General features: G+C 62.0%; 214 protein-coding genes, 1 tRNA gene, 1 other RNA gene and 2 riboswitches (2 of these 218 cut by a window edge). Of the genes, 111 read left to right on the top strand and 105 right to left on the bottom strand.

Annotation, left to right across the window (positions count from 1 at the left end; genetic code table 11):
- Positions 1-1,307, bottom strand: partial view of an AsmA family protein gene (locus V7651_RS03915; RefSeq protein WP_335612260.1) — the 5' portion only. 493 nt of this gene lie to the left of the window's left edge; the window shows 1,307 of its 1,800 coding nt (coding positions 1-1,307); its start codon is at positions 1,305-1,307; its stop codon lies off the left edge, out of view.
- A gap of 109 nt (positions 1,308-1,416) precedes the next feature.
- On the opposite strand from V7651_RS03915, the gene V7651_RS03910 reads away from it, so the two are divergent.
- Complete coding sequence (locus V7651_RS03910; protein ID WP_335612259.1) at positions 1,417-2,034, top strand: S24 family peptidase; 618 nt, start codon at positions 1,417-1,419, stop codon at positions 2,032-2,034.
- Position 2,035: 1 nt separating this feature from the next.
- Here V7651_RS03910 and V7651_RS03905 read toward each other — a convergent pair whose 3' ends face one another.
- Positions 2,036-2,503 (bottom strand): SAM-dependent methyltransferase, encoded by a 468-nt coding sequence (locus V7651_RS03905; protein WP_335612258.1) that lies wholly within the window; start codon positions 2,501-2,503, stop codon positions 2,036-2,038.
- 117 nt (positions 2,504-2,620) lie between these two features.
- Between V7651_RS03905 and V7651_RS03900 the strand changes: the two genes are divergently transcribed.
- Positions 2,621-3,526, top strand: coding sequence for a LysR family transcriptional regulator (locus V7651_RS03900; protein WP_335612257.1), 906 nt, complete (start codon positions 2,621-2,623; stop codon positions 3,524-3,526).
- 319 nt (positions 3,527-3,845) lie between these two features.
- Here the strand turns inward: V7651_RS03900 and V7651_RS03895 are convergent, their stop codons facing one another.
- From V7651_RS03895 to V7651_RS03885, 3 genes are all read right to left on the bottom strand, one after another.
- On the bottom strand, positions 3,846-4,529 hold the full coding sequence (locus tag V7651_RS03895; RefSeq protein WP_335612256.1) for a hypothetical protein: 684 nt from the start codon (positions 4,527-4,529) through the stop codon (positions 3,846-3,848).
- A gap of 131 nt (positions 4,530-4,660) precedes the next feature.
- Positions 4,661-5,125, bottom strand: a complete 465-nt coding sequence (locus V7651_RS03890; RefSeq protein ID WP_335612255.1) for a Dps family protein — start codon at positions 5,123-5,125, stop codon at positions 4,661-4,663.
- A 98-nt stretch (positions 5,126-5,223) separates the two neighbouring features.
- Positions 5,224-6,435 carry a pyridoxal phosphate-dependent aminotransferase gene (locus tag V7651_RS03885; protein ID WP_335612254.1) on the bottom strand — a complete coding sequence of 404 codons (1,212 nt, stop codon included), beginning with the start codon at positions 6,433-6,435 and terminating at the stop codon, positions 5,224-5,226.
- 265 nt (positions 6,436-6,700) lie between these two features.
- On the opposite strand from V7651_RS03885, the gene V7651_RS03880 reads away from it, so the two are divergent.
- Both V7651_RS03880 and uvrC read left to right on the top strand, forming a co-directional pair.
- A complete protein-coding gene (locus V7651_RS03880; protein WP_335612253.1) occupies positions 6,701-7,027 on the top strand; it encodes a hypothetical protein in 327 nt (108 codons plus the stop codon).
- Between the two features lie 39 nt (positions 7,028-7,066).
- The gene (gene uvrC / locus V7651_RS03875) at positions 7,067-8,941 is read left to right on the top strand and encodes an excinuclease ABC subunit UvrC (protein ID WP_335612252.1); all 1,875 of its coding nucleotides are present in this window, start codon (positions 7,067-7,069) and stop codon (positions 8,939-8,941) included.
- A 3-nt stretch (positions 8,942-8,944) separates the two neighbouring features.
- Here the strand turns inward: uvrC and V7651_RS03870 are convergent, their stop codons facing one another.
- The gene (locus V7651_RS03870; protein WP_335612251.1) at positions 8,945-9,559 is read right to left on the bottom strand and encodes a TetR/AcrR family transcriptional regulator; all 615 of its coding nucleotides are present in this window, start codon (positions 9,557-9,559) and stop codon (positions 8,945-8,947) included.
- Between the two features lie 114 nt (positions 9,560-9,673).
- On the opposite strand from V7651_RS03870, the gene V7651_RS03865 reads away from it, so the two are divergent.
- The 8 genes from V7651_RS03865 (at position 9,674) to V7651_RS03830 (ending at position 20,162) form a co-directional block, all read left to right on the top strand.
- Positions 9,674-11,008 (top strand): oxygenase MpaB family protein, encoded by a 1,335-nt coding sequence (locus tag V7651_RS03865; RefSeq protein ID WP_335612250.1) that lies wholly within the window; start codon positions 9,674-9,676, stop codon positions 11,006-11,008.
- Positions 11,009-11,298: 290 nt separating this feature from the next.
- Positions 11,299-12,945: a YadA-like family protein gene (locus V7651_RS03860; protein WP_335612249.1), complete on the top strand. Its 1,647-nt coding sequence runs from the start codon at positions 11,299-11,301 to the stop codon at positions 12,943-12,945.
- 75 nt (positions 12,946-13,020) lie between these two features.
- Complete coding sequence (locus V7651_RS03855; RefSeq protein ID WP_335612248.1) at positions 13,021-13,458, top strand: hypothetical protein; 438 nt, start codon at positions 13,021-13,023, stop codon at positions 13,456-13,458.
- A 124-nt stretch (positions 13,459-13,582) separates the two neighbouring features.
- Complete coding sequence (locus V7651_RS03850) at positions 13,583-14,056, top strand: NUDIX hydrolase (protein WP_335612247.1); 474 nt, start codon at positions 13,583-13,585, stop codon at positions 14,054-14,056.
- A gap of 111 nt (positions 14,057-14,167) precedes the next feature.
- Positions 14,168-15,658 (top strand): inorganic phosphate transporter, encoded by a 1,491-nt coding sequence (locus V7651_RS03845; protein ID WP_335612246.1) that lies wholly within the window; start codon positions 14,168-14,170, stop codon positions 15,656-15,658.
- Positions 15,659-15,819: 161 nt separating this feature from the next.
- Positions 15,820-18,456, top strand: coding sequence for a TonB-dependent receptor (locus tag V7651_RS03840; RefSeq protein ID WP_335612245.1), 2,637 nt, complete (start codon positions 15,820-15,822; stop codon positions 18,454-18,456).
- Positions 18,457-18,529: 73 nt separating this feature from the next.
- Positions 18,530-19,465, top strand: coding sequence for a hypothetical protein (locus V7651_RS03835; RefSeq protein WP_335612244.1), 936 nt, complete (start codon positions 18,530-18,532; stop codon positions 19,463-19,465).
- Between the two features lie 13 nt (positions 19,466-19,478).
- Complete coding sequence (locus V7651_RS03830; protein ID WP_335612243.1) at positions 19,479-20,162, top strand: CDP-alcohol phosphatidyltransferase family protein; 684 nt, start codon at positions 19,479-19,481, stop codon at positions 20,160-20,162.
- A gap of 360 nt (positions 20,163-20,522) precedes the next feature.
- On the opposite strand, the gene V7651_RS03825 is transcribed toward V7651_RS03830, so the two are convergent.
- Positions 20,523-20,996: an NUDIX domain-containing protein gene (locus tag V7651_RS03825; protein WP_335612242.1), complete on the bottom strand. Its 474-nt coding sequence runs from the start codon at positions 20,994-20,996 to the stop codon at positions 20,523-20,525.
- A 301-nt stretch (positions 20,997-21,297) separates the two neighbouring features.
- Here V7651_RS03825 and V7651_RS03820 point away from each other — a divergent pair, with 301 nt between their 5' ends.
- The 3 genes from V7651_RS03820 to V7651_RS03810 are packed head-to-tail and all read left to right on the top strand — an operon-like array spanning position 21,298 to position 24,065.
- Positions 21,298-22,287, top strand: a complete 990-nt coding sequence (locus tag V7651_RS03820; protein WP_335612241.1) for a calcium/sodium antiporter — start codon at positions 21,298-21,300, stop codon at positions 22,285-22,287.
- Positions 22,284-23,036, top strand: coding sequence for an SDR family oxidoreductase (locus V7651_RS03815; RefSeq protein WP_335612240.1), 753 nt, complete (start codon positions 22,284-22,286; stop codon positions 23,034-23,036). The genes V7651_RS03820 and V7651_RS03815 overlap by 4 nt, the downstream gene beginning before the upstream one ends.
- A gap of 6 nt (positions 23,037-23,042) precedes the next feature.
- Entirely contained in the window at positions 23,043-24,065 is a 1,023-nt protein-coding gene (locus V7651_RS03810; RefSeq protein ID WP_335612239.1) for a threonine aldolase family protein, read from the top strand.
- A gap of 6 nt (positions 24,066-24,071) precedes the next feature.
- Here the strand turns inward: V7651_RS03810 and V7651_RS03805 are convergent, their stop codons facing one another.
- The 3 genes from V7651_RS03805 to V7651_RS03795 all read right to left on the bottom strand — a co-directional run bounded on the left by V7651_RS03805 (position 24,072) and on the right by V7651_RS03795 (position 27,110).
- A complete protein-coding gene (locus V7651_RS03805) occupies positions 24,072-24,689 on the bottom strand; it encodes a TetR/AcrR family transcriptional regulator (protein ID WP_335612238.1) in 618 nt (205 codons plus the stop codon).
- A gap of 107 nt (positions 24,690-24,796) precedes the next feature.
- A complete protein-coding gene (locus V7651_RS03800) occupies positions 24,797-26,185 on the bottom strand; it encodes a DUF2330 domain-containing protein (protein ID WP_335612237.1) in 1,389 nt (462 codons plus the stop codon).
- A 4-nt stretch (positions 26,186-26,189) separates the two neighbouring features.
- Positions 26,190-27,110 carry an RnfABCDGE type electron transport complex subunit D gene (locus V7651_RS03795; RefSeq protein ID WP_335612236.1) on the bottom strand — a complete coding sequence of 307 codons (921 nt, stop codon included), beginning with the start codon at positions 27,108-27,110 and terminating at the stop codon, positions 26,190-26,192.
- A gap of 133 nt (positions 27,111-27,243) precedes the next feature.
- Here V7651_RS03795 and V7651_RS03790 point away from each other — a divergent pair, with 133 nt between their 5' ends.
- The 3 genes from V7651_RS03790 to pip are packed head-to-tail and all read left to right on the top strand — an operon-like array spanning position 27,244 to position 29,341.
- Positions 27,244-27,903, top strand: coding sequence for a DUF2959 domain-containing protein (locus tag V7651_RS03790; protein ID WP_335612235.1), 660 nt, complete (start codon positions 27,244-27,246; stop codon positions 27,901-27,903).
- A gap of 10 nt (positions 27,904-27,913) precedes the next feature.
- Positions 27,914-28,369: a GNAT family N-acetyltransferase gene (locus tag V7651_RS03785; RefSeq protein WP_335612234.1), complete on the top strand. Its 456-nt coding sequence runs from the start codon at positions 27,914-27,916 to the stop codon at positions 28,367-28,369.
- A gap of 12 nt (positions 28,370-28,381) precedes the next feature.
- Positions 28,382-29,341: a prolyl aminopeptidase gene (gene pip / locus V7651_RS03780; RefSeq protein WP_335612233.1), complete on the top strand. Its 960-nt coding sequence runs from the start codon at positions 28,382-28,384 to the stop codon at positions 29,339-29,341.
- A gap of 22 nt (positions 29,342-29,363) precedes the next feature.
- Here the strand turns inward: pip and rnpB are convergent.
- An RNA gene (rnpB, locus tag V7651_RS03775) (RNase P RNA component class A) lies at positions 29,364-29,746 on the bottom strand.
- A gap of 54 nt (positions 29,747-29,800) precedes the next feature.
- Positions 29,801-30,334 (bottom strand): low molecular weight protein tyrosine phosphatase family protein, encoded by a 534-nt coding sequence (locus tag V7651_RS03770; protein ID WP_335612232.1) that lies wholly within the window; start codon positions 30,332-30,334, stop codon positions 29,801-29,803.
- A gap of 169 nt (positions 30,335-30,503) precedes the next feature.
- Between V7651_RS03770 and V7651_RS03765 the strand changes: the two genes are divergently transcribed.
- Positions 30,504-31,433 (top strand): YhjD/YihY/BrkB family envelope integrity protein, encoded by a 930-nt coding sequence (locus tag V7651_RS03765; protein WP_335612231.1) that lies wholly within the window; start codon positions 30,504-30,506, stop codon positions 31,431-31,433.
- A gap of 22 nt (positions 31,434-31,455) precedes the next feature.
- Here the strand turns inward: V7651_RS03765 and V7651_RS03760 are convergent, their stop codons facing one another.
- The 3 genes from V7651_RS03760 to V7651_RS03750 all read right to left on the bottom strand — a co-directional run bounded on the left by V7651_RS03760 (position 31,456) and on the right by V7651_RS03750 (position 34,033).
- Positions 31,456-32,205 carry an N-acetylmuramoyl-L-alanine amidase gene (locus tag V7651_RS03760; protein WP_335612230.1) on the bottom strand — a complete coding sequence of 250 codons (750 nt, stop codon included), beginning with the start codon at positions 32,203-32,205 and terminating at the stop codon, positions 31,456-31,458.
- Positions 32,205-33,107: a DMT family transporter gene (locus V7651_RS03755; RefSeq protein ID WP_335612229.1), complete on the bottom strand. Its 903-nt coding sequence runs from the start codon at positions 33,105-33,107 to the stop codon at positions 32,205-32,207. Before V7651_RS03755 ends, V7651_RS03760 begins: the two co-directional genes overlap by 1 nt.
- Positions 33,108-33,169: 62 nt before the next feature.
- Entirely contained in the window at positions 33,170-34,033 is an 864-nt protein-coding gene (locus V7651_RS03750) for an MBL fold metallo-hydrolase (protein ID WP_335612228.1), read from the bottom strand.
- A gap of 69 nt (positions 34,034-34,102) precedes the next feature.
- On the opposite strand from V7651_RS03750, the gene V7651_RS03745 reads away from it, so the two are divergent.
- The 7 genes from V7651_RS03745 (at position 34,103) to V7651_RS03715 (ending at position 38,546) form a co-directional block, all read left to right on the top strand.
- Positions 34,103-34,438: an ArsR/SmtB family transcription factor gene (locus tag V7651_RS03745; protein WP_335612227.1), complete on the top strand. Its 336-nt coding sequence runs from the start codon at positions 34,103-34,105 to the stop codon at positions 34,436-34,438.
- A complete protein-coding gene (locus V7651_RS03740; RefSeq protein WP_335612226.1) occupies positions 34,419-34,952 on the top strand; it encodes a rhodanese family protein in 534 nt (177 codons plus the stop codon). The genes V7651_RS03745 and V7651_RS03740 overlap by 20 nt, the downstream gene beginning before the upstream one ends.
- Positions 34,949-35,743, top strand: a complete 795-nt coding sequence (locus tag V7651_RS03735; RefSeq protein WP_335612225.1) for a sulfite exporter TauE/SafE family protein — start codon at positions 34,949-34,951, stop codon at positions 35,741-35,743. Before V7651_RS03740 ends, V7651_RS03735 begins: the two co-directional genes overlap by 4 nt.
- Positions 35,744-35,870: 127 nt before the next feature.
- Entirely contained in the window at positions 35,871-36,590 is a 720-nt protein-coding gene (locus V7651_RS03730) for a hypothetical protein (protein WP_335612224.1), read from the top strand.
- Complete coding sequence (locus tag V7651_RS03725) at positions 36,587-37,213, top strand: class I SAM-dependent methyltransferase (RefSeq protein ID WP_335612223.1); 627 nt, start codon at positions 36,587-36,589, stop codon at positions 37,211-37,213. Before V7651_RS03730 ends, V7651_RS03725 begins: the two co-directional genes overlap by 4 nt.
- 7 nt (positions 37,214-37,220) lie before the next feature.
- Positions 37,221-38,039 (top strand): heme-dependent oxidative N-demethylase family protein, encoded by an 819-nt coding sequence (locus V7651_RS03720; RefSeq protein WP_335612222.1) that lies wholly within the window; start codon positions 37,221-37,223, stop codon positions 38,037-38,039.
- 69 nt (positions 38,040-38,108) lie between these two features.
- A complete protein-coding gene (locus V7651_RS03715; RefSeq protein WP_335612221.1) occupies positions 38,109-38,546 on the top strand; it encodes an EVE domain-containing protein in 438 nt (145 codons plus the stop codon).
- On the opposite strand, the gene V7651_RS03710 is transcribed toward V7651_RS03715, so the two are convergent.
- Together V7651_RS03710 and V7651_RS03705 are read right to left on the bottom strand one after the other, a co-directional pair.
- Positions 38,543-39,235 carry an aspartate/glutamate racemase family protein gene (locus tag V7651_RS03710; RefSeq protein ID WP_335612220.1) on the bottom strand — a complete coding sequence of 231 codons (693 nt, stop codon included), beginning with the start codon at positions 39,233-39,235 and terminating at the stop codon, positions 38,543-38,545. The genes V7651_RS03715 and V7651_RS03710 overlap by 4 nt on opposite strands.
- Positions 39,232-39,762, bottom strand: coding sequence for a D-glycero-alpha-D-manno-heptose-1,7-bisphosphate 7-phosphatase (locus tag V7651_RS03705; protein WP_335612219.1), 531 nt, complete (start codon positions 39,760-39,762; stop codon positions 39,232-39,234). The genes V7651_RS03710 and V7651_RS03705 overlap by 4 nt, the downstream gene beginning before the upstream one ends.
- A 144-nt stretch (positions 39,763-39,906) precedes the next feature.
- Between V7651_RS03705 and V7651_RS03700 the strand changes: the two genes are divergently transcribed.
- Complete coding sequence (locus V7651_RS03700) at positions 39,907-40,191, top strand: hypothetical protein (protein ID WP_335612218.1); 285 nt, start codon at positions 39,907-39,909, stop codon at positions 40,189-40,191.
- A gap of 63 nt (positions 40,192-40,254) precedes the next feature.
- Here V7651_RS03700 and V7651_RS03695 read toward each other — a convergent pair whose 3' ends face one another.
- Positions 40,255-41,508, bottom strand: a complete 1,254-nt coding sequence (locus V7651_RS03695) for a TCR/Tet family MFS transporter (protein ID WP_335612217.1) — start codon at positions 41,506-41,508, stop codon at positions 40,255-40,257.
- A gap of 235 nt (positions 41,509-41,743) precedes the next feature.
- On the opposite strand from V7651_RS03695, the gene V7651_RS03690 reads away from it, so the two are divergent.
- The gene (locus tag V7651_RS03690) at positions 41,744-42,844 is read left to right on the top strand and encodes an energy transducer TonB (protein WP_335612216.1); all 1,101 of its coding nucleotides are present in this window, start codon (positions 41,744-41,746) and stop codon (positions 42,842-42,844) included.
- Between the two features lie 3 nt (positions 42,845-42,847).
- Positions 42,848-43,468, top strand: coding sequence for a GNAT family N-acetyltransferase (locus V7651_RS03685; RefSeq protein WP_335612215.1), 621 nt, complete (start codon positions 42,848-42,850; stop codon positions 43,466-43,468).
- Positions 43,469-43,471: 3 nt separating this feature from the next.
- On the opposite strand, the gene V7651_RS03680 is transcribed toward V7651_RS03685, so the two are convergent.
- Both V7651_RS03680 and V7651_RS03675 read right to left on the bottom strand, forming a co-directional pair.
- Entirely contained in the window at positions 43,472-44,248 is a 777-nt protein-coding gene (locus V7651_RS03680; RefSeq protein ID WP_335612214.1) for a crotonase/enoyl-CoA hydratase family protein, read from the bottom strand.
- A complete protein-coding gene (locus tag V7651_RS03675; RefSeq protein WP_335612213.1) occupies positions 44,245-45,171 on the bottom strand; it encodes an alpha/beta fold hydrolase in 927 nt (308 codons plus the stop codon). Before V7651_RS03675 ends, V7651_RS03680 begins: the two co-directional genes overlap by 4 nt.
- A 174-nt stretch (positions 45,172-45,345) precedes the next feature.
- Between V7651_RS03675 and V7651_RS03670 the strand changes: the two genes are divergently transcribed.
- A complete protein-coding gene (locus V7651_RS03670; RefSeq protein WP_335612212.1) occupies positions 45,346-45,684 on the top strand; it encodes a hypothetical protein in 339 nt (112 codons plus the stop codon).
- A 17-nt stretch (positions 45,685-45,701) separates the two neighbouring features.
- Here the strand turns inward: V7651_RS03670 and V7651_RS03665 are convergent, their stop codons facing one another.
- Complete coding sequence (locus V7651_RS03665; RefSeq protein ID WP_034735886.1) at positions 45,702-46,883, bottom strand: vWA domain-containing protein; 1,182 nt, start codon at positions 46,881-46,883, stop codon at positions 45,702-45,704.
- 124 nt (positions 46,884-47,007) lie between these two features.
- On the opposite strand from V7651_RS03665, the gene V7651_RS03660 reads away from it, so the two are divergent.
- The 3 genes from V7651_RS03660 to V7651_RS03650 are packed head-to-tail and all read left to right on the top strand — an operon-like array spanning position 47,008 to position 49,541.
- Positions 47,008-47,754 (top strand): hypothetical protein, encoded by a 747-nt coding sequence (locus tag V7651_RS03660; protein WP_335612211.1) that lies wholly within the window; start codon positions 47,008-47,010, stop codon positions 47,752-47,754.
- Between the two features lie 35 nt (positions 47,755-47,789).
- The gene (locus V7651_RS03655; protein ID WP_335612210.1) at positions 47,790-48,707 is read left to right on the top strand and encodes a mechanosensitive ion channel family protein; all 918 of its coding nucleotides are present in this window, start codon (positions 47,790-47,792) and stop codon (positions 48,705-48,707) included.
- A gap of 60 nt (positions 48,708-48,767) precedes the next feature.
- Positions 48,768-49,541: a DUF2270 domain-containing protein gene (locus tag V7651_RS03650; RefSeq protein ID WP_335612209.1), complete on the top strand. Its 774-nt coding sequence runs from the start codon at positions 48,768-48,770 to the stop codon at positions 49,539-49,541.
- Between the two features lie 83 nt (positions 49,542-49,624).
- Here the strand turns inward: V7651_RS03650 and V7651_RS03645 are convergent, their stop codons facing one another.
- Positions 49,625-50,500 carry an AAA family ATPase gene (locus tag V7651_RS03645; protein ID WP_335612208.1) on the bottom strand — a complete coding sequence of 292 codons (876 nt, stop codon included), beginning with the start codon at positions 50,498-50,500 and terminating at the stop codon, positions 49,625-49,627.
- A 423-nt stretch (positions 50,501-50,923) separates the two neighbouring features.
- On the opposite strand from V7651_RS03645, the gene flbT reads away from it, so the two are divergent.
- Genes flbT through V7651_RS03630 form a run of 3 tightly spaced genes read left to right on the top strand, consistent with a single transcriptional unit; the run spans position 50,924 to position 52,283 of the window.
- On the top strand, positions 50,924-51,310 hold the full coding sequence (gene flbT, locus V7651_RS03640; protein WP_035535377.1) for a flagellar biosynthesis repressor FlbT: 387 nt from the start codon (positions 50,924-50,926) through the stop codon (positions 51,308-51,310).
- Positions 51,310-51,621 (top strand): hypothetical protein, encoded by a 312-nt coding sequence (locus V7651_RS03635; protein ID WP_335612207.1) that lies wholly within the window; start codon positions 51,310-51,312, stop codon positions 51,619-51,621. The genes flbT and V7651_RS03635 overlap by 1 nt, the downstream gene beginning before the upstream one ends.
- A gap of 11 nt (positions 51,622-51,632) precedes the next feature.
- Entirely contained in the window at positions 51,633-52,283 is a 651-nt protein-coding gene (locus V7651_RS03630) for a MarC family protein (RefSeq protein WP_035535382.1), read from the top strand.
- 3 nt (positions 52,284-52,286) lie between these two features.
- Here V7651_RS03630 and V7651_RS03625 read toward each other — a convergent pair whose 3' ends face one another.
- Positions 52,287-53,519, bottom strand: a complete 1,233-nt coding sequence (locus V7651_RS03625; RefSeq protein ID WP_335612206.1) for a hypothetical protein — start codon at positions 53,517-53,519, stop codon at positions 52,287-52,289.
- 312 nt (positions 53,520-53,831) lie between these two features.
- On the opposite strand from V7651_RS03625, the gene dksA reads away from it, so the two are divergent.
- Entirely contained in the window at positions 53,832-54,248 is a 417-nt protein-coding gene (dksA, locus tag V7651_RS03620) for an RNA polymerase-binding protein DksA (protein WP_034735873.1), read from the top strand.
- A gap of 350 nt (positions 54,249-54,598) precedes the next feature.
- Entirely contained in the window at positions 54,599-55,666 is a 1,068-nt protein-coding gene (locus V7651_RS03615) for a FliM/FliN family flagellar motor switch protein (protein WP_335612205.1), read from the top strand.
- On the opposite strand, the gene V7651_RS03610 is transcribed toward V7651_RS03615, so the two are convergent.
- Both V7651_RS03610 and V7651_RS03605 read right to left on the bottom strand, forming a co-directional pair.
- Positions 55,663-56,574: a TerC family protein gene (locus V7651_RS03610; RefSeq protein WP_335612204.1), complete on the bottom strand. Its 912-nt coding sequence runs from the start codon at positions 56,572-56,574 to the stop codon at positions 55,663-55,665. The genes V7651_RS03615 and V7651_RS03610 overlap by 4 nt on opposite strands.
- Positions 56,575-56,682: 108 nt before the next feature.
- Positions 56,683-58,551 carry a DUF885 domain-containing protein gene (locus V7651_RS03605; protein ID WP_335612203.1) on the bottom strand — a complete coding sequence of 623 codons (1,869 nt, stop codon included), beginning with the start codon at positions 58,549-58,551 and terminating at the stop codon, positions 56,683-56,685.
- A 197-nt stretch (positions 58,552-58,748) separates the two neighbouring features.
- Here V7651_RS03605 and V7651_RS03600 point away from each other — a divergent pair, with 197 nt between their 5' ends.
- Positions 58,749-61,340 (top strand): response regulator, encoded by a 2,592-nt coding sequence (locus V7651_RS03600; protein WP_335612202.1) that lies wholly within the window; start codon positions 58,749-58,751, stop codon positions 61,338-61,340.
- Positions 61,341-61,361: 21 nt separating this feature from the next.
- Here V7651_RS03600 and V7651_RS03595 read toward each other — a convergent pair whose 3' ends face one another.
- Entirely contained in the window at positions 61,362-62,105 is a 744-nt protein-coding gene (locus V7651_RS03595) for an alpha/beta fold hydrolase (protein WP_335612201.1), read from the bottom strand.
- Between the two features lie 136 nt (positions 62,106-62,241).
- Positions 62,242-63,045 (bottom strand): hypothetical protein, encoded by an 804-nt coding sequence (locus V7651_RS03590; RefSeq protein ID WP_335612200.1) that lies wholly within the window; start codon positions 63,043-63,045, stop codon positions 62,242-62,244.
- 69 nt (positions 63,046-63,114) lie between these two features.
- On the opposite strand from V7651_RS03590, the gene V7651_RS03585 reads away from it, so the two are divergent.
- Together V7651_RS03585 and V7651_RS03580 are read left to right on the top strand one after the other, a co-directional pair.
- Complete coding sequence (locus V7651_RS03585; protein WP_335612199.1) at positions 63,115-64,032, top strand: fatty acid desaturase family protein; 918 nt, start codon at positions 63,115-63,117, stop codon at positions 64,030-64,032.
- Positions 64,033-64,089: 57 nt separating this feature from the next.
- Positions 64,090-64,545, top strand: coding sequence for a c-type cytochrome (locus V7651_RS03580; protein ID WP_335612198.1), 456 nt, complete (start codon positions 64,090-64,092; stop codon positions 64,543-64,545).
- Positions 64,546-64,563: 18 nt separating this feature from the next.
- On the opposite strand, the gene V7651_RS03575 is transcribed toward V7651_RS03580, so the two are convergent.
- The gene (locus V7651_RS03575) at positions 64,564-66,069 is read right to left on the bottom strand and encodes a flavin-containing monooxygenase (protein WP_335612197.1); all 1,506 of its coding nucleotides are present in this window, start codon (positions 66,067-66,069) and stop codon (positions 64,564-64,566) included.
- Between the two features lie 133 nt (positions 66,070-66,202).
- Positions 66,203-67,837 carry an alpha,alpha-trehalase TreA gene (gene treA / locus V7651_RS03570; RefSeq protein ID WP_335612196.1) on the bottom strand — a complete coding sequence of 545 codons (1,635 nt, stop codon included), beginning with the start codon at positions 67,835-67,837 and terminating at the stop codon, positions 66,203-66,205.
- A 252-nt stretch (positions 67,838-68,089) separates the two neighbouring features.
- Here treA and V7651_RS03565 point away from each other — a divergent pair, with 252 nt between their 5' ends.
- Together V7651_RS03565 and V7651_RS03560 are read left to right on the top strand one after the other, a co-directional pair.
- On the top strand, positions 68,090-69,499 hold the full coding sequence (locus V7651_RS03565) for a DEAD/DEAH box helicase (RefSeq protein ID WP_335612195.1): 1,410 nt from the start codon (positions 68,090-68,092) through the stop codon (positions 69,497-69,499).
- Between the two features lie 99 nt (positions 69,500-69,598).
- Positions 69,599-70,576, top strand: coding sequence for an NAD(P)H-dependent flavin oxidoreductase (locus V7651_RS03560; RefSeq protein WP_035535407.1), 978 nt, complete (start codon positions 69,599-69,601; stop codon positions 70,574-70,576).
- Between the two features lie 46 nt (positions 70,577-70,622).
- Here the strand turns inward: V7651_RS03560 and V7651_RS03555 are convergent, their stop codons facing one another.
- The 14 genes from V7651_RS03555 to V7651_RS03490 form a co-directional block, all read right to left on the bottom strand.
- A complete protein-coding gene (locus V7651_RS03555) occupies positions 70,623-71,036 on the bottom strand; it encodes a Fur family transcriptional regulator (protein WP_035535411.1) in 414 nt (137 codons plus the stop codon).
- 46 nt (positions 71,037-71,082) lie between these two features.
- Positions 71,083-71,538, bottom strand: a complete 456-nt coding sequence (gene rimI / locus V7651_RS03550; RefSeq protein WP_335612194.1) for a ribosomal protein S18-alanine N-acetyltransferase — start codon at positions 71,536-71,538, stop codon at positions 71,083-71,085.
- Positions 71,535-72,179: a tRNA (adenosine(37)-N6)-threonylcarbamoyltransferase complex dimerization subunit type 1 TsaB gene (gene tsaB, locus V7651_RS03545; protein WP_335612193.1), complete on the bottom strand. Its 645-nt coding sequence runs from the start codon at positions 72,177-72,179 to the stop codon at positions 71,535-71,537. Before tsaB ends, rimI begins: the two co-directional genes overlap by 4 nt.
- Positions 72,180-72,191: 12 nt before the next feature.
- Complete coding sequence (locus tag V7651_RS03540) at positions 72,192-72,791, bottom strand: malonic semialdehyde reductase (protein ID WP_335612192.1); 600 nt, start codon at positions 72,789-72,791, stop codon at positions 72,192-72,194.
- Between the two features lie 33 nt (positions 72,792-72,824).
- Positions 72,825-73,406 carry a NifU family protein gene (locus V7651_RS03535; protein WP_335612191.1) on the bottom strand — a complete coding sequence of 194 codons (582 nt, stop codon included), beginning with the start codon at positions 73,404-73,406 and terminating at the stop codon, positions 72,825-72,827.
- A 79-nt stretch (positions 73,407-73,485) separates the two neighbouring features.
- Positions 73,486-74,544 carry a hypothetical protein gene (locus V7651_RS03530; protein ID WP_335612190.1) on the bottom strand — a complete coding sequence of 353 codons (1,059 nt, stop codon included), beginning with the start codon at positions 74,542-74,544 and terminating at the stop codon, positions 73,486-73,488.
- Between the two features lie 179 nt (positions 74,545-74,723).
- Positions 74,724-75,182, bottom strand: coding sequence for a copper chaperone PCu(A)C (locus V7651_RS03525; RefSeq protein ID WP_335612189.1), 459 nt, complete (start codon positions 75,180-75,182; stop codon positions 74,724-74,726).
- 89 nt (positions 75,183-75,271) lie between these two features.
- The gene (trpS, locus tag V7651_RS03520; protein ID WP_335612188.1) at positions 75,272-76,309 is read right to left on the bottom strand and encodes a tryptophan--tRNA ligase; all 1,038 of its coding nucleotides are present in this window, start codon (positions 76,307-76,309) and stop codon (positions 75,272-75,274) included.
- Positions 76,310-76,333: 24 nt separating this feature from the next.
- Positions 76,334-77,890 carry a murein biosynthesis integral membrane protein MurJ gene (gene murJ / locus V7651_RS03515; RefSeq protein WP_335612187.1) on the bottom strand — a complete coding sequence of 519 codons (1,557 nt, stop codon included), beginning with the start codon at positions 77,888-77,890 and terminating at the stop codon, positions 76,334-76,336.
- A 22-nt stretch (positions 77,891-77,912) separates the two neighbouring features.
- Positions 77,913-80,759 carry a [protein-PII] uridylyltransferase gene (locus V7651_RS03510; RefSeq protein ID WP_418887215.1) on the bottom strand — a complete coding sequence of 949 codons (2,847 nt, stop codon included), beginning with the start codon at positions 80,757-80,759 and terminating at the stop codon, positions 77,913-77,915.
- A 138-nt stretch (positions 80,760-80,897) separates the two neighbouring features.
- Positions 80,898-81,263, bottom strand: coding sequence for an EthD domain-containing protein (locus tag V7651_RS03505; RefSeq protein ID WP_335612185.1), 366 nt, complete (start codon positions 81,261-81,263; stop codon positions 80,898-80,900).
- A 50-nt stretch (positions 81,264-81,313) separates the two neighbouring features.
- Positions 81,314-82,375 carry a zinc-binding dehydrogenase gene (locus V7651_RS03500; protein WP_335612184.1) on the bottom strand — a complete coding sequence of 354 codons (1,062 nt, stop codon included), beginning with the start codon at positions 82,373-82,375 and terminating at the stop codon, positions 81,314-81,316.
- A gap of 3 nt (positions 82,376-82,378) precedes the next feature.
- The gene (gene budC / locus V7651_RS03495) at positions 82,379-83,161 is read right to left on the bottom strand and encodes a meso-2,3-butanediol dehydrogenase (RefSeq protein WP_335612183.1); all 783 of its coding nucleotides are present in this window, start codon (positions 83,159-83,161) and stop codon (positions 82,379-82,381) included.
- Positions 83,162-83,184: 23 nt separating this feature from the next.
- Positions 83,185-83,793, bottom strand: coding sequence for a cupin domain-containing protein (locus V7651_RS03490; protein ID WP_335612182.1), 609 nt, complete (start codon positions 83,791-83,793; stop codon positions 83,185-83,187).
- A gap of 106 nt (positions 83,794-83,899) precedes the next feature.
- Here V7651_RS03490 and V7651_RS03485 point away from each other — a divergent pair, with 106 nt between their 5' ends.
- Positions 83,900-84,553, top strand: a complete 654-nt coding sequence (locus V7651_RS03485; protein WP_335612181.1) for a TetR/AcrR family transcriptional regulator — start codon at positions 83,900-83,902, stop codon at positions 84,551-84,553.
- Between the two features lie 87 nt (positions 84,554-84,640).
- Positions 84,641-85,129, top strand: coding sequence for an SRPBCC family protein (locus V7651_RS03480; protein WP_335612180.1), 489 nt, complete (start codon positions 84,641-84,643; stop codon positions 85,127-85,129).
- Here V7651_RS03480 and V7651_RS03475 read toward each other — a convergent pair.
- Together V7651_RS03475 and V7651_RS03470 are read right to left on the bottom strand one after the other, a co-directional pair.
- A complete protein-coding gene (locus V7651_RS03475) occupies positions 85,126-85,962 on the bottom strand; it encodes a class I SAM-dependent methyltransferase (protein ID WP_335612179.1) in 837 nt (278 codons plus the stop codon). The genes V7651_RS03480 and V7651_RS03475 overlap by 4 nt on opposite strands.
- Positions 85,963-86,029: 67 nt before the next feature.
- On the bottom strand, positions 86,030-87,175 hold the full coding sequence (locus V7651_RS03470) for an NADH:flavin oxidoreductase (RefSeq protein WP_335612178.1): 1,146 nt from the start codon (positions 87,173-87,175) through the stop codon (positions 86,030-86,032).
- 149 nt (positions 87,176-87,324) lie between these two features.
- Here V7651_RS03470 and V7651_RS03465 point away from each other — a divergent pair, with 149 nt between their 5' ends.
- The gene (locus tag V7651_RS03465) at positions 87,325-88,395 is read left to right on the top strand and encodes a hypothetical protein (protein WP_335612177.1); all 1,071 of its coding nucleotides are present in this window, start codon (positions 87,325-87,327) and stop codon (positions 88,393-88,395) included.
- A gap of 89 nt (positions 88,396-88,484) precedes the next feature.
- Positions 88,485-88,847 (top strand): hypothetical protein, encoded by a 363-nt coding sequence (locus V7651_RS03460; protein WP_335612176.1) that lies wholly within the window; start codon positions 88,485-88,487, stop codon positions 88,845-88,847.
- 70 nt (positions 88,848-88,917) lie between these two features.
- On the opposite strand, the gene truA is transcribed toward V7651_RS03460, so the two are convergent.
- The 6 genes from truA to V7651_RS03430 all read right to left on the bottom strand — a co-directional run bounded on the left by truA (position 88,918) and on the right by V7651_RS03430 (position 96,696).
- Positions 88,918-89,655, bottom strand: coding sequence for a tRNA pseudouridine(38-40) synthase TruA (gene truA, locus V7651_RS03455; RefSeq protein WP_335612175.1), 738 nt, complete (start codon positions 89,653-89,655; stop codon positions 88,918-88,920).
- Between the two features lie 2 nt (positions 89,656-89,657).
- Positions 89,658-90,149 carry a GNAT family N-acetyltransferase gene (locus V7651_RS03450; RefSeq protein WP_335612174.1) on the bottom strand — a complete coding sequence of 164 codons (492 nt, stop codon included), beginning with the start codon at positions 90,147-90,149 and terminating at the stop codon, positions 89,658-89,660.
- Positions 90,149-91,102 (bottom strand): methionyl-tRNA formyltransferase, encoded by a 954-nt coding sequence (gene fmt, locus V7651_RS03445; protein WP_335612173.1) that lies wholly within the window; start codon positions 91,100-91,102, stop codon positions 90,149-90,151. The genes V7651_RS03450 and fmt overlap by 1 nt, the downstream gene beginning before the upstream one ends.
- Before the next feature lie 58 nt (positions 91,103-91,160).
- Positions 91,161-91,691 (bottom strand): peptide deformylase, encoded by a 531-nt coding sequence (gene def / locus V7651_RS03440; protein ID WP_335612172.1) that lies wholly within the window; start codon positions 91,689-91,691, stop codon positions 91,161-91,163.
- Between the two features lie 45 nt (positions 91,692-91,736).
- Positions 91,737-93,068, bottom strand: coding sequence for a DNA recombination protein RmuC (locus tag V7651_RS03435; RefSeq protein WP_335612171.1), 1,332 nt, complete (start codon positions 93,066-93,068; stop codon positions 91,737-91,739).
- Between the two features lie 79 nt (positions 93,069-93,147).
- A complete protein-coding gene (locus V7651_RS03430) occupies positions 93,148-96,696 on the bottom strand; it encodes a peptidoglycan-binding protein (RefSeq protein WP_335612170.1) in 3,549 nt (1,182 codons plus the stop codon).
- A gap of 225 nt (positions 96,697-96,921) precedes the next feature.
- On the opposite strand from V7651_RS03430, the gene V7651_RS03425 reads away from it, so the two are divergent.
- The 6 genes from V7651_RS03425 (at position 96,922) to V7651_RS03400 (ending at position 104,520) form a co-directional block, all read left to right on the top strand.
- Positions 96,922-97,401 (top strand): MerR family transcriptional regulator, encoded by a 480-nt coding sequence (locus V7651_RS03425; RefSeq protein WP_051614547.1) that lies wholly within the window; start codon positions 96,922-96,924, stop codon positions 97,399-97,401.
- A 100-nt stretch (positions 97,402-97,501) separates the two neighbouring features.
- The gene (locus V7651_RS03420) at positions 97,502-99,286 is read left to right on the top strand and encodes an acyl-CoA dehydrogenase C-terminal domain-containing protein (protein ID WP_335612169.1); all 1,785 of its coding nucleotides are present in this window, start codon (positions 97,502-97,504) and stop codon (positions 99,284-99,286) included.
- 137 nt (positions 99,287-99,423) lie between these two features.
- Positions 99,424-100,590 (top strand): acyl-CoA dehydrogenase family protein, encoded by a 1,167-nt coding sequence (locus V7651_RS03415; protein ID WP_335612168.1) that lies wholly within the window; start codon positions 99,424-99,426, stop codon positions 100,588-100,590.
- Positions 100,591-100,596: 6 nt separating this feature from the next.
- Entirely contained in the window at positions 100,597-101,025 is a 429-nt protein-coding gene (locus V7651_RS03410; RefSeq protein WP_335612167.1) for a PaaI family thioesterase, read from the top strand.
- Positions 101,026-101,051: 26 nt separating this feature from the next.
- Complete coding sequence (locus tag V7651_RS03405; RefSeq protein WP_335612166.1) at positions 101,052-102,257, top strand: acetyl-CoA C-acetyltransferase; 1,206 nt, start codon at positions 101,052-101,054, stop codon at positions 102,255-102,257.
- A 28-nt stretch (positions 102,258-102,285) separates the two neighbouring features.
- A complete protein-coding gene (locus V7651_RS03400; RefSeq protein WP_335612165.1) occupies positions 102,286-104,520 on the top strand; it encodes a 3-hydroxyacyl-CoA dehydrogenase NAD-binding domain-containing protein in 2,235 nt (744 codons plus the stop codon).
- Positions 104,521-104,600: 80 nt separating this feature from the next.
- On the opposite strand, the gene V7651_RS03395 is transcribed toward V7651_RS03400, so the two are convergent.
- Positions 104,601-107,240: an Rne/Rng family ribonuclease gene (locus V7651_RS03395; RefSeq protein ID WP_335612164.1), complete on the bottom strand. Its 2,640-nt coding sequence runs from the start codon at positions 107,238-107,240 to the stop codon at positions 104,601-104,603.
- Positions 107,241-107,668: 428 nt separating this feature from the next.
- Between V7651_RS03395 and V7651_RS03390 the strand changes: the two genes are divergently transcribed.
- The 4 genes from V7651_RS03390 (at position 107,669) to V7651_RS03375 (ending at position 112,624) form a co-directional block, all read left to right on the top strand.
- Complete coding sequence (locus tag V7651_RS03390) at positions 107,669-108,871, top strand: N-acetylmuramoyl-L-alanine amidase family protein (RefSeq protein WP_335612163.1); 1,203 nt, start codon at positions 107,669-107,671, stop codon at positions 108,869-108,871.
- Positions 108,872-108,935: 64 nt separating this feature from the next.
- Positions 108,936-110,696: a tetratricopeptide repeat protein gene (locus V7651_RS03385; protein ID WP_335612162.1), complete on the top strand. Its 1,761-nt coding sequence runs from the start codon at positions 108,936-108,938 to the stop codon at positions 110,694-110,696.
- A 9-nt stretch (positions 110,697-110,705) separates the two neighbouring features.
- Positions 110,706-111,593, top strand: coding sequence for a 4-(cytidine 5'-diphospho)-2-C-methyl-D-erythritol kinase (locus tag V7651_RS03380; RefSeq protein WP_335612161.1), 888 nt, complete (start codon positions 110,706-110,708; stop codon positions 111,591-111,593).
- Complete coding sequence (locus V7651_RS03375) at positions 111,590-112,624, top strand: glycosyltransferase family 4 protein (protein WP_335612160.1); 1,035 nt, start codon at positions 111,590-111,592, stop codon at positions 112,622-112,624. The genes V7651_RS03380 and V7651_RS03375 overlap by 4 nt, the downstream gene beginning before the upstream one ends.
- Here the strand turns inward: V7651_RS03375 and V7651_RS03370 are convergent.
- Complete coding sequence (locus V7651_RS03370; protein WP_335612159.1) at positions 112,621-113,634, bottom strand: polyprenyl synthetase family protein; 1,014 nt, start codon at positions 113,632-113,634, stop codon at positions 112,621-112,623. The genes V7651_RS03375 and V7651_RS03370 overlap by 4 nt on opposite strands.
- 171 nt (positions 113,635-113,805) lie before the next feature.
- On the opposite strand from V7651_RS03370, the gene V7651_RS03365 reads away from it, so the two are divergent.
- From V7651_RS03365 to V7651_RS03310, 12 genes are all read left to right on the top strand, one after another.
- Positions 113,806-114,285: a CC0125/CC1285 family lipoprotein gene (locus V7651_RS03365; protein ID WP_335612158.1), complete on the top strand. Its 480-nt coding sequence runs from the start codon at positions 113,806-113,808 to the stop codon at positions 114,283-114,285.
- Positions 114,285-114,491: a putative signal transducing protein gene (locus tag V7651_RS03360; RefSeq protein ID WP_335612157.1), complete on the top strand. Its 207-nt coding sequence runs from the start codon at positions 114,285-114,287 to the stop codon at positions 114,489-114,491. Before V7651_RS03365 ends, V7651_RS03360 begins: the two co-directional genes overlap by 1 nt.
- Positions 114,488-115,216: a tRNA1(Val) (adenine(37)-N6)-methyltransferase gene (locus V7651_RS03355; protein WP_335612156.1), complete on the top strand. Its 729-nt coding sequence runs from the start codon at positions 114,488-114,490 to the stop codon at positions 115,214-115,216. The genes V7651_RS03360 and V7651_RS03355 overlap by 4 nt, the downstream gene beginning before the upstream one ends.
- 279 nt (positions 115,217-115,495) lie before the next feature.
- Positions 115,496-116,266 (top strand): hypothetical protein, encoded by a 771-nt coding sequence (locus tag V7651_RS03350; RefSeq protein WP_335612155.1) that lies wholly within the window; start codon positions 115,496-115,498, stop codon positions 116,264-116,266.
- A gap of 190 nt (positions 116,267-116,456) precedes the next feature.
- Complete coding sequence (locus V7651_RS03345) at positions 116,457-116,594, top strand: hypothetical protein (protein WP_335612154.1); 138 nt, start codon at positions 116,457-116,459, stop codon at positions 116,592-116,594.
- 62 nt (positions 116,595-116,656) lie between these two features.
- On the top strand, positions 116,657-117,553 hold the full coding sequence (locus V7651_RS03340; RefSeq protein WP_335612153.1) for a glycine--tRNA ligase subunit alpha: 897 nt from the start codon (positions 116,657-116,659) through the stop codon (positions 117,551-117,553).
- 81 nt (positions 117,554-117,634) lie between these two features.
- Positions 117,635-118,000 (top strand): hypothetical protein, encoded by a 366-nt coding sequence (locus V7651_RS03335; protein ID WP_335612152.1) that lies wholly within the window; start codon positions 117,635-117,637, stop codon positions 117,998-118,000.
- A gap of 95 nt (positions 118,001-118,095) precedes the next feature.
- The gene (locus V7651_RS03330) at positions 118,096-118,623 is read left to right on the top strand and encodes a hypothetical protein (protein ID WP_335612151.1); all 528 of its coding nucleotides are present in this window, start codon (positions 118,096-118,098) and stop codon (positions 118,621-118,623) included.
- A gap of 95 nt (positions 118,624-118,718) precedes the next feature.
- A complete protein-coding gene (gene glyS / locus V7651_RS03325; RefSeq protein ID WP_335612150.1) occupies positions 118,719-120,842 on the top strand; it encodes a glycine--tRNA ligase subunit beta in 2,124 nt (707 codons plus the stop codon).
- Positions 120,843-121,059: 217 nt separating this feature from the next.
- Positions 121,060-123,753, top strand: a complete 2,694-nt coding sequence (gene ppdK / locus V7651_RS03320) for a pyruvate, phosphate dikinase (RefSeq protein ID WP_335612149.1) — start codon at positions 121,060-121,062, stop codon at positions 123,751-123,753.
- 429 nt (positions 123,754-124,182) lie between these two features.
- Positions 124,183-125,271, top strand: a complete 1,089-nt coding sequence (locus tag V7651_RS03315) for a cell wall hydrolase (protein WP_335612148.1) — start codon at positions 124,183-124,185, stop codon at positions 125,269-125,271.
- Positions 125,272-125,280: 9 nt separating this feature from the next.
- Positions 125,281-125,937: an O-methyltransferase gene (locus V7651_RS03310; protein ID WP_335612147.1), complete on the top strand. Its 657-nt coding sequence runs from the start codon at positions 125,281-125,283 to the stop codon at positions 125,935-125,937.
- Here V7651_RS03310 and V7651_RS03305 read toward each other — a convergent pair.
- The 8 genes from V7651_RS03305 to V7651_RS03270 form a co-directional block, all read right to left on the bottom strand.
- Positions 125,934-126,743: an SDR family oxidoreductase gene (locus tag V7651_RS03305; RefSeq protein WP_335612146.1), complete on the bottom strand. Its 810-nt coding sequence runs from the start codon at positions 126,741-126,743 to the stop codon at positions 125,934-125,936. The two genes, V7651_RS03310 and V7651_RS03305, sit on opposite strands and share 4 nt — an antisense overlap.
- Before the next feature lie 43 nt (positions 126,744-126,786).
- Positions 126,787-127,641, bottom strand: coding sequence for a carboxylating nicotinate-nucleotide diphosphorylase (nadC, locus tag V7651_RS03300; RefSeq protein WP_335612145.1), 855 nt, complete (start codon positions 127,639-127,641; stop codon positions 126,787-126,789).
- A gap of 3 nt (positions 127,642-127,644) precedes the next feature.
- Complete coding sequence (locus V7651_RS03295; protein ID WP_418887208.1) at positions 127,645-129,210, bottom strand: L-aspartate oxidase; 1,566 nt, start codon at positions 129,208-129,210, stop codon at positions 127,645-127,647.
- Complete coding sequence (locus V7651_RS03290; protein WP_335612143.1) at positions 129,194-129,661, bottom strand: hypothetical protein; 468 nt, start codon at positions 129,659-129,661, stop codon at positions 129,194-129,196. The genes V7651_RS03295 and V7651_RS03290 overlap by 17 nt, the downstream gene beginning before the upstream one ends.
- An 82-nt stretch (positions 129,662-129,743) precedes the next feature.
- A complete protein-coding gene (gene nadA, locus V7651_RS03285) occupies positions 129,744-130,886 on the bottom strand; it encodes a quinolinate synthase NadA (protein ID WP_335612142.1) in 1,143 nt (380 codons plus the stop codon).
- Between the two features lie 208 nt (positions 130,887-131,094).
- Positions 131,095-133,314 (bottom strand): hypothetical protein, encoded by a 2,220-nt coding sequence (locus V7651_RS03280; RefSeq protein ID WP_335612141.1) that lies wholly within the window; start codon positions 133,312-133,314, stop codon positions 131,095-131,097.
- 84 nt (positions 133,315-133,398) lie between these two features.
- On the bottom strand, positions 133,399-134,856 hold the full coding sequence (locus V7651_RS03275) for an amidohydrolase (RefSeq protein WP_335612140.1): 1,458 nt from the start codon (positions 134,854-134,856) through the stop codon (positions 133,399-133,401).
- Between the two features lie 80 nt (positions 134,857-134,936).
- Positions 134,937-136,970 carry a lytic transglycosylase domain-containing protein gene (locus tag V7651_RS03270; protein ID WP_335612139.1) on the bottom strand — a complete coding sequence of 678 codons (2,034 nt, stop codon included), beginning with the start codon at positions 136,968-136,970 and terminating at the stop codon, positions 134,937-134,939.
- A gap of 89 nt (positions 136,971-137,059) precedes the next feature.
- Between V7651_RS03270 and dapA the strand changes: the two genes are divergently transcribed.
- Together dapA and smpB are read left to right on the top strand one after the other, a co-directional pair.
- On the top strand, positions 137,060-137,938 hold the full coding sequence (dapA, locus tag V7651_RS03265; protein WP_335612138.1) for a 4-hydroxy-tetrahydrodipicolinate synthase: 879 nt from the start codon (positions 137,060-137,062) through the stop codon (positions 137,936-137,938).
- A 9-nt stretch (positions 137,939-137,947) separates the two neighbouring features.
- Positions 137,948-138,427, top strand: a complete 480-nt coding sequence (smpB, locus tag V7651_RS03260) for an SsrA-binding protein SmpB (protein WP_035535519.1) — start codon at positions 137,948-137,950, stop codon at positions 138,425-138,427.
- Between the two features lie 12 nt (positions 138,428-138,439).
- Here the strand turns inward: smpB and V7651_RS03255 are convergent, their stop codons facing one another.
- From V7651_RS03255 to V7651_RS03240, 4 genes are all read right to left on the bottom strand, one after another.
- Entirely contained in the window at positions 138,440-139,705 is a 1,266-nt protein-coding gene (locus tag V7651_RS03255; protein WP_335612137.1) for a cytochrome P450, read from the bottom strand.
- 72 nt (positions 139,706-139,777) lie between these two features.
- Positions 139,778-140,440, bottom strand: a complete 663-nt coding sequence (locus V7651_RS03250) for a uracil-DNA glycosylase (RefSeq protein ID WP_335612136.1) — start codon at positions 140,438-140,440, stop codon at positions 139,778-139,780.
- The gene (locus tag V7651_RS03245; protein WP_335612135.1) at positions 140,430-142,346 is read right to left on the bottom strand and encodes a gamma-glutamyltransferase family protein; all 1,917 of its coding nucleotides are present in this window, start codon (positions 142,344-142,346) and stop codon (positions 140,430-140,432) included. The genes V7651_RS03250 and V7651_RS03245 overlap by 11 nt, the downstream gene beginning before the upstream one ends.
- Positions 142,346-142,771: a TIGR02301 family protein gene (locus V7651_RS03240; protein ID WP_051614532.1), complete on the bottom strand. Its 426-nt coding sequence runs from the start codon at positions 142,769-142,771 to the stop codon at positions 142,346-142,348. The genes V7651_RS03245 and V7651_RS03240 overlap by 1 nt, the downstream gene beginning before the upstream one ends.
- Between V7651_RS03240 and V7651_RS03235 the strand changes: the two genes are divergently transcribed.
- On the top strand, positions 142,751-143,737 hold the full coding sequence (locus V7651_RS03235) for a D-2-hydroxyacid dehydrogenase (protein WP_335612134.1): 987 nt from the start codon (positions 142,751-142,753) through the stop codon (positions 143,735-143,737). The genes V7651_RS03240 and V7651_RS03235 overlap by 21 nt on opposite strands.
- Positions 143,738-143,740: 3 nt before the next feature.
- On the opposite strand, the gene V7651_RS03230 is transcribed toward V7651_RS03235, so the two are convergent.
- On the bottom strand, positions 143,741-144,226 hold the full coding sequence (locus V7651_RS03230) for a pyridoxamine 5'-phosphate oxidase family protein (RefSeq protein ID WP_335612133.1): 486 nt from the start codon (positions 144,224-144,226) through the stop codon (positions 143,741-143,743).
- A gap of 162 nt (positions 144,227-144,388) precedes the next feature.
- On the opposite strand from V7651_RS03230, the gene V7651_RS03225 reads away from it, so the two are divergent.
- Positions 144,389-145,474, top strand: coding sequence for a PQQ-dependent sugar dehydrogenase (locus V7651_RS03225; protein WP_335612132.1), 1,086 nt, complete (start codon positions 144,389-144,391; stop codon positions 145,472-145,474).
- On the opposite strand, the gene V7651_RS03220 is transcribed toward V7651_RS03225, so the two are convergent.
- Positions 145,475-146,458, bottom strand: coding sequence for an NAD(P)H-dependent flavin oxidoreductase (locus V7651_RS03220; protein ID WP_335612131.1), 984 nt, complete (start codon positions 146,456-146,458; stop codon positions 145,475-145,477).
- Between the two features lie 208 nt (positions 146,459-146,666).
- On the opposite strand from V7651_RS03220, the gene V7651_RS03215 reads away from it, so the two are divergent.
- Positions 146,667-146,954 carry a hypothetical protein gene (locus tag V7651_RS03215; protein WP_335612130.1) on the top strand — a complete coding sequence of 96 codons (288 nt, stop codon included), beginning with the start codon at positions 146,667-146,669 and terminating at the stop codon, positions 146,952-146,954.
- A gap of 167 nt (positions 146,955-147,121) precedes the next feature.
- The gene (locus V7651_RS03210; protein WP_335592187.1) at positions 147,122-147,418 is read left to right on the top strand and encodes a hypothetical protein; all 297 of its coding nucleotides are present in this window, start codon (positions 147,122-147,124) and stop codon (positions 147,416-147,418) included.
- Between the two features lie 79 nt (positions 147,419-147,497).
- Here the strand turns inward: V7651_RS03210 and V7651_RS03205 are convergent, their stop codons facing one another.
- Positions 147,498-148,283 carry an SDR family NAD(P)-dependent oxidoreductase gene (locus V7651_RS03205; RefSeq protein WP_035535528.1) on the bottom strand — a complete coding sequence of 262 codons (786 nt, stop codon included), beginning with the start codon at positions 148,281-148,283 and terminating at the stop codon, positions 147,498-147,500.
- 55 nt (positions 148,284-148,338) lie between these two features.
- Positions 148,339-148,797, bottom strand: a complete 459-nt coding sequence (locus tag V7651_RS03200; protein WP_084146091.1) for an NUDIX hydrolase — start codon at positions 148,795-148,797, stop codon at positions 148,339-148,341.
- A gap of 50 nt (positions 148,798-148,847) precedes the next feature.
- On the opposite strand from V7651_RS03200, the gene V7651_RS03195 reads away from it, so the two are divergent.
- Entirely contained in the window at positions 148,848-149,855 is a 1,008-nt protein-coding gene (locus V7651_RS03195; RefSeq protein WP_035535533.1) for a patatin-like phospholipase family protein, read from the top strand.
- On the opposite strand, the gene rsmD is transcribed toward V7651_RS03195, so the two are convergent.
- Positions 149,852-150,412, bottom strand: coding sequence for a 16S rRNA (guanine(966)-N(2))-methyltransferase RsmD (gene rsmD, locus V7651_RS03190; RefSeq protein WP_035535536.1), 561 nt, complete (start codon positions 150,410-150,412; stop codon positions 149,852-149,854). The genes V7651_RS03195 and rsmD overlap by 4 nt on opposite strands.
- Before the next feature lie 143 nt (positions 150,413-150,555).
- On the opposite strand from rsmD, the gene V7651_RS03185 reads away from it, so the two are divergent.
- From V7651_RS03185 to V7651_RS03165, 5 genes are all read left to right on the top strand, one after another.
- Positions 150,556-151,026, top strand: coding sequence for a cupin domain-containing protein (locus V7651_RS03185; RefSeq protein ID WP_335612129.1), 471 nt, complete (start codon positions 150,556-150,558; stop codon positions 151,024-151,026).
- 115 nt (positions 151,027-151,141) lie between these two features.
- Complete coding sequence (locus tag V7651_RS03180) at positions 151,142-151,663, top strand: hypothetical protein (protein WP_335612128.1); 522 nt, start codon at positions 151,142-151,144, stop codon at positions 151,661-151,663.
- A 75-nt stretch (positions 151,664-151,738) separates the two neighbouring features.
- On the top strand, positions 151,739-152,200 hold the full coding sequence (locus tag V7651_RS03175) for a nucleoside deaminase (RefSeq protein ID WP_335612127.1): 462 nt from the start codon (positions 151,739-151,741) through the stop codon (positions 152,198-152,200).
- A 1-nt stretch (position 152,201) separates the two neighbouring features.
- Positions 152,202-153,938 (top strand): cation:proton antiporter domain-containing protein, encoded by a 1,737-nt coding sequence (locus V7651_RS03170; RefSeq protein WP_335612126.1) that lies wholly within the window; start codon positions 152,202-152,204, stop codon positions 153,936-153,938.
- 83 nt (positions 153,939-154,021) lie between these two features.
- Complete coding sequence (locus tag V7651_RS03165; RefSeq protein WP_335612125.1) at positions 154,022-154,690, top strand: crotonase/enoyl-CoA hydratase family protein; 669 nt, start codon at positions 154,022-154,024, stop codon at positions 154,688-154,690.
- A gap of 19 nt (positions 154,691-154,709) precedes the next feature.
- Here the strand turns inward: V7651_RS03165 and V7651_RS03160 are convergent, their stop codons facing one another.
- The 3 genes from V7651_RS03160 to V7651_RS03150 all read right to left on the bottom strand — a co-directional run bounded on the left by V7651_RS03160 (position 154,710) and on the right by V7651_RS03150 (position 157,301).
- Positions 154,710-155,279, bottom strand: coding sequence for a TMEM165/GDT1 family protein (locus tag V7651_RS03160; RefSeq protein WP_035535548.1), 570 nt, complete (start codon positions 155,277-155,279; stop codon positions 154,710-154,712).
- Positions 155,280-155,497: 218 nt separating this feature from the next.
- On the bottom strand, positions 155,498-156,400 hold the full coding sequence (locus V7651_RS03155; RefSeq protein WP_335612124.1) for a LysR family transcriptional regulator: 903 nt from the start codon (positions 156,398-156,400) through the stop codon (positions 155,498-155,500).
- Between the two features lie 154 nt (positions 156,401-156,554).
- Positions 156,555-157,301: a sulfite exporter TauE/SafE family protein gene (locus V7651_RS03150; protein WP_335612123.1), complete on the bottom strand. Its 747-nt coding sequence runs from the start codon at positions 157,299-157,301 to the stop codon at positions 156,555-156,557.
- A 148-nt stretch (positions 157,302-157,449) separates the two neighbouring features.
- Between V7651_RS03150 and V7651_RS03145 the strand changes: the two genes are divergently transcribed.
- The gene (locus V7651_RS03145) at positions 157,450-158,751 is read left to right on the top strand and encodes an acyl-CoA dehydrogenase family protein (protein WP_335612122.1); all 1,302 of its coding nucleotides are present in this window, start codon (positions 157,450-157,452) and stop codon (positions 158,749-158,751) included.
- A 64-nt stretch (positions 158,752-158,815) separates the two neighbouring features.
- Here V7651_RS03145 and V7651_RS03140 read toward each other — a convergent pair whose 3' ends face one another.
- Positions 158,816-161,029 carry a carbohydrate binding family 9 domain-containing protein gene (locus tag V7651_RS03140; RefSeq protein WP_335612121.1) on the bottom strand — a complete coding sequence of 738 codons (2,214 nt, stop codon included), beginning with the start codon at positions 161,027-161,029 and terminating at the stop codon, positions 158,816-158,818.
- A gap of 200 nt (positions 161,030-161,229) precedes the next feature.
- Positions 161,230-162,117 carry a tRNA 2-thiocytidine(32) synthetase TtcA gene (ttcA, locus tag V7651_RS03135; RefSeq protein ID WP_335612120.1) on the bottom strand — a complete coding sequence of 296 codons (888 nt, stop codon included), beginning with the start codon at positions 162,115-162,117 and terminating at the stop codon, positions 161,230-161,232.
- A gap of 87 nt (positions 162,118-162,204) precedes the next feature.
- Here ttcA and V7651_RS03130 point away from each other — a divergent pair, with 87 nt between their 5' ends.
- The gene (locus V7651_RS03130; RefSeq protein ID WP_335612119.1) at positions 162,205-162,603 is read left to right on the top strand and encodes a hypothetical protein; all 399 of its coding nucleotides are present in this window, start codon (positions 162,205-162,207) and stop codon (positions 162,601-162,603) included.
- A 65-nt stretch (positions 162,604-162,668) separates the two neighbouring features.
- Here V7651_RS03130 and V7651_RS03125 read toward each other — a convergent pair whose 3' ends face one another.
- Positions 162,669-163,091: a GIY-YIG nuclease family protein gene (locus V7651_RS03125; protein WP_335591816.1), complete on the bottom strand. Its 423-nt coding sequence runs from the start codon at positions 163,089-163,091 to the stop codon at positions 162,669-162,671.
- A 188-nt stretch (positions 163,092-163,279) separates the two neighbouring features.
- Between V7651_RS03125 and V7651_RS03120 the strand changes: the two genes are divergently transcribed.
- Entirely contained in the window at positions 163,280-164,065 is a 786-nt protein-coding gene (locus V7651_RS03120) for a transglutaminase-like domain-containing protein (protein WP_335612118.1), read from the top strand.
- Here V7651_RS03120 and V7651_RS03115 read toward each other — a convergent pair.
- Entirely contained in the window at positions 164,055-164,663 is a 609-nt protein-coding gene (locus V7651_RS03115) for a ribonuclease HII (protein ID WP_335612117.1), read from the bottom strand. The two genes, V7651_RS03120 and V7651_RS03115, sit on opposite strands and share 11 nt — an antisense overlap.
- 93 nt (positions 164,664-164,756) lie before the next feature.
- On the opposite strand from V7651_RS03115, the gene V7651_RS03110 reads away from it, so the two are divergent.
- The 3 genes from V7651_RS03110 to V7651_RS03100 are packed head-to-tail and all read left to right on the top strand — an operon-like array spanning position 164,757 to position 167,681.
- Positions 164,757-165,533 (top strand): TerC family protein, encoded by a 777-nt coding sequence (locus V7651_RS03110; RefSeq protein ID WP_335612116.1) that lies wholly within the window; start codon positions 164,757-164,759, stop codon positions 165,531-165,533.
- Positions 165,534-166,505, top strand: coding sequence for a quinone oxidoreductase family protein (locus tag V7651_RS03105; protein ID WP_335612115.1), 972 nt, complete (start codon positions 165,534-165,536; stop codon positions 166,503-166,505).
- A gap of 9 nt (positions 166,506-166,514) precedes the next feature.
- Positions 166,515-167,681, top strand: coding sequence for a winged helix-turn-helix domain-containing protein (locus V7651_RS03100; RefSeq protein ID WP_335612114.1), 1,167 nt, complete (start codon positions 166,515-166,517; stop codon positions 167,679-167,681).
- Here V7651_RS03100 and V7651_RS03095 read toward each other — a convergent pair.
- Genes V7651_RS03095 through V7651_RS03085 form a run of 3 tightly spaced genes read right to left on the bottom strand, consistent with a single transcriptional unit; the run spans position 167,671 to position 169,297 of the window.
- Positions 167,671-168,189, bottom strand: coding sequence for a DUF1697 domain-containing protein (locus V7651_RS03095; protein ID WP_335612113.1), 519 nt, complete (start codon positions 168,187-168,189; stop codon positions 167,671-167,673). The two genes, V7651_RS03100 and V7651_RS03095, sit on opposite strands and share 11 nt — an antisense overlap.
- Complete coding sequence (locus V7651_RS03090) at positions 168,186-169,088, bottom strand: M23 family metallopeptidase (RefSeq protein ID WP_335612112.1); 903 nt, start codon at positions 169,086-169,088, stop codon at positions 168,186-168,188. Before V7651_RS03090 ends, V7651_RS03095 begins: the two co-directional genes overlap by 4 nt.
- Positions 169,085-169,297 carry a DUF2093 domain-containing protein gene (locus tag V7651_RS03085; protein WP_034735721.1) on the bottom strand — a complete coding sequence of 71 codons (213 nt, stop codon included), beginning with the start codon at positions 169,295-169,297 and terminating at the stop codon, positions 169,085-169,087. The genes V7651_RS03090 and V7651_RS03085 overlap by 4 nt, the downstream gene beginning before the upstream one ends.
- 156 nt (positions 169,298-169,453) lie before the next feature.
- On the opposite strand from V7651_RS03085, the gene recA reads away from it, so the two are divergent.
- Together recA and alaS are read left to right on the top strand one after the other, a co-directional pair.
- Entirely contained in the window at positions 169,454-170,551 is a 1,098-nt protein-coding gene (gene recA, locus V7651_RS03080) for a recombinase RecA (RefSeq protein WP_035535579.1), read from the top strand.
- 198 nt (positions 170,552-170,749) lie between these two features.
- On the top strand, positions 170,750-173,389 hold the full coding sequence (gene alaS, locus V7651_RS03075) for an alanine--tRNA ligase (protein ID WP_335612111.1): 2,640 nt from the start codon (positions 170,750-170,752) through the stop codon (positions 173,387-173,389).
- On the opposite strand, the gene V7651_RS03070 is transcribed toward alaS, so the two are convergent.
- The 5 genes from V7651_RS03070 to V7651_RS03050 form a co-directional block, all read right to left on the bottom strand.
- Positions 173,386-174,342: a zinc-dependent alcohol dehydrogenase family protein gene (locus tag V7651_RS03070; protein WP_335612110.1), complete on the bottom strand. Its 957-nt coding sequence runs from the start codon at positions 174,340-174,342 to the stop codon at positions 173,386-173,388. The genes alaS and V7651_RS03070 overlap by 4 nt on opposite strands.
- Positions 174,343-174,362: 20 nt before the next feature.
- Positions 174,363-174,439, bottom strand: a tRNA-Pro gene (locus V7651_RS03065).
- 48 nt (positions 174,440-174,487) lie between these two features.
- Entirely contained in the window at positions 174,488-175,135 is a 648-nt protein-coding gene (locus tag V7651_RS03060) for a glutathione S-transferase (RefSeq protein ID WP_335612109.1), read from the bottom strand.
- Positions 175,132-176,073 (bottom strand): oxygen-dependent tRNA uridine(34) hydroxylase TrhO, encoded by a 942-nt coding sequence (gene trhO / locus V7651_RS03055; protein ID WP_335612108.1) that lies wholly within the window; start codon positions 176,071-176,073, stop codon positions 175,132-175,134. Before trhO ends, V7651_RS03060 begins: the two co-directional genes overlap by 4 nt.
- 110 nt (positions 176,074-176,183) lie before the next feature.
- Entirely contained in the window at positions 176,184-176,561 is a 378-nt protein-coding gene (locus V7651_RS03050) for a hypothetical protein (RefSeq protein ID WP_035535591.1), read from the bottom strand.
- A gap of 287 nt (positions 176,562-176,848) precedes the next feature.
- Between V7651_RS03050 and V7651_RS03045 the strand changes: the two genes are divergently transcribed.
- Positions 176,849-177,400, top strand: coding sequence for an NADPH-dependent FMN reductase (locus V7651_RS03045; protein WP_335612107.1), 552 nt, complete (start codon positions 176,849-176,851; stop codon positions 177,398-177,400).
- On the opposite strand, the gene V7651_RS03040 is transcribed toward V7651_RS03045, so the two are convergent.
- Both V7651_RS03040 and ispH read right to left on the bottom strand, forming a co-directional pair.
- Positions 177,397-179,028, bottom strand: a complete 1,632-nt coding sequence (locus V7651_RS03040) for a DUF389 domain-containing protein (protein WP_335612106.1) — start codon at positions 179,026-179,028, stop codon at positions 177,397-177,399. The genes V7651_RS03045 and V7651_RS03040 overlap by 4 nt on opposite strands.
- Before the next feature lie 128 nt (positions 179,029-179,156).
- Positions 179,157-180,104 (bottom strand): 4-hydroxy-3-methylbut-2-enyl diphosphate reductase, encoded by a 948-nt coding sequence (gene ispH, locus V7651_RS03035; RefSeq protein ID WP_335612105.1) that lies wholly within the window; start codon positions 180,102-180,104, stop codon positions 179,157-179,159.
- A gap of 112 nt (positions 180,105-180,216) precedes the next feature.
- On the opposite strand from ispH, the gene V7651_RS03030 reads away from it, so the two are divergent.
- Positions 180,217-180,774, top strand: a complete 558-nt coding sequence (locus V7651_RS03030; RefSeq protein ID WP_335612104.1) for a hypothetical protein — start codon at positions 180,217-180,219, stop codon at positions 180,772-180,774.
- Between the two features lie 3 nt (positions 180,775-180,777).
- The gene (argS, locus tag V7651_RS03025) at positions 180,778-182,547 is read left to right on the top strand and encodes an arginine--tRNA ligase (protein WP_335591798.1); all 1,770 of its coding nucleotides are present in this window, start codon (positions 180,778-180,780) and stop codon (positions 182,545-182,547) included.
- 14 nt (positions 182,548-182,561) lie between these two features.
- Here the strand turns inward: argS and V7651_RS03020 are convergent, their stop codons facing one another.
- A complete protein-coding gene (locus V7651_RS03020) occupies positions 182,562-183,902 on the bottom strand; it encodes a sulfatase-like hydrolase/transferase (protein WP_335612406.1) in 1,341 nt (446 codons plus the stop codon).
- A 188-nt stretch (positions 183,903-184,090) separates the two neighbouring features.
- Positions 184,091-184,183, top strand: a riboswitch (glycine riboswitch).
- 1 nt (position 184,184) lies between these two features.
- Positions 184,185-184,311: riboswitch (glycine riboswitch) on the top strand.
- A gap of 54 nt (positions 184,312-184,365) precedes the next feature.
- Between V7651_RS03020 and gcvT the strand changes: the two genes are divergently transcribed.
- Genes gcvT through gcvPB form a run of 5 tightly spaced genes read left to right on the top strand, consistent with a single transcriptional unit; the run spans position 184,366 to position 189,233 of the window.
- Entirely contained in the window at positions 184,366-185,523 is a 1,158-nt protein-coding gene (gene gcvT, locus V7651_RS03015; protein WP_335612103.1) for a glycine cleavage system aminomethyltransferase GcvT, read from the top strand.
- Between the two features lie 10 nt (positions 185,524-185,533).
- A complete protein-coding gene (gene gcvH, locus V7651_RS03010; RefSeq protein WP_335612102.1) occupies positions 185,534-185,926 on the top strand; it encodes a glycine cleavage system protein GcvH in 393 nt (130 codons plus the stop codon).
- 3 nt (positions 185,927-185,929) lie between these two features.
- Positions 185,930-187,273, top strand: coding sequence for an aminomethyl-transferring glycine dehydrogenase subunit GcvPA (gcvPA, locus tag V7651_RS03005; RefSeq protein ID WP_335612101.1), 1,344 nt, complete (start codon positions 185,930-185,932; stop codon positions 187,271-187,273).
- The gene (locus tag V7651_RS03000) at positions 187,273-187,665 is read left to right on the top strand and encodes a hypothetical protein (RefSeq protein ID WP_335612100.1); all 393 of its coding nucleotides are present in this window, start codon (positions 187,273-187,275) and stop codon (positions 187,663-187,665) included. The genes gcvPA and V7651_RS03000 overlap by 1 nt, the downstream gene beginning before the upstream one ends.
- On the top strand, positions 187,662-189,233 hold the full coding sequence (gene gcvPB / locus V7651_RS02995) for an aminomethyl-transferring glycine dehydrogenase subunit GcvPB (protein ID WP_335612099.1): 1,572 nt from the start codon (positions 187,662-187,664) through the stop codon (positions 189,231-189,233). The genes V7651_RS03000 and gcvPB overlap by 4 nt, the downstream gene beginning before the upstream one ends.
- Positions 189,234-189,238: 5 nt before the next feature.
- Here gcvPB and V7651_RS02990 read toward each other — a convergent pair whose 3' ends face one another.
- A complete protein-coding gene (locus V7651_RS02990) occupies positions 189,239-190,606 on the bottom strand; it encodes an acyltransferase family protein (RefSeq protein WP_035535613.1) in 1,368 nt (455 codons plus the stop codon).
- A 140-nt stretch (positions 190,607-190,746) separates the two neighbouring features.
- On the opposite strand from V7651_RS02990, the gene V7651_RS02985 reads away from it, so the two are divergent.
- From V7651_RS02985 to V7651_RS02960, 6 genes are all read left to right on the top strand, one after another.
- Entirely contained in the window at positions 190,747-191,109 is a 363-nt protein-coding gene (locus V7651_RS02985) for a hypothetical protein (RefSeq protein ID WP_035535616.1), read from the top strand.
- 103 nt (positions 191,110-191,212) lie between these two features.
- Positions 191,213-192,583 carry an amidohydrolase gene (locus V7651_RS02980; RefSeq protein ID WP_241766864.1) on the top strand — a complete coding sequence of 457 codons (1,371 nt, stop codon included), beginning with the start codon at positions 191,213-191,215 and terminating at the stop codon, positions 192,581-192,583.
- Positions 192,580-193,860, top strand: coding sequence for an amidohydrolase family protein (locus V7651_RS02975; protein ID WP_335591791.1), 1,281 nt, complete (start codon positions 192,580-192,582; stop codon positions 193,858-193,860). The genes V7651_RS02980 and V7651_RS02975 overlap by 4 nt, the downstream gene beginning before the upstream one ends.
- 122 nt (positions 193,861-193,982) lie before the next feature.
- A complete protein-coding gene (locus V7651_RS02970) occupies positions 193,983-194,720 on the top strand; it encodes a hypothetical protein (RefSeq protein WP_335612098.1) in 738 nt (245 codons plus the stop codon).
- 22 nt (positions 194,721-194,742) lie between these two features.
- Positions 194,743-195,147, top strand: coding sequence for a DUF1489 family protein (locus tag V7651_RS02965; protein WP_335612097.1), 405 nt, complete (start codon positions 194,743-194,745; stop codon positions 195,145-195,147).
- A 55-nt stretch (positions 195,148-195,202) separates the two neighbouring features.
- On the top strand, positions 195,203-196,027 hold the full coding sequence (locus V7651_RS02960) for a sulfite exporter TauE/SafE family protein (RefSeq protein WP_335612096.1): 825 nt from the start codon (positions 195,203-195,205) through the stop codon (positions 196,025-196,027).
- Here V7651_RS02960 and V7651_RS02955 read toward each other — a convergent pair.
- The 4 genes from V7651_RS02955 to V7651_RS02940 form a co-directional block, all read right to left on the bottom strand.
- Complete coding sequence (locus V7651_RS02955) at positions 196,024-196,998, bottom strand: HupE/UreJ family protein (RefSeq protein WP_335612095.1); 975 nt, start codon at positions 196,996-196,998, stop codon at positions 196,024-196,026. The genes V7651_RS02960 and V7651_RS02955 overlap by 4 nt on opposite strands.
- Entirely contained in the window at positions 196,995-197,831 is an 837-nt protein-coding gene (locus tag V7651_RS02950) for a peptidylprolyl isomerase (protein ID WP_335612094.1), read from the bottom strand. Before V7651_RS02950 ends, V7651_RS02955 begins: the two co-directional genes overlap by 4 nt.
- Positions 197,832-199,739 (bottom strand): DUF3604 domain-containing protein, encoded by a 1,908-nt coding sequence (locus V7651_RS02945; protein ID WP_084146095.1) that lies wholly within the window; start codon positions 199,737-199,739, stop codon positions 197,832-197,834.
- Between the two features lie 95 nt (positions 199,740-199,834).
- Positions 199,835-201,289, bottom strand: a complete 1,455-nt coding sequence (locus V7651_RS02940; protein WP_035535636.1) for a TrkH family potassium uptake protein — start codon at positions 201,287-201,289, stop codon at positions 199,835-199,837.
- Between the two features lie 233 nt (positions 201,290-201,522).
- Here V7651_RS02940 and V7651_RS02935 point away from each other — a divergent pair, with 233 nt between their 5' ends.
- The 4 genes from V7651_RS02935 (at position 201,523) to V7651_RS02920 (ending at position 204,621) form a co-directional block, all read left to right on the top strand.
- The gene (locus V7651_RS02935; RefSeq protein ID WP_035535639.1) at positions 201,523-202,563 is read left to right on the top strand and encodes a Glu/Leu/Phe/Val family dehydrogenase; all 1,041 of its coding nucleotides are present in this window, start codon (positions 201,523-201,525) and stop codon (positions 202,561-202,563) included.
- An 80-nt stretch (positions 202,564-202,643) separates the two neighbouring features.
- Entirely contained in the window at positions 202,644-203,477 is an 834-nt protein-coding gene (locus V7651_RS02930; protein WP_051624449.1) for a universal stress protein, read from the top strand.
- A gap of 33 nt (positions 203,478-203,510) precedes the next feature.
- The gene (locus V7651_RS02925; protein WP_335612093.1) at positions 203,511-203,879 is read left to right on the top strand and encodes a hypothetical protein; all 369 of its coding nucleotides are present in this window, start codon (positions 203,511-203,513) and stop codon (positions 203,877-203,879) included.
- Between the two features lie 67 nt (positions 203,880-203,946).
- The gene (locus V7651_RS02920; protein WP_335612092.1) at positions 203,947-204,621 is read left to right on the top strand and encodes an SOS response-associated peptidase; all 675 of its coding nucleotides are present in this window, start codon (positions 203,947-203,949) and stop codon (positions 204,619-204,621) included.
- Positions 204,622-204,680: 59 nt separating this feature from the next.
- Here the strand turns inward: V7651_RS02920 and V7651_RS02915 are convergent, their stop codons facing one another.
- The 3 genes from V7651_RS02915 to V7651_RS02905 all read right to left on the bottom strand — a co-directional run bounded on the left by V7651_RS02915 (position 204,681) and on the right by V7651_RS02905 (position 210,005).
- Positions 204,681-206,936 carry a TonB-dependent receptor gene (locus V7651_RS02915; protein WP_335612091.1) on the bottom strand — a complete coding sequence of 752 codons (2,256 nt, stop codon included), beginning with the start codon at positions 206,934-206,936 and terminating at the stop codon, positions 204,681-204,683.
- A 218-nt stretch (positions 206,937-207,154) separates the two neighbouring features.
- Complete coding sequence (locus V7651_RS02910; RefSeq protein WP_335612090.1) at positions 207,155-208,651, bottom strand: hypothetical protein; 1,497 nt, start codon at positions 208,649-208,651, stop codon at positions 207,155-207,157.
- Positions 208,652-208,799: 148 nt separating this feature from the next.
- A complete protein-coding gene (locus V7651_RS02905; RefSeq protein ID WP_335612089.1) occupies positions 208,800-210,005 on the bottom strand; it encodes a TlpA family protein disulfide reductase in 1,206 nt (401 codons plus the stop codon).
- A gap of 351 nt (positions 210,006-210,356) precedes the next feature.
- On the opposite strand from V7651_RS02905, the gene V7651_RS02900 reads away from it, so the two are divergent.
- Entirely contained in the window at positions 210,357-212,687 is a 2,331-nt protein-coding gene (locus tag V7651_RS02900) for a TonB-dependent receptor (RefSeq protein WP_335612088.1), read from the top strand.
- Between the two features lie 60 nt (positions 212,688-212,747).
- Here the strand turns inward: V7651_RS02900 and V7651_RS02895 are convergent, their stop codons facing one another.
- The 8 genes from V7651_RS02895 to V7651_RS02860 all read right to left on the bottom strand — a co-directional run bounded on the left by V7651_RS02895 (position 212,748) and on the right by V7651_RS02860 (position 222,092).
- On the bottom strand, positions 212,748-213,926 hold the full coding sequence (locus tag V7651_RS02895) for an OprO/OprP family phosphate-selective porin (RefSeq protein WP_051615067.1): 1,179 nt from the start codon (positions 213,924-213,926) through the stop codon (positions 212,748-212,750).
- Positions 213,927-214,121: 195 nt separating this feature from the next.
- Positions 214,122-215,330 (bottom strand): acetyl-CoA C-acyltransferase, encoded by a 1,209-nt coding sequence (locus V7651_RS02890; RefSeq protein ID WP_034738663.1) that lies wholly within the window; start codon positions 215,328-215,330, stop codon positions 214,122-214,124.
- A 101-nt stretch (positions 215,331-215,431) separates the two neighbouring features.
- Positions 215,432-217,024, bottom strand: a complete 1,593-nt coding sequence (locus tag V7651_RS02885; protein WP_034738667.1) for a phosphoenolpyruvate carboxykinase — start codon at positions 217,022-217,024, stop codon at positions 215,432-215,434.
- Positions 217,025-217,221: 197 nt separating this feature from the next.
- Complete coding sequence (locus tag V7651_RS02880) at positions 217,222-218,859, bottom strand: ShlB/FhaC/HecB family hemolysin secretion/activation protein (RefSeq protein ID WP_034738670.1); 1,638 nt, start codon at positions 218,857-218,859, stop codon at positions 217,222-217,224.
- Positions 218,860-218,901: 42 nt separating this feature from the next.
- Positions 218,902-219,912, bottom strand: coding sequence for a hypothetical protein (locus V7651_RS02875; protein ID WP_051615068.1), 1,011 nt, complete (start codon positions 219,910-219,912; stop codon positions 218,902-218,904).
- Positions 219,913-220,115: 203 nt separating this feature from the next.
- The gene (locus V7651_RS02870; RefSeq protein ID WP_081812113.1) at positions 220,116-220,745 is read right to left on the bottom strand and encodes a YdcF family protein; all 630 of its coding nucleotides are present in this window, start codon (positions 220,743-220,745) and stop codon (positions 220,116-220,118) included.
- A 49-nt stretch (positions 220,746-220,794) separates the two neighbouring features.
- On the bottom strand, positions 220,795-221,190 hold the full coding sequence (locus V7651_RS02865; protein WP_034738675.1) for an NUDIX domain-containing protein: 396 nt from the start codon (positions 221,188-221,190) through the stop codon (positions 220,795-220,797).
- Entirely contained in the window at positions 221,190-222,092 is a 903-nt protein-coding gene (locus V7651_RS02860; protein ID WP_034738677.1) for a haloalkane dehalogenase, read from the bottom strand. Before V7651_RS02860 ends, V7651_RS02865 begins: the two co-directional genes overlap by 1 nt.
- Positions 222,093-222,267: 175 nt before the next feature.
- Between V7651_RS02860 and V7651_RS02855 the strand changes: the two genes are divergently transcribed.
- Positions 222,268-222,654 carry a DUF302 domain-containing protein gene (locus tag V7651_RS02855; RefSeq protein ID WP_034738679.1) on the top strand — a complete coding sequence of 129 codons (387 nt, stop codon included), beginning with the start codon at positions 222,268-222,270 and terminating at the stop codon, positions 222,652-222,654.
- Between the two features lie 19 nt (positions 222,655-222,673).
- Positions 222,674-223,069 carry a VOC family protein gene (locus V7651_RS02850; RefSeq protein ID WP_034738684.1) on the top strand — a complete coding sequence of 132 codons (396 nt, stop codon included), beginning with the start codon at positions 222,674-222,676 and terminating at the stop codon, positions 223,067-223,069.
- A 69-nt stretch (positions 223,070-223,138) separates the two neighbouring features.
- Here V7651_RS02850 and V7651_RS02845 read toward each other — a convergent pair whose 3' ends face one another.
- Positions 223,139-223,435 carry a DUF8200 family protein gene (locus tag V7651_RS02845; protein ID WP_051615069.1) on the bottom strand — a complete coding sequence of 99 codons (297 nt, stop codon included), beginning with the start codon at positions 223,433-223,435 and terminating at the stop codon, positions 223,139-223,141.
- A gap of 246 nt (positions 223,436-223,681) precedes the next feature.
- Between V7651_RS02845 and V7651_RS02840 the strand changes: the two genes are divergently transcribed.
- Positions 223,682-224,310 carry the 5' end (the start) of an acyl-CoA dehydrogenase family protein gene (locus V7651_RS02840; RefSeq protein WP_034738687.1) on the top strand. Its footprint extends 712 nt past the window's final position, so the window shows 629 of its 1,341 coding nt (coding positions 1-629); its start codon is at positions 223,682-223,684; the stop codon falls past the right edge of the window.

The following is a 224,310-nucleotide window of genomic DNA, read 5'->3' as shown; positions in this document are numbered from 1 at the left end:
ATCGACAGGCTGCCATTGGCGCGGCCGAAGGCGTCGCGCAGCCGGTTGCCCGACATGTCGGCCTTGAACTCGCCATCGACATTGCCGCGCGCGATACGGTCGAGCGAGAGGCTTGCGAGCGCGACATGATCAAGCTTGCCGAGCACATTGGTCTGGGCCGGCTGCTGCGTGCCGTCGATCGTGGCATAGGCGGTGATCGTGCCTTCATCGAAGGCGAAGCGGGCGAGCCTGGCTTTCACGACGCGGCCCGTGATGGTGAAATCAAGCTCGACGCCGGTGAGGTCGAGCGTGGAATTGATCACCGTGTCGGCGACATAATGGACCTGGCCATCGACGGCATCGAGGCGGGCAAAGTCGATCTCGATATTGGGGATGAGGCGGCTGTCGCGATTATAGGCTTCCTTGGCCTCGCGCTGGGCCTTGCCGACCGTCTCGCCATTGCCCGTGCCGAAGGGGAGGGCGAAAATGACACCGAGATCGTCAAAGTCGAGCTGGTGGGATTTGATGTCGGCCGTGATGTAGGGTGTCTCCTTGTCGAGATCGACAAGGATTGATCCGGCAAGATCGCTGTCGCCGACCGTACCGGCAATATCGTCAAGGTCATAGGCGCCGGGTTTGATGGCGAGTTGGGCCGTGAGATTGTAGGGCGGTGTATCGGGCGCGGCGAGGCCGACAAGGCGGGCGATATCGGCCATGTTGTCGCCCTTGATGCGGACGCGGCCGCCCAGCGTGCTGCCGCCGGAGGCCTTGGCGCTGCCTTCGAAACGGACTTCGGAATCGGCCCCGGTGGCGTGGAGGGCCACGTTGCCGCTCTGGACCGAGCCCTTGGCGGAGACGAGCTTCAGTGTGCGTTCGGGCTTATCCGGATTGAAGGCGAGATCCACATTGGCGACGTCGATATGGTCGACCCATTTGCGCAGGTCGGGCCGCGCGGTGTCCTTGTTATCGTCCGACCCGGCGAGGCTGACGCGGCCATCGCGGGCGGTGACTTCCGAGAGCCATGGAATGCCGGGCAGAAAGCCGAACACGTTGGCGGTGAGGGCGCCGGTTTCGATGTCGGCGAGCTGCGGCACGTCGGCGCCGGAGAGGGCGAGCGTGTTGAGGCGCGGGAAGGTGAGGTGTGCGGAGGCGACCTTGGCGCCGTCCGGCCCCCAGGCGTCGAGGGCGCGGTTGACCACGGGCGTGGCAAAACGCGGCTGCGTCATGGCCAGCAGGAAGACGAGCACGATCACCGCCAGTGTGAGCAGTGCGGCGCAGATATAGAACGCGGTCCGCTCGAGCGGGCTGAGGCCTGAAAGGGATTTCATTTTGCCGTAACGTGCTGAAACCATTTTGGTTCATTGCGCATGGCTGCGGCTTGACGATAGGATTATATACCCATTATACAGGGTATCGGACAGAACAGGGCCATTTGCCATGCAGCACCGGGATATCTGGCGGGGAATCGACCAGCTGGCCGCGCATCACGGCCTGTCGGCCTCGGGCCTTGCCAAGCGCGCCGGGCTGGACCCGACGGCGTTCAATCCGTCGAAACGCGAAGGCGCCGATGGCCGCCCGCGCTGGCCCTCGACCGAGAGCCTGGCGCGTGTGCTGGAAGCGGTGGGCAGCGGGTTTGACGATTTCGCAGCCATGGTGGAAGGGCGACGCGGCGGCCTCGCGCCGCTGATCGGCTTTGCGCAGGCGGGGCGGGACGGCTTCTTTGACGATGGCGGTTTTCCGGTCGGCGGCGGCTGGGAAGAGGTGCGGTTTCCGGGCCTCGGCGACGAAGCGGTCTATGCGCTGCAGATCAGCGGGGATTCGATGGAGCCGGCCTATCGCGCGGGCGACCGGATCATCGTGGCGCCGGGGGCGGAGGTGAAGCCGGGGGATCGGGTGGTGGCGAAGACGACGGGCGGCGAAGTGATGGCCAAGGTGCTGGAGCGGCGCAATGTGCGCGTCGTGGATCTCGCCTCTCTGAACCCGGACTATCCGGTGCGCAGTTTCAAGCCGAACGAGATCGCCTGGATCGCGCGGATATTGTGGGCGAGCCAGTAGGCTACCAGTACGTCTCCATGATTTCCTTTGACCAGCCGGGCTCGCGCAATGTGCCCCTTGGCTGGAAGCCGGACATGACGGGTTTGATGTCGAGGACCGGCGTGCCGTCGATGGCGTCGAGGCCCTTGATGTGGAGGACCGTGCCGTCGACGGACAGTATCTCGCAGATCGTGGCGCCGAGCCGGTTGGGCCGGTTCTTGCCGCGCTGGGCGAAGATGCCGATTTTCGGCCAGTCCGTATTTCCGCGCGGATGGCGCGCGCCGGTGACGATCTTTGCATCCGGCACCTGGTCGAACAGGAAGATCACTTCGGCATGGGAGAAGGTTTCAAGGCCCATCAGGGCTTCTGCATCGAAGACGGACGTGTCGAGTTCAATCCGGGCGGGAACGCTGTCCCAGTCATCGTCGATGGCTTCGGCCCGGTCGCAGCGGACATGCCCGACGGGACGCATGAGGAAGGGATCTGACATGCCGGTATCTCCTGTATTGAGACGGCAAAATACACATTCAGGGCGAAATGGCGATTTCGCACATGCATCACATTCTCCGCTTGCCCTTAAGTCAAACTGGCGTCACAAACCCACCCCATGGATTGGGGCAAGCTCAGATCTTTTCACGCGGCAGCCGAAGCGGGCAGCCTGACATCTGCGGGCGAACGGCTCGGGATATCGCAGTCGGCTGTCTCGCGTCAGATCGCGGCGCTGGAAGAGGCGCTGGGCGTCTCGCTGTTCCAGCGGCATGCGCGCGGACTGGTGATGACCGATAGCGGCCATACGCTGTATCGCTCGACGATGGAGATGGCGGCGGCGGCGACTTCGGCCAATGCAGCGCTGAAGGACCAGCAGGATACGCCGCAGGGCGAACTGATCGTGTCGGCGCCGGTGGCGTTCGGGTCGACCTGGCTGGTGCCGCGGCTTGGCGGGTTTACCAGGAAGCATCCGGACCTGTATCTCGACTTGCGGCTCGACGATAATGACTATGACCTGCTGAAACTGGAGGCGGAATGCGCCATCCGGCTATGGGCGGCGGACAAGGCGGACCTGATCCAGCGCAAGCTCGGCACGGTGGCGACCAACCTCTATGCCTCGCCTGAATACCTGAAGCAGAACGGCATGCCGCGCACGCCGCAGGACCTCGATAATCACCGCATCATTGCCTATGGCGACGAAAGCTCGCTGCTGAACGTGATGAGTTTTGCCTGCCGGGTGGGCCGCGATGACAGCCCGCCGCGCCCGGCCTCGCTGAAGCTGAACAATGTGTTCGCCATGCTTCGGGCGGTGGATGCCGGCCTCGGGATTGCCGATGTGCCGGACTATATGGCCAGTACAATGCCGCGTCTTATCAAGGTGTTGCCGGATCATGTCGGGCCGATCTTCGACCTCTACTTCGTTTATCCGAGCGACCTGCGCCGGTCGAAGCGTGTGGCGGCCTTCCGTGACTTCGTGACGGCCGAAACGGAGGCCCTGCGCCGTCCGTCCATGCATCAGAACTAGTTTGAACGTTTGATGAAATGCATTTGTGCATGGGTGGCCTGCTGTCATGCGGGTTGTGCTGCAGCTGCGAAGCTTTATCTATGCGTCATGCCTTGGGCCCCGGGCATTACCCAATCTCCTCCGATTGGGCGTTTCCTCCCCCCTTCGGGGCCCAATACTCATCAGCCCGGCGCGTTCAATCGCTGCCGGGCTTTTTTTTCGTTCCGCGCACGCCGAGGGTGCCCGTCGCGGCGCGACAGGCCCCTTGAGCGGGCAAAATGCATGCGATTGTTTTCGTTCTACCTGAGTGGGAAAGACACCGCGTGGCCCGGACAGGCCGCTAACCCGGCGGGGCGTGCGCCTTGTAGTGGGCGGCATCATTGGTGAATGCCAGGACATCGCGCAGGTCTTCGTCGAGATGCTTGCGGGCGAGGCCGGGGGGCTTGTCAAAATTGAAGGGAACGGGGCGCGGCGCAGCCTTGGCGGCGCGGCGGGCGAGCAGGCGCGCGAGGCGCTTGACGTGATGGTCCGGGTCGCCGAGGACCAGGGTGAGCGCGATCAGGCGGTCCCTCAGTTTGGCGGCGGTTTGCGGCGTGCGGATGGGTTTGGGCGGCTTTGGCGGCGCAGGCGGGCCGTCGAGATAGCGGATGCGGGGGCCGGTCGGTTTGGGGCCACGGCTCGCGGGTTCGGTGAGACGGAAGACAGCCTTCCGGGGCGCCGCCCCTGCCTGCGCAGGGGTCACGGGAGATGTGTGAGGGGGACGTATGACCGGGCCGGATGAGGCCCCGGCTTTGGCCGGGGATGCGGGCGTGAGCGTGAGGGTTGGGGCGAGGAGGTAGAGGAGGCGTCTTGCGAGCGCTTCGGCGGGCTTCAGGATGGCGAGGATTTTCGCGGCGACACCTTTCGGGAGGATGGCGCCGGCGACAGGGCCGAGCAGGTCAGCGGCCATGAGCACCACGCGATCAAGCCGCGCCCAGCCTTCGGGCGCCACGATCTCCATGTCCTGTTCGTCGAGCGGAAACATGCGGGCATTGTAGGCACGGTTTTGGCGGGGGCGGAGAAGGGAGCCTCTTTCCTACACTTTCCGCGCCATGAAAAAGGGGCCCCGCACGGGAGCCCCTCTGACATACATATTCCTGTAACCTGCCGGCGTGCCTAGAGATTGGCGCGCAGCATCCACGCGGTTTTCTCGGAAATGTCGGCGCGGCGGGTCATCAGGTCGACCGTCACGATGTCATTGTTTTCCTCGGCAACCTTGAGGCCGATCTTGGCGGCGCGGCTGATCGCTTCATGGCCTTTGACCAGGTTCGAGATCATCGCTTCGGCGTCCGGCACGCCATTATCCGGCTTGATCGTGGCTTCTTCCAGCATTTCGGCAGAGGAACCGGGGGCGAAATGGCCGAGGGCGCGGATACGTTCGGCAATCTCGTCGAGCGCGGTCCAGAGCTCGGTATACTGGGTCATGAACATGCCGTGCAGCGAGTTGAAGCGCGGGCCGGTGACATTCCAGTGATAGCCGTGCGTCTTCACGTAGAGCGCATAGGTTTCACCGAGCAGGACGCTGAGCGCCTGGGCGGAAGACTGGCGGGCCTTGTCGTTCATTCCAATATCAATGGGCATGGGATATCTCCTGTATCTGTGACAGCTTATACGTCACATATGGGCATTCGATCCCTATTTTACCCATCGATAGGCGCACGCTGAGCTATAGACGCAGTCTATTTCAGCGCCGCGCAGAAGCGCTCGATGCGGATGAGGGCTTCGGTCAGCGCTTCGGTCGACGTGGCGTAGGAGACGCGGAAGGCCGGGGACATGCCGAAGGCCGCGCCGAAGACGACAGCGACCTTTTCGGTTTCCAGAAGCTCCGTGGCGAAATCCTCGTCATTCTCGATGACCTTGCCGGACGGGGCCGTCTTGCCGATGACGCCCGCGCAGGACGGATAGACATAGAAGGCGCCTTCAGGCGTCGGGCAGTGCAGGCCTTCGCATTTGTTGAGACCGGCAACGACCATGTCGCGGCGTTCCTGATAGACCTTGCGGCGCGGTTCGAGGAAATCCTGCGGGCCATTGAGGGCTTCGATGGCGGCATACTGGCTGATCGAGGAGGGGTTGGACGTGGTCTGGCTGATGACCTTGCCCATGGCCTTGATCAGTTTTTCCGGGCCTGCGGCATAGCCGATGCGCCAGCCGGTCATGGCATAGGCCTTGGAGACGCCGTTCATGGTCAGCGTGCGGTCATAAAGGGCGGGCTCGACCTGCGCGATGGTCCAGTATTCGAAGCCGTCATAGACCAAGTGTTCGTACATGTCGTCGGTCAGGACCCAGACCTGCGGGTGGCGCAGGAGGACGTCGGCGAGGCCGCGCAGCTCGGCCTTGGTATAGGCGGCGCCGGTGGGGTTGGACGGGGAGTTGAGGATGATCCAGCGGGTGCGCGGCGTGATCGCGGCTTCGAGCGCGTCCGGCGTCAGCTTGTACTGCGTGTTCGGGCCACAAGGGGCAATGACGGGTTCGCCGCCGGCCATCAGCACCATTTCAGGATAGGAAACCCAGTAGGGGGCGGGCACGATGACTTCGTCGCCGGGGTTCAGCGTGGCAACGAGCGCGTTATAGATGACCGGCTTGCCGCCCGGCGCGACATGCACCTGCGAGGGCTTGTAGGAGAGGCCGTTCTCGCGGAGGAACTTGCCGCAGATGGCTTGTTTCAGCTCGGGCAGGCCGTCGGCGGGCGTGTACTTGGTCTTGCCCTCGCGGATCGCCTTGATGGCGGCTTCCTTGATATTGTCCGGTGTATCGAAATCGGGCTCTCCTGCGCCAAGGCCAATGACGTCATGGCCGGCGCTCTTGAGTTCAGCGGCCTTGGTGGTGACGGCGATCGTGGCGGACGGCTTGACGCGTTCGAGGGCGTCGGCGAGGCGGATTTCAGCGGACATTATGTAAATCCCGAGGTGCGGATTGGGGGGTGGGCGAATGGCCTGTGCCTTAGGACGCATGGGCGTTTGCGGCAAGCTTTTCCCGAATCTGTGGCCGTGCGGCTGCGGGACGCAGGCCTTTGCCACCCGGGGCAGGGCTTGTGAGCGATTATGCCAATTGGCTGAATTTCACCGGATTTCTTTATCGGTTTTTCAACCATGCCTGCGATGCTGGAAGGTCAGGATCCGGTAAACAGGCCGGGACCGGTGGAGGACTGCTGAGGCCATGGTCTCATCGAACGATAGTTTACCCTTCGAGGAAATATGGGGTCTGATCGTGCGCGAGACGCGGCACGGAGCGCACGATATGTATATCTGGCTCGAGCGCCTCAGCGATATGCAGCGCCTGATAGGGCTGGTCGTTTTCGCGCTGATCCTGCTGATCCTGGCCTTCCGTCCGCATCAACTGGCAAAGCGGAAGAAGAAGAGCGAGAAAAAGCAGGGCAGTGAGTTCTTCTATGCGGTTGTGATCGTGATGATCTTTGCCTTCGGCATTGGCTGGGGCTTCGACAGCGGGCTGGATGTCGAACAACTGATGCGCGATCTTTTCTAGGCCTCGCAAGCAGCGCCCGCAGGCGCTATCTAGGGAGCCATGGAATCGCAGGAGAATGACGCAACCACGCTTCGCGGCGTCGACGTCATCAAGGACAATCTGAAACGGCTGCCCGGGCGCCCCGGCGTCTATCGCATGTTCGGCGATGGCGGCGAGGTGCTGTATGTGGGCAAGGCGCGCGACCTGAAGGCGCGCGTGTCCAACTATGCGCGGCTTGGCGGGCATACGCAGCGGATCGCGCGGATGATCCTGCTGACGCGGCGGATGGAATTCGTCGTGACCGAGAGCGAGACCGAGGCGCTGCTGCTGGAAGCGAGCCTGATCAAGAGCCTGAAGCCGCGTTTCAACGTGCTGCTGCGCGATGACAAGTCGTTTCCCTATATCCTGATCCGGCGGAACCATGAGGCGCCGCAAATCAAGAAGTATCGCGGCACCAAGCACAATGAGGGCGACTATTTCGGGCCGTTCGCGAGCGCCGGGGCGGTGATGCAGACTTTGGATACGCTTCAGAAGGCCTTCCTGCTGCGCACCTGCGAGGACAGCGTGTTCAATGCTCGCACGCGGCCCTGCATGCTGCACCAGATCAAGCGCTGTTCGGCGCCCTGTGTGGGGCTGATTTCGAAAGAGGATTATACCGAGCTGGCCGATGAGGCCGCGGATTTCCTGCGCGGGAAGGGGGCTGACCTGCAAAAACGGCTGGCCGAAGAGATGGACGTGGCCGCCGAGGCGATGGAGTTCGAACAGGCCGCGCGCCTGCGCGACCGTATCCGGGCGCTGGCACATGTGCGCGCGACGCAGGACGTGAACCCGGACGGGCTGGAAGAGGCGGATATATTCGCGATCGCGATGGATGGCGGCGTGTCATGCGTGCAGGTCTTCTTCATCCGGGCCGGGCAGAACTGGGGTGCGACGGCGCACTATCCGCGTCATGATGGCGAGGAGACCAGGGAAGAAGTGCTCGCGGCTTTCCTGGTGCAGTTCTATGACAAGCGCCCGCCGCCGAAACTGATCCTGGTCAACGAGATGCCGGACCAGGCAAGCCTGATCGGAGAGGCGCTGGAACTGAAAGTGGACCGGAAAATCGAGATCCGCCGGCCGGAGCGCGGCTCGAAGCGTGATCTGGTGGCGCAGGCCGAGCGCAATGCGACCGAGGCGGTGACACGCAAGCTGGCCGAGACCGCGAGCCAGGCGCGGCTGCTGGACGAGGTGCAGAAACTGTTCGAGCTGGAGACGCTGCCCCAGCGGATCGAGATTTACGATAACTCGCACATTCAGGGCACGAACGCCGTGGGCGGCATGGTTGTGGCCGGGCCGGACGGGTTCATGAAGACCGCTTATCGCAAGTTCAATATCAAGGACACGGACATCGAACCGGGCGATGACTATGGCATGATGCGCGAAGTGATGCGGCGGCGTTTTGCCCGCGGCCTGAAGGAGAAGGCGGTTGGCAATGAGCGCAACTGGCCGGACCTTGTGCTGATCGATGGCGGGCTTGGGCAGCTGAATGCCGTGCTGGAGGCACTGGCCGGGCTGGGACTTGGCCCGGATGACGTGAACCTTGTGTCGATTGCCAAGGGCGTTGACCGCAATGCAGGGCGCGAGCAGTTTTTCCGGCCGGGTAGGGCGCCGTTCAAACTGCCGGAGACGGCACCGGTGCTCTATTACCTGCAGCGGCTGCGCGATGAGGCGCACCGCTGGGCGATTGGCGCGCACAGGGCGAAGCGGTCGGCGGATATTGCGCGCTCGCCGCTGGACGAGATCGAGGGCATCGGCCCGGCGCGCAAGAAGGCGCTGTTGCAGTATTTCGGCTCGGCGCGCGGGGTGTCACGGGCGAAAGTGGCGGACCTGATGGCGGTCGAAGGCGTCAACGAGGCGCTGGCCGAGCGCATCTATGGGCATTTCCATAGCGGCTGAGACCTATTCCTTTGGCTGATTTTGCGCGCGCAGAGCAAGCGCCATGAGGTAGCTTTCCATAAGCAGCACGAGTTCGTCTTCCAAGGCGTCTGACCGAAGACCGAGGCCGGACTCGGCAATCGCTGCGCGCAGGAGGCAGACCACGGCATGGGTGAGGATGAAAGCTGACTCGGGCCGGTTGATAAAGCTCAGCTCCGGGTGAGCTTGCATGATGTCGCTGAAAGCTTTGGATTGGTCGATAATGGCCGCTTCACCGTGGACGCGGAACAGGGCATCGCTGAGCACGATACGGGTTTCAGCCGATCCCTGTACGCCGTGCATCAATGCGCGGACGACCTTGCGTATGCCGTCGGGCTCGGACGGGTCATGCATGATTTCGTGTATGCGCTCCCCGATGCCATCGGATTGGCGCTGGCCCAGTGCGGCCAGTATCGCATCCCGGTCACTGAAATACTGGTAGAGCGTACCAATGCTGACGCCTGCGCGCTCGGCGATATGGTTTGTGGTGAGCTTGCTGAGGCCATCAGTTTCAAGAATGTGAAACGTCGCCTCGAGAATGGCATTAACTGTCGCTTGGGCGCGGGCCTGCTTCGGATTTCTTCTCGATTTTTCAGTCACTTATATTTTCCCTCTGCCCTCTGCGCCCCGTATCAACTGATGCGAGTAGAAAACGTGAGTATTACTCACAAATATAGATCATCCTGCCAATGGAGCAGTCAGAGGGGTCGAAACATGTCTGATGTTACAGCGTCAATCCATGCGCGCATCGCCCAGCAGGGGGCCACCTTACCCGCCATGTATGGCGATGTCGATTTCTCCGTCCTGCCCGAGCGCTATACCGAAGATGTCTCCGTCAGTTCGATTGCCTCCTATGCGGACAAGTTTCCGACGCCGCCTGCCGACATGGTGGACCGTGTGCGCGCCTATACGATGCTGGGCGATGTGACGGCCGATGCCTATGCCGCGCTGATGGGCGAATATGGCTTCAAGAAGCTGGTCGACATGCTGCAGACCGCCTGTGACAAAGGCATCGAGGCGGTGCCGGATGCGCCGCCGGAACTGGTTGCGCTGATCGCCGAGATGGAGACCAGGCCGGACTGGCTGAACATGGAGCTGGTGCGCGAGGGCGCGCGGCTGAACAGGTTGCCGATGGCCGTGGCGGCGCCGTGGATGATCCGCGGATCATTCCTTGCGACCTTCCTGAACAAGTATACGGCGCTGCCGATGGCGCTGACCGGGACACTGAGCGGCACGACGGCGGCGCGGCGTGTCAACGAGACGGCGACCTTCTTTACCGTGACGACCCTGCCGGGCGCGATGGAGCCGCATGGCGAGGGCTTCAAGGCCGCCGCGATGGTGCGCCTGATGCACTCGATGGTGCGGTTCAATGTGCTGCGGCGCGTGAAGGGCTGGGATGTGTCCGTCTATGGTATCCCGATCCCGCAAGTGGACCAGATGCCGGCCGGCCTGATCGACGTGTTCCTGCTGGCCTACCAGATGGTGGCCGACGGGCGCACCGAATTTACGGCCGAAGAGCGCGCGCGGGTCGAGTTCAGCCGCTATCGCTGCTACCTGCTGGGCCTGCCGGAAGACCTGCTGATGGATACGCCACAGGGGATTATCGACATCATGAATGCGCGGGGCGGTTCGATCCGCGACGGGTTTGACGATGCGACCTGCGGGGCGCTCGTGCGGGCGACGCTGGCGGCCTATATGCCGCCGGACAGATCCTTCGGCAGCCGCGTGTTTGATGCCATCGAAAAGCGGTTTTCGCGGATCGTGTTCATCCAGCAATTCCTGGGCGGGGACCGCAAGGCGGCCGCCGATATGGGCGTGCCGGTGAGTAATCTCGATTATGCGGTTGCAGCCGTCATGGGCACCGGGATCGCCCTGAAGATGGCGGCCTACAAGCTGGCGCTGGCGACGCCTGGCCTCAAGGGCCTCGCAGACCGCCGGCTGACGGGGAAGATACGAAAACTGCTGGCGCGCTATGGCCATGCCGAGTTCACAACGGATGCGGGGGCCTATCGGCCTGCGACACCGGCTGGCGCGGCGCACAGTCACTGATGGGGCTCCCGGACCGCCCCCTTACGGTCCGGTGAGCTCTTGCGGGGGCGGCGGGACTGGTCTCACTCCCAGTCCCGCTTGCCGGGGACCGCAGGCCAAAGCCACGAATTTCCCGTGTTTATACCTGATATCTGCAGTATCTGCTGCAGATAGCGAAATATTTAACAAAATCTTTCAATCGCACTGATCCAGTTTCCAACGTCATCCGTAAATTATTGTACACGCTATATTTTATGGCGAGGAGAGCGGCCGGGCATTCCGCCCTGCGTCTATGGAATGGGAAACGGGTGATGAGAAAACATAATCTGATGAAATCGAGCGGCCTGCTGACGGCCATGGTGCTGGGCGCTTTCCTGGTGCCTTCGCTGCCAGCTTTTGCCGATGCGACACCTGACTGTAATGCCAATGCCGGGGAGGCAACCGCGCTGGAGTGCGGCGTGAACGCGGCGGCGACGGGCGTTGACGCGATGGCCGTCGGCACGGATGCGACCGCGACGGGCAACTCGACGACCGCTGTCGGCGGCGAGTCGGTTGCGACCGGCCCCGGCGCGACGGCAATCGGCTGGCAATCCGGCGCCAATGCAGAGCGCGCGCAGGCTTTTGGCCACCTCGCCAAGGCGAACGGCATCCGCTCGCTGGCCGTTGGTGAAGGGGCCGTTGCAGATGGCCTCGAGAGCATCGCCCAAGGTAATCTGGCGTCGGCAACCGGCATTGACGCGGTCGCCATCGGTACGACGGCCACAGCCAATGGCAACTCGACGACCGCTGTGGGTGGCGAGTCGGTTGCCACCGGACCCGGCGCGACCGCGATCGGCTGGCAGTCTGGCGCCAATGCAGAGCGCGCGCAGGCATTGGGTCATCTGGCCAAGGCGAACGGCATCCGCTCGCTGGCCGTTGGTGAAGGGGCCGTTGCAGACGGCCTCGAGAGCATCGCGCAGGGCAATTTGGCGTCGGCAACCGGCATTGACGCGGTCGCCATCGGCACGACGGCCACGGCCAATGGCAACTCCACGACAGCAGTCGGCGGCGAGTCGGTTGCGACCGGGCCTGGCGCAACGGCCTTTGGCTGGCAGTCTGGTGCAACAGCCGAACGAGCACAGGCCTTTGGCCATCTCGCCAAGGCGAATGGCATCCGGTCACTCGCGGTCGGTGAAGGGGCCGTTGCAGATGGCCTTGAGAGCATCGCGCAGGGCAACCTGGCATCGGCAACCGGCATTGACGCGGTCGCCATCGGCACGACGACCGTTGCCAACGGCAATTCTTCAACCGCAGTAGGCGGTGAAGCGACAGCCAATGGCACGGCGGCCACGGCCTTTGGCTGGCAGTCATCGGCGACCGCAGAACGCGCGCATGCCTTTGGCCACCTGGCCAGCGCATCGGGCGTACGCTCAACAGCAATCGGTGAAGCCGCGAACGCTTCGGCTGATTTTGCGACTGCCCTCGGCAACCAGGCGAGCGCAGGCTTTGCCAACTCGGTGGCGATCGGCAATGGCGCCACGACCACGCGGGCCAATCAGGTTGCGCTGGGCACGGCTGACAATACGTACACGCTGGCCGGTGTGAACTCGGCAGCGAGCACGGCAGCGCAGTCTGGCCCGGTTGGCTTCGTCACGACGGACCAGAACGGCAATATCGCAGCGGACTATTCGCTGTCGTCCGGTCTCAGCGCGAATGCCAACCTGATCTCGCGTAACCAGCAGGACATTCAGGATAACCGGGCTGGCATTGCCGCGGCCTTCGCGCTCGACACGGCCTATGTGCCGGTTGGCAAGAAGTTCGCGATCAATGGCGGCTACGGCTTCTATGACAGCGAGAGCGCGATTGGCGCCTCGGCGGGCTACCGCCTGAACGATGCCTGGCAGATTGATGCCGGTGTTGCCTCGGGCATGAATAATGGCGGCACGGGCGGACGTGTCGGCTTCTCGGCTGCCTGGTAAGGGGATTTTGTGTCCACCTTGCGTTCCCTCCAGGTACCACGCCCTGCCTTTTGGCGGGGCGTGGTTTTGCGGGCCTTGTGCCTGTTTGCTGCGGTAATCCTGACCGCAGGCGCGTCGGTGGCGCGCGCGGATACCGTGCCGGACGAGACGGGCCTCGCGCGGCTTGTCTGGTCGACCATGGTGACGCTCGACAATGCCAACCGCACCGGCAATTACGATGTGCTGCAGCAGCTGGGCTCAACCGAGTTCCAGAAAGCCAATAGTCCGAAAGCCCTGGCGGGCGCGTTCGCACCGCTGCGCAACCGGCGCGTGGATGTCGGCCGGGCGATCCTGATCACGCCGACCTATTATCTTGAACCGGGCCTGGATTCATCTGGCGATTTGCGCCTGCGGGGCGCCTTCGAATACCGGCCGAGTGCGATCAGGTTCGACTTGATCTATCGCAATGTTGACGGCGGCTGGCGGATCCACGCGATTTCCGTCGCGGAGATGGATGCCGACGCACCGCGCTGATGCTTGCTCCCTGATTCAGCAGGGATTCTTAATAATAGTCGGTGTATAGGCATGCCGGAGGGCGTGACGGCGCTTTTGCATGTGCGCCATTGCAGGTTGAAGCAAATACCGTCACATTAGTGTCATGAAACCTACTGAGTTCAGTCTGAAGCGTGAATTGGCTGCCCTGGTGACAGGGTCGTGGCTGCGGCCGCCTGTGGCCCAGCAGGTGGCTGCGCTATGCTGGCGGCGGGCCGGTGAGGGCCATGAAGTGCTGCTGGTGACGACGCGTGGGCGCGGCCAGTGGATGCTGCCGAAGGGCTGGCCGAAAGAGAGCAAGCCGGATGCGGAGATGGCGGCGGTCGAAGCCTATGAGGAAGCCGGTGTGCGCGGCGCGGTCGATGCCAACCCTGTGGGCAGCTTCCATTACGAGAAGCGGATTGGCGCCGGAACGGTGATGGAGTGCGAGGCGACCGTCTATGCGCTGGAAGTAAGCGAACATCTGAACCAATTCCCGGAAGCAGGTCAGCGTGAGCTGGGCTGGTTCTCGCCCGGCGAGGCGGCGGCGAGAGTGGACTGTCCGGAGCTGAGCACGCTGCTGACGCGGTTTGCGCCCTGAGGGCTGAGGCCACAGTCCCGTAAATTCGACCTGAAATCTGAACGCGAATCCTGTATCCGGCCTGCAAGGCGTGCTACCGCGCGGCCAAGCAAGACGGAAACAAGAGCCAACATGCCCCAATCCAGCGGAATGAAGCCGACCCTCGACAAGGACCTTTCAAAGGTCGGGCAGATCGAGCAGGCCTCACACTCGGTCTCACGTTCGCTTTTGATGCCGGGCCTTGCGCTGGTCTTCATCGCGCTCTGCGCGCTGGTGGTCAGCAGCATTATCCATGACACGCCGGGCTCGTTGATCATCGTCATGGCTGCCGCGATCGGTGCCTATATGGCACTGAATATCGGCGCCAATGACGTGGCCAACAATGTCGGCCCGGCTGTGGGGTCTAAAGCGCTTTCGATGATGGGCGCCCTGGCGATTGCGGCGATCTGCGAAAGCGCGGGCGCGCTAATTGCCGGGGGCGATGTGGTCGGCACCGTATCGAAGGGGATTATCGACCCGGCCGGCCTGTCGGATGCGAACACGTTCATCCTGCTCATGATGTCGGCTTTGATCGCAGCGGCGCTGTGGATCAATATCGCGACCGTGTTCGGCGCGCCGGTGTCGACGACGCACTCTATTGTCGGCGGCGTGGCCGGGGCAGGGATCGCGGCGGCGGGCATCGCAGCCGTGAACTGGCCGACGATGGGGCAGATTGCGGCAAGCTGGGTGATCTCGCCGCTTCTCGGCGGCATCATTGCGGCGGGCTTCCTCGCCTTCATCAAGACGGCGATCATCTATCAGGACGACAAGATCGCAGCGGCGCGCCGTTGGGTGCCGCTTCTGGTGGCGGTGATGGCAGGGGCGTTCTCGACCTATCTGGCGACGAAGGGCCTGAAGCACCTGATCGAGATTACGCTCCCGCAGGCCAGCCTGATTGGTCTTGGGATGGCCGTGCTGACCTGGCTCGTGTCGAGCCCGCTGATCAAGCGCCAGTCGCGCGGCATGGAAAACCGTAACAAGTCGCTGCGCGAATTGTTCAAGCTGCCGCTGATCTTCTCGGCGGCGCTGCTGTCCTTCGCGCACGGGGCCAATGACGTGGCGAATGCGATCGGGCCGCTGGCGGCGATCGTGTCGACGGCGCAGTCCGGCGCGGTGGCGGCCAAGGTCGGCATTCCGCTCTGGGTGATGGCGATTGGCGCATTGGGCATTTCGTTCGGGCTGATCATGTTCGGGCCGAAACTGATCCGCATGGTGGGCGACCAGATTACCAAGCTGAACCCGATGCGGGCCTTCTGTGTGGCGCTGTCGGCGGCGATCACGGTGATCGTGGCTTCGGCGCTTGGCCTGCCGGTCAGCTCGACGCATATCGCGGTGGGCGCAGTGTTCGGCGTCGGCTTCTTCCGCGAATGGTACACGGCTAATTCCAGGCGCCGGCGCGAATATATCGCCCGCAACCCGCGCAACCCGGACCGCGACGAACCGGTTGGCGGAGATCAGCCGCGCTATCGCCGTCTCGTGCGGCGACATCATTTCATGACGATCATTGCTGCCTGGGTGATTACGGTTCCAGCCGCGGGCGGCCTGTCTGCTGCGATCTTCCTTGTGTTTGAAATGCTGGGCTGACGGTCTCTTTCTACCGGACGGACGCCGTGTCTCCGCAGGCTAGCAACCCCTGCGGGACAGGGGTGGATTCTGTCTAAAACAGTTCACACGAGTATTACGCGAGTGTCATGAAGCGCCGTTAACGGATCGCCCCGAGGGTCAATTTTCCAAGGGTCAACTTCATGTCATTCCGTTCCATAATCCTGCTCGGCGCGAGCCTTTCCATTCTTGCGGGCCATGTCGCCGCACAGGAACAGCCCGTCGAAGATGATCGCGTGCTCGACACAGTCATCGTTCAGGGCAGCCAGCTTTCCCGCCAGAAGGGCATCGCGGAAAAGCGCGACGCGCTGTCTGTCATCGATGCGCTCGGCGTCGATGAACTTGGCCAGCTGCCTGACAAGAACGTGGGCGAAAGCCTCAACCGGATTGCTGGCGTGTCGATGCTGGTGGAGAAGGGTGAAGGCCGTTACGTGCAGATCCGTGGCATCAATCCGTCGCTGAACAATGTGACGATCAATGGCGGCAGCCTCGGCTCGCCAGAGACCGAAGGCGGCGGGCGCAATGCGCCGCTCGACATTATCGCTGGCGGCGTGCTCGGCTCGGTGCAGGTGATCAAGGCGCTGACACCGGATCTTGATGGCCAAGGCATCGGCGGCACGGTCAATGTCGACACCAAGTCGCCTTTCGACAAGGACGAGACGCTGTGGGGCTATGCGACCGGCCGATACGGCTTCGAGGAAATCGAGCCCGATGACCGCGCCTATGGCGGCGAGAACCCCTACGCGCTGGACGGCACGATTGCGGGGCAGAACAAGGCGGGCACCTTCGGCTGGCTGCTGGCCGGATCGTGGACCGACCGTGAATATATCGCGCCCGGCTATTATGCCGACGACTGGGCTGTGAATGCCCCGGACGCGGGCACGGGGTCTGTGGGCGGCGCTGCGCCGGTCAACGTCAAGAACAACTATTATGTCATCGGCCGCGAGCGGCTGAACCTGAACGCTGCACTGGAACTGCGCCCGGACGACAATACCAAGTATTTCGCCCGCGCCTTCTATGCGACCTGGGACGAGTTCCAGCACCGCAACCGCTATGAGCAGAACTTCGACACAGACGTCGTGTTCGAGACGCCGACGTCCGGCACGTCCGGCGCGAACCGGATTGCCATCAATATCCGCAACGAGGAGACGACGAAGGAGATCTTCTCGCTGGCAGCCGGTGGCGAGAATGTCTTCGAGGCGCTGACCTTCAATTACGAAGTGCAGATGAACCAGAACAAGATCGATGAAGATTATTCGTTCTGGGAATGGCGCTCGGGCAAGAATTTCGGGCCGAACACGTGGACCCTGAACGGCGACGGCATTGTCGTCATCACGCCGGATGTGGGCACGCCGGACCGTCAGGACCCGTCGCTGATCGACTTCCGCCGCGCGCGCTTTCAGGACAGTCACATGGACGAGGATGCGTTCTCGGGCCAGTTCGACGTGCGCTGGGACTGGGATTCCGATACCTGGTTCAAGGCGGGCGTGAAGGCCCGGCAGGTCGAGCGCTCATGGGATTACAGTGTCGACCGCTATGACGATGCCGGCGCCGGGCTGACCCTCGGCACGTCGAGCGCCTTCACCAATGGCGCCTTCACCAACTGCAACGAAATCATGTGTGCGCCGAACATCTTCATGGATTACGAGGCGATGAACGCCTTCCTCGCAGACCCCGCAAACGCCGCCTATTTCAGCTTCAATAACGATGACACGTTCATCAGCGAGTTTGCGTCGGACTATGACATCACCGAAACCGTACTTGCCGGTTACGTCATGGGTGTGCGCCAGGTGGGGCCGGTCCAGCTGATCGCCGGTGTGCGCGTCGAGGCGACCGATGTAGACTCGTCCGGTTACCTCCTGGACGGCGATGCAGCGGCGCGCGTGTCCGATGGCGGCGACTATGTCACCATCCTTCCGGACGTGCTGGCGAACTGGGATGTGACCGATTCGCTAAAACTTCGCGGGTCGGTGACGCGGGCGCTTGGACGGCCGGACTATGATGCGATTGCACCGCGCTCGTCCTATAGTGAAGAGGCTGGTGTCGCGAACCTGTCGATCGGCAATCCCGATCTCGAGGCACGCGTGTCATGGAACTATGACGCATCCGTCGAATGGTATCCGAACGAGCTGACGCTGCTATCGGCGGCGATCTTCTACAAGGATATTTCGGATGATCTCGTCGGCTTGTCGGAACAGTTTACGACGCAGGCCGATATCGTGGCGGAGCTGGAACGCCGCGGCCTGACCGGAGCGGTTGACCCGGCAGACATCACGCAAAGTCTCAACGTGTCGACAACGGTAAATGCCGGGACGAGCACGCTGAAGGGGATCGAGCTGATCGCACAGACGCAGTTCGACAACTTCCTGCCGGAAGCGCTGGCCGGGTTCGGCGTGTCGGCGAGTGCCACATTCCTCGATGGCGAGACCAAGGTGAACGGCGAGACGCTGCCGCTGGTGAACCAGGCCGAACAGACCTATGCTTTCTCCGCCTTCTACCAGAACCATGGGTTCGATGCCTCGGTCAGCTATGCCTACAATGACAGCTTCCTGACCGACGTTGACCTGAACAATCCGGACAATGACCTTGACCAGGGTGAGTTCGGCCGCTGGGACGCGCGTCTGTCATACGAGCTGCGTGACAATCTCAAAGTGTTCATTGAGGGCGTGAACCTGAACAATGAGCCGACCACGGAGTTCCAGGGCCGCGACGAGACACGGATCACGGAATACGAATATGTCGGGTCGACCGTGTATCTGGGCTTCAGCTACGGCTTTTAGGTCGGGCCTGTTTTAGCAATCGGATGCCAGCCCCTTCGAGGGGGCTGGCGCTCTCGCATTCAAGGGGTTTGACATGAGACATCCGTTCCGGGCCGTGGGCCTTAGTGTGGCAGGCGCGCTGATCCTGTCGGCCTGTGCGAGTGCCGAAGTGGCGAATGCGCCCGTGGCCACGCCGATTGTCGACCTCGCGTCCGTGCCGGATTATGTCGCTCCGCCGGTTGCGCAGCTGGAAGCAAAGACCGTTCGCATTTACGACGCGCCGGAGGCCGATCAGGGTGTGGCGGTGGACAGCGACTTTTTCTACGCGCTCGACAATACGATCATCGGCAAGTACCGGCGCGACACGGGCCAACTGGTGGCGCGCTTTACGGCGCCGCACAAGGGCCTGATCCGGCACATGAATTCCTGCTATGCGCGGGACGCGAAACTCTGGTGTGCGAACTCGAATTATTCGCTGGTGCCGATGGGCTCCTCAATCGAAGTGTTCGATACCGCCAGCATGACACATGCTGCCACGCATTCGCTGGGCATGATGGATGAAGGCTCTCTGACCTGGTTCGATGACATTGATGACGGGCGCATTGCAGGCTTCGCGCACTATTCCGGCAATGGCGGCGTGCCGTTCAAGGACAGCACCTATTCCAGCGTCGTGACCTTCGACACGGACTGGCGTCGCACCGGGGGCTGGCTGTTCCCTGAGGGCGTGATCCAGCGTATGGCGCCGCATGCGGCTTCGGGCGGGGCCATCGGGCCGGACGGGTTGCTTTATGTGCTGGGGCACGACCTGCCGGAAATGTATGTGCTGGCGCGCCCGGGCATGGGGCCGACCATGATCCATGTGGCGACGATCAAGCTGGGCGTTGGCGGGCAGGCCTTTTCATTCGCGCCGCGCGAGGGACGCACGATATTCGCGATTGACCGGGCCGGCGGCAAGGTCAGCGAGATCGTGCTGCCGGAGGTGGCGCTGAATACGCCCGACGCGCAGCCATTTACCCGTCAGGTGCCGTGAGCCATTGCCCCGCATGCCTAGCGCTGGCAATGCAGTGGTCATGGATTTCAAATGGCTACCGAATGCGTTGACGATTGCCCGCTGTGTGTTTGCGGGTCTCGTCATATGGGGAATATGGAACGCCGAGCTGGCGGGCGTGGCCGCCGGCGCGGTGACACCGGACATGCCGCCGGAAGACCTGTTGCGGCATACGGTGATGCAGCAGCTCTGGTATCAGTTCGCTTTGCTGGGCTTTCTATCAGGCGCTTTGACCGACTTCCTTGACGGCTACCTTGCCCGCAAGCTGAAGGCGCAAAGCCGGTTTGGTGTCTGGCTGGACCCGATTGCGGACAAGCTGCTGGTGGGCGCGGCGTTGCTGGGCCTCGCCATGGTGCTGAAGACCTGGCTGATCTACCTGCCAGCGGCAGCCATTATCGGGCGGGACGTGTTCATGACCTGGCTGCGCACGACGCCAGCCGGGAAGGCGGTTGTGGATCCCTCCAACCTCGCAAAGTGGAAGACCGGGTTCGAGATGGCAGCCATTATCGGGCTGATGTTGCCGCTGGCCTTTGCGCCCGCCGACATGGCGGCTGATGCCAGCGGGGAAACGCCGCTCGTCTTCGTGATCGGTTCTTTCATGCTGGTGGGCTTGCTGTGGGTTGCGGCAGCGCTGTCGCTGATGACGGGCTGGCGCTATATCCGCGCGACGCGTCGCTAGGCCTGCCGGAATGCAAAACGCCGACCCCGCGTGGACGTGGGCCGGCGTTCTTATGCGGTGCGGCGCGCCGGCAAGGGGAAGAACCGGGGCCGCGAGGGGTCTTTTGCGCGAAAGGATGGAGAAGCATCCAGATCACGTTCTAACCCTCGGTGAATTTTCCTAATGTCGCGTTAAGACCCAAGGCGGGAATGAGGCGGAGAATTCGCAACACGGTCGGTATTCTGCCCGTGATCGGCCTCAATCGCGGGCAAATTCTTGACGTATGAAAAAGCGCGTCGCCCCCGAGATCAAATTCCTCGCCTTCATCCTGGCCGCGCTGCTGTTCCTGTGCGTGCCGGCCCTGCTGGCGTTCGCCGGGGCTTAGGACCCCGGGCCTGCCCAATAGGGGCTGGTGGCCTCGTTGCCATAGATTTCAGCGAGACGTTTGACGGTGCCGGGTGTTGCGCCCTCAGGGGGATCAAGCGGATCGACCCATATGGTTTCAGCAATTTCGCCGAAGGACGTGGCCGGTGTTTCGGCCCAGCTGTCATGGGGGACGCGGTAAAGCAGGACATGATCATTCCTGAAGACGTGGTGGTTTGAATAGAAGCCGACCAGCTGGGGAAGGCCGGTCAGCTTGACGCCGGCCTCCTCGACCAGTTCACGGGACAAGGCCTCAATGGCCGGTTCGCCACGCTCCACGCCGCCGCCGGGCATGTACCAGCCCTTCACATAGGTGTGACGCACGAGGAAGACGCGGCCCGCTTCATTCTCGACCGCCGCGCGCACGCCCAGCGTCATCGGGCGGCGCAGGCGCGCATAGGTGTGAAAAAGGCGGGTGCGAAGCGTTGCCAATGGAGGGTCTCCGGGAGCTGATTTGCGAGCCTAGCGCCGCCCGGACGGGAAGTCGAAGGAGACGCGTTGATTTCGTCGTGACGCCGCGGAATCGGGCGGTTTTGGTGTCGAATGAGGCTCGCCAAGGGGGGCAACGCGCTGTAAGGACGGGGCAACTAGTGATAACAGCTGCAAAAACAGACAAAAGCGAGACGGTGCAATGATCCATCCCTCACTGATTGCCATCGGCACGATCGTGCTCGTGTTCGGCATCCTGAACCTCATCGAATTCAAGCGTCTCGACTAGGGACGCTCAGGCAGCATGCCGGACCTGACGCTGATTGCCGCCCTTCTGGGGGGGCTCGCCATCATGGCCTTTGCCGGGGATTTCCTGGTCAATGGTGCGGTGGCGGTGGCACGAAGGTTTGGTGTCTCGCCGCTCATTGCCGGTATTTTCATTGTCGGGTTCGGTACGTCCGCGCCTGAAATGGTCGTATCGCTCGACGCTGCCATGGGCGGACAGCCGGGCCTTGCACTCGGCAATATTGTCGGCTCCAACATTGCCAATGTCTGTCTTGTGCTGGGCTTTCCGGCGCTGATCTCGCCCTTCTTTGCGGGCGGGAAGGGCGAGGGCCGGGCGCTTGGCGCGATGCTGCTGGCGACTGCGCTGTGGATCGGCCTGACGGCGATCATGCCCCTGACGGCCGGGATCGGCTTCTTCTTCATCCTCATCCTGCTCGGCTATTGCGGTTTTACGCTGATCTCGGCGCGCAAGGCAGTGGCCGCCGGGATCGATCCGGGCGTGACTGTGGATGATGATCCACACATGGCCCTGTGGCGGGCGCTCGCATATATCCCGCTGGGCATTGCCGGGCTGATCCTTGGCGCGCAGCTGATCATCGCCGGCGGTGTCGGCATGGCTGAATTCTATGGCGTGCCGCAGGAATGGATCGGCCTGACGCTGCTGGCCATTGGCACGTCGATGCCGGAGATCGGCGCTAGCGTTGCGGCCGCGCTGCGCAAGCGCGGCGATGTGGCGATCGGCAACATTCTCGGCTCGAACGTGTTCAACATTCTGGGCGCGGGCGGGATCATTTCCTTCTTCGGACCGCTCGATGTGGCGCCGACATTCCGGCAGTATGACCACTGGGCCATGGGCCTTGCGGCGATGATCATCGCGCTGCTGATACTGACAAAGGCCAAGGTCGGGCGGCTTGTCGGGATCCTGCTGCTGCTGATCTACGTGATCTACATTTACGGGCTGATCAACGGGTTCAACATTCTTGGCCTGTTCCAGCCGGCAGGCGCATGAGGCCCGGCGTTGCCCTTGTGACGGGCGCCGGTGCGCGCGTGGGCAGGGCCATGGCCGAAGCGCTGGGGCAGGATGGCTGGGCGGTTGCCATTCATTACCGGTCTTCGAAGGATGGCGCGCGGGAAACGCATGAGGCGATCAAGGCGGCGGGCGGACGGGCGACGCTGGTTCAGGCTGATCTTGCAGACGAGGGCCAAGTCTCCGATCTGGTCGCGCGGGCAGGGGCTGAACTCGGTCAGCGGGTGAGCCTGCTGGTCAATTCCGCCTCCGTCTTCACCGATGACAGCGCGGCGCGCCATACGCGCGCTGACTGGGACAGCCACATGGACACGAATTTGCGGGCGCCGGTGCACCTGGCGCAGCAGATGGCGGCGGGTCTTGCATCCGGCGAGAAGGGCCTCGTGGTCAACCTGATCGACCAGCGGGTGTGGAAGCTGACCCCGCAATTCTTCACCTATACCTTGTCGAAGGCGGCGCTGTGGCAGGCGACGCAGACGCTGGCGCAGGCGCTGGCGCCGCATGTGCGGGTGAACGGCATTGCTCCGGGGCCGACGCTGAAAAGTGTGCACCAGAGCGAAGCGGAGTTTGAAGCGGAGAAGCAGGCGACGCTGACGCAGGAAGGCTCCAGCCCCGACGAGATCGTGCGGGCGCTGCGCTACCTGATTTCAGCCACCAGCGTGACTGGCCAGATGATTGCGGCCGATGGCGGCCAGCACCTGATGTGGCAGACGCCCGATACACAGATCTGAGGTATAATGAACTTTTCATCCGACACGTCCGCCCCCGCCCATCCCAATGTCCTGGCGGCGCTCGCCCGCGTGAATACGGGCAATGAGGCAAGCTATGGCGGCGACAGCGTGACGGCGCGGCTGCGCGGGCAATTGGCCGACCTGTTCGAGACCGAGGATTTCGATTTCTGGATGACTGCGTCCGGCACCGCTTCCAATGCGCTGGCCCTGTCATGCTTCTGCCCGTCAATTGGCGCGGTGCTTTGCCATGACGCCGCGCATATCGCGATTGACGAACGTGGCGCGCCGGAATTCTTTTCCGGTGGCGGCAAGTTGCAGCTGCTGCCCGGGACGGGCGGAAAGATCGGTGCGGAGACGCTGGCGGCAGCGCTGGCGCAGATCGATCATGGTTTCGTACACCAGACGCCGGCGCATGTTCTGTCGCTGACCAACCTGACCGAAAGCGGCACGGCCTATAGCGTCGCCGAGATCAGCGATCTCGCCGGGAAAGCGCACGCGGCAGGCCTTGTGGTTCACCTTGATGGCGCGCGGCTTGGCAATGCGCTGGCCGCGACGGGGGCGAGCCCGGCGGAGATGAGCTGGAAAGCGGGCGTCGATGTGCTGACTTTCGGCCTGACCAAAACAGGCGCCATGGGCTGCGAGATCATCATGCTGTTCGGCAAGGCGCGCGAGACGTGGGGCGAGCTGAAGGCGCGGGCCAAGCGCTCCGGGCATATGCCGCCGAAGATGCGCTACCTGGCGGCGCAGGCCGAGGCGATGCTGGATGGCGGCCTGTGGCTTGACCTCGCCGCGCGGGCCAACAAGGCGGCGCTGAAACTGGCGGCGACGCTGATGGCGCAGCCGGGTGTGCATCTGGTGACCAAGCCGGGCGGCAATGAAGTGTTCGCGCGCCTGCCTGAAGGGCTGGCGGAGACGCTGACGGCCGCAGGCGCGAAATTCTATCCCTGGCCGGATGGCAGCCATCGGTTCGTCTGTTCCTGGGCCACCCTGGATGACGAAATCAGCGCGGTTGCCACAGCCATGGGCTGAGCCTGTTCAGGCGGAAAGGGCGGTGCCCAGCCATGATTGCAGGAAGCCGATTGTGGCTTCCGCGTCGATCGGGGCCTCGGTATCGCCGCCCAGCAGGCCCTGGTGGATCGACATGATCAGCAACGGGGACATGATGGCCAAGGCGGCGGCACGCAGGGCATTCACGCTCTGGGGCGAACCGGGCGAGCCGCGCAGCTTGTCCATGATGGAGGTCAGCGCGGGTTCCAGCATGTTCTTGAGATAGGCCTTGCCGGCCGTCTCGTCGGCGATGCCTTCGATCAGGCCGAAAGCGTGGGCGCGGGTGAAGTTTGCGAAGCGCATGCCGGCGTCGGCGACGCGGTAATATTGTTCAACGGCCTCCATCGGGCTTTCAGCCGGAACGGAAATCGTATTCCAGATCGGCGTGCCCCGCTGGCCGATATTTTCGAGGATGGCAACGACGACGCCTGCGCGGTCATCGAAATAGTGCCGCAAGGTGGGCTCTGACGCGTCGGCGGCAATCGCGAACTGGCGCAGTGACGGACGGCGCAGGTCCGCCTCTAGCGCGAAGTTGGTCAGGGCATCGACCAAGGCCGCCCGTTTCTCCTTGAAGTCATGGTTCCGTGCACCCACCGGACGCGGCATTGGCATTTCCTCAAAGGTAGAAAGTGTGCTTCTCGCAATTAAGAAGCATTCGCAGCGCATTCATACGGGTTTTCCCCACCGGCGCAACCTACAATATTTATTGCAGTTTAGCCATTACCCCAGAGGCGGCTCCACCATGATTTCTTCTCGACGGGCTTCTCTAAATCTACGCCTTTGACTGCCGCTGCGGAATATCCCCCATCGGCCATCTTGTCGCGAATATCATTCACATCCCATCCTGTGAGTTTTGCCAAGGCCACGGCTTCGGCATCCCAGCGTTCCACCAGTGAACTGGCGTATTCACTGGCAGCGCTGCACGATGTGTAGTCACCACGCCAGGGATGGCGCAGGACATAACGTCCCTGATAGTTCTCCCGGTCGCCTGTAATTTCGAATGTGAGGTCTTCCGGAAAGGTCTTCGCGTCATAGCGCAGGTGCAGGCGCGTGACGAAAACATCGACCGGGGAAGGGGCCATTCCGCGGGGTGTGGGGCCCTCAGGTGCGTCATCAAGCCACATCACGCCAAGTTCCCGAAGTTCCGAGGGACGCAGCGGTTCTGCGGCGCAGGGATCGCACCAGGACATGTCCCATGCATATTCCATGAAGACCGCCTTGCCGTCCTGTTTTTCTACCTGATGGGAAAACATGGCTTTGTAGAAGTCTGCGAATTCATCCTTTACGTAGATCGGGACATCCATGTCGGAGGGCAGTTTCACCGTTCGGTAGTTGCTGGTCTCGACGCGGCCCTTGCTGGTGAGGGCGAAGACGAAGAGTTCCTGCTTGCCTTCGGCATTGACCGTGCCGAGGCGGATGGGGAGCATGAAGTCCTCATCTTCATATGCGACCTGGATGGGTCGCAGCATGGCCGAGCCGTCATGGCGTTCGAGGCTGACCTTGGCGACGAAGAATTTCATGCCGCGCTTGAGATAGGCGCCGACGGTTTCCTCGGCGCCGTCCGGGATCTTGTAGCCGTTCTGGTTCAGCCATTTGATCAGGCCATCGGATTCTTCGGCCGAGAGGATGAGGATGTCATATTCGCCGACCTCGTATTCAGCCTCGATGGTAACGCCGAGGTCTGCGGCATCATCGACGGCCATGGGCGCAGGCGGCGCCGACATGGCGGCGGTTTCCTGCATCTCCCGGTAGCGCTTTTCCAGTTCGCACGGGTTCTCGTCATAATATTCGACGAGACGCGGGGCTGTATAGGCGTCGAGATGATCGACGAGCGCCGGGTTCGCGACATTGATTTGCTCGCGTTCGGGAATGGAAACAACCGGCACGACCATGGCGAATTCCGAGACGTCACCGCGGAAGTCCGAGGCCATTGTGATGACGGTGCGGTCGCCGTCACGGGCGAGGACGACCTTGGACGCGTCGTTGAAGAGGTCCGTGTCGGCCTTGGCGACATAGAAGCCGCAAAAGGCGCTGGCGGGCGCAGTAAAGGCCAGGCTTGCGAGCGGCAGCGCGAGGCTGGCGATCAGGTGCTTCAATTTCATCTTGTCATGTCTCCTTCGTCCCCCAAGTTTTCAGTGGTGATAGCGTGAAAATGGGCCCAATTCGGTCAGGTGCAGGTGTGCCGTGCGGCCATTCGAACCGGTGGGCGGGCAGGGCGCGGTCGAGTAGCGGCGTCAGCAGGCCGAGGGCTGCGAGCGCCATGAGCGGTGCGCCCCGTTGGTTCGGGCCAATGATGAACCAGGCGGCGAGCGCCGCGACGGCCATGGCGAACAGGATGCGGCCGGCGCGGCTGTCCGGTGTCGAGCGAGGGTCGGTGATCATGAAGAAGGCGAAGATCAGCAGCGAGCCGGACGAGAGCTGGTGCAGCGGGATGGCCACGGGGTCGCCCAGCCATGCGGCGCGGGCAAAGAGGATTGCGGCGAAGGTGAAGAGGAAGCCGAGGGCAATGTCGAGCCGTTTGGCGCTGGAGAGGGTGAGGGCAGCGAGGGCGAGCGCGTAGCCGGCAATGAGGGGCATCTGGCCCCACTGGCCGGGCGAGACCCAGGCATCGCGTCCGAGCACAAGCATCATCATGACGATGCCGATGCAGCCCGGATTGAACACGTGCTTGCCCTTGATGCGCACAAGGAATTTCAGCGAGATGCCGGTGAATGCTGCGGCGAACCAGATCCAGGGTGCGGCGGCGCGCAGGAGAACCGTGACGCCGATCATGGTGATCAGGGCAGACTTTGCTTCGAAACCGTGAAGCAGGGGGCGCCCGGCGCGCAGGTTCAGGCCCGCCGTGCCGAGGCCTTGGGCGAGCATGGCGCCGGAGAAGGCGAAGATCAGTGCAGAGGGCTCGGCGCCGAAGCTGCTTGTGCTGTAGGAGAAGAGGAATAGGCCGGCGAGGGCAAGTATCTGCCAGTGCCGGGGATCGGCATCGATCCGGCGGAAAAGGGCGACGGGGAGGCGGGCCAGTGCGTCCATTCGACTCACATCATACACCAAATGCGCTCAGATTACGGCGGGTTCATGAAAGCTTCGCGCCGCTTTGGCCCGTAAAGTCTGGACCCATCGTCCGGATCACGGCAAGTAAAGGCCAATTGGAGGGGATTCGACCATGAAAACGATTCTTCGTGCGGGCCTGATTGGCGCGCTTCTGGCCACAACGACGCTCGCAGGCTGTGCGTCCACCTATTATGGCGCGATGGAAAAGATCGGCTATGAGAAGCGCGACCTCCTTGTGCAGCGCGTCTCTGAAACCGCGCGCAGTCAGGAAGCGGCCAAGACCGAGTTTGCCAATGCGCTCGAGGCCTTCCGGACCGTGGTCTATGTCGAGCCGGGCGCGCTGGAAGCGAGCTATGACAGCCTGTCGAAATCCTATGACCGGTCTGTCGACAAGGCAGACAAGGTGCGCTCGCGGATCAAGGACGTCAAATCGGTGGCCCGTGACCTGTTCAAGGAATGGAATGGCGAGCTGAGCGAATATTCCGACCCGGGCCTGCGCCAGAAGGCAGCGCAGCAACTGGCCGAAACCGAAGCGCGCTATGACACGTTGGTGATGAAGATGGATGCGGCTGCCGCTTCAATGGACCCGGTTCTGGTGATGTTTCACGACCGCGTGCTCTACCTGAAGCACAATTTGAATGCGCGCGCGATTGCGGCGCTGGAGCCGGAGACGGCGGGGCTGGAAACCAATGTCGAGAGCCTGATTGCCGACATGGAGCGCTCCATTGCAGATGCCGATGCGTTCATCGCGGAGATGCGCCCCGGCGTGTAAGCTTTGCAGAATGGACATTCGGGCCGGTGATTTCGAGGATGCGCGGGTGCTGGACCTGTTGCGCGTGCATCTTGCAGGCATGCACGCCAACTCGCCTTCGGGCAATGTGTTCGCGCTGGACCTGTCCGGCCTCAAGGCGCCGGAGATCAGCCTCTACACGGCCTGGGATGGCGAGACGCTGCTCGGCATGGGCGCGCTGAAGGCGCTGGGCGACGGCACAGGCGAGATCAAATCGATGAGGACCTATGAGGCGCATGTGCGCAAGGGCGTCGCGGCGCGGCTGCTGGCGCACATCATCAGCGAAGCGCGGGGGAGGGGCTATCATCTTCTCAGCCTCGAGACGGGGAGCGGGCCGGCGTTTGATCCGGCGCTGACGCTCTATCGTCGTAATGGCTTCGTTGAGGGCGCGGCATTTGGGGACTATGAGAAGAGCGACTTCAACCAGTTCTTCCACCTTGATCTTTAAGGCGCCCCATTCATGCCGGACCTGCGCACATTCTATCCCGAAATCGAACCCTATGCGTCCGGCCATCTCGATGTTGGCGACGGGCATGTGATCTATTGGGAGCGCTCGGGCACGAAAGGCGCGAAGCCTGCCGTGTTCCTGCATGGCGGGCCGGGCGGCGGGTTTTCCGGCAGCCATAGGCGCCTGTTCGATCCGTCGCTTTATGACGTGATGCTGTTTGACCAGCGCGGGTGTGGGAAGTCCACGCCGCACGCCTCGCTGGAGGCTAACACGACCTGGCACCTGGTGGCGGATATTGAGCGGCTACGCGAAATGATGGGCGTTGAGACGTGGCAGGTGTTCGGCGGCTCGTGGGGCTCGACGCTGGCGCTTGCCTATGCCGAGACACACCCCAGCCGCGTGAGCGAGCTGGTGCTGCGGGGTGTCTACCTGCTGACCAAGGCGGAGATGGACTGGTACTACCAGTTCGGCGTGTCGGAGATGTTTCCCGACAAGTGGGAGCGCTTCCTCGCGCCGATTCCCGAGGCCGAGCGTGGCAACATGATGGCCGCCTATCGCAAGCGCCTGACGGGCGATGACCGGGCGGTGCAGATCGAGGCCGCGCTGGCGTGGAGCCAGTGGGAAGGCCAGACGATCACGCTGTTGCCGGAACCCTCGACCAGCGACGTGTTTGGCGAGGATGCGTTTGCGCTCGCCTTCGCGCGGATCGAGAACCATTATTTCACGCATGGCGGATGGCTGGACGAGGGCCAGCTGCTGCGCGATGCGGGCAGGCTGAAGGATATTCCGGGAACGATCGTTCATGGCCGCTATGACATGCCTTGCCCGGCGCGTTTTGCATGGGCGCTGCACAAGGCCTGGCCGAAGGCAGACTTCCACCTGATCGAAGGCGCGGGCCATGCCTATTCCGAACCGGGCATCCTCGACCAGCTGATCCGCGCAACGGACAGGTATGCGGGGAAGGGGGCCTGAAGACCTTAATCCCCGATAATATATGACCAGACGGCCTGTAAGCCGGGTTCTGTTCCCCGCGCCCTCTCGGGACATCGGTTCGGCAACCATTCCTCTGCGACAGGCCTCACAGCCTACCTCTCGCGACACACCCGGGGCGCGGGCTGAAGACATCCCATATGCGCCCCCTACTTGGTCTTGCTCCAGGCGGGGTTTACCTTGCCAGTCCTGTTACCAGGCCCGCGGTGGGCTCTTACCCCACCCTTTCACCCTTACCTGCCACCGAAGCGGCAGGCGGTCTGCTCTCTGTGGCACTTTCCCTCGGCTCGCGCCGGGCGGAAGTTATCCGCCGCCTTGTCTCCCTGGAGCCCGGACTTTCCTCCAATGGCAGGTTACCCCACCACCAGCGATTGCCCGGCCGTCTGGTCATTGTGGGGCATATAGCGGGTAATGCGTCGGAGTTCGAGTCCCGCCGGGCGGTCACTCCCGATCAAAGATCAGGGGCTCGGTCTTGGCGCGGATCAACTCGACCAGCTCTGCATCCATGTATTTATAGTCGTCCGGGATATCGAGGACGTGCACGGGCTTGTAGGCGACTTCCTGCCGGAACTCGGCCTGCAGGCGGGACTTGTGCTTGTCTTCCATGACCAGGATCAGGTCAGCCCAGCGGATGTCGGCCACGGAGATTTTCCGGCGGGCATTGCTGGCGGTACCGGCCGACCGAGCCGACACGCCATCGACGCGCGCGAAGACGGCTTCCCCGGTCGGGCTGCGCCACTGGTTGCGGCTGCAGACGAACAGGACTTTCACGGGCTCGATATCGGCCATCAGCTTCTCCCACTCCCTATGCGGCCAGATCTTGCCGAGCTGGCGCGCGCGGTGCAGCTTGTTATGGCGTAAATAGATGAGTTTCCAGTTTTTCTCGGCGAATCCGCGATGGGTAGGCTCGACCTTGCGGTCGCCATACTTGCGGGCAAGCACGCGCCGTGCTGCCCGTGAGACAGGGTGTGACATGGTTCATTCCTCATATTGTCGGGTCAGCAGCCGCGGCAATACGAGGTGGAAGCGGTTTCATAGACTAAACGGGCTTGTCGCTCAAGTCAGGATCAAGCATGGCCTTACGGGCCGGATCGGTTCACATTGAGCCCGGCACAAAGCCTGATCGAATCCTCCCGGAGGCCGAATGCGCAAGCTGATAGACCGACTGCCCGTGCCGGAGGCGGTGAAGCACTGGCTGCTGATGCCGCTCTGGTGCGCCATCGTCCGCCTGTCGAAGCCCGAAATCCGTATCGTGACCGGGGGGATCAGCTTCTACGCCCTGTTCTCGATCTTTCCCCTTGTCTACCTGACGGTGACTTTGCTGTTCACGCTGCTGCCAGCCGATCTTAGCCGGCAATTGTCGGACACGATTGACCAGGTGCTGGTCTCGGCCGTGGCGCCGCTGTCGAAGGCGGACCTCGATACGATCCGCAGCATGACCGCACGGACGCTGACCCTGCAGGCGCTGGGGGCGATCATTGTCGTTTTCTATACGGCGAGTTCCGGGGCAAAGGCCGCAATCACGGGTATTCGCATGGTGACCGGCAGTGAACGGGCGAGCAAGATCATCCGCTTCCAGGGCGTGTCGATCCTGATGACGGCCCTGCTCATCCTGTCAGTCTGGATCCTTGGCGCACTGCAGCTGATGGCTTCATTCATTACCGAGAATGAGGGATATATTGCGTTCGATCTGGCGCAGGGCCTGTCGGATATCGCCTCGCGCCTGTGGCTCGGCAAGGGCATCGCGTGCTTTGCGATCTTCTACATGATCATTGCGCTGTCGCTGCACGGGCGGATCAAGGGCAACCGGGCGAAGGCGGCGGGCGCGGCGGCGGGGTCGCTGGCGTGGCTGGCGGCGACATGGGCATTCCACATCTACCTGAAATTCTCGGCGCTGGATTCTTTCTATGGGGCGCTGGCTTCGGTGATCCTCGGCTTCATCTGGTTGTCGGTGTCAGTCTCGGCGCTGCTACTGGGCGCGGCGCTGGCGGTGGAATGGGCGAGCCGCCTGCCGCGCGAAGGTCTGATTGCCGAGGAAGACGAGGCCGATGAGGACGGCGCTATTACGGTCTGAGCGTGCTGAACAACCTGGAGGTTCAGGCCGCGCCGGCGCCCAGGCCATAAACATGGGCGAGACGCTCGAGCGTTTCCGGATCGGCGGCGCCCGTAATCTGGGTGGGCACGTAGCGGCGCTGGAAGGCGCTGATTACGATGCGGGTAGCCTCGTCATACGTGCCATTGGCCTCCAGGCCATATCCTATTGCCCGAAGCATGTTCTGCAGGTCGCTGACGGCGGGGCCGCTATCGCCGGGCATGAGTGAGGACTCGTCGAGGCTGAGAGCGGCGGCGGAGGGCCAGAGGCCGATGCCTGCTGCGGCGAGCTGCGCCCAGGGGAAATGCTCGCCGGGATCTGTCTTGCGGGCCGGGGCGATGTCGGAGTGGGCGACAACGCGGCTGGCCGGAATGTCGTGGCGCGACAGGATGTTTTTGCAGAGCGCGATGACCGCCTCGATCTGCGCGTCCGGATAGGGCGGCAGCGTGCCGTCTGACAGGGGCACGTCATGGCCGCCATTGACGATCTCGATGCCGATGGAACGGGAGTTCAGGTCGGTATCGCCCTGCCAGATAGAGACACCGGCATGCCAGGCGCGTTTGTCTTCCGCCACGAGCTGGCTAATGCGGCCATCTTCCCAGATCATGTAATGGGCCGAGACTTCGGCGGCGGGATCACACATGCGGGTGAGTGCCGCCTCGCCGCTTTCCATGCCGGTATAGTGCAGGACCAGCATGTTGACCGCGTGCTTGCGGTCGTTGAAATTGGGGCTGGGGACTTGTTCCACCTGCATCAGCTGTCTCCCGGCCCGACTTTCTTGCCGAGAGCGGCTTCGGGCATCCTGCGATTGGGGCGGACCGCGATCACGAACACCCCGGAGAGCGAAATGGCGGCGCCGAGGATGAGGCGCGCGGTGATCGGCTCGTTGAGTAGAACGATGCCGAAGATGACGCCCCAGATCGGGGTCATCAGGGTCAGCGGCGAGATCATCGACACGTCATATTTCTTGAGCAGCGTATAGAAGGCGCCATGACCGAAGATTGAGACGCCGACAATGGCGAAGAGGCTGGCGAGCCAGACGGGCCATCCGGCGCCGATATAGCTGCCGATCTGGTTCGACTCGAAGAGCCAGGAAAAGAGGAAGAGCGGCAGGAAGCTGAAGAGGCCGACCCAAGCCTGCAATTGCAGGCCGGTGACAGGTGCCATGCGCTTCATCAGGATGCCGCCCACCGAGCCGATAAAGGCCGAGGCAACGATGTAGAGCAGGCCAACGGAGATGCCGAAACTGCCGGGATCAAAGGCAATCAGCACGACGCCCGCAAAGGCGAGCATGATGCCAAGGCCACGCCGCCAGCCGATTGTCTCGCCGAGGAATGCCATGGAGAGCAAGGTTGAGATTGGCACACCGAGCTGGCCTGTGACGGCGGCCGCCGAGGCTTCGGCTGTGGTGAGGCCTATGAAGAGGAGGGCGAAGTTCAGCGAGCCGATCATGAGGGCGATCAGGAACAGGGTTTTCAGGTCTTCCGGTTTCGGCCGCAGGAACGGGATCAGGAAGAGCGCGACGCCCGTAAAGCGCACGGCTGCGAAGAAAAGCGGCGGCACGCCGACATCGGCCACAACCCAGCGGCTGAGCACGATGTTGAGGCCCCAGACGAGGCAGACGGCGAAAAGCAGTATGAAGTCACGAAAAACCATGCTCGCCCGATATCAGGCTTTGGGGGCGAAGGGCAGGGCCTTTTGCCCTGCCCGAAGGCATATCACACACCCAACCGGTTGACCGGGATTTTCAGGTAGACTTGGCCGTCATCCTCGGCAGGCGGCAGTGCGCCGCCCCGGATGTTCACCTGCAGCGAAGGCAGGATGAGGCGAGGGGCGGCGAGTGTGGCATCGCGGGCCTGACGCATGGCAACGAAGGCGGCCTGATCAACACCGTCATGGACGTGCACATTTGCGGCGTGCTGCTCTGCCACATTGGTTTCCCAAGCCGGTTTGTCGCGGCCTGCTGGCAGGTAGTCGTGCCCGACAAAGATGCGGGTTTCAGGCGGCAAGTCGAGGATGCGGTGGATCGACTGATAGAGCGTTGCCGCGTCACCGCCGGGGAAGTCAGCCCGCGCGGTGCCATAGTCCGGCATGAAGAGCGTGTCGCCGACGAAGGCGGCGTCCTCGATCACATAGGTGACGCAGGCCGGTGTGTGGCCGGGCGTATGGAGGACGCGCACGGTCAGCTCGCCGAGCGGGAAAGTCTCGCCATCCTTGAACAAGGCGTCGAAGGCGCTGCCATTCGGGCAGACATCCGTTGCGTGGAACAGGGCGGAGAAGGCCGACTGGACCTCGGTGATACGGGCGCCGATGCCGACCTTCGCGCCCGTCACGTCGCGCACATGGTGAGCGGCGGAGAGGTGGTCGGCATGGGCATGGGTGTCGAGGGCCCAGACGATTTTCAGGCCGCGCGTCTTGGCATCGGCCAGGATGCGATCGACCGAGGCTGTGGAGAGATGCGCGGCATGGGGCTCGTAGTCCATGACGGGGTCGATAATGGCGGCGTCCAGCGTCGCGTCATCCCAGGCGAGATAGGTGACGGTGGATGTGGCGGTGTCGAAATAAGCGTGGGTCTTGAGCATTGTTTGGCTCCTTTCATCAAGGTATATATTAGCACTTGCTAAATTAGCAATAGCTAATATATATGACCCATGACTATGACTTTCCTCGATCCGGCCCTCTTCAGGGACAAGGCTTCCAAGGCGGCAAGGCTGCTGCGGAGCATGGGTAATGAACACCGTCTGATGATCCTCTGCCGCCTTGGCGCAGGGGAGATGACGGTGGGCGAATTGCAGGTCCATATCGGCCTCTCGCAATCGGCCTTGTCGCAACACCTTGCGGTGCTGCGTGACGAAGGCCTCGTGGCAAACCGGCGCGAGGGACAGTCAATCCATTACAGAATTGCCGACCCGGCTGCGATCAAGGTGATCATGACGCTGGCGGCGATCTATTGCCCGGAGATGCTCGATGACCTTGACCAGACTTGACCCTCAAACTGCTGCTGACCGTATCAAGAGCGGCGAACTGAAACTCGTTGATATCCGTGAGGCCGATGAATATGGCCGCGAGCATATTGGCGGGGCCATTTCCTTGCCCCTCTCGGGCGTGGACACGGCCGGGCTGATGCTCGATGCCGACCAACATGCCGTCTTCCATTGCAAGTCCGGCATGCGGACCGAAGCCAATTGCGACCGTCTGGCCGCACATGTGAATGGCAATGCCTATATTCTCGAGGGCGGGCTGGATGCCTGGAAAAGGGCCGGCTTGCCCACAGTTCAGGACGCGAGTGCGCCGCTGCCGATGAACCGGCAGGTGCAGATCACCGCTGGCCTCCTGGTGCTGACGGGTGTTGTGCTCGGCTTTACCGTGCATCCAGGCTTCTTTGGTCTCTCCGGCTTTGTCGGAGCGGGGCTGACTTTCGCAGGCATCAGCGGCTGGTGCGGCATGGCAAATGTGCTGGCTGTCATGCCCTGGAACCGTAAGGGGGCATCTGCGGCGTGACCCTCACCCTGACCCCTGACATCATCATCGCCGCGATCATCAGCGGCGCGATCATCGGCGTGTTCCTCGGCACGTTCGGGGGCGGCGGCTCGGTGCTGGCCGCGCCGCTCCTGCTATATGTCGTGGGCGTCAGCGATCCGCATGTGGCCATCGGAACGTCGGCGGCCGCTGTGGCGGCGATTGCTCTGTTCAGCCTTGTCGGTCACTGGCGCGGGGGCAATGTGAAATGGCCCTGCGCGATCGTGTTTGCACTGTCAGGCTTTGCCGGGTCGATCATCGGTTCCAGTATCGCCAAGCAGGTAGACGGGACGCAGCTATTGCTGGCCTTTTCGGTAGCGATGGCTGTGATTGCGCTCTCCATGTTTCGCAAGCCGGCATTTGCGGGTGATCCGGGAGTTCATCTCACGCGGTCCATCCTGCTCCGGCTCGCGCCGCTCGGCCTGATCGTTGGCATGGCGGCCGGGTTCTTCGGGATTGGCGGTGGATTCCTGATCGTGCCGGGCCTGATGCTGGCGGCCGGCATGACGATGACAAATGCGACAGCTTCCTCGCTTGTGTCGGTAGCCCTGTTCGGGGCGGCGACATCGGCCAACTATGCCCTGTCGGGCCTCGTCGACGGACCGCTTGTGTTGCTGCTGCTGGTTGGCGGGGCTATTGGAGGCACGGCAGGCATCGGAATTTCCCGTCTGCTGAAGACACGCGTGCGGACGGCCCGGTCGGCCTTTGCTGTCATGATCCTCGTCGTTGCCGCCTATGTCGCGTGGAACGCATGGGGCGCAATGACCGTTTAACCCTGACAAGAGTGGCTGCATCGCGTATGCACCGGCTTGCTAAACACGCATCATGAAGATGATATAGGTGTGGGTTGATGCGGCTGGCTGAGGGATGCAGGCCAGGAACCGCGAAGGGAGATGCTGAATGGGACTGATCTGGTGGATTTTGCCTGCTGTGGCCGGTGTCATTGGCCTGATGCTGCTGTTCGCAGGCTTCGGAAAACTCGCACAGTTGAAACCCATGGCGGGCGGTGGACGGTTGTTTTTCGGCGTCGGTTTCCTCGGCATTGCCGGCGTGGTGGCCTTTGCGGGGCTGAACCTGCAGACCTACAAGCGCCTCACCTATGAGCGCGACGTTGCCAATATCAAGTTTGCCGCCGTTCAGGGCGCGCCAGACACGTACAAGGTGGACGTTACCTTCTCCGATGGCCAGAAACTGCTTGAGGCAACCGGTGCGCAGCCGATCCTGAAGGGCAACCAGTTCGAGATTGGCGCGCAGGTCATCAAGTTCCAGCCTGTGGCCAACATGCTTGGCTATGATTCCATCTATCGCCTCGACTATATTGAAGGGCGCGAAGCCAAGCGCTTTTCGTCTGATGCGGTGACGGAAGCGCAGACGAACGGAATTGCCCTGACGCAGAATCCCGGTCTCGACGTGCATGCGCTTGCCGAAAAGGAAGGCCCGCGTTTCGGCATTGATGCGCAATATGGTTCGGCGACCTATCAGCCGATGGGCGACGGGTTTGAGTATGACGTGAATATCACGCAGGACGCGCTCGTGGCGCGTCCCACCGAGGCGACGAAGGGCCTGATCCAGAAGGGCACCTATCCGGGCTTCCAGTCGACCGGGAGCCGCACACAATGAACCCCTGGGAGCGCTATGTTGTCCCGAATCTGATCGCCTGCGCCTGTGGCACCAAGCCGATCATGAAGCAGCGCGAAAAGGTCGTTCCGAAGGCGGAGGGCTGTGTGCTGGAACTCGGCTGCGGCTCGGGCACGAATTTCGCCATGTATGATGCCAGGAAGGTGGAACGTCTCTATGCGCTTGAGCCTTCGCCCGGCATGCTGGTCAAGGCGCGGCGGGAGGCTGGCGCACTTGGCTTCGGAAACAATATCGAATTTCTCGAAACCGGCGCGGAAGCCATTCCGCTGGAAGACAATTCCATCGATACGGCCGTCATCACGTTCGTGCTGTGCACGATCCCTGACTGGCGTGCGGCGCTGGCCGAAACGCGCCGTGTGCTGAAGCCCGAGGGCCGTATCCTGTTTTCCGAACATGGCCTTGCGCCGGATGAAGACGTTGCCAAGTGGCAGCGCCGGATCGAGCCTGTGTGGAAGCCGCTTGCGGGCGGGTGCCACCTGACGCGCGATATCTCTGCGCTGTTCACCGAATCCGGCTTCCGGTTGGAGGAGGCCGAGACCATGTACCTGCCATCCACGCCTAAAGTGGCAGGCTTCGTCAGCTGGGGCGCTGCCCGCGCGGCCTGAACTCACGATGCGTATACCACCCTACCTGCCTTATCTCGCAGGGGCGCCGAGTCTTGCACCCGGCTTGGCCCCCATCGATACCGAGCGCTGGCTGGTGCCTGATACCGAGGCGGCCGCATGGCTGCCCGGGAAGACTGTGCTCATGCGCACGCACCGCGACATTGTGTTTGCGGATACAGGTATTCCTGCTGTCATCGAAGAACTGGCGGGCGCCGTTTTGGCGGTGACCGGCATGGGCGATGATATCTGGGAAAGCCCGCTGGAAATGGCGGCGGCGCGTGTGTCGGATGATCTCTGCCTGCTGATGCCGGATTCCAATGGCTTGTGGACCTTGCGCGCGGCCAGCCTTGTGGCGCCAACGTTCTGGTCGCTGTCGGAGAAGATCGGCCAGCCGCTGACAGGCCTTCACGGGCCGGTACCGAATGCCAATCCTGGCCTCGTCAACCGTATCGGGCGCATGTTTGACGGCTTGCGGCCGGGCCATGTGCTGGAGCGGTTCAACTGGACGGTCCAGGCTGGTTCCTCGCGCTTTACGCCTAGCAGCGAACCGCTGAAGGCCATGGCGCGTGCGGCGCCGGATGATGCGGCGCTTGAACTGCTGCACCTGCGGGTCGAGCGGCAGACGATCTCGAAATTGCCGGAGACCGGGGCTGTGGTGTTCACAATCCGCGTCTGTATTGATCCGCTACGCGCTGCCCTGCCGAACGCCGCGCACAGGCAGGCGTTCGAGGACGCGTGGAACGGGATCGACCCGTCATTGGCTGAGTACAAGGGCTGGCCCGACCATGACCGGCTGGTGCGCGCGGCGCTGGCGCAGCTTGCCTGACGGCCTCTGGGTGGACGTGAGGCACGGTGCCGCCTAGATCAGGCGGGCACGGCAATTCCGGAGACAGAAATGAATTATTGGCTGATGAAGTCCGAACCCGACGCCTGGAGCTGGGAGCAGCAGAAAGCGAAAGGCAAAGCGGGCGAAGAATGGTCCGGCATCCGCAACTATACGGCGCGTAATTTCATGCGCGACATGAAGCTCGGCGATCAGGTCTTCTTCTATCATTCCAACAAGGGGCTGGAAGTTGTCGGCATTGCAGAAGTGTCTGCGCTGAGCGCGCCGGACACGACCACTGATGACGAGCGCTGGGACTGTGTGCACATCCGCGCGCTGGCCGACATGCCGACACCGGTGACGCTGAAGGATGTGAAGGCAAACCCAAAACTTGAAGAGATGAGCCTGGTAAAATCCTTCCGCCTGTCGGTGCAGCCTGTGCTGGCATCGGAGTGGAAGGAAGTCTGCCGTATGGGCGGGATTGATCCGAAAACGCTAAAGCCGGTCTAGGCGCAGGCCAGGTCCATCGCCGCCTCGCAATGGATGCGGGCGCTGTCATAGATGGGCAGGGAGCTGTTGGCGGCAGTGAGGACGAGGCCGATCTCGGTGCAGCCGAGGATGACGCTGTCGGCGCCGCGCGTGGCCAATGCCTCAACAATCTCGATATAGCGGCGCGTCGTTTCCGGCGTCACAATGCCTTTGACAAGATCGTCGAAGATGATGCGGTGGATGTCGTCGCGCTGAGCCGTATCTGGAATCAAGGGCGGCGCGCCGAAGGCTCCGGCGAAATGGTTCGGGTAGAAGGGTTCTTCCATCGTGTAGCGCGTACCGAGCAGAGCGGGGGCGGTGCGTCCGTCGGCGGTGAGGCGGGCGGCTGTCGCGCTCACGATATGCACGAAAGGCACATTGAGCGCGGCCTCAAGTGGCGCGGCGACCTTGTGCATCGTGTTTGTCGCGAGCAGGATCAGGCCTGCGCCTGCCTGTTCTAGCCGCTGTCCTGAGGCGGCAAGCTGGCGCCCTGCCTCGTCCCAATCGCCGGATTGTTGCAGCGCCTGGATCTCGCCGAAGTCGAGCGCATCGATCATCACGCGTGCACTGGCATTGCCGCCGAAACGCTCGCGGGAAAGCTGGCAGAGGGTTTCATAATAGATGACCGTCGAGGCCGGCCCCATGCCGCCGATGATGCCGATGGTCTTCATCCGCGATTGCCCTCCTCGAAGCCAGCGAGCGTCCATTCGGCAAACTGGAAGAGATCACCGCCCGTGAACAGGAAGCCCGCGACGCCAGCCGCGCGGGCGGCTTCAATGTCGGTCTGCTTGTCGCCTATCAGGAAGGATGACTCGCGCTTCACGGGAAAGTCCGCCATCGCTTTCAGCAGCATGCCGGGCTTGGGCTTGCGGTCGAAACTGTCGCGTCGGTAGCGGGCATTCTCGCCTTCGTCATGATAGGGGCAATAATAAATCCGGTCGACCGCGGCGCCCTGCTCGGCGAGGCGTTCCTGCATCCAGTCATGCAGCGTGTGCATGTCATGCTCTGAGTAATAGTCACGGGCAATACCGGACTGGTTGGTCACGACGAATACGAACCAGCCGCGCGCCTTGAAGGCCGCGATTGTCTCGACGGCGCCTTCGACCCACTCAAAGTCGGCGACCTTGCTGACATAGCCCTTGTCGACGTTGATCACGCCGTCACGGTCGAGGAAGAGGGCAGGACGCTGGGAGGTCATCTAGGCGTTGTTTGCCCGCGTGGGGCCCAAGTTGCAACACTTGTCGCAATGGCGAAACAACTGGACCTCGGTCCCGAAAAGCAGTTGTTTCGGGCTGACGGTCGGCAACGGCCTCCACGGAGTATCCATGGGAGGGCAAAACCAATGGAACAATATCTTCCCCTTATCCTGAGCGCTGTCAGCGGCATCGTGATGGGGCCTGTGACATCGAAGCTGACGGGCGGCAGCGGCGTCGGCGGCATTCTTGGCGGACTGCTCGGCGGGATTGGCACCTATTACGGTCTTGAGGCTGCGAACCTGCATCTGTTCGGCGTTCCGGCACAGGGCCCGACGGCGCTGAAGAATATCCTCGACTATGTGCTGGAAGGTGGCGTGGGCGGCGGGGTTTTCGGCGTGATTGGCGGTATGCTGCTCAAGCGCAAGGCCTAGCGCTCTCGCAGGCGGGGCCCATACCCTTGACGTGAGGCGTTCCGGCTCTGCCGGGCCGCCTTTTTACTCGGCTGCAGCCGGTATGGCGGAACGGTTCTCGCGTACACCGCGCATGAAGGGCACGATGGCCAGGGCACTCAGCAAGGCGGCCATCAGGAAGGCCGCGCCGCCGAAGCGGAATGGCGCGCCGTCATGGGTAAAGTAATAGAGCACGCCGTTCATCGTGAGCGGGCCGATGATCATTGCAAGCGAGTTAAGGCTTGAACTGGCACCCTGCAGCTCGCCTTGCGCATTGCGCGGTGTCAGCGTGGACATCAGCGAGTTGATCGACGGGCCTGTCACGCCGCCGAGCGCGCTGATCGGGATGATCAGGTAGACCATCCATGGCTGTCCGGCGAAGGCGAAGGCGGTCAGCGTGAAGAAGCTGACGCCCATGCCCAGCAGCGCCGTGCGCACAGTGCCCAGCCGTTTCAGGATCAGGCCCATCAGGCCCGCCTGCACGACGGCGGCGCCAATGCCGACAAGGCCCAGTGAGAAGCCGATTTCCTTCGGGCTCCAGTCATAGCGGATCTCGCCATGCACCGACCATGTGCCCGGAAACACCGTATGCGCGAGAAAGAAGATGCCTGCTGCCACAAGGAACCAGGCGATGTGGGGCAGTTTCGAGAAATGTTTCACCGCGCCAAACGGGTTGCCGCGCTTGATGTCAAACGGTCGGCGGTCTTCCGGTGCCAGTGATTCCGGAAGCACGAAGAGGCCGTAGCAGAAATTGAGGGCGGCGAGGCCCGCTGCCGCAAAGAAGGGCGCGCGCGGGCTGATCTCGCCAAGGAAGCCGCCAATGACCGGACCGAACACGAAGCCGAAACCGAACGCGGCGCCGATCATGCCGAAGGCCTTGCCGCGATTTTCCGGCTCTGTGACGTCAGCGATATAAGCATTCGCAGTGGAATAGGTGGCGCCGGAAATGCCGGACAGGGCCCGCCCGATGAAGAGGAGCCAGATCGAGCCTGCAATGCCCATGATCAGGAAATCCACGACCAATGTGCCAATGGAGACCAGCAGCACAAGACGCCGTCCGAACCTGTCAGACAGCGCGCCGACGATGGGCCCGAAGATGAAATTCATCAGGGCATAAGTGGCCGCCAGCATGCCGAGCCATATGGTGGCATCTTCAGGCGGGACATGCAGCATTTCCTGCACGAGGCTGGGCACAACCGGGACGATGAGACCGAAGCCCAGCATATCGATTGCGACCGTTACGAGGACGAAGAAAAACGCGTTCTTGCCGTGTTTCCGGGAGGCGGGAGAGTCGGTCATGTTCACGCTTTGGGCGGGAAATAGCCAAAGGTCAATCACTGTGACAGGGCATCACGACCAGCGCTGGATGTGCCTTGCGCGGCTTGAGCTTTGCTGAGAGATTCACGGCATTGAAATCCAGTGGGCACGGCGCTTGCCGGCCCGGAATGCCCTATTTCGCAGCGCGTGACTTTTATGAAACGGACGCGCGCCGAAATTCATACTAACTGGACGCACAACAAACGGAGACGCGCTGATGAAGTGGAACGCAACGGCATTCGCCGCCGCACTCCTTGTCGCCTGCGCGGCTGGAGGGCAGCAGGGGCAGGCACAGATGTCTCCACCCGTCGTGGAAGGCGCCATCGTGGCGGTCATGCCGGATCCGGCGGCGCGTGAGGGGCTGAGCGGATGTTGCAGCACCCAGTTCAAGGTCGGACGGTCTGGCAAGATCAGGGATATTTCGACCGAATGCACGCTCCCGCTGTTCAGGGACGCGGCTGTGTCGGCAATTCGGGAGGCCGGGTACACGCCCGCCAAGATTCTGGGTATCGCTATCACCTCGTCGCAGCAATCACAGATCGTCGCCTTCGAACAGTCTGGCGAGGAAGGCATTTGCCGGTCGGGTGATGCAGCCTGGGAAGAGCTGACCTATCGCGGCGAAGAGGCCTTTCCCTTCCTGACGGTCAACACGGTGACGATGAAGCCCTATGCCGATGAGGCCGAGAAGGGCGTAGGCATCGCGCGGGGCTGGGCCGACTATTACGCGACGCTCGACTTTGATACGCCCTGTGGCCCGTCTCCCGCTTACCAGCCGCCTGTCAGCCAGTCGAAGACGATCGACACGATGGGCTGGGACGCGCTGCGCCGCACAGGAACGGCGTTTGAAAAAGTGTTCGCCTGGATGAATTGCCGGGACGACATGCTGGCAGGCTATGGTGCGCAGGCGGCGGAATGGCATGCAACCTATGATTCCATCGCGCCGGACGAGATGGAGCATTGGGTGGGCGCCATGATGGACAAGCGGATCCGCGCCGAACGGGGCCGGTATGATTTAGATCGCCAGCTGATGATTGCGTATGGCGGCCAGATCCTGCGCCGTGAGCAGGCATTGCGTGCGCGCGATGCGGCCGAACTGGCTGCGCAGGCCAGTGATGAGGTTGCCGACGCACCGGCCCCCATGCTCCGACGCGAAGTGGTTCCGACTTATCGGGCGCCGAATACGCTCCGAAGGGAGTGGTCTGCGGCAGACCAGTTCTTTTACGAGCGCGGTCCCGGCCACTATCAGGCTTGTCTCGACAGGGCTGCCACTTATGGAGCGCACCAGGACTGCCTCAGCGCCTTGTATGGCAGCGACTAGGCCATGGCAGAAGGTATCCCGGTCACGCGTATTGAAGTTCCGATGAGCCGGATCAATGCGATCCGGGATGCGGTTTGCCGCGTGACGCATCTTGGCGACGGGCCCGACGCTTCCCGTCTTGCCTGTCCAGAGGATGCGCCTGCGCTGCTGGCTTTCCTGTCGGACCCCGCAGTGCACGCGCCGATCTACACATTGCCGCGGCCGCTGACGGAGGCCAGCGTTGAGACCTTCATCACGGATCACTTTGCCCAGCGCGCAGAAGGTGAGGGCCTGCTCTTCGTGCGCCAGGATGGCGACGGCGCCATTGTCGGCTACAGCGATATTCAGGTCTGGCCGCACTGGGCGGCAGGGGAGCTCGGCGGGGCGCTGCATCCCTCGCTACACCATCAGGGCCGGGGCACAGCGGGCGCAGCCATGAGCTTCAGCTGGATGTTTGGGGCGCTGCACCTTGATCTCATTTGCGAAACGGCGAGCCCGGAGAATTTGCCCACGCACCGCCTGCTTGACGGGCTGGGCTTTGAGCGCAGGGGTGAGGTGACCAGCGTGCGGACAGACGGCACGACGCGGGCATCCTTGGTCTGGGAAGTCACACGCGCCGACTGGTTCGAACGGCACAAGGATTGATGCTTAAAAGGCGCCGTGGCGGCCTTTGCCTTTGGTGAAAGCGGTAGCCCCTTGCAGTGTTTCTCCCGATTTAAGCACATCGAGACCGCCCTCGACTTCCGCCTTTAGCGCCGTCTCCATGTCGAAGCTCCACTGGCGCATGGCGGATAGCCGGTCAGCGCGCATACACGTTTGCGGGAAGGCGGCGATGTCATTGGCGAGCAGGACGGCGCGTTCGAGTGCTTTGCCAGCTGGGGCGGCGTAGTTCGCAAGGCCGATGGCCAGCGCCTCGTCCGGGCCGACTTCGCGACCGGTGAGGATCAGATCTGTCGCCCGCGAAGCGCCGATCAGGCGGGGCAGGCGGATCGTGCCGCCATCAATCAGGGGCACACCGAAGCGGCGGCAGAAGACGCCGAAGCGCGCGGTGTCAGATACGACGCGAAGGTCGCACCAGAGCGCGAGTTCCATGCCGCCCGCCACGGCAAAGCCCTCAATGGCGGCAATGACGGGCTTTGAAAGTTCAAGACGTGTCGGCCCCATCGGGCCCATGTCGCCATCGGGCCGCACAGGATTGCCCTTGCCGGCGGCGACGGCCTGAAGGTCAGCGCCTGCGCAGAAATTGCCTTCCGCGCCCGTGAGGATCGCGACGGACAGCGCGTCATCAGCGTCGAAAGCCTTGAAAGCATCGTAGAGGGCCAGCGCCGCCTCCCGGTCCACGGCATTGCGCCGGGTCGGTCGGTTGATGGTGACGATCAGGATGTTGCCATCCTGGCGCGTTAGAACAGGGTCCTCTACGCTCATCGGGACATGTTCGCGCGCGTTGCCTCCGGCGCGTTGCGGGCGAGGAACGGCACGATCCGGTTCAGCAGGGTTGGCACGATCTTCTCGGGCATGTCATGGCCCCATTTGTCGATCACTTCGATTTCCGCGCTGGGGATGCGCTGCGCAATATCGCGGCCGGCTTCCGGCTTGATCAGCGGATCAGCAGCGCCGTGCAGCACCAGCGTCGGTACCGTGAGGCCGACGAGGCGTTCATGCCAGCGCGGCTGGGCGAGAATGGCGGCATATTGGCGGGCCACACCCAGCGGGCGATCGGAACGGTTGAAGTCGGCCATGGACTGCGCACGCACATCCATGTCGCTGCTGCGCAGCTCCGGCGCCGAGCCAATGGCATGACGCGATTTGACGGAGAGTTCGGCGATGGCCTCGGCTGTGCGCGCATCGGGCACGGCGGTGAGCGCGGCCTGCGCGGCCGGGTCCGACTGCGGCAGGCCAGGGGCGCCGGAGGTCGTCATGACAGGGATCAGCGTGCGCACCTGGGCCGGATGGTTCAGCGCCATCAGCTGCACGATCATGCCGCCCATTGAGACGCCCAGCACATCTGCCTGACTGGCGCCCAGTTCGGCGATCAATGCGGCTGCGTCGGCGGCCATGTCGTCCAGCACATAGGGCACCATGCCGCCGGTTGGCTTGCCCTCGGCGGCGGCCTTGACAATGTCGCGCGGCGCAGGAGGCACCTTGCCACTGAATTCGGTGGAGAGCCCGATGTCGCGATTGTCGAACGTGATAACATGGCGGCCTGCATCGGCCAGGCCGCGCTTGAGACTTTCAGGCCAGCGGGTGAGCTGACCGGAGAAGCCCGAAACGAGCAACATCATCGGGTCATTCGATGACCCGGTCGCCTCGTATTCTATCTCGATTCCATTTGCCTTGATGCGTGCCATTCGGGGCCTCCCATGTGTTATCTGTTTTCCGACCATCGTGATCTGCACAAAAGACGCTTTCAAGGGGGGGCGGTTGCATATCTCGGGTTTCCGGGGCGGCCTTGTGAAATCGGTGCCTTATCAGGGCAACCTTGTGGGGCCTGCGACGTTTCAGCCGAAACGGAGGAATCGCTCATGAAACCTGTGCCCATTCTTTTTCTGATAGCGTCCGGTCTTGTTGCTGCCTGCTCACCCAGTGGCGGCGATGCATCGGCGCCGTCTGTCGCAGTGGAGCAGTCCGCTCGCCCTGAAGTGACAGAGCCACATAGGCCACCTGCGCAGGCGACCTGCGAGCAGGAGATCGGTGCCGAGGCGGCGAGCGTTCTGGTGGGCCAGTGCATCCAGATGTCCCCTGCAACCCATCCGCCGTGCAATGCACAGAACAGCTGCGACATGATCCGTGACGAAATCCGCCGCGGTTGCGGATTTGGCGATACGACAAATAATCCGGACTTCTGCAGCGACTATCAGTAGGCGCCGCCCTCAATGGCCTAGCGCCCGAGTTCCTTCATCGCCTCATCGAGGCCGGAAAGGGTCAGCTCGAACATGCGATGCTCGCCGATCAGTTCCCGGATCAGCTTGATAGAGCCGGTATAGTCCCACGCGCCTTCCTTGACCGGGTTCAGCCAGACCATGTTCGGGAACCGCTGCACGAAGCGCTGGATCCAGATGCCGCCGGCTTCCTCGTTCCAGTGCTCGACCGAGCCACCGGCATAGGTGATCTCGTAAGGGCTCATCGTGGCGTCGCCGACGACGATGACCTTGTAGTCTGACGGGAACTTGTTCAGCACGTCCCAGGTCGGGATGCGATTGTTCATGCGGCGGCGATTGTCCTTCCACAGGCCTTCATAGGGGCAGTTGTGGAAGTAATAATATTCGAGGTTCTTGATCTCGGACTTGGCGGCCGAGAACAGCTCTTCCATGATCCGCACATACGGGTCCATCGAGCCGCCGACATCGAGCAGCAGGAGGACGGACACCGCATTGCGCTTTTCGGGCCGCATCTCGATATCGAGATAGCCCTTGCGGGCCGTGTTGCGGATTGTCTGGTCGAGATCCAGCTCGTCCGGCGCGCCCTTGCGGGCCCATTTGCGCAGGCGCTTCATGGCGACCTTGATGTTGCGGGTGCCAAGCTCGACACTGTCGTCGTAATTCTTGAATTCGCGCTTGTCCCAGACCTTCACGGCGCGGCGGTGGCGGGACTTTTCCTGCCCGATGCGCACGCCTTCCGGGTTGTAGCCATTGGCGCCGAAGGGCGAGGTGCCGCCCGTGCCGATCCACTTGTTGCCGCCCTCGTGGCGCTTTTTCTGCTCCTCAAGGCGCTTCTGCAGCGTTTCCATCAGCTTTTCGAAGCCGCCCATGGCCTCGATCTCGTCCATTTCTTCCTTGGAGAGGAACTTCTCGGACATCTTGCGCAGCCATTCCTCGGGAATGTCGGTCACGTCGACGGCATCCGCCATGCTGTCGAGGCCCTTGAAGACATGCCCGAACACTTTGTCGAACTTGTCGATATTGCGCTCGTCCTTCACCAGTGCGGCGCGGGACAGGTAGTAGAAATCCTCGACATTCGAATCGATGACCTGCTTGTCCATGGCTTCCATGAGCATCAGGTATTCCTTCAGCGTTACCGGGACCTTGGCTTCGCGCAATTCATTGAAGAAGTTGAGGAACATATGGGCGTCTTTCCTGTCGTCTTTGGCAAAAGATAACCCGCCTTGGCGCCCATGTCCAAGCTGACGCAGCGAAAAGGGCGCCCGGTCATATCCGGTTCACCCCTATTGGCGTAGGGGATGCGCCATGCTGAGGGCTTTCCTGATCCTGTGTGCCGGTTTTTCGCTGGGCCTGACGGCGCGTGCGGATACGCCCGTCTGCGGCGGACTTGGCGAGCAATCCTGCATGTTCGAGGCGATCTGGGCGGCGGCGTCGCCCCTTCCTCCCCATAAAAAGACGCGGATTCAGCCCTTTTTCCTTGAAACCGTGGGCCAGGCGGCGGATGCGGCCCTGTTGCAGCAATGGCAGAGTCGCCTTGGGGCGCCCGCTATCCATCGCATCCCGGCCGTGGACTATGCCGCCGATCAGGCGCGCGCTGTTCTTGCAGAGAGCGGCTGGGATGGGTTTGAACAGCGCGCCCGGACAGGGGCCGTGCCGTTCAATACGGGGCGCCCGGAAATCATGGCTGCTGGTGTTCGCCTCGCGCCGGATGCGGCCATTAAGCGCCGCCTGCTGCAAGCCATGTTCGATCTCGCGCAGACCAAGCACACGCGTGGCGGCATGGGCGACGATTTCGAGAAATCCGATTTCGGCCATGCGCTGGCGGAGCTGTCGATGCAGGCCTGCGACCTGGCCGGGTTTGACCGGGCCGTGGCGATGACGGCGGCGCCGGACGGGTTACGCTATGCGCTGTGGCGTACGCGGATCACCGGACATGCCGGGGCGCTGGCTGCGCGCATAAGGAATGAGGCGTCAGCGGATGATACACACCATGTGCGCGGGGCGTTGGAGGGCTATGCGCCAGTCGTCTCATTAGGCTATTGCGCGCGGTAGACTGAACAAATCGGCAGCTCATGCGTAGAGCGCGCATGGAACTTACCCCCCTGACCGACCTTCGCGAGTCTCTTGACGGCATGGCGACCGGATTTTTCAAGAGCCTTCCCAACCTCGTCCTCGCCATTCTTGTACTGGTCGGCATCCTGCTGGTGGCGCGTATTGCGCGGGCGCTTGTCTCGGCTGCCATGAAGAAAGCGAATGTGCGGGAAGCCCTGCGGACGCTTGCCCAGAACCTCATCGGCATCGCCGCCTGGATCGTCGGCGTGGCGATTGCACTGACGGTACTGCTGCCCTCCATTTCACCGGCTGACATCATTGCCGGGTTGGGGCTCACATCTGTGGCTATCGGCTTTGCCTTCAAGGACGTGTTCGAGAATTTCCTCGCGGGCGTCATCATCCTCAGTCGCGAGAAGATGCGCATCGGCGACATGATCGAATGCGAGGACGTGTATGGCCGCGTCGAGAATATCCTGATCCGCGAGACACATGTGCGCGAGACGGATGGGGAACTGGTGATCGTACCTAATTCCTTCCTGTTCAAGAACCCGGTCACCATCGAGACAGACCATGCCCTGAAGCGGCAGGAGCTTGTTGTGGGCATCGACTATGATGCCGGCATGCCGGAGGCGCGCGATGCCCTGAAAGGCGCGCTGGAAGCCTGCGAAAGCGTCAGCAGCGAGCGCGACGCGGAGGTTCAGTGCGTCTCGTTTGGCGGCTCCTCCATCGATTTCCGCCTGCTCTGGTGGACCACGAGCCAGCCGGCCGACCAGCGCGGCTCCTATGATGAAGTGGCCTTCGCCGTGAAGCAGGCGCTGGACGATGCTGGGATCACGATCCCGTTCCCGCAATCGACCTTGTCCTTCCGCCCGGAAGCCATGCCGCTGCGACTGCAAGAAACCGGCAAGTCGGACACAGATTCGCCTGAGTCCGGCGACACGAAGGGCGGGTAACGTCGCGGCCACACCCGCCGGGCCTTGCGTCGCCATTGAACAAGTCCATAAAGGACACCGATGACCGAATTCGATAATGACCTGGCCGATCCGGACGGCGACCCGCCCGAAGCCATTTGCGGCAGCAAGGAAGTGGGCGCCATTGCGCACCTCTATCGCGCCGAAGTGTACCGCTCCACCGTGTGGCGCCAGCGGCTGGACCAGACGACAAACTGGGCCGTGATCTCCACAGGCATTGGTCTGTCGGTTGCCTTTGCCAGTGCGCAGGCATCGCCCTTTCCCATCGTTCTGGTCGGCGCGCTCTGCATCGTGTTCCTGACGCTGGAATCGCGGCGCTATCGTTTCTTCTACGTCTGGCGCTTCCGGGCGCGGGTGCTGGAGATTGCCTTCTATGTGCCCATGCTGCGCGGGGAGGGGGCACGCATCCCGCTCGACCGGGGAACGGCCCTCTCAGACGATTACGAAAAACCGCAATACCGTATCTCGATGATCCGCGCGATTGGCCGGCGCCTGCGCCGCAACTATGGCTGGCTGTTTGCCATTCTGGGTGCCGCGTATTTCGCCAAGATTGCGATCCATCCAACCGATGTGGAGACATGGTCGCAATTCATCCGCCGCGCGCATATCGGGCCGATCCCGGGCCTTGTCGCGATTGCCGGCGGGCTGACCTTCCACGCGATCTGGATTGGTGTTGCGGTGAAAACCTGGCTCGACGAGCGCTATGACAAGTCCAAGATGGCCGACTTCCTGAAAAGCCGCCAGGACGTCAACACAAATGCCAATACGCTCGACCGCGAAGAAGCCCATACGAAGATGGATATTCTCGGGCACTAGACCTTCGCACTGAACGCATATGTCAAAGAAAAAGGGCGGATCCGATGAGGACCCGCCCTTTTGTCTTACGAAGCAATCCGGGTTCAGCCCGCTGGGCCACGACGACCGCCGCCGGGGCCGTCCTGGCGGCGCGAGAGGAAGGCGAGGCGTTCGAACAAGGCGACGTCCTGCTCGTTCTTCAGCAGAGCGCCATGCAGGGGCGGCGTCAGCTTGTCCGGGTTCTGCTCGCGCAGCGTTTCGAGGTCGACATCCTCGTTCATCAGGAGTTTCAGCCAGTCGAGCAGTTCGCTGGTCGATGGCTTCTTCTTCACGCCGGGCAGTTCGCGCATGGCGTAGAAGGTGGTGAGCGCATCGCCGACCAGCTTCTTCTTGATCTCCGGGAAGTGCACGTCGATGATTTCGCGCATCGTTTCTTCGTCGGGGAACTTGATGAAGTGGAAGAAGCAGCGGCGCAGGAATGCATCCGGCAGTTCTTTCTCATTGTTCGATGTGATGATCACGATCGGGCGCACTTTTGCCTTCACGACTTCGTTCGTCTCGTAGACGAAGAATTCCATGCGATCGAGTTCCTGCAGAAGGTCGTTCGGGAATTCGATGTCGGCCTTGTCGATCTCGTCGATCAGCAGGACAGGGCGCTTCTTGGACGTGAATGCCTCCCAGAGCTTGCCCTTCTTGATGTAGTTCTTGACGTCCTTGGCGCGCTCTTCGCCCATCTGGCCATCGCGCAGGCGCGAAACAGCGTCATATTCATAAAGGCCCTGATTGGCCTTGGTGGTGGACTTGATGTGCCATTCGATCAGCTCGCAGCCGAGCGACTTGGCCACTTCAATGGCCAGCACGGTCTTGCCGGTGCCCGGTTCACCCTTGATCAGAAGCGGGCGCTCCAGCGCAATGGCAGCATTGACGGCCACTTTCAGGTCTTCGGTGGCGACGTAGTCCTTGGTGCCTTCAAAACGCATGGGGCTCTATCCTCTTCACAACTCGTTAGGCTCACAATAGGCGCCGCGCCCGGCGGAGCAAGCTTTGACGTGGCGGGAAGCCTGACATTCCGTGAAAAAGTGGTAATCCGGCCATTCCGTAGCGGAAACATCTTCGCCTGTCGGGGGATCCGTGGTATGAAGATCCTGCCATGCGCGCCGCCGCGGAGCACCAGCTTCAGCTAAGTGTCGCGCCTGTTCATGGTCTGCCATTCCCATGCAGGAAGGGCGTTTCAGGACAGGTGCAGGCCGTATGATCCAAACTGCCCGATGATAACGGGCGCATGGCACTATTATCCCGCACTGTCGTTCCGGCCTGCCGCGCCTTGATTAACGCGTGGCAATCAAGCGTTAACGCCTTTCTGCAAAATTCAAGGAAATCAGGTCGAATCGGATTTCCTTACGATGCCCTTGAAGCTTTCCCTGAAGCCCGGCGAGACATTCGTCGTCAATGGCGCTGTCGTGCGCAATGGCGACCGTCGCGGCGTGCTGCTGCTGGAAAACCAGGCCCGTGTCCTGCGCGAGAAGGATATCCTTCACCCGGCGGATGCGACGACGCCTGTGCGCCGCGCCTATTTTGCCGTGATGCAGATGTACCTGCTCGGCGAGGTCGACGGCCCTGCCTATGCGCAGGCCGCTGAATCCATTGCCACCCTGCTGGCCAATGCCGCGCAGGATGAAGACCGGGCCGATGTGCTCGAGATTTCGGCCGATGTGGCCGCCGCCGACCTCTACAAGGCCCTCAGTCGCTGCCGAAAGCTCATGGCGCGCGAGATGGCAGAGGCCGCCTGATGGCGGATGGTACTCTCATGACGGCGCGCGCACGCTCCACAGACGCCCGCCTTGGCCTCGACGAGGCGATTGCCCGTCTCGAAGCTGGCAAAGGCGAAGGCCTCGTGGTCGACCTTGGCGAAGGACGCACGGCCACGGCCAGCGGGCATCGCGGCGAGGAAGGCCTGCTGCAGCGCCTGCGCGGGCACCGCATGATGGTGGCCCTGGCTTCCGGCGCGGCTGATCTCTCCCAGTTTTCGACCCATTCCGGTGTGCTGAAAGTCGCCCCGCTGGTGCAGGAAATACTCGACGCCGCAGGTCATAGGGACTAGGGGCCTCGCGCATGAGCCCAGAACTGATCTCCCTATTCACTGCCACTTTCGTCACATTCTTCGTGCTGATCGATGCGCCCGGCGTAGCGCCGGTGTTCGCAACGCTGACAGCGCAGGGCGATGCGGCCTATCGGCGGCGCATGGCGTTCAAATCCACCTTCGTTGCGTCGATCATCATGTTCCTGTTTGCGTTTGGTGGGGCCTGGCTGCTCGGCGCGATGCACATTTCCATCGATGCATTCCGGGCGGCGGGTGGCGCGCTTCTGTTCCTTATCGCGCTCGACATGGTGTTCGAGAAGCGCACCGAGCGGCGCGAACACCGCGCAGAGGAATTGCTGGAAGGCCACGATGACGCGACAGAGCCGGACGATATTTCCGTATTCCCCATCGGCATCCCGATGATTGCGGGGCCGGGCTCCATAGCCACGGCCATGTTCTACATGTCCCAGGCGACCGTCTGGACCGAGAAGGCCGTCGTTCTGTCGGCCATCGGGCTCAACCTGTTGCTGACGCTGGCCATCTTCCTGATCGCAACGCCGCTTGTGCGCCTGATGGGTGCCAGCGTGGCGGGCGCGTTGACACGTATTCTCGGCGTGATCCTGGCAGCGCTTTCGGTGCAGCTGCTGATCGACGGCATCAAGGGCGCGTTCAGCCTCGGCTAAGCTCTATTGAGGCGCTTCCAGACGGGGGCGACGGCGCAGCAATGTCCGGCGCAGGGTCGATAATGTGACCCAGAACATGATCAGACCGGCGGCCGTAAGCCCCATGAACTGAAGCACCAGTTCGCGTGTCCAGCGCACGCCGGTATCGGCAATGCGCATGGCCGATGGCCCCATCTGTTTGACCAGCGCAACGGACCGGTCGCCGCCCGCTTCGGCAATCAGGCGCACGCGGCGCAGGTCCGCACCATCCTTGACCTGTTCTATCAGGGTCACCGCAGCGGCCGGGTCGGTCAGCGTTCCGATACGGTTGATCTGGGTGAGATCGGATTCCAGCCGGGCGAGGCCTTTCGGGTTGATGGCGCCGGCATAGGCCGCACTCACACGCTCGACGCGCACCTTGGTGGTGGCAAGATCTGTAAAGGCCTCTTCCAGTGCAGGCTTGAGGGCCGAATCCGGTAGCGCAGCATCAAGGCGCGCCGTAATGTAATCGGTGAATTCCGGCGTCATGCGGCGCGAGCGTCGGGCAGACTTCAGGATGGATAGCGCGCGGATATTGGCCTCGGCCGTTGCATCCTGCGCACTGGATTCGGCAAGGCCGATGCCGGTGATCTTCAGGACAAGTTCGTCCACACGATCACCCTGCAGCCAGCGCTCCGAATGGTTCGCGAGATCGGCATGTGTACCAAGCATGGCGAAACGCGCCTCGGCAACCGGGGAAGGCGCCTCTTCAGCCGGGGCGTCTTCGGTGGCGGCCGGTGCCGGTTCAGGCTCTTCTGCCGGTGTTTCAGTGATCGTGTCGCTTGCGGGCTCTATCACTGTGCTCATGTTGCGGGCAGCGCCGCTTGCCTCGGCAAACCGCTGGCTGACTTCGACGGGCAGCTTGCGCAGCGCAACCAGCGCAATGCGCTCGTCTTCCGTACCCTTCACTTCCGCGTCCGCCGCGGCCATCAGTTCCTTCACCTCTTCGCGGCTCAGCATCTGCGGCGCTGTCAGCAGGAAGCCGCGCGCTGCGGTGACGTCACGCGCGGTCAGTTCGCGCGAGACAATATCGTGCCAGAACTTGTACTTGTCGTCCGCATTGCGCGGCGCCATTGCGGCAAAGGATTCGTCCATATTGCGCCGCGTCTGGTCGATGGCTTCGACAGTTGGTGCATCCGAGAAGGTGGCACCTGAAAAGGCCGCGCCCAGTATCTGGGCGGCGATTACAGGCATGAGGATCAGCAATGAGTTGAACATCACAGCCTGCATCCAACCTGAGGAGCGGATCGATCTTTTCCGTCGGCGGGCCATGGGCTTTAACCGTTGCGAAAGCTGCACTTTGGACGAAGGATCATAGAGCGCGGCGTTGGCCTAAAGATCAAGCCTTGGCCTGCAAATTGCACCGGGTTTGGTGCCCCGAGAGGGGGTTTCGATGTTCACAATAACATGAAATATACGCGAAATTGGCGCAATTACATGAAAAGATTGGGAAAATTAACTCAGCTTTCCCGATTGCGGTGAATCGCTAGCCGCTCTATATCGGGCCAAACCTTAATGAAGGTGTCTGCTATGAGTATTGAACTATCAGACGATTACCGCCCCTCCGATGACGAGGAGTTCATGAACGAGCGTCAGCTGGCTTTCTTCCGCCGGTTGCTCGAGAACTGGAAGGCGGACATTCTCGACGGCGCAAAACAGACCATTCACAATCTGCAGGATGAATCTGGTTCGCTCCCTGACATTGTCGATCGGGCCTCTGCGGAAAGCGACAAGGCGCTCGAGCTGCGCACACGCGACCGTCAGCGCAAGCTGATCTCGAAAATCGACAGCGCCATTCGCCGCATCAATGATGGCACCTACGGGTTTTGCGAAGCGACGGGTGAGCCGATTGGCCTTCGTCGTCTTGAAGCCCGTCCAACAGCAACGCTGAGCCTTGAGGCGCAGGAGCGTCACGAGCGCAAGGAACGCACGCTGCGCGACGACTGATCGCCAGGCGCTTCAGATCACGTCCGGAAACAAGAACGGCGGCCTCCCGGTTTTCGGAAGTGCCGCCGCCTTTTTTAGTCCATCAACCCAACGCCATGGCGAATCTGTGTTTGCCTCGTGCGTTGAAGGTATGATCGCATCAAGGTCCAAACACAGGGTTACTTGAATGTAACCATGGGCTTAAGGCAAGGTCTGCTTGCTTAACGTGACTTCCGATTCGGTTAATGTCAGAGGTGATTCGACTGTGTTCGTTGTGGCGAACGGGTGGCAAGTGGCGAAAGTCCTAACCACCCGTTAACTCTATTTGAGGCACAGTGGACGTTTAACGGACGGGAAAACTGATCGCCCCCATGAGCAGGCCATTGCCATCCACCGCCGATGACGGATGGGACATGTCTCCAAGGCGTGAAAGCGCCGTCGTGCTCGAAATGCCGACCAGTTTCGAAACATTCGATGCGGTGAAGGAGAAACCTATCCTGCGCGAAAAGCTCACCTCCGCCGAGATCGAGGCCCTGCTCCGGCCGGACCTGTCGGACATGGCGCCTGAGCCTGCTCCCGCGCCTCCCACCACGGTTGTTGAGCGCGCGATCCCGGATCTCGATACGCCCGCAGTGCTCACCCCGCGCACGGATGTGCCGGAAGATGCCCTGCGCGTTGCTGCGCGCCTCTCGCTGGCCCTGCGCCAGGGCTGCGGCCTGCGCGCGGCCGCGACCGTCAAAGCCGTCTCCGATGGCACGTTTGCGTCTGCACTGAGCACGTCGACCATGGAAACGGGGCAGGCGATTGCCTGTTTCGCAGTGCCCAATGGCGAGATCGTCGCCATGCTCAGCCTCAGCGCGGAACTCGCCAATGCCCTCATCGAAAGCGCCTGTGGCGGCAAGCCCGGCGCCTATACGCCGCGCGAGCTGACGCCCGTCGACGCTGCCTTGCTGGAAGGCCTCGTGCGTCCCCTCGGCGCCGGCATATCCTCTTCGCTCAGCTTCGCGCGCATCGAAACCGATGCCGAGTTCGCCGCCGCCCTCGCGCGGCCCGGCGCGGTTGATGTCATTGATCTGGATGTGCGTTTCGAACAGTCGCGGATGCCGGCGCGCCTGATACTGGCGAGTGACGACCTGTTCGATACCCGAGCAGTGCCCGGGAAGGGGCAGGGAATGGTCACAGCTGCACCCGTAAATACCCCGTCTGCGACCCCTGTGACCGCCGTGCTGACCGCGCGCATTGCCAGCCTCTCCGTGCCCCTGTCACGCCTGACAGACCTGAAAGCCGGATCCACGCTGCTTCTGGGCCTGCCGGCTGACCAGCCTGTTGAGCTTCTCTCAGGCGGCCGCAATGGCCCTGTCGCCGCTGAAGCCCAGATCGGTCGCAAGGGCGCTCACATGGCCCTGCGTATCACCAAGCGCGGCCCAGCCTTGCGTTAGGTTTTCAGCTGTTTGCGATTGATGTGTGCATCCGCGCCATCGCGTGAGGCCTGTTCCGAACCATCACCAAACAGTTCGGCCTCCTTCTGGGCCCAGAGCCGTTTCTGGTAATTGGTCGAGATGATGTCGGTCACCACCAGCACGAAGATGACAAGATAGAAGCTGGACTTGCTCATCGCCTCGATAGCGTAGGTGAAGAGGGTGAGGTGCCCGAGGTGCGCGCCCTCGGTGACCAGCAGCACGCCGACCAGGAAGAGAATGAACAAGCCCAGGACTTCATACATCCTGTTTTTCTTGAGGAAATTCGCGACCGGATCGGCCATCAACGCCATTGCGATACCCGACACGACGATCGCGATCGTCATCAGCCAGACCTGATAATGAATGACAGGGTGGCCGGCGGCATCCAGCGTCTTGATATTGGCAATCGCCATGGCCGAAAGGATCGAGTCGAAGGAGAAAACAAGGTTCATCGCCACAATCTTGACGATGGCCTGCGTAACCGATTTAGGCTGTGCTCCGTCAGTATGTTCAATGAATTCAACGGTAAGGAGGTGCGAGATTTCCTTTATGGCCGTGTAGATGATGAAGGCGCCGCCTGCCATCGTCACAAGGGCCTGAAAGGTGAATTCGCCGCTGATGAATTTGGAGAGATGCACGCCGAACAATGGCTCGGCGATGGCATCGAACAGGCCGACAATGATGAACAGAAGGACCACGCGGAAGATCACAGCGAGGCCGATGCCCCAGCGCCGCACCATCGGGGCTTTCTCCTCGCCGACACGCTTGGACTCGATGGAGATGTAAAGCAGGTTGTCGAAGCCAAGCACGGCCTGCAGCAGCAGAAGCATCAGGAGCGTAAACAACCCAGATGTCGAGAATACTTCATTGATGATGTCGCCGAGCATGTCTGCGCCCCCCTGTTGCTGACTCCTGATCGCATCAGGTTAGACAGCGCATCGGCCCCAGCAGGGTTCCCTCCAGTAAGGAAACACGCTGCCAGGGCCGCCACGTCGTTATTCAGCCTGTTTGGTTTCCGCGACCCATGCGTCGACATTCTGTTCGAGCACGGCCAGCGGCACGGCGCCGTCCCGCAACACCACGTCATGGAAGTCGCGAATGTCAAACTGGTCGCCCAAGGCGGTCTTGGCCTTCTCCCGCAGTTCGACGATTTTCAGCATCCCGATCTTGTAAGCCGTGGCCTGTCCCGGCATCACGATATAGCGCTCGATGGCCTTCTTGCAGTCGCCCTCAGGGTTTGGCGTATTGTCGAGCAGATACTGGATGGCCTGTTCGCGGGTCCAGTGCTTGTCATGGATGCCGGTATCGACCACGAGCCGGGCAGCACGCCAGATTTCCATCGCGAGACGGCCAAAATCATCATACGGATCAGAGTAATAGCCCATTTCCTTTGGCAGCAGCTCTGAATATAGCCCCCAGCCTTCGGTATAGGCCGTGTAGCCGCCATACTTGCGGAAGCTCGGGATGCCTTCGAGTTCCTGTGCCAGCGCGATCTGCATATGGTGACCCGGAATGCCCTCATGGAAGGCCAGCGCCTGCATCTGGTAGGTCGGCATGTCCTGCATGCGATAGAGATTGGCGTAATAGGTGCCGGGACGGCTGCCATCCGGAGCAGGGCGGGAATAGAACGCCTTGCCGGCGGACTTTTCGCGGAACGGTTCGACGGCCTTCACGATCAGCTCTGCCTTCGGGAATGTCTTGAACACTTTGGGCAGGTCGTCGCGCATCTGGTCAATCGCTGCGGTAGCTTCGGCCAGGTATTCGGCTTTGCCTTCCGCCGTATTGGGTTTGAAGAATTGCGGATCGGTCCGCATGAATTCGAAGAATTCCTTCAGCGTGCCTTCGAAGCCGACCTTGGCCATGATGCTACGCATCTCCTCCTGAATGCGGGCAACTTCCGCGAGGCCGAGATTGTGGATCTCGTCGGCGCTCATGTCGGTCGTCGTGATGTGCTTCAGGCGCATGGCATAATAGGCATCCGCGTCAGGCAGCTTCCAGACACCATCATCTGTCGTGGCCACTTCAGCTTGTGCCTGCATTTCGACAATTGCTGCCTCGTAGGCCGGGCCCACTTTCTCGACCAGAGCGGTCGCGGCATCCGCAAGAAGCGTATCGGCTTCGGCCTGCGCGATCGTGCTGTCCGCAACCAGCGCGCTGACCTTGCCACGGAAATCCTTCATCAGCGGGCTGTCGGCTGTGCCGTCAGCGACATCCGATGTGAAGGGATAGCCCGTAATGATGCTCCGGGAGTCCGAAATGACATAGTCGTAGACGAATCGCGGCGGCATGATGCCTTTGGCGGCGGCCTCACGTGAATTGGCGACGTTCTGGCCCAGATATTCCGGAATGCCGTTCAGGCGCGAGACATAGGCCTCGGCATCCGACAGGCTGCTCACCTTATGCTGGTTTACCAGAAAGGCCGGAATGCCCGATTGCACCCCGTGCATCTGGTTGAAGAGGTATTCGTGGTCGCGGAAGGGGAACTGGGCCTCGGCATCGGCCAATTCATATTCCGCCAGCCGCCACGAGAGTTTCGCCTGCGGGTCGAGCTTTTCGTACTCAAAGGACTCCTTCATTTCCGCAACGGTGGCGCGCTGCAGTTCAAGGTCACCGAGTGCGTGGGCCTCTGTGACGTCGTCCCACTGGCCATAGTCGTCCTTGATGCCGAGATAGGTCTGCTGCATCGGGCTGCGCGCGACCATTTCCTGAAATTTGACTTCAAACCAATCATTTAGCCGGGCGCTCTCGTCCACGCTGAGGTCGGTTACGGTCAGCGCTTCGGTTTCGGGCACTCCCGATTGGGTCGGGCTGGTGCACGCGGCGAGCAGCAAAACAGCTGCGATGGCAGTGGCAGTACGCATCATGTGAAACTCCGGAATCTGATGAGGTTTATGCAATTTCCACTGTGACTCTTAACGCTTTTTTCGCTTTCGTTAACCTTTGCAGTGTCAAAGTATGTGGACTAGGATTCCGCTTCGGCTGAGTCGGCCCCTCGCCGTGGAATCAGTGTAGAGTGATCCGGCATGTGATTTTATGCTGTCGGTGCAGGAGACGTAACACGATGGATTCCCTGGAACTGACGCAGGCGACCAATTCTGGCGATGATGGCGAAACCATCGGCGGCGAAGGTTTCGCCGCAATGGGTGGACGGTTCGACATCATGCAGCTCCTGTTCTGGGGCTGCCTGCTGATTTCGATCGCGGCGGCCAGTGTTGCGCTGGCATGGCCGAAGGCGTCGGGCGCGCCCGGCCCAATCCTGTTGATTTCCATGGCGTCCGGCGGTCTGGTTTTCCTGCTGTGGAGCGTGCGCGGGGCAGGGCGCTTCCTAGGTCTCTTCCCGGAGCGCGGATCTGCGGCACGCGCCGTCCAGACCAACATTCCCCGTTTCGGCTGGATCGAGGCGCTCGACGAATCCGTGCTGATCACCGATCAGGGCGGCGCGCCTGTAGCAGCCAATGAATCCTATACCGAGCTTAGCCAGCTTGCACTGATGGTCGGCCAGCCCGATGGCGGGGCCGTGACGGTTGATCGCCTGTTCGGCGCCAATCCGGGCCTTGCGGCTCCGGTCTACCGCCTCTCCAAGGCCGCGAAGGCCGGTCAGGCCCGCCGCGAAGTCCTGCCGCCTATCACGATTGGCGCAGAGCAGGTGCCCGCCCAGTTTGAGATCGGTGTCTCGCCACTGCCGCGCCAGCGCGTGCTCTGGCGCATCCGCCGCATCGCCGGACAGCAGGAAGCGACTGGCGCTTCGGACCTGAAATCCCTCTACGTCGAAGATGCGCCCATGGGCTTCTTCGCTGCCCGTCCGGACGGCACGATCACCTATGCCAACAGCTGGCTGCGCGAAATGCTGGGCCTGCCGGAATCGGCCAAGAACATCCGTATTGACGACATCATGCGTCCCGAATTCGTGAAAATGCTGGCGCGTGACCGCAAGTCCGGTGCGCCGGGTCGGGCCGATATTCAGCTGCGCGCCCGTGACGGCGTTGAAGTGCCGGTGCAGGCGATCACGACCTGGGCAGGCCGTGGCTCTGAAGCCGCTGGTCGCACGATCATCCTTGCCAACCAGCAGGTGCTGAACGGCCAGGAAGAACGCCTGAACTTTGCCTCCTCCTCGCGCCCGCCGCGCCTGGATGGCGACCCGATGTTTGACGATGCACCCTTTGGTGCCGTCCGCCTTCAGGGCGACGGTGTGGACGGGGCCATCATCCTCGATGCCAACCGCGCGCTGATGGAAATGACCGGCGGTGAAGCAACACCCGGTGGCCGCTTCTCGAACCTCTTCGTCGCGGAAGACGGCCAGGAATCGCTCAATGGCCTGCTGATTGATGCCATCGACAAGCCGGTCGGCCTGAAGCTTGCTGGCCGTGAGCCGCGTCATGTCAACGTCTTCGTCACGCTCGACAATAATGGCCGTCCGTCGGTTGCCTATGTCATCGACATTACCGAACAGCGCGAGCTGGAACTGCGCCTCGCGCATGGCGAGAAGATGCAGGCTATCGGCCAGCTCGCTGGCGGCGTGGCGCATGATTTCAACAATGTGCTGCAGGGCATCATCCTCAACAATGAGGATCTGATGACGACCCACCCGGTGGGGGATCCGTCCTACAATAACCTGAAATCCATCCACGAATTCTCGATCCGTGCGAAAGACCTTGTCCGCATGCTGCTCGCCTATGCGCGCCAGCAGACCTTCAAGCGCGAGATATTCAACGTCACGGATTTCCTGTCGGAATTCTCCATCCTGTTGCGCCAGATCCTCGACGAGCGCGTCGAGATCGACGTGAAGCACGGCCGTGATGTGCCGCACATCAAGGCCGACAAGAACCAGCTCGAAACCGCGATCATCAACCTCGCCACGAATGCGCGCGACGCCATGATCAGCCATAATAATGGCGGCAAGCTGACGATCCGTACCGCCCGCGCCACAGGCAAGGATGCGCAGGCCAAGGGCTTTGGCTATGTCGAAGATGGCGATTACATGCTGATCGAAATGGAAGACACGGGCCACGGCATGCCGCGCGAAGTGATGGACAAGATTTTCCAGCCCTTCTTCACGACGAAGGAGGCCGGCGTCGGCACGGGCCTTGGCCTCGCCACGGTTTACGGCATTATCAAACAGTCGGGCGGCTATATCTGCCCGCTGTCCACCGTCGGCAAGGGCACTACATTCCAGATCTACCTGCCCGCGCTCAAGGCCGAAGACATTCCGGCCCCGGTCGAGATGACCCAGGCCGAGAAGCAGGCCCACCGTCCAGTCGACATTTCCGGTCGCGGCCGCATCCTGTTGATCGAGGACGAAGACGGCGTGCGCGCCATCACGGCGACACAGTTGCGCAAGCGCGGCTATGAAGTGTCGGAGGCCTGCGATGGCGAAGAGGCGATGGAAGTGCTCGAAGACAATCCGGGCGCGTTTGATCTCGTTATCTCCGACGTTGTCATGCCAGGCATGGACGGCCCGACGCTGATCCGTGAAGCGAAGGAATTGCTGGGCCATGCCCGCGTGATTTTCATCTCCGGCTATGCCGAGCGCGACCTTGCCAAGCAGCTGGACGATGACCGTGCGGTCTCGTTCCTGGCCAAGCCCTTCACGTCCCGCCAGCTGGCCGAGCGCGTGAAGATGGAATTGGGCAATCCGAAAGCCGAAGCGGCCTGATCCTGAGCGCGCTTGGCGCGCTCACATCATGCGTTTTGTCGCCCAGAATTCCTTGAGGACGAGGGCGAAGCTGCCGGGATGTTCGGCGCAGGCCCAATGGCCGGCATCGGGCTCAACATGCAGCGGCACGCTCCAGTTCTGCGCAAACCGCTGGGCGACGGAAAGGTTCACGAACGGATCGTTCTCGCCCCAGTAAAGCTGGCCCTTTGAGGGCAGGTTGGCGAGATCCTCCTCCCACTGTCCGGAAAAGCGCAAGCCACGGGCTGAGCGATAGAGCTTTAAAATCGATTGGCGCATGGTCTTGTCGACCAGTGGTGCTTCATGGGCAGCGATGTGCGCTGGCAGGCCGCCTTCGACCAGCGCAGCTTCAAGCTTTTCCGTGTCGCGCATGCCCATCATGACCAGTTCACCGAGCAGGGGCGTTGCCCACATGCGGGCCATGCGATGCCCGGAATAATGGCTGTCGATCACGGCATTGGTGACGCACCAGCTCTCGACCAGGTCCGGCCGCAGCGAGCAGGCCCGCAAAGTGAGAAGCGCGCCCCAGTCATGGCCGACTATGTTCACCGGTTCGCCCACGGCTTCCATCTGACCGATCAGCCAGTCAGCATAGGCATCCTTTGTGCACTTGAAGCCATCCGGCACGGGGCAGCCAAAGCCCGGAAGGGCTGGCGCAAGCCACTGGTCGGGTTTGAGGGCGAGCGCCTTGATCAAGGGCTGCCAGAGAAAGGGTGTGTCTGGCACGCCATGCACGAACAGGATCATGTGTCTTGCTCCCCCGAGCCCGGTTATCTGTTCCTCTCAAGAGTGAGCCACAACCCGCAGCCGGGCGCAAGGATTTCGCGCTCTGGTGGCGTATGCATGCGCCGGATGTCGTTCCGGGAAGCACTGCCCCGTAAAACTAGGCAAGCTGGTCCCAAAAGGTGCGGCCGAAGGCATCGTAGGCATCCATTTCCGATACCATCTCGCGAAAGAGGGCGGCGTCGCCAATATCTTCCGGCAGGAGCGGGTCAAGGTTGATGGTGCGGATGACCGATTGGCCAATCAGCAGTGTCTCGCGGGCGGCGTCGTCGGCGGGCAGTTTAGCGGCGGCCTGGCGGCTCGCCTGCATGGCGCAGATGGCCCCTTCATAGGTCGCCTTGAGGTCGTCTGTGGACCAGAGGCCCTGCCAGTCCGTGCCATCGGGCAGGGCCGTGGCGCTGATCGTGAGCAGGAGCGCATCTTCCTGCAGGCCGATATTGGTCAGCGCTGCGCGCAACTTGTCGAGTGACAGGCGCAGATTATCTGGCCGCACCCAGAGGCCCGCCTCGGCCTGTGCAAAGCCATAAAGGCGGAGGGCGCGCATGCGGGCGCGGAGGTCCTTGCGGTCCGTGCGGCCAAGATGGTTGGTCAGCACGCCAGTCCAGCCGCCAGTCCACGCGCGGGTGCGGGCGGGGGCATTTCGCCAGTCGCTGATCTCGGCGGTGAAGGCGGCCGCTTTCGGGCCTGTCGCATAGACGCCCCGGTCGACGCTTTCGAGCAGTCCCTCCTTTACCAGGCGCGTCACTGCCATGCGGATCGCCGTCGGTTCCATGCCGAAAAGGACGCCCGCGCGGGAGAGATAGGCCAGCGTCTGCGGACGCCGCCCCGGCACGCTCATTAGCGACAGGACAAGCGTACGTGCGGAGACGTCTTCAGCTTTCGTAGGTTTAAAACGTAACGGCATTTGACGTATTGTGCATATTTATGTTACAAAGACAAAAAGATAAAGAAGTCGAAGGGAAGAGACCCAAGCATGACCGAAGCTGTACGCCTGTCAGAGGCCCTGACGAAGGAAGAATTGCGCGACCTGTCAACGCCTTCGGACGTTAAGGCCATCGCTTCGCTGGTGTTCAACTGGGCGCTGATCGTGGCGGCCTTTGCCGTTCCGATAATCTGGACCAATCCGCTGACAATACTTGCGGCGATCCTCTTCCTTGGCGGACGCCAGTTGGGCCTCGGCATTCTTAACCATGATTGTGCCCACCATGCCTTCGTGAGCAGCAAGAAAGGCAATGACTTTATTGGCCACTGGCTGTGTGGCGCGCCGATGAACATCTCGGTCTATGCCTATCGGACCTATCATCTTAAGCATCACAAATATGCCGGCACCGACCAGGACCCGGACAAGATTTTCGTGAAGAATTACCCGGTGTCTAAAGACAGCCTGAAGCGCAAGCTGATCCGCGATGTGACGGGCCGCACGGGCTTTCGCGACACGATGATGAAGCTCAAAGGCTTCAAGCTGAAGAAGCACTATCCCTGGCTCGCCTTCCATATCGGCCTGCTGGCCGTGCTGACGGCTGTGGGTGCGCCATGGGCCTATCTGATGTGGTGGGCGGCCGAAATTTTCGTTTATCCCGTGCTGACGCGCGTGCGCCAGATCGGCGAGCATGGCGTAGCGCTCAACCGTGACAGCCTCGACCCGCGCGACAATACAAGCACGACGCTCGCCTCCTGGTGGGAGCGGCTGCTGATCGCGCCGAACCAGGTGAACTACCATCTCGAGCATCACCACTTCGCCGCCGTGCCGGGCTACAATCTGCCACGCCTGCACAAGCTGCTCTCGTCACGCGGCTATTACCGCGACCATGACTGTATCTCGCATGGCTATCTCGATGTGCTGCGCCGTGCTGTGAAGCACGATGAGTCCAAAGGCGCTGTGGCGGCCTGACGCCCTGTCCCTTGCGGGATGGTCGGGCTAGGGTCTGCTGAGACTGCAGGAGACTCCATGATGATTCGTAGACATACTTTCCTCGCGCTGGCATTGGCCGCGGCCTGCCTGCTTGCTGCCTGCAACAAGGCCCCATCGCCTGAACCGGCCCCCGCACCTGAACGCGAGGCCGCCCAACCGATTGAGCCATCCCTTCCCGTTCCCGAACCAGTCGAGCGCCCCGATGCGTCGTTTGCCAATACGCCGGAGGAGAAACTGGGGCAGGGCCGAGAGATTGCCGAGACCATCTGCGCGACCTGCCATGCCGTGGGCACCGAAGGCGACAGCCCGCACGCCGACGCCATCCCGTTCCGCGACCTGTCAAAGCATTATCCGATCGAGGACCTTGCCGAGCCGCTGGCCGAAGGCATCATGGTTGGCCATCCGGACATGCCGATCTTCGAGTTCGAGCCGGAACATATCGACTCGCTGCTGACCTATATCGAGAGCATCCAGGCGCCGCACGACCTTTAGGCCGGCGGCGCGCCTTCCTCAGGAATAGATGAATTCCGGGGCTTCTAGGTCGATCTGCGGGAAGTCGTCCTTCTCCGACCAATAGTCCTGATTGTGTTGCCACTGGGGCTTCGTGCCGCGTTTCGGCATCAGGTGCATCGACCGCATCAGGTAGTTCGGATTGAAATTGCTGGCATCAATCCAGGGCTGGCGTTCCATGTCCTCGTCTTCGGGCGGCAGCGCCACCTCGACCTGGCGGACATGTTTTTCGTCCATATGGTTCAGTAGCCGTGCAATGAAGTCGCCCATCAGGTCCACGCGCAAGGTCCAGCTGGCGCGGAAATAGCCGAACACCCATGCCATGTTCGGCACACCCGTGAACATCATGCCGCGATAGGTGACGGTTTCAGCAAAATCGACTGGCTTGTTGTCGACCGTGAACGGAATGCCGCCAAGCACGGACAGATTAAATCCGGTTGCGGTTACGATGATGTCGGTTTCCAGCTCCTCGCCGGATTTCAGCAATATGCCTTTTTCCGTGAAGCGCTCGATATGGTCTGTCACGACACTGGCCTTGCCGCTGGCGATGCCCTGGAAGAGGTCCCCATCCGGTACGAAGGCAATGCGCTGCTGCCAAGGCCGGTAAGCGGGCGTGAAGTGCTTCTCCACGTCAAAGTCCGGCCCAAGGAATTCGCGCACGCCCGCAAGCAGTTCTTCCTTCACCACATCGGATTCTTCGGTCGCGCGCCGGGTGAACTCGTTCTGATCGAACAGCACTTTGCGGCGCACGATCTCGTGGATCCATGTTTCGTCGATCTGCAGCTTGCGCAACTCGTCGGCCAGCTCATTCTCGTTACGCCCCGGAATGAAATAGGTGGGCGAGCGTTGTAGCAGGGTGACGTGTTTGCAGTCGCCAGCGATGGCGGGAACGACGGTCGCGGCCGTTGCGCCGGACCCGATGACGATGACGCGCTTGCCTTTATAGTCGAGGTCTTCCGGCCAGGTCTGCGGGTGCACGATCTGGCCTTTGAAATCGTCCATGCCCTCCCATTCCGGCGTGAAGCCCTTGGAATGGTCGTAATAGCCTTGGCACATCCAGAGGAAGTTCGCTGTGACGCGCACGATCTCGCCTGTGTCGGATCGCCTGGCCTCGACGGTCCATTGCTTGTCCTGCGACGACCAGCTCGCCGACAGGATTTTGTGACTGTAGCGGATGTGCGGCGTGATATCGTTCTCGTCGATGACCTCACGCATATAGGTCAGGATCTTGTCAGCCGCCGCGATGGGTTGGCCGGTCCAGGGCTTGAAGCGATAGCCGAACGTATAAAGGTCGCTGTCGGAACGGATGCCCGGATATTTGTGCGTCAGCCATGTGCCGCCAAAGCTTTCCTGCGCTTCGAGGATGACGAAGCTCTTGCCCGGCGTCTGTGTCTTCAGGTGATAGGCCGCGCCGATCCCGGAAATGCCGGCGCCCGCGATCAGGACATCGAAATGCTCGGTGTCTGTGCTGCTTGAGCGGTTTTCGAGTGTCTGTGTGTCTGCCATTGTCTTCGTTTCCGTCCCTCTGGTGCGGTGCCTTGCATGAGGCCCGCCATCTTCCGCGCATGGAAGCGCAAACGAGCGGGCCTGTACACTCCGGAAAATCCCTTAAGGGCGAAGACGCCGCAATGCCGCTGCGTCAGGGGGCTGTGACGGTAGAGCAGGTGAAGGCGACGCTCGCATCGGCTGGCTCCGCTATCGCATCCATCAGGGCGATTGTGACGCCATTGGTCCAGCCGAACCCGTCCTGCAAAGCATATTCGCCGCCGCCGCCCGGCACCGCGTCCATGACATTGTATTTTTCCAGCAGCCGCCCTGTATCATCATACACGCGCGAGACGGTTGCCACCCAGCGCGTGGCAATGTCGCCCGCAAGCGCACTGTCGCCATAACGGCAGAGCCCCGTGACCGACACCCATTGCAACGGCGCCCAGCCATTCGGCGCATCCCATTGCTGGCCCGTGTCGATCATGGAGGTGACGATACCGCCCTGTTGCAGGAGCTGTGCACGGGTAGCCCTTGCGACCTCTGACGCCTTGGCTTCGTCTGCTGCGCCCGTGAAAAGCGGGTAGAGCCCGGCGGCCGTGACATGGCCCAGCAGCTTGCCTGTCTCCCAGTCGAGATCGTCATAGAGGCCGGTGTCCGTATTCCAGAGCAGGGCATTGATCGCGGCGCGGCGCTTGTCGGCCCTGGCTGCATAGGCAATGGCGCAGGCCGGATCATTCGCCGCCACACAGCCAGCAGCGATGGCCTTTTCAAGGCCATAAAGCAGACTGTTCAGGTCCGGTGGCACCACATCCGTCGTATGGATTGTTGCAAGGGATTTACCGTCCACGAACCATCGTGAGGAGAAATCCCAACCGCTCTCGGCAGCCGCTCTGATGTCGCGGTAGACTTCAGGGGCAGGGCGGTCGGTCCCCACCGCAACGGCAAGATCCTCGCCATAGGATTCATCGCGCGGCACATCGCGTCCGTCATAATAGCGGTTCAGCACACTGCCATCGGCCAGCTTCACCACGCGCAGCGATGGCAAACCCGGTTCTGCATCCATCTCGCCCGCCATCCAGAAATCATGCTCGGCTTTCAGTTCGGGCAAGTACTCGGCCCAGGCCTTTGCCGGGTCGCCGGGGGAGAGCAGCGAGACCATGAGATAAAAGAACGGCGGTTGTGAGCGGCTGAGATAATAGGTCCGGCTGCCATTCGGCACATGGCCATAAGTGCGGATCATATAGGCGAAATCATCGACCATGCTGCGGCGCAGGCTTGCCTGATCAGGGCCGAGACCCAGCATGGTGAAATAGGAATCCCAGTAATAAATCTCGGTGAACCGCCCACCGGGGACGACATAAGGCTCCGGTAGGGGCAGGCGGGAGCTTCCGGGCGCGGCCTCGGTCGTCGTGCGCGTCAGCAGCGGCCACAGCGCGGCGATGTGATCACGCAGGGACATGCCTTCAGGAGGAGCAACGGTCTCTAAGGGTGGGTCCACGCGGAAATTGGCATCGAAGAAATTGCGCAGCCCTATCTCTGACATGGGCTTCTGCCTGTCATAGTCCGCCACGATCTCGGCTGGCGCGCGTAGTGGCACGGCATCGGCCAGTGTCTTCGTGTCCGGATGAATACGGGCCTTGGCCGCATCAACATAGAGATCGCCGAACATTACAGAGGGCGGCGCAGTGTCGGAGGCTGTCTCGGCCGCCTTTTGCGGTGTCACATTGCAGGCACCACCCAGCAAGGCCAGCGCCAACGCGGAGCGTCGTATCCATTCATATCTCATTCCGCGTTAACCCTTTCACTCACAAATTCGTTTGTGCGGCGCAGCAAAGCGTGCAATAGGCTGCCTCAGCAGGGACAGCGCCCCTTAAAGGCGTGCCGCTGCTCTCGCATTGATCGTAAGCCTATCCGGTTTCGCGTCGAGTGCGCAAACGAACCGGGATGCCGATCACCAAAGGCTTCCTTTACAATTAGAGCCATCCGCGCGCCGGGGCATTGTGCCCTGTTTTGTGCGCACGAACATGAAAGAGTCATTTTGACCCAATTTACCGAACTCGGCCTGGCCGAGCCCGTCCTCAAAGCCATTACAGCTGAGGGCTACACCACGCCGACCCCAATTCAGGCGCAAGCCATTCCCGTTTTGCTCAAGGGCCAGGACGTTGTCGGCATTGCCCAGACGGGCACCGGCAAGACTGCGGCTTTCGTGCTGCCGCTGCTGAGCCTGCTCGCCACCAAGCCATCGCGCCCTGCGCCTCGCACGGCCCGCGTCCTCATCCTCGCGCCCACCCGCGAACTGGCTGCCCAGATTGCGGACAGCGTGCGCGCCTATGGCAGCCACATGCGCCCGAGCGTTGCTGTCGTTGTCGGCGGCGTGAAGCCTGGCGCACAGATCAAGGCCATGTCGCGCGGTGTCGATTTCCTGATCGCCACGCCCGGCCGCCTGCTAGACCATATGGACACGAAAGCCATCAGCCTCGCTGACACAACGGCTGTCGTTCTCGACGAAGCCGACCAGATGATGGACCTCGGCTTCATGCCAGCCATCCGCAAGGTTATGGCTGCCGTGCCAATGAAGCGCCAGACGCTGCTCTTCTCGGCGACGATGCCAAAGCCGATCCGCGCCCTTGCTGACGATTTCCTTCGCGACCCGGTCGAAATCGCCGTGACGCCGGAATCCAAGCCGGTCGAGCGCATCGAACAGGCCGTCTACATGATCAAGGGCCAGGCGAAGCCCGCCTTCCTGTCGGAGCTGCTCTCGGCTGACGACATGGACCGCGCCATCGTCTTCACGCGCACAAAGCATGGCGCCGACAAGGTCGTGAAAAACCTCGCCAATGACGGCCTCTATGCCGAAGCCATCCATGGCAACAAGAGCCAGAACCAGCGCATCCGCGCGCTCGACGCTTTCAAAAGCGGCAAGGCGCCGATCCTGGTTGCAACCGATATCGCCGCACGCGGCATTGATGTTGACGGTGTCAGCCATGTCATCAACTTCGACATGCCGAACATCTCGGAATCCTATGTCCACCGCATCGGCCGTACGGCGCGCGCCGGCAAGACCGGTATCGCCATCTCGCTCGTCGGCAATGATGAGCGCGCCTACCTGCGCGATATTGAAAAGCTCACTGGCAAGTCCATCCCGCGTCTTGACCCGCCAGCTGGCACGGCGCTTGACCTGTCGCAGCCGGAAGAAGAGGGCCCGCACAAGCAGCAACGCAATGGCGGTCGCAGCCGTCCAGGCGGTCGTGGCCATGCCCGCAGCGGTGGGGGTGGTGGCGGCAAGCCACGTGCGCACGGACAAGGCGGTAAGCCGAAATCCGGCGGCGGCGCCAATGGTGGCCGCAAACAGGGCGGCAAGCCCGGTGGCCAGCGTTCCGGCAATGGCGGCGGCGCAACACCTGCAGCGGCCCGCAGCCGTGGTTCCTGGTCGCCCGCGTCCAGCTAGGGAAGGGTACAGGGCTGCTAGCCCTTTACCCATCGTAAGCCTTGCGACTTGCGCCGTCCTTGTTCAAGGATGGCGCAAAATCGTATTTGGAGGCGACCCATGAAAACCCGTATCACCGAAATGTTCGGCATCGAGCACCCGATCATCCAGGGCGGCATGCACTTTGTCGGATTTGCTGAGATGGCTGCCGCTGTATCAAACGCTGGCGGTCTCGGGATCATCACGGCGCTTACGCAACGCACGCCGGCAGATCTCGCCAACGAGATCGCCCGCTGCCGCGACATGACGGACAAGCCAATCGGCGTGAACCTTACCTTCCTGCCGGTCGTCAACGCACCGGACTATCCAGGCTATGTCAAAGCCATCATTGATGGCGGCGTGAAGGCCGTCGAGACGGCCGGCAACAACCCCGTTCAGGTCCTGCCGATCCTCAAGGAACACGGCATCAAGGTCATTCACAAATGTACCGCCGTGCGCCACGCGCTGAAGGCCCAGTCGATTGGCTGTGACGCGGTCAGCGTCGACGGATTTGAGTGCGGTGGCCACCCGGGTGAAGACGACATCCCTAACATGATCCTTCTGCCACGCGCGGCTGACGAGCTGGATATCCCGTTCGTCGCCTCTGGCGGTCAGGCCGACGGGCGCAGCCTCGTGGCCTCGCTCGCCATGGGCGCAGAAGGCATGAACATGGGCACGCGCTTCATCGCCACGAAAGAAGCCCCCGTGCACCAGAACGTGAAGGACGCGATCGTCGCCGCCAGCGAGCTCGACACGCGCCTTGTCATGCGCCCGCTGCGCAACACCGAACGCGTGCTGACCAATGTGGCTGTCGAACGGCTTCTGAAGAAGGAAAAGGAACTCGGCTCGAAGCTGGAGTTCAAGGACATTGCCGAAGAAGTGGCAGGCGTCTATCCGCGCATCATGATGGATGGCGAAATGGATGCCGGCGCCTGGAGCTGCGGTATGGTCGCCGGCCTCATCCACGATATCCCGACCTGTAAGGAACTGATCGACCGGATCATGGCCGAGGCCGAAGAGATCATCAACAAGCGCCTCGGCGGCTTCCTGAAAAACTAGGCTTTATCGCTTGCCTGCCTCTCCCCGACGGGGGGAGGCGGCCGGGCTACTCGCCGTCCTTGAGCGGTATCCCGTAAAGCTCCAGCCGGTGATCGACCAGCTTGTAGCCGAGCTTGCGGGCGATCTCGACCTGCAGGGCCTCGATTTCTTCCGAATGGAATTCCACGACGCCGCCGGTCTTGATGTCGATCAGGTGGTCATGGTGCTCGTCGGGCACTTCCTCGTAGCGGGCGCGCCCGTCACGGAAGTCATGGCGTTCGATGATGCCGGCATCCTCGAACAGTTTCACGGTCCGGTAGACGGTTGCCAGTGAAATCGAGGAGTCCATCGTATTCGCGCGGCGGTGCAGCTCTTCGGCATCGGGGTGGTCGTCCGACATCGACAGGATGCGCGCGATCACGCGTCGCGGCTCCGTCATGCGAAGGCCTTTTTCAGCGCAAAGTTTTTCTAGTCTGTCCATTTTACTTATCTGCCCCCAGTGGCGCGGGAAGTCCAGATGGCAGCGCTCATAACGCGAGCGAGCGTGACATGAGGATAGCGGCGACAGGTATATCGCGTCCGGTCGTGTAATAACCGGGGCGGCGACCGTCCTCGCTGAAGCCGAGCCCATCATACAAGCTCCGCGCGGCAAGGTTGTCCTCCGCCACGTCCAGCATGATGCGGGAAATGCCGCGTTCGCCCAGTCGGGTGATCATGCTTTTCAATAAGTGTGCGGCGATGCCCATTCGCTTGAAATCCGGCGCTGTGGCAATCGTCAGGATGTCCGCTTCGCCCACCACTGTCTGCACCAGAATGAAACCTGCGAGCGTGCCAGATCGCTCTGCGCCAAGGCCGAACGTCGTACTCTCAGAGAGGAGGTCGCGAAAGGCTGCCGGGCTCCACGGATCGGCAAAACCGGTCGCATGCAGCATCGCTACGCGTCCGGCATCGTCGGGCCGGAGGACAATGACGGGCTGCGTCATGGTTTTTGGCCGGGCAGGGTTGCGTCGGGCTCGCGGGCATAAACGGGGGCAGGGGAGTGGTTGCTTGCTTCAAAGCTTGGCGCCTTGAGCGCGGCCGTAATCGCCGAGGGCCGCATCGGGCGTATGTCGAGCGCTTCTGCCAGTGAGCCAAGCGCCTCCGCGCCATCCATGAAGATGGGCACCTTGAAGCCTTCCAGCATGGTCTTCAGCGCGTCAAGACCGACTTCCACAGGCGTCGATATGCCTTCGTCGCCCTCAAGGCCCTGCACCCACCAGGTCTGGTCCGGCGGGCGTTTCTGGGCCTGCAGCGCGCCCAGCGTGTTGCCCTCCATGCCGGCCGGAATGGCCGCTTCCAGACTGGTCACGCCAATGCAGGGTGCGCCCGTCACAAGCGCAAGGCCGCGCGCATAGGCAACGCCGATCCGGATGCCTGTGAAGCTGCCCGGCCCGGTGACGACCGCTATCCGGTCAACATCCTGCAGTATGACACCTGCCTCATCCAGCAGGCGCTCAACGAAGCCCGGAAGTTGTCGGTCCTGCCCACGTGCCATATCCTCGCGCGCGTCGGCGAGTATGTCACCGTCACGCACCAGTGCCGCTTCGAGGGCGGCAGAGGCGGTGTTGAGAGCGAGAACCAGCATTTTTGTGCGGGATCAGAGAACCCGGCAGGCTTCTTCAAAGTCGAGGCGCGGGCTGCGGTCGAAAAGCTTGGATTTGTCGCCATGGCCGATGTTGCAGATAAAATTGGCGCGCCAATGCTGCATCTCGCCATCCTGGCTCTCGAAGAATTCCTTGTTCACGCCATCAGCGTCAAAGCCGGACATCGGACCGCAATCGAGGCCGAGCGCGCGGGCCGCGATCATCAGATAGGCGCCCTGAAGCGTGCCATTGCGAAAGGCGGTCTCATCGCGATTGGAATTGAACCAGTCCTTCGCGCCGGGCGCGTGGGGAAAGAGTTTCGGGATTTTTTCCTGGAATTTCAGGTCATAGGCGATGATGCACACATAGGGTGCGCTCATTGTCTTGTCGGTATTGTTGCCGCCCATATGGGGCTTCAGGCGCGCCTTGGCCTCGTCGCTGGTGATCCAGACGAAGCGGGCCGGGCAGCAATTGGCGCTCGTCGGGCCCATCTTCGCGAGGTCATAAACGGCGCGAACCAGTACTTCGGGCACCGATTTGTCGAGAAAGCCGTTCTGGCTGCGCGCATCGCGGAAGATGACGTCAAGGGCGTGGTCGTTGACCGGGTGAGCCATGGCGGAGTGTCCTTCTATAATTTTATAAATGTCCTAAAGGACGGCTTCGACGGCTGTGACTTCCGGCACATAGGTCTTGAGCATATTTTCGATGCCCTGCTTCAGGGTCATTGTCGAGGAGGGGCAACCCGCACAGGCGCCGCGCATCGACAGGTGCACAATGCCTGTGTCCGGTTCGAAGCGATGGAAGATGATATCGCCGCCATCCTGGGCAACGGCCGGGCGCACGCGCGTCTCGATCAGTTCCTTGATCTCCTCGACGATTTCGGCTGCGTCTCCTTCATAAACCGTGTCATCGCCGCTTTCGCTGCTTGCTGCGACGGCGCCATCTTCGACAACTGGCAAGCCAGCCATGAAATGGTCCATGATCGCGGCCAGCACCATGGGTTTGACATGTTTCCAGTCGCGGCCCGGGTCCTTGTTGATCGACACGAAATCGCTGCCGAGGAACACGCGGTCCACGCCGTCCACCTGGAACAGCGCGCGTGCGAGCAGGCTCATGCGGGCGCTGCCAATATCAGGGAAGTCGAAAGGCCCGAGATCGCCCGCAACGGGCAATCCGGGCAGGAATTTCACGGTATCCGGGTTCGGGGTCGGTTCGGTCTGGATGAACATGGGCGTCAGGCCCCTCTCACATGGCTATCTGGGGTCCAGATGGCCCGAAGACGCTATGTGTTCAAGGGGAAAGCCGCGTTCAGGGTGCCGCAACGCCAAGGGCAGGGTCCAGCGAGGCGACGGATTCCACGTCTTCTGCGGGCAGGGCGTCGATCGCATCGGCCAGTTCCAGCGTCGCGGCCTTGGCTTCGGACAGGTAGAATCCCATGCCGGCCAGGTGATTGGCCATCAGCATGCCGTCGCCGGGCTGGTTTGAGACGATCAGCGGTTTCATATGCGCTGCATGGCCCCAGGCCTCCGTGGCCTTGGTCATGGCAGCCTGCACGTCTGGCATGCGGCTGAAGCGCGGATCGGCACGTTGAGAGGCCAGCAACATCTCGCGGGCGACATGGGCACGGGCCTTGGCGCCGTAGAAGGCAATGATGTCCTGACGGCTGGCGGGCCATTCGACCGTTTCAGCATTGATCTGCGCGGAAAGGTCGGCGAGGTCGGTTTCAGACCAGCCTGCGAACAGACGGGATTCAGCCTTCAATAGCTCCATCCGGTCGGGCTGGGTCGCCAGACCGCGGGCAGAGCGTGTGTCAAAACGGTTGAGCGCCTCTGCAGCCGACGTCAGGCGCGGGCGCATGTCATCGCCCGGCATGCCGTGCAGCAGGCGGGCGGCCGCGGTGAGATCGGCGTCGGGCTCACCATTGACCGGACTTATCACGGCCAGCAGGCGGGCATGCTCGGCCAGCGCATCGGCGGTCGCCTTCTGCCAGGCGGGCATCGCGGTGAGGCGGGCTTGCGGGTGCCAGCTGGCGCGGTCGCCGGCCCAGCCGGTACCTTCCAGCTCGCGGGCAATCTTGTTGATCGCAACGCCGGCTTCCGGTGAGGCCCAGGCCTGGTTCGAGGAGAGCACAACGTCGCTGTCGTCGATCTTGTGCGACATCACGGTCATGACCGGATAGGCGAGCACGGCGCCAACAACCGTGCCGACCTTCAGCATCAGGATGGAGCGGCGCCACCAGCGCTGGAAGAACAACATGATCGGACTGGGTTCGGCATAATCGAAAGTCACGAGATGGTCGGTACCGATCCGGGTCACGACGGGCCCTTCCTCCTGGTAGGCCGCTGGCAGGCGACTATCAAATGCCATACTCTACATCCAAACGCTGAAACTGTTGCCCCTACGACACTATGCGGGCAATTAAAGCCTATTAACAGTCCCTTAACAGTTAAATCTAGGCAACCCGCAATCTTCATTGCAAGTCAGTTGCCAAAGGCCCTTGGTCTGCTTTGGTTTTTTTGCTCAGCGATTGCTCAAAAAAATGGCAGTTAGTCTGCCTGGCCAATGATTTCGGCTTTTGTGACCATCATTTGTTCTTTGCCCTGACCATCGCTGAATGTCAGGACGAGATCGGCCGAATCGCCCACGGCGAGGCTTTTGTCGAAGCCGAACAGCATGAGGTGGTTACCGCCGCGCTCCAGCACCAGGGGCGATTTCTCGGTCACGGGAAACGATTTCACCTGGCGCATCCGCATCACGCCATTGTCCATCACCATCGTGTGCAGCTCGACACTGTCGGCTGCATCCGTGGTCACACCGGTCAGCATCTCGTCGGTGCCGCGTACCTTCACCACCAGACCGCCACTGGCAATGCCCTGGCCACCGGCCGGCATCACGATATAGGCACCGGAAATGTCGAGGGCGCTTTCACCTTCAGGAACAGGATTTGAGCAGGCAGCCACGAGGCCAAGGCCAATCAGTGCAAGGGCAGGGAAGAGGCGTTTCATGGGATATCCTTCCGGGGGAATAATTCTGCCCTCACGCTAAGCCTGAAGTTCGGGAGGAGAAAGGGTGCATGCCGCCGCAGGGGGGCACATCAGCCGCGCCAGAAACCGATAATGTCCCGCACGTCGTCCATGATAGTCGCAGCAATCGCGCGGGCCTTTTCGGCACCTTTCGACAGCGCGCGGTCGATGCTCGCCGTGTCGGCAAGTATCTCGCGATAGCGGGCGGTTATCGGCGCGAGGTGCGCCACCGTCACGTCTGCCAGCGCTGGCTTGAACACGCCAAAGCCCTGGCCGCCATATTGGCGCAGAACGGCCTCGACGCTTTCACCGGACAGAGCGCTGTAGATGCCGACAAGGTTTTCGACTTCCGGACGGCCCTTCAGGCCGTCGACTTCGCTCGGCATATCGCCTTCAAGGTCGGTCTTGGCCTTCTTGATCTTCTTGGAGATCTCGTCGGACGTATCAACCAGGTTGATGCGCGACAGGTCAGACGGGTCGGACTTGGACATCTTCTTCGTGCCATCCTTCAGGCTCATGATCCGGGCACCGGGGCCCTTGATCATGGGTTCGGGCAGGGGGAAGAAGCCTGGCGCATCATATTCGCGGTTGAACCGGTCGGCGATGTCGCGGCTCAGCTCAAGGTGCTGTTTCTGGTCTTCACCGACAGGCACGTGTGTCGCCTTGTAGGCGAGGATGTCAGCCGCCTGCAGCACAGGATAGGTGAACAGGCCCACGGAGGCGCGCTCGGAATCCTTACCGGCCTTGTCCTTGAACTGGGTCATCCGCTCGACCCAGCCCATGCGGGCGACACAGTTGAACACCCAGGCGAGTTCGGCGTGCGCGGGCACGGCCGATTGCGCGAAGACGATCGATTTGTCGGGGTCGATGCCGCACGCGAGGAAGGCCGCTGCGATCTGGCGCGTCTGGTCCAGCAGCGCCTCACGGGCCACGGGCAGGGTGATCGCATGCATGTTCACGACCGAAAAGATGCAGTCGTGGCCAGCGTCCTGAAGGTCGACGAACTTTTTCAGTGCGCCGAGATAGTTGCCAAGGTGCAGGTTTCCCGTTGGCTGGATGCCGGAGAAAACGCGCTCGGGGCCGGTATAGGCAGGGGTCGTATCAGTCATGCGCAGGGCCAATAGCGCGTTTGATCAGCGCCGCATAGTGCGTCGGATGTCGCTGATCCGCACGGCGCCCGTGATCAGGGCCGCTACGGCATAGGTCACGCCCCCCGCCAGCACGATCACGCCAGCCGAAAGTGCCTTGCTGCCATAGAGATACGCTTCCACGGTGGGCAGGATGCGCAGGAGATACCAGACCACCGCCGACATGACCCCCGTGGCCAGCAGCGCCCGTATCACGCCCGAAGCCAGTTTCGGCCCCGGCCTGTACCAGTCGCGCTTCACCAGTGTCGTCCAAAGCAGGACCACATTGACCCAGGCGGCCACACTGGTCGCAATCGCAAGGCCGACAAAGCCCTGCTGGCCGTTGGCCTTCATCCAGAAAAACAGGCCCGCGCCAAGTACCGTGTTGATAAAGACCGAGGCGAGCGCATACCGCATCGGCGTCTTCGTGTCCTCGCGGGCGAAGAAAGCCGGCGCCAGAACCTTGATCAGCACGAAGGCCGGAACGCCCCACGCAAAATGGAAGAGGGCATTGCCCGATTGCAGTGCATCGAAATTGGTAAACTCGCCTCGCGCAAAGAAGGCATCAATCAGGAAGACCGGCGCAATCAGCAGGGATGCCGCCGCCGGCAGCGTCAGCGCCATGGCGAGGCCAATGCCCTCGTCCATCGTCGCCCGGCTGGAATCATCGTCCAGCGCCCGCGCCGCCCGTGACAGGCGCGGCAGGATCGCGACGCCCACGGCCACGCCGACAAGGCCGAGCGGCAGCTGATAAAGCCGGTCCGCTGCATAGAGCCAGCTCTTGGCGCCGACTTCGAAACTCGCGAGCGACTGGCTGACAATGATGTTGATCTGCGTACCGCTGGCCGCAAACGTGCCGGGCAGGGCCAGCATCATCACCTTCTTCACCGCCGGGGTCAGGCGCGGCAGGCCGAGCAGGCTGAGATGCACTTTCTGGCGGCTGACACCCCACCACAGTGCCCCGGCCTGCAGGACGCCCGCGATGAAATACGCAATCGAGGCGGCCTTGGCCGTGGTTACCGGGTCGTCGCTGATTAGCGCCGCCGGGATCAGGCAAAGGTTCAGCAGCGTCGGCACGCCCGCCGACAGGATGAACCGCTCGGATGAGTTCAGCACGCCCGAAAGCAGCGCGGCCAGCGCCATGAAGGTCAGGTAAGGCATCGTCACGCGCGTCAGCAGTACGGCAAGATTATAGTGTTCCGGATCGTCGGCCTGACCGCCATGGATCAGCAGCAGCACCCAAGGCATAAAAATCTGCGCCAGAATGGTCAGCGCAGCCGTCGCCGCAAACAGCACGCGCATCGCCTCTTGCGCCACGGCGCGGGCCGCTTCCGGTCCTTCGGCTTCCAGCGTGCGCGCATAGGTCGGTACGAAAGCGGAGGCAAAAGCCCCCTCGGCAAAGATGCGGCGGAACAGGTTCGGGAATTGCTGCGCCGTCGCCCAGGCATCGCCCACCGGCCCGGCGCCGATCGTGGCGACCAGAAGGATATCGCGCACCATGCCCAGCACGCGGCTAGCCAGCGTCAGGGACGATTGCACGAGAGTGTTGCGCGCGACGCTCATGCAATTTCCCTTGGGTGAATTCTCAGAAGCTGTCCACGGCGCGGGAGCGTTTCAGTTTCCGGGCCGGGGTTTGCGGTGCATCCGGTTCTTCGCGCCCTAATACGGCAAGAAGACGTTCCTTGAGTGTATCTTTGCGGGCTTTTGTACCCATTTTCTGGCCGCGGGCATTCTGTACATAAAAGGCGTCGAACACGCGCTCGCCGTAAGAGCCGACATGCGCCGAGTGGATCGACAGTTTCATGTCGGCCAGCACATCCGCCACTTCATGCAGCAGGCCCGGCCGGTTGCGGCCGGCAATGTCGATCACCGTATAGTCGGCCGACAAGTCGTCGCGGATCTGAACCGAAGGCTGCACCAGGAAGGCCGCCTCGCGCCGTCCGGCCCGCGCATTCACTTCGCCCTTGATGGCATTGTCTGCGAGCGCGTCCCGCATGGCTTTTTCCAGTCGCTCCATGCGCGGCGCATCTCCGGCAGCAAAGGCGCCCTTGCTCGCGTCCTGCAGCATGAAGATATCGACGATGCGGCCCCGGTTGCTGGTGAACACCTGCGCCGAGACAACGTTGGCGCCCAGCCGGGCCAGCGTTCCTGCGAGGTCTGCGAACAGGCCCGTCCGGTCAGCGCCCGACACGATCATCGCCACCGCGCCGCCATCGGCAAGATAGCGGTGTGCCACGACCTCTTGCAGTCCGTCATTCAGTACACGGGCCTGCCAGGCGAGGTCATCGAGATCAAAGCCTGTCCAATAGGCCGTTTCCATTTCCAGCATCAGCGCCGGCACTTTGCCAACCCGGTCGATCAGGGCTTCGCGGCGGCGCTCGGCGCGCGCTTCCAGTTCGGCCAGCACACCGGCCTCATCCGTGCGTCCGCCCCGCAGGGCGGCAGCGGTATTGTTGTAAAGGTCAGCCAGCAACTGGCCCTTCCACGCATTCCACACAGCCGGGCCGACGGCTTTGATGTCGGCCACGGTGAGAATATAGAGCAGGCGCAGCCGCTCCAGCGACCCCACAAGTTCAGCAAACTTCGCCACTGTGCGCGGATCGGAAATATCACGCTTCTGCGCCGTCTCGCTCATTTCGAGGTGATGCCCCACCAGCCAGGCTACAAGTTCGCTCTCGGCCTCCGGCAGGCCAAGGCGCTGGCACGCGCGCAGCGATGTTTTCATGCCTTCGATCTGCTGGTCGCCCTTGCCCTTGCCCGTATCGTGCAACAGCATCGCCATGTAGAGCGCCCGGCGGTTTTCCAGCAGCGGGAACAGCTCGCTGACCAGCTTGATTGTCTCGCCGCGCCCGTGCTCCATGTCGGAGATATATTCCACGGCGCGGATCGTGTGCTCGTCCACCGTATAGTGATGGTACATATTGAACTGGGTCTGAGCGACGATACCGCCAAATTCCGGCATCACGCGGCCCAGCAGCCCCGACTCGTTCATCCAGCGCAGTACCTGGCCCGGCCGGTCGCCGCCCATGATGGATTCCAGCACCAGTTGGCGTGCTTCCGGCGTCTCGCGCACGCTGTCATTCATGGCGCGCAGGTTGCGGGTCAGCGCCGTCAGGGCATCGGGGTGGATGTCCTTGCCTTCGCGCCGGGCAATCGTGAACAGCCGCAGCATGTTCAGCGGATCGGACGCCATCACGTCCTCGTCGACCGTGTTGATACGGCCATTGTCGATAATGAAACCGTTTTCCTTCAGCGCCTGTGGCGCGCGGATCGGCAGGAAGCGCCGCAGGCCCTCGGGCTTCTTCTTGTGGTCGGCTTCCAGTTTCGCCGCCAGGATACGCGTCAGGCTGCCAACGTCCTTGGCGATCAGGAAATAGCGCTTCATGAAGCGCTCGACGCCCTGCTGCTCGCCTCGGTCACGATAGCCCATGCGCGAGGCGATCTCCGGTTGCAGGTCAAAGCCGAGCCGTTCTTCCGGGCGTCCTGTCACGAAATGAAGATGGCAGCGCACGGTCCAGAGGAATTTCGCGGCGCGGATGAAGATACTGTATTCGTGCGGCGTGAACGGGCCATTCTGCATCACGTCTTCCAGCGTGCGCCCGCCATACATGTGCTTGGTAATCCAGTAGAGCGTCTGCAGGTCGCGCAGTCCGCCCTTACCTTCCTTGAGGTTCGGCTCGACCACATAGCGCGCGTCGCCATGGCGGGCATGGCGCGCATCGCGCTCGGCCAGCTTGTCGGCAATGAACTGCGCGTCCTTGCCCTTTACCGCTTCGCGCTGGAACAGCTCGAACATGTCCGTCGCCAGCGTGTGGTCGCCGCAGATGAACCGTGCGTCCAGCATTGAGGTCTTGATCGTCACGTCCTCGGCGGCGAGCTTCACGCAATCCTGCGGCGTGCGGAAGGCGTGGCCCACTTTCAGGCCCATGTCCCACATCGCATAGAGCATATACTCGATCACGCTCTCGGTATGCGGGCTCACCTTGTAGGCACGCAGGAACAGGAGGTCCGTGTCGGAGGAGGGCGCCATCACGCCCCGTCCATAGCCACCTGTGGCGACGACCGCGATACGCTCGGCCTCTGTGGGGTTGCGCGCGCGGATCACATGCGTCGTCGTATAATCATAAAGCGCGCTGATGACTTCATCCTGCACGGCGCATAGCAGGCGCGCGGTGTCCAGCCCGTCGGCGCCCTGTTGCAGGCGTTCCTGCGCGATCAGGCGACCCCGGAAGAGGGCGGCGTGCAAATGGTCGATCACGATCTTGCGCGCCGCTTGCGGGTCGCCTTCGTGCTGCTGGGCGGCGGACGTCAGCTTGATGCGCAGGGCGCGCCCGTCAATGATGTTCGAAATCCGCCAGCGGCCCGGCCGGCGCAGCGGCGAATTACGGGTATCGACAAGGCTGGGGCCGGTGCTTGCAGGGTTCGACGTCATACTCATGCGCTATCCTATAGCAGCTAAGGCGCTGCCGACCATGGCCACATTTCCGCGATCAGTGGCGTGCACGCCCCTGCCAGATATGGCTCTACGTCAAACGGGTTTCAAATATGGTAACTCAGCGCGGGCCAGGTTTCAGCCAACAATCACATGCTCGTCGCCGAACCAGAGCGGCGAGTTGGCGAGGTCGATGAACGTCTTCTCGTCTTCCAGCAATTCGCGCCCGGCGGCCGCTGCCGCCTCGCTCGTATTGGCGGCCATGGCGTCTTCGCTCTCGAACCAGAGCTCAGCCACACCGTCAAATTCCTCCGGTGCGCCGCGTGAGCCAGCAATGCCGGTGTTCAGCGCATCATGCCCCGTGTGCAGCTGGACATAGCGCAGCACGCCCAGTGTCTTCGCATGCTTCGCCACAAGCGGCGCGTGGCTCTCGCGCCAATAGGTCTGGAATTGCTCGCGGCTGAGATGCGGCAGGCGGCGAAGGCAGAAGGTCAGCTTGATCATGGGAGGAACCTAGTCGCGCTGTTCAGGGCTGTCGATCAGAACCTTGCGCCTCAGGCCTGCGGGTCGATCAGGATCTTTATCTCGCTCGGGTTCTTCGCCAGGCTGTCAAAGGCCGCTTCCGTTCGCTCCAGCGGCTGGCGGCTGGTAATCAGGCGCATCGCCTCGTCTGGATGCGCGCGGATCATCGCCAGCGCTGCCGCAAACTCCTCTGGCCGGTAGGCAAAGCTGAACTCCAGCGTCAGCTCCCGCACGATGGCTTCCAGTGGCGTCAGCTTCTCCTCATGCGGGCAAACGCCCACAACGATGATATGGCTGTGCGCGGGGGCCGCCTTCACGATCTGGTCGATGACGCCGGGCGCGCCTGTGCATTCGAACACATTGATACCCGGCGGCAGACCGCTGAACTCCCGCTCAAGCAGCGGCGACATGGGGTGCGGGGTGAAGGCAAAATCGGTCCAGCGGCTGAAGGGCGAGTCCGTTGCCGGGTCCAGCACGATATCTGCGCCAAGCGAGGCCGCCACCGCGCGCCGCTCCGGCGAGAAATCTGCCGCGAGGATCGGCCCGCGCCCTTGCAACCGCAGCGCCAGGATCACCGACAGGCCCACCGGCCCGCAGCCGATCACCATGTTTGGCCCCGCATTGCGGCTCGCAAGGTTTGCCGCGTGCAGGCCTACGGAGACCGGCTCTGTCAGGGCGCCAAGGTCTGCTGGCACATCGCCGGGAATGGCAAAGGCCCGCACCGCATCCACGCAGCTTAGCGTAGCCAGCCCGCCGCCATGGTCCGGCGACAGGCCAATGGCCTGCGGCGCGTCATGGCCATGCGTGAAGGGCAGGGCAGTAACGATTTGGCCCACCTTCAGCGCGGTGTCGGTGCCGGGCGCAATGCCGACCAGTTCAGCCGAGAATTCATGGCCGGGAATGATCACCGGCAACTGGCTGTGCGCTTCGGGCAGTGTCGCATCGGCGGCGGCCGCCATCTGTTTGCGCAGGCTGAGATCGCTGCCGCAGATGCCGGTGAACAACGGCCGTACAAGCAGCTGGCCTTGGGCGGGCGTGGGGTCAGCCAGTTCGCGGATGGAAAAATGGTGCCCCTGGAGAGTCGCTGCGCGCATCTGTCAGCCCGCCGGCAGTTCGGCAAAGCGCGCAATCTCGGGCTGGCCGGTATGCGCCGTTGCGCCGCCATCCGCCACGATGATCGAGCCGGTCACGTAGGACGCCGCATCCGAGGCAAGGAAGGCGACGACATTCGCCATCTCTTCCGGCTGCGCGGCGCGCTGCATCGGAATGCGCTGGGTCCAGTCTTCCTTCAGGCCCGGTATCTGGTGAACGCCCGCCGTGATCGGCGTGTCGACAAGACCGGGGCAGAGCGCGTTGACGCGAATGCCATCGCGCGCATGGTCCACCGCGAGGGCCCGCGTATAGTTTACGACCGCGCCCTTGGCGGCATTATAGGCAGCGAAACGATAGTCCCCACCGAGGCCCGAGATCGACGCCGTGTTCACGATGGCGCTGCCCTGTGGCATATGCGGGATGGCGGCGTGGCAGGCATAGAACACCGAGTGCAGGTCCACCGCGATCACGTTTTCCCATGTCGCCGCGTCCATCTCCACGCTGGTGCCATAGCTGCCAATGCCGGCATTGTTGAACAGGATGTCGATCCGGCCATGGCTGTCCACAGCTGCCCGGATCAGCGCGTCCACGTCCGCCTGTTTCGACACATCGCATTTTACCGCAAGTGCCGTTGGCCCCAGGTCGCGCGCCAGTGAGCGTCCGCCTTCGTCACCAATGTCGGCCAGCACGACATGCGCGCCTTCCCTTGCCATCAGCCGGGCCGTTGCGGCACCAATGCCGGATGCCGCGCCAGTGATGACGACAACCTTGTTCTCGAATCTTTTCATTGTCATCTGTCCCGCAGCCCCGCTCAGGCCTTTGCGGCGCTGGGAGGAGACTCGTTGGCCCAATCGGGGCAGCGGTCGGCCACGGCGCCGGCAATCTTCTGCCAGGCGGGCACGGTTTTCGCGAGAAACCTGATGTCGAAATTCTCCTGTCCGCGAAATTCCAGAACTTCGGCGCCTTGCGGTCCGGGTGTGTAGCGATAGGCCTTGTTCGCGCCGACGAAAAAGCCGTCGCCCGCGTTCAGCGTTTCCGTGCCGAGCTGCAGGCTGCCGGCGACAACATAATAGAGGCAATCGACATCATGCGTGTGCAGAGGAAGGGGGAAGCCGCTCTTGAACCACGCATAGGTCAGGCTGAAGCCCGGTTGCGAGAACAGCGTCTTGACCACATTGCCCTCGGCAAAGCCGGCTTCGAGCGCGACGCCGATACCCGCTTCCAGCTCGGGCGTCATGTCCGCCACATCCATGTGCGCCGTCTCGTCGAGCGAGGGTGCATCGGCCGTGCGGAATATCTGGAATCCGCCGCGGTTCACGGTGTCGGACTGTTCCTGTGTGGCTGTGTCGGGCAAAGCTGTTTCCTCCTGATCGGCCGTTTTCCGGCGCTTGCGACGGGCTTGCTTGGCCAAGGGCCGCATGCCGTCTTTCCGAAACGCTATCCCAAATGTTGAAATAGTCAACACTGACTAATATTATTTATATCCAAGGTTGACGTCCCCTGTGCTCCCCCGGTTAAGGTGTGTCATGGACACGCAGACAAAGACGCTTGAACCGGCCCAGCCCGAACGCCGCCGCCGCACCCGCCGGGGCGAGGAAACCCGCCGCGCGCTGATCACCGCCGCTGTCGATTGCCTCAGCCGCACGGGCTATGCCGCCACATCGGTGGAAACCGTCATGGCCGCTGCAGGTGTCAGCCGGGGCTCCGTGCTGAACCTCTTTCCCACGCGCCTCGCGCTCATGTCCGCCGCCGCCGATGCCGCCATGCGCGCCATGGTCGCCGACACGCAGGCGCGCTACGAATCGATCAGCGACGCAGCCGTCAAATACCGCGCCATGTGCGATCTCTTCTGGGACACGCAGAACATTCCGGAATCCGCCGCCATCACGGAAATCCTGCTCGCCGCCCGCTGGGATGACGCCCTCGCCGCCGAACTCAGGCCCATCGCCCAGCGCATCGAAATCGAGATCGACCGCGACATTGCGGCCATCGCGGCCGATGCCGGCGCAAAGGACGTGACCGCCTGCATCGTCCATGCCCGCATCCTGATCCTCAGCCTGCGCGGTATCACGATCGAGCTGATGTACGATCCCGCCCGCGATATCATCCACCGCGCGCTCGACCGTATCCGTGCCGAGCATCAGGCGCATTGCGACGAAATGGGCATTCCCGCCTGCTGACGCCACGGCATTGCCCCGGAGGCTTTGACAAGCGCGCCGCTCCACCAGCATAGTTTTCCCGACGCCAAGCAGGGGAGGGCATGACTTATGGCCAAGGCATTGAAACAGCACAAACCGGTCGCGGAGCATTATCTCGAAGGCGCCAAGGGCACCATCGCGCACAAGTTCCCGTTCCCGGCCAGCGCCGTCTGGGCCGCCCTGCTTGATGCCGAAGCCTGGACCGAATGGCTGCCCATCACCAAGGTCACCTGGACCAGCCCCAAGCCCTTCCGGGACGGCACGACCCGCACCGTCGAGATCGGCGACATGGTCATCGAGGAATATTTCTTCCTCTGGGAAGAAGGCCGCCGCATGGCCTTCCGCTTCGACAAGTCCAGCCTGCCCATCTCCGCCGGTGTCGAGGACTATGAAATCGTTGACGTGCTCGGCGGCTGCGAACTGCGCTGGACCGGCCGCGCCAGCGCCATGTTCCCCCTTAACATCCTCGTCAGCAAACAGCTCGCTGGCGGCATCAAGTCCGGCCTGCCCAAGCTCGAAGCCCTGATCGCCGGCAACAAGGCCCGCTTCGGCCTCTAGGCCCGCGCCGTGATCGTCCAGCAGGCCGCGTCAAAGCGCACACTGTCGCCGTCGACATAGCGGTTGAACGCCGCGCGCACCGCCGTGCTCAGCCGCTCGCGCGTCTCGGCATCTGCCTTGTTCAGCGCCACGCCCAGCGGCCCCATCTGCATGAGATAATTGCGCAACGCGGGCTCCGGCATTTCGCAGGCCACATCCACCGGCATCAGGCTCACATCCCGCCAGCCGGCCGCTTCCAGAATGCCGCGCACATGGGCCGCGTCGGCAAAGGCGAACTGACCCGGCCCTTCGGCCTTGCGCACCGGAAAATCGGGGATCAGCTTCACCGCCGCCCGCTCCGCCGTCGTCATGAACGGATTCTCGTCGGCGCTGCGCCACGCAATCACGTTCAGCCGTCCGCCTGCCGTCGCCGCCCGGCGCAAATTGGCAAAGGCCGCCACCGGGTCGCGGAAGAACATCACGCCAAAGCGCGACACGATCATCTCGATGCTCGCATCGGCAAAGCCATGGTCCTGCGCGTCGGCGCACAGGAATTGCGCCGTCGATCCGGCCGCTGCCGCCTTGGCCACAGCGGCGGCAATCATCGGCTCGGATATGTCCACGCCCGCGCACTCGGCGTCCGGTGCGGCCTCCGCCACGGCCAGCGTCGTCGCCCCCGTGCCACAGCCGACGTCCAGCACACGGCCCCGGCAACCCCCTGCCGCTTCGGCCAGCATCGCCTCGAAGGGCCGGAACATCGCGTCCAGCATGTCCTGACCGCGCACCCAGGCTTCGCCCGCCGCGTCGTTCCACAATGTCTTCTGGTCCACGGCTGCAGGGCTCGCGTCGCTCATTGGTCTCTCCTCGGGTTGCCCCGCTTAACGCACCAACAGGGTCGCCAGTTCAAGCGCTCAGCCCGTGTCAGCTGACGGTCTCTGCCGCCAGCGTCACCTCAAGCCCGTCATAGGCGCTTGTATCGTCGCCGTCCTTGGCGACATAATTCGGCCAGGCGCGCATATAATCGACAAACCGCGTGCTCAGGCCCTGTGCGTTCAGCCAGGCTTCCGGCACGGGCAAAGGCGGCGACGTATAGGCCGCGTCCCGGCGCACACGCTCGGGGAAGTCGTGCCGCAGGATCGCCCCGCGCCCGATCACCACGAAATCGCATCCCGCGTCCAGCACGCTCACCGCCGTCTCCGCATCCATGATCTTGCCTGCCGCGCCAAGGCGTATCCGGCCCCGGTCCAGCGCGGTGAACAGCGACACCAGCGTCTGGCCCTTGAAGGCCTCATCCGAAGGCTCCTTGTTCACGTCCCAGGCCGACAGGTCGAAGAAGTCGATCACCTGCTCGGCAAACACGCGCCTGGTCACGGTCAACATCTCGTCCAGCTCAAGGCCGAACCGCTCCGCCGAAAGGCGCAGGCCCAGCTGGAAGTCAGGCCCCGTCGCGGCGCGAATGCCATTCACAATCTCGAACAGCAGGCGTGCCCGGTTCTCCAGGCTGCCGCCATAGGCATCCTCGCGCTTGTTGATCTCCGCCGACAGGAATTGCGCGATGATATAGCCATGCGCCCCGTGCACTTCCACGCCGTCAAACCCGGCCTTTTTCGCGCGCACGGCCGCCGCAATGAAATCATCGCGCAGCTGTTCCACTTCGGCCAGCGTCAGGCCCCGCACGCCCTTGTCCGCCTCGTCCGACGGGCCAACCGGCACGCCGACCAGATCAGCCGGCGAACGGTCGCCCGCATGGTGCAGCTGCAGCGACGAGACCGCACCCTTCGCCTTCAGCCCGGCGGCCAGCCGTGTCAGGCCCTCAATATGCTCGTCGCCAAACGCACCGATCTGGCCGGGAAAGCCCTGTCCCACAGCCTGCACATGCGCCGCCGCCGTCATCACCAGCCCAAAGCCGCCTTCCGCCCGTAGGGTCAGCCAGTGGTATTCCTCATCCGACAGCGTACCGTCCGGATGGCTCTGCGTATTGGTCAGCGGCGCCAGCATGAACCGGTTCTTCCACGCGGGCCCATGGGCAAGCGTCATTTTTTCAAACAGGGGAGCGGTCGTTGTCATGGTGGGCCTCGTGGCTGGTCTGATCATTCGCAAAAAGGCGCACACAATAGCCGCGCCGACCCACGCAAGATGGGCCCGCGCCCGCCAATGGCAACATATCGTGTTGGTTTAGCGGGGCTAAACTTGCGCCGCATACATGAGCGCAGCGAATGAAGTTTTATGGTATTAAGCGACTAACTTGGGAAAATATTGCTGATCCATTGTATATCTTCATAGATGAGTCGGGCACTTTCAGCGGGATTGGAAATCCCGAGCCATCCGTATCTACTTTGGGTGCGCTGATAATTTGTTCTTACAAGATGCCCAAGCTCTATAAAGCGTATGGGAAACTTCGCGAAACACTGCCGAAGAAGGGGGGCGAAGTTAAGGGCAGCCTCCTGAATGAAGAGCAATGCTCTGCCGTGCTCGCCATGCTTCGTCAGCATGAAGCCATATTTTGCTCATCTATGATCGACATGGCCGACCATAGTTTGGCTGACGTAGAACGGCACAGGACAAGTGGAATTGCGGCTTTGGCGCGCAACTTGACGAACGGCCATACGCCAGAGCTACGCGCCAATGTCAGTAGTCTTCAAATGAGGATGAAGAATTTCCCCCCTCAACTCTATGCGCAAATGATCGTTACTATTGATCTTCTCCATCGTGTGATGGAGGAAATGATAGGATATCATTCCCAGCGCAATCCAAAGGAACTATCAAGTTTTCATTGGGTGATTGATGCTAAGCAAAAAGGATTGATAAGCGACTGGGAAGACTGGTGGTCAAACATGATTGTTGTTTGGCTTCAGGCCGTATCAATTAAGCGACCCGGCATGTTGCTTAAGGTTGGTGATTATCGCCACTTCGAGCGATTTTTTATGAATGAAGTTCCGGAGTATTTGTCAGAGGTGGTTCCTCCTGCGAGCGATAAGCGGGCGACGGGAGTTGATCTACAGAAGATGTTTCGAGAGCATTTTACATTTTCAAGTGAAGCGCTTCCCGGCCTTGAACTAGTCGATATCGCAACGAACTGTTTGAGGAGAGCCTTGGTTGGAAATCTTGAGGAAAGAGGATGGCTGGGCTTACGCAGTTTAATGATCAACCGTTCGGATTGCACAGTTCGTCCCGTTGCTCTCCATTTCGACGATAGAACGGTCTCGAAAAGATATTCCAGAGTTCTACAGGTACTCAGCGAAGGGGAGCGTTCCATGTTCACAAGGCACTCATCGGAAAGGGGGTAGAGCGCTTCATTGAAGCAATTCTCATTTCCATTTGTAGGAATTCCCCCCACTTTTCCCCACCCCCTCCCACTGCGCGTATACTGCGCGTCATGCACCCGGCTCACGCTCATCTTTATGCGCACGTCCATGTCGTCTTCTGGCCATGGCTGTGGCTGCAATTGTGGAACCTGAACCGCTGGATGAAGGAGAGCGGGCAGGGCCTGCTCATCTCCGTGGACCGCTGCGGCACGATTTATGTGGATGCCATATCCGACGCGCCGGGGCAGGGGCCGCGCAGCACCATCGCGCCCGTCTCGCCGCGTCTGGCGGCAGCGCTTTCGACCGAACTTCCAGAAACGCCGTATCCCCGGCGAAAGCTGCGCAGGGATCAGCAATCGCACCGCGATTGCCCCGTAGCAGGCCCAAGCGCAAGCGCCGGCCTGGGTCGAACACTGCCCCTGCCGGACACCTGACCCGAAATCCAGTCCCCGAAAACCAGACCCCGCCCCCCCAAGCGCCCTCACAGGCGCCGCACGTGCAGCCTCAGTCGTAGTCCACTTTTTCCAGGAACAGCCCGTCCGGCGGTGAGACCGGCCCACAGGCCGTGCGGTCTGCCGCTTCCAGTATCTGCGTCAGCCAGCGTGCGTCGCGCTTGCCGCGCCCCACTTCCACCAGCGAGCCGACCATCGAGCGCACCTGCCGGTGCAGGAAGCTCTGCGCCGACAACGTACATTCGATACGGTCGCCATAGCGGGCGACATCAAACTTATCGAGCGTCTTGACCGGGCTCTTTGCCTGGCATTCCACATCGCGGAACGTGGTGAAATCATGCGTGCCGAGCAGCACCTGCGCCGCTTCGTGCATTTTCCGTGCATCCAGTTTCGGCGAAATGCGCCATGCGAGGCCGTTCTCCACCGTCAGGTTGGCCCGCCGGTTGATGATGACAAAGCGATAGTGGCGCGCCTTTGCGCTGAACCGCGCGTGGAAATCCTCGTCCACCCTTTCCGCCTTCAGAACGGCAATCGGGTGGGGCCGCAAATGCGCGTTCAGCGCGTCGGCCACCTTGCCGGGGCGGTCAATCGCAAAGTCGCAATGCGCTACCTGTCCCATCGCGTGCACGCCGCTATCGGTGCGCCCCGCGCCATAAATCTCGACAGGCCCGCCATCCAGCGCGGCGGCGGCCTCTTCAAGCGCGCCCTGAACCGTCGGCTTGCCGGGCAGCCGCATCCAGCCCTGATAAGGCCCGCCATGATATTCGATGAGAAGCTTGTAACGCGCCATGCTCAACCTGCCTCGAACGCTGCGGGATAGGTCAGCGTGCCGGAAGCCGGCGCCGCATCGCTCAGCGCCCGCGTCATGAAGGCCGGCCCGTTCCATGGCGCCACGAAATTGCACGCCATCTCGGCGGAAAACCCGAAGCGCGGATAATAATCCGGGTGCCCCAGAACGAACACGCGCGTTTCGCCTGCGCCTTCCAGCGCCAGCAGGCCCGTGCGCACCAGCCCACTCCCCACGCCCTGCCTCTGCCGCGCGGGCAGAACAGACATCGGCCCAAGGCCAACAGCCACAGGCGCGCCGTCAATCTGGATGCGGAAGAACTGCACATGCCCCACGATCTGGCTGTCATCATGCGCAATCAGCGACAGCACGCTGTCGCCATCGCGCTTCAGCCTGCGCACGATCTTGCCCTCGGCCGATTGGCCGAACGCCGCCGTGTTCAGCGCCGCGATCGCGTCAATCTCGTCATCATGCGCCGGGCGGATCCACACGCTCATCAGCTCAGCACCGTGCCGGGCGCGATCGGCGTGCCGTTCAGGAACACGGCCGCCGTCATCGGGCCCTTGCCCGGCCGCTGCAGCTGGCTGATCCGCACCGCTCCGCCATCGCCGCAGGCCACCAACAGCCGGTCGTCCAGCACCGTGCCCGGCGCCGCCCCGCCGGACGCGCCGGTCGCTTCGCTCATCAGCAGTTTCAGCCGCACAGGCTCTGCCTCGCCTTCCGGCGCCCAATGGCAGATGGCACCGGGGAAGGGGGAAAGGCCACGTATCTGGCAGTCCACCTCCGCAGCCGGTTTTGACCAGTCAATCGGTTGGTCCGCCGCCGTCAGCTTGCTCGCATACGTGTCGCCGCCCTCCGGCTGCGCCACAGGCACCAGCGATCCATCCGCCAGCCCGGCCAGCGCGCGTGGCGCCAGTTCGGCGGCCAGCTCCGCCAGCCGGTCGTGCAGCGTCCCTGCCGTTGTCGCTGGCGTGATCGGCGTGCGGGCGGAGGCCAGCACGGGCCCGGTATCGAGCCCGGCATCCATCAGCATCGCATCAATGCCCGTCTCCGTGTCACCCGCCATGATCGCCCGCTGGATCGGCGCGGCGCCCCGCCAGCGCGGCAGGATCGAGGCATGGATGTTGAGACAGCCAAGCCGCGGCGCATCCAGAATGGCCTGCGGCAGGATCAGGCCATAGGCGACCACAACAGCGGCATCCAGGTTGAGGGCCGCGAAGGCCTCCTGCTCCGGCGCCTTCTTCAGGCTCTTCGGTGTGCGCACTTCAAGGCCATGTTCTTCCGCCCAGGCCTGCACCGGCGTCGGCGTCAGCTTCTTGCCCCGGCCCGATGGGCGCGGCGGCTGGGAATAGACGCACGCGATCTCATGGCCCGCAGCGACCAGCGCGGCGAGCACATCAACGGCAATCTGGGGGCTGCCCATGAAGGCAAGGCGAAGGGGCTGGGTCATGGTGCGGGGGTCTAGCGCGCCCGGCGCAGGCAATAAAGGGAAGAATGGCCCCGAAGGCTCAGGCGGCGTCTTCGCGCAGGCTGCGCAGCTTGGCCTTCTTCACCTTGTCGACGGCCCGCTGGCGCTTCAGGCGCGAGAGATAGTCGATGAACAGTGTGCCCTCGAGATGGTCCATCTCGTGCTGGATGCAGACCGCATAGAGGTCTTCGGCCCATTCCTCGATCTGGTTGCCATTATAGTCGAGATAGCTGATCCGGCAGCGCTCGGGGCGTTCTACCTGGTCGAAAATGTCCGGCACGGAGAGGCAACCCTCTTCATAGGGCTGGGTCTCTTCGACGGTTTCGAGGATTTCCGGGTTCACGAAATAGCGCGGCTTCGGCTCTTCGTCCTCACGGGCCAGGTCCATGACGATCACGCGCAGCGGCACGCCAATCTGGATTGCGGCCAGGCCAATGCCCGGCGCGTCATACATGGTTTCCAGCATGTCATCCATCAGCGCGCGAATCTCGTCGGTAACGCCGCCTTCAACGGGTTTTGACACCTCCTTGAGGCGCGGGTCGGGTACGGTGAGGATCTCGCGAATAGCCATGACAGTCAGATATGTAGGGTAGGGCGTTTGGTCAACTGCCCGGTTTCATTCCGCCGGAAGGGCCTTTTTCTTTGCCCCGAAGTCCAGCTCGCCCATCGGTTCGGGCGTATTGGCCCGGTTTTCGATCTGCTTGGGCTCGGCCAGCGGCTTGTTCGGCGGGGCGATTTCCATGTCCTCGAACTTGCGCAGTGTCGGCAGCACACGCTTGTCGAACGATCCCATGGCCGAATTGAAATGGTCGACCGAGCCATTCAGCGTCTTGCCGAGCTTCTCGATATGACCAAGCATCACGCCCATCCGTCCATAGAGTTCGGCGCCAAGCTCGGCTGCCGCCATCGCATTCTCGTTCTGGTGATGCTGGCGCCAGAGATGCGCAACGGTCTTGGCGAGGGCGATCAATGTTGTCGGCGTGGTGACAATCACCTGTTTGGACATTGCCCGTTCGATCAGGTCCGGCGCTTCCTGCAGCGCGGCGGCGAAGAAGTTCTCTCCCGGAATGAACATGGCGATGTAATCGAACCGGTTGCCGAGGTTTGATTGATAGTCCTTCGAGGCCAGCGTGTTGACGTGGCGCTGAACGCTAGTCGCATGGGCCTTCAGGTGGACGATCTTCTGGGCCGGATCTTCGGCTTCCACGGCGGCCATATAGGAGGCGAGCGACACCTTGGAATCGATCACGATCTGGCGGTCGCCCGGCAGGCGTATGATCGCATCCGGCCTCTGGCGGCCTTCCTCGGTTTCGTCATGCACCTGCTCGCTGAAGTCGCAATGGGCCGAGAGGCCTGCCTGCTCCATCACGTTGCGCAGGGTCATCTCGCCCCAGCGTCCGCCGCCTTTTGGCGCGGTCAGCGCGTTGACCAGCTTGCCGGTCTCGGCGGTGTTGCGCAGCAGGCTCTCGCTAATGGATTTCACCTGTTCCGACAGGAGCGACTTGTCCTCGGTACGCACTTTCTCAAGGTCGTCGACGCGCTTCTTGAAGGCATCGAAATTCTCGCCGATGGGCTTCATCAGCTCTTTCAGCTCGCCCTGCGCGCCTTCCCGGTGGCGTTTGAACGTCTCGTCGGCCCGCTCAAGGAATGCGGTGTTCGCGCGTTGCAGCACGCCCTGTGCCAGCTGGGCAAACTTGGTTTCTTCCTCTGCACTGCGGGCGCGCGCTTCGGCGAGGGCAAGCTCGGCCTGCCGGGCGACTTCCTGCTGCGTACGCAGGGCCTGCTTCGTATCAGCGAGGTCTTCTTCAGCCCGCTTCAGGTCGCGGCGGATAAGCGCGGTAGTGCCTCGCAGCGCCCACGCGAAACCGCCCAGGCCAATAGCGGCCAGCAGGAGGAATACATGGACGGCATCAAGGCCGATCGAGCCAATGGTGATAAGAGGTGTCATTCAGATATCCTGCCACGATTCTCATGGAACATATCTAGAACGCATGCGGCTGTCACGCCTCATCCGCAACCCATGAGGCTCAGCCGTTGGCGGCTTCGCCAGCGCGGGCATTCAGGCTGTCGATCAGGTCGCCGGTAATCGTGCCGGTGACGGGCAGGCCGTTCGCCGCTTCATAGGTGCGGATTGCCTGCGCCGTGGACCCGCCGACGACGCCGTCCGGCGTACCAATCTGATAGCCGAGCGCGGAGAGCGCCACCTGCACGCCCTGCACCTGCAGCGGGTTGCCCGTGTTCCATGGCTGGGCGCCGAAGCGGCCATTGCTGATCGCATTGTCGCGTGAGGCTTCCCATGCAACGGCGCGATTGTGGGCCTGCTCGGCGGCTTCCGGAGAAACGCGCGCCTTCAGCTCCTTGACCTTTGCCGGTGCGCCCGGATCACCGCTCTTTGCAGCCACTTCAAACCAGAAGAGGGCTTCGGTCAGGTTCGGGCTGATGCCGAGACCCTGCTCATAGAGAATGCCGAGATTGTATTGGCTGTCGACAATGCCGAACTCGGCCGCCTTGCGGAACCACTCGACGGCGCCGGCATAGCTCTGCGTGCCGCCCTCGCCCTCGGCAAAATAGACGGCCAGGTCGTGCATTGCTTTCACGTTGCCGCCTTCGGCTGCCTTCTGGGTCCAGTCGCGGGCGAGGAACAGATCCTTCGGAACGCCCATGCCCTTTTCGTGCAGCTTGGCGAGGCCATATTGGGCAATCGGAAGCCCCTTGGTGGCCGACTTGCGCATCATCGACGCACCAGCGGCGTAATCGCCGGCAGCGATACGGTCCTGCGCCAGCTGGTACTGGGCGATATGATTGCCTGACGCCGCTGCGCTCTCGACCGAGACGAAAGGTGAGATGGCCGGGAAGCTGGCGGTTGCAGCGACCACTTTGGCGGGCGGTTTGGGCTCCGGCGCGGGTGCCGCAGCCGGGGCAGGCGTTTGCGCAGCCTTGGTCATGACCACTGCCGCTTCCACAGGGTTGGGAGCTGGTGCAGGGGCGGCGAGTTCAGCCTCAGCGTCTTCAGCATCAAACAGGTCAGCATCGGTTGCGCCTGCCGGCAGGACGTCCGGCATAGGTGCGTTGTCCGCCGTCGCCTCTGCCAGTGCAGCCGCCTCAGAGGCGGCCTCGACAGCCGACACAGGCGCTTCAACGATTTCGGGCGCACCCGGATCAACATAAGTGTCGACCGATGCAGCAACGACGGGCGCAGCCTGCTTGCCGCGAATATAGAGATAGCCGCCCACGGCAGCGCCAGTGATCACGACGGCAGATGCCGCCGCATAGAGTGGCAGCTTGCTGGAGCCTTGCGTGCGGTAGCCGGGCATGTCCGTGCTGCGCCGGTCGCGGCGATGCGCGGCGGTTGCAGGGCTGCCGGCCGCGCTGATCGCTGCGCGCCGGGCGCGGGCGATATAGTCGCTCGTGTCGTCTTCGCGGATGGCGAGCGGCGCCTCTTCGTCTGCCAGCATTTCATCCTGTGCAGGGGCAGGCGCGATGGTCGGCAGGAGGGCTTCGAGAAAGTCATCATCTTCGTCATCATCAGTGTCAAAGATGTCGGAGGCGCGGGCCTCGGTGTGGCTGTCATGCACGCCATCAATGCCGTCCAGCTCGGACAGTGGATCGAAATAGGCTTCCGGCCCCATCTCGGCCTTTGTGAGGGGCGCAGCATCATGCGGTGCGCCCGTGCTGGTGGCGTCGGACTTGCGGGCGGTTTCCAGGGCCTCATTCCATCCCTGGATACCGGCTTCGAAAAACTCGTCGTCATCGTCATCGTCGTCTTCGGCATAGGCGTCGGACATGTCGCCAAAGACATCTGAAGTGTCTGCTTTCAGGCCATCGTCTTCGCCAGCGAAGAAGTCCTCATCGACGATTTCATCTTCCGCATCCGGCAGGCCGGGCATGAAGGTGGCGGCTGCCTGAGTGTGCGGCGGAACATGCGCAGTGACGGGCGGCGTAGAGAAGTCAGGGGCGTCAGGCAGTGTGTCAGCGCCGCCGGGATCGGCATAGGGCGGGGACGTGAATTCCTCGAGGCTTTCAAGCCGCGTCGCCAGCGATGCAATCGCGCGCTGCACAGGCGACAGGGCAGAGGTCGACTGGCTCTGCATCTGCTCGAGACGCTCGGACACATTGGACAGGGCATCCGACAGGCGCGCATCGGTGCGCTTGCGGTTCTCTTCCATATGCGTGGCGATCGCCTTGACCGCGTCGTCCTGGCGCTTCTGCAAGCGTGAGGCGACCGTGGCGACCTGTTCGCCGATCTGCTCGATGGCGTCTGCGCTACGGGTTTCGCTTTCGGTCACGCGCTCGTCGACGCGTTCTGCCAGCGTATCGATCCGGGCGCTGACCGTCTCGCCGAGGCGTTCGAACTGGGCGCGCATGGCTTCGGTGGCAGCCGTGTCGTCGCGGGCTTCAACTTCGCGGATGCGTTCGTCGAAGCTGGACGACATGCGGTTGACCTGGCTCGACACGGTTTCCATCGCGCGCGTCTGGCGCTCTTCGGTGGCGGCGAGGCGCTTCTGGACATCGCCCAGCTCGGATTTGATTGTGGTGACGGCCGTGCCGTCATACCCCTCGGCGGCGCGGGAAATTTCATCGGCCAGCTCAAGGCGGGCCTGATCCACCGTTTCCCGGACCGATTTCGTCAGATCCTCGAACTTGGCTTCGAATTCGGCGCGCAGGCGGTCCGCCAGTTCCGGGTCCGAGGCCTGAGCAACTGCCTCTATACGGCTGTCGAGGCTTGTGAACGTGGATTCCAGGCTCTTCAGCGCCGCATCCGTAGTTGTCTCGGCGCGGTTCAGCCGGTCCTGGATGCGCAGCAGCGTGCCTTCCATGGATTCCAGCGCGCCGGAGACGTCGGCCTCGACGGCTGACAGGCGCTCGGCCACTTCCGTGGCGGCGCCCTTGGACTGTTTCTCTGCGTCCTGGACGGCCTTCTCGACACGGGCAGCCGCCTCGGAAAGGGTCGACTGGACTTTCGTCTCCATGCCTTCGACGCGGTCATTGAGGTCAGCGAAACCGGATTCGACACGGCCCTTGATGGCCTGCGTGTCGTTCTGCGTCATTTCGCTTTCTTCGTAGACATGCGTGGCCAGCTTGCCGAGCGCGTCCTCCAGCGATTTCAGGGCGTCCAGGTTCTGCTGGGCAGAGTCATCTTCTTCCAGCCGGCGCACTTTGGATTGCAGCGCTTCATGCGTGCCACGAATTTCGTCGATCAGGTTTTCGACATGACCGATAACTGCGTTGCTGTTGCCTTCAGCCTGTTCCAGCTTGGCGACGAGGCCGAGCACGGTGTGGTCCATGCCTGTGATGGCAAGCGTCGAGCGCGCTTCGGCGGCTTCGATACGCCGGGTCAGTCGGTCCAGGGTCGATGAGGCGGTCGATGGCTGCGGCGGGGGCGCCATCTCGGAATGATTGCGGCCTTGCGGACGGTAGAGCGAGGAGATCTCGTTCGGCAGGTCGTAATCGTCAGACATCAAAAGGCGGTTGAGGTATTCGCCAAGCGTGAGACCTTCCGCACTGGCGGCTTCTCGCGCCGCATCGCGCGCGCGTTGGTCAATGCCTTTGACACTCCAGGGGCCTGTCTGGTTCATCCCCGATACTCCCTCACCCGGCCTTGGAAGTTAACTTTAGAGGCCGATTCGTTCACACTCGTTTACCGTGATGACAGGCTTGGTCTTAAAGCGAGGTTAAAGGTAAATATTTACCTGCTATTTGGTAAGGGATGGCCGTTTTCGTTTACCAAGGGGCAAGTTTCCCTGTACGTTCGCGTAAAGTTGACGTTGACGTTCGCGTAACCCGTGGTCTAAGCTGACCAAATGCATCACAAGACATCACACATTTCCGCCGCCGATAGCCGCACCTTCACGATTTCCGAGCTTGCCCGGGAATATGGTGTGACGCCACGTGCCCTTCGCTTCTATGAAGACAAGGACATGTTGCACCCGGCGCGCGATGGCATGACCCGTGTCTATTCGAACCGGGACCGTGCTCGCCTCACGATTATCGTGCGCCTCAAGCGTCTCGGCCTGCCATTGGCCGATATTCGTGAAATCCTTGATCTTTACGTGCTGGACGACGGCGAACGGGCTCAGAAGTACATGATGCTCGACAAGTTCCGGAAGCAGGTCAAAGAGCTGGAAGTCCAGCGCGAAGACATCGACACGGCATTGACCGAACTGCGCAAGGGTATCCTCTGGCTTGAGGACCTCATCCAGAAGGTCGGCCCGAACGAAGAAGGCAAGCGACAGGTCGCGGCCTATGAAGCGGTCGCCCGTCGCCAACTCGACGAAGTCTGATCCACCTCCTTATCCGAGGTTCTGGCAACTGGAACGACCTTTCTAGACGATTGCTCTAGATTGATCGCCAGTTGCCATTTTTGTTTACAAGGAAGCTCACATGCCACGTTACGACGCCCCTGTCCGCGACATGCAATTCATTCTTCATGAAGTGCTCGAGCTTCAGAATTATTCCAACCTGCCCGGCTTTGAGGACGCGACACCCGACCTGATCGACGCGATCCTGGAAGAGGGTGGCAAGTTCGCCAAGGAAGTCTTGTTCCCGCTGAATCATGTCGGCGACGTGCAGGGCTGCAAGCGCAATGACGACTCCAGCGTCAAGACGCCGGACGGCTTTCCCGAAGCGTTCAAGCTGCTGGTTGAGAATGGCTGGCCGCTGCTGACCAAGGACACCGCCATGGGTGGTCAGGGTCTGCCGCAGGTCGTCGGTCTGGCATGGGGCGAGATGATTTCCTCCGCCAACATGGCCTTCGGCATGTATCCCGGCCTCACCGGCGGCGCCTATGAGGCGCTGATGGCGGGCGGTTCGGAAGAGCAGAAGCAGAAATACGGGCCGAAAATGGCCTCTGCCGAATGGGCCGGCACGATGAACCTGACCGAGCCGCAGTGCGGCACGGATCTCGGCCTGATCAAGACAAAAGCCGCGCCGCAGGCCGATGGCAGCTACAAGATTACAGGCCAGAAGATCTGGATTTCCGGCGGCGAGCAGGACCTCACCGAAAACATCATTCACCTTGTGCTTGCCCGGATCGACGGCGCGCCCGAAGGCATCAAGGGCATCTCGCTCTTCGTTGTGCCCAAATATATCGTCAAGGACGACGGCTCGCTCGGCGAGCGCAACGCCTGTTCCTGCGGCGGCCTTGAAGAGAAGATGGGCATCCACGGCAACGCCACCTGCGTCATGAACTATGACGGCGCGACCGGCTGGCTCGTCGGTGAGGAACACAAGGGCATGCGCACCATGTTCGTCATGATGAACGAGGCGCGCCTCGGCGTCGGCCTGCAGGGCCTTTCGCAAGCCGAGATTGCCTACCAGAATGCCGTCGATTTCGCCAAGGACCGCGTTCAGGGTCGTTCGCTCAATGGTGCCAAGGCGCCGGAGAAGGTGGCCGATCCGATCATCGTGCACCCCGACGTGCGCCGCATGCTGCTCGACCAGAAGGTCTTTATCGAGGGCGCCCGCGCCTTTGCCTACTGGACCGCCTTCCAGGGCGACCTGCAGCACAAGTCCAATGACGAGAAAGTGCGCGAGCGGGCAGGGGACTATATGGCCCTGCTGACGCCAGTGGTTAAAGCCTACCTGACCCACAAGGGGTTCGAGAGCGCCAATATCGGCTTGCAGGTGCATGGCGGTTCGGGCTTCACCCGCGAGTGGGGCCTTGAGCAATATGTCCGCGATTGCCGCATCACGATGATTTATGAAGGCACCAACGGCATCCAGGCGCTCGACCTTGTCGGCCGCAAGCTTGCCAGTAATGGCGGCCGGGCCGTGTTCAGCTTCTTCGCCGAACTCGACGATTTCATCGGTACGGCGGGCGACGATGCCGAGCTGAAGCCCTTCATCGAAGGCCTGTCGACCGCGCGGGCCCAGTTGCAGGAAGGCACGACCTGGCTGATGCAGAACGGCATGTCGGATTTCAACAATGCCGGCGCGTCCAGCCATGATTACCTCCACCTCTTCGGCATCACCGCGCTGGCCTATATGTGGGCGCGCATGGCCAAGGTGGCGATCGAGAAGAAGGCGGATGGCGAGCCTTTCTATGACGAGAAGCTGCTGACGGGCCAATATTTCCTCGACCGCATGCTGCCGGATGCCGCCGCGCATCTGGCCAAGGTGAAAACGGGTGCCAAGTCGATGATGGCACTGTCGGCCGACCAGTTCTGATCCAGACGGGGTGTGCGCATTCGCGCGCACATCCCTGACGCAGCGTGACCACTGTGCAAGCGGCGCTCTGTTTCTTACATGTTTACGTGAACGTAAGCGGCAAGTGCCGCGTCAGAAATCAAAGGGAAGACCGAGTAATGCGTGAGAGTCCATTAAATGTGCCGAAGTCGAACTGGCGCAATGACGAGGAAATGGACATTTTCTCCGATGCGGTTGCCCAGTTCTTCGAAAAGGAATGCACCCCGCACGTTCCGGCATGGCGCAAGGCTGGCATCGTGCCGCGCGAAATATGGACCAAGGCGGGCGAGATGGGCCTGCTCGGCGCATCGGTGCCGGAAGAATATGGCGGGGCAGGCGGGGATTTCCGCCACGAGGCCATCATCATCGAACAGCAGCAATGGAAGGGCGTCGACGGCTTCGGCATCACGCTGCACAATGCCATCATCGCGCCCTACATCACGGCCTATGGCACCGAAGACCAGAAGCAGCGCTGGCTGCCGAAAATCTGCACCGGCGAACTCGTCACCGCCATCGCGATGACCGAGCCGGGTGCCGGGTCTGACCTTCAGGGCATGAAGACCACCGCCAGGAAAGATGGCGACAGCTACATCATCAATGGCTCGAAAACCTTCATCTCGAATGGCCAGACCGCCAACCTGATCCTTGTGTGTGCCAAGACCGACCCGACACAAGGCGCCAAGGGCATCTCGATCCTGTGCGTCGAGACCGACGGCCTTGAAGGCTTCGAGCGCGGCCGCAACCTTGAGAAAGTCGGCCAGCACGCCGCTGACACGTCCGAGCTGTTCTTCAATGATGTGCGTGTGCCGGCGTCTGCGCTGCTCAGCGAGGAAGAGGGCAAGGGCTTCATCCAGCTGATGCAGAAACTGCCACAGGAGCGCCATATCATCGGCCTTCAGGGCATTGGCATGATCGAGCGCGCGATCCACGAGACGGTCGAATATGTCAAAGGCCGCAAGGCGTTCGGCAAGACAATCTTCGATTTCCAGAACACGCAGTTCAAGCTCGCCGAAGCCAAGACCGAAGCGACTGTCGCAAAAGTGTTTGCAGACCATTGTACGGAATTGCTGCTGAAGGGCGAACTTGATGCAGCAACGGCCTCCATGTCGAAATACTGGATCTCCGATCTCCAGTGCAAGATCATCGACGAGTGCCTCCAGCTGCATGGCGGCTTCGGCTATATGGACGAATATCCCATCGCCCAGATGTATGCCGACGCCCGCGTCCAGCGCATCTATGGCGGCGCCAACGAAGTCATGAAAATGCTCATCGCGAGGACGCTCTAGACACATATGCCCGATAGCAAACGCATCACGGAAGTCTTCCCTCAGCCGAGCCCGTCCTCGACGTCGCTTGGCTTCAAGCTCCTGTCGCTCGACATGAAGAAGTGGGAGACGCGTGTGCGCTTTGAGGGCCGTCAGGAATTCACCAATCCCGCAGGCGTGATCCAGGGCGGGTATCTCGTCGCCATGATGGATGATACGATTGGCATGTTGACCGGCATGAAGGCGGGCAAGCGCGCCCTGCCGTCTACCGTCGATCTCCACACGCATTTCCTGCGGCCCGTGCGTGTCGGCGCTATCGAAGTGGTCGCACGCCTGCGCAATATCGGCCGCGCGATGGTTTTCGCCGAGGCCGAACTTTTCGATTCCCGCGGCAAGGAAGCAGCCCGCTGCGCCGCGAGCCTCACACTCAACCCGGTGAACTCACCGGCACCCTGATCCCACGTTTTAAAGGAGCCTCTCCCATGAATGAAGCCTATGTCTATGACGCCGTCCGCACCCCGCGCGGCAAAGGGAAGTCCTCCGGCTCCCTCCACGAAATCACTGCTCTGAGCCTCGGCACGCAAGTCCTGCAGGCCATCCGTGACCGGAACGAGATCGACACCGCCATGGTCGACGATGTCGTCTTCGGCTGCGTCTCGCCGGTTGGCGAGCAGGGCGGCGACATTGCCCGCATCGCGGTGCTGAACGCCGACTATGCCGAAACGACCGCCGGCGTGCAGGTCGACCGCTTCTGCGCCTCCGGCCTCGAAGCCTGCAACATGGCCGCCTCGAAAGTCATGACCGGCGAGGCCGACATGGCCATCGGCGGCGGCGTTGAAAGCATGAGCCGCGTGCCGATGGGCGCTGCTGGCGGTGCCTGGTCGAGCGACCCGCAAATCGCCATCAAGTCCTACTTCTCGCCGCAGGGCGTTGGTGCTGACACGATCGCCACCAAGTGGGGCTTCTCGCGCGATGATGTCGATGCCTTCGCTGTCGAGAGCCAGAAGCGCGCCGCCCGCGCCTGGAAAGAGGGCCGCTTCGCCAAGTCCATCGTTCCCGTCAAGGACCAGATGGGCGGCATCCGCCTCGACCATGACGAGCACATGCGCCCGGAAGCCGACATGCAGTCGCTCGCCGCGCTGCAGCCATCCTTCCTTGGCATGGGCGCCATGGGCTTTGATGAAGTCATCAAGCAGCGTTACCCCGAGCTTGAGAAGATCAACCACGTCCACCACGCCGGCAACTCGTCGGGCATCGTGGATGGCGCTTCGGCTGTCCTCTTCGGCACGAAGGAAATGGGTGAGCGCTTCGGCATGAAGCCGCGCGCCCGCATCCGCGCCATGGCTTCCATCGGCTCCGAGCCCGGCATCATGCTGACCGGCCCGACGGATGTGTCGCTCAAGGCGCTGAAGAAGGCCGGCATGAACCCGGAAGACATCGATCTCTATGAACTGAACGAAGCCTTCGCTTCGGTTGTCCTCCTGATGATGCACAAGCTGAACATTCCGCACGACAAGATGAACGTGAACGGCGGCGCCATCGCCATGGGCCACCCGCTCGGCGCGACCGGCGGCATGCTGATGGGCACCATGGTCGACGAGCTTGAGCGGAGCGGCAAGGAAACCGCCCTCATCACGCTCTGCGTCGGCGCCGGCATGGGCACCGCGACCATCATCGAGCGCGTTTAATCCTTACCCGAATTACTGGAAGACAGACATGAAACTCGACACATTCTCATTCGACATCGACGCGGACGGCATTGCCCATGCCGTGTTCGACGTGCCGGGCCGCAGCATGAACACGCTGACCGGCAAGGCCGTCGCCGACATCATCGCCTTCACGCAGGAAGTCGCGACCAATGACGCGATCAAGGGCCTTGTGATTTCCTCGGGCAAGGCCAGCGGCTTCTGCGCCGGGGCTGACCTCGGCGAAATGGGCGACCGCGCCGGCAGCGGCGGATCGTCCGAACCCAAGAGCGAAGCCGAAATCAAGAAGGCCCAGTTCGACGCGGGCTTCTCGCTGAACAAGACGCTTCGCCAGCTCGAAACATGCGGCAAGCCTGTCGCGGTTGCGCTGAACGGCCTCGCGCTTGGCGGTGGCCTCGAAGTGGCGCTTGCGGGTCATTACCGCGTCGCGGCCAATGACAATCCGAAGCTGCAATTCGGCCTGCCGGAAGCCAAGATCGGCCTCCTGCCCGGCGCCGGCGGCACGCAGCGCCTACCACGCCTCGTCGGTGTGCAGACGGCCCTGCCGCTGATCCTCCAGGGCGAAAGCTTTGATGCCGAGAAGGCGCTCGCCATGGGCGTGGTGAATGAACTCGCGCCATCGTCGGAAACTGTCGCCAAGGCCAAGGCCTGGGTGAAGGCCAATCCGAAAGCGAAAGCACCTTGGGACGAGAAGGGCTTTAAAGTGCCCGGCGGCGTTCCACACCGTGCCCCCGGCGCCGGTCAGGTGATGACCATGGCCAACGCCATGCTCCACGCCAAGACCTACGGCAATTATCCGGCCCAGCTGAACATCCTCTCCTGCGTCTATGAAGGCATCATGGTGCCGATCGACGCGGGCCTGCGCATCGAGACGCGCTACTTCATCAACACGCAGCAGCGGCCAGAGGCGAAAGCCATGATCCGCTCGCTCTTCCTGTCGACGCAGGCGCTCTCCAAGGGTGGCAACCGTCCGGCGGGCTATCCGAAATACGAGCTGAAGAAGGTCGCGGTTATCGGCGCCGGCCTGATGGGCGCAGGCATTGCCTATGTCCAGGCCAAGGCCGGCATCCCGACCGTGCTGGTCGATGTCTCCATGGAGAATGCCGAGAAGGGCAAGGACTATTCCCGCAAGCTCGTCGAGAAGGATGTCTCGCGTGGGAAGCTCACGCAGGAGAAGGGCGATGCTCTCCTCGCGCTGATCACGCCGACCACATCCTATGACGATGTCAAAGGTGCAGACCTTGTCGTCGAAGCCGTGTTCGAGAATGAAGAGCTGAAAGCCAAGATCACGAAAATGGCCGAGGAACAGCTCGCTGATACGGCTGTCATGGGGTCCAACACGTCCACGCTGCCGATCACTGGGCTGGCCAAGGCGTCCAGCCGCCCGGCCAATTTCATCGGCATCCACTTCTTCTCGCCGGTTGAGCGCATGGGCCTTGTCGAGATCATCTCGGGCAAGGAAACCAGCGAAGCGACGCTCGCCAAGACGATCGATTACGTCCTTGCCATCCGCAAGACGCCGATCGTCGTCAATGACAGCCGCGGCTTCTACACCTCGCGCTGCTTCGGCACATACACGCGCGAAGGCATGGAAATGCTAGCCGAAGGCATCAAGCCCGCGATCATCGAGAATGTCGGCCGCCAGTGCGGCATGCCGATGGGCGCCCTCGAAGTGACCGACTCTGTCGGCATCGACACGGCCCTCAAGGTCACGCGCGCCACGGCGGAAGCCATGGGCGCTGACGTCCAGGGCGATGAGCGCACGCAGTTCCTCGCCTGGCTGGTCGAAGACCAGGGCCGCGTTGGCCGCAAGGCTGGCAAGGGCTTCTACGACTATAACGAGAAGGGCAAGCCGGAACGCCTCTGGCCCGACATCAACAAGATGATCGAGGTCAAGGTCGACGAGTGCCCGCCTGCGCTGAAGACCGAGCTGACCCATCGCTTCCTCGTGCGTCAGGCCATTGAAGTCGCCCGTTGCTTCGAAGAAGGCGTCATCACCGACGCGCGCGATGCCGACATCGGCTCGATCCTCGCCTGGGGCTTTGCGCCTTATACCGGCGGCTGCGCCAGCTACATGGACCTGATCTGGGGCATCAAGCCATTCGTCGAAGAGGCTGACCGCCTCGCTGACAAGTATGGCGACCGCTTCCGTCCGAACGACCTGCTGCGCGACATGGCCGCCAAGGGCGAAGGCTTCTACGACCGCTTTCCACCCGGCGGCGAGAAAGCCAAAGCCGCCGCCTAAGGGCGCCAGCTAAACGCTGAAAGGAAAAGGCCGGAGCATCGCTGCTCCGGCCTTTTTTGTTTCTGCTTGTCTGTAGGGCCTTATTCGCCCTTGGCGCGGGCCCACCAGCCCTTGCGCTTTGAACCGGTGTCCTTGGCCTCTGCTTTGGCCGGTTCGGGCTTTGCTTCAGGCGCCGGGGCGGCTTCCGCTGCGACGGTTTCCTTGACCGCTTCGACCACAGGCGCAGGCGTGACGTCTGGTGCAGGTTTTGGCTCAGGCTTGGGCTCAGGCGCAGCCTTGGTTTCAACCGGTGCCGGCGCCGCCTCTGCTGCAGCGGCCTCGGCCTCTGGCTTCGGCTTGGCGCGCGAACGACGGGCGCGTTTCGGCTTCTCTGCCTTCACAGGCTCCTCAGCGTCCGCTTCGGCCTTTTCAGGTGCGTCGGCTTTGGCAGGTTCTGGCGCTGGGGCAGAGGCTTCTTCAGGCTTGGCTTCACTTGGCGCTTCCGCGTCCAGCATGTCCGGTGCGCTGGCCGACAGGCCGTCGAGATAGGCGCCGCCATCTGTGGGCGCACTTTCTTCCGAACCCTCGGCGCGATCCTCACCGCCCGAACGGCGACGGCGACGTCCCCCCCGGCGACCGCGACGACGACGCTTGCGGCCGGCTTCCTCGCTGTCGTCCGAGCGGGCTTCCGGCGCATTGCCGCCCTCGCCCTCGTCATCGGCATCATCGTCGCTGTCTTCATCCGAAGAGGCGGCGGCAGGCGGGGTTTCGCCATCGATCACTTCGAGGCCCGTATCCCGGGCATCGCGGTTGCGGCCGCGGCCACCCCGGCGACGGCGACGCTTGCGCGGCTTGCCTTGCGTGTCTTCAGCCTTGTCTTCGGCTTCGTCATCCGTTTCGGCGACGACCTCGTCATCCTCGTCCTCGATATCCTCGTCATCATCCTCATCGGAGACAGCGGGCTTGGTGGATTTCGACAGCGAACGCGGCGGCGATTTCTTCTTCGGCTTCGAGTTGGGGTCGCGCTCGGCATCGATCATGAAGTCGCCGGGCAGCAGGTCTTCGGACGAATGGATCGACACGGCAAAGCCGGCCATCCGTTCGATCTCGATCAGTGCTTCGCGTTTCTGGTTCAGGATGTAGAGCGCAACATCTGTCGGCGCTTTCACCGAAATGCTTTTCAGCCCGCCGGTCGAGGCGCGGGCCTCTATGGCGCGGATCAGTTGCAGCGCAGCCGACGGGATGGAGCGGCGACGGCCTGTGCCGTTACACGCTTCACACGGGTCGGACGTTGCCTGCAGCACGCCCTGGCGGCGACGCTGGCGGGAGATTTCCATCAGGCCGAACTGCGAGATGCGGCCATGTTGGACGCGGGCGCGGTCAACCTTGAGGCATTCCTTCAGCTTCTTCTCGACGGCGCGATTGTTCTTGTTCTCGTCCATGTCGATGAAGTCGATCACAACGAGGCCGGCCAGGTCGCGCAGGCGCATCTGGCGGCAGGCTTCTTCAGCAGCTTCCAGGTTTGTGCGCACGGCGGTCTGCTCGATATTGCGTTCCTTGGTCGACTTGCCCGAGTTCACGTCGATCGCGACGAGCGCCTCGGTCTGGTTGATCACCAGATAGCCGCCGGATTTCAGCTGAACGGTCGGGGAATAGATGGAGTCCAGCTGGTCTTCGACCGCTTCGGAGACGAACAGCGGATCGCCTTCTTTCCATTGCTGAACCTTCTTGGCCTGGCTCGGCATGATCAGCTTGGCGAGGTCTTTGGCTTCACGATAGGCCTCGTCGCCCTGAACCCAGACTTCCTCGATCTCCTTGTCGAACATGTCGCGCATCGCCCGGTGCACAAGGCCGCCTTCGGCATTGATCAGCATCGGCGCTTCGGAGGTCAGCGTCTTCTCGACAATGGTTTCCCAGAGTTTCGAGAGGTATTCATAGTCGCGCTTGATTTCGGCCTTGGTGCGCTTGGCCCCTGCCGTGCGCACGATCAGGCCCATGCCATCCGGCACATCCAGCTCGGCAACGATGGACTTCAGGCGCTTGCGGTCAGCGCCATTGACGATCTTGCGGGAAATGCCGCCGCCACGAGGGGTGTTGGGCATCAGAACCGAATAGCGGCCTGCCAGCGACAGGAACGTGGTCAGCGCCGCGCCCTTGTTGCCGCGCTCTTCCTTGACGACCTGGACCAGCATCACCTGCCGGCGCCGGATCACTTCCTGGATCTTGTAGCGCTTGGAGATTGACGAACGCGGCGATTCCTTGCGGGCCGGGCGGCGGCCACGGGCAGGCTTGGCCGAGGCCTTTGCCTCGCCGTCTTCGCTCTCATCGTCGCTGTCATCCTCGTCATCATCGGAGGCGTCGTCATCGCTGTCGTCGCTGTCATCAGCATCGGCATGGGCGTCGTCGTCACCCTCAATATCGTCGTCGTCTTCATCCTCGATCTGGGCAGCGGCCTCTTCGGCGGCTTCCTTCAGGAGGGCTTCACGGTCTTCGGCCGGAAGCTGGTAATAGTCGGGGTGGATCTCGCTGAAGGCGAGGAAACCGTGGCGATTGCCGCCATATTCAACGAAAGCGGCCTGCAGCGAGGGCTCTACGCGGGTTACCTTTGCGAGGTAGATATTGCCGCGAAGCTGTTCGTTACCGGTTGTTTCGAAGTCGAAATCATCGACTTGGCCGCCATTGACGATGGCCACACGGGTCTCTTCCGGGTGGGCGGCGTCGATTAGCATGAGTTTGCTCATGGAACATAACCTTATGATCCGGCGACGCCGCCATGGGCGCAAGGCGCCTCGTGCGAGCGGTCAGGCCGGTCTGTGTTTGTTGGGAAAGGGTCCAGCCATGCCTGTCCCATGCACCCAAAGGCGGCATGGTAGAATTGACGATGGCCACGGCACCCGTGCACATATTGCTTTGCTTTCCGGAGCGCGGCGCCCGCTTGCCTTTTCGGTGAAGCGCGATCGCTGACGCGTCATTGGGAAACTTGTTGGGTAGCCTGATATGCGGCTACTTTCAGGATACTGCCCAATTTCAGGGGGAATTGAAAGGGTGAATATCCGTCAGCGGCATTAACATGACGCATGTGCAGTCAATGCTGGGTTAATCTTCAGTCTGCTAGGGAGAGTGTAAACCATCCCCCTGCATCAGCGGCTTGTCCGGCCAGACAGACCAAATGACCCTTTTTCGCTCTCTCATCCTGCTATGCACCTGTATTGTCTTCGGTTTTTATGCCGAGGCCGATATCAGTGACGTCCGCGTGGTCGGAGACGGCGCGCCGACGCGGATTACGGTCTGGAGCGATATTTCTCAGGATGCGCAGGCTTTTCTGGCCGAATCGGGCGGTCAACGCAGCCTGGTCTTGCCGCTTCAGGGTGAAACGCAGTCCCGCGCCGGCAATGGCATGGGTGGGGTGGCTAACTGGGCCCTCTCCGGAGGCCGCCTCAGCTTCCTGCTTGACCGCCCGCTGGTGGTTTCCCGGGTCCTGTCCCTGCCGCCGACCGGCAAGGAAAAGGCCTGGCGCATCATTATTGACCTTGAAACCGTCTCAACGGCCCGCTTTGCCAGCATCGCCAAACGCGACATGCAGCGGCTCGCACGCGCCGAATCCGATGCCCGCCAGGCCAGTATGACGCTCGCCTCGGCTGAAATTGCCCCGGCAGAGCCGCTCAGCCCACGCAATCGCAAGGGCCACGGCCAATATGTCATCGTGGTGGATGCGGGCCATGGCGGCAAGGATCCCGGCACCCAGTCGGCCAAGGGCCTGCTGGAGCGCGAGGTGACCCTCAAAGCGGCGCTCTATCTGAAGCAATTGCTGGACAAGGACCCGCGCTACACAGTTCGCCTCACGCGCGAGGATGACCATTTCATCGAACTGGAAGACCGGGTCACACTCGCCCGTAAATGGGGCGCGGACCTTTTCATCTCGCTGCATGCCGATGCGGCAGGCTCGCCCGACGTCTCCGGCGCCTCCGTTTATACGATCTCCGAGCGCGGCGAGCGCCGGATCGACAAGGAAGCCTCCAAGAATGACTGGAAAATCCCGATCGAGACCAGCGGGTCCAAGGTCGTGGGCAGCATTCTGGAAGATCTCGTCAAACGCGAGACCAAGAGCCATTCGGCCGCTTTTGCCGAGGATTTGCTGCCCGAACTGAAGGCCGCCGGCCCTGTCCTGCGCAGTACGCACCGCAATGCAGGCTTCTATGTCCTGCTGGCGCCGGATGTCCCGGCTGTCCTGCTGGAGATGGGCTTCCTCACCAATGCGGCGGATGCCAAGCGGCTGCAATCGTCCTCCGGACGCGAAAAATCCATGCAGGCTGTCAAACGCGGTATCGACAAGTTCTTCGACAGGCAGGAAGTCCTTGTCGCATCTGACTAAATAGCGGGCTCTCCTGTGGCCTTTGACCCTTGCCGCGAGGCGCAGTTGCTGAAAGATTGTTCATATGAAACTTTTCCGGCCCCTGTCAGCGCTCTCCGCCATCCTGCTGGCCGGGTCGTGCGTCAGTGCGCCGTCGGGCGACGATTTGCGCAACGCGCTCTTCTCCAATGGCCGTCCAGCCGAGGCGCAGGCCTATGGCGACTTTCTCGTCGCCCGCTTTGCCGCGATGACCAACGATCCCGAAACGGCAGCTGAATATTACGCCGCCGCGATCGACACAGCCCCGGAAAAGTCCGGCATTGCTGAGCGGGCGGTGTTTTCGGCCCTGCTGGCAGGCGACTACGAAACCGCCGTGGGCCTTGCCGAGCGCGCCAGCCAGGTTGGCAGCGAGGCGACGCTGGTGCGTCTAACGCTCGGCGTCGATGCCATGGTGCGGGGCAGGGAAGATGAAGCGACACCCTATCTCGATGAAACCAAATACGGCCCGTTCAATCAGGTGATCGCGCGCGGCCTCTCAGCCTGGCGCATCGCTGACAAGGACGGCGCGGATGCCGCCGAGACTTATCTGCGCAGCGGCCTCTCCGGCGATGCGAACCTCGACAGCGCCACGCTCTACATGATGGGCCTGTTGCAGATGGCCGAGAAGGATGACGCGGCGGCCCTCGCCACGTTTGAAACGCTCTGGGACTCCGGCGCACGGCTGGCCGTGGGCGTGCATGCCCATGCGCAGCTTCTGGTCGCCGGTGGCCAGCGCGACCATGCGCTTGAAATCCTCCAGACATTTCGCGACGACATCGGCCAGAATGCGGGCCTTGATGCCCTTCGCGCCGATATCCTTGCCGGTCGCAAGATCAAGCCGACACGATTGACCACGCGCGAAGGCGCGGCGCTCGCCGTCTATGTGCCGGCGGCAGCGCTGATGATGCAGACCGATGACGACCTTTCCGGCGTCTATTTCGTGCTCGCCCTCGCGCTTGACCCGAACCTGCAGGTCGCCCGGTCACTCTGGGGCCAGTCGCTCGACAATGCCGGTCGCCGCGAGGAGGCTGTCGCCGTCCTCTCGCGTATCCCTGAGAAGTCGGAATTCTACGCCACCGCGCGCGGCCAGATGGCCTGGGCCCTGCGCCGGGAAGGGCGCAACCAGGAAGCTATCGCCATCGCGGGCGAAGCGCTGCAACATTCCCCCGACCGGGGCCTCAAGATCCAGCTGGCCGATCTTTTCCGCTCGCTCGACCGGGATGACGAAGCCGAACACTTGCTCAGCGAGGTTATCGCCGAAGATGCCAGCGCAGGCCGTCAGGACTGGCGCGTCATCTATGCGCGCGGCACGACGCTGGAACAGACGGATCGCTGGCCACAGGCGGAAGCCGATCTCAAGACCGCGCTTGCCCTCCAGCCCGAGAATGCCTCGATCCTGAATTATCTCGGCTATGCCTATATCGACCGGGGCCTCAATTATGACGCCGCGCTGAACATGATCAGCCGCGCCGTCGAGCTGGAGCCCCAGTCCGGTTATATCGTCGACAGCCTCGGCTGGGCGCACTACCGGATGGGCCGCTACGAGCTGGCCACCCGCTTCCTCGAACGGGCCGTTGAGCTATCGCCCGGCGTTTCGCTCCTCAACGATCATCTCGGCGATGCCTATTGGCAGTTGGGCCGCAAGACAGAAGCGCGCTTCCAGTGGCAACGAGCCCTCAAGCTTGACCCGAGCCCCGAAGACAAGGCCCGTATCGAGGCCAAGATGACCTCTGGCCCCGAAGCGGTTCTGCTGAAGAAGGCTGAGTCTGATACATCTACAGCGCTGGCCGTCGCCCGCCAGAACTGATCCCAGCCAATGCCGACCTCATTCAGCACATTCGCGCCGGCCAAGGTGAACCTGTTCCTGCATGTGGGCCCGGCCAAACCCAATGGGCGCCATGACCTCGACTCGCTGGTCGTCTTTGCCGGGCCGGAAGCGGCCGACCGGCTGACGGTCGAACCCTCCGATATCCTGACGCTGTCGGTCACCGGCCCCGGCGCGACCGAGGCTGGCACCGGCGGCGACAATCTCGTCCTCAAGGCCGCGCGTGCGCTGAAGGCTGAAGCAGGCGTCAAGCACGGCGCGGCGCTGCATCTGGAGAAGAGCCTGCCGGTTGCCGCCGGCATTGGCGGTGGATCGGCGGATGCGGCAGCGGCCCTTCGCCTGCTCACCCGCCTCTGGGACATTAACCCTCGGCATGCCCGTACCGTCGCGCCGCAGCTCGGCGGCGATGTGCCTGTCGCCCTCCTTGGCCAGCCCGCTTTCATGCGCGGGGAAGGGGAGCGGGTTGAACCTGTCCGCCTGCCTGCGCCCATCCCGGCGGTCCTTTTCAATCCGGGCATTGCCTGTCCGACCGGGCCGGTCTTTGCCGCCTTCGATGCCGCCGATGGCGGCGCCGAATTTACCGAATGCGGGCCCTTGCCGGACTTTGCCGATCTTGGCGAATTGATCGAGTGGCTGGCTGGCCAGCGAAATGACCTTGAAGCCCCCGCACTGACCCTTCATGCCGCCCTGAAGTCCCCGGAATGGTCCGTGAATGGTCCGAAAAGTCCCCTGATGACCCGCATGAGTGGCTCAGGCGCGACCTTTGTATGCCTGTACGCTACCCTTGATGCGGCGAGGGAATCTGCCGAATTCCTGAAGGCGCAGCAGCCCGAAGCATGGGTGCGCGCGACGCTGTTGGGAGGCGCAAACCTGTCATGACTCTGGTGCTTCTGGGCATGCCGATCATCTCGGCCCTGTTTTGCTGGCTGGTGATCCGGCTCGGCGTGACGGATGCGCCGGACGGTGGACGAAAGACCCAGAAAGCCCCCGTGCCGACGTCCGGCGGTATTGCCATCTTCGCCACAGTCGCCTTCGGCCTTGGCCTGACGGGCGATCTGGTTGCTATCTACAGCACAGAGCTGGCTGCGCTCCTGATGTTCATCCTGATGGCTGTAATCATTGGAGTTTATGACGATATCCGAGGCCTGGATTCAAAGCGCAAGCTTGTGCTGCTGGGGGCCATTTCGCTTCTGGCGGCGGCGTTCGGTCCGCGGCTGGGCCATTTCCACATGCCGTTCGGGCCGGATGTCGGCTATGCGCTGCCCGTCTGGTTTTCAGTGCTCGGTGTCGGGCTCTGGTTGTTCGTGCTGATGAACGCGACGAACTTCATGGACGGCGCCAATGGCCTCGCCATGGGCAGCGCCGCCATCATGCTCATTGCCTTCGCCATCCTGCTGAAATTGCTCGATATTACTGACCCCGATACTGATGACGAAGCCATCATGAGCCATCTTGCGGCGCTCGCCGCTGCGGCCATCCTCGGCTTCCTCGTCTGGAATATGGCGGGCAAGCTGTTTGCCGGCGATACAGGCGCCCTCGGTATGGGTGCCTTGCTTGGCGCGGCCGGCCTCATGGTGGCCTGCCGAATGACGGTCTGGGAGCCAGCGACCCTGATACTGCCCTTCCTGGTGGACGTGTTCCTGACGCTGATTTGGCGCGCCCGCGCCGGCAAGCACCTGTTCGAAGCGCATCGCGATCATGCGTATCAGCTATTGTTACGGGACGGTTGGTCGCACTGGAAGGTCTCGGCCCTGTGGGCGGCGATGAGCTTCGCTTGCGGCGCGGGCCTACTGGGCCTCGGTCCCATTATCGGCGCGCGTATCATAATTATCCTTGGCGCCGCAGGTATTGGCCTGTGGGTCTGGCAGAGGCGGACTCTGGGCCGAAAGCTGACCGACGAAGGGCGCTAGTAGGCGCGTTCCACGCAGAAATCGGCCAGGTCTTCGAGGGCATCACGATAGACGCTCTGGGGCAGGCTGCGCAGCGCGCCCTTGGCGAGCGCCGCATAGGCTTCCGCTTCCTGCACCGTGGCCTCGGCCGCGCCGGTCGCCCGGATCAGGTGGACGGCGTGGGCCAGATCCTGCTCCGCCTGTGTATCCGGATTCAGCGCGCGTTCCCAGAATGTGCGGTCCTCGTCTGAACCGCGACGACGGGCAATGATGACCGGAAGCGTGATCTTGCACTCCCGGAAATCGTCGCCGACAGACTTGCCGATAACCGTCGTGGTGCCGCCATAATCGAGCACGTCATCAATGATCTGGAAGGCGAGGCCCAGATTCTTGCCATATGTGGCGAGCGCCGCAGCGTGTTCATGGCTGCCTGTCGACATGGCGCCGGTTTCCGCTGCCGCCTCGAAAAGGGCGCCAGTCTTGGCTTCGACAATGGCGAGATAGTCTTCGGTGGGCAGGTCGCGCGCCTTCATGGCTGCGAGCTGGCGTACTTCGCCTTCTGCAATCGTGGTCGACGCGGTCGCGAGCCGGTTCAGGATGTCGAGACTGTTGGTTTCAACAAGCAGGTTGAAGGCACGGGCAAACAGGAAGTCGCCCACGAGGATGGACGCCTTGTTGCCCCAGATCGCCTTGGCGGCGGGCTTGCCGCGGCGCAGGTCGCTCTCGTCGACGACATCGTCGTGGAGGAGCGTCGCGGTATGGATGAATTCGACAGCTGCAGCCAACGCATGGGTGGCGCGGCTGGTCTTGCCGACGGCCTGCGCCGAAATCAGCGTGATCATCGGGCGCAGCCGTTTGCCGCCGGCCGACACGATATAGCCGGAAAGATCAGGTATGACGGCAACAGGGCTGGCGGCGCGTTCGGCTAGCAGCACTTCCACGGCGGCGAGGTCGTCTGAGACGAGTGCCTGCATGCGTTCGACGATCGAGCCGATGGCCGCCTTGGATCTGGGTCTCGGCGCGAGGGTCAAGAAGTAACTCCTGTTGGATCAGCCTAAGCTGTTATCTAGGCTTATGCGATGCAAGCGCCAAGGACGACGCGGCACCGGGCCGCAGCTATATGGCGCAGGTTTGCGCATGTCGCCATAGGCGCTGTGTGCGTGGGGCTGGAACAGATGCCGGTTCTGGGCTTTATATCCCTTATGAAAACCCTCATCGCCGCCTCCTCACTCGTCCTGCTTGCCGCTTGTGCAAGCCATACGCCTTATGGCCCTGCACGTTCCGATGGAGCTGCGGGCTATGCTTCCCAGAAAATCGAACAGGGGCGCTATCGCGTATCCTATACAGATTCCGATGCTGGTCGCTCGCATGACATGGCCTTGCTTCGCGCTGCCGAAATCACCCTCCAGGAAGGCGGTGACTGGTTCGAGGTCACCGGCGGTTACACCGATCAAGAAACTGGCCGCTCCGGCAGTCGCTCGTCTGTAAGCGTCGGTGGGTCAAGCGGCTCCTACGGTAGCGGCGTGGGCATGGGGGTCGGCATTGGCCTCCCCCTTGGTTCAAGCGGTCCGAATATCACCACAGTGATCGATATCATTACGGGCAAGGGCGAAAAGCCTGATCGTTCCTCCGTCTACGACGCGCGTTCGGTCGACATCAACCTCCGTGGCAATGCGCCCTGATGGAGGAAGTCTTCCGCACCAATGATCTGGTGAAACTCTCGTATATTGAGCATTTGCTGCAGGAAGCGGGCATCGAATATTTCGTGGCCGACCAGCACATGTCGGCCATTGAAGGCAATATCGGCGCTTTTCCGCGCCGCGTGATGGTGCGTGAAGACGTGCTGAGGGCGGCCGAGAATGCTTTGTCCGGAGTTGATCGCGGGTGACCGCGACGACGCAGGACACGGTCTATCAGGGCCGCGTGAAACTGGTTCAGCCACTAAAAGGATTCCGGGCCGGCAGCGACTCGCTGCTGCTCGCGTCAGCTTTGCAGGACAGGGACAGCGGAGAGGCGCTGGAGCTGGGATGTGGCTGTGGCGGGGCACTGTTGCCAGCGGCGTTTCGGATGCCCGATATTCGCCTCACGGGTGTGGAAATCGACGCGCAGATGGCAGAGCTGGCGCAGGCGGGTGTCGCGGCCAATGGTTTTGAAGATCGTGTTTCTGTTGAGGCTGCTGAAGCTTCCGACTGGGTGAAAACCCATGAGAACCGGTTCGATCTCGTCTTTGCTAACCCACCCTATTTCGAGCCGGGCCGGATCTCGGCTCCCGGTCAGGGCAAGACACAGGCCTATCTCGAGTCCCTCGATCTGACTGGCTGGATCAAGGCCATGGTGTTCGCCGCCAAACCCCGCGCGCCGATCGTCATGATTCACCGCGCCGCTGAGCTGGCCCGCATTCTGACCGGCTTCGACCGTCAGACAGGCGACATCACCGTGTTGCCTGTCGCATCCAAGCCGGGCGAGGAGGCGCGGCGGGTGCTGGTGCGCGGGCGCAAGGGCCTGAAACGTGGGCCTGTGCGCCTTCTTCCGCCGCTGGTGGCGCACCTGCAGGACGGCACCGTCAGCCCCGCGCTGGAAGCTATTCGCCGGGGCGAGGCAATCGACTGGTAGAACGCCGCATAGCCTTGTGCTAAACTGATGCGGTTCCATCGACGCGCCAATTGGGAGGCTGCGATGCTTACTATCCTGTTCTGGCTGATGATCATGATGGGTTGCTGGGTCGCCATAATGGGGCATCCGGCCGCCTCAGGGCAGATAATGAAACGAAGGCGGGGCTCTGAACGGCAGCGCCGTAACCGCAGCCCTTTCTGAGCCTTTTAGGCCGGATTTTTACTTTTGAATCATGTCGCTCTATCCTTATTGATCCTGTGGGATCGAAGAGGCGCGCAGATGATGAAACGGATATTGGTGTCATTCGGCATGATCGCGGCCATGGGCCTGCCGCAGGTGGCGCAGGCCGACAAGTTTGCGGATGGCTATTCCGCCGCCCGAAAGGAAATGAATGCGCTGGGCGACAAGGCGCTTGCCGGTGACGCATCGGCCCTGAAGGCCCTGCAAGACGCGGCCGGTAATTGCGCGGACACCTATCGCTGCCCGGCCTATTCCGATGTCACCTGGCGCGGCGCCGCAGCGGCCACCAATCTCGGCTGGTTGTACTGGAGCAAGGAGGCTTTTGGTGCGGACCAGAAAAGCAGGGGCATGGCCTACTTCGCCCAGGCCGCCCTGCTCGGGTCTCCGCAGGGCCTGTACCAGGTAGGCGATTGCATGCGGGACGATTGCCTGCCTGCGAATGTACAGGCGGTGTCGTTCGGCGAAATCTTCAAGGCGGGGAGCTATAAACCCTTCTTCGGCGGCAGGTATGAACACCTGAAGGCGGTGTCGGCCGTTCTCGGGCAGGCGGCCGATCGGGGTCTGGTTGCGGCGGCGGTAGAGAAAACGAAGGTGGATAATCAGCTGGTCGGCATGGCCCGGAACGTCCTGAGGGATCGGGATAGGCGCACGGCGGCGATCTATTCACATCTCAACGGGATCATCGATGTTAGCCTCGCAGGACTTGCTGCGGAACCGAGTGCGAAGCAGCGTGATTTTCTGGAGATCGCCCTGTCAAATGCGCGTGCGCAGGTCGGTCAGGTCGACGCTGAGGTCCCCGCGGCGCAATGAACACTGATGCCCCTGGGTGGTCGTTCCGAGGCCGGTCGACGGCTCATGGAAGGGTATTCGATCGCCTGGTAAGGTGAACTCGGTGGGTATTCGGAGTCCATTCCCGGACCCATCATCCGGATTCAACTTGCAAACGCTTGCCATCTACCCACCTCAGGTAGAGGATGAAGGCACAGGAAAGGCTCGTTGCATGATGTTCGGCGTTCTCCTCTTTGGATCTGTCTTTTTCGGGCTCGGTATCGCCATGCTCGGGCATCCGGCATTTTACCGCGCGCTGACCGGTCGCAAGAGCGGCTCGGCCGACCATGCGGACTCCAAAGGCCTCTGACGCTTGCGTGCTGCGGCGGTGCCCTGTAGGTCCGGGCGAGACACAATTTCCGGACAGTTTCAATGCCTGCGCCCAAAGCCCAACCGAAACCGAAATCCTTCCAGGACCTGATCCTGACGCTGCAGGCCTATTGGGCCGAGCAGGGCTGCGCAATCCTGCAGCCCTATGACATGGAAGTCGGCGCGGGCACGCTGCATCCGGGCACGGTGTTGCGGGCGCTGGGGCCGAAGAACTGGCGGGCCGCCTATGTGCAGCCATCGCGGCGCCCGAAGGACGGACGCTATGGCGAGAACCCGAACCGGCTGGGTCATTATTACCAGTTCCAGGTCATCCTGAAGCCGAACCCGGCAAACCTGCAGGACCTCTACCTGACCAGCCTCTACAAGATCGGCATCGACCCGATGGTGCACGATATCCGCTTTGTGGAAGACGATTGGGAGAACCCGACCGTCGGCGCGTGGGGCCTCGGCTGGGAAGTCTGGTGCGACGGGATGGAAGTCAGCCAGTACACCTATTTCCAGCAGGTCGGGGGCCTGGACGTATTCCCAGTGTCAGGCGAGCTGACCTATGGGCTTGAGCGTCTCGCCATGTACGTCTTCGGCGTCGACAATGTGTACGACTTGCCCTTCAACGATCCGGACAGCGCCGTGCCGCTGACCTATGGCGACGTGTTCCTCGAGAATGAGCGCCAGCAGAGCGCGTTCAATTTCGAACATTCCGATGTCGAGATGCTGAAACGCTGGTTTGCCGATTGCGAGAGCCAGTCGAACGCCCTGCGCGATGCAGGCAAGCCGTTGCCGGCCTATGACTATGCGCTGAAAGCCAGCCACACGTTCAACCTGATCGATGCGCGCGGCGCCATCAGCCCGACCGAGCGGCAGGCCTATATCGCCCGCGTGCGCGACCTTGCACGCGGCGCGGCTGCGCAATGGGCAGAACAGGAAGAAGCGCGCAGCTAATCGGACAAAAAAGCGATTTTGCCCAGATTGCAAAGCCTGAAGCGGCCAGTAGAATTGCAGGCTTGTTCTTCGGAGACCTTCATGAAAACCAGCCTTTTCGTCGCAGCGTTAGCCCTGCTCTCCCTTGGCGGCTGCGAGACCATGTACGAGTCTACGCTTCTCGAGCGCGAGACAATATACAACGACCAGAACCTCTACATTTACAGTGACTTTGAAGAGGATTTCGATGGTTCCCGCTATTGGAACTTCTGGGCGCAGAACAACAACACATATCCGATCTGCCTTGGTCTGACCCTCGCCCCGAATGCCTCGACGAGCGGACACAGTTTCGAAGGCAGGCATTATATCTCACCCGGGCAGACCAAGGGCGTTGGCTATGTCTATGCTCCGGCGCAGTTCGAGATAGAATCGGATGTGTGGAACCCCGACAGTTCAGGCAATTGCTAGCGAGACGGGACTTGGCCGAGCAGGAAGAAGCGCGCGCTTCCTGATTGAAACGGATTGGCCGTCTAGGCGTAGGTGTGGGCAGAGGAGACCTGCCCATGAAATTCGTATCTGCCCTATCCGCTCTTGCGCTCGCTGCCGGGCTTGCCGCGTGCGGCCCGCAAACAGAGGCGCCTTCGCCTGATGCCACCGTGACCGAAACGGAGGCTGCTGACATGCCGACGGTGACGCAGGAGCCTGTGCCGATCGAGAAGGCCGAGGAGGCTTCGGCCTGGGAGCTGACGGACTTCACGCCCGCCACCAATGAAATCTATTGCAGCTTCCATGCTGTGAACGCCGAGAGCGAACCGGGACTGCTGCTGTTCATGACCGAGATTGCCGGGGTGCCGGCCCCCGCAGCTATTGGCCTTGAAGGCGAACCCGTGCCGCTTAAGGAAGTTTCCAAGACGGACAATGAGGGCACCAGTACATGGCTTTATGCCAATGAGGCGCGGGGCCTGATGGTCCAGCTGGAGGTAACGGAGGTCGGCGACGGGTTCGAGTACAAGAGCTATGAGGGCACGATCCAGGTAACCCAGCCGGAAAGCGGGACCGCCGTGCCCTTTAGCGGAACGTGCGGCGTTTAGATTGCCGCAGGCCATGTGATCTGGCGCGCAAGTCTTGACCCCGGCGCAGGCGCGTCTATGCCGTGCAGTCTCACTTTCCAACGGCTGGACTCCCCATGGCTGACCTTCTGCTCGAGATCTTTTGCGAGGAAATCCCTGCGCGCATGCAGGCCAAGGCCGAGGCCGATCTCGGCAAGGCGCTGGGCGATGCGATGAAGGGGGCAGGCCTCGGCTTTGACGCGTTGGAGACGGCCAGCGGGCCACGTCGCCTATCTGTTCATGTGACCGGCCTGCCGGTGAAGTCTGCGGATGTCGCCGAAGAGCGCAAGGGGCCGAAGGTCGGTTCGCCGGAGCAGGCGATTGCGGGCTTCCTGAAGGGCGCGGGGCTTACCTCGATTGAGCAGGCCGAAGTGCGCAGCGACCCCAAGAAGGGCGACTTCTATGTCGCCATGCTGGACAAGCCGGGCCGCCTGACAGCGGACGTTGTGGCCGAAGCTGTGCCCGCGATCATTCGCGGCTTCCATTGGCCGAAGAGCATGCGCTGGGGCACGGGCGAGCTGCGCTGGGTGCGCCCGCTGCAGCGCATTGTTTGCGTGCTGGATGGCGCGATTGTGCCGTTTGAGATTGATGGCCTCGCCAGCGGCAATGAGACCGAGGGCCACCGTGTGCACGGGCGCGGGCCATTCACGGTAACGGGCTGGGCGGATTATGCGAAACAGCTGGAAGGTGAAGGCCATGTGCGGCTGACGCGCGATGCGCGGCGCGATGTGATCGTCAAGGGCATTGCCGACGTTTGCGCCAAGGCGGGGCTGAGCTGGGTCGAAGACGCAGGCCTGCTGGAAGAAGTGACGGGCCTTGCCGAATGGCCGGTCGTGGTGCTGGGGGACATGGACCCGGACTTCCTGGACCTGCCCCCGGAAGTGATCACGCTGTCGATGCGCACGCACCAGAAATACTTCGCGGTCAACGATGCCAAGAGTGGCAAGCTGGCGCCGCACTTCATTGTGGTCGCCAATATCGACGCGTCTGATGGGGGTAAACAGATCGCGGCGGGCAATGCGCGGGTCCTGTCGGCGCGGCTGTCGGATGCGCGCTTCTTCTGGGAGAAGGACAAGGCAACGCCGCTGGACGAGATGGCCAAGAAGCTGTCGACGATTGAGTTTAAGGCAAAGTTGGGCTCGCTCGCCGATAAGGTGGAGCGCGTGGCGGCACTGGCGCGCGAACTGGCACCAGCCGTGGGCGCGGATGCGGACCTCGCCGAGCGCGCGGCGCGGCTGTGCAAGGCGGATCTCGTGTCGGAAATGGTCGGTGAGTTCCCGGAACTGCAGGGCGTGATGGGGCGGTATTATGCGCTGGAGGCGGGGGAGCCTGCGTCAGTCGCCGATGCGATCCGCGACCATTACAAGCCGCAGGGCCCGTCAGACGCCGTGCCGACCGATCCGGTCAGCATGGCCGTGGCGCTGGCCGACAAGCTGGATACGCTTGTGGGCTTCTGGGCGATTGACGAGAAGCCGACCGGATCGAAGGACCCGTTTGCTCTGCGCCGTGCGGCGCTGGGCGTGGTGCGGATTGTGTTGGAGAATAGTCTCCGCGTGGGGCTCAGGCACCCATTCGACCTTGCCGGTAAGCATTTCGATTTCAATTCGGGCAAACGTTACGATCTTGAGTTCTTCTTCGCAGACCGGCTGAAACAATTCCTTCGCGACAAAGACCAGCGCCACGACCTCATCGATGCTGTTTTCGCGCTCGGCGAGGATGATCTCGTGCTGATCACGCGCCGCGTTGAAGCGCTGGGCGCTTTCCTTGATACGGAAGACGGGAAAGACCTACTGGCCTTGTACAAGCGGGCCTCCAATATTCTGGCGAAATCCGCGCCCACGGCCGCGCCCCTGCCTTCGCAGGGGACACGGCCTGAGGATTCCGGGTCCCCTGCGAAGGCAGGGGCCGGAGCCGAGCTTGCGGTGGATGCCGCCCTCATCAAAAAGGGCCCCAAGGAAGAGCAGGGGCTTTATGCGGCGCTTTCCAATGTCGGCGAGGCGATTGTGGCGCCGCTTGAGGCTGAGGATTTTGCCGGGGCGATGGGCGAATTGGCCAGGCTGCGCGGGCCGGTCGATGCCTTTTTCGAGGGTGTCATGGTGAATGATGACGACCCGGCCGTGCGGGCCAATCGCCTGGCGCTGCTCAGCGATGTTCGCGCTAACCTGCACAAGGTTGCCGATTTTTCGCTGATTGAGGGCTGACTGCCCCAATTCTGAACGATTGCGGAGGCAAGGCGTTTACCAATGCGTGGCATATGAGCCACGCATGTTTGACTCCGGGTGGGGTCGTACAGAAAACTAGCGCGATGGGCGATTTCACGCACGTCAGGGTCTGGCAATACCGGTTGCAATGCAGCATAGGAATTGCAGGTTTTGTGGCAGGAATCTGATCCACACGGTCGATAAAAGGGTGAAGTACATGGGTGAACCGGCTTTGAAACACGCAGAACAGACCTGGGTTTACGGGTTCGGCGGCGGGACGGCCGACGGCGATGCGTCGATGAAGAACCTGCTCGGTGGCAAGGGCGCTAACCTTGCCGAAATGGCCAAGCTCGGCCTGCCTGTGCCTCCCGGCTTCACCATCTCGACCGCTGTTTGCACCGCTTATTACGAGCTGGGCCGCGATTATCCTTCCACGCTCGCGCCGCAGGTGGACGCTGCGCTGATCGCGTTGGAGAAGGAATCCGGCAAGGGCTTTGGCGATCCGGAAAACCCGCTGCTCGTCTCCGTGCGCTCGGGTGCGCGCGCCTCGATGCCGGGCATGATGGACACGGTGCTGAACCTTGGCCTGAACGAGGCTTCCGTGAAGGGGCTTGCGACGCTGGCCGGTGACCGGTTTGCCTATGACAGCTATCGCCGTTTCATCCAGATGTATTCCAATGTGGTGCTGGGCCTGCGCCATGACACGTTCGAGCATATCCTTGACGATTATAAAGAGCGCCAAGGCTTTGAACTCGACACAGAGATGCAGGCTGAAGACTGGAAAGCCGTGATCGTTTCCTACAAGGAAGCCGTCGAAAAGGCGCTCGGCAAGCCCTTCCCGGATGATCCGAAGGAACAGCTCTGGGGCGCCATCTCGGCCGTGTTCGGCTCGTGGATGAACGACCGCGCGATCACCTATCGCAAGCTGAATGATATTCCCGCCGAGTGGGGCACAGCCGTGACCGTGCAGTCCATGGTATTCGGCAACCTCGGCGAAACGTCGGCCACGGGCGTTGCGTTCACGCGCGACCCGTCGAATGGCGAGCCAATCTTCTATGGCGAATACCTGATCAATGCGCAGGGCGAAGACGTTGTGGCGGGCATCCGTACACCGGCGCCGATCTCGCGCGAGCGGGCAGATACACTGGGTTCAGCCGACGCGCCACTCGAAGAGGCCATGCCGGCCGTCTATGCCCAGCTGCGCGATGTCGCGAACACGCTGGAGCGCCATTATAAAGACATGCAGGACCTGGAGTTCACGGTCGAGAATGACCGGCTCTACATGCTGCAGACCCGTAACGGGAAACGCACCGCCGCCGCCGCGCTGAAAATCGCGGTCGACATGGCGCGCGAGGGCCTGATCACCGAGAGCGAGGCCGTGCTGCGCCTCGAGCCATCGCAGCTCGACCAGCTGCTGCACCCGACCATTGCCGACAATGCGGTGCGCGACGTGATCGTGACCGGCTTGCCAGCCAGCCCCGGCGCCGCCGTGGGCAAGGTCGTGTTCGACAGCGAGGAAGCGTTTGCGTTGGCCGAGAAGGGCGAAGACGTCATCCTCGTTCGCGTCGAGACCAGCCCGGAAGACATCAAGGGCATGCACGCGGCTCGCGCCATCGTGACGGCGCGCGGCGGCATGACCAGCCACGCAGCCGTTGTGGCGCGCGGCATGGGACGTCCTTGCGTCTGCGGCGCCGGTGGCCTGCAGATCGATATGGCCAAGGGCGTGTTCCGCATCATGGGCCGCGAAGTTAAAAAGGGAGAAGTCATCACGGTGGACGGTGCTGCCGGTCAGGTGATGCTGGGCGCTGTCGAGATGAGGCAGCCTGACCTGTCGGGCGATTTCGGCACGCTGATGGAGTGGGCTGACAAGGCCCGCCGCCTGAAAGTGCGCGCGAACGCCGAAACGGCGCTCGATGCCCGCACGGCGGTTGATTTCGGCGCCGAAGGCATTGGCCTTTGCCGCACTGAGCACATGTTCTTTGATGCGACACGCATTCCAGAAGTGCGTGCGATGATCCTCTCGAATGACGAGAAGGGCCGCCGCGAGTCGCTTGCGAAACTGCTGCCGATGCAGCGCAGCGATTTCGAGGAACTGTTCCGCATTCTTGGCGAAATGCCGGTGACGATCCGCTTGCTCGATCCGCCGCTGCATGAATTCCTGCCGCATTCCGATGCTGACATGGACGAAGTGGCCAAGGCGTCTGGCGTGTCGGTGGACGAGCTGAAGCGCCGCGCCGCTGACCTGCATGAGAGCAATCCCATGCTGGGACACCGCGGTTGCCGCCTCGGCATTACGTATCCTGAAATCTACGAGATGCAGGCGCGTGCCATCTTCGAAGCTGCGGTTAACGTGGCGAAAGAGACGGGCCGCCAGCCGATTCCGGAAGTGATGATCCCGCTTGTGGCTACCCACAAGGAGTTGTCGATCCTCAAGAAGGTTGTCGATGAGGCGGCTCAGGCCGTGTTCGCCGAGACCGGAACCACGCTGGAATACATGGTCGGCACGATGATCGAGCTGCCGCGCGCTGCGCTGCAGGCCGGCGACATTGCCAATTCCGCCGAGTTCTTCTCGTTCGGTACCAATGACCTGACGCAGACCACACTGGGCATTTCGCGTGACGATGCTGGCCGCTTCCTCAAGATCTACGAGGATAAGGGCATTTACGAGAAAGACCCCTTTGTGACGCTGGACCAGGTTGGCGTGGGAGAACTGGTGAAAATCGCTGCTGAACGGGGCCGCAAGACCCGTCCGAACATTAAACTTGGGATATGTGGCGAGCATGGCGGTGACCCGGCTTCGGTGGCGTTCTGCCATCGCTCGGGTCTCGATTATGTGTCCTGCTCACCCTACCGGGTGCCGATTGCGCGTCTTGCTGCGGCACACGCTGCCCTCAAAGAATCGCTTAAATAGACAGCAGGCCGCTCGTTTCGATGGCAAAACGGTGTTGTAGTTTTGTCACACGTGCTTTGAGTGCCAATGACCTGCCCCGCCGGGGCGGGTCATAAATTCTTATGAAATTCAACAGAGTGCGCGCGTGTTTTCGTACATTACGCGAATGTCATACGCACATGCCGGATTCACCTTTCGGAAATGTCACTGACGGAACTGGCTGAGTTCTTGCTAGGAAGGGGGCTGGCCGCCTACTTCCCGCCTAGAAGCGGGGCCGAAACGGTCTCTGAATTTTAGTCAAACCAAATACGCCCGGGTCAAAATGACGAAGTCATATCGTCTGCCGGGGATTGGGGAGCGGTGATGTTGTTAAGGGTTCTTAAACCACGACGGGCGACTCTGACGCCAATGAGTGGGCTCCGAGAGAAGCTCAAGCGTTGGTGGATGACGATGACAGACGACGAACAGCGAGATATTTTTGTCCGCGGTGCAACGATTGCCGTCTGCGCCGTAGCTGCGACTGTGACTTTGCCCATGGTCGGCCAGATTCAGGCCGAAAAGCGGGCTGACGCCGATTTCCGCGAGCAGGCCGTGCGCCTTGCCAGCATGGAAGATGGCGGTGTGAGCGTACGTACGGCAGCTTATGCGCCTGCTCTGCTCGATACGCCGTGGATGCGTACCGTTGAATATACGCTGGAGCGCGACACCGGTTCCTCGATGAGCCGTTTTGCGATGCGCGACCGTGATGGCGCTGCGCTGAGCTCGCTGGTCAGCTTCCGCCCTGAACATATCAAGCGCGCCGAGGCGATCAGCGCGGAACAGAAGTGCATGGCGCAGGCCGTGTATTATGAATCGGCCCATGAGCCGCTCGATGGCCAGATGGCCGTTGCCGAAGTCATCGCCAACCGCATGCGCGATCACCGCTATCCTGACACTGCCTGTGGCGTCGTGTTCCAGGGTGCGACCCGCACAACGGGCTGCCAGTTCACGTTCACCTGTGACGGGGCGCTCAACACGCCTCCGATGGGCCGTAACTGGGAACGCGCCAAGACGATCGCTGCGCATGTCATGATGAATCTCAGCGTCGACAATACGGGCGGCGCAACGCACTACCACGCCACCTATGTCGATCCGATCTGGAGCGCAGGCCTCGTGAAGACCGACAAGATCGGCATGCACGTGTTCTATCGCTTCCCGCGCGGCTCCGAATGGGCCAGCGTTCGCAAGGGCTATGAAGCCAAGCGCGCTGAAGTGCGTATGGCTTCGCTCAGCGCGGATGAAGTGATTACGCCGGTTGATGGCGCGGCCACGTCCTATATCCAGACCGTTGAGGCCCCCACGATCGCCCCGGCGACTGTCACGACCTCTGACCGCACAATCACGAACGGCGCTCCGCGCCTGACCACGATCAAGTCGGTCGACTATGTTGAGCCTGAACTGAACACGCCAAGCAATGCCGACAAGGTTGCCGCCTATATGGCCAAGCAGACCGGCATCACGGTTGCCAGCAATGACGTGAATGGCTCGGCGCTTCAGTAGGCGGGCCTGATGCAGGACAAGATCTTTGAGACCGTCGATGCCTATATCGACGGTCTTTTTGCATCCGAGGATATGATCCTCGAGACCATCCGGGACCGGGCGCGCGCGGCGGGCCTGCCCGAGATCGAAGTATCGGCAGGGCAGGGCAAGTTCCTCTATCTGATGGGCAAGCTGACGGGCGCGGCCCGCATGCTGGAGGTCGGCACACTCGGGGGCTATTCGACCGTCTGGATGGCGCGGGCCCTGCCGGAGGGTGGACACATGACAACGCTCGAACTGGACCCGGCCCATGCCGTCTTTGCGCGCGAGACGTTCCGGCTGGCCGGTCTGGAAGAGGTTTGTCATGTGATCGAAGGGCCGGCACTGGAGAGCCTTCGGGCACTGCAAGGCCCTTTCGACCTCGTCTTCCTTGATGCCAACAAGGATCAATACCCGGATTACCTGGAAGAGGCGGCCCGTCTGCTGGTGCCCGGAGGCCTCCTGCTGGCCGATAATGTCATCCGCAAGGGCGCAGTGATCGACCCGCCCGAGGGCGATGTAATGGCGCGCGGGGCGGGCGCGTTCAATCGGCGCCTGTCATCGCATGCGCAATTTGAGTCGATTGTGCTGCAGCAGGTGGGCCGCAAGGGCCATGACGGTCTGGCGATGGCCCGCAAGCGCGTCTAGCTGCGCGGGGGAACGCTGGCTCTCACACGCTTGCGAATGGCGCCCGGCAGCCAGCGGGTCATGAAGCGCGCGCGCTCGGCGTCCTTGCCGACCATGTAGTGCGTTTCCTTGCCATGAGCGGCGTCCCAGGCACGTTCGGCGGCCATGGAGACGGGATAGACGGTCATGCCGTTCTCGCGCAACTGGTCCGACATTTTCACATTGGCGCCTTCGGTGGCGCCCATGTCGAGAATGGGTGTATCGACAAACCAGGGCATCAGGCTGGTGACACGGATATCGAGATCGCGGAATTCGGCGTCGAGGGCCTCCGTCAGGCCGCGCACGGCAAACTTGGTGGCCGAATAGACGGCGAGCTGCGGTGAACCGACAATGCCGGCCGTGGAGGCCGTGTTGACGATGCGCGAGGCAGGCGTCGCTTTCAACAGGGGCAGGCAGGCATGGACACCGTTGATGACGCCCTTGAGGTTCACGTCGATGACGGAGTCATTGTCTTCAGGCGCGACATCCTCGAACCAGCCATGGCGGCCAATGCCGGCATTGTTGAAGAGCACATTCATGGCGCCTTCGGTGGCCTCGCCGAAGCCTTTCACGGCGGCCGTCCAGTCAGGCCGCTTGCGCACGTCGAGTGTGGCGACATGGCAGTTCTGGATGCCGATCTCGTCAGCGACCTGGGCGAGGCTGGCGGAGTTCACATCATACAGGCCGCAATACCAGCCGCGTTTGAAGAAGTAGCGGGCCGTTTCGGCGCCGATGCCGGAGGCTGCGCCGGTGATGAATATGCTCTTGCGTCCGCCCGATCGGGTCATGCCCTGTCCTTCATGCGAGAAGTTGTGTCATCAACTCAGAGTGTCAGACGACATCTAGCCCCACGTCAAGGTTTGGTGCGGAATGGGTGAGAGCGCCGACGGAGATGAAATCAACGCCGGTTTCGGCAATTGCCGCCACGGTGGACAGGTTGACGCCGCCTGAGGCCTCAGCGACGACACGGCCGTCAATCATGGAGACGGCGCGGCGCAACATGTCCGTGTCCATATTGTCGAGCAGGACCGCATGGGGGCCGAACTTCAGCGCTTCTTCCAGCTGGTCAAGCGTGTCGACCTCGATCTCGATCATTCGCAGGTGGCCGGCATAGGCCTTTGCGCGGGTCATGGCCTCGGAAATTGATCCGCAGGCGGCGATATGATTGTCCTTGATGAGGATCGCGTCATCGAGGCCATAGCGATGGGCGGTGCCGCCGCCACAGCGCACGGCGCGCTTCTCAAGGGCGCGATGGCCGGGCGTGGTCTTGCGTGTGCAGACGATGCGCGCATCCGTGTGCGCGACAGTGTCGACGAACTTGCGTGTCAGCGTGGCAACGCCGGAGAGGCGGCCGATGAAATTCAGCATTGTGCGTTCGGCCGTCAGGATCGAGCGGGCCGTACCGTCGAGGCGGCCGACCACGTCGCCGGGCACGATGGCGCTGCCGTCCGGCTTCTCGATTGTGAGCTGCATCGCAGGGTCGATGAGGTGCAGCGCGTGGGTGGCGGCATCAAGGCCCGCAATCACGCCCGATTGGCGCGCCGCAATGACAACGCTCATTTTCGTTTCGGGCGAAATGGTTGCGTCGGTGGTCAGGTCGCCTGCGCGGCCAAGATCCTCTGCGAGCGCGAGGCGCACGATAGGATCAAGGATGATGGCGGGCAGGGACGGGGGAACGGGGCTCATGTATCAGGCAATCTCTTCAGCTGTCTCTTTGAATTCGCGCAGCAGGAACTGGCGTTCAGGCGCGCCGGTGTCCGGGTAATCGCTGCGATAATGCCCGCCGCGGCTTTCTTCGCGGGCAAGGGCGGCGCGCGCCATCAGGCCCGCGGTGACCAATGGCCGCGCCGGTCCATGCTGGTCGCGAAGCGTCTCGATGGTGTCGATAAGATCAGTCAGGCCCGATGCGTCACGCACGACGCCGCATTTGGCCGACATTTCGCCGCGCAGGGTCTGGAGGGCGTCATGCGGCAAGGAGGCCGGAATGGTGGCCGTCGAGGCGCCGGGCTCATCAAGGTCTGCCTCGCGAAGATGCGCGGCGATGCGATGGGAGAAAACGACGGCTTCGAGCAGGGAGTTTGACGCGAGCCGGTTGGCCCCGTGGGCGCCGGTCGAGGTGCATTCGCCGCAAACGGACAATCCGTTCAGGGTTGAGCGGCCCCAGAAGTCTGCCACGATGCCACCCATGTGATAGTGCGCTGCTGGCGCAATCGGGATCATGTCGAAGCGCGGGTCAATGCCGGCGCTCTTGCAGGCGCCAAAGACCGTCGGGAAATGTTCCGGGAAATGCGTGCCGACGGCTGTGCGGCAGTCGAGGAAGGCGCCCCGACCTGCGGCGCGTTCTGAATGGATCGCGCGGGCGACTTCATCGCGCGGGGCGAGTTCTTCCAGCGTATGGTAATTGGCCATGAAACGCTTGCCATCGCGGTTGCGCAGCGTGGCGCCTTCGCCGCGCAGGGCTTCGGTGGCAAGCGGGGCAGGGTCGCGGCCAATATCGATGGCAGTGGGGTGGAACTGCACGAACTCGACATCGGCGATGAGGGCGCCTGCCTCATAGGCCATGGCGATGGCGTCGCCCCTGGCTTCGCGCGGATTGGTGGTGACCTGGAAAAGGCCGCCGGTGCCGCCTGTGCAAAGCACGGTCTGGCAGGCCGTCTGGGTGGTGATGTTGCCGGCAGCATCGCGCAGGACAACCCCCGCAACGCGGTTCGTATCGTCTTGAAGCAGGCCGACAGCGCGCACGCCTTCAATGACTGTAATGTGGGTTGAGGCGGCGACCGCTGCGACGAGCGCATCCATGATCGCCTTGCCTGCAAGATCGCCTGCCACACGGGCGACGCGGGGACGGCTGTGGGCGGCTTCCAGCGACAAAGCGAGGGCGCCGTCAGGCGTGCGGTCAAACGGGACACCGAGCGAAATGAGGTCGCGGACGCGGGCGGGGCCTTCCTCGGCAATGAGGCGGGCAATGATGGGGTCGACGAGACCTGCGCCTGCATTGATCGTGTCGCGGGCGTGCTGCTCTGCGCTATCGAGCGGGTCGAGCGCAGCGGCGAGGCCGCCTTGGGCCCAAGCTGACGAGGCGGCCTGGCCGAGCGGGGCAGGCGAGATCACGAGGCAGCGGCGCGGCGCAAGCTCAAGCGCGAGGAAGAGGCCGGCAAGGCCTGCACCGACGATGAGTACGTCGCTCGCGGCCGCTGCTGGCGCGGTAATGGTTTGTATGTTCCCCCCGGTCACTGGATCAGGATATCCCGTCATTGGCTCGGCGGAATTCGGCCGGTGCCGTGACCGCAGAGACGAGCGCGCCGAACATGCGGTCAGCGGATTCGATTGTCAGTGTGAAATTGTCGGGCATGTAGATCAGGCCCTCGACCTTGGACTCCAGCATTTCCTCGATCTGGGACCGGATGGAGACCTGATCGCCATAACGGCTGGCCTGACAGGACTGGCGCACGACCGAACGGCCCCAGAAGGTGCACATCTCCACCGCCGTCAGCTCGCACGTATACTTGCCCTTGTCCGGATGGGGGGAGAGGTTCATCGTGCCGGTCATGACGCATTCGCCATTGCGATAGGGGCGCGTCTGGAAGCTCCAGGTGCCAAGCACATCCGTCTTGTCGGTGTCCTTGTCGTTCCCCGCCGAAGCCGGGAAGCAGGCGAGCAGGGACAGCGCAGCTGCCGCCGCGAGACGGGACCTGACCGGAAACATGCGGAACTCCTCTGTGCCTTTGCCAAAACGTCCGTCACAACCATAATCCCACCCCGCGCCAGCGCACAACTGCGCGGCTGCCTTACATGACCATTTCGACTTCCAGCGGCTTGAGGCCGGTTTCGAAGGCCAGGGGACGTTCCATCTTCGGCAGGGCCATCATGGCATCGAGTGCCTGTTTGGCCCGCACGCGGACGTCCTCGGGGATTTTTACCTCATACTTGCCCGTCACAAGGCAGTCATAGATGTTTTCCAGCGTGATCCGCTTCATATGCGGGCAAAGATTGCACGGCCGGATGAAGTTCACGTTCGGGTTCACGGCGGCGACATTGTCGCTCATCGAACATTCCGTCAGCAACACAACCTTGCTCGGGCTGTTTTCCGACACGTAATTGGCCAGCGCCGAGGTGGAGCCGGCGAAATCAGCCGCTTCCAGCACGTCTGGCGGACATTCCGGGTGGGCCAGGATGACGACGCCCGGATGGGCCTCGCGCAGCTGGTTCACATCGTCGGCCGAGAACAGCTCGTGCACTTCGCAGGCGCCGGGCCATGTCAGGATACGGATATCGGTCTGAGCGGCCACGTTCTTGGCCAGATACTGGTCCGGTACCATGATGACGGTGTCGGAATTCCATTCTTTCGCGACGGCCTCGACAACCTGCGCCGCGTTGGAGCTGGTGCAGGTGATGTGGCACTCGGCCTTCACTTCGGCGGTGCAGTTTACGTAGGTGACGATCGGATAGTCCGGATATTTCTGCTTGATCAGGCGCACATCGGCGCCCGTGATGGAGGCCGCGAGCGAGCAGCCTGCGCGCATGTCCGGGATTAGGACGGTCTTGCCGGGGGCGAGGATTTTCGAGGTTTCGGCCATGAAATGCACGCCAGCTTGGACAATCACGTCAGCCGCCGTGGCAGAGGCTTCACGGGCGAGCTGGAGGCTGTCACCGCGGAAATCGCCGACGAGGCTGAAAATGTCCGGCGTCATGTAATTGTGCGCCAGGATGACCGCGTTCTTCTCTTTCTTGAGACGATTGATGGCGGCCACGAGGGGCGCCACCGCAGGCCATTCCATTGGCGTCACGAAATCGGCGACCAGAGGATAGAGATGGTCGGTTTCGGCCTTGACGGTCGCGTCATAGGACAGGCCGCGCGCTTCGGCGGCAGAGGCGCCACGAAGGGGCGTCGGGGTGGGGCATCCGGGAGCTGAATCGATCAGACGGGCCATTTGTTCCTCCTTGCATCGCGCACTTATGCTCGATGTGAGTATAATATGGGCCTGAAAGCTTCCGTTTCAAGGGTATCCTTCAAACGGCTGGGATCAGGGCTCAAGTGCAAAGCTTCTGCGATAGTTATACGCACTATGAGCAAAAGGGTTTCTATAGGCGAGGCGACCGGCTGGCAAGTAGGGGCAGGTAAATGCCAGATCAGCTGCGCTAAACTCCGAACTGCTCGCCCTTGCCGCCTTCATTGCGAACATAGGCGATGACGGCATCGATAAAGGCGAGGGTGGCGCTGCCAGTCCCGTTCTGGCGGTCCTCGATGTTCATGCGGATCCTGAGCAATTGCTCTGCCGCCAGCACGCGCTCCGATTGCCGCCGCTGTCGCCGGAAATGCCATTCAGGGGCAGTGGTCGGGCTGATCTCCGGCAGGCTTGTGGCGTGCTCGGGACGCACGAGCCGCGCGGCAAGCGCCTTTGCTGCGTGCAGGGAATTCTGCTTGCCCAGAAGGGCAAAGGCGCGGGCGCGGACATGATCGAACTCGCGATCTTCCGAGATGAGGTTCAACAGCCGCGACAGACGCTTTGAATCTTCCAAAGACCATCTTGGCGAACCTGGCGCTCGGGCATCGGCGATGACATCGTCGACATAGCGATAGAATTTGCGGGCCCAATCGGCTTCCTCGCGTTTATCCTGAGGCGTATTGCTGAACATGTCGGCCAGCTTGGCCATTCGCTCGGTGACGGAGCCTACGACGAGATCGCGCGCGAGCCATTGCGCGACGGAACGCACGCGCTCGTCCTTGTCGGTGTAAAGCTCATTCAGGCGGCGGGTATTGTAGTAATAATCGCCCCGGTCGAGTTCCTGACTCTTCTCGAGATGTGCCCTGAAGAAGTTGAGGGCACGCGCTTTCACCGGGATTCCGTCTTCGCCGGGCTTACGGTAGGATTCCCGAAGGATGCGGCGCTCCATGAAGGGATCGAAAAAGTCGATCTGCCCGGCTTCGAACAGGCGCTTCTGGGCCTTGTTGCGTTGCATGATGCCGAAGGCTTGCAGCAGGGCAGCGATCAGGACGACATCCACGAGCAGGCGTGAAATGAACACGATGTGGCGGGCGGCCGCGCCTTTCGGAACGAAGGGCTCTTCCTGCGTCACGTCATAGATGTCGACCCAGTCGACAATGGGCACACCCTTGGCGAGTTCAGTGCCGAAGAATTTCAGCCATTCAATGAGGCCGGTGGATTGGGCCGCGCCGGTCAGGATCATCGGGTCGACCGGCTCGAACAGGTCGAAATGCATCTGGATCTGACGCAGGGCCAGGGGCACCAGCACGAACAGCCACGCATAGCCCATCAGGGCCTCGTCGCGCAGGTCATTGGCAAAACCGATGCGGAACTGGTCTGACCTTGTGGTCTGGATGCGCAAGGCTTTCTCGCGGTCATCCTCGACCCAGGCCCATCGGCGGCCGAGGCCGAAGATGATCAGGCTGGCAATCGCAATCGGCGCAAGGCCCCAAGGATGGGGCAGGGCATAGCCCATGGCCGAGAGCGGTAACATGATGAGCAGGAGGATCAGCTGCGGCACCATCAAGCCGCCCTGCGTTGCGCCCGAAAGCGGAGCGAGCAGGCGCACCATGGCCGCGTCGAGGCCGCTGACGAGGTAGCCCGGATGCATCGCAAAGCCCGCGTGAGCCACGTCGGGCTTCTCGGTATCTTCGCGTTCGCCGATCAGGCTGGAGAGGTGGGGCAGGAAGATGAAGGCGAGAAAGCCCATCACGACCAGCGCCATGATGACGAGGCCGAAATTCTGCTCCATCGAGAAGACCTGCTCGCCGGCCGCCCATGCGCCGGTACCAATGGCGCCGATCAGGGCAAGGCCGCCCAGCAGCGTGGCCATGCTGACCGGGCCTTCGGGGTGTTTGAGATAATTACGGTGGTCCTTGCCGCCAGCTTCTTTGGCAACGAGGTGAAAGCCGTAGAGCAGCGGCAGGAAGCCTGCACCAATCGCCCCGAGATAGATGCTGCGCTGAACCGGATGTGACAGGTCGACCGGCCATGGCCACGCGCCGAAGGGCACGTTCGGGCCGAAGGCGATCCAGGCCAGCAGTGAGAGAAGCAGGAACAGGAAGATGAAGGCTGTGTGGAACGCGGGCTGTTCTTCGGTGCCGGGGGCGTCGTCCTTGTGGGTGGCATCCCAGCGGTTACAGATGATGAACAGGCTGAGCGCGACATAGGCGGCAAGCGGCAAAGCGATGATGAGGCTCCAGGCGAGCCAGCCAGAGACAGCCTCGGTATTCTGAAGATCGGTAAGGGCGACGGCAAGGGCGCCGAGCGCCGCAAAGCCGAGGGCCCAGACGCCCAACCAGAGGTCTTCCTTGACCAGTCTTGTCCATCGCGGCCAGCCCGGCCGCCATTCCACGTTCAATACAGCCAGCATTGGCATCCCCACTCCACACGTGGGGAACCTTAACCATTTGTTAACTTCATTGGGAAGTTGAAAGTTGGGTCTTTGGGGGCGGCCCTAGTCCTTGAAGAGTTCAATGGCCGCCGCCGACATGGCCTCAACGCCTGTCGCAATGGTCGGGTCATAGTCCGGGGCGAAGCCCGACGAGTGGAGCGAGGGCAGGGACGCGCCGCCATTTTTGGACTCGGCATATTTGGCAGGCTCCACGGCGCCGAGCCAGAAGATGACGCTCGGGATTTTCTCTGCGGTGCGGGCGTACTGGCTGAAATCCTCGCCGCCCATGACGGGTTTGACCTCTTTGACGTTCGTGGTGCCGATGGCCTTGCCGACGGCTTTCATCGTGCGGGCCGTTGTGTCGGGATCGTTATAGGTGGCGGGCGTGTAGTCGCTCTCGACTGTGACTTCCGGCTCCGGCGCGCCGAAGGCTTCGGCTTCGCCCTTGGCGATGCGCTTGATGCCGTCGAGCAGCATCTGGCGGGTCTTGTCGTCATAGGAGCGTACGGTGATCAGCAGCGTCGCGTCATCCGGGATAATATTGTGCTTGGCGCCGGCCTTGAACGAGCCGACCGTGACGACGGCGCTGTCCTGTGGATCGGTATTGCGCGAAACGAGGCTTTGCAGCGCGACGACGATGTTCGAGGCGACGAGGATCGGGTCTTTCGTGGTGTGCGGGTAGGCGCCATGACCGCCGACGCCTTTGACGACGACGTCGACGCTGTCGACATTGGCGAGGGCGAAGCCGGTGGAATATTCGACCGTTCCAGCAGGCGCGACGGCCGAGACGTGCAGGGCAATATTGTAGTCAGGCTTTGGGAAGCGCGTGAAAAGGCCGTCGGCCAGCATGGCTTCGGCGCCAAGGCCGATCTCTTCGGCGGGCTGGGCGATCATGACCAGCGTGCCTTTCCACTTCTTCTTGTTGGCGATCAGGTCGCGCGCCGTGCCGACCCATGTTGTCATGTGCACATCATGGCCGCAGGCGTGCATGACATTGCTTTCAACGCCGGTCCATGTTGTCGCTTCGACCTTGGAGGCAAAGGGAAAATCGGTCTGTTCCGGCACGGGCAGCGCGTCCATGTCGGTACGGATCAGCACGGTCGGGCCATTGCCATTGCGGAACACGCCAACGATGCCATAGCCGCCGACACCGTCGATGACGCGGCCATTGTCTTTCATCGACTTGTCGACCACCCAGTCCTGGCCGAGGCCCGTGGTGACTTCAAAGCCGAGGCCCTGCAGTTCGGTGGCCAGGATGGCGGATGTATTGGCTTCCTCGAAGGAAAGTTCAGGCGCCGCATGGAGGCGTTTGTAGAGCTCAACAAGGGACGGGTCGGCGGTTGGAAGGGGCGTTGCCGGGGCACTCGCGGGGACAACGGAGTCCGTTCCTTGACCATTCGGGGTCGTCAGGACGGTCGGTCCCTTGCCGTCTGCCTTGGCTTCAGCGCCCTTGTCCTTGCCGGGGCCTCCGCAGGCAACCAGAACGAGGGCGAGGGCGGTCAAGGCGGCTGGACGGAACATAGGCGGGTACTCCTGAAACGGTTCAGGCGGACCCTAACGGAGTTTGGCGCCCTGCCAAGTGGCGGGCGGGCCACAGCAGGCTAGTTCTTGCCGCGCTCGAGATCTTCCGAAAGCTCGATATCCACAGGCGTTCCGGCGAGGCGCTGACGGTAGACCTGCGTGTTCTCGAGCACGCGCTGGACATAGTTGCGCGTCTCACCGAACGGGATGAACTCCACCCAGTCGACCGGGTCGACCTGGCCGGTGCGCGGATCGCCATAGTCCTCGATCCACTGCTTGGGCCGGCTCGGGCCTGCATTATAGGCGGCAGCGGTCATGATGTAGCTGCCTTTGAACTGAGAGAGCAGCGTGTCGAGGTGCTGGCCGCCAAGCGTCATGTTGTAGCCCGGGTCATCGGTCAGCCAGGACGTGCGGAAGGGAAGGCCCTGCATGCGCGCTTCGCGCTGGGCCGTGGCGGGCATGAACTGCATCAGGCCGCGCGCGCCGGCATGGCTGACGGCATTGGGGTTCATTTCGCTTTCCTGACGCGACAAGGCGAGCATCAGGGGGCGCTCGACCTGTGGTTCACGCAGCATCGGATAGCTCACAACCGGATAGGCGGCATCTGTTGCGACGATGCCCTTGGCGAGACCGGCCTTGGCGCCGCGCACGCCGATATCGGGCACATGATATTGATTGGCGAGCTGCGCGAGGAGGATGAAGTCGGCCTCGTTCTCAAGCTGGTCGTCAATGTGATAGGCGAACTCGCGGAACATGCGTTCTTCACCGGCCTCTCCGAGCAGGCGCAGGGCCTTGACCATGGGGCGCGCATTGAAGGCGGCGACCTGTTCAGGCGTTGGCTCACCGGAGGTGGCAAATGTCAGCTTCTTCTGGCCGAGCCGCTCGGCGGCAAGCTGTCCATAATAGACGAAATTATACTTGGCTGCGGCGGCATAGGATTCCACGGCCGCATCTGTCTGGCCGAGCGCATCTTCGGCGCGGCCGGCCCAGTATTCACCGCGGGCGAGGCTGATCGGCGTGCCGACGCTGGCGGTCATGTCCTGGAAGTGTTTCAGGCTGCGCTCGGGATTATTGTTGAGGCGCAGGGCAATCCACCCGGCGGCCCATTCGGCGTCGGCATAGTCGGACCCCTCGGTCATGCCATGCGGCGCGACGAGTTGGTAGGCCCGTGACCATTTGCGGTTCTTGAGATCGTCGCGCATGGCAACATTGCGCTCGTCCCACAGTTTGGAACGGCCGGCTTCGGGCACATCAGTGGCATTGATGCTGACGAGGAGCGGCGTTGCGCCTTCCTGGTTGCCGCGTGTGCGGCGCCAGCGGGCGCGATCGTAGAGCAGGCCCGGATTGTCCTGAAGGGAGGCAGGCACGGCTTCGACCAGCTTGTCGACATTGCGGCCACGGCCAGCCAGACCGATGCGCGCGTCGACCAGCTTGCGATAGTCTGAGCTGACGAGCGGCTTCAGGTTTGAGGCGGCGGTGCGCTGGTTGGTCCAAAGCAGGAATTCGATACGGGCACGGTGGTCGGCCTCGGTCAGCAGGCCGCCATAGGTGGCCAGCACGATGCGCTCGAGATCGCGCTCCATGGAATTATTGTGCCAGGCATCGCGGACGAGGGCCTCGGCCTTGGCGGGTTGGCCAACGGCCTTGTAGCTGCGGGCGAGGGCGATCTTGCCGGCGCCCGTGCGCGGACCGGATTGCGTGAGCCAGAGGATGCGGTCACCATGGCTGAGGGAGGAAAGATCGATGATCTCCTCGGCGCGCTTGCGCATGGCGCCCGTCTTCGGCCAGGTCGGCAGCGTATCCATGGCATTTTTGACTTCATCGAAGCTCATGCCCGGCACGCCTTCGCTGGCGCGCATCCACAGGATCAGGTTGCGTACGGCAGGGTCGCTGGCCCGTGCCTGAAGGTCTGCGACTTCGTTCCAGTCATAGCGGCCTGCGGCGTCGAGCGCCTTGTGCAGGATTTCCGCATTCTTCGCGTCAGTCGTCTGCGAGGCATAGACGCGCTGCGGCTTCAGGCTCGGCGCATCCGGCAGGCCAGACGCGGAAGCGCTGAGGGCGGCGAGGCCCAATAAAATCGAAACGGCGAAAGGGCGGTGTAATGGAGCTGTCATGGAGTTTATTTCTACGCCAAAGCATGAGAAGGCATTGTTAAATATTACGCTACAATTCCCACCAACTCCCTAATCACGGCAACAATACGATGTTTCATGGTTCAATCCCAGCACTGGTCACACCCTTCAGGAACGGGGCTGTCGACCGCAAGGCGTTTGCGGCGCTTGTCGAGCGCCAGATCGCCGGTGGGTCCAGTGCGCTCGTGCCCGTCGGCACGACGGGTGAAACTTCGACGCTAACCACCGAAGAACATAAGGACGTTGTGACGCTTTGTGTAGAAGTCGCTGCAGGACGCGTGCCCGTGATTGCGGGCGCAGGCTCGAATGCCACCGACGAGGCGATTGACCTTGTCGAACATGCCAAGGCGGTTGGCGCGGACGCGGCGCTGGTGGTCTGCCCCTATTACAACAAGCCGAACCAGGACGGTCTGGAGGCCCATTTCAGGGCAATCAATGACGCTGTTGCCCTGCCTGTCTTGCTTTACAATGTGCCGAGCCGGACCGTTGTGGATCTCTTGCCGGAAACCGTCGCGCGGCTTGCCCAGCTGCCGAACATCGTGGGCATCAAGGATGCCTCGGGCGACGTGGCGCGTGTCAGCCAGCATGCGGCCCTGATCGGCTCTGCGCAATTCGTGCAATTGTCGGGTGAGGATCCGAATGCACTTGGCTATCTCGCCATGGGCGGCAAGGGCTGCATCTCGGTCACGGCCAATGTGGCGCCGGACATGTGCGCCGCCATGCATGCCGCTTTCCATGCGGGCGACCTTGCCGGGGCGCAGGCCATCGAGCGCAAGCTGATCGCGCTGCACAAGGCGCTGTTCTGCGCGCCGTCGCCGGGCCCGGCCAAATATGCGCTGTCGCGCCTTGGCCTCTGCGAGCCGGATGTGCGCCTGCCGATCACGCAGCCGGACGCCGCTGCGCGCGAGACGATTGACGCCGCTATGGCACTCGCGGGCATCCATGCCTAAATAGACGCCATGTCAAAGACACAGCAAACCAAGGGCCGGGGCGATGGCCTCGTTGCAGAGAACCGGCGTTCCCGGCGTGAATACGCTGTGGAAGACACGCTGGAGGCCGGCATCATGCTGGTCGGCTCCGAGGTCAAATCGCTGCGGCAGGGCAAGGCGAACATCGCCGAAAGCTATGCCAGCGTCGAGGATGGCGGACTCTACCTGATCAATTGCGACATCCCGATTTATAATGCCGCCAACCGGTTCAACCATGAACCGAAGCGCAAGCGGAAGCTGCTGGTCTCCAAGCGGGAGCTGGCAAAGCTGTCGCAGGAAGTGGAGCGGGCCGGGCGCACGATCGTGCCGCTGAAACTCTATTTCAACGACCGGGGCATCGCGAAACTGCTGATCGGGACCGCGACGGGCCGCAAGGCGCATGACAAGCGCGAGGTTGAGGCCAAGCGCGACTGGCAGCGCCAGAAGGCGCGCATCCTGAAGGAGGGGTGAGGGGCTGCGCCCTTAGCCTGCCTGCACGCTTAGCGGCATGTGCCGCATCTGGGACATGAGGTGGTTGTCGATCCAGGGATAATCGTCGCCGGCCAGTGTGAGGCGGATATCCTGAGCGTGCAGTTCTTCAAGCAAGACGCGGATGAGCATGGTGGCCACGATGCGGCCGACGCAGATATGCGCGCCGCCGCCGAACGTGGTGACGCCGCGCAGGTCGCGGTCGAGGCGGAATTCGGTTGGCTGGTCGAACACGTCGGGATCGTGATTGCCAGCCGCCCAGAGCATCATGACCGTCGTGCCCTTTGGAATGGTGGCGCCGGCATAGGTCGTGTCGCGCAGGACATAGCGTTTGAGCGCAATAACGGGCGGCTCGCAGCGTAGCGCCTCCATCACGGCGGCGCCGATCTTGTCGGGATGGGCGCGCAGCTCGTCCATCGCATCAGGGTTTTGCAGCAGGGCGAAAACCGTGTTGGCTGCGGCGATCGCGGCGGTATGGAAACCGTCGACGAGATTGCCGGCCAGAAGCTTGCCGACATTCTTGGCGACGATGCCCGCTTCGGCAGGGTCGTCGGCGAGGTATATTGCGGCGAGGTCTTTTGCGAGGTCATTGATCAGGGGATGATTGCCTGCGGCAAGGCTGCGGAGAGCGGCGGCCTCGACCAGACGGCCATAGGCGGCGGTCGCTGTGTCGGCCACCTGAAGGTCGTCCATCGTCATCCGGATGTAGAACATTGAGGTCATGTCGCGCACGGCGACGGCCGCTGCGGCGATTTCGTCCCGCTTCATGCCGATCATCTGACCCCAGAAGCGCGCCGTCAGTTGTTCGGCCACATGCTCGATGAAGTCGATCTCGCTGCGTGTGCGGATATCGTGGAGGATGCCGCGCACAACGAGGCGCGCCGTGTCTTCCATTTCGGCGACTTTTTTCGGATTAAACTGGCGCCAGAGCGTCATGCGGACGGGACCGTGGACGGGCGGATTGGCCGTGAAGATCTGGTTCGAAATCACGCCGCCAATGCCGCCGCCGGGAGGCAAGGGGGCATCAGCGGGAAGGTCGTGCAGGCCGGGGAACATGAGGCCGGACGGCAGCGCCCCGACTTCGGGCATGGCGCCGAAGGCCCGCAAGTCTTCGTGGCGATAGATCACCAGTTCATTCGCCGCGTTGCGCAGGAAGCGGGGCGTGTCTTCGGAAAAGACGGTCGCGCAGAAAGCCTTGAAGCTGTCGCGGCCGCCGGTGAAGCCGAGCGACTCGATGGACGTTAGCGATTGGATATCCATGGCGCCCTCTATAAGATAGTGTAAGCTACCTTATAGGTTGTTGCATATCGTGCAAGCGAGTGTCGCGTGGGCTTAGCCGATGACTTCACGCGCCACGGCGAACACGTCTTCGAACATTTCGGCCGTCAGGCGGCCGGTATTCGTGTTGTAGCGGCTGCAATGGTAGCTGGAGAGCAAGGTGAGGGGACGACCCTCGAACTCTACCTCATAGCGGGTATTGTGGCCGAACGGGTGGGCGGCGAGTTTCAGGCCCAGCGTGCGGACCGTGGAGTCGTGGCTGATCTTGCCGAGGCAGAGCAGGACCTTGAGATGGGGCAGGGCCTTGATGCGCGACTGAAGGAAGGGGCGGCAGGTGTTTATCTCGGCGCCGACCGGCTTGTTCTCAGGTGGTACGCAGCGTACCGCATTGGTGATCATGGCCTTTTTGAGCTTGAGGCCGTCTTCGGGGTCTGCCGCGTAAGTCCCTGAAGAAAAACCGAATTTTTCCAGAGTCGCATAGAGGAGATCGCCCGCCCAGTCGCCCGTGAAGGGGCGGCCTGTGCGGTTGGCTCCGGTCACGCCGGGGGCAAGGCCGACGACAAGGAGACGGGCCGTTTCGTCTCCGAAGCTTGGCACCGCGCCATTGAACCAGCTGGGTTCGCGCGCTGCCACGGCCTCGCGGTAGGTCACGAGACGGGGGCATAGCGGGCAGTCGCGGGGGGCTTCGGGTGGGAATTCCGCCCCTTTAGTAGCCATCAGCAACGCCATCCTTGCGCATTTCGGTGGCGGCGATCCAGGCGCCGCTGTCGAAGTCGCGTATGATGGCCTGGTAGCCGCCGGCATTGGCCGCGCAGCATTCGACGGTTTGGCCACGGCGTTCGAGTTCGGCGCGGGCGGCAGGCGGTATGCCGCTTTCAAGTTGGACGACGCCTTTATCTGCTTCGCATGGGTCTCCGCTATAGACATTGGTCGGCTCACATCCGCCGACATGTTCCCAGCGGGCCGCGTCGCCGGCTTCCTGCAGACCCATGTCGAAATCGACGAGGTTCAGGATGATCTGGACGTGGCCCTGAGGCTGCATGCCGCCGCCCATCAGGCCGAAGCTGAGCCAGGGCTCGAACGGGCAGGCCTGATCGATGGGCATGGCGCGCGTCTGGCAGGACGGCTTGTCCTTCTTGAACGCGAAGGCCGGGATGATCGTGTGGAAGGGGCGCTTGCCGGGCTCGAACACGTTGGGATGGTTCGGGTCGAGGCTGAAGAGTTGGCCGCGATCCTGGAACATGAAGCCGAGCCCGTCCGCGACGAGACCCGAGCCCATGCCGCGATAGTTGGACTGGATCAGCGAGACCATCATACCGTCATTGTCAGTGACGGTCAGGTAGGTCGTGTCGCCCTGTTTCAGCTTGGCATCGGCTTCGGCGGCGGCTTCTGGCGTGATTGAGGCCTCGACATCGCCGAAGGCGAAGTTCGGGACGCGGTCCATCGCCTTGTCGAGCTTGATGCTCGCGGCCTGCCGGTCGAGCCTGTTGGCTTTCAGGAAGGCATCTTCCTTGATGCGGGAGAATCTCGGGTCAGCGAAATAATGGGCGCGGTCGGCAAAGGCGATGCGTTTGGCCTCGATCTGGGCCATCAGGGAATCGGCCGAGCCATAGCCCATGGCTTTCAGATCGAACTTCTCCAGCATTTTCAGCATTTGCAGCGCAGTGATGCCCTGCGTGGCGGGGGGCAGTTCGCAGACCTTGTAGTCGGCGCGATAGGTGACGCAGACCGGCTCGACGAATTCGCCGGTATGGCTGGCGAAATCCTCATAGCGCAGCGGGCCGCCGATGCGCTTGAAATAGGCATCCATCGTCTTGGCGGTTTCGCCCTTGTAGAACTCGTCGCGGCCCTTCTGGCCGATACGCTCCAGCGTGTCGGCAAGGTCCGGGTTGGTGAACAGGCTGCCTTCATGGGGCTGGGGCGAGAAATAGGTTTTCTTCGCATTGTCGTATTCTTCGAGCATGCCGCTTTCGTGAGCGGGTTCGAAGCGTTTCGGGCCGAAGCTCCAGTAATAGGAGATGACTTCCGGGATCGGCGCGCCGTCACGAGCATAGCGGATGGCGGGCTCAAGGTTTGCCAGCATCGGGCGGCTGCCGAATTTCTCGTGCAGCGCATACCAGGCGTCGACCGTGCCGGGCACCGTGACGGGCGCCGTGCCGAAGGGCGGGATTTCCTTGCCGTCCATATATTTGTCGGCCTTGGCCTGCATGTCGGCGAGTGTTGCACCCATGGCGGAGCGGCCCGAGCCGTTATAACCGTAGAGCTGCTTTGTCTGCGGATCCCAGACAATGGCGAAAAGGTCGCCGCCAATGCCGTTGGCGGTGGGCTCGACGAGGCCAAGCATGGCGTTCGCGGCAATGGCGGCGTCCATGGCATTGCCGCCGGCCTTCATCACGTCAAGCGCTGTCTGGGTGGCGAGCGGGTGGGCCGTTGCAGCCGCGGCATGCGGCGCAACCACAGCCGAACGCACGCCCAGCACGCGCCCGGAGGGCATGCGATCACCGGGGCCGGGTTTGGCGGCGGCATCGAAGGGGGCCGCGTCATTCTCCAGCGGGGCAGGGGTGAGCGCGGTGCATGAACTCGCCAGCAGTGCTGCTGCGCCTGCCATCAGCCATTTCATCATCAGTTCGGTCCTCGCTTGCGGGTGTCCTTGGGAAAATAGTGGGTCGCCATGCGCCCGGAGATGTCCTGGCCATCACGGGCGAAACGGGCCTCGGCCTCAATCGCGCGGTTGTCGCAGGAAAGGTATTGGGCGCTGGTGCGGGTATAGGCATTATTGAAACCCTGCACGAGGGAGGAGCGCAAATTGCCTTTCTCCGGCGCTTCATAGCGCAGGAGGTCCGCCATGTAGCGGCGCCAGTACTGGTCTTCGCGGCCATTGCAGCGCACGCGGATGGCGTGGGCCGATCCAAGCGTTGCTGCGAGCTCTGATGCATCGCGGAAATAGTCAGGGCCACGCAAGGGAATGCCCGACTGGGCCGAGGCATTGCTTGCGCCCGCAAGCAGGAGCGCGCTAAGCAGGGCGCCATGAAAGACTGTCTTGTTCATGCGAAGACCTTCGCGCGCATCGCTCCACGGCTCAAGGGCCTGGAAGATAAACTCAATATGATCGTCATGGACGATAATGGTGTCTTCTCCAAGGCATCCACTGGGGAGACGGTGACAGAGCCCAAACCCGAGATTGTGTTTGGCACGGCCGACGCCTTCTGGGGGCCGCATGTGCGCACATTCATGATGGCTGTTGTTGGTGGCGGGCGGCTTGACTGGTTCCAGTCAGCGGCAGCGGGTATCGAAAATCCGGCGCTCGTGATGATTGGCAAGGCGGCCAACAAGTACACGACCAATCATACGCAATCGGAGGCCATGTCCGAATGGGCCCTGTGGCAGGCGCTGGACTATTTCCGGCACGGGCCGAAGCACCGGGCGCAGCAGGCGGCGGGTGTGTGGGACCGGCTCGATTCGCGTGAGATTCGCGGGTCGAAATGGCTGATTGTGGGGTTTGGGTCGATTGGATCGTCAACCGGGCGGCGCGTGATGGCGCTGGGCGGTCAGGTGACGGGAGTGAAACGCTCTCAGGGCCTGGTCGAAGGCGCTGACCGGATCGTGCATCCCGATTATGTAATGGCCGAGTTGCCGGGCGCCGATGTGGTTCTTGTCTGCGTCCCGCACACACCTGAGACAGAAGGGATGGCCAATGCGGACTTTTTCGCCGCGATGAAACCCGATGCACTGTTCATGAACCTTGGGCGCGGGGCCCTGGTGAACGAGCCGGACCTGCTGGCGGCGCTCGATGCCGGGCGGCCCGGACACGCGGCGCTGGACGTCGCGTCCGAAGAGCCGCTGCCGCAGGACAATCCGCTCTGGACGCATCCAAAAATAACGCTGACGCCGCATGACAGCCCGCAAACGCACGGGACAGTCATCGGCGCCGACGACACATTTATTGAAAACCTGCACAGATACTTCAACGGCGAACCGCTGAAGCATCTGATCGACAGGGCTGAATTTGCCTGAGGCCTAAAGGGCGATATCGGCCGTCTTGTCCTTGTAGTCTTTCTTCGGGTCGCTGCCGAACAGCATCTTGATGCCTGCAAACATGCTGTTCTCGTTGAGCCAGACATGGGCATGGTCGAGGTCAAGCCGCATGAGGCGGATTTTCGGATCGTCCTTGCCGTCAAACCAAGCGGCGATGAACGGATTCCAAAGCCGTTCAATGGTGGCCTGATCGTTCTGGAGCTGAAGCTGGCCATGGAGCGAGGCAAAGAGACCGTGCCCTTTGGAGACAAATTGCGCGACGGCCGCCGATGGGCCGACGCCAAGGGCCTGAACAAGATCCACGTCACTTGAGGAAAAGATCCAGACGGGGCCGCGGTCATCGTCTTCGAGGATCGCCGTCATCGGCTGGGTTGCGCCGCCGGCCCCGCTTTCAAGACCAAGCATGAGGGTGCGGTCTGACTTGAGTTCGGACCAGAGTTTCTGTTCAATTTCTTTTTGGCTGGGCATGGATGTCTCCTGTAATTGGACTATGTCGGAACAACCGGCAGGGGCAGGACTTGTTCCGACAGGCAGCCCGCTTTCGACGATGATAATCAAGCTGCAGGCGCAGGACCCCTTCCTGCGAGGCGCCCGGAAAAGAGGCGCGTAACCAGGTTAAAAGGAGAAACCATGTCCCATCACTTCACGCGCGCGCTCGGCGCAATCGCTTCCACACTCGTCCTCTGCCATTGCGCTTCGGCGCAGGGCGGCACGCAGGCACAGGATGCGGCCGCGCAAGTTATTACGGGTACGGATGGCATGAAACTGTCGGCAAAGCCTCTGGAAACATTCGGGAGTGCATGGGCAATGACGTTTCTGCCGGATGGCCGCGCTGTCGTCACAGAGAAGAAAGGCGACATTTGGCTCCTCTCAACCGAGGGAAAGAAGCTCGGTAAACTCTCCAATGCGCCGGCAGTTGATCCGCGCGGGCAGGGCGGGATGGGTGACTTTATCCTGCATCCTGATTTCGCCGAGAATGGCACGGTGTTCCTCTCCTATGTCGAACGCGACGCAGATGATGACAATCTGAGCGGCGCAGCTGTGGAGCGTGCGACCCTGACTGTGACGGAGACAGGCGGGGCGCTGTCGGAACGCGAAGTCATCTGGCGTCAGTCGCCCAAGGTGGAGGGCAATGGCCATTATGGCCACAGGCTCGCTGTCTCGCCTGATGGGCATCTGTTCATCAGTTCCGGCGAGCGGCAGAAATTCAATCCGGCCCAGAACATGGCCATGAATCTCGGCAAGATCATCCGCATCAACCAGGATGGCAGCGTGCCGGAGGATAATCCGTTCTATGGCAACGGCGCGGCGGCCGACCAGGTCTGGACGCTTGGCCATCGCAATCCGCTCGGCATTGCATTCGACAGCGAAGGGCGCCTGTGGGAACAGGAGATGGGGCCGAAGGGCGGTGACGAGCTGAACCTGATCGTCCGGTCAAAGAATTATGGCTATCCGTTTGTCTCCGAAGGCGAACATTATAATGGAACGAAGATTCCGAGCCATGCGAGCATGCCGATCTTCGAGGCCCCGGCGGTTGCCTGGGTGCCAGCCATCAGCCCTGCGGGCCTGATGTTTTATAATGGCGACGCATTTGCAGACTGGAAGGGCGACGCCTTTATCGGTGGCTTGTCGTCCAAGGCGCTTGTGCGGGTTTCGTTCAAGCCAGCGTCAGGCGATGGCGACGGAGCACCCGAGGCCTCGGAAGCGGCCATTTAATCAGGCGCTTGTTTTGGTGCGCATGCCGGACATCCGCGCGATGGCGGCCTCGGCATCGCGCATGATGTCGGCCACGATTCCCGCGACCGGCTTGACTTCGTGCACGCCTCCAGCCGACTGGCCCATGGCGAAACAGGACGTGTCCTGATTGAGTTTTGCTTCGTCGACAATGCCGCCAATACCGCCGATCACACCGGTCTTCGTGGAGTGGATGGCCTGGTGCGGGAAGGGCTGGATGTCTTCCGGGCGTGATTCCCAGTCATTGATGTAGTCGTTCGTGCGGCAACGCATTGGCTTGCCGGAATAGCAGCGCGTGCGGGTCGTGTCCGTATCGCCTGCGCCGACCACGGCCTGCTTGTACATGTTGGCGGCGTGAGCCTCTTCGGAAGCGATGAAGCGCGTGCCCATCCAGACGCCGCAGGCGCCGAGCGCGAGGGCGGCGGCGAGGCCACGGCCGTCATAAATGCCGCCAGCGGCAATGACCGGGATCTTTACCGCCTCCACGGCCTGCGCGACGAGCGGCATCGTTCCGACGAGGCCGGTATGGCCACCGCCTTCGCCACCCTGGAGGATGACGGCATCACAGCCCGCCTGCTCAGCCTTGATGGCATGCTTCACGGCGCCGCCAACAACCATGACCTTCACGCCGGCATCCTTGAGGCGCTTCATGATCGGCATCGGCACGCCAAGACCGGCGACGAAGGAATCAGCGCCGCCCTTGATGATGACATCGACGGATTCCTCAAGACTTTCCGGGCTGGCCGCCAGAAGGTCGACGCCGAACGGCTTGTCAGTCAGCTCCCGCACGCGCTTCATCTGTCCGGCGATGAAGTCCGGTCCGGTGCCAGCCATACCTAGCACCCCGTATCCGCCTGCATTGCACATGGCGGCGCAGACTTCGGCATAGGAGACGCCGCCCATGCCTGCCAGCATGATCGGATGTTCAACTTTCAGCAGTTCTGTCAGTGCGGTTTTCAGGGCCATCGGGAAGGCGTCCTTTCTGTAATGGATTTTGTATTGTGGACGCTAAATGGCCGCCCCCGCGTCAACGCAAGAGGGGCAATTCTGCTTCCGCATGGACACAATCGCCTACAGTCTGCCCCATTCCCGCCGCGATCTGCAGTCAAATACCACCTCAAGCCGAGGGAATCGTCCACTCGGCGTGAATAAGTCAAGATGAGGGGAAGCTCCTATGACGAAACTTTTTGCAAGCGCTGCCGTTGCAGCTCTGTTCGCTGGTGGTGCCTTTGCTATGGGCCCAACAGAAGAAGTCACCGTTACGCCTGACGTTGATGTCACTGTCGTTGAAGACGCTGACACGACTGCAGAAGTTGTGGTTGATGACGACGCTGAAGTTACTGTCGAAGCTCAAGGCGACGCCGAAGGCGAAGTTGTTGTAGAAGACGAAGCTGATGCAGAAGCAGAAGTCGAAGCTGATGCAGAAGCTGACACTGAAGTGTCCACACCGGATGCCGAATAACGGCCATTCTGCCGGAATTCGCCCTTTCCCTACCGGGAAAGGGCTTTTTCCTTTATAAGGAACCAACAGTCGGAACGACACGACTGAATGATAAAATGAACTTTTAGTAATGACCGAGAAGTGCTATGGGCCTCCCCGGTCATCTGACCAACAACAGGGGTAACACAATGAAGAACATCATGATCATCGGCGCTGCTGCGCTGGCACTCGCCGCCTGCAGCCCGAAAGAAGAAGCCGCACCTGCCGCTGAAGCCGCTGTCGAATCCGCTTCGGAAGCTGTTGAAGCCGCTGCTGACGCAACAGAAGCTGCTGCTGACGCAACGGCCGAAGTCGCTTCCGACTCGCTCGACGCTGCTGACGAAGCCCTCGACGACGCTGCTGACTCGCTCGACGCCGCTGCTGACGACGTTGCAGAAGCTGCGGACGAAGCTGCAGACGAAGTGACTGAAGAGCCACAAGAATAGGCTTCGGCACCAGCCGAGCTGAACAAGGGCCGTTCCGTTTCCGGAGCGGCCCTTTTTTCATGCCTGTATGTTGCCCGGCCTAGAAGACGGAATAGCCGCCATCGATGATCTGTGTGGTGCCGGAATGATAGGCTGAGGCGTCAGACGCGAGATAGACGGCCATGCCGCCGAAATCCTCAGGCTCGCCCCAACGGCGGATCGGGACGCGCGAGATCACCTTCGTTGTGAACGTGTCATTGTCCTGGGCCGCTTCGGTCATGTCGGTGGCGATCCAGCCCGGCAGTATAGAGTTGCTGCGGATATTGTAGCGGCCATATTCGACGGCGATGGCTTTCATCATCGAGATCAGGCCGCCCTTGGTGGAGGCATAGGCCTGGTTCCGGCCAGCGCCTTCGATACCGGCCAGCGACGCAGTGCCGACCAGTGAGCCGCCCGGATCGCCCGCCTTGGCGCGCTTGACCATGGATTTCGCCGCTTCGCGCAGTGTGAAGAAGGCGCCTTCCATGTTGATTCGGTGATTGAAGCGCCAGGTTTCCAGCGTCATTTCCTCGAAACTGCTGGCGCCCCGGCCGACACCGGCATTGGCGATACAGGTGTCGATGCGGCCGAAATGGGCTTCGGTATCGGCCATGGCCTTCACGACCTGATCTTCTTCGCCGACATCCACCTCCCATGCCGCGACACGTCCTGTGCCCAGTTTCTCCAGCTTCGCGACGGCTTCCTTGTTGGCGTCTGCCTTGCGGCCCCAGATGGCGACATCGGCATTCGAGGCCGCGAGCGCTTCGGCCATGCCAAGCCCGATGCCCCTGTTGCCGCCCGTCACAAGGCAGGTTTTTCCGGTCAGGTCGAAGGGTGCATAGGTCATAGGTGTCTCCTCAGGGATTGTTTTGGCGACAACACATAGCTGACCCTGCGGAGGGTCAAGCGATAATTGAGCTGTTCCCCACGAGCGCCCTTGCGGCTTCGATGATGCGCCTTGTCTCATCCCAGAGGCCAAGCGCATCCAGCCGGTCCGGCGAGATCCATTCGGCATGGGCAGCATCGTCGCCTCCCAGCGGCTCACCGGCCTCCCAGACGGCGGCATAGTCAAACAGGACATAGTGCCGGGCGGTCTCGCCGCTTCGCCGGGACGTGAATATGGCATCGATCACGTCAACAAGGCCGACGATGCGCGCGGTGACGCCTGTTTCTTCGTGCAGTTCGCGCAGGGCGCCGGCGGCCAGGCTTTCGCCGAATTCCAGCTTTCCGCCCGGAATGGACCAGTCGCCGGCCAAGGGCTTGGTGCCGCGCCTGATCAAAAGCACGTCATCACCGCGAAAACAGGCTGTTCCCACAGCAGGAACGGGGCGCATGACGGCGGACGGGCTCTCAGGGGTCATCAATCCTATACCTTTGCGGGTTAGGTCGAACTCTTAGCAAGGATTCCGATATGGCAAAGCCACCTAAGCGTCGGTCCATCAGTCTCGCCCTACAGGGCGGCGGTTCGCACGGGGCTTATACCTGGGGCGTGCTCGACCGACTGACAGAGGAGCCCGATCTAGACCTCGCCGGCATTTCGGCCACATCGGCGGGTGCGGTGAACGCCGTGGCCTGGGCCTCGGGTTTCGCCAGGGACGGCGCAGATGGCGCGAAAGCGAGCCTCGAATCGGTCTGGCGCAGCGTGTCGCGCTCCGGTTCCGGCATGGCGCCGTTCGGAACCTGGGGCGCTATGGCCTTTGCCTATGCCAGCGCGCTGCAGAGCCTCGCCAGCCCTTATGATCTCAATCCGTTCAATCTGAACCCGTTGCGCAAGATCATCGAGGACGAGATTGATTTCGACGCCATCCACGCGTCCGGCATCAAGCTCTTCCTGTCGGCCACCAATGTGGAAAGCGGCCGGGTGAAAGTGTTCGATCGCACGATGATCACCGCTGACACCGTGCTCGCCTCGGCCTGCCTGCCGCAGGTGTTCCAGGCGGTTGAGGTGGACGGCAACCCCTATTGGGATGGCGGCTATATGGGCAATCCGAGCCTCTTTCCGCTGATCTATTCAGGCGCACCGCGCGATGTTCTCCTCGTGATGCTCAATCCGCTGGCACGGCCGGGCGTGCCAAAGCGCGCGGGGGAGATTTCCGAACGCATCAACGAGATCAGTTTCAACGCGTCACTGATCGGCGAACTACGCGCCATCGCTTTCGTGCAGCACTTGATCGATGATGGCATGCTGAAGGAAGCGGTCATCAAGAAATACCGCCGTCTGAACATCCATGCCATTCGCGGCGGCAAGGACCTGCTCGCCTTTGATCTCAGCAGCAAGTATGACACGAGCTGGGATTTCCTGACCAAATTGCGCGACCTTGGCCGTGCGGCAGCAGACCAATGGCTGACCGAGGACTCCCATCATGTTGGCACCAAGACGTCCAATATCGACCTCAGGAAAGAGTTCCTGGATATCTAGGCGCGCCGCAGGAAGCTGACCTTGGCGGCGCCATAGGTGCGCGCGTCGAGTATTTCCCAACCAGTAAAGGCCAGCATCTCGTCTGCAGCCGTTTCGACAATCGCGATGGCGTCATCGGTCAGCCAGCCACCCTTGGCGAGCTGGTCCAGCGCCGGTTCGACGAGACCCTTGTTATAGGGCGGGTCGAGGAAGGCGATTGTGAACGGCGCGCCGACGCCGGCCGGGATGGGCCCAAGATCGGTTGCGGAGCGGCGCTGGATACTGGTTGTGCCGAACAGGCCGAGCGTCTCGCAATTGGTGCGGATCGTGCCGCGCGCGCCCGCATCGGTTTCGACGAACACGCAGAACGCTGCCCCGCGCGACATGGCCTCCAGCCCGAGCGCGCCGGACCCGGCAAAAAGGTCGAGCACGCGGGCGCCATCAATCGGCGGGGCCCAGGCCGCATGGGCGATGAGATTGAACACGGCTTCACGCGCCCGGTCGCCCGTGGGACGGGTCGATTGGCCCTTTGGCGCCGCGATGGCGCGGCCCTTGTGCTGTCCGGCAATGATGCGCATGGGTTCGGCTCCGGTATGGTCTCCCGACCGTCTAGGGCGGCCCCCTCGGGATGGCAATTGCCGTGGGCAGGGCATATCCTTTCCCGCGACGCGCCCTCCGAAACCGGCTAGACTGATCTCTCCTGTGGAATCCGGAGTTTCTCATGGCCTTGATGTTTCGTCATTTCCTCGCTGCCTCGCTGCTCGTGCCAGCGGCTGCTGCCTGCGCCCACACTGCCCCGCTGCCGGTCACGCTCTCGGCCTACGACGCCGTGGCCGTCGCACCGGTCAGCCACGAAATCCTGCTGGAGAATGACGAGGTCCGCGTCCTCCGCGTCTCCATCGCGCCCGGCGCTGCCGAGCCCGTCCACGAGCATCAGTGGCCAAGCATCATGTATTTTGAACAGCCCCAGCCGATCACCTATGTCACCTATGCGCTTCAGGACGGCCAGCTGGTGGAGACCGGCCGGGAGGAAGCGTCGGCCATGCCGGCCGCGCTGACCGTCATGGCCGCGCCCGAGGGCCTGCACTCTGTCGAGAACCGGGGCACCGGGCCCTTCCTGGCCGTACGCGTGGAATTCAAGAAGGGAGATCCCTCAGCTTCCTCTCCCAAGGGGACGCAACCCGCGCCTTGACGATACCCGCTTTGAGGTCGACTGACCTTTCGGCGCCGCGATGGCGCGGCCCTTGTGCTGTCCGGCAATGATGCGCATTCTTGAGCCGATCTGAGAGTTGGTAGGAGAATCCTGAGTGTTCGGCAGCTATCGGAAAAACCAGCCAAAGTTAAGGCCCGCACTCATCAGCGCTGGAATACCTGAGGATGTGGCCGACATCATTGCTGCCCAATCAATGACTCGCGAAAGAATGCTTTCCCCTGCACTAATGCTGGCGGGATTTGGTGTTATGCTGGCAAACTTGGTTTCATTCTTCTTCGTGACGTCGGCATATAAGGCGGCAGCTTTTTTCGGCAGCTGGCCCGCGATTATTGGGGTCGGCTTGTGTGTCGTCGCGACGGTCTTGGGTATCCACTTTCTGATGGCGAAATACCTGAAATGGTTTCCATCAGCTCGTTTCGTCATCATCGCCCTGAATCGCTCCCAAATGATCAGCAGCCCCCGCAACAGCGCAGCGCTTCGCAGAGCTGAGGGCAAGTCCGGGGAAGATTATATCCAGGCAGTGCTTGGGAATTCATTCTTCAATCCCGCCGTGTTTGTTTTTGGGATCATCCTCGCGATATTTCTTTTCCTGTTTTCGCAGCCGACAGCATATTGATGGCTGGGTGAGCCGTCAGGCAATATAATACCCTTGCGGGTTTACTTCCTGTGCTTTCGGGACGATCCAAGGCGAATGACAACTACCCTCTCCCCGATGGCGCGTGCGCTGGAGCTGGCCGGACTGGCGGCTGCAGCGGGCGAAGTGCCTGTGGGGGCAGTGATTGTGGATCCCGCGACGGGTGAGATCATTGCCGAAGGCGCCAATACTCCGATCAGCGGGCATGACCCGACCGCGCACGCGGAAATCGTCGCCCTGCGTGCGGCAGCCGCGAAACTCGGTAACTACCGCCTGACCGACTTGCACATGTACGTGACGCTGGAGCCGTGCGCCATGTGCGCCGGGGCGATCAGCCTTGCCCGCATCGGCAAGCTGGTCTTCGCGGCCTGCGATCCGAAAGGCGGGGCGGTCATCCACGGCGCCCGCTTCTTCGAGCAGCCGACCTGCCACTGGCGGCCAGCGGTCGAGCAGGATGAGACGGCAGGCGAGACAGCGAGCGCCCAGCTAAAGGCATTCTTCCGCGCGCGGCGGAACTGATATGGACGGACACGGATATAACCTTCTTGTGAAGGATGCGCTGATCTTCCTGTTTGCCGCTGGCGTGGTTGTGCCGGTTTTCCGCTATCTCCGCCTGCCGGCAGTCGTCGGCTTCATGCTGGCCGGGGTGGCGCTCGGCCCCTATGCGCTCGGGTCGCTTACGCATGTGCAGCCGTTGCTGGAATATGTGTCCGTGTCGGACCCAGAGGCGGCTGCGCCCTTTGCGGAATTGGGCATCCTTTTCCTCCTGTTTCTCCTTGGCCTCGAATTCTCGTTTGAAAAGCTCTGGTCGCTCCGCCGCGCGGTGTTCGGGGCTGGGGGCCTCCAGTCGGCGCTGAGCGCAGCTGCTATCGGCGCGGTAGTCTATTTCGCAGGGTTACCGGCGGAGGCGGCCATCATATGCGGCCTGGCGCTCGCGCTGTCCTCGACGGCAATCGTCATGCAGATCCTGATCGAGCAGAAGCGCGCCAGCCGACCTGTCGGGCGTGCGGCGCTCAGCGTGCTCCTGTTCCAGGACATACTCGTCGCACCGATCCTTATCTTTGTTGGTTTCATGAGTGTGGGCGAGAACGCGAACGTCTCAGCGGCTCTGCTGGAGGCGGCGGTGAAGGGCTTTCTGGCGATTGCGCTGATCATGCTGATCGGCAGGTTTGCGCTGCGGCCCATGTTTCGGCTCGCCGCCATGATGGGCGGGCGCGACTTTCTGATGGCCCTGACGCTGCTGACCGTCGTGGGCGCCGCGACCATCACCGCCACGGCAGGTCTGTCGCTGGCTCTCGGCGCCTTCCTTGCGGGATTGCTGCTTGGAGAGACCGAGTTCAAGCACCAGACAGAGGTGGATCTCGAACCGTTCAAGGGGCTGCTGCTCGGCGTTTTCTTCATGACGGTCGGTATGGCGCTCGACCTGCCGTCCCTTGTCACCCGGCCGGGGCTAATCCTCGGCGGGCTGGTGGCGTTGCTCTTCGTCAAGTTCCTGATCGTGTTCGCCGCGTGCCGGCTGTTTGCCGGTGACAGGCTGCTCGCGCTCGAGGCGGCTTTCCTCCTGGCCCCGGCCGGCGAGTTTGCTTTCGTCGTGATCGCCGCCGCCGGTTCAGCTGGCGTGCTGGACGCGGATGTGTCCGGCATGTTGGCTGCAGTTGCAGGCCTCTCCATGCTGCTGATCCCGGTTCTTGGCCGCGTGGGAGCGTTCGCGGTGTCCCGGCTGGCGACGCGGGAGCCGTCTGGCGCGCTTGAGGCGGATTTCTCCGAGCTGAAGGGGCACGTCATCATTGCGGGTTTCGGCCGCGTCGGTCAGGCGGTAGCTCATATCCTCGATACGGAAGAGACTGATATCGTCGCGCTGGAGCGGAGCGTCGTGCGGCTTGCAAAAGAGCGCAAAGACGGCTGGCAGGTCTTCCTGGGCGATGCTGCCCGCCCTGAAATTCTCCACAGTGCGGGTGCCGATGGTGCGCGCCTGTTTGTCGTGACGGTGGATGATGTGGCAGCAGCCGAGGCCATGGTGAGGTCCTTCCGCACGCTGCGTCCGGATGTGCCTATTGTCGCCCGCGCGCGCGACCATGAACATGCTGCGCGGCTGCGCGAGGCCGGTGCGAACCATGTCATTCCCGATGCGATCGAATCCGGCCTCCAGATGGCGGGTCGGGCGCTTGCCGAATTCGGATATGACGCAGAAACCGTCCGGAGCCGTTTGGCATCTGAGCGCGATGAACAATACAGCGTGGCCCTCGGCGGGGCCTGAGCTTTCTGGAAGCCCCCGTAACGTCAGGCTTGCTTCCCGCAAGGGCAGGGCGGGCCTAAGCTTTCGCAAACAGGGAGATCCTCATGACCGCCACGATCAAAATCGAGAACGACATCGCCATCATCACCATGGATGATGGCAAGGCCAATGCCATCAGCCCCACCATGCTGGAGTCGCTGAACGCTGCGCTCGACCAGGCCGAGAAAGAGGCCAAGGCCGTTGTTATCACGGGGCGACCGGACAGGTTCTCCGCAGGTTTTGATCTGAAGACCATCATGGGCTCGTCGCCTGAAGAAGTGCGCAGTCTCGTCAATGGCGGCGGCGCGCTGGCCCTGCGCCTGTTTACCTTGCCCATGCCTGTCGTCGCGGCGTGCACCGGGCACGGTATCGCCATGGGCTGCTTCATCCTGCTCAGCTGCGACAAGCGGATCGGCGCGACCGGCCCCTACAAGATCGGCGCCAACGAGACACAGATCGGCATGGTGCTGCCTGTGTTCGCGCTGGAGCTGTGCAAGGCGCGGCTGAACCCGCTCTATCTCACAGAGTCCGTTATCATGGGCACACTGTTCACACCGGAAGAGGCCGTTACTGTCGGCTATCTCGACAAGGCGGTCGCGCCGGATCAGGTGTTGGCCGAAGCCATGGCCGAGGCCGAGCGACTGAAGGCCCTGCCTGCTGCGGCGCTTGCAGGTAACAAGAAAATCCTCCGCAAGCCGTTCGTGGACGTCATCGCGCCGACTGTGGCGCGCTAGGCATTCAGGCGGTTGCGCATCAGACAACTCCGGCCGTCTGTGCCAGCAGCCAGAGCCCGATCACGAGGAACAGGAGCGCCGCAATCATGCGCACCACGTTCATCGGCACGCGCTTGATCAGTTCATGGCCGAGGAACACAGCCGGCACATTGGCGATCATCATGCCGAGCGTGGTGCCCATGGTGACGAGGACAAGGTTCTCGAAACGGGCGCCGAGCGCGATGGTCGCGATCTGTGTCTTGTCGCCCATCTCGACCAGGAAGAAGGCGATAACTGTCGTGACAAAGGCGCCGAAGCGGGCCGGTTTGTCGTCCAGATCGTCCACCTTGTCCGGAACCAGCGTCCAAAGCGCCATGGCAATGAACGAGGCGGCGATCAGGTAGCGGAACCATTGCCCGTCCAGCAGGGCGGCGGCCTGCGAGCCGACCAGCGCGGCCAGGAAGTGGTTGGCAATTGTCGCGACGAAGATACCTGCCACGATGGACCATGGCGCCTTGAAGCGCGTGGCCAGCAGGATCGCGAGCAGCTGTGTCTTGTCGCCGATTTCGGCCAGCGCGACGACGGCGGTAGAGGTGAAGAGGGCTTCCATTGCATTGTCTCCGGGCCGGGCACTTGATGACGCAATGACGCTGCACCCCATGCCCGGCCCGGACAGGAATGCGACGTCATTGGTCTCGCCCGAACGGTGTCCCGCTCCCTCCACACCACGGCCTCTCAGCCGAGTATGTTGACATGGAGGCCCGGTGCACGCACCGGCTGGCTACTCCCCAATTGACTGCCGCTCCCTAGCCCACGGCGCGGGCGCGTTCAAGCCTGTTCGGCTGTTCCGGCGATTTCGGTCAGCAGGCCCTTCAGCCAGGTCAGCGCCGGGTCTTCGGCATTCTCCCGGCGCCAGTAGAGCACGCTGTCGAGCGGGCGATAGTCGAAGGGCAGGACAAACACCCTGACACCCGCATGCTTGACCAGCGGCAGCGGCGCCGTGACGGCGAGATGCGTCTGCCGCACGATCTCGATGGCGGGCATATAGTGCGGCAGGCGCAGCACGGGCGTGATCCGGTGCCCGGCCGCGCGCACGATTTCCTCGACATAGGAGCGCCCCTCGCGTCGGCTGGACACGGCAATATGGCGCAGCTCCAGGAAGCGTGCCTGTGTCATTGGCTGATCGGCCATCGGGTGGTCATTGGCGATGGCGCAGGCATAGGGCGTCGCCAGCAGGTGCTGGCGCTCAAGGTCTGCGCCGCGCAGGCCGTCAATCTCGATGGCGAGGTCCAGACGACCGGAGGCCAGCTCGGTCGAAATGGCCGTCCGGTTCACCTGGCTCCACGAGATGCGCACGCCCGGTGCCTCGGTTTCCATCCGCTTGGCTAGCGCCGGGGCCATCAGGAAGGCGCCCGCATCGCGGGCCGAGATATTGAACACGCGCGTCGAATGGGCAGGCTCGAACACCGAGCGGGATTCAAGCCCCGCGCGCAGTCTGTCGAGCGCGTCACGTACGGCTGGCATCAGCGCTTCGGCCATGGCCGTCGGTTTCACGCCGCGCCCTTCGCGCACGAATAACGGATCTTCGAAATGCACCCGCAGCCGGGCCAGCGCATTGCTGACGGCCGGCTGGGTGATGCGCAAGGTCTCGCTCGCACGCGTCAGGCTACGCTCGGTATAGACGGCCTCCAGCACGGGCAACAGGTTGAGGTCGATGGTGCGCAGGTTCATGGCGGCTGACCCTAATATCACTATTGGTGATGATTGGGCTTCATAAGATAAAGTTGCCGAATAGTCTACAATGCGGCAGACACACACTCAGATGAGTGGAGTTTACCCAATGCACGCCGCGATGACGCTGACTGACGCCTCAAGGCGCGCAGCCTCAGAGCCAGCCTGCGGCCTTCATCAGCATCACGGCGCCAATCGCGGTGACGAGATATTTCATGCCCTTCTTGAAGTTCACGTCGGTCATCCGCTCCAGCACCTTGCCGCCCAGCGTCGTGCCCAGCATGGACAGTGGAATGGCCGCAAGGATCAGCCAGGCCGAGGGCAGGGCATCTGTGCCAGCGGCCATGATCACCGGCACGCTCCAGAACACGACCTTCACGAAATGCGCCAGAACCTGCGTCACCGCTTTGGTCGCGACAATCTGGTGGCGCGTCATGTCGGTGCGCACGAAGAACAGGTCCAGCAGCGGCCCGGCAACGCCCGCAACCGTGTTGAGCGCCTGCACGACAAAGCCCGCGCCTTCAGCCTGGAAACGCTTCTGGATATCGAGATCGACAATGGATTTCGGCAGCCAGACCAGCGTCGTCGTCAGGCCCAGCATCAGATAGACCGTCTGATGATCCGGGCGCCAGGACAGCGCGAACAAGAGGCTGACGGCAACAAGCGAGCCCAGCGCATAGCGGCCAAAGATCGTCCAGTTGATATGCGCCCGCCACAGGAAGGCGCGGTAGCCGTTCGAGAATATCTGGATCGTTCCATGAACGATCATGGCGGTCGCGACCGGCAGCAGCGCGGCCAGCACGCCCATGAAAATAATGCCGCCAGCCATGCCGAATATGCCCGAGATGAATGTCGTGACGAGAACAGTCACGAGAATGATCAGGGCAGTCATCAGGCTCATGGCCTGCGGTCTATCCGGGTTTGCAGCACAAGGCGAGAAGCCTGCGCGAATATAAAACCCAGGACATCAATCGCTTATCCGGTCGACGGCAGACGCCCCCGGATGGTAAGACAGATCAAAGACTAGAAAAGAGGAAGAGAGACACATTATGCCAGACACCCAACATACAATGGACGCCAGTGCGGACATGAACGACCTTCGGATGTCCGAAGCGGCGCGTCCGCTTTACGACCACGTCCGCAAGTTCATCAAGGAAACCGTCAACCCGATGAGCGAAGAATTCCATCGCCTCGGCGAGGGCAAGACCGACATCTGGTCTTACGCGCCCGGCCAGCTGGAATGCCTCGAAAAAGCCAAGGACGAAGCCAAGAAGCAAGGCCTCTGGAACTTCTTCCTGCCTGACGCGGAAACCGGCGAAGGCCTGTCGAACCTCGACTATGCCTATATCGCTGCCGAACTCGGCAAGAACCCGATGGCGTCTGAATCCATGAACTGCTCGGCGCCAGACACCGGCAACATGGAAGTGCTTGAGCGCGTCGGCACGCCCGCCCAGAAGGAAAAGTGGCTGAAGCCGCTGCTTGAAGGCAAGATCCGCTCCGCCTTCGCCATGACCGAGCCGGGCCTGCCATCGTCGGATGCCAAGAACGTCTCCATGACCGCGGTGCTCGAAGGCGACGAATGGGTCCTCAACGGCGAGAAGTTCTACATCTCCGGTGCCGGCGACCCGCGCTGCAAGATCATGATCACCATGGTCAAGACCAGCCCGAACGCCGAGCCCAACAAGCAGCAGAGCCAGATCCTGGTGCCGCTGCCGCATCCCGGCGTGACGATTGTCGGCCCGATGCACGTGTTCGGTGATCCTGATGCGCCGCACGGCCACATGCACCTTCGCTTCGAGAACGTCCGCGTTCCGAAGGACAACATGCTACTCGGCGAAGGTCGCGGTTTCGAGATTTCGCAACTCCGCCTCGGCCCAGGCCGCATCCACCACTGCATGCGCTCCATCGGCCAGGCCGAACGCGCGCTTGACCTGATGTGCGTACGCGGCATGACCCGCACCGCCTTCGGCAAGCCGCTGGTCAAGCTCGGCGGCAATACCGAGATCATCTCGCGTGCCCGTATCGAGATCGAAGCCATGCGCATGATGGTCCTGAAAGCGGCGAAAGCCATGGACGTTCTGGGCAACCGCGAAGCCCGCGTCTGGATCTCCATGGTCAAGGCCATGGTGCCGGAACGCGTCTGCCAGATCATCGATCAGGCCATCCAGATGCACGGCGCCGCTGGCGTCTCGCAATGGACACCGCTCGCCCAGATGTACACGAGCCAGCGTACGCTGCGCCTCGCTGACGGTCCGGACGAAGTGCACCACATGGTCGTCGGCCGCGCCGAACTCGCCAAGTATACCGGCGAGGAAGAAGATCCGGCCCTAGCCGCCGTCTGGCGCAAATAGGTCCTCACGGATCACAAATCAGAAGAGGCGCGCGGGGCAACCTGCGCGCCTTTTTTTTGCGGTCTCAGAACCGGAACGTATTGCCGAACCGCAGGATCGCGCTTGTCTGCACCGAGCGGAAATTCTCGCGGAAGTCATCGCCCTCAATGATGGCGCCATGGCCGAGGGCGAGGAAGACTTCCGTTTCCGGACGCACTTCCCATTGCAGACGCCCGAAGAAGGACAGGCTGTTGGAGATATTGTCATACTGCGTTTGCGTCGACATTGAGAGCGTGGGCGAGAAATTGAAGACCGTATCCATCGAGCCGATCTGCACGCTCACCTCACCGGCCGGCACTGAAATATCCTCGCGCGAATAGGAGGCCCGCACGTCCACGCGCGCATTTGGCCGCATGTTCAGCGCAAGCGAATATTTCGTCGACGTGCCGCCATAGAAGTTGCGATGGCGTATCTCGGCCACCGTGCCATAGGGCCGCGCCAGCGATGACTGCAGCTTCGCCCGGCCCCCGTCATTATTGTATTGGCCGACCGGCACGACCAGTCCGCCCGGCAGGTTGAACGGCGCGGTGATCGTCTCCTCATTGTTCGTCAGGAAGAACGAGATGTCGTCCGTCCACTTGGTCTGCAGGCCAAGCGCGACCTCATTGGTCCGCGTCTCTTCATTGCCATCGAGGTCGGTAATGAACTCGTGCCGCGTGCCGAACTGCCACCAGCGCATCCAGCCGCCGGACTGGCGCAGCCGCCTGTTCCAGCTGGCCGAATAATCCCGCGTGCCGGGCCGGTTCACGAAGCCGAGCGCCGGCGTGAAGTCCTGTCCGATCTCGCGCGCCTCGACGACCCACGAGAGCGCATCATTCGGATAGTCCACCCGCACGCCATAGGAATCATCATCTTCCACCAGAGACGAGAAAGAGCGCTGGTAGAACATGTCGGCCTGCAGCCGCCCGCCGCCGAGGAAGGATGGCGTCTGGTAGAGATAGTCGATCCCCGCCAGTGAATTGTCCGATCTGCCGGTCGGGTCGCCATTGGTCGCGATGACGCCGATACGGGAGCCGCCGAAAATGTCCATCGCCGCGCGGGCCACTGACAGGTTCTGGGAATCAATGCCCGCCGCCTCGCCGGTCTGCGCCGTCAGCATGCCCACCTGCACGCCGCCAATTTCGCCGCTCAGTTTGGCCCCGCCCTTCACGGTCACGCGCTGGCCGTTGACGATACCGATGCGCCGGGAAAAGAAGGGCTGCCCGTTCGGTGTATTCGAATTGGCGGAGATGCTGTTGGATGAGGAGCCGAAGGTCTGCCCGGCAAATTCGAAAAAGGCCGCATCCTGCAGGAAGAAGTCGCGCGTTTCCGGGAAGAAGAGTGAGAAGCGGCTCGTATTGATCTGCCGGTCATCGAGCGGTGTGTCTGAAAAGTCCGTGTTCAGTGTCAACAGGCCGGTCAGCGAGGGCGTGATCTTGTAGGAAATATTCGCGCTCGGCTCGATCGACAGGTCATCGTCGCGCGGTCGGTCCCAGTCGCGCGAGGCGCTCAGGCCCGCCTGCAGCTGCACTTCCACGCCGTGGCCCTGATTGATGTCATGTATGCCGACAAGCCGGCCCGCGCGCGAAAAGCCGAACTTGTTCACGGATGGGTCAATAGCGGCCCAGCGAATCTCCTCGCTCGCATGCGATCGCTCGCGGGTGATCATCAGGCCCCATCCGTCGCCGCCGGGTTCAAAGCTCAGCGAGCGGAAGGGAATGACGAATTCCGCCGTCCAGCCATCATCGGTGACCTCTCCAGCCGCATCCCAGATCGTGTCCCACTCATCAACCGGGCGCCGATTGGCCTGAATCAGGCGTTCGGCCCGCACGCCAAGTGCGTTCACATCGAAGCCAAAGCCGCTCAGCCCCGTGTCGAACGGGTCGATATAGAAGCGCACCATGTCATCGCGCCAGACATCCCCGTCGCGCTCCAGAATGGTCGCGAAAATCTTTTCCGGTTCATCATCATAGGCGTGAATGGCCACATAGAGCGCGTCCTCGTCATAGGCCATGTAGACGCGCGTCTCGACGCTGGGCGGGCCAACGGTCGGCTCGACCTCGTAGAACTCGGAAATCTCGGCCGCCTTGGTCCAGACAGCATCGTCCAGCTTTCCATCAATACGCGGTGCCTCGGACTTCTCGATCCGCGTCGGCTTGACGGTCGGCTTATAGGTCTGGAAATCGCGGGGGGCCTGTTCATCGGCAAATCCGGCTGCCGCGCCGGACAGGGCCAGTCCGGCCGCAAGGGCTATACGCAACAAAGGTGATCCTCCCCCCACCGCCGGATGGGTGTCCGGCGCATTTTTCTTGGCCGCTTGTCACAGAGCTTGCAGCCGGGCGCGAGGCGAGAGAGAGCTTGGGGCGTTATAAAGCCTTCCTAGCGCCTTGTTTGAGCGCCGGGGGATTCTGTTGCAAAAATTTTGCGCAAATCAGGGCGGCGCACCGAAGCAGCCGACGCCTAGAACGGCACGTTCGGGTCGGTCTCGCCTGTGCCGCCGATTTCCAGCCCGGCAAAGTCGAACACGCGCGGGTCGTGCAAATGGCTGGGCCGAACGGTGGCGAGGGCATGCGCCATCACCTGCCGTACACCGGGCTTCTTGCGTTCCCATTCGTCCAGCATCTGTTTCATCGCCACGCGCTGCAGCCCGTCCTGGCTGCCGCACAGGTTGCACGGAATAATCGGGAAGCTCATGGCCTCGGCAAATTTCGCAAGGTCGTCCTCTGCCGCGGTTATCAACGGGCGCAGCACGAAACAGTCGCCCTCGTCATTCAGCAGTTTCGGCGGCATCGCTGCCATGCGACCGCCATGGATGAAGTTCATCATGAACGTCTCCAGCGCGTCGTCGCGGTGATGGCCCAGCACGATGGCCTCACAGCCTTCCTCTCGCGCGATGCGGTAGAGAATGCCCCGGCGCAGACGCGAGCACATGGAACAATAGGTGCGCCCGGCCTCCACCTTCTCGGTCACGATGGAATAGGTGTCTTCGGTCTCGATCCGGTATTTAACGCCCGTCGTGTCCAGCCAGTCCGGCAGCACGTGCTTTGGAAAGCCCGGTTGGCCTTGGTCAAGGTTGCAGGCGACGAGGTCCACCGGCAGGGCGCCCTGCCATTGCAAATCCATCAGAACGGCCAGCAGGCCATAGGAATCCTTGCCACCTGACAGGCAGACCAGCCATTTCGGGCGCGGCTTCTCGCCTGCATCCACCGCCCGCCGGTCGACCATGCCGAAATCGTCCACGGCTTTCAGCGCGCCGCGCACCAGCCGCTTGCGCAGCTTCTTGAAATTCACCGAGCTGGGCGCATCGGCAAACAAAGGCGGGGCAAGGGGAGGGATCGTATCAGCCATGACGGCCAGCTTTGCCACGGGAGAGGGGCGGGAATCAATCGCGCAGTGCGGCCCCACTTATCCAACCCCAAACCAGCCCGGCGTATAATGGCGCCGATGCCGCACTACAGCCTCTTCCGCCCCATGCGGGGCCTGCCTTGGTACCTGTTGCCTGTCTGGCCGCTGATCTATGTCCAGATCCGGCGCCTGCAGTCCTGGTTCTACGCCAATTGCGGGCCTGAGTCAGAGATGCATTGGGCTGTGACCCGGCATGGCCGCGTCGACCTGATCCGCCTGTCCGATGACATGTGTGCGACCCCGAAGCATCCGTGGGTTCCGATCCAGCTGTCCCACAGTTTCAACACGGCTTTGATGGTGGAAATGCCCACCCCACATCCGTGTCCCCGGCGAACGCCGGGGCCTCAGGCGATGGCTTCAGAACAAACTGCAAGAGATCCCGGCGTTCGCCGGGAATTCGGATGTGTTGGACCAATCCCGGACACCTGACCCGGAATCAACTCTCAAAACAGGAAATACACCCTCCAAGCGCCCTCACAGGCGTCGCGGGCGCATCAGCCCAAAAACGGAATCCGGAACATCCGCTTGAATTTCCACCAGCGGCGCAGGCGCACATTGTTCGGGCCATCATTGGCATGGCGCGGCACAAGTACGTCGTTCATACGCGGCTGGTAGCGCCGGATCAGGTCTTCTTCCACGCGGGCGCGGTCAGCACCCTTCTTGATCACCAGCACGTGGCGCTCGGTGGCCCCGCGTTTCCACCAGGCCTCCCACCAGCGCTCATGCCCGATCAGGCGCGAGCGGAAGTTCGTCGCCTTGCCGATATAGAGCGGGAACAGGAAGAAGACGAAACGGCGCTGGACAAAGACATAGATGCCGCCACCTTCGGGCAGGCCCTTTGGCGTCAGTGTAATCTTGAAGCGATACGGGCGTCCCGATTCGCCCAGCCACGTGTGCCAGCCAAACAAAAACAGCATGCGATTCGTCTCCGTCCCCAAAGCGGCAACCTGAAACATGCGTGGTTAATGCAGGATTAACGGTTTGCCGCCGGTGGGGAAAGGGCGCGATCTGGCAACGATCACTAGCGCCGCGCAGCCTAGCATGACAGGAACCGCGCCACAGGCTGCGCGTAGCGCTCGTGAACCCCTCAGGTCAGGATACCCCATTGAAACTCCGCGTCAGGTCTGAACTCGTCTACGCTTTCCCGCAGGATACTCAGGCCATCGTCGCGATCCATGTCGCCCGAACGCCTGATCAGGCCATCCTGTCTGAAAGCCTCACCATCTCTCCGGACGGTCCGATCCTGCAGGACATGGCCGATCATCATGGCGAGCGCCGTTTCCGCGCTGCGTTCGAAGGCGAGACCAGCATCGTCTACGAAGCGACCGTAGACAATGCCAAGCCCCGGCTCCTTTCGCCGAATGCAAGGCTTGAGCCCTGGCTCGAACTGCCGCCGCCTGTGCTCGAATACCTGCTGCCGAGCCGTTACTGCCCGTCCGACAAGTTCATGTCCTTTGCGCATCGTGAGTTCGGCGACCTCGCCCCGGGTGGCACACAGGTCCTCGCCGTGCTCGACTGGATCTACAATCATGTCGACTATGTGCCGGGCTCCAGCCATGGCGGCACCACAGCTGAGAACACGTTCGTTGATCGCGCCGGCATTTGCCGCGACTTCACACATCTTGGTATCAGCATCTGCCGTGCCCTGAATGTACCGGCCCGCGCCGTCAGCGCCTATGGCTGGCAGCTCAACCCGCCGGACTTCCACGCCGTTTTCGAAGTCTATCTGGACAGCGTCTGGTGGCTGGTTGATGCGACGCGGCTTGTGCCCGTCGAGAATCTGGTGCGCGTTGCAACGGGCCGCGACGCTGCCGATATCGCATTTCTCACCACATCGGGGAGTTGCGACCTGATCAATCAGGCTGTCTCGGTCGAGCTGCTTACCGCGTGACTTGCGCGGCCCGGCTGGCGATCAGCTCACGTATGGGCCGGAAGCTTGTGCGGTGATGCACACACGGTCCAAGCCGTTGCAGCGCCTCGGCATGGGCAGCGGTGCCATAGCCCTTGTGCCGGGCGAAGCCATAACCGGGATGCACCGCGTCCATATCTTTCATCAGCGCATCACGCTTGGTCTTGGCGAGGATCGACGCGGCCGAAATTGCCGGTTCGGTGAGATCGCCCTTGATGATCGCGCGCGCCTCGCAGGGCAGGTCCTTCGGCAAGGCGTTGCCATCGATCAGGATCATCCCGAGCTGGCACTGCCTGGCAACCCCTTCGATGGCGCGCGACATTGCAAGGAAGGTCGCCTCGCGAATATTCAGGCGGTCGATCTCTTCAACACTGGCATGCGCCACGCAAAAGGCCGCCGCGCGTTCGCGGATCAGCGGTGCCAGCGCATCGCGCTGAGATTCCTTCAATGCCTTTGAATCCGTCAGGCCTTCAATCGGGCGTGCCGGGTCCAGCACCACGGCGCCAGCCGTCACCGGGCCGGCCCACGGGCCACGGCCAGCTTCGTCGACACCGCAGGTCAGAAGGGTCATTGTGCGCATCGCAAGAGTCCAGCGCGAGTCGGCCTTGCTATAAACCCCACGCTCCTATTCATTGCAGTCTCTCCCCCGCCCGCCATGAGGATTCCTACGCACATGACTGAATTACTCGCCTCTCCCGCCTTCTGGGGCAGTCTCGCCACGCTGACCTTCCTTGAGGTCGTGCTCGGTATCGACAATCTGCTCTTCATCTCCATCGCCACCGGCAAGCTTCAGGGAAAGCAGAAGGCGCAAGCCACCCGCGTCGGCATATGGGGGGCCATGTTCCTGCGCATTGCCATGCTGGGGCTCATCTTCGTTATCATCGGGCTCGACAAGAATGCCTTGTTCCATCTGCCGCATGCCATCGCGGTCATGGTATCCGGCGGTGACGAGGCCCTGATGCATCATGTCGAGGACGTGACGATAAAGGACCTGATCCTGCTGGCTGGCGGTCTCTTCCTGCTATGGAAGGGCACGCAGGAAATCCATTCCGCCGTCGAGGGCACGGGGCATGAAGAGACAGACGCCAAAAGCGGCTTTACTGCGGTTATCATCCAGCTTTTCGTCATCAACTTCGTCTTCTCGCTCGACAGCGTGATCACGGCAGTTGGCATGACGGATGATCTCATCGTGATGATCAGCGCGGTCGTCCTGTCGACCGTTGTCATGGCCATAGCGGCTGACCCTCTTGCGAAATTCATCGCAGTGCATCCGACAACCAAGATGCTCGCTTTGTCCTTCATCCTTCTGGTGGGAGTGGCCCTTGTGGCCGATGGCCTCGGCTTCCACATACCACGGGGCTACCTCTATTTTGCTATCGCCTTCTCGCTGGCGGTTGAGCTGCTCAATATACGCGTGCGCAAGACCGCACCGGAAAACGGAGATCATTGAATGTCAGAGCCCTATGCAATCCGGATCCATGAAACCGGCGGACCGGACGTCCTGAAGAAGGAAGCGTTCGAGCCTAAACAGCCAGGCCCCGGTCAGGCTTTGGTGCGCCAGACAGCCGTCGGCCTCAATTTCATCGACACCTATTATCGCACCGGCCTCTATCCCGCGAAGTTTCCTTTCACGCCCGGCAGCGAAGGCGCTGGTCTGGTCGAGGCCGTGGGCGAAGGCGTCACCAATGTGAAGGTCGGAGACCGGGTCGGCTATGTGGCCTCGGGTGCCTATGCCACGCACTTGACTGCGCCAGCTGGTAGCCTCTTCAAACTTCCCGATGGCATCACCGACGAGGACGCCGCCGCGGTCATGCTGAAAGGCCTGACCGCCTGGATGTTGCTGTTCGAAATCCGCGCGGTCCAGAAAGGCGATACGCTGCTCGTCTGGGCACCGGTCGGCGGCGTCGGCAGCCTGCTCGTGCCATGGGCGGCCAGCCTCGGCGCACGCGTTATCGCTGTCACCTCGTCCGAGAAGAAGGCCGAGCTTGCCCGCGCCTCTGGCGCCAGCGATGTGATCATCGGTTATGACAATGTCGCCGAACAGGTGAGAGCCCTGACCGATGGCAAGGGCGTCGACATGGCGCTCGACAGTGTTGGCAAGATAAGCGCAGACGCCTCGCTATCGAGCCTCAAGAAGCGCGGCTGGTTCGTGTCGTATGGCAACGCGTCAGGGCCGGTCGACCCTATCGCGCCAGCGCGCCTCTCAGCGGGCGGTTCGCTGGTTATGACGCGGCCCGGTCTGTTTCACTTCATCGATACGCCGGACGCTTTGGCACGTGGGGCGAAGTTGCTCTTTGCTGCGCTTCAGTCAGGAACAATCAAGGCCGAAATCGGTCAGAGATTCCCGCTCGTGGATGTCGCTGACGCCCATCGCGCGCTCGAAAGCGGCAAGACGACGGGCGCGACGGTTCTCATTCCCTAGGCTGAGTTCGTGGCGCTGAGGATTTCCAACCGGGATGCGCGGCGGCTGTGGCTGGAAGCCCAGGGCCTGTCCGCCGCGCCGACCGGCCCGCTTGACTTGCCGGGCATTATTCGCCGCCTCGGCTTCGTCCAGCTCGACACGATCCGCGTCGTTGCCCGCGCCCACGACCATATCCTCTGGAGTCGCAACCAGAACTATCGCGAGCCCATGCTGGAAAAATGCCTCGCGCGCGATCGGCATGTGTTCGAGCATTTCACGCACGATGCCTCGCTCATCCCGATGGAATTCTATCCCATGTGGCGCCGCCAGTTCCGCCGCATGGAAGCACGTTTCGAACGCTCTCAATGGTATCGCACCATGCTGGACGCGGCCGGGCGCGAAGATATCAAAGCGCGCATCGCAGCCGAAGGCCCGCTCAGCACCAAGGCCTTCGACACCAAGATTGAAGGCCCCCGCGAGATGTGGCGCCGTCCACCTCACAAGCTGGCGCTCGATTATATGTGGTATGTCGGCGACCTCTCGACCTCGCACCGCGAGAACTTCACCAAACATTATGACCTGACGCACCGCGTGATCCCGCAGGACCTGAGAGATGTAGTGCATGCCGATGACGCCCAGTTGGACTGGCTCTGCCGTGAGGCGCTCGCCCGGTTAGCCTTCGGCACGGTGGGCGACATCCAGCGCTTCTGGTCGGCGGCGGACTTGGCGGAGGTGAAGGCCTGGACCCTTGCGAATCCTGAAGAGCTGGTGCCGGTCGAGGTGGAATGCGCGGACGGCCAGTGGACGGCCGCGCTCGCCCCGACAGATATCGAGACCCGTCTGCAGCACGCCCAAGCGCCCACCTCACGCCTGCGCATCCTCAACCCGTTCGACCCCGTCGTCCGTGATCGCAATCGCCTGACGCGCCTGTTCGGCTTTGAATACCGCATCGAGATTTTCGTGCCTGCGGCCAAGCGCCAGTGGGGCTATTACGTTTATCCGCTGCTGGAGGGTGATCGTTTCGTCGGGCGGATTGAGGTGAAGTCAGACCGGGACAAGGGCGAACTCAGCGTCCATAATCTCTGGCCCGAGCCGGGCGTGAAATGGACCGATGCGCGGCAGGCGAAGCTGGACGCAGAGCTGGCCCGCATGGCCCGCTTTGTAGGGGCAACGGACGTGGTCTGGCTTACGGACTGAGCGCTGCCGCCATGTCGGCAAGCTTCGCCACCGTGTTCATGTTCCGCGCTGTACCGGATCTGGCTGACGGGATCTGGAGTTTCGATTGGCCTTGGCCATCCGGATAGAAGACATAGAGTTCCCGTGTGCCTGGCTTCAGGACTTCAGCGGTCTGGTGCTTCAGGCCCTCCAGGGCATCGGCATGGGGCGCGGCTTCAAGGAAGATCGCGACGACCCGATTGCCTGGCTCATTGGCGAAAGGATTATTGTCGCGCACCGCCGCCATTTCCTTGGCCGTGCGCACGAAGACGCCGACAGGCTTGCCGGCATAGGCTTCCAGCCGCTGGTCCAAAGCCGCCCGGACTTTCGCTTCCGGCAGGTCTGACCGGAACACGACATTGCCGCTGGCAATATAGGTTTTAACGCTCGTGAACCCCGCATCCGCGCACATGGCGGCCAGTTCCGTCATTGCCAGCTTGCCCGTGCCGCCGACATTCACGGCCCGCAGGAGCGCCACATAGGCTGTCATTGCGGATCGCTCACCGGCAAGTCCAGCAGCAGCGCCGGGTCGATATAGAAGTCCCCGCCGCGCGCATCGCTCTGGGCGTTGCGCCATTTGACAGCCCAGTGCAGGTGCGGCCCGGTCGTGCGTCCGGAATTGCCGGTCTTCGCGATCAGGTCGCCCTGCTTGACCACATCACCCGGTTTAACGTCCACTTCAGAAAGGTGCATGAAAACGGATGTCAGCCCGTGGCCATGATCGAGGAAGATTGCGCCGCCTTCGTAATAGAGGTCCGGATCAGCAAGGATGATCGTACCGTCGGCGGGCGCAACAACCGGCGTGCCGATGGGCGCCGCCATGTCATAGCCCTGATGGACAGAGGTCGATTCGCACGGCTTGCCGGTCACGTTTGATACGCCGATATATTTCCGCGTCGGCCCAAAAGGCGAGGAGGCAGGCGCCTCGGTCGGCTTGATAAAGCCATGAAGCGCTCCGGCGCCGGGATGGAATGTGGCAAATGCGTCCTGCTTGATCTGCCACGAGCGGGCGGCATGCGCCTTCTGCTCGGGCGAGCGGGCATCAACCTTGTCGCAGTCAAAGCCCTTGATGGTGCGGAACTCGTCATGACGTTCGGCAATGGCAAGATCACCATAGGAGCCGTCAGAGGCTGTCCAGCCGATGACCGCTGGTGCCTTGGAGCTGATGCCAAACTGGGCAGAGCCAGCGGCATCGGCCACCTGTTTGACTCCCGCAACCGCGAATGTTTCGCCCGGGGCGCCATGGCAGATGACGAGCCCGCCCTGAGTCAGCGCGCCGTCGCAGACAGGTGTTGCGGGCTGAGGTGTGGCAATGGGGTCTTCACCGGGCACCTGCGCACACGCGCCCGTGCAGATGACAAGGGTTAGCAGGATTTCCCGCAGCATCATCCCTTGGCGGGGATCATGCGCGTGCCAGCGGCGGCGGCATCCCAATAGGGCTCCTGCCGGTCAACGCTCCAATAGCGCAGCGCCTGCAGTGGAATCTTGCGACCCGTGACGGCACACACAACAAAATCGCCGGGCGCGAGCACCTGGATATCTGCATCGAGATAGCGAAGCCGTGCTTCGCCCGCTTGGCGGTTGGAACGTGTCAGCATTCTGCAATCATGCCTGATCCGGGCGGAAAAGAAAAGGTGCGGAGAACAGAAAGTTTCCGCTTTGTTCCAGAGAACAAATATGGTACATCCAAAATATGGAAGGCAATAGGGGGCCTTGCCAAACTGACCCCCATAGTGGACCTAAGGAGACGACTCATGGCCAAACCAGCGCTACAACTTGTGGACAAGGAATCCGGTGTGGATAAGCAAAAGGCTCTTGAAACGGCTCTAAGCAATATTGAGCGCTCTTTCGGCAAGGGCTCGGTCATGCGACTGGGCGACCGGAAAGTGATGGATATTGAAGCGGTGTCGACCGGTTCGCTGGGGCTCGACATTGCGCTCGGCATTGGCGGCATACCGCGCGGGCGGATCATCGAGGTCTATGGTCCGGAAAGCTCGGGCAAAACGACACTGGCCCTGCATTGTGTGGCTGAAGCCCAGAAGAATGGTGGCGTCTGTGCCTTTATCGATGCTGAGCACGCGCTGGACCCGGTCTATGCTGGCAAGCTGGGCGTCGATCTCGACGACCTGCTGATCTCGCAACCGGATACAGGCGAACAGGCGCTGGAAATTGCCGACACGCTGGTCCGCTCGGGCGCCGTTGAACTCCTCGTCATCGACTCCGTCGCTGCGCTGACACCGCGTGCCGAACTTGAAGGCGAGATGGGCGATTCCCTTCCCGGCCTGCAGGCTCGCCTGATGAGCCAGGCGCTGCGCAAGCTGACCGGTTCGATCTCCAAATCGAAATGTACCGTCATCTTCATCAACCAGATCCGCATGAAGATCGGCGTCATGTTCGGCAGCCCGGAGACCACATCCGGTGGTAACGCCCTGAAATTCTATGCCTCCGTCCGCCTCGACATCCGCCGTATTGGCCAGATCAAGGAACGGGACGAGGTCATCGGTAACCAGACCCGCGTCAAGGTCGTCAAGAACAAGGTGGCTCCGCCTTTCCGGCAGGTCGAATTCGACATCATCTATGGCGAAGGCATCTCCAAGACTGGTGAGCTGATCGATCTCGGCGTCAAGGCCGAAGTCGTCGAGAAGGCCGGGTCCTGGTATTCCTACAAAGGTGAACGGATGGGTCAGGGCCGCGAGAAGACGCGGACCTTCCTGAAGGAAAACCCGGCCATTGCTGACGAGATCGAGGATTCGATTCGCCGCAATGCAGGCCTTCTCGCCGATGAGCTCCTTACGGCCGGCATGGAAGCCGACAAGGATGATGATATCGAGCCGGATGCCGCCGAAGGCTGATACTTGCCCGCCAATTGGCATCTGAACGGCCGAATTCGGGCTTTTCATCTCCTGTTTGCAGCCAGGTCTTGTACCTGAACTTGTCCCTTTGTGGCGCACCCGGCTTGGCGCGCCGCAAAGGGACCTTTATATCGCCGGTTGGAGCCGGTGTGGGACAACCCTCGCCGCACATGAATACATACGGCTAGGACCCTGCCCATGACTGGCGTGAACGATATCCGCGAATCCTTCCTCTCCTTCTTCGAGAAGCAGGGCCATACGCGCCGTGCCTCGGCGCCGCTCGTGCCTCAGAACGATCCGACCCTGCTGTTCGTCAATGCCGGCATGGTGCCATTCAAGAACATTTTTACCGGCGCCGAGACGCCGTTTGCGCCCCGGGCGACGACCTCGCAGAAATGTGTCCGGGCCGGTGGTAAGCATAATGACCTCGACAATGTCGGCTATACCGCGCGCCACCACACCTTCTTCGAAATGCTCGGCAACTTCTCCTTTGGCGACTATTTCAAGGAACAGGCGATCCAGTATGGCTGGGACCTGGTCACGAAAGAGTTCGGTCTTGATCCCAAACGCCTGCTCGTAACCGTCTATGCCGAGGATGACGAGGCAGCGGCTCTCTGGAAGAAGATTGCTGGCCTGCCGGACGACCGGATCATCCGTATCGCCACGTCGGACAATTTCTGGTCCATGGGCGATACCGGCCCATGCGGACCTTGTTCGGAAATCTTCTACGATCACGGAGACAAGATTCCAGGTGGCCCTCCCGGCAGCCCGGACGAGGATGGTGACCGATTTATCGAGATCTGGAACCTGGTCTTCATGCAGTTCGAACAGTCGGCCGACGGCTCGCGCACGTCGCTACCCAAGCCATCGATCGATACGGGCATGGGGCTGGAGCGTATCGCGGCGGTCCTGCAGGGCGTTCACAACAATTACGAGATCGACCTCTTCGCCAACCTGATCAAGGCCGAGGAAGACCTCTACGGCGCCAAGGCCGAAGGCGACCATCTCGCCTCGTTCCGCGTCATCGCAGACCATTTGCGTACGTCGGCCTTCCTGATCGCGGATGGCGTGCTGCCCTCCAATGAAGGGCGCGGCTATGTGCTACGCCGCATCATGCGCCGCGCGATGCGCCACGGGCACCTGCTTGGGGCGCGTGAGCCGATGATGCATCGCCTGACGCCCGCCCTGATCGGCGAGATGGGCAAGGCCTATCCCGAACTCGGCCGCGCCAAGGCCGCGATTGAATCCGCGCTTGAGCAGGAAGAGGGCCGTTTCCAGCGCACGCTGGGCCGTGGCCTGTCGTTGCTGGATGAGGCAACGACCGGCCTCGGCGCGGGTGACGCGCTTCCCGGCGAGACCGCCTTCCGTCTTTATGATACGTTCGGCTTCCCGCTCGACCTGACGCAGGACATCCTGCGCTCGCGCGGCATGTCGGTAGATACCGATGCCTTTGATGCGGCCATGGACGTCCAGCGCGAGGGCTCGCGGAGCGCGGGCTTTACCTCTGGCGATACGGCGACGGATGACATCTGGTTTGCCGTGCGCGACAAATCCGGCGCCTCGAAATTCGGCGGTTATGCGGCGACCGAAGGTCAAGGCAAGCTTGTCGCCATCGCGGCTGGCGGCGCACTGGTCGATACGCTGGAGCCCGGCGCGGCCGAACTCGTGTTCGACGCAACGCCTTTCTATGCCGAAAGCGGCGGCCAGGCTGGCGACCATGGCGAAATCACATTCGATGGCGGCGCGCGCTTCATCGTGCGCGACGTGCAGAAGCGCGCCGGCGATGTGCACGTGCATGTCGGTGAACTTGTCAGCGGCTCCGCCAAACTTGGCGCGAATGCGAAGCTGCATGTCGACGCTGTGCGCCGCAAGGCCGTGATGGCCAATCACTCGGCCACGCACCTCCTGCATGCGGCGCTGCGCAATGTGCTCGGCGAGCATGTGACGCAGAAGGGCTCGCTCGTCGAAGCCGATCGCCTGCGGTTCGATTTCTCGCATGGCGCGCCGGTGACGGCCGCGCAGATCGAGGCAATCGAAGATCAGGTGAATGCCGTGATCCGCCAGAACACGGCCGCCGAGATCAAGGTCACCACGCCGGAGAAGGCCATTGAGGCTGGAGCGCTTGCCCTGTTCGGCGAGAAATATGGCGACGAGGTCCGCGTCCTCTCCATGGGCCGGGGCGAAGGCAAGGCCTATTCGGTTGAGCTTTGCGGCGGCATCCATGTTGAGCGCACGGGCGATATTGCCGTATTCGTGATAACGTCCGAGGGCGGCGTCTCCGCTGGCGTGCGCCGTATCGAAGCTGCGACAGGCGCTGAGGCGCTGGCCTATCTGAAAGGCCGCGCGCGCATTGCAGAGGATCTCGCCGAGAGCCTGAAAGTGCCGCTGAAGGATGTGCCGCGCAAGGTCAGCGCGCTGACGGACGAGCGCCGTTCGCTGGAGAAGGATCTGGCCGAGGCCAAGCGCAAGCTGGCCATGGGCGGCGGTGGCAGTGCGCCAGCCGGACCGGAAGTGATCAATGGCGTCAACCTTATCGCGCGTGTCGCTGAAGGCGTGGGCGGCAAGGACCTGCGCGCGCTGGTCGATGAGGCCAAGGCCAAGATCGGCTCGGGCGTCGTGGCCTTTGTCGGCGTCGCTGATGGCAAGGCCGGTGTTGCGATTGGCGTGACGGCAGATCTGACGTCGAAGTTCTCGGCAGTTGATCTGGTGAAGGTCGCAGCGGCTGCCCTTGGCGGTCAGGGCGGCGGTGGCCGTCCGGACATGGCGCAGGCCGGCGGCCCGGATGCCAGCAAGGCGGACGAGGCCATCGCAGCTGTCAAAGCAGCGCTGGCAGGCTAGGCCGCGTCGCCTAATATCAAGATAGGTTTGGGGCGCCGCGGTTGGTCATAGCCAGCCAGGGCGTCCTGCCAGTCCTCTAATCTGACTTCTCGTATTGCTGGAAGCGCCGGAATGTTCAGGCGTGGCCACAGCGTGTCGAAGCAGGCGTGCCATTGCTGCGGCGTCATCGCGGCGAGGCTGTCGCGCATATGGAAACGCCGGTGATGGGCGCGTGGCCTTGGGTTGCCGGGCAGGACGGGCTGGCCGGTGAGCAGGCCGTAGCTGACAAAGTCAGCGTCTGCGGGCATGGCCTTAAGGATCAGCGAACCGGGCTCGCCGCCAAGCGCATCAAACGTGACGTCAGCTGAGGCGGCAGCAGCCGTAAGCTGATCTGCGTCACAGAGCTGTATGGCTTCGACGCCCCTGCGAGTGAGCGCAGATTTGTGCTCGGGCGCGCGATAAACGCCGGTCACCCGGCTGGCGCCTGCTGCGAGGGCCCATTGCGCGAGCAGTGTGGCGCAGGTTGAGCCAGCCGCCGTGAGCATGACATGGGTGCCTTTCACGGGCCATGCGTCCAGCATCAGCTGGGCAGCAAGCGGATTGATATAACCACGGGCGGCGATGGTGCTATCGATGGAGGGCGGTACGGGTATGGCGAGGTCAGGATCGCAGTCGACATAGGCTTGCCATGTGCCAGGTCCGCGAAGGGGGAGGACGCGCTTGCCGATCAGATGCGCGTGGCTCACTGGCGCCGCGATGACTTCGCCGACGCCTTCATAACCCGCGACCAAGGGCGGGCTGACGCGGTGGGCATAGGCGCCGGTGATGGGTATCAGGTCGGATGGATTGACCGGGGCCATCTGCATCTTCACGCGCAGCAGATGGGGCGGGCGCGGCGAGAGCGGCAGGCGCTCAAGTTTCAGTGCCTCAGATGGTGGGCCAAAACGGCGATAGATGAGGGCGGTATTTTCCATCGCGCGACCCTGGATTTGAATGGTCGGAGTGAGAGGATTTGAACCTCCGACCCCTGCCTCCCGAAGGCAGTGCTCTACCAGGCTGAGCCACACTCCGAACCGAAGAGCGGCGTATTTACGCCCGCCGCAGGAAAATTCAAGAGGGTCAGCCGGCCACTGTGAGCAGGGGTTCTTCGGCGCCCGGTTGCCACTGGGCGTGCTTGGTCATGATGGATTTGAAGAGCGGGCTGGCGAGGTGGCCGGCAAGCCAATCCTGCAATGCGGGCAGGGACTGGGCTGCGAACCATTCCCGGTCTGTCGCGGCGAACTGGCGCACGAAGGGGAAGAGGGCCATGTCGGCGAGACTGCGCTTGGCGCCGAGGAGCTGGCCGCCGGACGAGGCTATACGGGCGTTCCATTCGGCGAGGATGGCCAAGCCCTCGGCGCGCTGGGTCTCCGGGTCCACGCCGTCATAGCGGTTTGGGTATTTGTAGCGGTCGAGCGCGTGTTTGAAGGGGCCGTCGCTTTGCTTGATGAGCGCATTGGTTTCGGCGCTGTCGGCGCCGCGCCAGTTTTCAGGATCGTTCCGGGCGAGGGCCCATTTCATCACGTCGAGGCTTTCGTCGACGACCTGTCCGTCCGGCAGGACGAGGACAGGAACGGTGCCCTTGGGGCTGGCGGCTAGCATGGCGGCGGGCTTGTCGCGCAGCACGACTTCGCGGATGCGGATGTCCAGGCCGCTGATCGCGAGGGCGAGGCGGGCGCGCATGGCATAGGGGCAGCGGCGGAAGGAATAGAGGATGGGCAGGCTCATGCGTCCTCGCTCCGGCGTGCCTCCGGGCCCATGTGCTTTTCACCTCGGGCCTTGGCGAGGTCGATCTGCTTCTGGCGCTCGGCAAAACGGGCGCGCTGGTCGTCTGTCATTTCGCTGATGCAGTGCGGGCAGGAGACGCCGGATTCAAAGGCCGCGTGCTGTTTGTCGGCCTCGGTGATCGGACGTTTGCAGGCATGGCACATGTCATAGGAGCCGGGCGTGAGATCGTGCCGGACGGAGACGCGCTCGTCGAACACGAAACATTCGCCCTGCCATTTGCTGTCCTGCTCGGGCACGGTTTCGAGATATTTGAGGATGCCGCCTTCGAGATGGAAGACGTGGTCGATGCCCTCGGCCTTGACGAAGCTGGTCGCCTTTTCGCAGCGTATGCCGCCGGTGCAGAACATGGCGACCTTGGGCTTGCGGCCTTCGGATTCGAGCTTGGCGCGGAATTCGCGGAACCAGTCCGGGAATTCGCGGAAGGTCTTGGTGTTCGGGTCCACGGCGCCTTCGAATGTGCCGATGGCGACTTCATAATCGTTGCGCGTGTCGATGAGGACGGTGTCCGGGTCTGAGATCAGCGCGTTCCAGGCCTCGGGCGCGACATAGGTGCCGACGATGGCGTTCGGGTCTGTGCCCGGCACGCCCATGGAGACGATTTCGCGCTTCAGGCGGACCTTGAGGCGCAGGAAGGGCATCTCGTCGGCCTCGGCAAACTTGGCCTGCAGCGTCTCGCAACCGGGCAGGGCGCGCATGGCGGCAAGGGCCGTATCGATGGCCTTGGCTGTGCCGGCGATGGTGCCGTTGACGCCTTCGGTGGCGAGGAGGACCGTGCCTTTGACGCCTGACGCCTCCAGCGTTTCGGCCAGAGGTGCGCGGCGGGACTCGAAGTCCGGCAGGGCGAAGAATTTGTAGAAGGCGGCAACTTTGAAGGTCATGGCTGCCGCTTATGGCAGATCGCGGCGGGAATTTGAATAAGGGGCTGCACGTATGACGCCTGTGGGGGCGCTTGGGGGTGGGAGCTGGCTTTTCGGGATTGGGTTCGCGGTCAGGTATGCGGCAGCGGCAGCAAGTAAGCCCGCACACCCTGCGCGGGCAGAGGTGCGGGCGTGCGACTGGCCGGGATTCGCCGCCCCTGCCTGCGCAGGGGACACGGGCTGCTGGTTTCGTCTGTGAGGGCAAGCCTCAGCCGAGGCGACACCGGTGCCCGAAAACAGCCCGAACGATGCCCGGACAGGTCGTCAGATGCACGAATGAGGACAACGCGGCCTGTCTTGCTGAGGCCCCAGAACATTTGAGAGCCGGGCCCGCCATTGACCTGGAACCACGCCATGAGGCGCTGGATCCTGAAATAGATCAGTGGCCAGATGGCGAGCAAGTACCAAGGCAGGCCCTGCATGGGGCGGAAGAGGCTGTAGTCCGACATTGGGCGTATTATACGCCGGGACGGTTTGGGGTTGGATAAGTTCGTGCCCTCCCTCTCCATTGGGAGAGGGATCGAGGGTGAGGGGTAGCGATGTTGAGGCGCTCAGGATTGGCCGCAACGACTTCTGTTCAGGGGCATCGCTGAAACGTATGTCTTGGGTGGAGACTTGGGTGCCCCCTCACCCCCAACCCCCTCTCCCACGGGGAGAGGGGGCTTTTGAGGAGTTGATGATGGGCTTGGCCATGGTTCCGGGTTAGAGAAGGGGGGATAATTCAGGAGACCTGCCGATGACCCATATCCTTGCCATATCAGGAAGCTTGCGGAAGGCGTCTTATAATTCAGGGCTGGTGCGGGCCGCTGAGGCGCTGGCGCTGGAGGGCGTGACCGTTAGCGGCACGACGCTGCACGGCATTCCGCTTTATGATGCGGATGTGGAAGCGGCCGAGGGCATTCCAGCGCCGGTGACGGCGTTGAAGGATGCGATCCGGGCGGCTGACGGCGTTTTGCTGGTGACGCCGGAATACAATAACGGGATTCCGGGTGTGTTCAAAAATGCGGTGGACTGGACGTCGCGGCCAGCCTCGGAGATTGGCGAGATATTCGGCAGCAAGCCGGTGGCGATTATCGGTGCGTCGCTGGGCGGGTTCGGCACGATCCTGTCGCAGAACCATTGGCTGCCGGTGATCCGCACGCTGGGCATGCGACCCTGGTTCGAGGGGCGGCTGCTGGTGTCGCGGGCATCGGGCCTGTTCGATAGCGAGGGCAACCTGACGGATGACGAAACCCGCAAGAAGCTTAGCGATTTCGTGGCCGGGTTTGCGGCCTTTGCAGGCGCTTAAGAGCCGGGACGAATAAGGACGGTCTGGAAGCGCTGGTAGCCGAGCTGTTTCTCGTCGGCGGTCTGGCGATAGGCGCGGTATTCGCCGATGGGGGTGGCGGCGATGCCAGCCTGGGTCAGGCGCTCTGCGACGGCAGCAGCGCGGCGATAGGCGAGGGTCTGGTTGTCAAAGCGGCGCAGCTCGCCCGCCGTGGAGGCATAACCGACAGTTTCGACTGTCGTGACGGACCAGTGCTGGAGTGCCCAGATACTGTTGCCCAGAACGGCTTCACCTTCCGGCGAAAGGACCGCTTCGCCATTGTCGAAATTGATCAGCGGGAGTTCGCTGACGGGCGGCACGAGACGGATTTTCCATTCGGGGAAATTCGTCTGCAGACCGGCTTCCATCGTGCGATAGGCCGAGATCGACAGGCCGTCATGCGGCGCGGCCATGAGCGTGGCGGTTTTTGCATCGGCATTGATATCGGCGGCGGCGAGTTCGAACGGGATGGCGGCGCGCAGCTCTGTCTCGGTCTGGCGCAGCTCTCCGAAGGTCTGCAGGCGCGAGATTTCGGCGCGCAGCGGCGCGGCGATGGATGTGTCGGCCATGCGCAGGAAGGCTTCGGCTTCGAGGGTCTTGTCCTCGTTGATGAGAACCTGGCCGAGATTGATGTCCACCGGGCGGCCGAGGCGTTTGGTCAGCTCTGCGGTGAGCTGGCTCGCGGCGTCCGGCACGCGGGTGCGGGTAAGGATGGTGGCGTCGACGCGGATGTCTTCGCGCTTTGGAAACTGGACCGAGACGTCCGAGATGCGGGCCTCGTTATCGTCGAACGGGTCGAGCAGGGCGTCCTTCACCGTGTTGATGGCAGTGGCCTCATAGGCAATGTCGCGCAGGGCGATGCCGAGAGGGAGTGAGAGGGCGGCGAACACAGTGAGGACCATTGCACTCTGAAACATCGTGCTGCGCGAGCCATGATCGGCGCCAAATCCATAGAGGCGCGAGAGGACCGTGACCGAGAGCGCGATGGCCAGCAGGTTGGTCATGAAGAGGAAGAAGGAGCCCCCCGCGACGGCCATGGAACCGACGGCGAGGCCGTAGCCCGTGACCGCGAGCGGCGGCATCAGGGCGGTGGCGATGGCGACGCCGACAATGGTTTCGCCCTTGCGCTGAATAACGGCATAGCCGCCGGCGAGGCCCGAGAAGATGGCGACGAGCAGGTCGAAGAAGTTCGGCCGTGTGCGGGCGATGATCTCGGGCGTGATCTCTGTCAGCGGCGACAGGCGCACGATGAGGAAAGATATGGTGACGGCGGCGAGCACGCCGAGGGCCATGGTGAAGATGGCGCGGCGCAGGGCGGCGAGGTCGAGGATGCTGAGCGAGAAACCCATCAGCATGATCGGGCCCATCAGGGGAGAGATCAACATGGCGCCGATGATGACGGCTGGCGAGGAGAGTAGCAGGCCGAGTGTGGCGATGGCGCAGGACATGACGGCCATGAAGGCGTAGCGGCCGGAGATCTGGCCTTCCTCGCAGGCATGGTCGACGACGGCTTCATGGTCGATCTTGCGGCCGAGACGTTTGAAAAAGACGCGGGCCTGCCGGCGCCATGTGTCGAGGTTTTCGACAGCGGTGGTTTTGTCAAAGGCCATGGTTTTCGTATCTCTTCGTCCGGGAGGGTCTGACGGCTTTACATCAAAAACCATACGCATTCATTAGCGTAGACCGGATAGTTTATGTCTGGGTTTGCAGGCTGCATCGCCCGGATGGTGCTGGGAGTCTAGTCTGCGAGCACGCGGGGGAGCTTGAAGGTCACCGTTTCCTTGGCGGTCTCAATGCTGTCCATGGTGACGTCAAAGCGGGCGCGGCAGGCGTCGATGACGCCCTGGACGAGGTCTTCCGGGGCGCTGGCGCCAGCGGTGAGGCCGAGCGTGGAGACGCTGTCGAACCAGGACCAGTCAATGTTCTCGGCGCTGGCGATGAGTTCGGCGCGGGCGGCCCCGGCGCGCAGGGCCACCTCGACCAGGCGGACGGAATTGGAGCTGGTGCGCGCGCCGATGACGAGGACGAGCCCGGCGCCGGGCGCGAGGACTTTCACGGCGTCTTGCCGGTTGGTCGTGGCGTAGCAGATGTCTTCCTTATGGGGCGCCGACATGGCCGGGAAGCGGCTTTGCAGCACGGCCACGATATCGGCCGTATCGTCGACAGATAGCGTAGTCTGGGTGACGAAGGCGAGGTTGTTCGGGTCTTTCGGTACGAATCGTTCCGCATCGTCGACGGTTTCGATCAGCGTAATGGCGCCATTTGGCAGCTGGCCCATCGTGCCAATGACTTCCGGGTGGCCGGCATGGCCGATCAGGACGATCTCGCGGCCTTCATTGCTGTGGCGTTCGGCCTCGACATGGACCTTGGAGACGAGCGGGCAGGTGGCGTCGACATAGATCATCTGGCGTGAGGCGGCCTCGGCGGGCACGGATTTCGGCACGCCGTGGGCCGAAAAGATGACCGGGCGATCGGTGGGGCATTCATCCAGTTCTTCAACGAATACAGCGCCCATGGCCTCAAGCCGGCTAACGACATGGGCATTGTGGACGATCTCGTGGCGCACATAGACGGGCGCGCCCCATTTCTTCAGCGCTTCCTCGACAATCTGGATCGCGCGGTCCACACCGGCGCAGAAACCGCGGGGGGCGGCAAGGCGAATGGTCAGGGCGGGTCTGTCGCTCATTTAATCATCTCCTGCCTCTGCAGCGTTGCGCCAAGGCGCCGAGCCCTTTAACACATCTCCAGCTACAGATGGACAGGCCCTTTCTACAGGCCAAGTAAGGACACGCCGACGCATGCGCAAACTTTTACCTCTCATCGCCGTTGTCCTCATTGTCGGTTGCCAGTCCAAGGTGGCCGAAGCGTTTGATACGCGCCAGAATGCAGGACCCTGCCCACCGGTGGGTTCGCTCTATGATGTGTCGCGCTATGTCCAGTTCGCTGATCCTTCTGACGAGACCTATAACAAGATCGCCTATACGGCCGAAATCACCGATGTGCGCAGCTTCTGCCGCTATGCCGGCAAGGACCCGCTGGATGTACAGCTGGAAGTCGACTTCGCCTTCGGCAAGGGGCCTGCGGCCGACCAGGACGGTCACACCTATCCGTATTTCGTCGCGGTCACGCGCCGGAACGGCAAGGTTCTGGCCAAGGAATATTACAATGTGGACGCCGACTTCAACGGCAAGAAGCTGGACGGGAAGACGGAATCCTTCAGCAAGATCCTTATCCCGCGCCTGGATGAATCGATTGCCGGAACAAACTTCGAGATCGTTGTCGGCTTCGACCTGTCAGCGGACCAGCTTGAGTTCAACCGCGCGGGCAAGCGCTTCCTGCTCAACGCCGAAAAGTAGACCATGGCCAGCCTGACGAGAGACCTGACGGCGGCCGCGGGCGCCGCTTTCTCCGCCATGGGGCTGGAGGAACGCTGGGGCGCGGTGCGCCGCTCGGACAAGCCGGAACTGGCTGACTTCCAGTGCAATGGCGCGATGGGCGCGGCCAAGGCGGCTGGCAAGAACCCGCGCGAGATTGCCGCCGCCGTGGCAGATGCGCTGAAGGCCTATCCGCTGGTGCTTTCAGCAGAGGTGGCCGGGCCGGGCTTTATCAATATTCGCGTATCGGATGCGGCGCTCTCGGGCCGCGCAGCTGACGTGCTGGCCGATGCGTTGGCGGGCGCGGAGATGGCGCCGGACGCACAAGTGACGGTGATCGACTTTGGCGGGCCGAATGTGGCGAAGCCCATGCATGTTGGCCATTTGCGCTCGGCGGTGATCGGCGACACGCTGCAGCGCCTTCTGCGCTTCCTTGGCGACCGGGTGACGTCTGACACCCACCTTGGCGACTGGGGCCTGCAAATGGGCCACCTCGTCACGGAGCTTCACGACGAGCAGCCGGACCTGATCTATTTCGATTCCAATTATTCCGGGCCTTACCCGGAAGAGCCGCCTGTCACGATTGAGGATCTCGGGCGGCTCTATCCCGCCGCGAGCAACAAGGCGAAGGCGGATGCAGAGCGCAACCAGCGTTCGCAGAATGCCGTGGCCGAACTGCAGGCGGGACGGCCCGGCTATCGCGCGCTGCTGAAGCATTTCATCGATGTATCGGTGGCGGCGCTGAAGGTGGATTATGCGTTCCTGAACGTCTCGTTCGACCTGTGGAAGGGCGAGAGCGATGTGGACCATTTGATCCCCGGCCTGATCGAACAGTTCCGCACCGCTGGCCTCGCAGAGGAAAGCGATGGTGCGCTGATCGTGCATGTCGCCAAGGAGAGCGACAAGAAAGAGATGCCGCCGGTCATGCTGCTGAATTCGCGCGGCGGCACAGGCTATCATACGACCGATCTGGCGACGATCGAGGACCGGATGAGCACGATGCATCCGGTGCCGGAGCGCATGCTCTATGTGGTGGACCAGCGTCAGGCGCTGCATTTCGAACAGGTGTTCCGCGCGGCAGAACTCGTGGGCCTGATCGACGAAGGCCATATGGAACATATCGGTTTCGGCACAGTGAACGGGCCGGACGGCAAACCGTTCAAGACGCGCGAAGGCGGCGTGCTGCGCCTCGCTGACCTGAACGCGATGGCGTTCGAGGAGGCCGACCGAAAGCTTGGCGCCGCAAACCTGCCGGAGGACATGGGCACCGACGAGCGGGCGAATGTCGCGCGGCTCGTCGCGGTTGCGGCCCTGCGCTTTGCCGACCTGCAAAACACGCGCACGACGAATTACGTGTTCGACCTCGACCGCTTCACGAGCTTTGAAGGCAAGACGGGCCCCTACCTGATGTATGCCGCCGTGCGCATCAAGTCGCTGCTGCGGCGAGCGGAAGCGGCTGGCAATGCGCCGGGCGAGATTGCCGTAGGCCATGATGCAGAGCGCGCACTGGTACTGGCGCTGGATGGTTTCGGTGCGGCGCTGCTGGGCGCGCGCGAAAAGCGGATGCCGCACATATTGTGCGAACATGTCTATGGCCTGAGCCAGGCGTTCAGTGCGTTTTATGGCGCGCTTCCGATTGCCAATGAAAGCGACCCTGCGCTGCGGGCAAGCCGGTTGGCGTTGGCGAGTGCCGTGCTGAAGCAGCTGGAAGCGGGTCTCGGCATTCTTGGTATCGAGGTGCCTGAGCGGATGTAAGGGTGAGCCTTACGTCAGTCGTTGTGGCGCAGCAGGATCCAGTCGACCTTGCCGAGCACGAAATCATCCTTCGCGGCGCGCTCCCATAGGGGCGTATGGTGGTCGCCAACAATCAGGATGTCCGTGTTGGCGAGATCCGGGTCAGACGCGATCTCGTTGACTTCTTCAAACACGATCGCCCAGAGGTTTGTCAGTTCGCACACTGTCTTGTTGCGGATTTTCGGTGTGTCGGACCGGCAGCCCATCGTATCTTCCGGGCTGTCGACATAGGGGATGTGGCTGTTGAGCGTCAGCCAGTAGATGAATTTGGGCGTATCCGGTTCGGTCTTAAGTCTCGCGTGAACGGCCTTGCCGACATCCGCATCGCAGAGGCCATTAAACACGCTGCCGCAGCGCTGCACGAAGTGTTCCGGTTGTTCGACTTCTAGCTGGTCCATGAATTCCATTTTCTGGAAGCCAATGCGCGGGTACCATTTGTCCCTCTGGAACATGTCCATCGTGAAGCCGTGGAAGGCGATCGTGTCATAGCCGGCCGCGCCCAGCTGGTTCGGCAGGCAATTGTCGGTCGGGGCGCCGGTGAGATAGTCGATATAGTCGCCCCAGCGGTCGCAGAGCTCGCGCGACGCGGCGCCGGTGGTGGAGCCTGAATAATAGGTCTGGCCGTCTTCGACGCTGAAGCGGCCTTCGGGGAGGTTTTTGGTCAGGACCGATGTCAGAAGCTGGCGTGCTTCCGGGTCGGCATAGGCGCCCATGCCCTCAACCACGACGATCAGCAGGTTGGCGTGCTCACCGATAATTGCGTCCGCGCTGAGGCCGGACATTTTGCGGGCGCTCTGAAAGGGGACGTCAGGCTTGTTGAAGTAAGGCTGTGTCCACGCGAGGTCTGCACCGGAAAGGGCGGCTGCCAGCAGCAGGGCGGGGACCAGCGAGGCCTGGCGGAGCGCCGCCCGGTTCCGGCTGATCAGCCAGGCCGACAGCGCCGACGTCGCCGTGACAACAAGCACAATACAGACATAGAGCGCTGACTTGGCCGGATTGATCGAGGCCGAGTATTTGAGCGAATCCAGCGCCACATCAAAGGGCAGATGGAAGGCCATCATGACCATCAGGGTCAGGTCGATGAGCGCCGCGAGCAGGAACAGGATGAAGGTCAGGCGGGCGGGCAGGAAGAGGCCGGCGATGCCTGCCGCGAGAAAGAGGAGGGGCGAGATCAGTCGCGAGGCGATATAGAAGGGCGCGACGAGCAGGAACAACACGTTCGGGATGACGACTGCGAAGAGCGCGAACAGGAGAGCGTTGCGCGAGAAAAGCGCATAGCCCTTGTCGGCTGCCGGTGCTCGCGTGGTTGTGAGCATTGTCACCAATATCTGCCAAAGCCATCCATCTGACAGGCGTGTTATCTCATAACCCCTAAAAGCCGATTAATCATGGCGGATGCCGCGGGGCAGGTGATCGAATAGCAGGCACAGTGTGGATAGGGCGATAGCTGGCATAGTCCCGACTTGCCGGGGGGCTGAATTCGGTCTAGTTCCGGAATCAATTCAAACCCTGTCCCGGGAGAGAGCAGTCCTTAGAGGCTGCCGCCGAAGGCGCAACCGCCCCGGAAACGCTCAGGCAAAAGGACCGGACAGGGTCAACACGCTGGAAAGAGGCCTTCGAGGCCTCGCCGAAGGAGCAAGCCTTGGCTCGTCCTTCGACTTCGCTCAGGATGAGCCTAGTCGATTGAAGAGAGGGCGGAATCTCTCAGGCGCCCAGGACAGCGGGGGCGACGGTATTTCGGCCATGGGCCGATCCGTCACCCTTTGGATTGATGGCGCCATGGCTGATGACACACACGACGACCTGAAGCGCACCCCGCTTTATGACCTGCATGAAAAGCTGGGCGCCAAGCTCGTGCCGTTCGCGGGCTATGAAATGCCCGTTCAATACCCGATGGGCGTGATGGACGAGCACAAATGGACACGCAACCATGCGGGCCTGTTCGATGTGAGCCATATGGGTCCCTGCTTCCTGTCGCTGGAAGAGGGCATTGGCGGCGGTGACGAGGCACATGCCAAGATCGCCGCGCTGGTTGAGACATTGGTGCCGAGCGACATTACCGGCCTGAAACAGGGCCAGGCGCGCCTGACCGTCCTGCTGAACGACGAGGGCGGCATCCTCGACGACCTGATCATCACGCGGCCGCTGGGCGATGAGGCGCAGGGCAGCCTCTACATCGTCGTCAATGGCGCGGTGAAGGAACAGGACTGGGCGATTTTCGAGAAAGCGCTGGCAGGCAAGGCCGTGCTGACGCGCGCCGATGACCGCATCCTGTTTGCGCTGCAGGGGCCGGAAGCCGTCGATGTGATGAGCGACTTCTTCCCCGGGTGCGAAGAGCTGAAATTCATGCACCACATGCCGTTCGAGCTGAACGGGACACGGTGCATCGTGTCGCGCTGCGGCTATACGGGCGAAGACGGGTTCGAAGTATTGGTGAGCCCGGCCGCGGGCCTGCCGCTGATCGACGAGATGCTGACGGATGAGCGGGTCGAGATGATCGGCCTTGGTGCGCGCGATAGTTTGCGGCTTGAGGCGGGTCTCTGCCTCTACGGGCATGATATGGACCCGTCGCGCGACCCGATCGAGGCAGACCTTGGCTGGGTGATCCAGCGCAAACGCCGCGAGGGGGGCGACTTCCCCGGCGCCGCGCGTATCCTTGCGAGCATACAGGACGGCGTGGCCGAGAAGCGCGTGGGCATCCGCCCGCTGGAGCGCGCACCGGCCCGGGAAGGCACCGCGATTGAGATTGACGGCAAAGTGGTGGGCGTTGTGACGTCCGGCGGCTTTGGGCCGACGGTCGATCATCCGGTCGCCATGGGATATGTCGCGGTCGCCCATGCGGCGCCGGGCACGAAAATCGACCTGATGGTCAGAGGCAAGGCACGGCCGGGCGAAGTGGTCGCGCTGCCGTTTGTTCCACACAATTACAAGCGATAGGGCAAAGATTATGAGCACGAAACTGACCGAACAGGTGACGTTCTATACCGAGGAACATGAATGGGTGACCGTCCATGGCGAACTCGGCACAGTGGGCATCACCAAATTTGCCGCCGAGCAGCTGGGCGACGTGGTGTTCGTCGAGACGCCTGAAGTCGGCAAGGTGTTCAAGAAGGGCGACGACATGGCCGTCGTCGAGAGTGTGAAAGCCGCATCGGACGTGTACGCACCGGTTAGCGGCGAAGTGGTCGATGCCAATGCGGTGCTGGCCGACAAGCCGGAGACCGTGAACGAGCACCCCGAGACCGAAGGCTGGTTCTGCGTGATCCGCCTGTCGCATGGCGAAGAATTGTCCGGCCTGATGGACAAGGACGCCTATTTCGAATTCTGCAAAGGCCTTTAATCCATGCGCTATCTTCCCCTGACTGATGACGACCGCAAGGCCATGCTGAAAGTGATCGGCGCCAAAAGCGCGGATGACTTCTATGGCGATGTGCCGGAATCGGCCCGCCTTGGTGGCAAGGTGGCCGGCCTGCCGGACCATCAGGGGGAGATGGCTGTTGAACGCCATCTCTCGAAACTCGCAGCGAAGAACCGCTCGGCCTCGTCGGGCCCGTTCTTTGTCGGGGCAGGTGCCTACAAGCACCACATTCCGGCCAGCGTGGACATGGTGATCCAGCGGTCTGAATTCCTGACGACCTACACGCCCTACCAGCCGGAAATCGCGCAGGGCACGCTGCAGACCCTGTTCGAATTCCAGACACAGGTGGCCGCGCTGACGGCGATGGATGTCGCCAACGCCTCCATGTATGACGGTTCGACGGCCTGCGCCGAGGCGGCCGTGATGGCCTGCCGCGTGACGCGCCGGAAGAAAGTCATTCTCTCGGGCGGCCTGCACCCGCATTATGCGGCGGCGACGAAACTGCTCTGCGAAGCGCAGGGGCTGGAAGTTGTGCAGCTGCCAGTCGCGGTTGATGGCGAGATGGCATTGGCGGAGGCGGCGGATGACCTGACCGCCTGCGTAATCGGCCAGAGCCCGAACATATTCGGCACGGTGACGGACCTGTCTGCGGTGGCCGATGCCGCCCACGAGAAGAAGGCGTTGTTCGTATCCGTGTTCACTGAGGCCGTCGCACTTGGCCTCGTGACGCCTCCGGGTGAGATGGGCGCGGATATTGCCGTGGGCGAGGGGCAGTCGATTGGCGTGCCGCTCGGCTTTGGCGGGCCCTATGTGGGCCTCTTTGCGTGTACCGAGAAACTGGTGCGCCAGATGCCGGGGCGCCTGTGCGGTGAGACTGTGGATGCCGACGGCAAGCGCGGCTTCGTGCTGACGCTGTCGACCCGCGAGCAGCATATCCGCCGCGACAAGGCGACGTCGAATATCTGTACCAATTCCGGGCTCTGCGCGCTGGCCTTCACGGCGCACATGACGCTGCTGGGCGACAAAGGCCTGAAAGGCCTGGCGCTGCTGAACCATGAAGCGGCATGTGACTTGGCCGATGCGCTGGAAGCTGTGCCAGGTGTGGAAATCCTGACGCCGCGTTTCTTCAACGAGTTTTCTTTCCGTACACCAATGAATGCCGAAGCTGTGCTGGCGATGCTCGACGAAGCGGGCGTTGTTGGCGGCGTGAGGGCAAGCCGCCTCTTCCCGGCCGAGCATATGGGCGACGTGATCATCTGCGCCGCGACAGAGTGCACGACACCGGAAGATATTGCCGCCTATGCCGCGGCGCTGAAGGAGATTGTGTGATGAGTAGAGTTTTCGTTCCTCATCCGCAGCGGTCAGAAATCGAGAAGCAGTTTGATGGGTTTGGCTTTAATGAACGCAAGGACGTGCAGTATGGCGTTAGGGCACGAAAAGCAGGGCAATGGTTTGTGTTCTATGATCCCGACACGTTCAACAAGAGCCAGCTGTTGTTTGGATTTGAACCTAAGTTCGCTAGCAAAAACGAGCCGATGATACAGAGTTTTGCTACCGAAAAACACTCTGACGAAGCCTCCAGTACTGCGTTCAATGTATACAGAAACGCTGGCTCAAATCCTGCCAAACAATCCGATATCGCGGTAGTCTGGAAATTCAGCTCGGTGGTTAAAATCCTAGACTGCGTGAGAGAACTAGAACGTTCGGGAGCACTATCATGACCATGAATAACCAGGGCCGCCCCACGGCGCCGACTTCGACTTCCGTGTCCGCCATCGAGACCGTGTCCGGCTCGCGGGGGCTGTTGCAGGCTGAGGGGTTGATCTTCGAGATTGGCACCAGTGAGACCACGGGTGTTGACCTGCCAGCGCCGAAGAACCGGACGGGCCGCCTTGGCGGCGTGGCGCGCAAAGTGGCGACCGGCCTGCCGGGCCTGTCGGAGCCGGAAATGGTGCGCCACTACATGCGCCTGTCACAGCGTAACTATGCCATCGACCTCGGCTTCTTCCCGCTGGGCAGCTGCACGATGAAGCACAATCCGCGCCTCAACGAGAAGATGGCGCGCCTGCCGGGCTTTGGTGACATCCACCCGATGCAACCGCAGGCGACCGTGCAGGGCGCGCTGGAACTGATCGACGAGCTGGCCACCTGGCTGAAGACGCTGACCAACATGCCTTTCGTGGCGATGAGCCCGAAGGCGGGCGCACATGGCGAACTGGCGGGCATGCTGGCGATCCGTCAGGCGCTGATTGCGCGAGGCGAAGGCGAGACACGCAAGCGGGTTCTGGTGCCCATGTCGGCGCATGGTACGAACCCGGCAACGGCTGTGCAGTGCGGCTTCGAGGTGGACGAGATCAAGGCGGATGCGCGCGGCCGCGTCGACATGGACATGCTGCGGGCGAAGCTGGAACGCACCGATGACGTGGCCGGCATCATGCTGACCAATCCGAATACGTGCGGTCTGTTCGAGACCGATATCAAGGAGATCGCCGACCTGATCCACGCGGCGGGCGGCTACTTCTATTGCGACGGCGCGAACTTCAACGCCATCGTCGGCCGTGTGCGTCCGGGCGACCTCGGCGTCGATGCGATGCACATCAACCTGCACAAGACCTTCTCCACACCGCATGGCGGCGGCGGGCCGGGCTCGGGCCCGACTGTCCTCTCCGAAGCGCTGGCGCCTTATGCGCCGGTGCCCTTCGTGGTGAAGAACGAAGACGGCGTGTATTCGCTGGTCGAAGACATGGACGGCGAGGCGAGCGAGAGCTTTGGCCGGATGGTCGCCTTCCATGGCCAGATGGGCATGTTCGTGCGGGCGCTGGCCTACATTCTCAGCCACGGCGCGGACGGCCTGAAACAGGTTGCCGAGGACGCCGTGCTGAACGCGAACTATATCGCGGCCAAGCTGAAGCATGTGATGACGCCTGCCTTCGAGGGCTATTGCATGCACGAGGCGCTGTTCTCGGATGCGTTCACGGCGGACGGCATCGAGACGCTCGATATCGCCAAGGCGCTGATCGACGAGGGCTATCACCCGATGACCATGTACTTCCCGCTGGTGGTGCATGGCGCGATGCTGATCGAGCCGACCGAGACCGAGAGCAAGGCGACGCTGGACCAGTTCTGCGCCTCGCTGGAATCGATTGCCCGCCGCGCCGCGCAGGGTGACGAGACGCTGAAAGGTGCACCTTATCTTGCCCCGGCCAAGCGGCTTGATGAGACGCGGGCGGCGCGCAAGCCGATCCTGAAGTGGACGGCGCCGACGTCTGATACCGTCGCGGCCGAGTAGGTGCGTCAGCCCACTTGGGGCTTGGTGGGGTCGCTATGGAACAGGCGCTCCCGCAGCCCTGAGAAACCGATAATCATCGGTCGCTCTATGAGGCGATAGGAAAGCCCTGCTGCGATGATCGAAGCGGCAAGGCAAACCATGACCAAGGCAATATTGTCCAGTGGGCCCTTGTGGCCGAGCTGGAAGATGGGTGCCAGGGCGGGGATATCTCCGAGGAAGCCGAAAGCGAGCCGGGTCAATGTGAGCAGGATCACATGACAGAGGTAAAGCGAGAAGGACCAGTCGCCGAGCCGGGCGAGGCCTTTGTAGCAGGCCTCGAAATACGGCGTCGTGCGACGCAGGCGGTTGGGCATGGATTGGCCACCGAGCCAGCCGAACCAGAGTGACGCCATCATTGCGACGGCGCCGACAAGAACTGTCACGATCGCGGCGCCAGCACGTTGGTCGAAGGGACTGTCAGCCGGCAGGCCATAGAGGAAGCTGATCATCGCGGCGGTCAATGCGCCTATCCCGGCCGGCACGAGCCAGGCTTGCCGCTTTGACAGTTCAAGCGTGGCAAAGCCGTAGACTAGAAGGGTGCAGGGCAGGCCGAACTCGATGATCCGATTCCATGTAATAAGGGCTAAATCGTCCGGGCGGTGAAATGTCAGCGACCCTGCGAGCCAGAGGATGGCGACCAGTGTCATCAAGCCGCTACGCCACGCGACTCCGGAGCCGACCGCGACACCGACCACGGCGCCAAGGATGAATTCCATTGTCATCGGAGACAGCACAAGCGAGGCGTAGTCGATGGCCAGCGGTTTCGACATGCCGACCATCGCGCCTCCCGCTATGACGAGGCCCCACACAAGCAGGATCCACAGCAGGAAGCGGCGCGGCGCGAGCAGGATCAATGTGAAGGCCGCATAGAAATACATCTCGTGCACGAGCGTCCAGCCAACGGCCGGCAGCGGGAAGGCGTATTGGGGGATCAGGAAGAAGGATTTGAAAAGGTATGGTACCATCGGCTGGCCCTGCAGGGCGCGCTCCCAATTGGCGCCGAAGCCGAGCAGGTTGTAGGCGATCATCATTGTGATCATCAGCGCTGAAAAGAACCACCAGAGCGGATAGATCCGGGTGGCACGGGCGAACAGGAAATCGAGGCTCGATTTGAGTCCCGGACGCACGCCGTCGGTGACATAGACCATGATGAAGCCGGAGATGACGAAGAACAGGTCGACGCCGGCAAAGCCATTGTTCACGAAGCCGTTGAGGAACGGCATTTCGCTAAGGCCATTGCCGCCAATGGCGAGGACTTCCTGCGCACGGATATGATAAGCAACCACGAGCAGCGCCGCGATGCCGCGCAGGATCTGGATGGACTGTAGTTTCATGCCGTCCTCATGCCCGGTTGCCGCAAAAGACAGCAATAATTCTCGTGTTTGTAGCAATCGGGTAACGGTGTTGCCAGACTTTGAACACATCCTGATGATTTCGTTGGCTGGACCGAAATTAAACCCCATATCATCCGCGAATGGCTGACGACGAAGCGACCGACATGACCGAAACATCCTCCCTGCCGGCCGCCAAGCCGGTTCTTGCATTGCGTTCCGGTTTCAACACCGCGTTCCGCCAGCTGCTGGCGCTGATCGGCCTGTTCATGATTGCCCTGTCGATTCCGATCGGCATCATGACGCCGCTGATCCCCATCGGCCTCCCTTTCGGCATCCTCGGCGTGATCCTGCTGGGTCGCAACTCGGTCTGGGGGCATCGCTGGATGGAAGGCGTTCTCGTCCGCCATCCACAGGTCGAGCGGTTCGCCCCAAACTGGCTTATGAAGCTGGTATTTGGGCGCGAGAAGAAAGTTACACCCAGGAAGGCCTCGCGTAAGGCATAGGCCCTTGCCCCTCAGGCAAATCTAGGGACAATTGCCCCAGAATTGATTGCTGTAAGCGGGGCTGAAGCAAATGAACCGAGTTTCTCTGGCGGGCGTGCTTTGCATGGCCCTTTTACTGGCCGCGTGCGGCGGGAAAAAAGAGGCCGATAAGGAAGACAGGATCACGGTTCCGAAGGACCCGTTTCCGTCGACTTATGCGGCCTACCCGAACGAGCCGGTGTTTATCTCCAATGCCACCATCATTGATGGCGAGGGTGCGCTCATCGAGAAGGGCAGCCTGCTCATCTTGGACGGGAAGATTTCGGCCATTGGCAAGGACCTAGAAGCGCCGGCCGATGCAAAGAAGATCGACGCATCCGGCCGCTGGGTGACCCCCGGCATCATCGACAATCACAGCCACCTTGGGGCCTATCCTTCGCCGGGTGTCAGCTCCCTGAGCGATGGCAACGAGATTTCTGCGCCCGTGACGGCAGAAGTCTGGGTCGAGCACAGTGTATGGCCGCAAGACCCCGGGTTCACGCGCGCCCTGGCGGGCGGCATTACCTCCCTGCAGATCCTGCCGGGCAGTGCCAACCTGTTTGGCGGTCGCGGTGTCATTTTGAAGAACGTACCGAGCCGCACAGTGCAGGGCATGAAGTTTCCCGGCGCGCCCTACACATTGAAGATGGCGTGCGGCGAGAATCCGAAGCGTGTCTATGGCTATGGCGGCGGGCGCTATCCGGGCGGCGCGCCCTATTCGCGCATGGGCAACGTCGCGGGCTATCGCGCGGCCTGGATCCAGGCGGCCGACTACAAACGCAAGTGGGACAAGTACGAAGCAGAAGGCGGTGATGCCCCGACGCGCGACCTTGAACTCGACACGCTGAAGGGTGTGCTCGACGGCGACATCCTCGTTCACATGCACTGTTACCGCGCCGACGAGATGGCGCAGGTGATGGATATTTCGAAGGAATTTGGCTACAAGGTCACGGCCTTCCACCATGCCGTCGAGGCCTACAAGATTGCCGACAAGCTGGCGGACTATGGCGCCTGTTCGTCCATGTGGGCCGACTGGTGGGGCTTCAAGATGGAGGCCTATGACGGCATCAAGGAGAACATCCCGCTGGTGCACAAGGCTGGTGCCTGCGCCATCGTGCACTCCGACAGCGAGGTTGGCATCCAGCGCCTGAACCAGGAAGCGGCCAAGGCATGGGCCGATGGAAAGAAAATCGGCATCAACATTCCGGAGGAGGAAGCGTGGCAGTGGCTGTCGCTCAACCCGGCCAAGTCGCTCGGAATTGACGCCAGGACCGGCAGTCTTGTGCCTGGCAAGATGGCCGATGTGGTGCTCTGGTCCGGCAATCCGTTCAGCGTCTACAGCAAGGCCGACCAAGTCTATATTGATGGCGCCCTCATGTATGACCGGAGCGACGCGGCCCATCGCCCGGTATCGGATTTCGAGCTTGGCCAACCCGGTGAAGGAGACCTGAAATGAGCGCGCGCAAGATAGCCAGCCTCATCGCGATTGTTGCGAGCCTGACGCTTCCGGTCACGGCCGAACCCGTTGCGATTGTTGGCGGCAAGGTCTGGACCGGCACGCGCCAGGGCACGGTTCCCAGCGGCGTTATCGTCATCGACAAGGGCCGTGTCGTGTCAGTCGACAAGGCAGGCTCGCCCGTGCCGCTGGAAGCGACGGTCATTGATGCCGGTGGCAAATGGGTGACGCCGGGAATCATCTCGGCCTTTTCGCGGATCGGGATTGTTGAAGTCGATGCCGAGAATACGACCGATGACACGTCTGCCGGGGATTCCGATTATTCCGTCGCGCTCGATGCCGCTGACGGCTTCAATCCGGACACGACGGCGATTGCCGTGACGCGGGTTGAAGGCATCACGCGGATTGTTGTTGCGCCGGAAGCCAGTTCAAACCTGTTTGCAGGACAGGGCTTTATCGCCGACACCAGCGGCTCTGTGGATACGGAGATTGACCGCAAGGCCTTCCTGCTTGTTTCGATGGGCGAACACGGGGCGTCGCTGGCAGGCGGGTCACGGCCTGCGGCGTGGGCACAGCTGCGCGCTGCGCTGGACGATGCGAAGGCCTATCCGGGCCGCTATCTCGCAAGCAATGAAGGCACTGCGCTGGACCGCGTGGATGCGGCCGCGCTGGTGCCGGCCGCCAAGGGCCAGCAACTGATCCTGATCGAGGCGAACAAGGCGAGCGACCTCAACGCCATCATGGATTTCGCCGAGGCCAACAAGGATCTCGACATTGCTATTGTTGGCGCGGACGAGGGCTGGCGGGTTGCGCCGCGCCTCGCCAAGGCAGGCATTCCGGTAATCGTGGATTCCTATTCGAACCTGCCCGAGAGCTTCGAACGGCTCGGCGCGACCGGGGAGAATGCGGCGCGTCTGCGGGCGGCTGGTGTCACGGTGGCCATCGCGGCGATCAGTGATGCCACGCACAATGCGCGCCTTGCCATGCAGATCGCCGGCAATGCTGTAGCCAACGGCCTGTCGCACGAGGATGCGATGGAGGCGCTGACGACGGCGCCAGCATCCATATTCGGCCTGCAGGGGCTGGGTGTGATCGGCCCGGGATCGCGCGCGGATATCGTTGTGTGGGACGGCGACCCGCTGGAAGTTACTTCAAATCCGGATGTCGTAATGATCGACGGCGAGGTACAATCCATGGTGACGCGTCAGAGCGAGTTGCGGGATCGCTATCTCAAACTCGACGAGCGTGAACGCCCGCTGGCCTATGTGAGGCCCTGACTGTCTGTTCAACTCCCATAAATCCTTCGCGGTCTAGGATGGCCGCTTGCGAGGCTTTTTGACCCGTTTGCCGCATGGTTGCCGCAAATAGGGTGATAAGTTGAATTGGGATGGTTTGATCTATGTGGCTTGCACTGCTGATGGCGCTTACGATGGTGACGGGGTCGGGTCCGATGGACGAGGCCCTGTCGGCAACCGAAGCGCCGAAGACTCTGCGGGCCGCCTTCACCGTGGAATTGCGCAGTGACCATGCCCGCCGCGTTTATGCCTTTGATCCCCGCAAGAGAGGCGCCGAGCGCTGGCAGGTCGTCGACTGGCAGGGCGAGGATGATGAGCTGGAAGAGGTGGCGGCCAATTGGGCGGCGGAATCGGCGCCGGACGGTCGGCTGTTTCCCGATGATCTGCGTGCGAGCCTCGGGCGCAGTGTGCAAGTGAATGATGAGGGCCATGCCTGGCAGATTTCGTTCCGGCACACGCCGTCTAAGAATGATGGCGAGTTTGATGTCTGGGCGGCGCAGCGACTGCAGGCGGCGGCTTGGCTGGACCCGGTTGGCGAGCGCTTCCTGAGGATCGATTACATGTTGCCAAAGCCCGTGGCAGGGCCTGAAGGCGGCACGTTGACCAAGTATAACCAGAGCTATTTCCTGCGCACCGAACCGCGCTGGGGCATGAGCTATGTTTCGGGGTTTTCCATCGAGCTTGAGGCGCGCGCGGCCTTCCGGAAGATTGAACGGCGCTACTCGGCCAATATCGTGAAAGTGGACTTCTTCTTCGCGAGCGCCGAGGCGCAGAAGGCATTTGAAGACGAACGCGCAGCCAAACCGCAATTGATGACTGGATTGAGCGGCCCGGCACGCTAGACTCCTCACCATGACGATTCACATGGTGAAACTGAGCGTAGGCGCCGAGACGGTCGAGGACCTGGCGGACTGGCAGACGCGTCAGATGCAGCGCCGCGACAACCCGGTCCACCACACCCGCATGAGCCCCAAGCGCGCCGAGGAAATGCTCGATGGCGGCTCGATCTATTGGGTCATCAAGCGGGCCATCCGGGTGCGCCAGCGCATTATCGACATTCGCGCCGTGGCCGACGAGACGGGCCGCGACATGTGCGAACTGGTGTTTGATCCGAACCTTGTCCGCACATATGCCCAGGCCAAGCGGCCCTTTCAGGGTTGGCGCTATCTGAAGCCCACTGATGCACCGCGCGATCTGAAGACCGGCGAAGCGGCGCTGGACATTCCGCCTGATCTCGACGCGGCCTTGAAACAGGCAGGTGTCTGGTAGGCGCCGCTCCGAACGATCCCATCGACAAGGTTAGTGCTGCCCGCTAAGCGGAAACATGACCGATCTTTTCCTGCAATACTGGCCGCTCCTCCTCAGTCTCGCCGTGGCGGGCGCTGCAGCGGGCCTTGCGGCCGGCATGTTCGGGATTGGCGGCGGCGCGGTGATCGTGCCTGTGCTTTTCTTCCTGTTTGACGGCATGGGCTATGGCGAGACGGCGATGCACGTCGCGGTATCGACCTCGCTGGCGACGATTATCCTGACCTCCATTCGTAGCGTGATGGCGCATAATGGGCACGGCGCAGTCGACTGGGACATCATCAAGTCATGGGCGCCATGGATCGTTCTGGGCGCGCTGATCGGCATGGGGCTCAGCGGCTTCCTGTCGAAGCGGGCACTGCTTGGCATATTTGGCTCAATGGGCTTTCTCCTGTCAGCGCAGCTCTTCTTTGGTCGCCCGACATGGCGGCTGGCGGAAGAGATGCCGAAGGGCGCGACACGCATGGGCCTCGGAACGGGCATCGGGGCGCTGTCGGCCCTTATGGGTATTGGTGGGGGCACATTCGGGGTCAGCCTGATGACGCTGTATGGACGGCCGATCCACCGGGCTGTTGCGACGGCTGCAGGTTGGGGCGTGGCGATTGGCCTGCCGTCGGCAATTGTGGCGGTGTTCATTGGCTGGGGGCACGAGGGCCTGCCGCCGTTTTCGCTCGGCTATGTGAACCTTGCGGCCTTCGCGCTGATCTCGGTGTTCACGGTGACGATGGCGCCGGTCGGGGCGAAGCTGGCGCACAGCCTTGATGCCGTCTTGCTGAAGCGCCTGTTCGCAGTCCTGCTGGCGCTTGTGGCAGCGCGGATGCTGTACAAGGCACTTGGGTTTTAGGCGGTGAGAACACCGACGATGCGTTCGATGGCCCAGTAAGAACCGATAATTCCGATACAGTAAGCAGCGAGGAACCGGACTGGCGCATCCGGCATGCGGGCGAAGCGTCTGGCGAGAAAAACCGCGAGCAATACGGCGCCAACGAAGAGGACCTGTCCGGCTTCAACGCCCACATTAAACAGCAGCAGTGCCAGCACTTCGGCGCCCTTGGGCAGGCCTATTTCCGAAAGGGCCCCGGCAAAGCCGAAACCATGGATAAGCCCGAAGCCAAAGGCGATTAGCCACGGCTTGCGCTGGCTGAGCGTCTCGCGGCCGCGCACACGGTAGATCGCTTCGGCGCCAAGGAGGGCGATGCTCATGGCGATCGTGATCTCGACCGGCGGGCCCGGAAGGGTGATGCCACCAAGGGCAGCAGCAGCAAGCGTAATGGAATGGGCGACGGTAAAGGCGGTGACGGTGGGCAGCAATTGGCGGGGGCGGACGAGGAGGATGAGGCCGAGGACGAAGAGGAGGTGGTCGTAGCCGAAGATGATGTGTTCGACGCCGATGCGGAAATAGGTGGCCGTGGGCGCGCCGGTGGGCGTGGAGAGGTCGAGTTGCAGCGCGCGGGGGCGCAGGACCGTGGAGAGATCGTCGCTTGTCAGACGGTTCACGCGCACGAAGGCATCTGTGAGCGTGCGTTCAAGGCCCGCGATTTCGATATGGCCGGTCGAGAGATCGCATTCCATGTCCCAGCGCTGGATGAGGGTGCCGGCGGCGACTTCGCTGCGCTCGTGCGAGCGGGTGCAGTCATCGGGAAAGACCGGGTCGAGCTTGAGGCGGCGGCCATCGAGCACGGGTTGTTTCCAGGTGACGGCGAACTGGCCGGGATCTGTTTCCGTGACTTCGAGATAGGCCGGGCGCACTTCATGGGCGGAGGCCGGCAGCGCAGCGCAGACGAGCGCGAGAAAGGCGAGCAGAGCCCGTCTCATTCGGCGCCTTCAATACGGACCTTGTAGCGCTTGATGATGTCGGCGATGGCCTTGTCATTGGCCGCGCGCAGCGCCTCGTCATGCCAGTCGGATTCGACTTTGGCACGGACGTCTTCAAAGGGCGGGAGACGGCCCTCTTCGAGCGCCACGATGTGCACCAGATGCTGGCCGAATGCCGAGGAGACGGGGCCCTGCCATTCGGGCGCCGGTTTGAGGGAAAAGAGAGCCCTGGCGAAGTCTGCACCGAACAGGCGAACGGTTTCGCGTATCGGGAGATTACCATAGGCGCGTTGGAGCATGAAGGGATCTCCGAGGGTACGCCAGTCCACTGGTGTGGGGCCGTTGAGGGACTTCAGGAGGGCTTCCGAGTCCATTCCCGGGGTATTCCCGGACCGTTCCGGGTTTAAATAGACGTGTTCGAACGTGATGCTCGGTGGAAGCGTGTAGCTTGCCTTGTGGTCTTCGTACCACTTGCGCAGGGTGGTTTCGTCGGGCGCTGCCGTGTCGGCCAGGTCGGAGACCATGAAGCTCATCTTCTGGGCGAGGCGGCGTTCGATGATCGTGTCGCCGACATCGAGGCCGAGGCGGCGGGCTTCGCGGGCGAGGGCTTCGTCGCGGACCTGATCGGTGACCATGGCGGCCATGTCCTCAGGTGAGGGCAGGGCGCCGGATTCAGAGGCATAGAGCGCGGCCATGCGCTCCATGTCTTCTTCGGTGACGGTGATGGTTCCGTCACGCGCGTCGGCATAGGCCGTCCACGCCGCATGGCCGGCAAAGACCAGAGCTGCGACGAGGACGAAATGGACGAGGGGTTCGCGGAGTAGAGCGCGCATCTAGGCTGGCGGAATGTACCAGATCGGCGATGTGTAGGCGCGTTCCTGGATGGTTGCGGGCAGAGCCGGATTTGGCGGCGTTGCGTTGCGATTGGCTTCCCATGTCGACCAGCGGCAGGTCGGGTTTTCGAGCACGCGAACATAATAGGTCGCGCGCTGGGCGGGATCGAAGTCCGGATCGGACCAGAGCGCTTTCAGCTCACCCGCACCTGTGCCGGGGCTGGTTTCGCAGGTCGCGATGTCGACACTGGCGCCATTGTCGGGGCAGCGATGATTGGCATCGGGCACGGCGCCGCCGGAGCAGGCCGCGTCATAAACAGCTTCGCCGTCGCTTGTGACCTTGACGATTTGGACGCGCTGGAGCGGCGCAGAATTGGAATCCTGCATGGCCCAGGCGATGAAGTGCGGGGCAGCGCCAGCGCCGACGAGGTCTCCGCCCATGGGCACGCCGCCGGCATAGGCCTGCTTTGCGAGGTCCGGGCTGGTGAGCATGGCGTCGGTATAGTTGAAGCCGCCAAAGAAGCGGACTTTCATGCGGGGGCCTGTGGTGGCGAATGTTTCCTTGCGGCGGAAGGCGTCAAACAGGGAGTCGCGTGTGTTTTCCTCGGCCCAGACGCCGGTGAGGCCGGAAGCCGACCAGCGCGAGAACCAGTTCTTCGCATTCTTGGTTGTCTGGTTGTCGGGTTGATCGGCCCAGTCTTTTATGCCCGGCATGGGCACGGAGCCGCGCTGGAAGGGCAGGCCATCGACAATGCCGATTTTCGACCAGTAATCCTTTTCCGAATAGGACCCGCCGGCGACATGGCTGTCAGAAGCAGCGGTGAGACCGAAGCGGAAAGGATCGAAGCCCTTTTCTTCCTGCAGTTTCAGGCCGTTGCGATAGGCTTCGCGGACATAGGAGCCGCTTGTTTTCGACACATCGTAGCTGCCGAGCAGCTCGTCATAGATTTCGAAATTGGCCCACTCATCGTTCGGCGAGAGATCAGGATGGGTTTCGGATGTGCCCTTGACCTGCGTGACTTCGACGAGCGGTTCGTTGCGCATGCGCTGCTCGGCATAGGCGGCATCGATCGGGTCGCCATTATAGGTTTCCAGCCTGAACATCTGGCCGTCGGAAACGTTTGAATTGTGCGGGATGGCGATGGACTCGCGGCCTTCAGCGCGTTGCTGGTCCATCCAGTCCCACAGGTCTTCCGGGTTGGTGGAGTCGAGCGTGGAGAAGGCGCGGTCAGGCGCTTCGCCGCGGAAGAAGACGTTGCGGTGGAGGTTGCCGCCACCAAAGCCGCCATCTTCGCTCTGTGTCGTGACGGACGTGAACTCATAGGCCGAGAAGGTCGTGAAGACGCCGGGCTCGTTGTACTTTTCGGCGGCAGCGATGTTCTCCTGCCAGACGGAGGTGATGGTCGGCTCGTCATACATGTCTTCGATCTTCTCGCCGGAGCGGACCGAGGCACCAACGCCCTGGAAGGCGGCGACGATCTTATCGGGATCGGTCGAGAACATTTCCTTGGCGCGGGGGAGTTCTGACAGTGCGCTGCCCTTGGTGTTCATGGCCGGCAGGATGCCGAGATATTCGGCATGGTCGGTGACGGTGTAGAAGTCGAGCGGGCCGCCGGCGACGGTCATGTCGAAGCCGGAGGGATGCTTGATCGTCTCGCCCTTGGCAAAGCGGTAGGCATCATCGGCCGTGCGACGCACGTTGAAGATATAGGCGTCGAAACTGTTGCGCGTGTGGATGTGCATATCGCCGAAATAGGCGTTGCGGTCTTCGTTATAGCCGGGTGTTGCGCCTTCGGGCACGGCAGCTTGCGGTGCGGCGGCTTCTTCGACGGGGGCTGTTTCGGTCTTGTTGCCGCTACAGGCGACAAGCGCGAGCGCCGTACTGGCGAGCGTCAGGGTCTTCCACATTTTGCTATTCCTCCCACGGGCGCGATTGGTGCGCTCTCATGGGAGTTGTTTTTGCAGTGATTGTGCCAGTTGTCCAGACCGCCTTGCGGGAAGGATCAGCCCTGCCAGAAGCGGCGCGTCAGCACGACGAAAACCGAGATGAACTCCAGTCGCCCCAGCAGCATCGCGATGGCGCAGATCCACTTGGCGGCATCGGGCAGCGTCTGGAAGGTGGATGATGGACCGATAACAGGGCCGAGGCCGGGGCCGACATTGGACACGCTTGTGGCGGAGCCGGATATGGCGGTCATGGCATCGAGTCCGCATAGCGAGAGCAGTGCCGCGGCAACGAGGAATGTGACGAGATACAGGAAAACGAAGACCATGACGGATTGCAGCGTTTCTTCATCAACGACCTTGTTGCCGTAACGCACCGGGGTACGACGGTGCGGCATGGTCATGCGTCGCGAATAGGCGATGAGGGCCTTGGCGGTGATTTCGAGGCGGAACATTTTCAGGCCGCAAGCGGCCGAGCCGGCGCAGCCGCCGACGAAGGTCGCGACAAGGAATATCGCCATAACGGGCGAACCCCATGTGTCGTAAGGAGCGGAGGCATATCCGGTTCCTGTCATGATCGAGATGATGTTGAAAAGGGCATCCTTGAACGCGTGTGCCGCCGTTTCAAAGATGCGCGGATCAACCACGGCCTCATGATAGGCGACGATCACGACGGACAGGAGCAACGCGATCGACAGGTAGACGCGTGGCTGCGGGTCGCGGATCAGGGGTGAGATGCGTCCTTGCAACAGCAACATGGCCAGAAGGCTCTGCGGAAGGCCTGCCACGAACATGAAGAAGGTCGCGACATAGGGTGCGTTTGTGTCGTTGAAGTAGCCGAAGGACAGGTCGTGCGTGGAGTAGCCCCCCGCCGACATCGTTGTCATCGAGTGCGTAATCGCATCGAACCAGCTCATCCCTGCGAGGAAGTAGCAAAGGGCGCAGAGCATCGAGATAAGCAGGTAGGTAAAGCCGAGATAGGCGGCGATATCGGTCACACGCGGCAGGAACTTGCCGGAGAGATCAGAGCTTTCGAGTTCAAAGAGCTGCATACCACCGACCCGGAGCTGGGGAAGGATGGCGATGGCTGTCACGATAATGCCGATGCCACCGAACCATTGCAGGATGGCGCGCCAGAGGAGCAGGCCGCGCGGCATGTCATCAAGGCCCGTAATGACCGTCGCCCCGGTCGTGGTGAGGCCGGAAACGCATTCGAAGTAGGAATCCGTAATCGACATTCCCGATGCCATGAACGGGATTGAAGCTATGGCGGGCAGGAACACCCATACCAGAACGGTCAGCAGGAAGGCTTCGCGTTGGCCCGTGGACTGGTCGCCGCTGCGCGCCAGGATCCAGAGGCAGGTGCCAATGAAGATGGAGCCGAAGGCCGAAACGGCGAAAACGTGTGATTCCGGGCGTTTGTCGGCAAAATCCATCAGCGCGCACGGGATCATCGCCACGCCGAGGAGGACGGTCATGATGCCGATGGCGAGGAGGATGGGGCGTAGCTGCATTTTACGCGCGGAAGATACGCTTCAAATCCTGCGAAGACGTCAATTTTCTTAAGGTTAACAAGAGGTTTCCAAAGGCAGGTGCCAAGGCGGCACGGGGGCAGGCCAAACTGGGTAGCAAGCAGGCAAGGATTGGGCCATAGGCGGGTGTGTCGCGGGGTCGTTTCGATTGACCCAGCGGAAGTAAGATCTTAAAGCCCAAATATCGTTTCATTTGCAACCAATGGCATCCTCCCATGTTCGATCACCCTTCCTATGACGCCCATGAGGGCGTGCACCTTTTCCAGGACGAAGCGAGCGGGCTGAAAGCGATTATTGCCGTCCATTCAACAGCGCGGGGCCCGGCGGCGGGTGGTACGCGGATGTGGGATTTCGCCAATGGCGAGGCCATGTTGCGCGACGTGCTGCGCCTCAGCCAGGGCATGAGCTACAAGAACGCCATGGCGGACCTGCCGCTGGGCGGCGGCAAGGCCGTGATCTGGGGCAATGCGAAGACCGACAAGTCGCCGGACCTGTTCCGGGCATTCGGCCGGGCCGTGGAAAGCCTGCAGGGGCGCTATTACACAGCCGAGGACGTGGGCATCGATGTCGCCGACATGGAGATCGTGCGGCAGGAGACGGCCTATGTGGCCGGGCTGGACAAGGGCGAGGCCGCGAGCGGCGACCCGTCGCCAATCACGGCGCGGGGCGTGTTTCTGGGCATTGTCGAGACAGCCAAACGTGCGCTGGGCAGCGGCGACCTGAAGGGCCGGACCGTGGCGGTGCAGGGCGTTGGGTCGGTCGGCGCGCATACGTGCGATCATCTGGCCGAGGCAGGCGCCAACCTGATCATCACCGATATCGACCAGGCTGCGCTGCAGGCCGTGTCGGCGCGCACGGGTGCGCGTATCGTGGGGCCGGACGAGATCTATGACGTCGAGGCGGATATCTTCTCGCCCTGCGCGCTGGGCGCGATCATCAATGAGCAGACGCTCGGCCGCTTCAAGGTGAAGGCGATTGCCGGGGGCGCAAACAACCAGCTGGTCATGCCGGAGATGGGTGAGCTGTTGCGGCGCAAGGGCATTCTCTATGCGCCGGACTATGTGATCAATGGCGGCGGCATCATCAATGTGGCCGCCGAGATTTCCGGCAATTACTCGCGCGAATGGGTGGACGCTAAACTGGCCAAGCTCGTCGAGACGCTGGGCGACGTGCTGGACGAGGCGCTGTCAGGCGAAAAGCCTACCAATCAGGTTGCGGACCGAATTGCACGCGAACGGATTGCCGCTGCCCGCTAGGGGTTTCTGCGTAGTTCGCGGAACGGTGCCCGGATGGTACATTATCTCTCAGGAGCAATCCGCCAGGAGGTATATGCGCCATGTCAGTTGTTGCCGTATTACAGGGTACTGAAGCCGAAGATCGCCAGACCACACTTGCCGCAATAGAGATTGCGCGGCGCCTGAACACGCCCGTTACCGGCCTGTTCGCGCTGCCTGATCCAATGGCGGTGCTGATGGTGTCGACCTCGCCGGAAATGGCGACCGTCTCGCCTGCCGCGACGCAGAGCGTGATCGACATGCAGGCAAAGATGACGAAGATCGCCAAGACGGTCTTCCATGATGCGACCAGTACCGGCGCGCACGGGCTGGACTGCGACTTCTTCCATGAAGTGAACACGGTGGAACGCGCCAGCGCGAATGCCGCCACGCTGGCTGATGCGGTCGTGTTTCCGCGCTCGGCGGCCACAACTTCCGCGCCGCTCTATATGGCGTTCGAGCATGTGATGATGGAAGCGCGGCTTCCGCTGGTTCTTGCGGGTACGGACAATATTCCGACCGGGCCGGTGATCATTGCCTGGGATGGCAGCAATGGTGCTTCGCGGGCTGTGCGGTTTCACCTGCCGCTGATCCGCGCTTTTGGCGACGTGATCATTGCGCAGGCGCCGAAGGACCTGGAGCGCGATGCAGCACGCCCGGTGGCTGAGCCGGGTACACTGGAAGACTGGCTGAAGCGCCATGGTGTGAGCGTAAAGGTTGCTGGCATCGAGGGCGATGTCGCTGGTGGCCTTCTGGCGCTGGCCAAGGGCAGCGGCGCGTCAATGATCGTGGCGGGGGCCTATGGGCACTCGCGACTGGGCGAACGCCTGTTCGGCGGTACGACGCGTCACCTGCTGTCGGCCAAGGATGCCCCGGCGCTGGCCCTGGCGCGCTGAGACTTTCCACATTCTGAGTTCATGGAGATTGTAATGACCCTTAGCCGCATCACACTACAATTGGCCCGTAATCCGGGCCTGCCAGCTGGCGACCCGGCGCGGGGCTATACGCTCGTTGCGCCGCTGACGCCTGACGCGCATCTTGATGTTGAAGCGTGGCGGGAAAATCGCAAGGCTTGCCGCGTTGTGCGCTTCTCGCCAGTGGATGATGAACATGCCGATGGGCGGCTGACGCATCGCGGGGATCGCTGGTTTTTCCATTATGACGAAGATGATGAAGGCGATGATGAGGCGGGCTACCGCCTTGGCGAGCATGTTTTCAAGGAAGGCGAATACGTGACCGTGGCGAGCTTTGGCGAAGAGCCGCTGACCTATAAGGTGACCGACGTCTCCAGCCTGTAATCGGTTCGCGCAAGGCGGCCGAATTCTGGTATCCGGGACGTGTGTTACCGGAAGGGGAGAGGCGAGCATGTGCGGACGCTATTTCAGGCATGACGTGACCTGGGCCGAATATCATGCGGCACTGAGCATTATCCCCTACGAGGATGTTGAGCCGCCTGAGGCGACTTACAATGCTGCGCCGACAACGATCCAGCCGATCGTGCGCCGGGCCGAACATGGGATGCACCGCGAGCTGGCGCCGGCACGCTGGGGGCTGGTGCCGTCCTGGTGGACCAAGCCGCTGTCGGAGATGAAGTTCACGACGTTCAATGCGCAGGCGGAAACAGTGGCGGAAAAGCCGGTGTTTCGCGGCGCGTACCGGCATCATCGCTGCCTCGTGCCTGTGTCCGGTTTCTACGAGTGGACGGGCGCCAAGGGCGCGAAGACGCCGTTCGCGATCAGCCTGCGCAACAGGCGCTGGTTCTGCATGGCAGGGCTTTGGGACTCGGCGCTGATTGACGGGTCCGAGATCCACACCTTCACGATCCTGACGACGAAGCCGAATGACCTGATGGCCGGGCTGCATACGCGCATGCCGGTGATTGTGGCGCCGGAGGATTATTCGCTCTGGCTCGACCCTGACGCGGGTGATCCGTCACATCTGTTTGAATCCTTTCCGGCGGAAGACATGCAGGCCTGGCCGGTCGGGCCGGAGGTGGGCAATGTACGCAACAATCATCGGGGCCTGATCGCGGAGGCCTGAACGAAAAAGCCGGGCGCACGTGAGTGGCCCGGCTTTAATTGTTTGGCTTTTACTGACGGCTAGAAGTCCCAGCGGAGCTGGACGCCATAGGTGCGCGGCTCGTTGACGAAGCCGGTCAGGTTGTTGAAGTCGATGGCGCCTTCAAGCGCTTCCTCGTCCGTGATGTTGCGCACGAAGGCGGAGACGTCATAGCCGGCATCAGCCTTGTAGCCGAGCTTCAGGCCGCCTTCCCAATAGCCGTCCTGGCCGAACTCTGCGCTCTCATAGAGGAAGAAGTTCGTGTCGCCCTTGTAGGCCCAGTCGGTGTAGCCATAGAGCTCGCCGGTCGCGAGCGGGATGGCATAGCGCGCCGTCGCATTGGCGATCCATTCCGGCGCATTCGGGAAGGCGTTGCCGGAGATATTGTAGCCGAGCAGCGTCACGCCATCTGCGGCATAGACGGCCGGATCAAGCATGGTGCAGCCGCCGCCGCAGCCTGGCGCAAGGAGGACATCATCCTTGAACTCGGTCTTGTTGTAGGAGAGGCCCGCCGTGAGGAAGAGGTTGTCGATTGGTGCGGCTTCCACATCGGCTTCGAAGCCGTAGCCTTCGCTCTTGTCGGCATTGAAGAGGGCAACGGTGTTGTTCAGGCCGCCCACAATCGTCAGCTGCTGGTCGTTGAATTCAAAGAAGAAGACATCGGCATTGAGGCGGACGCGATTGTCGAACAGTTCCGATTTGATGCCGGTCTCGTATGAGAGAACGGTTTCGGTGTTTGCGCTGGACACATCGTTTGCGAAGACGAGGCGGCCTTGCGTGGAGGGGCCACGGAAGCCCTTGGCGACGCGTGCGTAGAGGTTCAGGTCGTCCGTTGCCTGATAGGTGGCCGAGACGTCCCAGCTGACCTGATCATCCGAAACCGATCCGGAGACGGGGCCGAAGGGGCCTGAGCCGAACGGGCCAAGTGTGCGTTCGACAACGAAGTCCTTGGATTCATCGGTCCAGCGCGCACCGCCCGAGAGGGTGACCTTGTCGGTGACGTCATAGGCGAGCGACGCGAAGATGCCTGTGCTGTCAGTCTGGTTCTGACGGGTTGCGATGCCGTTGACCGGGCGGCCGGGCGAGAGCGTGTCGAAGCTTTTCGACGTGATGGCGACCTTTTCGTCGAAGACGAAGACGCCAGCCTGTGCCCGTAGCGGGCCGCCATCGTCAAAGGCGAAGCGAAGCTCGTTGGTCGTCTGGTGCAGGGCGTCAACCGCGCCGGAGCTTTCCGACGCGAACGGGATGAAGCCCGGTCCGAAATTGCCTGCGCCGAGGAAGGCGGCGCCGAAGCCGCCGTCAATGTCGCCGCGGCTTTCGATGGTCGCCTGTTCGTTGCCGAAGACATAGGTGACCTTGATCGCGTCGGTGAGGCCTTTTTCGAGCTTCAGCGTGACGCCATGGCTATCCTGTTCGAGGAAGTTGTCGCCGTCGAAATAGACCGTGTCGCGGTCAAAGCCTGCGCCGACGCCATTGGAGCCGACATCAATGATATTGGCGCGGAAGAGGCGGGCGTCACCATCATTGGAGCGGCCATGGACGTTGAGGAGGGCGGAGAAATCTGTGCCCCTTGGCGTGAACAGGATCTGCGCGCGGCCGGCGAGTTCCTTGAAGCCTTCGTAGCGGTCTTTCCCGCCGGTATAGGCATTGTCCACATACGGGTCGCGTTCCTGGTAGAGACCGGAGAGGCGCACCGACAGCTCGTCAGTGAAGACGGGAAGGTTCACGGCGCCTTCAAGCTCGCGCGTGTTGTAATTGCCGTAGGAGACGCGGCCATAACCTTCGAACTCGTTCGTTGGCTTGGCAGAGTCGAACTTGATAATGCCGCCGGGTGTGTTGCGGCCAAAGAGCGTGCCCTGAGGACCGCGCAGGACTTCGATACTGTCGAGGTCGAAGACCGGGAAGCCTTTCAGGATGGGACTCTCATAGGGCACGTCGTCATAGACCAGGGATACAGGCTGGGACGCGTTCAGATCGAAATCGGTGTTGCCGATGCCGCGGATGTAGAAGCGTGGGAAGGCGCGGCCGAACGAGCTTTCGGCGATGACGCTGGGCACGCGGGCGGACAGGAAGCGCACATCGGCGCCGGAGGACTTGAGGACGTCGAGCTTTTCGTCGGCGATCGTGGTGATCGAGATTGGCACGTCCTGGATGTTCTCTTCTACCTTTTGGGCCGTCACAGTGACGGAGGGAAGGCGGGCTTCGGTCTCTGTTTCCTGTGCGATGGCGGGCAGGTTGATCGCGATCAAGAGGCTCGAGCCGAGGAGGAGCGAGCGGAGGGCAGGTCTGTATGTCATGGAAAGGCATCCTGAGTGGCATGGAAGACAGCCCGTCTTGGCGCGGGATCTTATGCCTTTGGATGTCTCACGGTTTGTCCGTTCCGAGAATGATATGTGTCGCGGTTTTGATGGTTTTGTGTCCATCGGTCACCGCGTGTTGCTGCGCCGCAACATGAAGGCGGCTCTGCTACAACGAGAGGTAAGTTTTTCTCGGGTGCCGGGCGACGCGGCGGCGTTCAGTTCCAGGGATTGAAGCGCGTCGGCGGCTTGGGCGGAGGAGGTGCTTCTTCCGGCTCCGGCTCAGATGTGCCTGGCTCGACCGTTTTGGCGGGCACTTCGAAGGCGGCTTCTTCAGGACGGGAAGGCTCGGCTGGTTCCGGCGGTGTCTCGGCCTGATCGCTGAATGTGAAGGGCGCGGACTCGGCTTCCGTGACCGGGTCGGTATAGGCGGGTGTGTCTGGCCCCGCGTTGAATTCCGACAGGTCTATATCATCGGGCAGGTCGACCGTGCCGTCGATAACCATGCGCGGGCTGTCCATGGCCGGCGAGCCGGACGCGGTGGAGGACTCCTGTTGCGGGTTCCCTGTGCGGCCGGCAGAGCCGAGGCCAAAGCCGGAGGACATGCCTGACAGGCTGAAGCGCTGGGGTTCCGGCTGTGCGGCGGGCACTTCAGCTATCACGGGCGCATCTTCGGGCAGGTCGATTTCAGGGGTCGCTGGCGAAACATCAGCGGCATATTCGAACTCGGGCGCGAGGGGCTCGTCTGCCTGAGGGGCGGGCTCTGGCGCCGGGTCGGGTTCTTCTGCCGATGGCGCGGACGACATGTATTGCGAGAGGCCGCCTGTGCCCGATCCGAAATAGCCGCGACCGAAAGGAGAGGCCATGGTGGCTGTTGGCGCGACGAATGGTTCAGGTTCGCTCGCGGGCTCAGGTTCCGGTTCGGACAGGACTGGTTCGGGTGCTGTCTCTATCTCGGGATTATTTTCATCTTCCGGCCAGAGGGGCGTTTCGGGCTCGACGGGCGCGGAGGCTGGTTCCGGCGCTGCGGCGAAGGCTGGCGTGTATTCGAACGCCTCCGCAGCGTCCGATGTGGCCTCTTCGGGCGTATCCCTGGCGGCTTCGATGTCGCTTTCCGGGTCGACTGTGGCGACGGTTTCGGGTTCGGAGAGGATTTCCGGTGCCGGTTCAGGCTCAATCTCTGGTGCGGACTCAGCCTCTGGCTCGGGTGTCCGGACGCCGCCATTGACTTCATCGGCCATGCTGGCGACGGCGCGGGCCATGTCGTTCTGGCCTTCGAGTTCCGGATAGGCTTCCGGGAACGCATCTGTATCGTCGCCCGGATCTTCCACCAGTTCAGCAGGATCAAGCGCAGGCTCGGGGGCTTCCTCAGGCTCGGCGTCGATGCTTTCCAGGCCTTTGAGGACCGTGTTGATGGCCTTTTCGGCGCCGCGCGCGTGCCGGTGTGCCTCGCGATACAGCTCCGCTACGAAGCTGGCATAGGGGCGGCCGTCTGCATCCAGCTCGTCGACAAATTCTTCCGGCATGCAGGACTCGATTTCCTTGCCGAGCGCGTCCGTGAGCAATACGGCATGCGGCTCTGGCGTGAGGACAACGCGGTAGCCCTCGGTGTCATGGGTGATCGTGCCGTCTTCGCCCTCGGACCAGGCAACGCGCTGCTTGCGCGTCATTTCGCTCAGCTTATCGATCAGCCGTTTTGTCGAAGGATGCAGCATTATGCGTAGCCTTTCCCGATCTGTCCTGGATCAAGTCTACCCAATAGCGGCTGATAGGCGAACATTCAAACTGTGCTTCCCCGGTTCCGCATGAAATGTGGTTTATTCGGGCAGTTTGGGACGCGGGAGTCGGGAAGACAGGCAGGCCTTACTGGTCATCGGCAGGGGCTGGGGGCACGTATTTCATCTCCAGCAGCACCGCTTCTTCCTGATAGTCAGGGGCTGCATCGCTGAGTTTGCCGTCGAAATCACCGCCGGCACCGAAAGCCCCGATAAAGCGGGGATTTTCCGCGCTGTCAGGGCAGATGAAGAGGGAATCCACGGGGCCAGCCTCGCGTTTACAGAGGCTGCGGGCCTCAGGGCTGAGGGCTTTCAGCTTCGTCTGACCCACCTTGCTGCCATCAGGCCCGACAATGTCTGGATTGCGGGTGACCACGGCGCCGACATTGCCGAGCGTCCAGTCAGGCTCGACGACATAGATGAGACGGCCTGCCTCTCCATCCGCCGGGAGGGTCTGGATTAGGAAGACAGGGTAGGTTTGTTCACCCGCATAGGCGCGGTCGGTGAGAATTTCATGGCCGGGGAAGGCGGCTTTCATGGCGTCCAGCGTGAAGGGCGTGGTGCCTTTCAGGCCCATCGTGCCTTCCGGGCCAATGCTGGCAGGCAAGGGCTTGCCGCCAAACTCGGCTTTGCGGACTTCGGATTTCACACGGGCGACATCTTTCAGGAAGTCTTTCACCGGCTCGCCGCCCGCAACGGACAGGTCTGTGCGGAAGGCGCGGATAATGCCATCTGGTGAAATCAGAAGGTAGCTGGGCGTCCAGCTGATTTTCAGCTTTTCGCGGATGCTCGTGTCCGTATCGAGCACTGTGGGGTAGCTGTAGCCTTTCTCGGCAAAATAGGCCTCGACGGAGCCATACTTGCCATAGAGTTCCTCATCGCTGATGCGGCTGGCATTGGCGGGGACATGGATGGACAGGAAATACAGGTCCGGATCCTGTTCGATGGCGGTCGCCAGTGCGGCGACATAGGGCGCATCGCGCATACAGTCGCCACACCAGATGCCCCAGACATCAATGACCATCCAGCGATTTAGAACAGCGGAATCGAATGTCTGGCCATCGGCCATTTTTGCGGTGAATTCCGGGAATTTTTCGCCGAGCAGGGCATAACCATAGGGCCGATTGTCGGCATCGCGCAGGACTCCGTCACCCTTGGTGTCGGCTGCGGTGGCTGGCGGAGCAACATTTGCCGTAATGAAATTGGTTGCAGCTGGCTCTGGCGCGGCTGCCTTGTCAGGCGAGCAGGCAGCAAGCACAAGCACTGCAGCAGCAAGAATGAGTTGTCGGAACATGGATGGTGCCCTCCGGGTGGGGACAGGTGGGGTCGGCACAGCCAAAGACATGATGGATATGCGCGCCCTTTTGTGATGGCCATTGTAGTCTTGGGCTGTGATCTAGTGTCCTGCGGTAACATCAACAACTGATTGAGATGATGAGTTTTCGTAAACTCTGACCGCCGCAGAGTTGCCCCTGAGTAGCGGTGTATCCGCCGTGGGTGCGGATTAATCGGTCAGGGGCACAAGTGCATCAAAAGCGATCAATCGCTATAAAGTGAGCCCGTCTCACCCTTTTGATGTTCACCGTATCTGCCAACGGATCAATCCTGTTCGCATCCAACGACGGATCAATGCGGGAGAGTATTTATGAGATTAGTCAGTTTGCGACAGAGACGGCGCGTTTCGCTGGCGGCCTGTGTGCTATTGGGCGCCGCCAGCCTGGTCACTTCGGCGAATGCACAAGAGGCCGAGGGCGAAAGCGAAGCGCGCCAAGAGACTGTGGTTGTAGAGGGGCGCCGCGTTTCGACCGCCGACACTGCCATCGGCCTGAACGAAGCGACGAATACGGTTGCTGTGACGCGTGCTGAGCTTCTCTCAGCGCCAGGCGGTATTTCCGGCCTCAAGATGCTTGAATCCCTGCCGGGCTTCAACGTGCAGACCGATGGGGCACTTGGCCTTTATGAATTCGGCAACTCCGTGACGGTGCGTGCCTTTAACCTTCAACAGATCGGCTTTGTTCTGGATGGCGTGCCAATGGGCCGCTCGGACGCTTTCGGCGGCAGCCCGATCTTCCGCTATGTTGACAATGAAAACCTCGGCTCGGTCGTGGCTTCGCCAGGTGCAGGCGACGTTTCGTTGCCGAGCTATGCCTCGCTTGGCCCGATCGTTTCCTACAATACGGTGGATACGTCAGACACGCCGGGGGGCATGCTGTCCTACACGATGGGCGACGACAATCTTGAGCGCAGTTTCATCAAGCTTGAGACCGGCAATATCAATGGCCTGTCCGCCTATGTCAGCCGTTCAAAGACGGACAGCGACCTGTGGCGCGGCCCCGGCACGATCGACCGCGAGCATATCGAGGGCAAGATCAAGTATGAGTTCGACGCCGATACATTCATCAAGTTCGGCTATGTTCATAACGACTTCTTTGACTATGACTCTCCGTCCGCTCCGGAGTCGACGTTCGACAACGACTATTATTATGGCTATGAGGCGGCTATTCCTGAAACCGGCTGTATCAACCCGCTACCGGGCGTCTATGACTATAATGGCGACGGGGTTGCCGACAGTGCCGACTTTACCCCGATCTTCACGGGCGGAACATGTACCAGCTATTATGAAGACCGGGTCAATATCCGCGACGACTCTCTCTACTCCCTGGGTTTCCAGACTGACATTACGCCGAACCTGATATTCAAGGCGACAGCCTATCAGGAAGACAAGGACGGTTTCGGTGTGTCGCCAGACAGCTATTCGAACTCGCTGGGCATCTACAACCGACAGGTCGCAGCAGGTCTCGATGTCGTCCACCCACGCGGTGTGCAATACGGCCTCTCCGGCGTTGGCGGAAAGCGGAAGGGCGCCGTTGCTGGCCTCGAATGGCAACTTGCCAGTCACAAGGTTGAAGTCGGCGCCTGGTATGAAGACGAAGATTATAACCGTACCCAGCTGCGTCTCAACAAGACCAATGGCTCCGCCGATGGCGATGTGATCTGGGACGAGGTGGCCTATTATCGCCGCAAGTACACATCGAACCGCAAGACTACGCAGTTCTACCTGAAGGACACCATGAGCCTTCTGGAGGACCGTCTGAATCTCGAGATTGGCGTGAAGACCCTTAGCGTGGACTACACACTAAAAGGCTATCGCGATTACAACGACTACGAAGTCTTTGGGCCACAGAGTGTTGGCGAAAAATATGAGGATAGCTTCCTGCCAATGGTCGGTGCTGTCTATGACATGAACGATACGGATCAGGTCTTTGCATCCTACTCGCAGAACTATGCCCTGCCGCGCGGCGCGGATGACATTTTCTCGATTGCCTCTACTGACGCCTCGACCGAACCACTCCCTTCACCGAAAGGCGAAGAGTCGGAAAACTACGAAATCGGGGTACGGACAAACCGGTCACAATTCTACGGCTCTGCGGCGCTGTTCTACACCACATTCGACAACCGTCTCGTGGCCGGCAGTGTTATCAACCCAGCTACTGAGCAACCGGAGGCGTTCTACATCAACGCCGGGAAGACAGAGTCCTACGGCTTTGAGCTTTCGGGCGTCTTCCAGCCCGCTTTCCTGAACGACAAGGTCTATTTCGACGGCAATTTGACTTATAATCACGCCGAAGATGAATCCGGCTTTGTCCTGGCGGACAGCCCGGAATGGCTGGTTACGGGCGGGGTCACCTATGAGCCGACCGAATGGCTTGTTGCCAATATCTCGGGCAAGTATACCGGCAAGCGCTTTGCCGACTATACAGAAGCGTATGAGATGGATAGCTACGCCGTTCTGAGCGGCTATCTTGACCTTGGCGGTCCGAATGACTTCGGTATTCCGGAAAATGTCAGCCTGCGGTTCAACGTGGACAACCTGCTTGACGAGGAAGTGCCAACTGCGTTTGTGTTCGCCGGTTCTGCTTTCTTCCGTCCGCTCAACCCGCGGACTTTCCAGGCGACCCTGACGGTTCGCTTCTAGGCTGCGCTTTCCAAAACCGGGCAAGGCCCCTGACTGAAAGGTTGGGGGCCTTTGTTTTGTCTAGAAGTCTGCTTGCAGGCGGAGCGTCGCGCCGGTGACGGTGTCGTCGCTGACGCCAGCGCGGACGGCATCTGCGAAAGCAGGGTCAAGGCCGGAGGTCGACGTGCCGAGATTGGCGTCGGACTGGAAGATGCTGAGGCCTACGCGGGTCTTGGAGGTCGGATACCATGAGAGGCCGATAAGGGCGGTGCTCATCGCGCCGCCGTCGACGCCGGCATCTGTCAGGTCCAGCGTGTCATAGGCGACGGATACAGACAGGGCGCCGAGGCCGCGTTCGGTGACGGGATGGTGCACTTTCGGGCGGTCGAACTTGGCATCCTTATAGGTGCGCTCGCCGCCGAAGAAGTACCCTGTCTCAAAGCCGCTGCCGGTAAAGTTGCCCGTGCCGCCTGCGGCGAGGTCTGACCTCACATCCGCATATTCCAGGCTGGCCCAGAATGGCCCGCGAAGCACAGCGGCTTCCAGCCCAATCAGCGTGTCGCTTTCGGCAATGGAGCCGGTCGAGATCATGCGGCCAGGCAGGTGGGCGAACGGGCGCTGGCGATAGCGCAGGTTGGATTGCCTGTCGCCAATCTCGCGATAGCGCACGGAGGCGCCGAGATGCACGAGCATGGCGTCTGTGTGGATGGGCGTGTAGGTGCCGCGCGCGGCCAGGGCGAAGCCTTCTTCGGAGGGCGTGTCATTAAGGTCGCCGCCAAAGGCTCCGGCCATGAAGGTCCAGTCCTTGCCCTTTGTGTGGGCCGCTATGCCGACGCGGCGGTCGAACTCGAAAGCGTCGGTAAATTCGGCACGCTCAGCAAAGGTGGTGAAGCGGCCGGACGTCTGTTCTTCCAGCGAGTTCGGGGTCTTGAACTGGCCAACGCGGATTTTCCAGGACGTGCCTTTCTGTGAGAAGTCTGCATAGGCGTCTGTTGCAATGATTTCGCCGCCTTCGTCGGTTTCAAGCTCAACCTTGAAGTCCATTGCGTCTGTCTTGCCCGAGACCGCGAGGCGGGCGCTGCGCAGTTCGGTGTCGTCGATTTCAAAATCGGCGGTGTCCGCGTCAGCCTGCGTATAATCGTAGAGAAGGCGGCCGGAGAGTTTGAGATTCCATGGTGTCTCGGCCGAGGCGGTGAGGGCTGAAGATAATGCGGCGATAACGAGTGCCGACGTGCCGCAACAGATGTTGAACTTGCCCATTTGACGCCCTTGTCTGGATACTGAGCGTGGGCTGTATGTGAGTTTCGTGACACTTGCATTTCAATTGTGTGACGGATTCGTAAAATAGTCACATTAGATACGCTAAATTGTATCCAGGCGTTGGACACAAAAAAATGCCCCGGTCTGTAATGACCAGGGCATTCTATGGCCGCCGGAGCGGATATTTAAGAGAGCTTAGCTATAGATTTCGAAGAGACCAGCTGCGCCCATGCCGCCGCCGATACACATGGTGACAACGCCCCATTTGGCGCCGCGGCGCTTACCTTCGAGCAGGATGGAGCCGGTGCAGCGTGCGCCGGTCATACCGAACGGGTGGCCGATCGAGATCGAGCCGCCGTTCACGTTGTACTTCTCAGGATCGATGCCGAGGCGGTCGCGGCTGTAGAGGCACTGGGAGGCGAAGGCTTCGTTGAGTTCCCAAAGGTCGATATCGTCAACCGTCAGGCCGTGACGCTCAAGCAGGCGCGGGACAGCGAAGACGGGGCCGATGCCCATTTCGTCCGGGTCGCAACCTGCCACGTTGAAGCCGGCGAAACGGCCGAGCGGTTCGATACCGCGCTTGGCGGCTTCCTTGGCTTCCATGACGACCACGGCAGCGGCGCCATCGGACAGCTGGGAAGCGTTACCGGCGGTGACGTACTTGCCTTCCTTGACGACCATGCCGCCGGAGAAGACAGGCTTCAGGCCCGCAAGCGTCTCATAGGTCGTTCCGGGGCGGTTGCACTCGTCCTTGTCGACGACAACGTCCTGGTAGCTCTCTTCACCGGTTTCCTTGTTGAAGAGCTTCATGCGGGTTTTCAGCGGAGCGATTTCCTCGGCCATGTAGCCTTTTTTCTGGAATTCGGCCGTGCGGCGCTGGCTCTCTGCGGAATACATGTCCTGGGCTTCGCGCGAGACGCCGTAGCGGTCGGCAACGATTTCAGCCGTTTCGATCATGCTCATCCAGATGGCAGGCCAGGTCTTCATCAGCTCTTCTTCGGTGTAGCGGAAGAGGTTCATGTGCCCCGAGCGCGAGACAAGCGAGAGGCTCTCGACGCCGCCACCGACGGTGACCGAAGCGCCTTCATTGATGATCGTGTGCGAGGCATTGGCGATGGCTTGAAGGCCCGACGAACAGAAGCGGTTGATCGTTGCGCCGGATGTTGTGGCCGGGCAGCCGGCCCAGAGGGCTGCGTTGCGGGCGACGTTGTGACCGGTTGCGCCTTCTGGCTGGGCGGAGCCGAGGAACACGTCTTCGACAGCAGCGGCTTCAACGCCAGCGCGCTCCAGCGCATGTTTGATGGCGTGGCCAGCCATCGTGATGCCGTGGGTGTCGTTGAGCGAACCACGGCCAGTTTTGCCCATGCCCGTACGGGCAGTTGAGACGATTACGGCTTCACGCATGGATATTCCTCCGGTTTTGCGGGCTTGTTGCGGCGCACACTAACGGGCTGACGCCACTGGCGCCAGCCTTCCTTTAACGTCAGCGTCAGGAAATCGCAGTGTCAGGCAGGCGTTTTCGCCTTAGGCGCGCTGGCACGGACAGTTTCGTCAACATAAGGTTCGAACTTGGCAAAGTTTGCCACGAACATGTCGGCCAGTTTGGCAGCCTGCTTGTCATAGGCGGCCGTATCGGCCCAAGTTGAGCGCGGATTGAGGATTTTTGAATCCACACCGGGGACAGCCTCGGGCACCATGAAGCCGAACGTGTCATCCTTGCGGAAATTCACATTGTTCAGTGAGCCATCAAGTGCGGCGTTGAGCAGGGCGCGTGTTGCCTTGATGGGCATGCGGTTGCCCTGGCCATAGGGGCCGCCTGTCCAGCCGGTGGAAACCAGCCAGCAGTCGACATCATATTTGCCGATCAGGTCGCGCAGCAGGTTGCCGTATTCGGAAGGGTGGCGCGGCATGAAGGGGCCGCCAAAGCAGGTGGAGAACGTGGCGGTCGGTTCGGTGACGCCTTTCTCCGTGCCGGCCACTTTGGCCGTGTAGCCGGAGAGGAAGTGGTACATGGCCTGGGCTGGTGTCAGCTTGGCGATGGGCGGCATGACGCCAAAAGCATCAGCCGTCAGCATAATGAGGTTTTTCGGCTGACCGCAGCGACCTGATTCTGACGCGTTCGGAATGGCCGAGATCGGATAGGCGCCGCGGGAGTTTTCGGCGAGCGTTGCATCGTCCAGATCAAGCTCGCGCGTTTCGGGATCCATCACGACGTTTTCGAGGACCGTGCCCCACTGCTTTGTCGTGGCAAAGATTTCCGGCTCGGCTTCAGCCGACAGCTTGATCATCTTGGCGTAGCAGCCGCCTTCGAAGTTGAAGAGACCATTCTCGGACCAGCCGTGCTCGTCGTCGCCAATCAGGATGCGCGAGGCATCGGCCGAGAGCGTCGTCTTGCCGGTGCCGGACAGACCGAAGAAAATGGCTGCGTCATCCTTGTCGGACGTGTTGACCGAGCAGTGCATAGGCATGACGCCCTGCGTCGGCAGGTAATAGTTGAGCGCTGTGAACACGGACTTCTTGGTTTCGCCCGCATAGGACGTGCCACCAATAAGAACCATGCGCTTTGCAAAGTTCACGGCGATGACCGTTTCAGACCGCGTGCCGTGACGGGCCGGGTCGGCGCGGAAGGTCGGGCAGTTGATGATCGTGAATTCGGATTTGAAGCTCGCATACTCCGAATCTGTTGGTACGCGGAGCAGGTGGCGGATGAAAAGCGAATGCCAGGCAAGTTCGTTGATAACCGTGACGGGCAGGCGATGGTCAAGATCGGCGCCGCCAAACAGTTCCTGGGCGAAGATGTCCTGACCTGCGAGGTGGGTTTTGAAATCTTCGAGAAGGACATCGAAATGCTCTGGCGTCATGGAGGCGTTATTGTCCCACCAGACGGTCTTTTCGGTCGTGGCGTCACGAACCGTGAACTTGTCCTTGGCCGAGCGACCCGTGTGCTGGCCCGTTTCGACAACGAGTGCCCCGCCACTGGCGACGCGCGCCTCACCATTGGCGAGTGATATTTCGTACAGTCGCGCCTCTTTCCAGTTCTTGCGGAGAGATTTCGGGCGTACGCCCAGCTCGGCGAGAATTGCTACTTGATCGCTCATTATTTCCTCGGACTTTGACTTCGGCTCTATGGCAAAATTGATTGGGCCAGTGTTGGCCCGTACCAAAAATCTGCAACATTCATGCCTGCCCGCGGGAAGATTTGAAACACTTTTAGCGCTAACATAACTGCAAATGGTTCGTTTTGCCCCAAAGCATACCCATGCTTGGGGCAGGTAACCGCTTCCTATGTCTCATTTCAGGGCTGGTACTTGAAGGCCCAACTGACCGTCACGACCGAGTCGTCGTTGAAGCCGGTCACAGGAACATCCCATGGTTCGGCATATTCCACACCAAGGGTGGCGAAGTCTTTATATCCCAGGCGGGCGCCGATTCCTGCCGATCCGAGATTAAAGTCACGGGCTATGGATGGCGTGAGGCTGATGCGGCCTTCGGCATAATCCGCGAAAAGGTAGAGTTCGCTCTTGGCGAGGTTGCCATCAGAGATCGGGCGCCATGCTGGCTCGAAGACGGCTTCATAACCCTTGTCGAAACTGATCACGCCATTGTCGAAGCCGCGTCCATATTCAATGCCGCCATACATAAGGCGCTCGTTGGCAGGCAATATATCGTCAGACCACTGGCCAGATGCACGCAGGCGGAGGAAAAGTTTCTTCAACAATTTCTGGACGACACCGGCGGTCGCGTTAATCTTGTTGAAGCCCGTCTCGGCGCCCATCACTGCGGATTCCGCATTCTCCAGATCCAGTCCTCGCGAATATGTCAGGCTGCCATTGAGGGAGCGGTTTTCCTGGATGAGGCCGGCGCGAATGCCAAACCGTGCGGCGTCGACCCGCTCATTTGCGAAGACAGAGCCGAGGGCGCTGTTGCGGCTCTCGGTGTGATCCACGACGGCGGAGAGCGTGACTTCGCGGTGGAAATCGAGAAGGAGAGGATAGCTCAGGCCTGCCGAGAGGAAGGTTGCGGTGCCATCAATTGGAACCGATGAGGGATGGGAGGCCTGGTAAACCGCTGCGACATCAAGCTTGAGGCCTTCGACGCCAATGGGCGTGGCATACTGTAGGCTGGCCGTCTGCGATTGCTCGCCGTCGGGCGTCGCGGCGAGCCGACCGCGTAGAACGTCGCCTTCGCGCAGGAGACTGTAGCCAAATGCACTGGCACTGAGGCGTCCGGAATCGACAATGCGCGACTCCCGGCTGTCATAGCCGATGGCGAAACTGTTTTTCTTTTCCTCGACATCCAGGAGGAGATTGATGGCGCCCGGCTCCGGCGCCATCTGCAGGCGCGGTGTGACCTTGGTGCCTTCAGCGCGACGGGCAAGGGAGACACCGCGCTCATAGGTGGCGCGCGTTGCGGGTGTCTCTTCGAGAATGGGTTCGAGATAGCCGCGCAGGCGCGGGGCCACGATCTGTTCGCCAGAGCGGAGGGCCACGATGTCGGCAACCCGGCCTTCCGCGATGAAGACGTCGACGACGCCGTCGGACAGATCCTGTTGGGGAATGGCGATCGTAAAGAGTGCGACGTCGGATTTCGAATAGGCGGCCGTCATGGCGGCGGCGAGTTGCTTGAGCGTTTCGGTGTTGGCGGGCTGGCCGAGAAATGCCTCGGTCGCCTTTGCGACGCGGCCGGGCACTTCGGCGCCCTTGAACTGTATGCCGACAATCGGGGTTGTCTCGTTGGCGTCCGACGCGACACTCGTGACAGCATTTTCTATGTCGGGGGCAGTGCGCGGAACGCTAAGGCCCTCTTTGGCGTACCCGGGATCCAGGTGGTCATCGGGCGGCTGGATGGGTTCTCCCGAATGAGCCAGATTTGAAGAAGAGAGAAGCACCGCACCAAGTAGCCATGGTTTTGCAGCTTGCATGCGATGCTTCATGATTGCCTCTTCAGTCTTCAAGGATTGGGAGAGCCGGACTGCCTAGTTCAGTCCGAGGCCACCGAGCAGGCCTGAGACGGCGGAGCCAACAGGCGTGTCGGCAGGATCGGCCGGAGCCAGATCACCCGAGAGGACATCGCCGACAGTACTCGTCAGCGCGTCGCCAACCGTATCCGTCAGGCCTCCATCCAGCGTGCCTGTGAGGTCCGAAGCGCCACCGAGATCGTTCAGGCCTGCTGTGACCGGTCCGAGATCGACACTTGCGAGCCCACCGAGGGACACCCCGGTATCGCTCGAAGTTGCCAGGTCGACATTAAGTAGCGTGTCATTGCTGGCGACGCCGACTTCTGCGAGCGAGCCGCTGGTCTGGTCAGGGGACAGGACGCTCACGCCCAGCACAGACGTGCCGGATGAGTCGCCAAGGGCCGTACCGCCACCGACGCTAGCCGTCAGGATCGGTGCCACGGACGATGTCAGTCCATCGACAAGCGGTGCACCATCTGTACCGAATGACGTAAGAGCCGCGCCCACATTACTGACGGTTTCCGTAACCGGTGAGGTGACTGTCGAAAGTGTGCCGGTCTGGTCAACCTGGTCGATAATATCGTCAAGGCCGCCGCCCAGCGATGCGATCGCGGTGCCGCCGCCAGCCGATGTTTCCGAGACGACCGGAATGGACGCGGACGGGTCACCAAGGTTGGCGAACAGGCCTGTTCCAGCGACACCTTCGGCACCGACAAGCCCGCCTGTTGCGATCATGCCTGTGTCACCAAGTGCAAAGTTGCCGCCTGGCTCGCCAGCCGGACCTTGTGGGCCGACCATGCCTGGCATGCCTTGGGCGCCCATTGCCCCTGTTGCTCCTGTTGCGCCGGTCTCGCCGGTTGCACCGGTTGCACCGGTCGCTCCGTTCTCGCCAGCTTTGCCTGCGGGACCGGCAACGCCTTGCGGACCCGTTTTGCCGATGCTGGCATAACGCGTGCTTCCCGATGAGTTGCATGCGGTGAGCGCCAGGATCGTTCCCAGGGCTGCGACTGTGATTTTCAAGTTGGGCATTGAGTACTCCTCCGTTGTTCCGGATCAACCTCGCGGCGGATATCTTCGATCCATCTCGCAGGCCCGGTAAATCTAATTCTCGGAGAATATTCTTTCAGAAGTTTATTTTGAGTATATTGTATTGAATAGGATAAATTAACGAAATCGGGCGCGGCTTTCCCCAAGGGGAGGATATGCCTCCTAATGCGTTGAATTTATTGGGTCTACAATGCCTGGGTCGCTGTAGGTCCCTGTCCGCGAAGGCGATCGAGAATGCTGTCGCGCCATTTGGCGGGCAAAATATACAGCACCCACGCCGCAGCTTCGTAATGAGCGCGCTTCCAGATATCTATCGGATTGAGGCTCGATTTAGCACACGCGGAGCGTGCAGGCGGGCCACCATGCGCGACTGAGTGGTAGATTGTTTTTGCGCGCATAAGGTGCATGCAATTGGATACAAACACAAGTTGCCGCGCGCCCGTGAGGCCAGGCTGGTCAGCCAGATTCTGCAGGCCTGATATCGTATCGCGGGAGGTGACATCTGCGGAAATGCGCGCGCCATAGCCCGATTTGCGTATCGCACTGAGGGCCATTTCCTGACTGCCGACGATGCCTTCTTGGGGGCGGTGGCCACCGACCATGACCAGTCGGTCGACCTTCCCGGCTTTCAGAAGAGCAATGCCCTTGTCAATCCGGGCGGCGGCTTCTCGGGGCGAGCTCGAATAAAAGACCACGCCTGCGCCGTCAGTAATCTGGCCGGTCTGGTCGACGAAACGCGTCAGCCCGAAAAAGAGCAACGTGGCAAGCAAATCTGCCAACAGGAGACGGATCAGCAGGATTCGCAGTTTTCTCATACCCGAATCTTAGCAGGTTTCGGACCGTGCGCGAGGCTTCAGGTGCGCATCAAAGTGCGTTCACGAGAGCCTTTGTGGGTGTCGTAATGGATGCTGGCAGGGCGTCGAGACTATACCAGCCAAAACCGCCATGCTTCGCAGGCTCCATAAGACGTGGCTCGCCCGCAACGAGGCGTGCGAAGAAGATTGGCGACACCCAGTGGCGCCCATCTCCCGCGTTAATGATTTCGGAAATGCACGCAAGTTTTCCGACCTCAATTTCGATTCCAAGCTCTTCAGCGATCTCCCGGCGCGCCGTCTCTCGCGCGGGCTCGCCAAAATCAATCTTGCCACCGGGCAGTCCCCAGGCGCCAGCTTCCGGTTCGGTCAGCCGCTGGATCAGGAGGAGGCGTCCATTCTCATCAAATATGGCTGCGCCGCAGCCGGCTTCCGGTCGGGCGTCCATCAGAGTTCACCGAAATGCTTCAGCGCGGCCAATGCTATAGGTTCGCCCCATTCCTGAACGAAGTGGCCGCCATCTGCGACGATCATGGGGGGAGGGCATCCCCGTATGGTCTTGCGCAGCTGTTCCATGGTGGCGGTGCCGAGCACCGGGTCTTGCGCGCCGATGGCCATGAAGCTGTCGCCAGACCATTTATTGGTCCACCATTGGGCGGCGCGCCTGGAAATATCGACGCCGTCCATACCTGGCGCCGTCATGACAAGCTCAGGGAAGCGTCGCACCCCGGCCTTGTAGCTGGCATCCGGAAAAGGTGCGCCATAGGCGGCGGCCTCGGCATCGGACAGAATGGGCGTACCGCGTTTCATCAGTGCAGCGACATCCACGTCTGCCTGCGTGCGCATATAGGCTTTCCAATTGTCGAAGCCCTCACTTGGCGACTGGCCTGTCGCAATCGTGGTGTTCATGACGATGAGGCGCTCGAACCGTTGTGGCATGTCCATGGGCAGCGTGAGCCCAAGGAGGCCGCCCCAGTCCTGGCAGACGAGTGTGACGTTCTTCAGGTTAAGGCGTTCTAACAGGGCCAGCATCATCTCGCGGTGAAACGTGAACGTGTAGACATTGTCGTCGACGGGTTTGTCGGAGCGGCCGAAGCCGAGCCAGTCCGGCGCGATCACGCGCGCGCCACTGTCGAGGAACACGGGGATCATCTTGCGATAGAGGTAGGCCCATGAAGGTTCGCCGTGCAGGCAAAGATAAGTACGCACGGCATCCTGCGGACCCTCGTCAACATAATGGACGCGCAGGCCCTCATAGCCAGGGAGATCTTCGATATAATGGGGCGCAAAACCATAGCCGGGCAGGTTCTCGAACCGGTCGTCAGACGTGCGTTTGGCTTCTATCGGCATAGCGCTGCCTCCGTGGTGGGTTTGCCCGTGCACCATGCGTTAGGCATGGGGGGATGCCAACAGGCAGCCCTTCGTAAAACCCCGCATATGGTTGCCTGGGGAATATGTTAGCATGGCATTGCGTCCACACGGATGCGGCTGTGCCGGCAGACCCGGACATATTGCGGAGCGTGCCATGTCGTACACAATCAACCGGGCAATTGCGGGGGCAGACTTCGACGTCGTTGGTCAACGCACGCGTAAAGCGCTTGCCGGCAAAGGGTTCGGCGTTCTTACAGAAATTGACGTCGCTGCCACCATGAAGAAGAAGCTGGGTGTCGACATGATGCCATATCTTATTCTGGGCGCCTGCAATCCGGACATGGCGTATAAGGCAATCAGCATGGAGCCGCGTGTCGGCGCGATGCTGCCATGCAATGTGATCCTGAGACAGGTTGGCGACGATGTCGAAGTCAGCGCGGTTGATCCCGTTGCATCGATGCAGTCAATCGACAATGATGATCTCAAGCACGTGGCGGGAGAGGTCCGCGATCTTCTCGCAGAGGCGATCGCGGCCATATAAATACCTGGAGGGGATTTGAATGGCGAAAGTGATTGGCCTGGGAGGGCTGTTCTTCCTTTGCAAGGATGCTGAGGCGACGCGCGCCTGGTATGCGCGTGTCCTCGGCATAAAGATCGAGGAATTTGGCGGCAGCATGTTCAGCCACGCTGCGGCGGCAAGTGTATTCCCGAGAGGCGCGCAGACCGTGTGGTCGCCGTTCAAGGGCGACAGCGATTATTTCAAACCGTCAGACAGCGACTTCATGATGAACCTGATGGTCGACGACATGCCGGGCATGATTGCCCGGCTCGAGGCGGAGGGTATCGCATTGGAAGGCGAGCCGTTGAATGAGCCCTATGGCCACTTTGTCTGGATCATGGACCCGGACGGGCGCAAGGTGGAGTTGTGGCAACCCGTCGAGCCGCCGGCTGAATAATGCCATAAAAAGCGGCCGCCGCGGTTGTCCCGTGGCGGCCCGAGGAGAGATTGTCGATACTTGGAGAGCTTAGCTCTTGGCCGAGGCCTTGCAGGCTTCGAGTTCTTCAGCCGTCAGTTCGGAATTATCGTTGCGCAGGGCCGTAACGACGCCGACTTCCTTGGCGATTTTCTTGCAGATGCGGACAGAGGCTTTCTTGCGGTCGAGATCGCCGACGCAGGTCGTGCCTTCGCATGTCCAGACCACGCTCTCGGCGATGACATGCTTTTCAGTGACAGGCTGCGCCGTTTCGAAAACGAAGTTTGCGGCGAAAGCGGGAGCGGTGAGCGCCAGTGCGGCGGCGCCGAGAATTGCAGAACGGAGCATGGGAGGCTGCCTTTGTTCGGGGTTATGATGTGTGCGTGCAACACGGTGGATAAAGGGAGACTTCCCTTCCGTTTAATGACTATCAAACGCTGAATAATTCGTCAAGCGTTCAGAAAGTAGAATTTTGCGATATCCCGAGGGAAGCGATTGGAGGGGCAGGTTGCCCCTACGACACAAATTGCTCCTGCCTGTGCGTGGGTTAGAGTGACCTAAAGAACAAGGCCACGCGCCAGGGAGAGATACATAATGGACTTCAGCATTCCGCAGGATATCGCCGACTATCTGGTCGTTCTCGATCAGTTCATCGAAGACAAGATAAAGCCGCTGGAGCAGAAGGACGACAATATCCGTTTCTTCGACCATCGCCGCGAATGGGCCCGGACGGATTTCGAGAATCAGGGCCTGCCTCGCAAGGAATGGGAAGCGCTGCTTGGCGAGGCGAGACGTCTTGCGGACGAGGCGGGACACCTGCGCTACGGCCTGCCGAAGGAATATGGCGGCCAGAACGGGTCGAACCTCGCAATGGCAATCATCCGTGAGCATCTGGCCCGCAAGGGGCTTGGACTGCACAATGACCTGCAGAACGAGCATTCCATCGTCGGCAACATGCCGCAGATCCTGATGCTGCGCGACTTTGCCCGCGAAGACCAGAAACACCTCGCCACAGCGGCCCTTGAAGGCAAGTTCCGCGCGACGTTCGGCCTGACAGAGCCAAACCACGGCTCTGATGCCACGCATATGGAAACCCGCGCCGTCCGTCACAAGAAAGACGGCAAGGATGGCTGGCTGATCAATGGCGAGAAGATGTGGATCACCGGCATGCACCATGCCAGCCACATGATGTGCTTTGCCCGTACCAGCGGCGAGGACGGTGA

It is taken from the genome of Hyphomonas oceanitis, assembly GCF_036964545.1.
GTDB classification, from domain to species: domain Bacteria; phylum Pseudomonadota; class Alphaproteobacteria; order Caulobacterales; family Hyphomonadaceae; genus Hyphomonas; species Hyphomonas oceanitis.
Note: the sequence above shows the minus strand (reverse complement) of the source record. Positions and strands in the feature narration are given on the sequence as shown.

Bases quoted from the DNA above. Each gene is read 5' to 3' on its own strand.
- V7651_RS03910 (WP_335612259.1), top strand. From the start codon at position 1,417: ATGCAGCACCGGGATATCTGGCGGGGAATCGACCAGCTGGCCGCGCAT.
- V7651_RS03905 (WP_335612258.1), bottom strand. From the start codon at position 2,503: ATGTCAGATCCCTTCCTCATGCGTCCCGTCGGGCATGTCCGCTGCGAC.
- V7651_RS03900 (WP_335612257.1), top strand. From the start codon at position 2,621: ATGGATTGGGGCAAGCTCAGATCTTTTCACGCGGCAGCCGAAGCGGGC.
- V7651_RS03895 (WP_335612256.1), bottom strand. From the start codon at position 4,529: ATGTTTCCGCTCGACGAACAGGACATGGAGATCGTGGCGCCCGAAGGC.
- V7651_RS03890 (WP_335612255.1), bottom strand. From the start codon at position 5,125: ATGCCCATTGATATTGGAATGAACGACAAGGCCCGCCAGTCTTCCGCC.
- V7651_RS03885 (WP_335612254.1), bottom strand. From the start codon at position 6,435: ATGTCCGCTGAAATCCGCCTCGCCGACGCCCTCGAACGCGTCAAGCCG.
- V7651_RS03880 (WP_335612253.1), top strand. From the start codon at position 6,701: ATGGTCTCATCGAACGATAGTTTACCCTTCGAGGAAATATGGGGTCTG.
- uvrC (WP_335612252.1), top strand. From the start codon at position 7,067: ATGGAATCGCAGGAGAATGACGCAACCACGCTTCGCGGCGTCGACGTC.
- V7651_RS03865 (WP_335612250.1), top strand. From the start codon at position 9,674: ATGTCTGATGTTACAGCGTCAATCCATGCGCGCATCGCCCAGCAGGGG.
- V7651_RS03860 (WP_335612249.1), top strand. From the start codon at position 11,299: ATGAGAAAACATAATCTGATGAAATCGAGCGGCCTGCTGACGGCCATG.
- V7651_RS03850 (WP_335612247.1), top strand. From the start codon at position 13,583: ATGAAACCTACTGAGTTCAGTCTGAAGCGTGAATTGGCTGCCCTGGTG.
- V7651_RS03845 (WP_335612246.1), top strand. From the start codon at position 14,168: ATGCCCCAATCCAGCGGAATGAAGCCGACCCTCGACAAGGACCTTTCA.
- V7651_RS03840 (WP_335612245.1), top strand. From the start codon at position 15,820: ATGTCATTCCGTTCCATAATCCTGCTCGGCGCGAGCCTTTCCATTCTT.
- V7651_RS03835 (WP_335612244.1), top strand. From the start codon at position 18,530: ATGAGACATCCGTTCCGGGCCGTGGGCCTTAGTGTGGCAGGCGCGCTG.
- V7651_RS03830 (WP_335612243.1), top strand. From the start codon at position 19,479: ATGCCTAGCGCTGGCAATGCAGTGGTCATGGATTTCAAATGGCTACCG.
- V7651_RS03820 (WP_335612241.1), top strand. From the start codon at position 21,298: ATGCCGGACCTGACGCTGATTGCCGCCCTTCTGGGGGGGCTCGCCATC.
- V7651_RS03815 (WP_335612240.1), top strand. From the start codon at position 22,284: ATGAGGCCCGGCGTTGCCCTTGTGACGGGCGCCGGTGCGCGCGTGGGC.
- V7651_RS03810 (WP_335612239.1), top strand. From the start codon at position 23,043: ATGAACTTTTCATCCGACACGTCCGCCCCCGCCCATCCCAATGTCCTG.
- V7651_RS03805 (WP_335612238.1), bottom strand. From the start codon at position 24,689: ATGCCGCGTCCGGTGGGTGCACGGAACCATGACTTCAAGGAGAAACGG.
- V7651_RS03800 (WP_335612237.1), bottom strand. From the start codon at position 26,185: ATGAAATTGAAGCACCTGATCGCCAGCCTCGCGCTGCCGCTCGCAAGC.
- V7651_RS03795 (WP_335612236.1), bottom strand. From the start codon at position 27,110: ATGGACGCACTGGCCCGCCTCCCCGTCGCCCTTTTCCGCCGGATCGAT.
- V7651_RS03790 (WP_335612235.1), top strand. From the start codon at position 27,244: ATGAAAACGATTCTTCGTGCGGGCCTGATTGGCGCGCTTCTGGCCACA.
- V7651_RS03785 (WP_335612234.1), top strand. From the start codon at position 27,914: ATGGACATTCGGGCCGGTGATTTCGAGGATGCGCGGGTGCTGGACCTG.
- pip (WP_335612233.1), top strand. From the start codon at position 28,382: ATGCCGGACCTGCGCACATTCTATCCCGAAATCGAACCCTATGCGTCC.
- V7651_RS03770 (WP_335612232.1), bottom strand. From the start codon at position 30,334: ATGTCACACCCTGTCTCACGGGCAGCACGGCGCGTGCTTGCCCGCAAG.
- V7651_RS03765 (WP_335612231.1), top strand. From the start codon at position 30,504: ATGCGCAAGCTGATAGACCGACTGCCCGTGCCGGAGGCGGTGAAGCAC.
- V7651_RS03760 (WP_335612230.1), bottom strand. From the start codon at position 32,205: ATGCAGGTGGAACAAGTCCCCAGCCCCAATTTCAACGACCGCAAGCAC.
- V7651_RS03755 (WP_335612229.1), bottom strand. From the start codon at position 33,107: ATGGTTTTTCGTGACTTCATACTGCTTTTCGCCGTCTGCCTCGTCTGG.
- V7651_RS03750 (WP_335612228.1), bottom strand. From the start codon at position 34,033: ATGCTCAAGACCCACGCTTATTTCGACACCGCCACATCCACCGTCACC.
- V7651_RS03745 (WP_335612227.1), top strand. From the start codon at position 34,103: ATGACTATGACTTTCCTCGATCCGGCCCTCTTCAGGGACAAGGCTTCC.
- V7651_RS03740 (WP_335612226.1), top strand. From the start codon at position 34,419: ATGACCTTGACCAGACTTGACCCTCAAACTGCTGCTGACCGTATCAAG.
- V7651_RS03730 (WP_335612224.1), top strand. From the start codon at position 35,871: ATGGGACTGATCTGGTGGATTTTGCCTGCTGTGGCCGGTGTCATTGGC.
- V7651_RS03725 (WP_335612223.1), top strand. From the start codon at position 36,587: ATGAACCCCTGGGAGCGCTATGTTGTCCCGAATCTGATCGCCTGCGCC.
- V7651_RS03720 (WP_335612222.1), top strand. From the start codon at position 37,221: ATGCGTATACCACCCTACCTGCCTTATCTCGCAGGGGCGCCGAGTCTT.
- V7651_RS03715 (WP_335612221.1), top strand. From the start codon at position 38,109: ATGAATTATTGGCTGATGAAGTCCGAACCCGACGCCTGGAGCTGGGAG.
- V7651_RS03710 (WP_335612220.1), bottom strand. From the start codon at position 39,235: ATGAAGACCATCGGCATCATCGGCGGCATGGGGCCGGCCTCGACGGTC.
- V7651_RS03705 (WP_335612219.1), bottom strand. From the start codon at position 39,762: ATGACCTCCCAGCGTCCTGCCCTCTTCCTCGACCGTGACGGCGTGATC.
- V7651_RS03700 (WP_335612218.1), top strand. From the start codon at position 39,907: ATGGAACAATATCTTCCCCTTATCCTGAGCGCTGTCAGCGGCATCGTG.
- V7651_RS03695 (WP_335612217.1), bottom strand. From the start codon at position 41,508: ATGACCGACTCTCCCGCCTCCCGGAAACACGGCAAGAACGCGTTTTTC.
- V7651_RS03690 (WP_335612216.1), top strand. From the start codon at position 41,744: ATGAAGTGGAACGCAACGGCATTCGCCGCCGCACTCCTTGTCGCCTGC.
- V7651_RS03685 (WP_335612215.1), top strand. From the start codon at position 42,848: ATGGCAGAAGGTATCCCGGTCACGCGTATTGAAGTTCCGATGAGCCGG.
- V7651_RS03680 (WP_335612214.1), bottom strand. From the start codon at position 44,248: ATGAGCGTAGAGGACCCTGTTCTAACGCGCCAGGATGGCAACATCCTG.
- V7651_RS03675 (WP_335612213.1), bottom strand. From the start codon at position 45,171: ATGGCACGCATCAAGGCAAATGGAATCGAGATAGAATACGAGGCGACC.
- V7651_RS03670 (WP_335612212.1), top strand. From the start codon at position 45,346: ATGAAACCTGTGCCCATTCTTTTTCTGATAGCGTCCGGTCTTGTTGCT.
- V7651_RS03665 (WP_034735886.1), bottom strand. From the start codon at position 46,883: ATGTTCCTCAACTTCTTCAATGAATTGCGCGAAGCCAAGGTCCCGGTA.
- V7651_RS03660 (WP_335612211.1), top strand. From the start codon at position 47,008: ATGCTGAGGGCTTTCCTGATCCTGTGTGCCGGTTTTTCGCTGGGCCTG.
- V7651_RS03655 (WP_335612210.1), top strand. From the start codon at position 47,790: ATGGAACTTACCCCCCTGACCGACCTTCGCGAGTCTCTTGACGGCATG.
- V7651_RS03650 (WP_335612209.1), top strand. From the start codon at position 48,768: ATGACCGAATTCGATAATGACCTGGCCGATCCGGACGGCGACCCGCCC.
- V7651_RS03645 (WP_335612208.1), bottom strand. From the start codon at position 50,500: ATGCGTTTTGAAGGCACCAAGGACTACGTCGCCACCGAAGACCTGAAA.
- flbT (WP_035535377.1), top strand. From the start codon at position 50,924: ATGCCCTTGAAGCTTTCCCTGAAGCCCGGCGAGACATTCGTCGTCAAT.
- V7651_RS03635 (WP_335612207.1), top strand. From the start codon at position 51,310: ATGGCGGATGGTACTCTCATGACGGCGCGCGCACGCTCCACAGACGCC.
- V7651_RS03630 (WP_035535382.1), top strand. From the start codon at position 51,633: ATGAGCCCAGAACTGATCTCCCTATTCACTGCCACTTTCGTCACATTC.
- V7651_RS03625 (WP_335612206.1), bottom strand. From the start codon at position 53,519: ATGTTCAACTCATTGCTGATCCTCATGCCTGTAATCGCCGCCCAGATA.
- dksA (WP_034735873.1), top strand. From the start codon at position 53,832: ATGAGTATTGAACTATCAGACGATTACCGCCCCTCCGATGACGAGGAG.
- V7651_RS03615 (WP_335612205.1), top strand. From the start codon at position 54,599: ATGAGCAGGCCATTGCCATCCACCGCCGATGACGGATGGGACATGTCT.
- V7651_RS03610 (WP_335612204.1), bottom strand. From the start codon at position 56,574: ATGCTCGGCGACATCATCAATGAAGTATTCTCGACATCTGGGTTGTTT.
- V7651_RS03605 (WP_335612203.1), bottom strand. From the start codon at position 58,551: ATGATGCGTACTGCCACTGCCATCGCAGCTGTTTTGCTGCTCGCCGCG.
- V7651_RS03600 (WP_335612202.1), top strand. From the start codon at position 58,749: ATGGATTCCCTGGAACTGACGCAGGCGACCAATTCTGGCGATGATGGC.
- V7651_RS03595 (WP_335612201.1), bottom strand. From the start codon at position 62,105: ATGATCCTGTTCGTGCATGGCGTGCCAGACACACCCTTTCTCTGGCAG.
- V7651_RS03590 (WP_335612200.1), bottom strand. From the start codon at position 63,045: ATGCCGTTACGTTTTAAACCTACGAAAGCTGAAGACGTCTCCGCACGT.
- V7651_RS03585 (WP_335612199.1), top strand. From the start codon at position 63,115: ATGACCGAAGCTGTACGCCTGTCAGAGGCCCTGACGAAGGAAGAATTG.
- V7651_RS03580 (WP_335612198.1), top strand. From the start codon at position 64,090: ATGATGATTCGTAGACATACTTTCCTCGCGCTGGCATTGGCCGCGGCC.
- V7651_RS03575 (WP_335612197.1), bottom strand. From the start codon at position 66,069: ATGGCAGACACACAGACACTCGAAAACCGCTCAAGCAGCACAGACACC.
- treA (WP_335612196.1), bottom strand. From the start codon at position 67,837: ATGAGATATGAATGGATACGACGCTCCGCGTTGGCGCTGGCCTTGCTG.
- V7651_RS03560 (WP_035535407.1), top strand. From the start codon at position 69,599: ATGAAAACCCGTATCACCGAAATGTTCGGCATCGAGCACCCGATCATC.
- V7651_RS03555 (WP_035535411.1), bottom strand. From the start codon at position 71,036: ATGGACAGACTAGAAAAACTTTGCGCTGAAAAAGGCCTTCGCATGACG.
- rimI (WP_335612194.1), bottom strand. From the start codon at position 71,538: ATGACGCAGCCCGTCATTGTCCTCCGGCCCGACGATGCCGGACGCGTA.
- tsaB (WP_335612193.1), bottom strand. From the start codon at position 72,179: ATGCTGGTTCTCGCTCTCAACACCGCCTCTGCCGCCCTCGAAGCGGCA.
- V7651_RS03540 (WP_335612192.1), bottom strand. From the start codon at position 72,791: ATGGCTCACCCGGTCAACGACCACGCCCTTGACGTCATCTTCCGCGAT.
- V7651_RS03535 (WP_335612191.1), bottom strand. From the start codon at position 73,406: ATGTTCATCCAGACCGAACCGACCCCGAACCCGGATACCGTGAAATTC.
- V7651_RS03530 (WP_335612190.1), bottom strand. From the start codon at position 74,544: ATGGCATTTGATAGTCGCCTGCCAGCGGCCTACCAGGAGGAAGGGCCC.
- V7651_RS03525 (WP_335612189.1), bottom strand. From the start codon at position 75,182: ATGAAACGCCTCTTCCCTGCCCTTGCACTGATTGGCCTTGGCCTCGTG.
- trpS (WP_335612188.1), bottom strand. From the start codon at position 76,309: ATGACTGATACGACCCCTGCCTATACCGGCCCCGAGCGCGTTTTCTCC.
- murJ (WP_335612187.1), bottom strand. From the start codon at position 77,890: ATGAGCGTCGCGCGCAACACTCTCGTGCAATCGTCCCTGACGCTGGCT.
- V7651_RS03510 (WP_418887215.1), bottom strand. From the start codon at position 80,759: ATGACGTCGAACCCTGCAAGCACCGGCCCCAGCCTTGTCGATACCCGT.
- V7651_RS03505 (WP_335612185.1), bottom strand. From the start codon at position 81,263: ATGATCAAGCTGACCTTCTGCCTTCGCCGCCTGCCGCATCTCAGCCGC.
- V7651_RS03500 (WP_335612184.1), bottom strand. From the start codon at position 82,375: ATGCGCGCAGCGACTCTCCAGGGGCACCATTTTTCCATCCGCGAACTG.
- budC (WP_335612183.1), bottom strand. From the start codon at position 83,161: ATGAAAAGATTCGAGAACAAGGTTGTCGTCATCACTGGCGCGGCATCC.
- V7651_RS03490 (WP_335612182.1), bottom strand. From the start codon at position 83,793: ATGCGGCCCTTGGCCAAGCAAGCCCGTCGCAAGCGCCGGAAAACGGCC.
- V7651_RS03485 (WP_335612181.1), top strand. From the start codon at position 83,900: ATGGACACGCAGACAAAGACGCTTGAACCGGCCCAGCCCGAACGCCGC.
- V7651_RS03480 (WP_335612180.1), top strand. From the start codon at position 84,641: ATGGCCAAGGCATTGAAACAGCACAAACCGGTCGCGGAGCATTATCTC.
- V7651_RS03475 (WP_335612179.1), bottom strand. From the start codon at position 85,962: ATGAGCGACGCGAGCCCTGCAGCCGTGGACCAGAAGACATTGTGGAAC.
- V7651_RS03470 (WP_335612178.1), bottom strand. From the start codon at position 87,175: ATGACAACGACCGCTCCCCTGTTTGAAAAAATGACGCTTGCCCATGGG.
- V7651_RS03465 (WP_335612177.1), top strand. From the start codon at position 87,325: ATGAAGTTTTATGGTATTAAGCGACTAACTTGGGAAAATATTGCTGAT.
- V7651_RS03460 (WP_335612176.1), top strand. From the start codon at position 88,485: ATGCACCCGGCTCACGCTCATCTTTATGCGCACGTCCATGTCGTCTTC.
- truA (WP_335612175.1), bottom strand. From the start codon at position 89,655: ATGGCGCGTTACAAGCTTCTCATCGAATATCATGGCGGGCCTTATCAG.
- V7651_RS03450 (WP_335612174.1), bottom strand. From the start codon at position 90,149: ATGAGCGTGTGGATCCGCCCGGCGCATGATGACGAGATTGACGCGATC.
- fmt (WP_335612173.1), bottom strand. From the start codon at position 91,102: ATGACCCAGCCCCTTCGCCTTGCCTTCATGGGCAGCCCCCAGATTGCC.
- def (WP_335612172.1), bottom strand. From the start codon at position 91,691: ATGGCTATTCGCGAGATCCTCACCGTACCCGACCCGCGCCTCAAGGAG.
- V7651_RS03435 (WP_335612171.1), bottom strand. From the start codon at position 93,068: ATGACACCTCTTATCACCATTGGCTCGATCGGCCTTGATGCCGTCCAT.
- V7651_RS03430 (WP_335612170.1), bottom strand. From the start codon at position 96,696: ATGAACCAGACAGGCCCCTGGAGTGTCAAAGGCATTGACCAACGCGCG.
- V7651_RS03425 (WP_051614547.1), top strand. From the start codon at position 96,922: ATGCATCACAAGACATCACACATTTCCGCCGCCGATAGCCGCACCTTC.
- V7651_RS03420 (WP_335612169.1), top strand. From the start codon at position 97,502: ATGCCACGTTACGACGCCCCTGTCCGCGACATGCAATTCATTCTTCAT.
- V7651_RS03415 (WP_335612168.1), top strand. From the start codon at position 99,424: ATGCGTGAGAGTCCATTAAATGTGCCGAAGTCGAACTGGCGCAATGAC.
- V7651_RS03410 (WP_335612167.1), top strand. From the start codon at position 100,597: ATGCCCGATAGCAAACGCATCACGGAAGTCTTCCCTCAGCCGAGCCCG.
- V7651_RS03405 (WP_335612166.1), top strand. From the start codon at position 101,052: ATGAATGAAGCCTATGTCTATGACGCCGTCCGCACCCCGCGCGGCAAA.
- V7651_RS03400 (WP_335612165.1), top strand. From the start codon at position 102,286: ATGAAACTCGACACATTCTCATTCGACATCGACGCGGACGGCATTGCC.
- V7651_RS03395 (WP_335612164.1), bottom strand. From the start codon at position 107,240: ATGAGCAAACTCATGCTAATCGACGCCGCCCACCCGGAAGAGACCCGT.
- V7651_RS03390 (WP_335612163.1), top strand. From the start codon at position 107,669: ATGACCCTTTTTCGCTCTCTCATCCTGCTATGCACCTGTATTGTCTTC.
- V7651_RS03385 (WP_335612162.1), top strand. From the start codon at position 108,936: ATGAAACTTTTCCGGCCCCTGTCAGCGCTCTCCGCCATCCTGCTGGCC.
- V7651_RS03380 (WP_335612161.1), top strand. From the start codon at position 110,706: ATGCCGACCTCATTCAGCACATTCGCGCCGGCCAAGGTGAACCTGTTC.
- V7651_RS03375 (WP_335612160.1), top strand. From the start codon at position 111,590: ATGACTCTGGTGCTTCTGGGCATGCCGATCATCTCGGCCCTGTTTTGC.
- V7651_RS03365 (WP_335612158.1), top strand. From the start codon at position 113,806: ATGAAAACCCTCATCGCCGCCTCCTCACTCGTCCTGCTTGCCGCTTGT.
- V7651_RS03360 (WP_335612157.1), top strand. From the start codon at position 114,285: ATGGAGGAAGTCTTCCGCACCAATGATCTGGTGAAACTCTCGTATATT.
- V7651_RS03350 (WP_335612155.1), top strand. From the start codon at position 115,496: ATGATGAAACGGATATTGGTGTCATTCGGCATGATCGCGGCCATGGGC.
- V7651_RS03345 (WP_335612154.1), top strand. From the start codon at position 116,457: ATGATGTTCGGCGTTCTCCTCTTTGGATCTGTCTTTTTCGGGCTCGGT.
- V7651_RS03340 (WP_335612153.1), top strand. From the start codon at position 116,657: ATGCCTGCGCCCAAAGCCCAACCGAAACCGAAATCCTTCCAGGACCTG.
- V7651_RS03335 (WP_335612152.1), top strand. From the start codon at position 117,635: ATGAAAACCAGCCTTTTCGTCGCAGCGTTAGCCCTGCTCTCCCTTGGC.
- V7651_RS03330 (WP_335612151.1), top strand. From the start codon at position 118,096: ATGAAATTCGTATCTGCCCTATCCGCTCTTGCGCTCGCTGCCGGGCTT.
- glyS (WP_335612150.1), top strand. From the start codon at position 118,719: ATGGCTGACCTTCTGCTCGAGATCTTTTGCGAGGAAATCCCTGCGCGC.
- ppdK (WP_335612149.1), top strand. From the start codon at position 121,060: ATGGGTGAACCGGCTTTGAAACACGCAGAACAGACCTGGGTTTACGGG.
- V7651_RS03315 (WP_335612148.1), top strand. From the start codon at position 124,183: ATGACAGACGACGAACAGCGAGATATTTTTGTCCGCGGTGCAACGATT.
- V7651_RS03310 (WP_335612147.1), top strand. From the start codon at position 125,281: ATGCAGGACAAGATCTTTGAGACCGTCGATGCCTATATCGACGGTCTT.
- V7651_RS03305 (WP_335612146.1), bottom strand. From the start codon at position 126,743: ATGACCCGATCGGGCGGACGCAAGAGCATATTCATCACCGGCGCAGCC.
- nadC (WP_335612145.1), bottom strand. From the start codon at position 127,641: ATGAGCCCCGTTCCCCCGTCCCTGCCCGCCATCATCCTTGATCCTATC.
- V7651_RS03295 (WP_418887208.1), bottom strand. From the start codon at position 129,210: ATGACGGGATATCCTGATCCAGTGACCGGGGGGAACATACAAACCATT.
- V7651_RS03290 (WP_335612143.1), bottom strand. From the start codon at position 129,661: ATGTTTCCGGTCAGGTCCCGTCTCGCGGCGGCAGCTGCGCTGTCCCTG.
- nadA (WP_335612142.1), bottom strand. From the start codon at position 130,886: ATGGCCCGTCTGATCGATTCAGCTCCCGGATGCCCCACCCCGACGCCC.
- V7651_RS03280 (WP_335612141.1), bottom strand. From the start codon at position 133,314: ATGCTGGCTGTATTGAACGTGGAATGGCGGCCGGGCTGGCCGCGATGG.
- V7651_RS03275 (WP_335612140.1), bottom strand. From the start codon at position 134,856: ATGTTCCGTCCAGCCGCCTTGACCGCCCTCGCCCTCGTTCTGGTTGCC.
- V7651_RS03270 (WP_335612139.1), bottom strand. From the start codon at position 136,970: ATGACAGCTCCATTACACCGCCCTTTCGCCGTTTCGATTTTATTGGGC.
- dapA (WP_335612138.1), top strand. From the start codon at position 137,060: ATGTTTCATGGTTCAATCCCAGCACTGGTCACACCCTTCAGGAACGGG.
- smpB (WP_035535519.1), top strand. From the start codon at position 137,948: ATGTCAAAGACACAGCAAACCAAGGGCCGGGGCGATGGCCTCGTTGCA.
- V7651_RS03255 (WP_335612137.1), bottom strand. From the start codon at position 139,705: ATGGATATCCAATCGCTAACGTCCATCGAGTCGCTCGGCTTCACCGGC.
- V7651_RS03250 (WP_335612136.1), bottom strand. From the start codon at position 140,440: ATGGCTACTAAAGGGGCGGAATTCCCACCCGAAGCCCCCCGCGACTGC.
- V7651_RS03245 (WP_335612135.1), bottom strand. From the start codon at position 142,346: ATGATGAAATGGCTGATGGCAGGCGCAGCAGCACTGCTGGCGAGTTCA.
- V7651_RS03235 (WP_335612134.1), top strand. From the start codon at position 142,751: ATGAAAGACTGTCTTGTTCATGCGAAGACCTTCGCGCGCATCGCTCCA.
- V7651_RS03240 (WP_051614532.1), bottom strand. From the start codon at position 142,771: ATGAACAAGACAGTCTTTCATGGCGCCCTGCTTAGCGCGCTCCTGCTT.
- V7651_RS03230 (WP_335612133.1), bottom strand. From the start codon at position 144,226: ATGCCCAGCCAAAAAGAAATTGAACAGAAACTCTGGTCCGAACTCAAG.
- V7651_RS03225 (WP_335612132.1), top strand. From the start codon at position 144,389: ATGTCCCATCACTTCACGCGCGCGCTCGGCGCAATCGCTTCCACACTC.
- V7651_RS03220 (WP_335612131.1), bottom strand. From the start codon at position 146,458: ATGGCCCTGAAAACCGCACTGACAGAACTGCTGAAAGTTGAACATCCG.
- V7651_RS03215 (WP_335612130.1), top strand. From the start codon at position 146,667: ATGACGAAACTTTTTGCAAGCGCTGCCGTTGCAGCTCTGTTCGCTGGT.
- V7651_RS03210 (WP_335592187.1), top strand. From the start codon at position 147,122: ATGAAGAACATCATGATCATCGGCGCTGCTGCGCTGGCACTCGCCGCC.
- V7651_RS03205 (WP_035535528.1), bottom strand. From the start codon at position 148,283: ATGACCTATGCACCCTTCGACCTGACCGGAAAAACCTGCCTTGTGACG.
- V7651_RS03200 (WP_084146091.1), bottom strand. From the start codon at position 148,797: ATGACCCCTGAGAGCCCGTCCGCCGTCATGCGCCCCGTTCCTGCTGTG.
- V7651_RS03195 (WP_035535533.1), top strand. From the start codon at position 148,848: ATGGCAAAGCCACCTAAGCGTCGGTCCATCAGTCTCGCCCTACAGGGC.
- rsmD (WP_035535536.1), bottom strand. From the start codon at position 150,412: ATGCGCATCATTGCCGGACAGCACAAGGGCCGCGCCATCGCGGCGCCA.
- V7651_RS03185 (WP_335612129.1), top strand. From the start codon at position 150,556: ATGGCCTTGATGTTTCGTCATTTCCTCGCTGCCTCGCTGCTCGTGCCA.
- V7651_RS03175 (WP_335612127.1), top strand. From the start codon at position 151,739: ATGACAACTACCCTCTCCCCGATGGCGCGTGCGCTGGAGCTGGCCGGA.
- V7651_RS03170 (WP_335612126.1), top strand. From the start codon at position 152,202: ATGGACGGACACGGATATAACCTTCTTGTGAAGGATGCGCTGATCTTC.
- V7651_RS03165 (WP_335612125.1), top strand. From the start codon at position 154,022: ATGACCGCCACGATCAAAATCGAGAACGACATCGCCATCATCACCATG.
- V7651_RS03160 (WP_035535548.1), bottom strand. From the start codon at position 155,279: ATGGAAGCCCTCTTCACCTCTACCGCCGTCGTCGCGCTGGCCGAAATC.
- V7651_RS03155 (WP_335612124.1), bottom strand. From the start codon at position 156,400: ATGAACCTGCGCACCATCGACCTCAACCTGTTGCCCGTGCTGGAGGCC.
- V7651_RS03150 (WP_335612123.1), bottom strand. From the start codon at position 157,301: ATGAGCCTGATGACTGCCCTGATCATTCTCGTGACTGTTCTCGTCACG.
- V7651_RS03145 (WP_335612122.1), top strand. From the start codon at position 157,450: ATGCCAGACACCCAACATACAATGGACGCCAGTGCGGACATGAACGAC.
- ttcA (WP_335612120.1), bottom strand. From the start codon at position 162,117: ATGGCTGATACGATCCCTCCCCTTGCCCCGCCTTTGTTTGCCGATGCG.
- V7651_RS03130 (WP_335612119.1), top strand. From the start codon at position 162,205: ATGGCGCCGATGCCGCACTACAGCCTCTTCCGCCCCATGCGGGGCCTG.
- V7651_RS03125 (WP_335591816.1), bottom strand. From the start codon at position 163,091: ATGCTGTTTTTGTTTGGCTGGCACACGTGGCTGGGCGAATCGGGACGC.
- V7651_RS03115 (WP_335612117.1), bottom strand. From the start codon at position 164,663: ATGCGCACAATGACCCTTCTGACCTGCGGTGTCGACGAAGCTGGCCGT.
- V7651_RS03110 (WP_335612116.1), top strand. From the start codon at position 164,757: ATGACTGAATTACTCGCCTCTCCCGCCTTCTGGGGCAGTCTCGCCACG.
- V7651_RS03105 (WP_335612115.1), top strand. From the start codon at position 165,534: ATGTCAGAGCCCTATGCAATCCGGATCCATGAAACCGGCGGACCGGAC.
- V7651_RS03095 (WP_335612113.1), bottom strand. From the start codon at position 168,189: ATGACAGCCTATGTGGCGCTCCTGCGGGCCGTGAATGTCGGCGGCACG.
- V7651_RS03090 (WP_335612112.1), bottom strand. From the start codon at position 169,088: ATGATGCTGCGGGAAATCCTGCTAACCCTTGTCATCTGCACGGGCGCG.
- V7651_RS03085 (WP_034735721.1), bottom strand. From the start codon at position 169,297: ATGCTGACACGTTCCAACCGCCAAGCGGGCGAAGCACGGCTTCGCTAT.
- recA (WP_035535579.1), top strand. From the start codon at position 169,454: ATGGCCAAACCAGCGCTACAACTTGTGGACAAGGAATCCGGTGTGGAT.
- alaS (WP_335612111.1), top strand. From the start codon at position 170,750: ATGACTGGCGTGAACGATATCCGCGAATCCTTCCTCTCCTTCTTCGAG.
- V7651_RS03070 (WP_335612110.1), bottom strand. From the start codon at position 174,342: ATGGAAAATACCGCCCTCATCTATCGCCGTTTTGGCCCACCATCTGAG.
- V7651_RS03060 (WP_335612109.1), bottom strand. From the start codon at position 175,135: ATGAGCCTGCCCATCCTCTATTCCTTCCGCCGCTGCCCCTATGCCATG.
- trhO (WP_335612108.1), bottom strand. From the start codon at position 176,073: ATGACCTTCAAAGTTGCCGCCTTCTACAAATTCTTCGCCCTGCCGGAC.
- V7651_RS03050 (WP_035535591.1), bottom strand. From the start codon at position 176,561: ATGTCGGACTACAGCCTCTTCCGCCCCATGCAGGGCCTGCCTTGGTAC.
- V7651_RS03045 (WP_335612107.1), top strand. From the start codon at position 176,849: ATGACCCATATCCTTGCCATATCAGGAAGCTTGCGGAAGGCGTCTTAT.
- V7651_RS03040 (WP_335612106.1), bottom strand. From the start codon at position 179,028: ATGGCCTTTGACAAAACCACCGCTGTCGAAAACCTCGACACATGGCGC.
- ispH (WP_335612105.1), bottom strand. From the start codon at position 180,104: ATGAGCGACAGACCCGCCCTGACCATTCGCCTTGCCGCCCCCCGCGGT.
- V7651_RS03030 (WP_335612104.1), top strand. From the start codon at position 180,217: ATGCGCAAACTTTTACCTCTCATCGCCGTTGTCCTCATTGTCGGTTGC.
- argS (WP_335591798.1), top strand. From the start codon at position 180,778: ATGGCCAGCCTGACGAGAGACCTGACGGCGGCCGCGGGCGCCGCTTTC.
- V7651_RS03020 (WP_335612406.1), bottom strand. From the start codon at position 183,902: ATGCTCACAACCACGCGAGCACCGGCAGCCGACAAGGGCTATGCGCTT.
- gcvT (WP_335612103.1), top strand. From the start codon at position 184,366: ATGGCTGATGACACACACGACGACCTGAAGCGCACCCCGCTTTATGAC.
- gcvH (WP_335612102.1), top strand. From the start codon at position 185,534: ATGAGCACGAAACTGACCGAACAGGTGACGTTCTATACCGAGGAACAT.
- gcvPA (WP_335612101.1), top strand. From the start codon at position 185,930: ATGCGCTATCTTCCCCTGACTGATGACGACCGCAAGGCCATGCTGAAA.
- V7651_RS03000 (WP_335612100.1), top strand. From the start codon at position 187,273: ATGAGTAGAGTTTTCGTTCCTCATCCGCAGCGGTCAGAAATCGAGAAG.
- gcvPB (WP_335612099.1), top strand. From the start codon at position 187,662: ATGACCATGAATAACCAGGGCCGCCCCACGGCGCCGACTTCGACTTCC.
- V7651_RS02990 (WP_035535613.1), bottom strand. From the start codon at position 190,606: ATGAAACTACAGTCCATCCAGATCCTGCGCGGCATCGCGGCGCTGCTC.
- V7651_RS02985 (WP_035535616.1), top strand. From the start codon at position 190,747: ATGGCTGACGACGAAGCGACCGACATGACCGAAACATCCTCCCTGCCG.
- V7651_RS02980 (WP_241766864.1), top strand. From the start codon at position 191,213: ATGGCCCTTTTACTGGCCGCGTGCGGCGGGAAAAAAGAGGCCGATAAG.
- V7651_RS02975 (WP_335591791.1), top strand. From the start codon at position 192,580: ATGAGCGCGCGCAAGATAGCCAGCCTCATCGCGATTGTTGCGAGCCTG.
- V7651_RS02970 (WP_335612098.1), top strand. From the start codon at position 193,983: ATGTGGCTTGCACTGCTGATGGCGCTTACGATGGTGACGGGGTCGGGT.
- V7651_RS02965 (WP_335612097.1), top strand. From the start codon at position 194,743: ATGGTGAAACTGAGCGTAGGCGCCGAGACGGTCGAGGACCTGGCGGAC.
- V7651_RS02960 (WP_335612096.1), top strand. From the start codon at position 195,203: ATGACCGATCTTTTCCTGCAATACTGGCCGCTCCTCCTCAGTCTCGCC.
- V7651_RS02955 (WP_335612095.1), bottom strand. From the start codon at position 196,998: ATGAGACGGGCTCTGCTCGCCTTTCTCGCGCTCGTCTGCGCTGCGCTG.
- V7651_RS02950 (WP_335612094.1), bottom strand. From the start codon at position 197,831: ATGCGCGCTCTACTCCGCGAACCCCTCGTCCATTTCGTCCTCGTCGCA.
- V7651_RS02945 (WP_084146095.1), bottom strand. From the start codon at position 199,739: ATGTGGAAGACCCTGACGCTCGCCAGTACGGCGCTCGCGCTTGTCGCC.
- V7651_RS02940 (WP_035535636.1), bottom strand. From the start codon at position 201,289: ATGCAGCTACGCCCCATCCTCCTCGCCATCGGCATCATGACCGTCCTC.
- V7651_RS02935 (WP_035535639.1), top strand. From the start codon at position 201,523: ATGTTCGATCACCCTTCCTATGACGCCCATGAGGGCGTGCACCTTTTC.
- V7651_RS02930 (WP_051624449.1), top strand. From the start codon at position 202,644: ATGTCAGTTGTTGCCGTATTACAGGGTACTGAAGCCGAAGATCGCCAG.
- V7651_RS02925 (WP_335612093.1), top strand. From the start codon at position 203,511: ATGACCCTTAGCCGCATCACACTACAATTGGCCCGTAATCCGGGCCTG.
- V7651_RS02920 (WP_335612092.1), top strand. From the start codon at position 203,947: ATGTGCGGACGCTATTTCAGGCATGACGTGACCTGGGCCGAATATCAT.
- V7651_RS02915 (WP_335612091.1), bottom strand. From the start codon at position 206,936: ATGACATACAGACCTGCCCTCCGCTCGCTCCTCCTCGGCTCGAGCCTC.
- V7651_RS02910 (WP_335612090.1), bottom strand. From the start codon at position 208,651: ATGCTGCATCCTTCGACAAAACGGCTGATCGATAAGCTGAGCGAAATG.
- V7651_RS02905 (WP_335612089.1), bottom strand. From the start codon at position 210,005: ATGTTCCGACAACTCATTCTTGCTGCTGCAGTGCTTGTGCTTGCTGCC.
- V7651_RS02900 (WP_335612088.1), top strand. From the start codon at position 210,357: ATGAGATTAGTCAGTTTGCGACAGAGACGGCGCGTTTCGCTGGCGGCC.
- V7651_RS02895 (WP_051615067.1), bottom strand. From the start codon at position 213,926: ATGGGCAAGTTCAACATCTGTTGCGGCACGTCGGCACTCGTTATCGCC.
- V7651_RS02890 (WP_034738663.1), bottom strand. From the start codon at position 215,330: ATGCGTGAAGCCGTAATCGTCTCAACTGCCCGTACGGGCATGGGCAAA.
- V7651_RS02885 (WP_034738667.1), bottom strand. From the start codon at position 217,024: ATGAGCGATCAAGTAGCAATTCTCGCCGAGCTGGGCGTACGCCCGAAA.
- V7651_RS02880 (WP_034738670.1), bottom strand. From the start codon at position 218,859: ATGAAGCATCGCATGCAAGCTGCAAAACCATGGCTACTTGGTGCGGTG.
- V7651_RS02875 (WP_051615068.1), bottom strand. From the start codon at position 219,912: ATGCCCAACTTGAAAATCACAGTCGCAGCCCTGGGAACGATCCTGGCG.
- V7651_RS02870 (WP_081812113.1), bottom strand. From the start codon at position 220,745: ATGAGAAAACTGCGAATCCTGCTGATCCGTCTCCTGTTGGCAGATTTG.
- V7651_RS02865 (WP_034738675.1), bottom strand. From the start codon at position 221,190: ATGGACGCCCGACCGGAAGCCGGCTGCGGCGCAGCCATATTTGATGAG.
- V7651_RS02860 (WP_034738677.1), bottom strand. From the start codon at position 222,092: ATGCCGATAGAAGCCAAACGCACGTCTGACGACCGGTTCGAGAACCTG.
- V7651_RS02855 (WP_034738679.1), top strand. From the start codon at position 222,268: ATGTCGTACACAATCAACCGGGCAATTGCGGGGGCAGACTTCGACGTC.
- V7651_RS02850 (WP_034738684.1), top strand. From the start codon at position 222,674: ATGGCGAAAGTGATTGGCCTGGGAGGGCTGTTCTTCCTTTGCAAGGAT.
- V7651_RS02845 (WP_051615069.1), bottom strand. From the start codon at position 223,435: ATGCTCCGTTCTGCAATTCTCGGCGCCGCCGCACTGGCGCTCACCGCT.